The sequence below is a fragment of the Acinetobacter sp. FB genome (genome assembly GCF_056033405.1).
Window position 1 is genome coordinate 1,671,619 of sequence record NZ_CM148502.1, and the last position, 230,686, is coordinate 1,902,304.

The following is a 230,686-nucleotide window of genomic DNA, read 5'->3' on the forward strand; positions in this document are numbered from 1 at the left end:
AATATTTTGAGGTTACAGAAGAAGAACTCAATCAATGGCGTGCTGACTTTGAAAATGGTCGTGCTGAGATCAAGATTGAGGAAACTGAATTCGATTATGCGGATTATGTAAAATTTTTAGAGAATGAAGCTGAAAGTATTGCCGAGTTTAAAGCTAAGCAACAACAAGCATTCACAACTGAAGTGGATCGCTGGAAAGAGGAGTTTGCAGCTCAACCTGAAGAACAGATTCAAGAAAATAACCATGCTGATTACAGTCATTTAGCATCATTAAATGCATCGATGACAGGTAATATCTGGAAAATTTTTGTTGAACATGGTCAAGAGGTTAAAAAAGGTGAAACTGTTGCTATTATTGAAGCAATGAAAATGGAACTTCCTGTTTATGCAGAAGAAGATGGCATTGTAAAAGCCATTATTTGTAGAGCAGGGCAAACCGTACATAGTGGTGAACCACTGGTTTATATGGAATAAGGCAAGGTTGCATGAAAGAAACCAAAATAAAAACAACAAAAAGCTCAGACAATTTGTCTGAGCTGGTTTACCAACGCATCAAGAATGATATCTTTGATTTCAAAATGATGCCAGGTGAACGTTTCACTGAATCTGAAGTTGCAAAAGCTTATGATGTAAGTCGCACCCCAATCCGACAAGCACTATATCGTTTGCAACAAGAGGGTTATGTTGATGTGAGTTTTCGTAGCGGTTGGCAAATCCGACCGCTCAATTTTCGGTATTATGAAGAACTTTATGATGTGCGGATCGTATTAGAAAAAGATTCGATTCGTAAACTTTGTCAGATGGATCATCAAAACTCGGTTGAATTATCTGTATTAAAGGATTTATGGTTGATTGAACCTCATCAATATCTAAAAGACATTAAACAATTGTCACAACAAGATGAGGATTTCCATTGCGCTTTAGTTCGTGCCTCTGGAAATAATGAAATGGCGAGAATTCATCGTGATTTGAGTGAACGAATTCGTATTATCCGTCGTTTAGACTTCTCAAAAGATTATCGCGTTGAAGCGACTTATCAGGAGCATCAGAAAATACTGGGTTATATTTTTAATCGTAAAGTAGATGAAGCCATACAGGCGATTGAAGCGCATATTATGCAAAGTCGTGATGAAGTGAAAAAAATTACTTTACAGATGTTGGATTCGAGTCAGTTTTATTAGACTATATTATTTATCTACTATCAATTAACAAATAAGGAAGTTGGGATCAACTTTGATGGAAAAATATATTATTAACTCACCCGATGATTTTAATGATTATGACTGGGAATATGAAGCAAAAGGGTGTTTGCAAGTTGAAGTTACATTTTTAAAGGACTCTTATACTTTTAACTTTTATGATATACGAAGAATTTATAGTATTGAGAGTAACAACTATTTTGGAGACCATTGTTTTTATGATAAAAACCTCGTTTTTTTATCAAATATAAATTTTAATAATATTAAATATTTTTTGGATAAAGTTTTGAAAAATAATGAATTATCCTATTTTATTAAAAATTAATTGATCAGAATCGAAATGAAAAACTAAACATGCATGAAGAATTAAAGAGTTGAAATGGAAGAATTATCAAAAGAAAGCTTGGATGAAATTTTGGAACGTTGTTTAAATGCAACCTATGGGACATGGATTTCTTATGTAGAAGGTCGAGACCATGAATCGGGATCTAGTTTTATTATGACAAATGGAGATGATATTGAATTAATTGGTGCAACGGTTGCTGACCAAGATTTTATTGCACATGCAAAACAAGATATTCCAAAATTAGTGTCAGAAATCTTCAGACTCAGATCAATTCTTGGTTTAGATGACAAACCTAATAACTTATAAAAATTTAATTAGTATTTTTACTAAGATATTGGAATCATAATATAGACATTAAAAACTCTCTTTTCTATGCCTAATCCTGCATAAAACTAACATCTTTCCTGAATTTTCTATTTAATAATAAAGATCACATTTCAAATCATCAGATGACACATGATGAATAACCAAATACTTAGCTCACTGTTTTTAAAACTTGTTGCTAAAGAAGGCTTCTATGCTACCGCGATAGATGGCATCACTTTGATGCGTGTAGATCACAACAGACCACCATTAGCCGTATTGCAAGAACCGACCTTAGTTTTTGTTTTACAAGGCAGTAAACGTGGTTATATCGGAACTGAAACCTATGCATTTCAGCAAGGTGAATGCCTTATCGTCTCTGTGTCTATGCCATTTGATTGTGATACGGTAGCGAGTCCTGAATTGCCTATGATTGCGATGAGCATGAAACTAGAGGCAGATACGGTAAATGAGTTATTAGCAAAAACATATTTTGAAAATGATAAATTTAAACCACTCACTACGGGCATGAGTGTAATTCAATATGATCAAACCATTTCGAATGTATTGATACGACTATTAAAAACTTTAGGTTCAGAACAAGACAGCTTGATTTTAGGTGAACAAATTAAACGAGAGTTATTGTATCGAGTGATTCAACATTCGGGTGCAGATGCTTTAAAAGGATTAGTGGCTCAAGGAAACTTACGACCAATTTATAAAATTTGTGAATATATTCAACATCATTATACAGAAAAAATAACAGTGGAAATACTTGCTGAACAAGCCAATATGAGTATTTCCGCATTTCATAAAGCATTCAAACAAGTCACATTACATTCACCGTTGCAGTACTTAAAAGTTACGCGGTTGCATAAGGCAAAACAAATGTTGCAAAACGAAAACCAAAGCGTTGCTCAAGCAGCTTATGCTGTTGGTTATCAAAGCTCATCTCAATTTAGTCGAGAGTTTAAAAAACAGTTTGGTTTTTCTCCTAATCAGACTGAAGTAAATGTAGAGAAGGAATGAGTAAGTCATGAATCAAAATAGTAGAGAACAAATGAAATATATCGAAATTACTGAAGCTGGCGGTCCTGAAGTTCTAAAAGTTGTACAAGGTAAGAAACCTGAGATTAAAGAAAATGAAGTATTGATTGAAGTCTATGCCACTGGGATTAATCGCCCTGATATTTTGCAACGACAGGGGCTTTATCCGATGCCGAAAGGCGTAACGCAGATTCCAGGATTAGAAGTTGCTGGGATCATTTCGCAAATCGGTTCAAAAGTAGAAAAATTTAAAGTCGGTGATAAAGTCTGCGCGCTGACCAATGGTGGAGGATATGCAGAATACTGTGCTGTCCCAGCAAATCAAACTTTAGCGATTCCAAAAAATCTGAGCTTTGTTGAAGCAGCAGCTATTCCAGAAACTTATTTCACCGTATGGGCAAATCTATTTCAGATCGGACAATTGAAAAAGAACGAAACTGTTTTGATTCACGGAGGAGCGAGTGGAATTGGCTCTACAGCGTTGAGTTTATGTCATGCCATGGGGATTCAAACTTTTTCCACGGTGGGCAGTGACGAGAAAGCTGAAAAATTAAGCTCTATTTCGACAGTTATTAATTATAAGAAGCAAGATTTTGAACAAGAAATTTTGTCACGTACAGATCAGCAAGGCGTTGATGTGATCTTGGATATTATTGGCGCTGCTTACTTTAATCAAAATCTAAGACTGTTAAAAAGAGATGGGCGACTGGTAATTATCGGGTTTATGGGCGGTCGAAAAGTAGATGGTTTTGATATTCAAGAACTCATGCTAAAACGCGCTGTGGTGACTGGCTCAACGATGCGTGCACGAACCAATGATGAAAAAGCAAACATTACCCAAGAATTGGAACAGTTTGTTTGGCCATTAATCGAAACAGATCAATGCAAACCAATTATTTATAAGACTTTTGCATTTGAAGAAGTTGTAGAAGCACACCAATGCCTTGAAAGCAGCGAACATGTTGGAAAAGTGGTACTCGAAATTAAATCGTAATTTTGCCTAATCGTATTCATTCTATGCCTATTTATACATCAAGCTTGAGAATGATCACCTAGAAAAGCAATATGTAAATCAAACATATCCTACGAGGAATTTGAAGATGACAACAAATATAGATGATCGCAACCCAACCCCAGATTTAGCAGAAGATAATGCTTTTTTTCCATCACCTTATTCTTTAAGTCAGTATACAGCTCCTAAAACTGACTATGACGGAACTACGTATCCGAATCCCTATCAAGGTGATAAAAAGATTCTTATGATTGCTACGGATGAACGCTATATCTTGATGCAAAATGAGAAATTCTTTTCTACAGGAAATCATCCCGTAGAAATGTTGTTACCGATGTTCCATTTGGACAATGCTGGTTTTGCCTTTGATGTTGCAACACTCTCAGGTAATCCAGTTAAACTTGAAATGTGGGCAATGCCAAAAGAAGAACAAGTGGTTTTAGATACGTATCATAAGTATGAAAAACAACTGAAATCTCCACTTAAATTGGCTGAGATTTTAGAGCAAGCTTTAAGTGCTGATTCACCATATGCTGGTATTTTCATTCCTGGTGGTCACGGTGTTTTGGCTAAAATCCCTGAAAGTAAAGAAGTTAAGGCTTTATTAAAATGGGCAGTAGATCATGACAAATATGTGATTACCTTATGTCATGGTCCAGCTTCTTTATTGGCAGCCGCAGTTGATGAAAGTCCAAATGATTATATTTTTAAAGGCTATCAAGTCTGTGTTTTTCCAGATTCATTAGATAAAGGTGCCAATATTGATATTGGATATATGCCAGGACAATTGCCGTGGCTCGTCGGTGAAAATTTAGAAAAACTTGGTGTAGAAATCTTAAATAAAGGAATTACTGGGCAAGTACACCAAGATCGAAAACTATTAACGGGTGATAGTCCATTAGCCTCTAATAATTTGGGGAAACTTGCCGCTGAAACTTTATTGGCTGATCCAAACCTTAACGCATAATCTGTTTTATGAGTTTAAAGCCCAATTCAATATTGGGCTTTTTCTTTAGCAAAATTTAAAATTTGTAAGCTAGCTGACAAGTTTTAAATTTTGATTATGTTAAGAAAGTGGTAGTTGAAATGAGATGTTTAAGGATCATCGATGAAAATATGTGTTTATGGTGCAGGCAGTATTGGATGCTATCTTGGAGGTAGGTTGGTTGCTGCTGGCTATGACATAGATTTTATTGTCCGTCCTAAAATTCAACAGCAACTCCAAACATACGGTTTAACCGTTTCAGATTACAACGGATTTAAGCAAAACATTGCTGCAAACCAACTTCAAATGACGATTGATCCAAATGCAGTTACTCATGCAGATATTATCTTGGTTTGTGTAAAATCAGCATCTACTGAACAAGTTGCTTTTGAATTAAAAGATATTTTAAAGAAAAAGACCATTATTATCAGTTTTCAAAATGGCTTAAGCAATGTGGGGATTTTAAAACAAATTCTCACTGAGCACACTATCCTTGAAGGTATGGTACCTTTTAATGTAGCAGCTTTAGGAAATGGTATATTTCATCAAGGAACAGATGGGGCTTTGTATGTCAAAAGCCATACCCAATTAGATGAATTTGTGCATGCATTTAAAAAAGCAAAGCTAGAAATTCAGCTAGAGCAGGATATGCAAGCTGTGCAATGGGCAAAATTATTATTGAACTTAAATAATTCAATCAATGCACTCTCACAGCTTCCGTTAAAGCAACAATTATCTATTCGAGAATATCGTCATTGTTTAGCACTTGCTCAATTAGAAGCTTTGAGTTTATTAAAAATCGCTAAAATTAAACCAGCAAAATTGACCCCAATTCCTGCACAATTTATTCCTAAAATTTTAAAGTTACCCAATGCTGTTTTTAAGATTATCAGTAAAAAAATGCTCGCTATAGATCCACTTGCACGTTCTTCGATGGCAGATGATTTAATGGCTGGTAGAAAAACTGAGATCGATTGGATCAACGGTGAGATTGTGAATTTAGCGAAACATTTGAATCTGAATGCACCAATTAATCAAAAACTAATTCAATTGGTTAAACGAGCAGAACTACGATCTGAACCAAAAGCATGGTCTGGATTTGAACTGAAAGCTCGATTAGAGCAAGTCAGTAAAATGAGACCACAAAAAAGCGTATAGTGATATACGCTTTTGTTTTATATAAATTAATAGTTATTAATAATTTATATATTTTTTATTTTTCAAATCGAGTAATCAACGTACCAAAAATAGTCGCGAAAATATACATAAAAATTGAATACACAGCAGCAGGCATCGCGATGGTGGTACTTGCCATAATGGTAAGTGCAATCGTCATGGCTAAAGTACTATTGTGAATCCCGATTTCAAATGCACACGCACGTGCTTGATATGAATTAATACCAAATATACGCGGAACGAAATAACCAACCATTAAGCTGATTGCACAGAATAATGCAGTTGCCAGACCAATTTGACCAATATATTCAACCAAATTGCTTCGCTCTTTAATGATTGCACCTAGAATAATAATCAGCAGAAACACGACTGCAAAAATACGCACTGGACGATTTAGTTTTTCAGCAAGGTGAGGTGCATAGTGACGAATAAGCATGCCAATACACACAGGCACTAAAATAATTAAGAAAACCTGTAAAACTTTCGTGAATTGTAGACCGACTTGTTGGCCTTCATTCATAAAATGTAAAATTGAAAAGTTCACAATAAAGGGAAGAAAGACCGCTGCGACAATTGCGTTGATAGCAGTTAAAGTAATATTGAGCGCAATATCACCTTTATACAAATAACTAAATAAATTGGCAGTGGTACCGCCAGGTGATGCAGCTAATAACATCAAACCTACGGCTAAAAGTGGTGGTAATGCGAGTATCTTACAAATTAAGAACGCGATACCCACCAATAAAATGAGCTGACAGAATAAAGCGATCAAAACAGCTTTGGGATGTTTACTGACCCTTGCAAAGTCTTTAAGTGTTAATTCTAAGCCCATACCAGCCATAACAATCGCTAGAGCAATAGGTAAAAATATTGTGATCAATCCTGAATCCATAAACCGTTTTTCCTTTTGGTGATATTTTTTTGAAATTTGATATTTTTGATGTACTATGTGCGCCTAAGTTAAATATCAAAAATCTAAGTAAACTTAGGTTAAATCGAATAACTTATAAAAAAATAATTGTAATATTCCTATAAATTAAAGAATTACAACATATTTATTTGAATAATATTACATCCTCCTTGCCATCTTACTTTAGGTAATTTATATGCACAAAACTGTCATCTAAACGACAATTTAAGTAATTAAAATCAAAAAGCAAAACTATAAAGATTCAATTTTTGCTCATAGTTACATTTTTATAACCGGTAAATATTACAAATTTCTAGTTATAAACATAGGAAAAATTCATGAAGAAAAAGAGTTCTAAATCAATTTTTTAAAATGTATTTAAATTTATTTTTCCATTAAATATCAAAACCATAGTTTATATTTTTTGAATTTCATATAGATTTATAACTGTAAAAATAAAAGTATAGATCTTTACTTTTATCATATTTTTGAGGTAAATATGATTGACATAAAAACACTTGTTCACTGAAATCGTGGTCAATGACATTTTATTACTCTAAGAATGATAATTTACGCCAATTTTATATTTATAGCGATTTGTTTAGTTGTTCTAAACAAAAGCTATGAAAAATTACCCATATAGACTTGGGTTAAAATAAAAACCTTAAATTACAAGTACATGGATTTAAATATGGATGCCTTGGTTCAGGTGGAAACAGAGATTAATTTCCAAGAGCGTAAGAAAGTAACTTGGATTGTTTTTAGTTTACTCACGTTATGCCTGTTAATAGGAATAATGTATTACTTATTTGTATTTCGGTTTTATCAATCAACTGATAATGCTTATGTGCAAGCCGATGTAACATGGGTAATGCCAAAAGTTTCAGGTGAAGTACTTGAATTAATGATTAGCGATAATCAAATGGTAAAGAAAGGAGAGCCTTTAGCCATTTTAGATCATCGTGATTATCAAGCGCGTTATGAGCAAGCACGTTCAGTTGTCAATTTAAAAGAAGCGGCATTAGCTGTTCAGCAACAAAATGAAAGGTCAGCACGTTCAACCATTACCGAAGCGACGAGTGGTGTGCTTGCAGCGGAAGCAGATTTATCTCGCTTAAAAAAGGATTTTTCTCGTTACCAAGATTTATTAAAAGATGGTGTTATCACGCGACAAAATTTTGAAGGTATTCAATCTCAGTATTTGGCAGCACAAGCTCAATTAACGAAGGCTCAGGCAACAGTTCATTCAGCACAAGCACAACTAGGAAGTATGCAAGCAAGTAGGGCACAACTCTTAGCTGATATTCAAAGTGCTCATGCCTCGCTAAATCTTTATCAAATTGATTTAAATTCAGCAAAAGTTATAAGTCCTGTCTCTGGGAAAATAGGCAGTCTTTCGATTCAAAAAGGATCACGTGTTTCACCACAAACCCGTTTGATGGCGATTATTCCTGAAAATAGTTTATATGTTCAGGCGAATTTTAAAGAAACACAGATTGAAAAAATGCATATTGGTCAATCTGTTAAGCTTAAAGTTGATGCTTACCCAAGTTTAACTTATACCGGAAAAATAGAGAGCTTTTCTCCAGCATCTGGTGCAACTTTTTCTTTGATGCCACCAGATAACGCAACAGGTAATTTTAATAAAGTTGTTCAACGTATACCTGTACGTATTTCTATAGATCCGACATCCCATGCAGAGCTGATAAAGCCCGGAATGTCTGTTAGTGCCACCGTGGACTTAAGAACATAATAATAAAGTCTTAAAGGTATAAAAAATGAATAAGCATAATGACGCTGAATGGAAATTTGCGCCAAAAGTCGCGTGGATCATTTTTGTCGCAATGATCTTTGGTAATTTCATGGCGATTCTTGACATTCAAATTGTTGCCAGCTCGTTGAATGAAGTACAGGCAGGAATGGGTGCGAGTCGCTATGAAGTGACATGGGTACAAACCGTTTATTTAATTGCAGAAATTATTGCGATTCCTATGTCCAGCATTGTCTCTCGCATTTTATCAACTCGTATTTATTACACACTCTGTGCAATTGGTTTCACCATTAGTTCGCTACTGTGTGCATTGGCTTGGAACTTAGAGAGCTTATTGGTTTTTAGAGCGATACAAGGTTTTATGGGCGGTGGCATGATTCCGACCTCAATGACTGCCTTATTTTTACTTTTTCCTGAAGTTAAACGTTCACTCCCATTGGTTGTATTTGGAATGGTGAGTACTTTGGGTCCCGCAATCGGTCCAACAATTGGGGGTTGGTTAACCAATAATTTTTCGTGGCATTGGATGTTTCTGATTAATATCATCCCAGGGATTATTATTGCCACAATTATTTTTTCAGGCCCAAATATTGATAAACCGAATCATGCTTTGATTAAAACGATGGATTGGTTCGCTTTAATTGGTATGGCGATGTTTTTAGGTGGTTTGGAATATTTCCTTGATGAAGGTGCACGTCATGACTGGTTTGTGGATATGGGAGTTAGAATTGCATTTGTTGTATGTATCACAGGTGGTTTTATCTTCTTCTCACGCAGTTTTACACAGCCAAAACCACTATTAGATTTAAGTGTATTTAAAAATAAAAACTTCACATTAAGCTCGATTATTACTTTTGTCATTGGAATGGCATTATATGGTTTAGGTTACATGATTCCTGTTTTTCTTGGGCAAGTAAGAGAGATGAATAGTAGCCAGATTGGTCATATTATGATGGTTACGGGTATTGTGATGTTTTTCTTTGCACCATTATTGGCATGGTTAATCCCAAATTTTGATACACGTAAAACAGTTTTTGTTGGAATGATTTTAGCTGGCTTTGGTGTTTGGTTAAATTCACATTTAAGTATTCAGAGTGATTACGACTTTATGTTTTGGCCACAGGTTTATCGTGGTATTGGCTTAATGATCTGCTTAATTGTTGTATCTCATTTAGCGATGAGTACATTACCAATTTCTAAAGTTGCAGATGCAAGTGGTATTTATAATCTTATGCGTAATATTGGTGGTGCAGTTGGATTAGCATTAATCAACTCATCACTTGATTGGCTAACTGCATTACATGTCACCCAGCTAAATCAATATATGACACCACAAAATTGGTTATTTATAGAACGATTAGATCAACTTACCGCTAAATATCAAGATATTGGAGCAGATGCTCAGCAAATAGCATTGAGTGTTATTTATCGAGACATTCATTATCAAGCACTTACATCAAGTTTTAATGATTTATTACGCATCCTTGCAATCATTATGGTGATTACCGCATTTCTTACAATTTTTATGGACAGGGCAAAAAAAATGAATATATAGATGAATTAAGCTAGAGGGTAAAATCATTTTTTAATGATTTAAAAAATAAAAAGGAAAATATTCAGCATTTGATTCCTTAAAACAAAAATCTATATGAATTTTATATTTCTTAATGAGATAGAGATATTCATATTCAAAATTTAATGGACTGACTTATGATTAATACAACGGCAAAAATTATTTCAATTTTGAATAATAAGGAAACAACTTATGGTCAATATATTGAAATGGAGAAAATTGATCTTGATAGACTAAAAGCGATGTACTCAATATATGAGCAATATTATGAGAACACTCAGTTTGAAATATTTGTAAATGATTTCAAAAAGAAAAGTGGCGCAATGCTGATTTTTAACTCTAAAACAGATGAAGTGGTTGGATTTTCTACAGTTGCTGTTCAACATTTTTATTTAAATGGTAAAGACTATACCGTTTTATTTAGTGGGGACACTGTAATTTTAAAAGAGTTTTGGGGAAACAGAACACTTCAGTCAACCATGTTGAAACTTATTATTAAACTCCGAGTTAAGTATCCATTCAATGAGTTTTACTGGTTGCTAATCTCGAAGGGTTATAAGACTTATTTATTATTGGCAAATAATTATTATGTTTATTATCCGCATGTTAATGGTGAAAATGAACATCTTTCGAATGTGATTGAGCATTATTGCGAAAACTTCTTTGGGGAGTATTACGATAAAGAGGTTGGATTATTAAACTTCGGCGATGATTATCAACCATTAAAAGGCGAAGTCGCACCAATTACCGAAGAAATGAGAATAACTAATCCTAAAATTGATTTTTTTGAAAGAAAAAATCCAACTTGGACGACAGGTACAGAATTACCGTGCATCGGTCGATTAGGTTGGAAAGACTTGGCTCGTTTCCCTGCGAGATTTATTACAAAGCCTGTAAGTAAAGGTAAACATGAAGCCATCAGGACTAACCGTAAAATAAGCAAGAGTATCTCAAAATGAAATATACAGAATGGCTTACTACGGGATCTCACTTTATTCTGAAGCGTTGGTGTAATTTGGCAGATCAACATTTTAGGAAAAATGCAATTGACTTAGAGACAGCTCAACGTCAAATATTGAACTCAATTTTGAAATCATCAAATCTTGCGCAAAAACAGAATATTTCAAGTTATGAGCAATTTATACAATATTTTTCTTCCTCACGTTATGCAGATTGGCGAGAGCAGATAAATCTATATCGTGATCAAAAATTATCACTTTCAAGCAGTAAACTGATTCGTTTTCAACCGACCAGTGGTTCAAGCGAACAAATTAAATTTATTCCTTATACCCAATTATTTTTAGATCAAATTGATCATGCAATCGCACCATGGTTAGCGAGTATGTATCGTAAATGTCCGCAATTACAGGGAGGTACACACTATTGGTCGGTTTCATGGTTACCTGAAAGTCAACGTGAAGTCTTAAAAGATAAAAATCTCAATGATGACAGTGCATTGTTAGGTATTGGCAAACGTATACTTTCTAAATTTACCCAAGCTGTTCCAAGTAATGTTGCCTTTGCTGCAAATGCTGATGATGCTTTATTTGCGACTTTATGCTATTTGGTCGCCAATCATAATTTGGCCATGATTTCTGTTTGGAGCCCAACATTTGCCTTGCAATTACTTGACCGTTTAGAAGCCATGCAAGATGAGATTGCTGAAGTTCTTGATAGTGGTTCATGGGGGGCACGCCAATCATATTTAGAACAAGTTAAAGCACCATTTAGTCCAAAAAGTGCAAAGCGTTTAATGAATGCTACACATGATCAGCAAATTGATTTTGAAAAATTATGGCCGAAATTGAGCTTGTTATCGAGCTGGGACACTGCTGGATCAAAAGATTGGGCTGAAAAACTACAACAGCGATTGCCATTTGTTCAGTTTGAAGGGAAAGGCCTTTGGGCTACAGAAGGTGTGGTCACTATTCCATATAATGGTCAGTATCCGTTGGCATATCAAAGCCATTTCTATGAATTTGAATACTTAGCGGGCGAAAATGAAGGGAAAATCATTCCGTCTTGGGAGCTCAAATTAGGTGATATTGTTAGCCCAATTATTACTTCAGGTAATGGATTACTACGATATTGTTTAGATGATTGCTTATTAGTCACAGGTTTCTTAGAACAGCTCCCTTGCTTTGAATTTCAAGGTCGTCGTTTTGGCGTGGATTTAGTCGGCGAAAAGCTTGCTCCAGAGACTGCACAACAGTTGTTATCTCATCTAAATGACACTGAATCTAAAGCAATTTCTCTGCTTGCTATAGATACACAGCAGCTCACAAAACCATTTTATTGTGTATTGTTTGAAGGAGATATTCATCACTCAGTTGATCATCAATATATTGATAATATTTTGCGTCAAAACTTCCATTACGAATTAGCGCGTAATCTAGGTCAACTTGATCAACCACAAATTCGTAAGGCAGATAATGGTTGGGCTGCTTATAAAAAATTGGTGATGTCTGATGGTTTAATTGAAGGAAATATCAAGCCAGAACCTTTAAAGAAAATTACTTTAAATAGTTTGGAACGGCTATGAATAAAGGAATAAATCAAATTAGACTTGAAAAAAGTAAATATCGATACTTAGTGTATTTAAGCCTGTGCTGCGCTGCCAGTTCAGTGAATGCGATGACTTTAGATGATGCGTTTTCTGCTAGTTTAATGCATGAAAGCCAATTAGAACTAAGTCGTTTAAGTGTTAATCAATCCACGGCAATACTTAATCAAGCAACTCAACGAGATGGACTCAAAGTCAATCTCGTTGGGCAATTGGATTATGAAAAAATAGAAACTCCGACCATGGTGATGTTCCCAACAGAAGGAAATCGTAAAGGTCGTAGTTTGCAACTTCAAATGGATTATCCAGTTTATACTTCTGGTCGACACCGTTTAGGTGTTGAAGTTGCGAAGAATCAGCTTTCAGCCCGCAATGAAGCGTTATCAGATCAACGATCAGAAACGATATTGAATACAGTGATGGTCTATACCGATGTACTCAAAAAGAAAGCGATTTTAGAGCTCAGAAAGAAAACCATGTCTAATTTGCAGCGTTCTTTGTATGAGTCTCAACGACGTTTTGATGTGGGCATGATCACACGCGCAGATTTGGCTCAAGTTTTGGCACAAGTCGCTCAGGGACAAGCAGATATTACTCAAGCACAATCCAATCTAACGATCAGTGAAGCGCAATTTTACCAAATCACAGGGTCAGCTCCTGATGGTTTGGTTGCAATCAATGAATTACCTAGCATTGCCAATAACGTCGATGAACTTTTATCAAAAACCAAAAATCATCCTGCTTTAATACAAGCCAAATTTGAAAAACAAGCTGCAGAAAAGCAATACGCTTTAACCAAAAGAGAACTTTGGCCGACAGTGATGCTCACCAGCAAATTAGGGGCTCAACATGAAGCAACCAATATCGGTTCTGAAAGTAATAATTATATGGTTGGTGTTCAGTTAAATGTACCGTTGTATGATGATGGACTCAATAGAGCAAATATTAATAAAGCTCAAGTCGATATTGAGCTTGCTAATCAGAAAATCAAAAGTCTGGAATTAGATTTGAATCAGCGTATCCGGACGACTTACGCACAACTTCAAACCATTCGTCAAAATAAAGATGCACTGCAAAATGCAATTGACGCAGCTTCAATCGCATTTGTTTATACGCGTAAAGAATTTGAACTGGGTACAAAAACAACATTTGATTTACTCAATACAGAACAGAAGTTATTGGATGTCCAAACTCAAAAAACGGTCAACCAACAAGATGAAGTTGTATTTGTATATCAATTACTAGATCAAATAGGAAGTTTGAATGATTTAGTGTCAACACCACATCATCAACAGGTTAATAATTAATGAACATGGATTTAGTACAACATCGCGACAATACCTTAATTACGCGAGAAGCTACACTTGAGGATGATCAAGGTTTAAGACAGCTTATCGCTGTTCCGATGACCACAAGGGGTGTTCAGATTAGCTTTCAACGTGAACCCAGTTATTTCAAAGCTTCTGACATTCTATACAGACATAAATTACATGTAGTTATTGAAGATAAAGAACAGCAGCGAAAAGTTGCATGTTATAGCAATGGTTATCGACCGTGTTATATCAATAGACAAATACAGAGTCTAAGATATGCCAGCGATCTACGTGTCGATCAAAACTATAGAGGAAAATCTTTGGTTAAGGCTTTAGGCGCTCATGTGAAAATCAGCATGTATGAGCCTAATTTTAGCCAAATGATTATTTTCAATGATAATCATGCAGCTCGAGCAGCAATGCAAACTGCGAAAACAGGTATGCCTGATTATTATGATGAAGGCTTTATCGAAACTTTAACGCTGACACATTTAGGAAACAAAAGAAAAATCAAAGCTTTCTTAAAGCGTATCACTCAAAATCCAGATGCATATCAAAACATTCAGTCTTGTGTCGCGCATGTAGAACACATTTCGGCAATGAATAACTTTATTGCCGAAATGTCGAATCATTATAATTTTATTCCTGCTTATAACTTCGAAGAATTAGCACAAGGCCATCCATACTTTTCAGGAATTAAACTTTCAGATTTTATCTTGTATTTTCAAGATAAAAAGCTCGTTGGCATGTTTGGTTTATGGGATCAGCATGGAATTAAGCAAACCAAAATTTTGGCTTACAGTCCAGTAATTCGTGCACTGCGACCTATTTATAATTTTTGTACATCTGTTACGAAAAGTATGTCTCTACCAAAATTAGGTGACTCAGTGAAATATCATGTATTACACACGTTACTATGTCACCCACAATCGCTTGTCTTACATCATCGTATGCTCGAAGATGCCTACAAACTATCAAGAAAAATAGGTATAGGTGTTATAAGTTTTACCTTATCTCATAAAGATCCACGCTATCAACTTAACTCATTCTATCAAGGTGAACGCCTAACAGGAATGCATGGTTTTATTAGTTTTGCTGGAGACCCTCGTGTAAATTTTGACAATAATTTGATTCCATACTTGGAAGTAGGGCGGATTTAATTGTTCATAAATAGGCTAGAAAAACAGACAAAAGTTATCAATTACATAAAATACTTCTATAATACCGCCCATTATGACTAGAGTCAGTTTTTTGTTCAGATGAATGAATGACTCTAGCTACTCTTTTTAAATCAATTTCTTATCCGCGATTCGGGTTATTGATCAATATTTGAAATTTTATGTGTCTGTGCTGACACATAAGAATATTTAGGTGCCAGCATGGAAATCAAGGTTAATTATCTCGACAATCTTCGACAAGAAGCCAAGTTCGATGATTTTACAGTTATCGCTGACCAACCCATTCGTTATAAAGGTGATGGTTCTGCACCGGGTCCATTTGACTACTTTTTAGCATCATCAGCATTATGTGCAGCTTATTTCGTTAAAGTATATTGTGCAGCTCGTGATATTCCGACAGATAATATTCGTTTGTCACAAAACAATATTGTTGATCCTGAAAACCGTTATAAACAAATTTTCAAAATTCAAGTTGAACTACCCGCTGATATTTCTGAAAAAGACCGTCAAGGCATCTTACGCTCTATTGATCGTTGTACCGTTAAAAAAGTAATTCAAACGGGTCCTGAGTTTATCATTGAAGAAGTTGAAAGTATTGATGCGGATGCACAAGCGCTGTTGATGCCAAGTCTGACTTCAGCAAGCAGCACTTATATCGCAGGGAAAGATTTACCACTAGAAGAAACCATTGCCAACATGTCTGGTATTTTGGCGAATCTAGGGATGAAAATCGAAATTGCATCTTGGCGTAATATTGTTCCAAATGTCTGGTCTTTACATATCCGTGATGCACAATCACCAATGTGCTTTACCAACGGAAAAGGTTCAACTAAAGAAAGTGCTTTGGCATCAGCTTTAGGTGAGTTCATTGAACGCTTGAACTGTAACTTTTTCTATAATGATCAGTTCTGGGGTGAAGAAATTGCCAATGCAGAATTTGTACATTATCCAGACGAAAAGTGGTTCAAACCGGGCCCGAAAGGTAAATTACCAAAAGAAATTTTGGATGAATATTGCCTTGAAATTTATAACCCAGATAATGAATTACTAGGTACGCATTTATATGATACCAACTCAGGAAATACAGAGCGGGGTATTTGTTCGTTGCCATTTGTGCGTCAGTCAGATCAGGAAGTTGTGTATTTTCCATCGAATCTGATTGAGAATTTGTACCTGAGTAATGGAATGAGTGCAGGTAATACTTTAGCCGAAGCACAAGTTCAATGTTTATCTGAGATTTTTGAGCGTGCTGTCAAACGTGAAATTTTAGAAGGTGAAATTGCTTTACCTGATGTACCTCAAGAAGTATTAGCAAAATACCCAAGTATTGTGGCGGGCATCCAAGGTTTAGAAGAACAAGGTTTTCCTGTTTTAGTGAAAGATGCTTCATTGGGCGGTGATTTCCCAGTGATGTGTGTGACACTGATGAACCCACGCACGGGAGGTGTTTTTGCCTCATTTGGCGCACATCCAAGCTTTGAAATTGCGTTGGAACGTAGCCTAACCGAACTCTTACAAGGGCGTAGTTTTGAAGGTTTAAATGATCTTCCTCAACCAACCTTCCAAAGTGAAGCAGTCACTGAACCAAATAATTTTGTTGAACACTTTATTGACTCAAGTGGCTTAGTTTCATGGCGTTTCTTTAGTGCAAAATCAGACTATGACTTTGTCGAGTGGGATTTCACCAATGATGGTGAAAACTCAAATGAAGAAGAAGCGGCTGAATTGTTTAGCATTTTGGAAGAAATGGGCAAAGAAGTATATATGGCTGTCTATGAGCATTTAGGTGCAACAGCATGTCGTATCTTAGTTCCAGATTATTCTGAAATTTATTTGGTCGAAGATTTAATTTGGGATAACACCAATAAAGCGTTGGCATTCCGTGAAGACATTTTAAATCTGCATCGTTTGGATCAAACTCAACTTGAAGCTTTGGTCGAACGTTTAGAAGAATGTGAATTAGATGACTATACTGAAATCGCGACCTTGATTGGCATTGAGTTTGATGACAATACCGTGTGGGGACAGTTGACTATTCTTGAGCTCAAACTATTGATCTATGTTGCATTAGAACAGTTTGAAGAAGCCAAGGAGCTAGTTGAAACCTTCTTACAATACAACACCAATACCGTTGAACGTGGATTATTCTATCAATGCATGAACGTAGTACTTGAAGTATTGCTCGATGATGAGATGGAATTAGAAGATTATGAAACGAATTTCCGTCGTATGTTTGGTAACGAACGTATGGATGCAGTCATCGGATCTGTAGAAGGAAATGTTCGTTTTTATGGTCTCACACCAACAAGTATGAAACTTGAAGGGCTTGATCGCCATTTACGTTTGATTGATAGCTATAAGAAATTGCATCAAGCGCGTGCAAAGGCTGTCGGAGTAGCGGTGTAAATACAAGCTAAACGTTGAACCTTTAAAAAGTGCGTGTTGATCATGCACTTTTTTATTGTAAAAGTATTAAGAATTTGTAATTTAATAAGAAATATTTTAAGAGAAAATAAAAGTTATCTTCAGATATATGTTAGTTGTTTTAAAAAAAGCATCGCTTCATAAGTTAGATCGTCTTTTAAATTTTCCTAATCCATAAAAATATGTGAATAAAGTGCCTAAAATGGGTTGACATTAAAGTTCACTTTAATCTTAAAGTAAAACCATACAAAATGAGGGCACAAGAAATGAATATGTTTGAAAGACTGGTTTTCCCAAATGGTTCTCGTATTCCAAACCGCATTGCAAAAGCAGCAATGGAAGAAAATATGGCTGATCTAAACCATGCGCCATCAGAAGCATTAATGCGTTTATATCAAGCATGGGCAGATGGCGGGGTTGGTTTGATCATTACTGGAAATGTGATGGTAGATCGTCGTGCCATGACTGGACCAGGTGGTGTGGTACTAGAAGATGAAAAATATTTAGACACCTTTAAACGTTGGGCACAAATTGGGCGCTCTAAAGGTGCTCAAGTTTGGCTGCAAATCAATCATCCCGGTCGACAAATGCAATCAAATTTGGGACAACAAACTTGGGCACCATCAGCTGTTGCATTAGATCTAGGCAAAATGTCTAATCGCTTCAATCTTCCGATTGAAATGACACAGGAGATGATTGAGGAGGTGATTCAACGTTTTGCCAATACTGCTCGTTTAGGTGAAAAAGCAGGATTTAATGGTGTGGAAATCCATGCAGCACATGGTTATTTACTCAGTCAGTTTTTATCACCACTAAGCAACAAACGCCAAGACCAATGGGGTGGTTCATTAGAAAATCGTGCGCGGATTTTGATTGAAATTGTAAAAGCAGTTAGGGCAGTCGTGTCAGAAAAATTTACGGTAGCCGTTAAATTGAATTCTGCCGATTTTCAGCGTGGTGGCTTCAGTGCAGAAGATGCTCAACAAGTAGTGAAAATGTTAAATGAATTACCCGTAGATTTGGTAGAACTTTCAGGCGGAAGTTACGAAGCACCTGCAATGCAAGGTCAAGCTAGAGATGGGCGAACCTTAGCTCGTGAAGCCTATTTTTTAGAGTTTGCCCAAGAGATTCGTAAAGTCGCGAAAATGCCAGTGATGGTAACAGGTGGAATTCGTCGAAAACAGATTGCGGAACAAGTAATTGAAAGTGGAGTAGATATGGTTGGAATAGCCACCGCTTTGGCAATCGACCCCAATTTACCGAATCAATGGAAACAAGGTCAAAATATTGCACCAGAGCTTAGACCTATTACTTGGGAAAATAAGACATTGGCTTCGCTTGCAAATATGGCGACAGTAAAATTCCAGTTGCGTAAACTGAGTTTAGGTAAAAAAACCAATTCCAAAGTTTCACCTCTATGGGCATTGATTTTACAGCAAGCTGCGATGGCATGTCGTACTCGCCAATATAAAAACAATATGCGTAATTATGTTGCGTATCAATAACAGAGATTTCATATGATAAATACGAATAATTTAAATTGGATGATATACGGCGCGAATGGTTATACGGGTGAGATAATTGCCTGAGAGGCTGTGCGACAAGGGCTAAAACCTATCTTGGCTGGACGCAATCAAGCGAAAGTGGCTGAATTAGCTCAGGAACTTGGTCTTGAATTTCGTGCCTTTGGACTAGATGAGGTTACTCAGAGCAGCAAACAGTTAGAGGGGCTGCATCTAGTTATGCATTGTGCAGAGCCTTTCTCATCGACGTCAAAGCCGATTATGCAGGCATGTATTAATGCTGGTGCGCACTATTTAGATATTACAGGTGAGATTTCTGTTTTTGAACTGGCACAGTCTTTCGATGCTCAAGCACAGCAAGCAAATATTGTGCTCTGTCCAGGTGTTGGATTTGATGTTATTCCAACAGATTGTGTCGCAGCTGCGCTGAAAGAAGCTTTACCTGATGCAACTCATTTGGCATTGGGTTTTGATTCTAAAACAGGGCTTTCCCCCGGAACTGCAAAAACCAGTACCGAGGGTATGGCTGATGGCGGAAAAATCCGTAAAAATGGAAAAATCATTACAGTACCTTTAGCACATCATGTACGCCATATTGATTTTGGTGATGGTCAAAAGAGTGCGATGAGTGTACCTTGGGGCGATGTGGCTACGGCATTTTATACGACAGGAATTGCTAATATTGAAGTGTTTGTACCTGCATCCCCAAAAGTAATTTTTGGTGCAAAAATATTGAATAGCTTGCGTCCGCTATTAAAACTTCAAGTCATGCAAAAAATGATGAAATCTATAATTGGAAAATCAGTTGTTGGGCCTAATGCGGAGCTACGTGCCAAGCTCCCAACCTATGTATGGGGTGAGGCTAGAAATGCTCTAGGAGAGGTCAAAACAGCACGAATTCAAACTGAAAATGCTTATAGCTTAACGATGAATGGTGCGCTGACCGTCGTTCGTTATTTACTTGAACAAAAAGTGAAAGGTGGAACATATACGCCAGCCAAATTGATGGGTTATCAGCTCGTAACCCAAATTAATGGTTCAGGTGCATTGATTATTACTTAAATAAAGTTATTTAATTTCCTAGCCAGAAACATATTCTAAATATGATTCTGGCTTTTCTATTACATTTTTAAACTTAATTTAAAATATGAAATCATAGGGATGTTTATATAAATTTTATTTTAGATATTTTTTATTTAGTAATTGGATTTAATTCAGTCTAACTAAGATTGAAATAATAGATGGATAATCCTTAAATTTTAAGAGAAATATTTATGATTAATATAAAAGACATTCTCAGATGAGAATGTCTTTCGTGAAGGATTTATTTTTTAGTCTTATCTTTTATTTTATCTAAAGATTGCATCGGAATAGGCATATTCAGCGCCAATTGAGCATCTTTGACGACATCTAAACGTAGTACTTTGTTTGCACCTAGCTCATCTAGCAATTTGCTGAGAGGACCACCACTACGAACTAGCTCTACATTTTTAGGAAATAACTTTTGACCAAAAGCCAATGTATTTGATTGCACAGAAGTTTGATGCCATTGACCATCGACTTGATTAAACATCGTTTTGGTTTCGATGCGTGATTGAGGTTTGACGTTCTTAATGATTGGCAGCGGTGCAGTTAAGCTGAGATCAGGTTTTCCATTTGTATTATAAATATGTGCTTGAACTTGTTGATGATCAATTTTCATGTCGATGAGTGTCAACCATTTTGGCAACTGATATCCATACACACCACGCACACGTGCAATCTCTGTATCCACTGGTAAGGCAAGTACATAACCATAATAATTATGCGTTCTCATTGAGCTTAATAATTCAGTTGAATGGAAGTAATGAGCTTTGGGTTGACGAACAACGATCGCAACAGAAACCTCGTCATAAGGATCAACATCGCCAACCGCATATGAAAAGAAAGTCAGCGAAACTAAACCATAACCAGGGAATGGTTGTAAAGGCTCAAGTGGAGATGGTAGTTTTGCTTTTAATTTATTTATAGGTGCTAACATGAGGAGTTGTACATTACTGGTACGGTAATAAAAATTTGGAGACCAAACTTTTCCCACTCTTGTTTCAACTAGTTTTTTAGGAATAGTTCTAAAGTAATCAATATTTCCCGCAGCTGGGTCTTTTGCAACTTCATCTAAATTAGGATTCATGCGAAAACGATCATAATAACCACCTTTAGGTACATTGACTTTATATGGGCCAAATTCGACGACTGTAGTGGATTGCGTATTATTGCTCATTGTCTGTGCTACCGTGCTAGGGGTTAAATTATTTTCTGCTGCTTGAGTAGAAATACCTAGAAATAGGCTGATTGATATTGCAGTAATAGAACGATTTAAATGATTAAGATGAAACATGATCATATGACTCCTATAGATCTCACTGAAATGCTAAGATTAAAGTAAGGTTTAAGGTCAAGCTTATTTTTAATAAAAATGAGAAAAATTAAAATTAAAAACTTTAAAAATAAAATATTTGACACAACTAATCAAAAAACCAGATTTCCTGAATCTGGTTTTTAAATATCAATATGAAAACTTAATTTAAACTTTTTAATTTTTTTACGACGGCTTCAGCAATAGCTTTACTCGATTGAGGATTTTGTCCAGTAATGATTCGATCATCTGAAATGATATAAGAATTAAAAGGCAGGAAAGCGCGTTTATATTTTGCACCACGATCAATTAATCTATTTTGCAAGGAAAAAGGGACTTGGGATTTGATTCCTGAAAGTGTTTCTTCAATATTGGCGAAACCTGTTACTGTTTTCCCAGCAATCAGAGGTCTGCCATTTTCATCTTGTAACGGCAATAATCCACCAACCCCATGACAAACAGCAGAAACAATGCCACCTTGTTGATAAATCTTTTCACTAATATTTTTCAGCTCTTTATTGTTGGGAAAGTCCCACATCGTGCCATGACCACCCGTATAATAAATCGCCTTATAATTTTGCGGTTCAGTTGTATTTGGTGCCAATGTTGTTTTCAGACGTTGCATAAATCGAGGATCGGCTAAGTGAGCTTTAGCGGCACGATCTAAATAAATAGATTTCAAACTACGTTCATCCAAAGGAACAGCACCACCTTGTGGACTGACAAAATCCATGTCATAGCCAGCAGCCTCGGCAACATCATAAAAATGGGTGAGTTCAGTGAACCATAATCCTGTTTTATCTGTTCGTGTTGGATAAGTCGCATGATTGGTCATCACCACCAGAATTTTTCCATTCTGTTTTGTCTGATGAAGTTGAGACGCTGTTTCAGATGAATATGCATAATTACTTGCAAAAATAACTGTAAAAATAGGAATTAACCCTTTGTGGATATTCCAAGCTTTGAACATGACAGGTTCCTCAAGAATTACCTGAGTCCAATGCTATGCTTAAAGTGAGGTTTAAGGTCAAGCTGTTTGTACAGCAGATTATCATGACATTTGAATTGGCTAAATATACAGCCGATATAACTTATTCATTTTTATCATTTTCATAATATAGATTGAGTAACCGGTTGGCATTTTCTGCACAAGTAATTTCATCGGGTTTATTGTTGATTGCAAAAATCATCATTTTTAGGTTTTGTTTACTTGTTGCTAGTTTTTGTTCTAATTCCTCAATGTCTTTAATTTTACTTTCTAAAATGCTTATAAGTGTATCATGATCCCAATTTGCCGCATTTGATGGCAAAAATGCTTTAATTTCTGTAAGCGAAAAACCAACTTGTTGAGCTTGCTGAATTAAAAAAAGCTGTTTGAGGTCATCCTCACTATACTCTCGATAACCATTCGATTTGCGTTTTGCCTTAGGCAACAGTTTGATTTGTTCATAATAACGAATCGTCGGTGTAGTTAAACCGCTCTGTTTTGATAATTCGCTAATATTCATTTTACTGATTTCCTCTTGACATTAAAGTTAACTTTAGACTTATAGTGATGCAAAAGCAAGATTAAAAAATAATGCTAAAGCAGAGGTAAGATATGTCAAAACGTATATTGCACGTTGTCACTAATATTGCTCAATATGAAGGAATTGATCAGCCTACAGGTCTATGGTTAGGTGAGCTGACACATGCTTATGATGAGTTTGAAAAACAAAATTATATTCAAGATATTGTTAGCCCTCTGGGAGGCAAGTCTCCGATTGAACCAAAATCACTAGGACTTTTTGTTGCTGATCAATCTGTTTTGAAAAGAAAAAATGATCAAACATTTATGCAACTGCTCGAAAATACTAAAAAACCATCTGAAATCAATTGGGAAGACTATGATGTAATTTATTACACGGGTGGGCACGGCGTAATGTGGGATTTTTTAAATAATGCCGAACTTCAAGAAATGACCAGAAACATTTATGAAAAAGGTGGCATAGTTTCTAGTGTATGTCATGGTTATTGTGGGCTATTGAATGTTCGCCTTTCGGATGATAAATATCTAATAAAAGATAAAAAAATAACTGGTTTTGCATGGAGCGAAGAGATATTTGCGGGCGTCGCAAAAAAAGTACCTTACATTGCTGAACAGGTAGCGAAACAACATGGGGCAATTTACTCTAAAAAATTCATTCCTTTTGCACCCTATGTGGTTCAGGATGGCAACTTGATTACTGGTCAAAATCCATTTTCTGCTCGTCAAACAGCCCAAATGATTATTGAAAACTTATTAAAGCAGTAAATGTTCAAAGCGAGATTTTAAAAGCGATTTTGATCAAAAGCTCCGTTTATGCCTAAAGCATTCGGAGCTTTTAAAAATATTAGATAGATGGTGGAAAACATACTTGTTCAATTATGGAAAATTGTGAATACTCATGCCCGAAAAATTCAGGCTATAAGATTATTTCTTGGGGTTAGGCAACTACTGTGAAAACATATCCATTTACATTTTCTCGTTTACACAAGGCATTACTGGCAGTTGGTTCATTTTCGTACCTAGGGTTAAGTTCAGTATTGGTTCATGCTGAAGATGAAAATAAAGTATCCAGATTAGAAACAATCACAGTAAAAGCCCAAGCAGCAGAAAATGTATATTTTCAACCCAAGGTAAATCTGTCTGGTTTCACACAACAGAATATCGCTGAGATTCCTGCATCTATTCACACTGTAACGGCTGAGCGAATTGCCGACCAACATGCAAAAACCGTAACGGATGTTGTGAAAAATGATGCCTCTGTGGGTGATGGTTACGCCCCAATTGGTTATTACTCAAATTTCATCATGCGCGGTTTTGCCTTAAACCTCGGTTCGAGCTATTTACTGAATGGTAACTTGCTGCGCGGTGAGCAAAATGTCGCGCTTGAAAACAAAGAACAAGTGGAGATTCTGAAGGGTATCAGTGCTATTCAAAGTGGAATGTCAACACCTGCGGGTGTCGTTAATTATGTAAGTAAACGTCCTAAAGATATCCGTTCAATGACTATTGATGCAGATAGTCATGGTGGTAATGTTATCGCAGCGGATGTTGGCGGATTTTTAGGAACAGAGCAGCAGTTTGGTTATCGAATGAATTTGGCGCATGAGGATATTCATCCGCATGTAGAAAATGCCAATGGTAAACGCTTATTTGGTTCTTTGGCATTAGACTGGAATATATCAGATCGTTCAAAATTAGAATTTGATATTGAATCACAGCGTCAACGTCAGCGTTCAGTACCAGGTTATCAATTACTTGATGGTAAAACAGTACCCACTGACGTGGAGTGGGATCGTTTACTTGGCTATCAAAGTTGGAGCCAACCTGTCATCAATCAAAGTTTAAATACGAGCTTAAAATATAATTACCAAATCAATAAAGATTGGTCAGCAAATCTAAGTGCTTCTCAAAGTCGTGTTGTGGTGGATGATTATTCTGCCTTTCCATGGGGCTGTTATAGTGATATTTGTCAAACCAAAGGAAGCTCTTTTGACGAAAATGGCAACTATGATATTTATGATTTCCGCAGCCCTGATGATAGTTACCTGACCAATCAGTTTAAAGCAGGACTAAATGGTCAATTCAGTACTGGTATATGGCAACATAAGTTGAGTTTAGAGTTATCCCAGTCTTATAAACAGCATGTACAATATAATGCTATTTTTCAGCTAGCATCGGAAAACCCTCAATCTACTGGAAATATTTATGATGATTCTGTGACTTATGTACAGAGTGAAAAAACTCTAGGAAAACATTACAAATCTTTAAACAGTCAGCAAACCGCATTAAATCTACTCGATCAAGTTAAATTTAATAATACTTGGTCAGCTCTAGTTGGTGGAAAATTACTTCATTTAAATGAAGATGCTTATAATGCTGAGGGAAGCAATATCCGCAAGACCAATTTTAATCGTTTCTTACCGCAATTTGCTGTGATGTATCAACTTTGGGAAACGGCTCATGTCTATGTATCTTATGCCAAAGGTTTAAGTGATGGAGGGCAAGCACCATCATATGCTAATAATCCACTTACTATATTAGCACCTAAACATTCAACTCAATATGAGTGGGGCTTTAAGCAGCAGTGGCAAGATTTACTTTTTACTGCGGCATTATTTGATTTAAAACAAGATAACCAATATACCAATACTTCAAATGATTTCGTAAAAGATGGTGAACAACATAACCTTGGTTTGGAACTTGGTCTGCAAGGACGTCTTGTTCAAAATTTAGATGTGACATCGACTATGGCGCTCACACGTTCACGCTTAAAAGACATACAGTCATCTGAATATCAAGGTCATCAAACTCAAAATGTACCGACTGTACGTTTGGCGAGTAATATTTCATATCAAGTCCCTCAAGTTGAAGGATTACGTTTACTTGCTGGTATACAATACAGTAGCAGTAAATATGCAAATAAATCAGCTACAGTAAAAGTGCCGAGCTATACCTTATTTAACTTGGGTTCAGCCTATAACTTCCGCGCTTATGGCTATGAAAACACACTGAGATTTAATGTTGATAATGTGTTTAATAAAAAATACTGGCGAGATGTAGGAAGCTTCTTCGGCGATGATTATTTATTTTTAGGCACACCGCGTACTGCAAAATTTTCATGGACTGTGAATTTTTAAATAAGAATTCAATAATATGTAAAGATCACCTATGTGCCTTGCTCCTCTGAATAGTTGATCTTTACACTAAAATAAAATTAAACAATCAAGCTACACATCATTAAAAAATAGTAATGCTAGAATGACCTCATAAAAATCATGTATCAATCCATTTATCATCTAAAAGGCTAATTAAATATGAATAAAATTCTACTTAGCGTATGTCTTGCTGTAAGCACTTTTTATACGATGAATTCAGCCTATGCAATAGATGCAAAATATAGAGCGAAGTTAGAACGATCTGGTTGTACTCAAGTATCAGAGTTACAAGGTTGTGATGTTAATAAATCTAAAACCGAGAATAGCAAAGCAGGATTTGGAACTGATAAATCAATTATTTCAAATGCTTATGCAGGAAAATGGATCGCAAAAAATTCAAACACTGGGCAAACTGTATCGAATATTCGTGTTGATAATAAAGAAAATGTTTGGATTGATGGGCAAAAAGTTAAATCGAAGCGAAGTGATGGAGGATTAACTTTCAGAAAGGGCTTTATAAGCTATAAATTAGAAGGTGATCCAACGCAACAAGATAAAAGCTATTGGACTGATTCAGATGCTAAAACATCAGGCCCAATTGTTAGGAAGTAATTATTTTCCATCAGAATATCTAATGTAATGGGCTGCTGATTCTATTTTAGCAGCTCATTTATCTATAAAAACTTGCAGGATTCAAAGTTTCATTTTTCCGACTACATGAAAATAGTGGGAGGAGAATATGGAATGATGACTATATTTTGATTTTTTTATCCAAATATTACAGCCCAAAAAATAGATTTATGTTTTGGGTGGCTTAATCATTTTATATTTTTTGGACATTACGTTTTCATTTCCATTTTACTTCGGAATATAAATTTAAAAATATAAATCAATATTTTTCATTAGCTTATGTTTAAGCTACTTGTTCTAATTGCAAAATAAAATCTAATAATTTTCCATTCTTAATTTCTAATCATGATAGCGCATCTTAGTAACATGAATTTTACTCATCATGGAGTTAGATTAAATCATTTTTATTCATGTGATGATTCGAGTATAAATTACAACATAAAGAAGTTTACGGTTTATCGCAAAAATTAGGATACCAATCATCATGAGTAAAGAGTTTGCATGTTCAATTAAACGCATTCGTTTTGATGAAAACTATCAACCAGCGGATAGCACACGTCTAACGACTAATTTTGCCAACTTGGCGCGTGGTGAAAGTCGTGAGCAGAATCTTCGTAATACACTTCGAATGATTAATAATCGTTTCAATGCTTTAGCACAAACTGATAATCCGAATGGTGACCGTTATTCACTTGAAATTGATATCATTTCTGCAGATTTAGATATTGAAGGTAATGGTAAAACTTTTCCAATCATTGAAATGTTGAAAAGCACCATTACAGATCATCATACCAATCAACGTATTGAAGGCATGATTGGCAATAGTTTCTCGTCTTATGTACGTGATTATGATTTTAGTGTGGTGCTGAAAGAACACAATAAAGAAAACTCAACTTCGTATGCACCCGAAGGTTTCGGTGATTTACACGGTAAACTTTATCAATATTTAGTAAATTCAGATACTTTTAAGGCTGAATTTAATCAACAACCTGTCATTTGTTTAAGTGTTTCAACAGCGAGGACTTATCAGCGTACTGTTAATGAGCATCCAGTTTTAGGTGTTGAATATAAGCAAGATCAATATTCACGTACAGATGAATATTTCCATAAAATGGGCTTACAGGTTCGCTTCTTTATGCCGAAAGGAAGTGTTGCACCTTTAGCATTCTATTTTGCGGGTGATTTATTACGTGATTACACCGATTTTGAACTGATTAGTGCAATTAGTACGATGGAAACTTTCCAAAAGATCTACCGTCCTGAAATTTACAATGCAAATTCTTCAGCAGCACAAGTGTATCAGGCAAGTTTAGAGTACCCAGATTACTCCTTAACACGAATTGTTTACGACCGTGTAGAGCGTGGTCAATTGGCAGTAAAACAAGGTAAATGGACGGAAGAAAACTTTATCAAACCTTATCAAAACATCCTTGAACAATGGGCTGCCAATTACACCGTACAAAGTAACGCTGCTTAATTTACCTGAAATAGAGATAGAAGATTTAAAATGGCAATTTTATTACCAACATCAACGGCTGGCAGCTTACCAAAACCTTCATGGCTTGCAGAACCTGAAAAACTTTGGTCACCTTGGAAATTAGAGGGTGATGCATTAATTGAAGCGAAGCAAGATGCTCTGCGTTTATCCCTGCAAGAACAGATCCATGCGGGAATTGATATTGTCAGTGATGGTGAGCAAACTCGCCAACATTTTGTCACCACATTTATCGAGCATCTTGATGGCGTAGATTTTGAGAAGCGTGAAACGGTTCGTATCCGTAATCGTTATGATGCAAGCGTTCCATCTGTAGTCGGTGCAGTCTCTCGCCAAAAGCCAGTTTTCGTAGAAGATGCCAAGTTTTTACGTAGCCAAACAACACAACCAATCAAATGGGCGCTTCCAGGTCCAATGACCATGATTGATACGTTATATGATGGTCACTATAAAAGCCGTGAAAAACTAGCTTGGGAATTTGCCAAGATTCTTAATCAAGAAGCGCTTGAATTGGAAGCTGCGGGTGTTGATATTATTCAATTTGACGAACCTGCGTTTAATGTTTTCTTTGATGAGGTAAATGATTGGGGTGTTGCAACCTTAGAAAGAGCGCTTGAAGGTCTTAAATGTGAAACAGCCGTACATATCTGCTATGGCTATGGCATCAAAGCTAATACCGATTGGAAAAAGACTTTGGGTTCAGAGTGGCGTCAATATGAAGAAGCTTTCCCTAGGCTTCAAAAGTCTAAAATAGATATCGTTTCACTTGAATGCCAAAACTCTCGTGTACCAATGGATCTCATCGAACTGATCCGCGGAAAAAAAGTTATGGTTGGTGCGATTGATGTTGCAACCAATAATATTGAAACAGCGGATGACGTTGCAGATACGCTACGCAAAGCGCTTCAGTTTGTCGATGCTGATAAACTTTATCCATCTACCAACTGTGGAATGGCACCTTTATCCCGTCAGGTAGCACGCAGTAAGCTGAATGCCTTGAGTGCGGGTGCAGAAATTATCCGAAAAGAGCTCTCCGTTTAGTATTTAGTAATTTGGAAATATAGAATGGGCTACTTATTAATTTGGTTAGCAGCCCATTCAGTTCGAAATGATTTAGATGTGCAAATGTGACGCGACTGTGTGTTAGGGCTTAATCTAAAGAAAAGCTACAGTTCAATTTAGGAATCAGATGATGATTGAAGCAACTGACTTTAGAAATGCGATGTCTTTGCTGACAAGTGCAGTGAATGTGGTGACTACAGCGGGAGCATCTGGTCGTCATGGATTTACCGCATCTGCTGTATGTAGTGTTACGGATACACCTCCGACATTATTGGTGTGTATGAATACAGCATCTAGGTCACATGCACATTTTATTGAAAATGAAACTTTAACTGTGAATGTTCTAGGCGCGCAACATCAGCATATTTCTAATGTGTTTTCTTCTAAGTTGACGTCTGAAGAGCGGTTTAAACATGGAACTTGGACTAAATTAAAAACAGGTGCACCTGTTTTAGAGGATGCTCTTGTCAGTTTTGATTGTCAGATTGAACAAATTCAGGAAGTAGGAACACATACTATTTTTATTTGCCGTACAGTTGCTATTCAAAAAGGTCAGCATGAACATAGTTTGGTGTATTTTAATCGCGCTTATCACCAAGTGGGTGAGACTGAAGTTGCTTAAACCAACATTCGCTATTTATCTAATATTAACCTTCAATCAAGTAAGTATGTCGTGGAATTAATCATTTTTTTAGCTATAGGTGCATTAGCGGGATTTGCTGCTGGGCTTTTTGGTGTAGGTGGTGGGCTAATCATTGTACCGCTTTTATATGTTGTCTTTACACAAATGGGCTATGATCCTGAAGTTGTGATGCATCTTGCTTTGGGTACTTCATTAGCCACGATTATTGTGACGTCTATCAGTTCATTAATGGCTCATAATAAAAATGGCGCAGTAATTTGGCCTGTATTCAAAAATCTGACCCCAGGTTTAGTAATTGGGTCATTTTTTGGTGCGGGTATTGCGGGATTACTATCAAGGGAACACTTACAACTGATTATTGGTGTTTTTGTGATTTGGGTTGCATACCAAATGTTTATTGGAGCCAAAAAAGTAATAGATCAGAATAAAGTCCTTCCATCAACGACTAAACAGGTGTTCGCAGGTACAGGAATAGGCGTAGCGTCAGCAATTTTTGGTATCGGTGGAGGTAGTCTAACCGTACCTTATTTAAATCATCACGGTGTAGTCATGCAAAAAGCAGTTGGAACATCTGCTGCATGTGGCTTACCTATCTCAATCGCAGGTGCGCTTGGCTTTATGTTATTTGGTATGAAAGAACAAATAAATGTTCCGAACAGCATAGGTTTTGTTCATATTTATGCATTTCTAGGTATCAGTGCGATGAGCTTTTTTACCGCAAAGCTAGGTGCTAAAGTGGCACATGCTTTATCACCGCAAATGTTAAAAAAATGCTTTGCTGTACTACTGTTGTTTGTCGGATGTTTTTTCCTGTTTAAAGGGATATTTTAGAATTAAGTGAATCTCTTTCTGGCTAGTAAAAGCCCATCATTTATGGGCTTTTATGTACTAGAGCTTAATAGATTTATTTTTTAACAATTTGAAATATAAATAATTAACAAATTAAGAGTAGTCTATATTCGCCTTCATTTTCAATAGGTGCTCTATGAACACAAGGTAAAACGTGCTGCATAGGGTGATCAACTGCTAGACGCCAAAGATGTCCTAAACCTAAATTTAAAGGTCTTGCATCAGGAAGCGGCTGGTAATGTAAATCGAAGAAATAATCTTGTAGAAAACTTTCAAATTCAGCTTCTGAGCCATGATGTAATTCTTTCAGTTTCTCTCTGATTTCGGGAATCAAAACTTTTTGCTTAACTTGATCGCTTGGCAAAATCTCACTTGCTGCGCCGTGATAAGTACATAAAAAAGTATCAGTTGAGATAGGGGAACGATCAACATGAAATGAATACACATCAGTTGAAATAAAATTTAACTCATCATCACGTTCGTAATTTTGAATTAAGTTAAGGGTAGGTGAAGCTCCGAAATCACTTAATAGCTGCATATCTTTTAAGATGATTTCTCTTGCTAAATGACCTTGTTCGGAAAGTTGCAAAGCCAATAAATCATCAACCGAAACCTCAGTGATATTTTCCTTTAGTTCAAGCTGTTTTACGATTTCTTGAAAATCTCCATCCAGGTTTCTATACCAACAAATCGCATTTCTATCTCCATGAAAATTAGAACTGACAAGTTCGGAGAAACTAGAAACCACGCTAATTTGCTTGTGGTCAGAAAATGCATTCTTCATAAAAAGAAGTTTATCAAAAAGAAGATATGTTTAATGATACACAGTTCGATCAAGTTAACAACGATAGATGGAATAGTATTTTTCAAACATTTAATTTTTCATACCTTATAACAATGAAATAAAGGGTTTTAAATAGACACTGAGAAAATTATTTTCCACAGATCGTTATGAGCAAATTTATGCTCAAAAACTTACATAAAAAATAATTATGAATATAAAAAATCAGACTCAAGATCGCCAACAAATCCTGATAGATCTATATATGCAATACTTATTGAATGAAATAACATTGGGGCAATTATTGGCGTATTTACGAAAAAACATTCTGAGTATGTCTCAGGAACAATATGCAAATTTAGTCGGCATAAGTCGCAGGACATTAACTGATATTGAGCAAGACAAAGGAAAACTTACTCAATCTGTTTTAGACAAGGTCTTTAAACCACTTGGATTGAAAGCAGGGCTTGTACCAACTCATGAGCACATTGTGAGAAAGATCATTAAACCATCATAATGAGATCAATGGCAAAGTTTAACTCTACGTAACAAAGCTGTGTAGCCTAGATTAAAATGCTAGGGCTAGGGTTTTGATAGCTAAGATTTCTGTTTGGCTTTTTGGCGTAAGACATACAAATATAAGCTTTCTACTTTTTCACGTGCCCATGGTGTGGTACGCAAGAATCGCAATGATGATTTAACACTTGGATCAATGCAAAAACATCTAATTTCAATTTTATGACTTAAGCCTTCAAAGCCACCGTAGTAATCTAATAATTCATCCAAAATATCAGCAAGTTTTTTGCCATGTAAAGGGTCATTGGAGGCGTTCATAATAGATCAACAATATTTGGGGAGACCATCATTATAACCTGAGCGAGTTAAAATAGGTCAGCATTACAAGGCTTATGCAATCATGGCTTTGATGCATAATCCTTTCGCTTAGCGGTCTGATTTCTGCATAACTTATATTATGTATCATTAGGATAGTCTGTAACGTGATATATAATCGTAGATGATAACGTTACTAAGCTATGGCAACAAACAGTGTTGCGTGGGCCACAGTCCTTAGATATTTCATTTAACATAATATACATTATACGCAATTATTATAACGTTAGTTAGATAGTCTATTTTCTTTATTTTGGCATTCTATAGTTACTTGGCGTCATATTTGTCCACTTTTTAAAAGCACGTGAAAAATGTGAAATATCGGCATAGCCTAAAAGATTTGAAATCTCTTGAATGGATAACTTATTTTCTTTTAAAAGAGCTTTCGCTTTTTCCTCACGGCTTTCACTAAGTAAGATTTGAAATGTTGTTTTTTCATTTGCAAGTTGACGTTGTAAAGTTCTATTAGTTAAACCAAGATGCTTAGTGATTTGGTTCAACGACAAAAATTGCTGTAATTCTACATCGTATAATAACTCGCGAACGGATGAACTTAATAAGTTTAAGCTAGGACTTATTTTTTTTGATAGCTTTGACATATCATATTCACATTGACGCTTGGTTAATCGAAAAACCAATGGATCAGCAGTTTTTAAAGGCAAATTTAGAAGTTCTTTATTAAATATTAAACGATCTTCATCAGCACCCAAATTAACTCTATATCCATCAGAATTATCAATATTTCTTAAAACATCTTGACTATTTCCCTGCAATTCAATTTGGATATCTAAGTTTTGTTGAGCTAGATTCTCCAAAATATGAGCAAAACCTAAAACTAAAAAAATAATAGCATGATGATTAAATTTAAAATTATTTAAAGGTTGATCAAAATTCAAGTATGCCATTTCTTGTTCAATATAAAGTTTTGGCTGAAAAGCTACACAATGTAAGCCAATAAATTGCTCAAGAATGCCTATTGCCACCCCCAAGTTTTCCGATGCAGCAGCAGTTACACCCACATGACCATAACAAGATGCTTTCATTCATTTCTTTTGCTAAATAAACGCTAATTGCGGGTTCATTTGTAAGTCGAGCGGATTTTTCAAGTAAATTATTGAAAATGTTTAAATCTACATACCAAAATGGAGCATCTAGTTCTTTTAAAGTTATATCTGTATCTATTAGAAGTTGTTGCGGGCTAACGTTCCAATGTTTGATTGTTTCAATTAACAGATTAACATATGTTCCGGGTAATTCAGGATTCATTTTATTCCGCAAAATAATATTGATGGCGTATAATGGTAAAAACTGGCGGTTCATGAACTATGTCATGTTTAAATTTTAAGGCATAGTGATTTTTATAAAAAGTTATCTTCAAGGTCATTACCAATGAATATTTTGATTGTCCACGCGCATCCAGAAAGCCAATCATTTACTAGCTCATTAAAAAATACAGCAAAACAACTCTTAGAAAAAAATGGACATTTTGTTGAAATTTCAGATTTGTATGAAATGAATTTTAACCCTGTTGCATCAAAACATGACTTTGGAAATTTAAATGAACATGAATATTTTAATTATGCATTGGAGCAGCGAAATGCTTTTAAACAAAATACACTTTCACCAGACATTCAAGTTGAAATTGAAAAGGTTCAACGCTCTGACTTAGTACTTTTTACTTTTCCTTTATACTGGACATCAGTACCCGCCATTTTAAAAGGCTGGATTGACCGCGTTTTTATTTCAGGACTTTTTTATGGTGGTAAACGTTTTTATAACCATGGTGGAATGATTGGAAAAAAAGCAATGTTGTGCATCACATTAGGCGGTCGAGATCATATGTTTGGTGAAGGTTCAATACACGGATCAATAGAACAATATTTATCATCTATTCATCGTGGATCTTTAGCCTATACAGGTTTTGAGGTACTCCCTCCTTTTATTGCCTATCATGTCCCATATATCACCGATGAAGAACGAGAAAAAATTCTTACTCGTTTTGAAGAATACATAGTTAATCTAGATAACTTAACGCCACTGGAGTTCCCTAAATTAGAGAATTTCGACGATAAAATGAATCCACTTTAAAATATAAATAAAAACTGCTACTTAGCACCCCAACTAGGTAGCAGTTTATTCGGTATTTTTAATTATTATTTTGTAACTTATAACACTCATCTAAAGCCAGCTCATAATAAGCCAAGCCTTCTTTCGCTGCTAAAAAAGCTTTTCTCTGAGAAACCGGATCTTTGTCACATAATCTCTTAATTAGTTCCATCGCTTCATAAGGATGTAGATCATCATAGTGTGCATGAGCTCTTAACCATGCCAATGATCTTTTATTAATACTTACTTCTGGAGTTTCTGTATAAGCTTGTATTCCTTTATAAACATGAATGGTCCAATCCCCTGTCGCCCACTCTATTGCTAAATTTGTTGCAGCAATACTCTCCGCTAAACTTCCCCTAAAATTTACATCCCATAAAAAATGATTGACTGCATTCATTGCTACTGGTGGTCTAACTTCATTCAACATTTCAGTCGTTATGCCAAAACCCTTCGCCCAATCTTGATACCAATGTAAATGTCTTTCTTCAACTTTGATATTTTGAATTAACCAATCTCTAGTCTCAGTTACACCATCTAAAGAAAAAGCCGTCGCTTTAGCTAAAGCACCTGCCATATATGATGGAAAATGAGCAACCAAAGGATAAAAATTTAATAATGCTGACCGAAAGCATTCTAAATTTAGGCTACCGCTTGCCATATCTAAAAATAAAGGGTGTTTGCTTACTCGCTCTTTTGCAGGAACAAGTTCATCCCAAAATTGTTGTGCCCATTCTGAGTGAGGTGTTATTTCTAGTTTTGTTCCATATTGCTTCATAACAGTCATTTCGATCCATCCTATTTCGTATGACTTATTTCAATCATTTTCCACGATTGCTGCTTATTTTTATAGCTAGATTGTATCCTAATACAATCAATATACAATGATTGTTATTTAATTTGTAACATTTTTTTATCTGTTCAGCATTTTATTAAGTTTAATCATTATATTAGTTGGTAATACATTCATATTACACCCGAAAAATATAGAATACTGGCAATAAAAGCTGATTATCATAAAAAATTATTAATTTTATATAATCCAATACACATTTTATTTAATTCAGTGTAACGTAGTTAACAATCCCTATTTACATTTATAAGAACATTGGGGGCGATGAGAGATAAGATGAAGTTAAAAGCATCCAACTTACTGGGGCAAGAACAGATTGACTTGTTAATTTCTCGCGGACTAAATTTAGTTTGGTTTCCTAAAGAATTAGAAGTCATTTATAAAGATCAGTATAAAAATGAAGCTGCACATGAATTCCGTTACCGTGCACCAATCATTCTATGCCTCTATTTATATTTAAGTTTTGGTACTTATCAAGTTCTACCTACAGAACTACGCACTGCATGGGTCGCGTATTACGGTTGGGTGGGCATGATAATTGTTTTTGCATGGTTACTTGCTTTCATTCCATCGATGAATAGATGGTTTGATTATTATGTTTGCTTAGGCTCTACAGGTGCCGTCGCTCTTACTTTCACATTAATTAATGTATTGGAACATGGTCAGAATAACGTTCTTTTTCATGCCGCTATGATGTATGCCGTGGTCATTATATATGGCTTTGTTGGTATGCGATTTTATACAGCAATGTTTGCTGGTTGGTGTGGTGGTTTAATTGGTATTGCCATTAGTGTTTGGCTTAATGGATCAATTGATTGGACTTACTTAAATCGGACTTATACTTTTAGTAGCTTTCTGGGAATGGCTTTAGCTTATGCAATAGATCGGCAACATAGAGAGAATTATCTACAAAACTGTATGATCGAACTAAATCGATTAGAGCTTATGCGTCAGGCACAGCAACTTTCAATTTTATCTCAACAAGATGCTTTGACTGGTTTAGCGAACCGTAGATACCTCGATGAAGTGCTTGAAAATGAGTGGAAACGCTCAATCCGTCATGAAGTTCCTATCACAATCATGATGATCGATATCGATTGTTTTAAATTATACAATGATACATTAGGACATATTCAGGGAGATCAATGTCTTAGACGAATTGCCATTTTGCTAGGTTCAATCTCATCGCGAAGTGGGGATCTTGCTGCACGTTATGGCGGTGAAGAGTTCTTACTTTTATTTTCCATGACGGATAAAGATCAAGCACTTATACAAGTTCAACGTTTAATGGAATTGGTACGAAATATAGGGATTGCACATCCCCGAAGTAATGTCTCTAAATATGTAACAATCAGTGTGGGTGTTGCAACAATAACCCCTCATCTTAATGACAGCCTATCAGAGTTTATCTCTCAAGCAGATCATGCTTTGTATGTAGCAAAAAGTAATGGTAGAAATCAATATCATGTTGCTACGAGTGAAAATGTAATTTCTGAGACTTTATAAGATTAATTTTTATTATTAAAAAACATACTTGCGTCCAAAGTGCCGCAAGTATGTTAAAAATCAAAATTATGGCTCAATTGGTTGGAATGGAGCTACAACATCAGCATTCTGAGCACGATGTCTTAAAAAATGATCCATTAGAACAATTGCTAACATTGCTTCAGCAATCGGTGTAGCACGAACGCCAACACAAGGATCATGGCGACCTTTGGTTAACACATCCGTGTTTTCTCGATCAATTGTAATGGTTTTACCAGGAGTGGTAATACTTGCGGTTGGTTTTAAAGCAATCGCGACACGAATAGTTTGACCACTTGAAATACCACCAAGTATTCCACCAGCATGATTTGCAAGGAAACCATCTGTGGTTAGTTCATCACGAGTTTCGTGACCAAACTGCCCAGCAACTGCAAAACCATCCCCAATCTCAACACCTTTAACAGCATTGATACTCATCATAGCGTGAGCAATATCTGCATCGAGACGATCAAATACAGGTTCACCCCAACCGACTGGTATTTTTTCAGCAATAATTTCAAGTTTTGCACCACAACTCGTTCCCTGCTCACGTAATGCTGTGACTAATTGCTCGAAGCGAGGAACTGCATCAACATCACCACAGAAAAATGGATTATTTGGCACTTCAGCCCAATCTAACTTTTCTGCAATTTCATTCCCGATCTGTGTTACATGTCCACGAATATCAATACCAAATTTTTCTGCCAAATACTTTTTAGCAATCGCACCTGCCGCAACACGCATTGCTGTCTCACGCGCGCTTGAACGACCACCACCACGATAATCACGGAAACCATATTTTTGAGTATAGGTATAATCAGCATGACCAGGACGGAATGTTTGAGCAATATTACCGTAGTCTTTTGATTTTTGATCTGTATTGCGAATCAATAAACCAATCGATGTACCTGTAGTTTTGCCTTCAAAAACACCAGAAATAATTTCAACTTGATCAGGCTCTTTACGTTGCGTTGCAAACTTAGAGGTACCCGGCTTACGGCGATCCAAATCCTTTTGCAAGTCTGCTTCGCAAAGTTCAAGTCCCGGTGGTACGCCATCTACAATTGCCATCAAGCCAGCACCATGTGATTCACCACATGTCGTCACACGGAATAACTGACCAATACTATTTCCTGCCATTTTCTAACCTATCTTTTATTCATCGAAACTGTGGTGCATCTCTTCTAGCATTAATTCATAGATGTTTCCTAAAATATCGTCATCACATAGTTGACGATAACTCAGGACAATATATTCAATCAGACTTTTATGCTCCGATAGCAAATAAAGACTATGAATTAATGGTTCTGCGGCATCAGGATCAAACTCTCCATATCCAAGATTTACAAGGAGTTGATCAAATTGCTGACAAATTTCTTGCTTAAAAACTTCCGAATTAATTGCATCAATTCCACTCTGATTCCATTTGTTTTTTAATGCAATGAAACCATCTTTAAACTGCTGAATTTTAGTTTGATCTAAGTCAGGTTTAGCTACTAATAGAATTGCTGTAATTGGCATCTTGTACGACTCTAGCTATGTTCAACAGATTGTTGAAAGAAGTCTTTATAACGACGGCATTGTTCCGCAGTTAAGGCAAAAATACCTGAACCGCCTTTTTGGAATGTAAGCCAATGGAAATCAACAGTATTAAAGTTTTGACGCATCGCCCATTCTGAATTACCGACTTCGATGACGATTAAACCATCTTCTGTCAAATAGTCAGCAGCTTGCGCTAACATTTTACGAACCAAATCCAAACCATCTTGACCAGCAGCAAGTGCAAGCTCAGGCTCGTGTAAGAATTCTTCTGGTAAATCTGCCATATCCTCTGCGTCTACATATGGAGGATTACTTACGATTAAATCATATTGATTTTCAGCAGGAATTTTTGCAAACAAATCAGATTCAAGTAATGCGACTTGATATTGCTTATCATGGTGTTCGGCATTAATTGATGCAACTTCTAAAGCTTCTTTGGAAATATCAGTTGCATCGACTTCAGAATCTGGGAATGCATATGCCAAAGCGATTGCAATACAACCAGAACCCGTACACATGTCTAAAATACGTTGTGGCGTTTTCGGATTCGTGTTTTCTGGTAAATTATTCAATGCTTCGAGCATTTGACCATTTTCATTTAAACAATATGGTGCAAATCGTTGTTCGATCAATTCAGCAATTGGCGAACGCGGAATGAGTACACGCTCATCTACATAATAAGGTTTATTACAGAAATATGCCAAATTTAATAAATATGAGGTTGGAATGCGATCATTAATACGACGTTCTAATAAACTTAAAAATTCTGCTTTCTCAGTTGGTAGTAATTTTGCATCTAATATTTCTGCATCAGCTTTCCATTCTAGAGAAAGTGTTTGCAAAACAAGTGCAGAGCTTTCTGCAAAATAATCTTCAGTACCTTGACCTAAGTGTGCATCATATTGACGAAGTGCGGTTACACCAAAACGAATAAAATCTCGAATGGTTACTAAGTTTTCAGCCGCTTCTTGTAAATGTTCAGGGCTGATTGTAGGTCGCTCCACTTAGGCGTCTCCAAAAGTGCTAATTGCAAAAACGCTTTATTCTAACGGGATTAGCATCTATTTAACAGAAAAAAAACCGCCTCTATACAGAAGCGGTCATTATTTTGATATTTCAATATTTACGAGTCAGAGTCCTAATTTATCAGCCACATAATCAGCATCTTTATCACCACGACCAGATAAATTTACGACGATCTTGATATTTTTATCCATTTTAGGTGCTTCGCGTAATGCCCAAGCAACTGCATGAGAACTTTCTAAAGCAGGTACAATTCCCTCTACACGTGAAAGTGTCATAAATGCATCTAGACATTCTTGGTCAGTAGCAGTTTCATACTGAACACGACCAAGTTCTTTCAGATAACTATGTTGAGGTCCTACACCAGGATAATCCAACCCAGAAGCAATCGAATGTACAGGAAGTGGCTCACCATTTTCATCCTCAAGTACGTAACACGCCATCCCATGAATTTGACCTGGTTTGCCTAAAGTTAATGTTGCTGAATGCTTATCTGTATCTAAACCATGACCTGCGGGTTCAACACCCACTAATTTAACTTCTGGTGTATTTAAAAATGCGGTAAAAGCACCAATGGCATTTGATCCACCGCCAACACAAGCCACAACATAGTCAGGATTTTTTCCGAAGCGTTCATTGGTTTGAACTTTAAGTTCATTACCAATAATTGATTGGAAGTCACGTACCATTTTAGGAAATGGATGAGGACCAACCACAGAACCAATCGCGTAAATATAGTTTTTAGGATCTTTTAAATACTCTTCAAAAGCACTATCGACAGCATCTTTTAAAGTTGCTGTACCCTGAGTAACTGAAACCAATTTTGCACCAAGAATTTTCATCTTAACGACATTGGGATGTTCTTTTTCAATATCGACTTGCCCCATGTGAATTTCACAAGGGATACCAATCAATGCACAAGCTGTAGCTAAAGCAACGCCATGTTGCCCTGCTCCAGTCTCTGCAATCACTTTGCTTTTGCCCATATATTTAGCGAGTAAAGCCTCACCCAAACAGTGGTTAATTTTATGCGCACCAGTATGGTTGAGGTCTTCACGTTTTAGATAAATCTGAGCGCCACCAAGTTGATCTGATAAGCGTTTTGCATGAAATAATGGGCTTGGCCGACCCACATAGTTTTTAAATAAGTCGTTCAGTTCATCTTGAAACTCAGGCGTATGACGAATTGTTTCGTAAGCCTGATTGATTTCATCCATTGCTTCTTTTAAATGAGGAGGAATAAATTGACCACCAAAATTACCAAAGAAACCTGCTTCATTCGGTAAAGCAACCCCATTAATTTGATGTTCCATGATTCCTCCTATTTTTATAAAGTATTCATATGAATTTTTAACGTGACAAATAACGTGTCATATCTTCAATGCCTTTTAATGTCATTGGGTACATATGATTTTCAAAAATTTCTTTGATCCAGTTAATGGTCTGGGTGTAATGCCAGTAACCTTCCATTTCAGGATTCAACCAAGCGGTTTTGTCAAAATGCTGACGTAAACGTCTAAGCCATACTTCGCCCGACTCTTCATTCATGTATTCAACTGAACCACCTGCTGACTTGAGTTCGTATGGTGCCATACTGGCATCACCGACAACAATTACACGATAGTCGCGACCGTAAGTATGGAATAAATCCCATGTATTCATACGAGTTGAGCTACGACGGTGGTTATCTTTCCAAACATAATCGTAGAGACAATTATGGAAATAGAAATATTCTAAGGTTTTGAACTCAGACTTCGCAGCACTAAATAATTTTTCACACTCAGCGATATAGGCATCCATTGAACCACCAACGTCAAACAGCATCAGTACTTTAATGCGGTTACGACGCTCAGGAACCAATTGCACATCCAAAATGCCCTGCTTTGCGGTTTCACGAATAGTCCCATCAACATCAAGCTCTTCAGCCGCGCCTTGACGCGCAAACTTACGTAATCGGCGTAATGCAATCTGCATCTGACGTGTTCCCAGAACTTGATCATCATCAAGATTTTGGTATTTACGCTGCTCCCATACTTTAACAGCTGAGCGTTTGCGTCCTGGCCCACCGATACGAACACCTTCAGGATGATCACCAAAAGCACCAAAAGGTGAAGTTCCGCCAGTGCCAACCATTCGATTGCCACCCTGATGCTTTTTATGTTGTTCACGTAAACGTTCTTCCAACATTTTCATCAGTTCTTCCAAAGAACCTGCTTTTTGTAGCTCAGCACGTTGCTCTGGTGTCAGATGTTTTTCTAAGAGTTCAAGGTCAAACCAGTCTTTAGGTAACTTGTGAACTTGTTTAAGTAACTCATCTAAATCAAAAGTTTCAATGCCATCAAAATAATCTTTCATGGCACGATCGAATTTATCAAAGAAACGTTCATCTTTAACTAAAACTGTTTTAGCCAACTGATAGAATTCTTCCTGATCTGCAAATACCAAACCTAATGCAACCGCTTGGTTGAGATCAATCAACTCACGAGTTGTAACAGGTACACCATATTTACGTAAGGTGTAAAACAATCGCACAAACATGTGATTACACTCTTAGCGGCGTGACATAAAAGCTAAACGTTCAAGCAATTGTACATCTTGTTCATTTTTAATTAGTGCGCCGTACAATGGTGGGATTGCTTTAGATTTATCATGATTGCGCAATACGTCTTCAGGCATATCATCTGCCATGAGTAAGCTTAACCAATCAATTAACTCTGAGGTTGATGGTGGTTTTTTTAAATTCGTGACTTCACGTAATTTAAAGAATATTTGCAATGCTTCACTGACCAAAGTATTCGAAATATTTGGGAAATGTACTGCAATGATTTCACGCATCGTTGCTTCATCAGGAAATTCAATATAGTGAAAGAAGCAGCGACGCAAGAATGCATCTGGTAATTCTTTTTCATTATTCGAAGTAATAATCACAATCGGGCGTTGTGTTGCGGTAATGGTTTCACCAGTCTCATAAACATAAAACGACATTTTGTCGAGTTCATGCAGTAAGTCATTCGGGAACTCAATATCTGCTTTGTCGATTTCATCAATCAACAATACACAACGTTCTTCACTCGTAAATGCTTCCCACAATTTACCCGGTTTAATATAGTTTTTAATGTCATAAACACGGTCATCACCTAACTGGCTATCACGCAAGCGAGAAACTGCATCATATTCATACAGGCCTTGCTGAGCTTTGGTTGTTGATTTGATATGCCAAGTAATTAGTTGTAGACCTAAACTTTCTGCAACTTGTTCTGCAAGTAATGTTTTACCTGTACCTGGCTCACCTTTCACCAATAATGGTTTTTGTAAAGCACGCGCGGCTTTTACCGCAAGTTTCAGGCTGTCAGTTGCAATATATTGATCTGTACCAGTGAAGTGTTGTGTATCAGCAGACATTTGAAAAACCTTATTTTTCTTTAACTTTATGTGAATATCTAAACCGAACGTGCAAGTTTATTTGCACTGTATTTTGACCAGCAGAAGCCGATCAATAATCCTGTACCAATGACAAATAGAATCAAAGATAAATTTGACCAGATTAAAACATGCTCTTTTGTGAGCACACCAAAAATCAAACCAAAAATAGCAGGTGCTAATTCTGAATTGGGACCTTCGGAGATTGTTGGTGTAGCAAGGATTGCAAAAACAATAATCCAAAGAATCCCTCCTATTGGATTAGGCATACGTGACATCAAACGATACCAACACCATAATGCAATCATTGCACCTGTAACATACACAATAATCGCAACATTCTCTTCAGGGAATTGATCCAGTACCGATAGAATGTGAGACCACATTGCAGTTATAGTTTCAAGCACCACGCAAACCCTCTGGTTCTACCGCATTTGGATTAATAAGTCCCTCTGGCGGCATTTGAATAAAAAAGCCTTTAGTCTGTAATGAGTCTAAGACATGCAATACGTTGACACGTGCAAGTTTGCGCTCACCATGAAGTTCCAAATGCATTACAAAAGTAGCTTTTCCAAAAGCTTGTAAGACACTCTCAGGAACAGACTCAAATGGATTTTCTGATTCCTGATCTGCAGAATAATTTGGACGAGCAATATACATATACATTTCGTCTTTTTTGCTTGATCTATAAATATCGCAGTGCATGTTTACTCACAACTCTTATCAATCTTAGAGACTATTGGTCATTTAGATTCCAACAGACTTTAAACAGCATACATCAAAAAAAAACTAGGTACATTAACGAATGTTAACGCAATACTTAGCATTAAATTAAATATCATGTAGATAACTGTTTTATATATTAATTATTTCAGCCTTGCAAAATAAATGCAAAACAAAAACAAAATGAAAACAAGGACTAAGAAATATTCTAGCAATTATGACAATTTATTCAAATCTAAAACACCCATCTAGAATGTATGGGATGCTTTATTTGTGACTCTGTAGTCTGTACTTAGTTCTAGGTTAAAGTTGCTTTATGAACACTACTATTGAACGTAAAAAGCCGCTTAAACAAGCGGCTTTTGCGGACGTGGGTTCAACTCCCGTCATCATAAAAGACTAAGAATGATTATTTAATAAATGATAACGATCCATTGGTGCTAAATGCCAAGGATGAGTATCAATCCTATTTCTTAGCTCAGCATGTTTTTCTTTTTCAATGAACATCCAAGCGACAAATCCACCATCATTGAAATGATCATGGATTGCAGAGCCCATGTGTGGATTGATACCCCTTACAGCAGCACCAAACTGCCTCCACCACCCGCTTAGCCATACCAGGTGCATAGCCATTGCTCTGACGTTCATCGCATTGGATTTGTTATCTGCTCTGAACAGTGCAATCAAGTGATGAACGTATTCAACGGCTACGGGAATCTGATCAAATGAGATCTCATCTATGCCGTTCACATTGAATCGTTGGTGTATAAGTTTGTAGGCATCGGAAAAGTTAAGGTGCTTGGTTTTTGCTACAAGCATATTTACAGCATCATTTAAAACCACACGTTCAGTTTTATGGTTCTTTACTTTAGGTTGTACTTGCCTATCCAGAATATCTAAAACCCATTTTCGGAATTCTTTTGCGACAGGTGTGCGGGCAAACATGGCAATAAGATGCGCGCCACGTAATGAAAATATGCGCAACCTCAAATTGAGGTTCTGAGGATTTGCAACCAATTGAGTCATACACAATGAAAACTCTTCCTCTTTTCTTTTGTAAATTTGATTGATTTTATCTGTACGAGAATAACCCAATGCATCAGCTAACTCAGCGGCTGTTACCCATATTTGGTTATCGCTTTGTATTACAGGATGAAATTCGATTGTGTTAAATGTTAGACTACTCATGTCTAATCTCCTTGCAGGGTTTAGATAGAAGCCCCGTGTCCGCCAAGATTCAGGGGCTTCATTTTTTTCTATTTAGTAATTTTGGGCTGATCTTTTAGCCACTCTTCTACGATAAAATTTAATTGTGCAGTAACAGAACGTCTATTCTCACTAGCATCCCTTTTAAGTTGATCTACTAATTTTTGCGGCATACGAATATTAATCTGTTTGTCTTGTCTTGCCATAACTTACCACCAATAAAGCACCGTGATTTAATTAAAGCACAGTGCTTTATTGATGTAAAGCACTGTGATTCACTACTATTGATAAATTAACTTAAGTTAGTTTTGGAAGCGATATGGCTCGTAACGATCCGCAAATGAATTTACGTGTTCCAATGGAACTTAAGGAAAAAATTGAAAAGGCGGCTTTAGATAACGGCAGAACCATTACTGCCGAAGCAGTACATCGCCTAGAAGAAAGTTTTTTAAATATTTCTTTTGCTACTAACAATCAAGCAGATGTCAGAATCATTCCCTTGCGCAATGGGAAAAAGCGTGTGATTTATGGGAAATTACTGAATACTTTGGATTTGGATTACACTCAAGAACTATCTAGACTTCGTGATGATATCCATCTTTCTCTAGAAGTTTTAAGTAACTCTTCATTTTGGAACTCTTTGAAGTTTTTTAATAAAGAAGTTCTTGTTTATCAAGGTGACAATCATATAGATGTTGTCGAAAATGGTGAAGGTAGTCTCGGATGGTTACGAGTTGAAGATCATATCACTGATGAATATATGGAAAATTTGCATAAAAAAAGTGATCAATAGTAAGTCACCGCTTACTTTTAGGGATATCGCCTAACGCTCTGTTTCTAAAAATGAGAGTTTTAGGGATTAAAAAAGCACCGCGAGGTGCTTTTTTATAAAAGATTATTAAGCTTAGTTACAAGTCCTTCTATCTTTAATTTACTGGAGACATAATGATTACTTAAACTTGATGTTGTTTTTGATATGTTATTCATTATACCTACATCAATTGTGGACTTTTTCTTTTCCTCTACACCCTTTTCTAATACAAATATTAGTTTTTCAACACTCTCTTCTATGAAATACTCATAACCAATTTTTTGACTAGCCTCTATCAATTCTAGAGCTGTTGTAACAGCATTTGCATAGACTTTTGTAGTCATCCATTCTTCATACTCAATTTTTAACAAAGAATACTTCTGGCTTTTAACTTCTTTAGAAATATCGCTTAAACTATTTCTAATAGCTGTAAATTTACTATTAAAATTTTCCTCAACCTGCTTCAAAACATCATTTAATATTATAGATTTCTTATCATCTATATCATTTATTAAAATTTGCTTAGAAGCTTCAATTTCTTTAGTGATATTATCTTTTAATAGCTGACTTTCTTTTTCCTGATTTTTAGTATTCGTAAACCAGTTAAAACCTGCAAAAAAAACTACAAAAGCACCAACTGTACCAAGTGACCAGTAAACAGTTGAAAGGAACTTATCCTGATAGCTTTTCATCACTTCTACTTGAGCCTTTAAAACCTCAATTTGTAAGTTTGCTGCTTCTAGGTTTTTCTGAAGTAAAGCATGATCAACTTCCGCCCCATATGCCGTAGCAGAGAATAAAATAAGTAAAGTAAAAATGATTTTATACACTCTTGTTTTAACCACTTTAAGTCAATGTTATTACAGATATTAATACACCATTTGAATTCTTTACTCCAAATTTAATTTAACTAAAAATTATCATAGGTAAATCTTTACTGTTTTGTACGTACCCAATAAACCCATACCGACAATGCAACACTGCCAGTCCGCTTAACGTCCCACCTAGCATCTGCCTACTCTAATTTAAGTTTACTTAAGTTCATAAAGTAGCAACTATACATAAAAGATATAAATCACCCTGTAATGTCTTTTTTTAAACATCAAAAGATGTTATAAAAAAGACATTCGCTATCTTATTGGACTTTGTTTTTATGAATTTGGATATGTTTGACAATGAATCCCTTCGGGATTCGGAACCAACACCTTGCGACTTCTTCAGTGGCGAAGAAGCTATCGCAAAAGCTAAAGAATTGGGGCTACCTGATCCATATATAGTTACACAAGCAATTATGGTCGGTGACTCAGAATTTAGAACCAATACATACTGTAATAGAGCCAGATTTATTTCTCGATGGGGAAAAATTGGAGAACAGCTCGCCTTACTCCTTAGAAAGTCAGATCCAGCGTGGGTTTATCATAATGAAAGCCAACCAAGACTAGAAAATACTGATAAGAAAATCCAAATTATTTTCATGAGCGGCAATTTAGCCCTTGGTCATCCAGAGCTTGTGTTATCAGCCCTGTGTGAGAAAGGCTTCATGACTTTGAAGAATATTAAAGAAAATCAATCTAGCTATGATGATACTTCAAAGCTAAGAACCTGGATTCTTTACTTCCCTTCTACATCCCATCCAGCTTACACAGCAACCGATATCCCAACAATTCCTTTTGAAATTGCATACCCAACAAGCTTTGTACAAACACCTGATAAGACAAAAATTGACATATTACCAAGCAATCACACTTGCAGAATTGCATTTGAGATAGATAATACTCATCCATTCGGGAATGATCCTAAAAAGCCAATATTGGAACCATCTACTGAAATCAAACCAGATGATTTTGATATCCAGCTTGTAGTCTAATTTGAGGTTAACGTGTTTAGTAAAGATCGTTTAAGGATTGCTAAGGACCTACGAGGTCTTAGTAATACTGATTTTGCAGAAAAGTTAAGCTGCTCTCTATCAAAAGTGAAACAGCTTTTAGATGCAGATAAGGAAATCAGTGAAAATGATCAAACCGAAATCTGTAGAGTCCTAAACCTGCCGATGTCTTTTTTTATTGAAAATGATATTCAGCCACATGAAACTGAACAAATATTTTATAGATCTGTCGCTAGAATTAAAGCACAACACCGTAAGGCAAATGAAGCTTACACTCTATTAGCTAAGAACATTAATACTTATTTGCTCAATAAGGTTAAATTACCTCAGTTCTCACGTCCAGATTTGGATATCACTGAGATACAGGATCAGCACTATCGTTATGTTGACCATATTGCAATTGAGCTAAGAGCCTTATGGGGATTAGGGGTTCAACCCATTAATAATATTGTCTCTCTCTGTGAGCTTAAAGGCATTCGCGTTTTCAGACTTCCGAATGAAGTTAAAGAAATTGATGCACTATCCTTTTTCGATGACGAAAATGGTTCGCCATTCATGTTTGTAAATAATTTCAAGTCAGCAGAGCGTTCTCGCTTCGATTGCGCACATGAGCTTGGCCATATCATTATGCATACTCATAACCGCAAGGTTCGTGAAGAAAAGGACAATAAATTATTAGAAATTGAAGCTGATCAATTTGCCTCTGAGTTCTTAATGCCTAGCGAAGCTTTTTTTGCAACTACTCCACGTTATCTATCAATCGAGAATATGATTGACTATAAGAAAACTTGGAGAACCTCATTAAAAGCAGTGAACTACAAAGCTCATAAACTTGGTCTAATTAGTGACTGGGTTAATCGTAGCAATCTGATGAAAATTAACTCTCTTGGGTATCACCTTGAAGAGCCCGAAGAAACTCACCGTGATGAAAGTATGATGCTACCAAAGATCATTTCACTTTTAGTTTCTCAGCCCTCTTTTGATAAAAATAAAATGTTGGATGAAATTGGCATTTCTGAAGATGATTTTAATCAGTTAACTTTTGATGCACTTGCTAAAGCAGATATACCCAAAAAGAAAAGTAAACTGTATATCGTCCAATAAGAAAGCTGGCTTAATGCCAGTTTTTTTATTGCTAATTTTTAATTCTGTCAACCAACTTTTATTGCTAAATTTAAATTTTGTCAACTAATTAAGAATACTCAAAATCTTTTCACATTTTCTATACCAGTTGGATGTTATTTATAAGTAGATAAACAGCACTATCAATTGACTTAAGCGTATATTTGAAACCATAAATTGGGGGAAATTTCCCATTAAGTTTTGAAGACAGGAATCATCATGATTACATTGCACCACTTAGACCAATCACGCTCTTTCCGCATTTTGTGGTTACTAGAAGAAATCAAACAACCGTATCAATTGCAACGCTATTACCGTGACAAAAAAACTCATTTGGCACCTGAGTCACTAAAAAACATTCATTCATTAGGAAAATCCCCTGTGATTGAATGGCAAGGTAAAGTTATTGCGGAATCAGGAGCTATCGTAGAGTTACTAATTCAAAGACTTGCACCACATCTCGCACCAGATACAGATGCTGCTAGTTATGCAGATTACCTACAATGGATTCACTTCGCAGAAAGCTCTGCGATGGTGCCATTTTTATTAAAAACGTTTAATCAAATAGAAACTAAACACGGCACAAAATTAGCATTTCTAGAAAACTATACTCAAATCGAGTTTGATAAAGTTTTTGGTTATTTAAATGATTATTTAAATGATAAATTATTTTTAGTAGACGATCGTTTAACTGGCGCAGACTTTATGATGGGATTTGCACTTCACGGGTTAATTCATCATATGAAACAAGGTGAAAAATATCCGCATATCAAAAGCTATGTCGAACATTTGAGCTCACTACCAAGTTGGAAATCTGCCGTAAAAATTGAACAAGATGGTGTAGTGATCTAAAAAAATAAGAATAGTTAAAGTACTTTTAGAAAAACCAACCTGTGAACCAAGCCCTCTTATGAGGGCTTGGTTCACATATTCCAGTGTGATTATGAAAATGAATGGAGAAATAGAATGCTCTATCCGTGTTTATGCTGTGGGTACTTAACTAGAGGCGAACCATCAAACGGCGACTACGACATTTGCTCTGTATGCTTTTGGGAGGATGATCCTGTAGAAGCACAAGACTATGATTGGTGTGGTGGTGCAAACATCCCTTCACTAAACCAAGCCCGTGAGAACTTTAAAAAGTATGGTGCAATCGAAGAATGCTTTGTTAAGAATGTGAGAAAACCAAGGGATTATGAGATTCCGAAGGGTTAGTTTGTAATAATTCTAATGACGAAAGCCCTCCTTAGAGGGCTTTTAAACATATTCCAGTGTGATTATAAAAAAGACTGGAGAAATAGAATGTTCTATCAGTGTTTATAACATTGGTATTGGACAAGATAATAAAGAATATCTGATAGATTGAAAACTGTTATAGATTTGTATTATATTGTTGACAGTTAAAGCATTTCTAAAAGTAATAAAACTATGCCAACTTTTATCTCAGCTCTTTTAATAATTGTCGGATTTATATTTTCCGTCTTCGGAATGATAATTGGTCCACATATATTTAATAATATGATACAAAATGCCACACAGCGCAAAGCAATAAGCTTTGCGTCTATGTTTCCAGGTATATTGATATTAACACTTGGATTTTATTTAAGTTGATGAACTTATATTAAATTCAGATATAAATTATATTCAGCTTGATTTTGTAACTTAATCAAGCTGAATTCATTATGGATACTAAATCTAGATCTAATTCGAAAGTCAAAACTTCACACAAGATGGCTATTCTCGATAAGCAACTTACACTGATGTTTAGCTCCAAGCATTATCTTCCCCCCACTCCACCAGAGTATGAAGATAAAAACATGCTGTATTTAATAGTAATGATAACTTTGAATTGACTTACGATGAGTTACTAGAGATTATCAGTAAGGGAAGATTAGCAGGTCCACAATTAATTCCTATAATAGAAACGATAAATTAAAGGTACTTTCAATATGCCTATTATACAATCAGATGATTCGACACTTTATGCTATTACTTTACATGCATTGATAAACTCACTTCATAAAAATGGCTTTGATCTAGAAAATATACTTGTAAAATATAATATTGAAATATTCGATGGTTGTGCTAAAAGTTATTTAAATGAAGATAATATTAAATCAGTTGAGCTACTAAAGAATTTGATGGATGATGTTAAAGCTAATTCCTCACAAGGAAAAGATAAATAATATTATGAGGATCCTTAACACTCACTACCAACAAAGATAATGAGCATCTAACGTCAAGAAATATATTGAATTAACTCATTTGCTACAGCTTTACCAATTAACCACTTTTTATCTTTCCAAATCTTAAGTTCATCATCGTTTGATATAAAAAATAGTTCAAGAATAATGCCACCATTGCTAACGAATGCTAAGCGAGAATGTTGCCCTGAATTTTCAGGCTTCCAACCTTTGTCTCCACGTAATACATTTACCATAACAGTTGAAACTGCACCGCAAAGCTTTTGAGAAATTAACTTATCTTTAGGTTGCGACAATGCCTCAACACCTTTTGCAGTTTTAGGCCCAGCATTACAATGAAACTCAACAGCTATAGCTGATCCTTTGATGAGTTTGACTGCTTCATTGAGCGACGCATTACCCTTACCCTCTCCATCAGTTCTAACACTGATGCCTGCGGCGCGCAGATAATGCGCAACAATGTTCCGCATATCTTGGGCGATATCACTTTCACGATCACTGCCATTAACAGCTCCTGAATCTATGTTGCTATGTCCTGCTGTGATAGTTACGATTTTTGTCATTTCACTTTCCTCTAGACGTAAAAAAACCGACCCAGTGGTCGGTTCGTGGATATTAAAAAACCTGCTTTAAGCAGGTCTTATCGAAATTTACTCACCTCAATCACAAGTGATATTTAGTTTTTCACTGTAAGATTCAGTAGTTTTACGCAAATCATCTAATAGCTGATCTTTTGGTTTAGCATCTATAACCTTTAACTTTGTCAGTCTCAATATAGATGGTAAGTATTCATACCTATAGATTTTGGGATACATCAAGCATAGAACGTTTTCCTGATCATTTTTATCCGCATTAGAATCATCAAGAATACTTAAAAACGTTCTAATCTTCTTGTTGGCTTCTTTCAATTGATTTCTTGCTACTATTTCCCCAAATTTAGGTTGCTGACATCCCACGGTTATTATGGCTAGGAAGATTATTAATATTTTTTTCATTTGTTTAGCTTTAAAAGTTATTGATAATAAAACCACTCAAGGCGGATGAACTTATATCATAAACTTCAATAGATTAAACTGATTTATTAAAAATTATCTTTAAAGTCTTTAACCTCTTTGGCTACATCTAAAATTGTTGAGTCCTCACGTGCATTCACATAGTTAAATGTCCACCGAATGATTGCCCAGAACGGTAACCCGGTTGCAAAGAAAATCCCCCCAATCGCACACATTCCTGCCCATGTTGTTGCGTAATCGTGCATAGAGAAATGTTGAATAATAAATCCACCTGCGCCGATACTACCGATCACTGTAGAGACAAGACTCACAACCCATTCACTCCGTGAGCGCGGCATTCTCGTCATGATTACGACCAAGTATCCCAACGCAATCACAACTGTAATAATTGCCGCAATACCATACATCTTGATAGCTACTGCACCCGCACCACTGCTTACTGGCTCTGCCATTTTTACTTTCTCCAGATAATAAAAAAGTCGCTAAAAAGCGACAGTCTTTTGTTGTCCAATCCATCATTGGACTAATAGTTAAACTTCGATTTGATATACAACACCCGTGGGCGCACTTCGTTTTATTTCATTTCCACTGATATACACCCGATCACCTACATTAAATGGTGTTGAACTGCTACACAGCACAAGCCCTGTCCCATCAACAACTAAAACTTTATAGTTAGGATGGTCTGCACTCTGAACAGTCGCTATAAACTCAGGCGTTTTAGGTAATAAATCTAAAAGTCTTGATAATGCATTACTCACGATTCACCCTCTCTATTGATGCAGTTTGAACCACTTTCTCATAACTAAATGATCCGCTTACACCATCAGTGATCCCCCACCAATCACCGTTAAAAGCTGTTAATTCACCTGGTACGCATTGACCAAGTTCCTGAGTAATTGGCATCAATAAGCTATGTGTCTCAACCATGCCTGCTTTGGCCAGAGCCTCGCGGCCTTTACTATGCATTGCTGTCGTTGATGTCAGCAATGGACTATTGACCGACTCTTGAAGCACATCACCTGCAGTGCCAACACGCTTGATTTGTCCCGTATCACCATTACGATCATTGGTTAAGAACACGCCGTTATAATCCGGGTAAAGTGCATAATCAGTTGAGAGATCTACGACCATTGAATCAGGAATCAACCGGTCATATTCGTCAATTGCAATCGAATCCCAAAATGTCTTTTTGTACTTCGCTTTAATCGTCAATGTATTGCTATCAGGCTCGCTATACACAAAACCACCTGCAGCATCCGCAATCAATTTAATTGCTGCAATTGGGGTTAAATTCGAATAGCTCAAACTATTTGTAGGTAACACCCAACCCAGTGCATCAATCAACTCCCAATTCAAGACGATATCGCTATTCACCCGATCAAGTTCAGCTTGAACCAGTTGTACCGATGTACGCTCATTCTCTTGGGTAAAAGAACGAGTCGGCGAATACGGCGCATCAAGCAAGGCGGATGGACTACGTCCAGATAACTTATAGACTTCTTTAGCAAACTGTTTAGAACGTGAAATGTTCTCTAGCAACATCCGATGTTCATTACCATTCACCATAATTTTTAAAATCACCGGTTTTCCATCAATCGGCTCTAACTTTGACTTCTCGTAAAATGGAATTGTTAGATTGTAAGACCAACACCAACTACTCCGATCGCAACGATAATCACCGTTATTGACTTGGATTTCTTGCCCGTTGTCTAAGCGAGTTACTTTTAAATCATTCACGATATACCACCAATCAACAGGCTTAAGGTTTGGTAAACACTGATCAGCACCAAAGTTTAAAATGAGATTGTGCGAATCAACGTCATTACATAGACATATGAAATTAAGATCAGTTGAACCGACATATTCGGGCTTCGGTTGCGGTTCAATTGGATCTACAGATGATTTACGATAATAAACAGCTCTTGCCACGTCCCAGGGAATAGAGTCAGTAGTAAACAGCTCTAAACCTTTGTCGTGTTTAAACATGAACCGTTTTTCAAACACGTCTGCAACTTCATGACTAAACGTAAATTTCTTACGTTTTCTAATCAGCTCATCCCAGTCAGTTTGCCGATTGATTAACAACTTTTCAGATTCTTCAAATACCAAGGTTCGAGCAATAAAACGTTTATCGTTCTCTTGCCATACAATTTGATAATCACTCGAAAGCTTTGTTGTTTCTTCAAAGACTGTTTTAATCGATTGCTGCAGCTGTAAAGTTTTATCAAATCCAGTAATCACGGCATTAGATAGACTTAATCCTGAATCAAAAATAAAGGCACTGTTATGCGCCTTAAATCTTGCCTTGCCATATTTGACGTGACTTTCAATCAACGCAGTCAGAGCATTTTGATAACTAAAACCACTTAAATGATTAAGTCCAAGCACGAAATTAATATCAAAATGAGTCTCAACATTAGAAACGAAATTGGTATTAATCACGGCATCAATCGAACAGAATTGATTTGAAACTACTGCAGTAATTTCAGCCTTAAAATCTGTCGCAATTGCACAATCAATTTGTGCAACACTGCCTTGTAATGTTGTAATTTCTGAAAGAAATGCGGTTGAAATAACAGCGTCAATACTTGCTGTAATAACTTCATTTGCGCCGAAATTTAGAACGACATTATGCGCATCAACCGTGCCTGCAACATCATTAAAGTTTAGGTCTACGGCGTAACCATCAGGTGGGGTGTAATTTGACACATGCACACCTCTTTATGTGGATGGACGAAGCACAATCGAGTTGATCATCAAGGTACTACCAAGCGCCAAGCTTGGATTTGCCAGCATAATATCTGTACCAACACTAAAATCCGCAACTGCATCACCATTGCCATTGAAAAGCCGCGCCCATGTTGCTGTGCCTGCTTGCGTCACAGTAGCTGTATCAGTCGGATATAATTCTATGCTGTCTGCATTGAGTTGTTTAAAGCACGGCTCTGGCAGATTCAGCGCGACTAACTTATTACCCGCGCTTGCAGCAACTGTCACATTTGCAGGCTTTGTACCCTTATAAAATGAAAAAGTAGCATTGCTGCTACCTGTATCTAAGAAGTTGGCCAAGGCTTGTAATTGGGCCAAGCCTGCCGCCATTGATGGAATTACACTCATTTTGGCACCACTAAGTCAGCAATCACTGCGTTATATTGATTTAAAGGATGGTGAGCAACGATAAAGAACTTACATGCAGTCAAATGATTAAAAACATAATTTCCGTTTGGATCGGTCATCACTTCAGAAATCAATCGCCCAGACATACGTTCAAACAAACGAACACGGCACGGAATTGGAATGTTTGTCTGTTTGACTTGCCCTTTAATTGCTAAGCCTACATCGATCGTCAAAAGTGGATCTAAACTTGAACAGATTGCAGGGACAACTTGAAGATTTAAAAGCATTATAAATCCCCTATTTTGATGACAACTTGCCCCTGCTGATTGAAATTGACCGCTGCATTAACTGCGATATACAAGCCATTATTTTTTTCAATCAATTGATAGTTGGAGTAAGGCTTCGCTTGAAACAACCAATAAAAACCCGGTATTTCACCTCGCAGAACTGTTTCATTTAAGAAAACAGGTGCAAACGGTGCCACATTTGCCAAACTAAATGCGCCGATATAATTAGAATAGCCACTTGCTATCTCAGTTTTTCCTAGTGAAATATGCATTGATTCTTGGGCTGATGTAGCTTGAGAATATGAGCGCTGCAAGAGTGTTTTTTGGGTTGAGCTGGTTCCACAAATACCCGTGTAACCGCCCCGCGGATATGCACCGCCAGTAGTCGTATATAAATACGTTGATGATAGAAATGTGTTTGCTGTGTCAGCATTTAATAGAGACTTGAACGAACCAAATCCGTAAGTTAATGCTTGGGTGTCAGCAGTCACTACAGTCGGCAATATATAGAAATAATCTTTATTGCCAATCAGAATCCAGGCCCGATTTCCCGTGGTTGGCGTAGCTGAATCAGCTGGGTTTGATGTCGCACTCACTGACGAAGCGTAATACCATTTTGACCAGCCGTTATATGCAGTTGTCCCACTCCCAGTGCCCACCCAATTCTTGTCTGGTGCCGCACTATCATATGGTGCTTGAACGCCCGACATTGCATCAATGCCTGTCATATCCTCGACAATTCCAACTTTGGCATATTTTGCATAAGTCGATGTGTATGCAGCATCAAGTGCATCAATCACACGCAAATATGGACGTGATGCAAGCAAAGTATTAGACGAGCGATAAGCTGCTTTACCAGTGCCGCTGAAAGGCTTTAACCAACCCAATGCTGGTAAAGAACAACTAATTGTGCCTGTAGCTGTGGTCACACTTGGAGTTGATGCGAGCTGAAAGGTAAAACTATTTGCATTTGGTACACTTAGAATACGAAACTCGCCGTTATATTCGCTTTGTGTTGCACCTGCAATCTTGATCACTTGATACTGCATAAAGTTGTGTGCAGAACCAAAGGTGGCTGTAGCTGTCGTTCCGCTTGCCGTCAATGTTGAAACTGTTTGCGAGCCAAAACCATTCACTAAACAGGCATCCAGCACGTCAATCATGCAGCCAAAACTATTAGATAACTGAGGCGCATTAGTATTGCTATGCACATAAAACTTAATATCTGTACTTGCGACCATTTCTTATACTCAATAAAAAAGGCTGCATGTGCAGCCCTTAGGTTTAATTCATTTAGATAACGCGATCGATGTCACCGCGATACATAATTTGAAAGTTATCGCTCAAAGTGGTTGGCTCGGATTGTTTGACTGTTCGCACACACCAGATTGGGTACATCGCCGCAATCGTATTGAATCGCAAGACATTCCCACTTACCCAACCTGTTCCCCAACCCTCTTTTTTAACCACAAAATATGCTGCGCTGGTAATCGGATTAATAGGCGCACAATCAGCGTTTACATTCCCAGTCCCAATCTGACCAGAAACCTCACCAATGATTCTAAAATTGGTTGAGTCTACAAATACAATCGCCCAACGTTCCTGAATCGCTCCCTTATTCGTTACAGCAATCGGATATAAGGCATCATTGAAATTTGGTGTAATTGGCGTGCCGCTTGGTTCATCTGACCAGACACTATTCCAAGTGCCTTGTACAAACTTTGATGTGTATCGACTGAACATATCACCCACCACCAATGCTGAACCGACTATGGAGCTGTCTGCATCATAGTTGTGTGTGACTGGCTTGGTTAAAGTAATTTGGCCATTAATCTGCACATCATTAATGAGACCCATATCTTGATAGCGATATGACGCTGAGATAGGTGCAATCAAACTATTTAAAGCAAAATCACCGCTTAAAGTCACTTTGCCATAGTCATAGTCCACAACATACATATCAAAAGGAACTTTCACGCCGTTACTATCTTCAAGCTCACACCATGAAATACGCTGATCATTTAAATCGTAGGTTTGACCTGCCACATGACTGGGCAATTCCTGCTTTTTAGATGATGCAATAACCCCTATATCACCGACACGGAAAATCGGCACACGTCCATCAGGCGGTAAACGCGTTGCTGACAATCCTAAAATCTCAGAATCAAGCGGAATATAGGTATATGCAATTGCGTTATAACGAACCGACGTTGCATCGATCCACACAGGTGCATTGACCCAAACCGTATTACCAACATCCGTATAGTCTAAAAGTGGATCGTACCAATCCTCATCTACAATTTCGGGATGATCAGACTTTTTAGTTTTTTTATAGAAATAAATGTCTACAAAACCAGTCTCATAATTGATTGAGCCGTGCGCTTCATCAGTTTCAATGATGCCCGCTTCATCTGCAGTTAAAGTAAGCTGACCGCCTGCAATTTTGCCAACCACAACCGTGAGTGAACCAGGACGAATCGGGATTGTTGGCGTTCTAAAACTAACATGATGAATCGGCAACATATCGGTTGTAGTAGTCAAAGACTGTAAAGTTAGTTGATTATCAACATTCGGTGTCCAACTCTCCAATTCAATAACACCCGTACCATATTGAATAACGCCGCTTTGTGTACCTGACCCTGTTGCGGTATCTACATTTCGATATAGCAAGCCTGTTCGATCAACAAAGGTATCTGCACCTAGCTTTAACCGAACCGAACCAGACAGGATCTGCTCATCAAAACCTTGTGTTAGATCAAAGCTAAGTTTGTCAGCGGTGATTGTCGTTGAATTACTACCAGTACCTGAAGTATCACGATAACGCACAGAAATATTAGTGGTACCAAATGCCTTTAGCGTTTGCTGACTCGCAAGGATTTGGTCTACTTGTGGAAGATAAAAACCCATATTTACCCCGCTGAATAAGTTGTCGGCGTATATGCCTTGCTGTATGTGGTTTTTTGCAGATACGGCGTTACTTCACATACCCCAGTAGCGTAAATGATGCTGCCTTGAACATTTCCGAACTGATCTACTAGGTTGCCTGTAGTGCTATTTACCGGCACATCATGCAAGCTGACTGTACCCGTTGCGCAGCTAGGATGAGTCACTGGAATATCTAACCCAACTGAGCTTTGTTGAATTGCTGAACCCGTACCAATGGTAAAGGTCAGTTTTTGATTGGCATCAGGCTCAATAGCATTCAACGTTTGGTTTTTGCCTTCGCCATAGTCATATGTGATGGTGAAAACAGTGTTTTTTTGAGGCAATTTTTTAGGGATTAAACGGCCTTTTCCTGTATTAAATACAATAGATCCAATCGCATCACCTGTGAATTGCCCTGAACTATCAACCGTTGCAGTTTTCGATATCCCATCCAATAGCCATGTCGCTGTTAAACTTTTAATACCGTTATGAAATAACTGAAAATCTAACCCCGCTGGTAATACGGATAAATCAGCACGGGCAAAAGTTGTAATTGGGCTGCCCCATTGCAACAAGATAGGCGTTCCCACATCTGGTAAAGCCCCAGTAGTTAAGAGCCAAGTACCTGTCGTGTAATTGATCGATCCACTACCGACTGACTCATTTGCACCGACCAAGCGACCAGTTCCGTTGTCTTTCAAAACATAAAACTTACCTTGTGCCATGAATGAAATAGATAGCGCTCCCGGTGCAGGAATCGGCACTAAAACCCCTGTCCAATTTGTCCCCTGATTATTCGATGTGACGGGCAAGGTATAAGACTCAAAAGGCTGTACGGGTGCAGAGGCAGGCGTAAATGTAATATTGAGAATGGCATTGCCTGAGCCAATCGCATTGGTCCACACTATGCGACCTGTTTGGTAATCAATCGTGCCGACTTGAGTGCCAGTTGCTGTTTTTAAAGTACCACCGTTATCTGAAACTGACTGCCCAAAAAGCGTAAAGCTTAATGAGCTTGGTAATACACTTGAGCCAATATACAAACTTTGGTTGTTATTTACGTTGGTTGTGAATTGGGTTGTGATGGTTCCGCTATTTCCCGCAACAAGTACAGGATTTTCACTGACAGCATTCAGATCCAACAACGGCGTTTCAGTCTGATTAGACGGTATCAGTTGCGAAAACATCGTTTCAGCTTGAATTGTGAAACTTCCCACCGCCACATCATCGGCTAAATCAACACTTGCATAATAAACGCCAGCATCAGCAACAACCGTTTCGCGTATAACAGTGGTTGGTTTAACGTTGTTCCACCAATTCGTCACCGATAGACCAACAAAGTCACGACTGAGTGCATCGTTAAATGTATAAGTCGCAACTTTATATTCTTTGGTTCCCTCAGATCCACCGCCGCCACTGCCTGCGCGAAAGGTTGCGGTTCTGGTTTCAACTGCAGTAATACGAAGGTATTGCGCAAATTCATTTGCTAAGCCCTCATTAACCACTAGTACTAAAGTATCCCCGACATTATTCTCAGAATCAGTGGTCATCATTGCCACTTGTATCGACTTCATGCCTTGATAAGCTGCATCAAGCAAAGCACCAACCGCCTGAGCACCTTTGGCCAGATAATTTTCTAAACGATTCTGAGCACTATCACGGGTATCGGTATGAGATCGTGTACTAAATAGCAATGCTGAAACATTCGGATCTTCAGGATTCTTTGAGATAAATACTGTTGACCCCATGAGTGCATCAGTATCATTACTATTCACGGCGGCATAGATCTTACGCAGTGATACGCGGCCCACAGTTCGATCAAGTTCCGATACATCAGGGAAAAGATTATTACTCTCCCCATCTACAACGATCTGACCAGAATATTTCCCTCCGCCGTCACTAGTATCTGTCAAACGCTCAGACTTGTATAAAACAAGATTATTGGTCTCAATTGGCATCTGGCACCTCAATAAATCTTAATGTCGCTCGGTAATAATCGTTTTCTGATACGGTTGGGACACCACGGACAGGGCTTGCTTCAATCGCACCATCAGCATGATTAAAGATCACGTTGAATTGGCGAGTATCATGTGGATATTCAAAAATTAAGGTGAATTGCTCGCCCTGTAATGCTGACCAATCTTTAATTTTTGAAAGCAAAGCGCGTTTAATCCAACCCTGTTTGTCTGTCTTTGAAAGCAAAGTAATTGGACGACCTAACTTCTTCTTACCCTCTTGAATAATCAAAGTCCCGTCAATTGCACGCTCTTGGCTTTGTTCAATTGGCTTCCAATCGAACTCATCGGAAAATAAAAAACCGTTCTCAAGTGGAACGGTTTCATTTGTTGCATTTCGTTGTAGTCTCATTACATCGCCTTTTTCATTTGCTCTAATTCATTAAAGAAATCGTTTAAAAGATCTTTCTGAGATGAATCACCCGTGAAATTTGCAGTTTTGCCATTAAAGTTAAAACTGTAGTTCACTGTATCGGTTGACCCCACATCAATATTAGGAACTTGGATCTGCGGAATTGACGGTGCTTTAATGTTTGGTGCACTGATTGCAGGTGCATTCGTATTACCACCAACTGAGATCGAACTACCACTAGAACCAGATTTCTTACCCTCCCAATAACTAAGGGTATCTTCCATCTTCTTGAGTAGTGGCGCGCTGTAATCAATTACAGATCCACTCTGCAGAGCTTTATAGTAAGCAAATAACATTGCATCTTTAGACTCCTGCGCTTTTGCCTTCGCTGCACCCTTATCCATTCCTGCAGCAACTAAGCGATTTTCATAATCCGCAATTTTGGCATTCATATCATCCATCGCTTGACCTAAGCCTTTCGAAGTCTCAGCAGCTTGCGCCTTGCGTTGAGCAGCAACTTTAGCCATTGCCTGTTCCCATTCATCAGCAGTGCTTTGGGCTTCTTCACGGGCAATTCTTCCAAGGTCTCTAAATCCATCTGCAGCCACTCCACGCGCTGTGTCACTCACGTTATAGAGTGAATCAACAATTTCTTGAGTAGACTTAACTGATGATTTACCCGTTGCATCGATCTGAGCTTGTAACCCAACCGAAGCTCCTTGTGCTTTGGCATTTGCAATGACAGCTTGATCACCTGAAGCGGCGGCAGCTTGCATAACTCGCTCATATGCTTGTTTTAGACCATCGGATGTTGCTTGACCACTCGCTTTCATAGTATTGAAGTCAGCAATTGCGGAATCAGCAGCGAGCTTTAATTGTTCTTTAGTTTTAACACCAAGGCGTTCAAATGCCTTACCAACCTCATCTAAATCATCAGGTAGTTTTTGAGTTTGCTGCTTAATCGCAAGCATGCCCATTTCTACTTGCTTGGTAGAAAATACACCTTGCGACTCAAACTCTTGAAGCTTTTGCTTTGCTGCATCAATTTCTACTTGACTATCTGCCTTTTCAAGCCAAGTTTTCCAACCTTGATAAAGACTACGTGTAGCATCAATACCAGTTATGCCAGCTTCTTCAAGTTTTTGCTTTAATGTATCAAGACTCATACTACCCTGACTAAACCCACTCGACATAATATTGGCTGTTTTATCAATATCAATGCCTAAAGCTTTTCCTGCCTCCCTTGCATCATTCAGTGATGGATTTAAGTCTCTTGCTGCTGCACTGGCAAGTTTGAAACCCTCATTGAGCTGCTGCCCTGTAATCTGGCCAGCAACACCCATTTCCATGAGCTTCTTCTTGGCTTCATCAATTTCGGCTGTATTTTTAGCCTGACTTAGCCACTTTTGCCATGCTTGGTAAATCAAGTCATAAGATTCAGCACCAGTTATTCCTGCACCTTTTAACTGCTCAATAAAAGCCTTAATTTTCCCAGAACTATCACTAAAGCCAGTTGATATCTTATTTGTAACTTGCTCAACATCGACACCTAAGGCTTGCCCTGTTTCGATTACGTTCTTAAAAGACTGTTCTTGCTTTTTGGTTTCTAGCGTTGCAGCGGCTGTTGCCTGTTGAGCTTCAGTTAAGCGCGTAACGACGACTTTCCCACCCTCGTTTACTGTCGCAAAGTACCCCTTTTGCGCTAGTTCTAACTGAAGTGTTGAATTAATAACACCATCATTTGCTTGCACTGCCCGTGTCACATAATCAGTAACAGCCTTTAATTTGCGTGATTGAAGTTTTTCATTATTCTGACCTTCTTGCTCCTGAATTAATAAAAGCCCATCAAGGGCTTTTTTGTTTTCTTCTAAGATTCTGGCATTTTTTTGCGCTTCACTTTCAACCGCCTGATCTAGCCGCATTTTTGCCTGTGACTGATGAGACAAAGCCAGTTGGTCAACCTCATCATAAAAGCCTTTTGCTTTCAGTCTCATTTTCTCAGCATTTGCTGCAAACTGGTCACTTAGATCACCAAAGGTAATAGTGGATAATATTCCATTGATTACCACGCCAAGATCATAAAACACACCAGTCAATGTCATAACGACAAGACGTAAAGCGAAAATCACATCTGAAATAGCACCAAAAGTAATGCTTAAACCCTGACCAACACGAGTAAGAAAACTAACCTGATCACTTGCTTTCGTTGCTTCTCCTGTAAATGATCCAAGGACCGCAACAATATTGTTGAGACCATCATAGATTAATGATAGAACATCATCTCCTAATTCATAACCTATATTCACCAATTCTTTAGCGACATCATAAGCGGATGAGATAGCTTGTCGTAACGCATTAAAGACACTTGGATCTATACCATCGAACTTCTCTGATACCGCATCAACAGCTGACATCACGTCATCAAATAATACGGCGATCCAATCCAGATCTCCACCTAACAAATCAATAACGCCTGCGAGTCGACTCGAAATATTATATTGCTCATTCATTTGCCCGATTAGCGCAGTAATATTATTTCTTACTTTCTGCATTGCATCGGCAGTGGAATTCTCCATCCCATTTGCAAGCTCAAAGTTTCGATCTCTGGAATCAATCAAAGCCTTGGTTAATTCATTTACAGAGATCTTTCCTTCCGCACCTAATTTACGAATCTCTGACTCTGCACGACCTGTACTTTTGGCCATATCACTGACAACATTATCCGCACCAATGATAATACTCATCCACGCATCAGCATCAACAGAACCTTTTGCTAAAGATTGAGCTAGTGCATCTTGCGCCGATTGTGCTTGGTCTGCACGTGTTGCATTGTGAGTAAACGACAGTGACAAACTATCCGTCATTGTGAGTATTTCATTGGTACTATAGCCCAATGATTTCATTGTCCCCGCGGTAGCAAGGTATACTTCCTGCGCTTCCATCAAAGGGCGTGCAGTTGTATTGGCAAGCTCTAAAAGTCTTTCTTGAACCAAATTGTATTCTTCAACACTATCAGTGGCATTTCTTAAGCGTGATGCCATCTGTTGTGTTGCATCAGATGTGGCGATTAGCTCATTGATAGTTAAGCCTAAACCAAGAGCAGCAAGACCGGCAGCAAGCGTACCGATGGTTGTTTTTAAAAATGAAAATCCAGCCTTGGCTTTTTCAGTTGCGGCTTCAGTTTCAACCAGTTCCTGATTCGCGTGATTTGATGATTGAGTAAAATTATTAAAAGCTTCATCAGCTTGTTCAACTTGCCTTTCTAATTCATCTACGGCGTGTTGAGCTGCTTCAATATCTTGTGGTGTAGCATTTGTTGTAGATAAATCATGTAGTTTTTGTTTTGCTTGATCTAAATCAGACTTGAGTACCCCAAGCGCCTGTTCAGAAACCCGACCAAACTCTGCAAAATTTTTAGCTGTTGCACCTGCATTTGTACCTGCATTTTGAATTGCGGTTGTAGCATTGTTTAAATTTTGAGTGAGCGCACCCGCCATTTTAGTTGTGCTTTCAGGCACAATTTCACCGATTTGTTTAGCGGTTTCCGCGGATGTTTGGCGTAGCTTTTCAACTTCTTGCTTGATTGCATCAAATACGGCTTTTGTAGTGGCTTCAGACTGCTGAATATTAGATACATAATCTTTGGTATCAGCCTGTAAAACAACCTTAAAAACTAGTTCTTTAGACATAAAATCCACCTCATCACCGTATAAAAAAGCCACGTAAACATGCTGTGATTGACATATTTACGTGGCTAAACTGAAAATTTAGACATTAAAAAACCCGACAATTAGTCGGGCTTAATTTGAATTAAAACGTTTAAAGCGTATTCTAATTTTCTAGCATACTTCCGCAGTGCTTACATTTAATAGCTGTCATTCTGATAGATTCAGCACAAAACGGACATGGTTTCATTACAACATCATCTTCAACTTGATTGTAGTGATAAAAAGAGTCACTAACAACTTTAATGTTTGTTTTTTTAATAAATGGTTCAGGTTGCTTACCTTCGATCGGTTGTTCAGGATCATTAATTACTGAGTCTGAATCTTCTTTTATGATGCTTGTTTTGAAATTGAAAGCACCATTCGCAAGAATTGGAGTTGCCAGTAAGATAATACAGCCAAGAAACAATACAGCCCAGCCAAATTGCAATTGCACAGAACTCATCATTGCATCCGCAAAACCTTCAAAAGGATTACCCTGCATCTTTTCACTTAATTCTGCTTTTGTTTGGCTAATTTTGCTCGATATCATATAAAAATCGTAAATCAAGAAAGCAGTAGAAATACCACCGGTTGCCCATAATAATTTTATTTTATCCATAAAAATTAAAACTACGGATGCAATAGCAAGCCCCAAAATAATTATTCCATCACTCTTACCATTATTAAGTAATGATATTGATCCAAGAATAGGAACACTTAAAACTGGTAAGAACACGCCAATCAGAAGAATTAGAGCGCCTAAAAACCCTATCAATTGTTGTTTTGTTATTTCCATTTATGCACTCGCTTATTCTCTATATCAATTTTAAATAATAAGTATTTCATCTATTCAACCAGTTGTTATTAATTCCATGTAATTTAACAAAAAGTTAAAATAAAGTCATTGAAAACAGACTCATATTTCAAAAGCTTAAAATGCGATTTTTCTTCAACAAAATCCCATATTTCTATGACAGCATTTAAATACTTTAGTCGAGTTGAGTCTTTTTGTTATTCTGTCATATATTATTCTTTTCTAATTGTCCCTGAACCAAATGGATATGAATATTTAATTGTTTTGTCATCAATTAAATTCCATTTTATTGTAAAACACCCCGAACATGAAATGGTAGCCGTATTTCCATTAACACTTCCAGAAAGTATTCCACTTCCATTTGTTCCTGAATAAGAACCTGTAATCTGATTATTTTTTACTGTAACATCATAAATTAAAGTGTTTTTAAATCCCATAATATTTCTATCTGAAGCCACCCAATGACCGTTAAATGGTGACTCTTTTTCTCTCTCACTGTTTTTAACATTAGCTTTATCATCTTTTTCATCAAGATTTTTACAGACATAACAAGCAGAATAAACAATAGATTCTTGATTTATTGGTTTAGTTCCAAATGCGGACTCCACTTCTTTGTTCTTGTTAGAAAGGATTGTTTGGCTTGGTAAATTATCTACAAAGTATTCAACCTTTGAGCAAGTCTTTTCAGAACTATAAACTTCAAACTCTGCTCCAAAACTTGGAGGAGATCCAAACTTCTTGAGAAAATTAATAGCACCAGAACACTTACCAACTTTTTGTGTACAGTCACAATTCGCTGCATATGAAAAACTACTAATTGAACAAATCAACACTATCAAAGCAGAATTTTTAACTGAAATCTTTAACATATCCCTACCTCATAATAGTCATGCGGTACTTATTTATTAGTATTAATGATCCAATATACATTTAAGAATTAGTGAATGTCATTCTATTTTATAAATTGCTACTACTGCTTTAAATATTTTTCCCAAGCTTGGTTCTTCGCATGATTGGCCACTCTTGTTGCAATGGCATAGGATTTGATTTGCTGCCTTTCGATGGCTTGGGCTTCTTTTATATATTTTAAAAATGCACCATATGACATATTTAAAACTTCCGACTCACTATGGCCATGCTTAATAAGATAAGAAAGCGCATTAAACCAACTGGAATCCTTGCTGTTTTCGGCCTTAGGCTCTTTCTTAAAGAAATCCTCATTCACCTGAATGATATTTAAAACCAGATCTGCAATAGCTTCCGTGTACTCTAAACGGTCTGCAAAATAATTCGCATCGAGTGTGGTTGCAAACGAAAATACACCCATGATTAGAATAATATTGGTTTCAACTAACGGCGTGATCGTTTCTATTGAATAACTTTCTAGCTTCATAATCGGGTCTGCAAATTGAGCAAAGCGATTTAAATTCTTTACTTGGATCTGCTTAATCTCAATATTCTGATCAATGAATACATAGGGCAATGATTCATTGTTTAAAAGAAAAAAGTCGTTCATAGAAAAAATCCTAAAATACAGGCACAAAAAAAGACGCTAATGCGCCCCTGTGCCTGCATGTGTTGTTTAAGCTGCTGTCGGAATCGTCACGATATGACCATACAGGTCAAGCGCTGAATCAGACTCTTTTTCAACATCTGATAAAGCCTGTCCTTTAATCTCATACTGCCCCAGTTCACTATGAATCAGTGGGAATGTGGTCTCAGGTGACTTCTTAGTACGCCATAACCGCACCGCCATGTGTTTCTTGGTGGCCTTGTTTATGCCCTTGAAGAACAGTTCGTATTCTTCCTCCAGATCAGAGGCAATCGTGGTTTGGGTCACTGCACCTGTGGTGTAGGTTGCTTTCAATGGCATGGTCAGTGCTGTCACCTCATTGAAAATCACAGTACCAAACTTACTATCAAGCGTGTATTTGGATGGATCTAACGTAACAGGTGTACCCGTGGAATCCTTAAATGACACGGCAGACAAGTTATACCCATCCAGCATGATTTCCTCACCCGCTACCACGGTACCAAGGTTCTGGTCTGTCACCGTGGCTGATGCAATTTCATGGTTGGTACCAGAAAGTATGTACTCAAGATTTTCAGGATTGATTTCCTCAAGCTGGCCTGAGAACTCCACGCCCGTCGTGTTCACCATTGTAAAATCCGTTGTACTGTTTCCTGATGTACTTTCAGTGTGCTCGATCAAGTCGGCGGTAATTGCAATCTCAAACTCTGGCACATTGCCAATAAAGCGCATTGTTCCAACAACACCGTTTGTAATCTTGGATAAATAGAACTTACCCTGAAGATAAATATATTCCTTAGCCATTTGTCTTGACCTCTTTATTAGACTTCGGTGTTGCCTTAACTTCCACAACCTGTGTTTCAGTCTCGGCCTGTTTTTCTTTTTCAACTTCAACAATAACTTTTGCTGCAAGTAGATTAGTGATCTGCTTATCACTTAAACCCGCAATAAAGTCACCCTTGTTGAATCGCCCCACAGGTTGCAGGGCTTTATATTGTTTATCTGCCATGTTAAGCAGCTCCTATAATTTTGGTTGATTCAAATATCACGGTGTAATAGACAAATGCAGGTCCATAGCCGTCTTTCGCATCAACGATTTGCAACGGATCAATTGAGTTATCTGGTTCCCAACCAGAAAGCAGTTGAATAACCTTATTGAGTAACTCACCTGCCTCATCCGCTAAAGCTGTAATGTCATTCAACTGAGCTTTTGCATTGCGACAAGCCACGGTTACAGACCATTGAAGCCCCAGTAAATTGCTTTTGCCTTTACCCGCATCATCAATCTTGCGTACTCGTACAAAATTAACGTGTGCAGATGGCACAACCTGAGACATTTCCGTTACAGAAACAGAGTTCATTGGTGTATAAATCTGCTTAAACTCTGTAATTTCTTTGAGCTTTTCAGCTATCTCAGCACGTACGTCGAAGAAATTAGCCACCTAAATGCCTCCCGATAATGTTAAGAATCGACTCATCATCTTCATTGTTAATGCCTAAGAATGATCGCGGTGGGTTGGTGACTTCTTTGACCTTGCGCCAGTTGCCACCAACATTAAAGACTAGGTACTGCGCCGTTTTTGGAACGATATGCGCCCCAAAATGAAAAGGGATCGAATATTCTTTATCCGATCCCCACTCTACGCCGTTTGCCAACACATTATGATGCAGCCCTGACAGTAGCTGACCCGTATCTCGACCTGTCTCACCACTACTAGCTACACCATCTTTTGTCCTACGACCTTGTAGCTTTGCCCGCCATGACTGCTTCCAAGGATTACCATCAACATCAGATTGATTGATAAAACGATGTTCAGAAGAGCTAACACCATACGCACCGATCTCATCAAACATGGCTTTCTTGTCATAACCAACAAGATGCTCTAACAACGCCATGATTGGTGATTCGCCATCCGCTGTTACTGATATAGCAACTGGCATACAACCTCCTACACGCTCGGCATTTTATTCAACTGCTCATCACTAAAAACGCCACCAGTGTAACTCGTACCTATTGGAATAGATTTAGGGTTACGCTTTGGCTTTTCTTCAATGACTTCATTTTGCTCATTCTTAATTGGTAAAGTCGCCAAGCCTTTTACAATATCTTTTAGATATGCAATTTCAGCTTTATAGCGGTTGTCTACTTCTTCAGTCGGCTGCTGATAATACAAACGGTAACGCGTGATATTACATGCCACTCGTTTTAGGGTGCTTGGTATTTGTGGCAGTGGTAGCTGATAGACAACTGAGATATAGCTATCTATCTCCTCGGAAGCGTCCTGTAGCATTTGATTGATTGCTTCAGGACTAGAATCCATCGCTTCCAAGTTAGCTATTTCTTCCACACCAAATCTTACCTCAAGGTCTTGTCTGGTCGCGTACATAAATCACCTTACTTGGTTTCTGGTGCACCCTTATCTGCCGTTGGTTTTTCCTTAACTGGCTTTGCAGTCGCCGTGGCTAAATTTGCTTCGAGTTTTGATACCTTAGCCTTGAGATCCTCAACCTCTCCCAATGCAGTTGTCTTTTCAGTTTCAAGCTGCTTATTAGATGCCTTGAGATCCGCAACCTCGCCTTTGAGTTTCTCCAACTCATCCGCTGAATCATCAGATGGCGTTTGTTCTGGCGGTTTGTATTCTTCAATCGCGCCAGATACTAAAAGGGCTTGAAGTTGTTGATCTTCAAGCCCTTCGATTTCTTCACCTGGTCTAAAATGACCAATGGATTGTTTTGCAATATACTTTGGCATTTAGCTCTCCTTAAACGAATCCTCGCCCACCAACTAGACCATTCTTATTGTTTGGAACGGCAAGTGGTGATGATTCAGCCAACATTTGAATACTTGAAGGATTCTTTTCCTGCCATTGATTCAAGAAGAATTCCAAAGGTTGACCAAAAGCCTCAATATTTTGAATCGCACAGTGTGCAATCCAACCATTAGCATCTGTCACCATGCCAAAGAAATCTTCAGGAATGAAACGCTCTACTGTTCCATTCATATTGTGGATACCGTCATAAGTCCAAATTTGTACATTATCAACCGTACCACGGAACTGTGGTTTTGATGGATCGTCAAATGTCGGTGTAATCGGCACGCTAATTGAAGCATATGGCTTGATGAACTTTTCTTTAAACTCATCATTCTGGATTAAGGCGTTGAAAACTTTAGATGACGTCAACGCCAGATTAGGTGCAACTCCAGCATATTCAACCGAAATATTGATCATGCTTTGCATATCTTGGACAGGTGTAGCATTTGCCAGATTCCACTTTACTAGCGGAGCAAAGTTACAAGCTGCATCACGATTGTAGTCAACGGTATATGAAGGGAAATCCGCCGATGCAAATGTAGTTTTGCCGTAAAGCAGCACATCACGGGCGATCAGCAGTTTTCTATTTTCAATCGACTGACGTAGATAAATCGCCTTTTGCGCCTGATCAATCAGCAATAATTCTGCATCACTTAAACGGTTTGATCCTGTTGCAACAATCCCATAACGGCGCAATTGTGTAACTAATGCCGAATCTTGGACATCACTTGGTACAATAGTCACCATTGGCTTTAAGTAAGCTGGCTTAACAAAACCCACTTTTCCTGATTCAGCAACATTAATTTGGCGACCTGCAACATTAGGACTTACAAACGGCGCAAGTGGTGTGGCTGTATTCAATTCACCCACAGGCACTTCTTTTTTAGAGTAAGAAACGCGTTGTGGAAAGAAACGATCCATCAACCAAGTATCCACCTTTTTCGTGGTGTCTGTTAATAATACCAACTGAGGAATATCCAATAACTCTACTGGTGCATTTTGAAATGTAAAACTAGTGCTCATGATTTACCCCACAACTTTGCGCAATTCGATTTTGTTCTTTAGCCCCTGTGCACGGACTGCATCCACTTGGTTAGTGGTAAGTTTGGTACCATTAACTGTTACCACTGCAACATCAAAAGCTCCTTGCACATAGATTGGCATTTCAAGACCATTTGCAGCATGGTAAGTGGATTGCTCCGCTGTCATGTCCTCAACCACAATGGCATGCCAGTCTCCCACCACACCGCTTGTGACCGCAGAATGTGTAGCAACATTCGCTGCGCTAACTGCGATCAGATCCCCACGTTTATAAGCCGTTGCTGTTGTAGGCTTTACGTTTTCGGTGCGTACACCATCACCAACAACAAGTTGCCGGCTTTCAATTGTTTGTGTAATCGTGCTTCCCATGATGAGTTCCCTTATTTTTGTGCTACGGCAAACTGGTGAAATGCTTGATCAAGTGCTGAACCTTGTTGCAGGCTTGCATCACCATTCCCACTCTGTGCTTGATGCTTAAACAAGTGTTGGAGGTTGTTAGTCTGTTTGTCATTTTTAGGTGCAGAGAACTGGCGTAGCTGCTTTGTTGCAAATGTAAAAGCAGACTCATCCATTTCTGTATAAGACTTTTTATCTTCGGCGCTGAACTGAACTTTTAATTCAGATTCAAGTGCAGCGATGTCGTCATGACGCTTTTGCTCTTTGAATTGTTTTAATTCATTTAGAGCTGTATCACGTTGTTGCTCGGCTGCAATACGCGCCTCTTTTTCTTTCTCTAACTCGGTCACGTCTGTGTCCTCTTGCTTGTTAAATTGTTTAGGTGTGTGACTTGCGGCTACTGCTGATGTATTGTCATCTGCACCAAGCGCACAAAATGAAACCTCACGAATAACGCCGTTGCGGAAAATCGTGATAGGTGCTTTTAAGGTTTTGCCATTAACAACAACTTCACCGCGTTCAACTTCTTCAATTGAACCCGGATCGATATAAACTGACATCTGCCATGGATAACCCTCATCACTGTCCTGAGCAACTTCTTGGCCATTCTTGTTTGAGAGCAAATCACCAGCAACCTGTAACCCACCTTGGTTATCCTTAGTAAAACTTGTTACAACACCTGCACGCCGTCCTGTGTCATGGTCGATCAGTGCGCCTAAGGGCGTTTTAATCTGCATAGTGTCCAGATCGAATACTACGTCGCCCCAGTAGTAATGCCCGTTGATGACTTCCCCGCTATACGCAACACCCGTAAACGTCCGCTTCTTGCCTTCTTCTGCTTGCTTAGCAATATCGAACGGCTGTGTTTTAAACTGGAACGCTGAACTTGGCGCGTCTTGCGATTGTTTATCTCCTGCCACTTTTGTTTCTCCATAAAAAAACCGCCCAATTAGGACGGCTTTTGTGTTGAATGAATTAATTGACTAAGGCTCTTAATGTGTAAATTAATTGCCCTCGATTTGTTTCAATAGAGACAACTTCAAATGAAAGCCCAATCTCAAATAAAACGCCTTGACCTGCATTAAGTTTGTTTAAATCAATCCCCAAACCTTTTGCATTTTCGATTTGAATCACTACATCAGAACCTTGACCCGCCACCAATAACGGCGAATCAAGCTTTAATGTTTGTCCCACTTGTAAAGCTGCGACCTGATTCAATGTTGCAGATCCAATGACTACCGTTGAAACGTTACTGGCCACTGCTTTAATTTGTGCCATGTCCTCTTTAACCCAACGATGTAACACTTCTTCAGCCAAACTGATTGGCTTGTTCTTTAGGTAGGCTGTCAATGCGGCATCATTGCCCTGCACGTAACCTAAAAAAGTTTTAACTGCACTTGGTCTGATCGTTGGATCTAGTGGAATAACAGTATTGGCTATCGTCTGAAATAGATCGCGGCTTTTATCATCCATTGGTGATAACAGGCTTGATAGCTTTTGACTGGCTTTCCATTCAGCCATGACATTTTGCTTGAGACTAAGCAAATATTCTTTATCCAAAATTGAATTGGCTATCTTGCTATCTACGACCGATTGCATTTCACCAAAGGTTAGCGGGCTTGTGGACCATCCGTTATTATCTGCAATAACTGGGAGATCCTCATCGGCTGTAATCCCATACTTAAGCGCTTGTTCTTCGGTTAGAGCGATGATCGTACATCGACACATAAAATCCCACGGCGCATAGTATTTCAACCAAAATGGATCATCTATGTGTCTAATGATGCGGTTCAGTGCCAAATGTGATGGTCTAACACGGCTATCATTAATCGCGACATACATTAAATAAGGACGTTTAGCCTTATTCCGTTGCTGCTGTTGCCATCGTCCGTGACCATACGCCGTCTGAATATTGGTTCTAAAAACATTCTTGAGATAAGGCTCACTCAAAATGATTTCATTTTCCTCAACCAATTTTTTAAAGTCATTGAACGTGCCACCATCAATGAGTACCTGATTCACAGACTTAATGACAGTCTCGATTTGCTCAATACCAGAAAGAAAACTTACCGTTGTGGCCATCTGTCTTGTATTTAAATCAAGTTTATAAAACTCATCGGGCAATACGATTTTTCGGCTTACAGCAAATTGAATCGCTTCGAGAAATGTAAGAGGTTGCATCACGTCCCTCCTTTAGCCGAAACATACCCATAGACATCAGCCGCATATAAAGCCTGATCCAAATTAGCTGTAAAAGTAGATTCACTTGCACCAGGCATTAATTGCATCAAATTAAAAGCCAATTCCTGTGGTGAATCACTCTTTTGAACCAGCTCGTTTACTTGTGCTTGGCTCAGCAATTGTATTGATGCTTGCTCATCCGTGAGTTCTTCAATTTCTTGCTGATCTGGTGAGAATTTCTTAACTGAAGCAGCAAAACTAAATAGACGCTTAGGCAACACTTTAAATTGCGGTTGCGGTGTTTGACTTGGCAGATTCTCGGCTAAGTCTCCTTCTTGCAATCCATACTCTCGGATAAAATATTGTGTGGTAAATACCGCACCTGCATCTTTAAGCTTTACGTCACGCTCAGCCTGATCTTTATTGAGCTGCTTAGACTTCTCACCCAAGATAATTTCATGCTTGCCCCAACCATTTAAGGCACACAATGCATCAACAATAGCCTGAAATGTGGGTGTAACTAATCGAATATCTGCATTCAATTTATCTTTGCGCACATTGTCATGGACTTCACCCAATGCACGACTCCCTGTGCCATCAGTTCCACTTGTGAGGGTTTGCCCTAAGATTACCTTTTGAATTTGACGAATAATCGTATTGTTAAAGGTCTCGAATGACCCACCAGCATTGCCTGATGATGGTGCTGATAAAATTTGTACATCATCTTCAGCGTCAATCGAAATGACACTTTGAGCATGAGCATTTAACAGTGCTTGATTCATGTCATCGCAAGTATTTTCATCACCACTTACTTTTCCAAGTAAGATCGGGGTTCCGAAACGCTCCAAAAACTTTGCCCAGAACTTAAAACCATTTTTTCGGAAAAAATCTAACCAATAAACAACTGTAAGTAATGCTTTACCATAAGGCTGCTTATAGGTTGCTTTACGCCGTGTCATAAAGAATTTAAAGATCTGGTCAACTTCAGACTCTTGACCTGCTCCATCCTGACGATAGATCAAACGACCATCATTTTTAGGTTCAAACCATTCCATTGGCTTTTCGCCGATCCAATTCAAACCTATTTGGCCATTATCAGCCTGATCATAGACCGCTTCTAAAACTGAATAGCCAAATAGCAAAGCATTAATAGAACCTGTTGCAATCTCTGCAAACCATTCCTTAATCTCTTGCATTAATAAAATGGCTTCTGGTGTATCACTTGGCTCAAATCGAAACGGCGTAGCCAATAACGCATCAACTCGCGTTTCGACCGCTTGCGAAATTTCATCATCATCAAGAAGTATGGCCAAGCGGTGGCGTTTAATCCCTGCTTTGCGTAAAGTCTCATCTAAATCAATTTGCTTACTGAATTTATAAAATTGACTAACCGCTTCTTGAGAATATAAAGATCCATTAGACAAAGCCCTTTTAGACGCTTTGTCCTTAATTTTAGACTTTGCCATGTTGGTACCTTAGTTAAAATGTTCGACTTCCTGCTGTTGCAGGTTTTTTAGATTGTCTTGATTCATTGAGATCATTGAATGCATCACTGCACCCATCCACCTGATCATCATGTTTTGCATTAGGGAAATTTCGTAATTCTTCAATCAGTGCTTTGTTCCAGTCACCCCGAAGCATTTTCACATTCCCTACATTGACCTGAGCTGCAAATGGTTGTGCTCTGGTGATCTTATCGCCTGATACTGGCTCAGCCTTAACTTTGAATCCTGATAATTTGCCAACAAAGTTTTTCGCTTGTGATTTACCGGCTTGACCAGGATCTTGCGGTAAACGGATGAATACCCCTTTGCCGTCTAGTTGAGCTGTTTGGATGATCGTGTTCTCAACTCCATCAGGTCCCCAGCGTCCACGCACCATATCAGTAATATAAATCGTGTTGTCTTTGGCTTTCGCCAGTTTAGGGCCTGCAGTGTAGTCACCCTCATTCTCAGTAGCGGCTAAATCCCAAGCACGACATTCTTTAATCAGATCTGTAGGTAAAGCATCAACAATCTCAATTTTATCAGGCTTAAAAAAACCGCCTGCTGGTGGTGATGGTCGTTGTAGATACTGTCCTGAGAAAACATACGGCGATGTTTCTTCCATGATACGCAAACGTTCAATAGTGTGCTTCTCTGGCCATAATGCTGTGCCGTCTGGCTGAATAGCTGATAAGCAGATATGTTCCCATTCCTCACCATTGCCGCCGTCTAATAGCCAACCTGCCAGATCTTCTTCATGTAATCTTTGCATGATGACAATAATTGGGGTTTCTGTGGAGTTAGTACGAGATTCAAGTGTATCTTGAAACCATTCAATTACACTCTCACGTATGGTTTTAGACTTGGCTTCACTGGCTTTATGTGGGTCATCAATAATGATTGCACCCCCAAAACTTTCACGAATCTTACCTGCACCGAAACCAGTAATCGTTCCACCAGTACCTTGAGCATAACAAACGCCACCTGCTTTGGTGCGCCAATCATCCTTAGCCTTGCTATCATCTCGAAGTACAAAATCAGGAAAAACGGATTTAAAAGATTGTTCTTGCACTAAGTTACGAGTCTGAAAAGCATTATTCGCTGCCAATCTTGCTGAGTAGCTGATATGAATAAATTCACTATCAGGCACTTTCCCAAAACACCAAGCCATAAAATTAATTACAGCAAGTTCTGTTTTTGAGTATCTAGGTGGGATATTAATTATCAGGCGTTTAATTTCGCCGTTAAAGACTTTCATTAATGCATCACAAACTACCCTGTGATGCCAGTTATGCCGCCATTTATACTTACGGCGTTCTTTGAACATATATCGTGAGAAGAAATAGAGATCATGTTGTGCTTCGATCTGTATTGCTAACTTGCGATCATCCTCAATACTCATCTAACGCCTTTTCCCTTGCCTTAAGATAATCTTCAACCGTGGTCTGCGATTGAACAGTTTCTACAGGCCCGCCGTTTGCACCCGTTATCTCTTGCCTATTGGTGTATAAGCCACCCATTTCTTTGGCTGCTTGCTCCGCCCATTTCGGAATCAAAACTGGATTGTCTGGATATTTATCAACTAAACCCTGTAGAAGCTGAAGTCGATAGCGCATGTTGGCAATTGGAATAGCTTCAAGTTCTTGGTTTGCTATACGGCGATATTCAAAGAATTTATCCCGCAACTCCTGACTTAAGTCTTGACCAATTCTTTTTGTTGGATCGTAGGCCTCACATTGTTGTGGGGTCACATCAATACTAAAAACTTCTTTAACTGAACGGGATGTTTGGGTTGGTGTTTCAAACTCAGCAAGCATCCTAACGATGAACAGTTTCACCTTTTTGGTAATACGTGCCATTTCCACCATTCCATCTAAGTACATCTAAGAAGAATGGCAAAAAAAATTCTAAACCACTCTTAAATAACAAGTTCCGCAAGCATGATAAACATCAGCTTTTGCTACCTTTGGACGTTGATTTGCAGCATTAACCATTTCTTGAACTTCCTGATTTGCTCCATAACGGCGAACAACGCCCGTGAACTCTTCAACATCATGACCTTGTATCGTCAACTTGGGCTTACCCGTTTCACGGTTATAGGATGGGATGCCCCATTCATCTTTCTTATGTGCGATGTGATAAAGCTCATGTTCGATCAAAGCACAAAAATCAACATCATTAGCTTGCTGCGCATAGGTTGCATCAATCGTAATGAGGTATTCAGGTATATCATTGAACCATTGATAGAACTGCTCTTCCTGCCGTTCCTTTTTCCAGCCCCCAGCATTGATCATGATCTTTTCAGCTTGGCCAACGACAAAGCGACCTTGTTTTTTAAATCCCCCTTTAGCCCACATCACGGCGATCTGTGGATAGTGGAAAGCTCCTAAATGTGCATGATCAGGGTTGAATAGCTTATGTTCAGGATTAAGAAATATAGACTTTATCCATCGCCATAGTTCAGGTGCTGGTGCAAAGTTTGGTGTGTCTAAGGCAAAAATCCATTCGGGTGGATATGGGCGTTGCTGAATAACAAATCCGACTTCATTCATATATCTCACCCATTAAAAAACCCACCGAAGTGGGTCATGTTTTACTCTATATAATAGCTGTTGCCATCGGAACTATTGAAAACCAAATCTAACGTTGGGTAAATAAATTCGCCTTTTACCAAAATATATTCAACTTTGGGACTTTGAACTCTTGCTGATTGGTTAATTCTTGAAGTATTTACTTCTGTATATCTTGCCTGCGCTCTTCTTTCTTTACCTTGGAAATCAATAACTGTAATGTCTTTTAGCATTAATATGCTCCAATCTAATTGTTCATACTATGCTTATCGGATGATTTATACCACCTATATTTTTCACATCTAAGACTCAACCAATTTTTACAGTACTTTACCAATGGCATTAGATATATTTCCATCAATAATATATATGTGTACTTTATGTAGCAGCACTTGAAATTTGTATGATGTGTTTCCTTACATTAAATGATAAGACTCAATGAGTTATATATAATTGATTTTATTTATGAAATATCATGTGGTAATTAAAGCCAGTCAATGCACATATATCCACAAATCTATCTCACAACTGCCTTAATGTAAGTAAATTAAAACTGTACGATGAACTCTCAATAATGAAGTTAGGAATATAATAATGTCAGGTTTTAAAAGCTTTTCTCAAAAAACAACTACTAATCAAAATGTTTTTTTATCTGCTGCAAATGAGCATTCTGAAGTAAAAGTACCTACTGAAAGTCAGCCAGTCGAAACGGTAGAAACTGAAATTAGCGACCAACCAGATCCAAATAACAAATAAGCAGAGGCTTTAAAATTGCCTCCACATTAATCTAAATATTTTAGTGCACTAAAGTGTTTGATTATTTAAGCAATATTTTGAATATTTATCAGATTTACTCATATCATCTGAAGCTTCAGATAGAAACTATTTCTGATCACGGCGAACTTTAAGCCTTTTTAACTTTTCGATAGCCAAAAAAAATCGCTCATCTAATTGAGCGATTTTTTTATTCGTTAATCCTTTCGTTGTACAACTACCCAAATGATTCAATTCTTGTTCAGTATTGCGTATCTCAATATCAATGTTTTGATGCATAGGACCTCCAAACAAGAAAACCACCGCTAGGGTGGCTTTTATCTATTCAGGTGCAAATTTCTAATAGACTAATCTTTGTCCAAATAAGTCTTTAAAGTTACATATAAATGATGCCTATCTTTAGACTTGGCTTCTTTCACAATTGATCGAATTTTTTCCTTAGACCAATTTTTATTATTACTAACATAATTGATGAATGTTGTTAAAGTAACAAATGGGTGATCATTTTCTCTCAAGTATGGTTTCATCAAAGATTTACTTACCTTAGTCATAACGATCATCTAACAATTATGAAATATACTTTAAAACTATACACTTATAATTAGAAAATAAAATATACATCTTAAGTATTACTAAAATATAAAGCCTCGCCAATAACTAGTGTGTTGGCAGAGCTTCATGCACCGTAATCCGTTCGGCAAAAACCTCCCGAAGGAGGCTTTTTAATTTAGTCATTACATTTAATATTTAATGTTGCTGTTATTTGCCCAACAGGTACAGGACCTGCCTGAGTTGTATAAGCCATACTTTTCTTTAATGACAAGTCATCGCTCAATTTTTCATAACCTTTACCTTTGCATAAAGTATCAGCTTTTTTATTTAATTTATTCGTTAATCTATTTGGTGAAGCCAAAGCACTACCATTAGTTTTTAAGAAATAAGTGTTTTCACCCGTCTTTTTTACAGTTGGAATTAATTGAACACAACCAACAAATAGCAAAGGCACGATAAAGATTAATTTTTTCATAGATATAAGTAAAGTGTATTAAATAGTGAACTCAAGAATAATATATTAACAGAACAAAAAAGCCCACCTTTCGATGAGCTTTTAAAAACTTAGTGAATTAATATAACTTCGCTCACTATATCAGAAATATGCCATAACCTTTGTACAGGGTCAAGTTTTCATTTTCATTTATAAACAAATCAATAGTTAAACAAATTTATTCTAATGATTGTTATTTATATAATAATTGGCTATCTTTCAACGAACTTCAACATTTAGAACTATTCTTGAGTTTAGAAAATACTAAGACGGCCTTTGTATGGAACATGAAAATAAAACATTAATATTGAACTCTCTACATCATCTAATTGCAAATAATGTCCTAGGGCCGAATGCATATATCAGTAGATTTAAAGGATTTGTAGCTGAACTTGATTTTTTACCTTGGATGCGTTCGAGAAGACCAAATATTCCTATTTTTACAGGTGGATACTTTGTTCCTAATCGAAATGTTTCAAACTCTCTAATTTCACCTGTCTATTTTACTATATGTAACTCTGCACCTAATGATTACATTGAAATCTATAGAAGAATCGCACTAATTTCATGTCACAGAATGTTATTCATTCAATGGGATAACTCTGTCCCAGTAAATCAATGGCCTTTAATTGATGTCATGAATACTGCATCTCCAATTCCTGTACCAGCAATGAATTGCTATGAATATGACAGTCAAAGTAATTCTTTTTCTCAAATTGATATTAATAATTTCTTTAACACTTTTATAGACAAGACACCAAATCGCAAAGCAAATGAAATTCCAGTTGAGGCTTATAATTCTGGAATAAACTCTCTTCAATCATTTGAATATAGCGATATTTTAAACTTATATGTTCAACGTTTAATCTTCGATGGTTATATCGGCTTCTCAAAGGTGAAAGGCTCACCAAGCGATATTGATTCGATAATTTTCTCACCACAAAATAATAATTTTGCATTTATTGAAATTAAAGAGAAAGACTTAAGTAAAAAGCCTCCACAAGGTTTCGGCATGGACCTAGGTCGAATAAATGATTTACTTAAATTAGAGCAGACTACTGGTTGGCATGCTTATTATCTTGTAAGACAAGTGAATAATCAGCAGGAAAGGAAATTTGTTGGTTGGAGAATGATAAGTATGAAGAAATTCAAGAATAATCTTGCTGAATCTATTATTCAGGGTGGGACTGGAATGGGTTTCACAACTGGGCAATATCCAACACAGATATGCCCTTTTGAGAATTTTACGCCCTTAGAATAGTTTCAATTGTTTTTCTGAGACTATTTTCTCTGCCTTATCTAAACAATTGACCATCTGTCCAGCAACAGCTTCAATTACTTTCATACAAACAGAATTACCGAATTGCTTATAGATCTGACCATGTGAAACAGCATCTACAATATAATTTTCGGGAAAACCCTGAAGTCTTGCGCACTCACGAGGGGTTAACTTCCGAGGATTCTTATTTAACTCTGCCTGAGAAATAAGGATCTCTGAACCATCTTTATAGTATCGAGCACTTAAAGTGTTGGTATAAGAACTATCGCCAGTATAAAGAGTATAACCAAACCCATTCCCTTTAATTCCATGACCTTCTTTACGGCGTTGATGTCCTTCCCATAAGCGATCAGAAATTGTATAGACATCTTCGCTTTGTTTCAGTTTCTCAACATCTTCAAGAATGTCGCCTAATCGAGTCTGTGTTTTAGGTGGAACTGGCCAGCAAAAAAGCTCATCAAAATTACATTCTTCACCGAAGTAATTTTTGTCAAAACCTACTAGAAAAATTCTTTCTCGATTCTGAGGCACCCCAAAATCAGCAGCACGAAGAACCTTTACATCTACCCAATAGTTAAGCTTTTCTGAAAGTGCTTTTTTAGTTTCATCTGAAAGTGAAACCTCTAAATCTAGTTCTTGATCAAATTCACCTTTCAAAATCTCAAGAATAGTTTTTAGGGTTCTACCCTTATCATGTCCTTGCAACTGTTTTACGTTCTCAAGCAAAAATGCTTTGGGACGCTTTTCAACAAGAATACGTTGGATCTCAAAGAACATTGTTCCTCGTGTATCTTGGAAACCTTGTCTTTTTCCTGCCTGTGAGAATGCCTGACATGGAAAGCCGCCCAACAAAATATCATGATCAGGAATATCAACAGCTTTGATCTGAGTAATGTCACCTGAAGGTAGTTCACCAAAATTTGCAGCATAGGTTTTTTGGGCAAATTTATCCCATTCAGAACTAAATACACATTTACCTTTGAGTTGCTGGAATGGTAGACGGATTCCACCAATACCCGCAAAGAGGTCAATAAAAGTAAATTTATGCTTCTGTTCAGGTGGCTCTCTGAACGGCGCTTTGTCTGGCAACGCGATAATTTGTTCCCACTTCGCTTTGGTAGGAACATGTTCTCCACTTTCCCACCCTCTGACGGTTCTTTCGCCATTCTCTTTCATATCAAGAAGCAAAGCGAACTCTTTGAGGGATAACCCCATATTATTTCTTTTTTGTCTGATATAAGATGAATCAAAATCAACGTACTTCACAATAACTTATCCGCTTTTTGACCCGGTTATTAAACCATGATAGTCATTAAAGCGCAATCATGATTAACAGGATTTATAATGATCCATACAATAGATGACCTTATTCACAAAATATCTACTTATGAAAGTGGAATGGATCTAAGTAGAGTTCCTAGTTGGCCATCTCTTAGATTTTCAAATACTGGGCGGCGTGGTGAAAAGAAAGAATTTGAAATTTCTTTATTTTCTCTAGAAAAAACACTGATAGATATTAAAAACAACTTCAGTGAATTTGAAGTTATCTCGAATTATATTGAGAAGCCATGGCGAGATGCTTTTTCGAATTACCTAACTGATCCTGTAGTAAATGCTCTTTCGACTGTGCAGACTTTGCCTTTATATTCAGTCATTCATAAGGTTTTATGTGCTGTAAATGATCTCGATTATACTGAAAAACAAATGCCTCTCACTGAACCGTTTTTAGACAACACATTAGCATTTCTAAATACTCAAGTTCATCAATATACAGCTAGTGTCAATCAACCAATAATTACAACGGCAACTGATGGTGAATTAAAAGGTGAAAATATCATCTACTACGGCGCACCAGGTACAGGTAAGAGCCATGAAATTGATAAACTAGCAGATGAAAATAATTCAGTCCGTACCGTATTTCATCCAGAAAGCCAGTATAGCGATTTTGTAGGATGTCTCAGACCATCTATGGGAAATGGTGGAATTGAATATAGTTTCAAACATGGCCCTTTCATTCAAGCTTTGATTATGGCTCTTAAAGATCCAAGCAATCATTTTTATCTCATCATTGAAGAAATTAACCGTGCTCCAGCTGCAGCAGTTTTTGGTGAACTATTTCAATTATTAGATAGAGATGAGACTGGTAGAAGCCAATATTCAATTGATATCAATGACAAGGATTTACTGAAACTACTCAAAGAAGAGCTTCCTAGTAGTTTTAATGATAACAAGCTCTACATTCCGGAGAATCTGAGCATATATGCAACGATGAACAGCAGTGATCAAGCTGTTATGCCATTAGACTCTGCATTTAAACGTCGTTGGAAATTTACATACAAACCTATCGACTTCTCAAATCCACCTCTTGGAAATTTTGAAATTTACACAGAAGAAGGAAAGAAAACTATAAGTTGGTCAGTATTCGCCAAAGCTGTTAATGACATTTTATCATTAGAGTCCATTCCTGAAGACAGACATTTAGGTCCTTGGTTCGTAAACAAAATTGAAATTGCCAATCCTGAAAATGCGAAAAATGCATTAACAGGTAAAATCATGATGTATCTCTGGGATGATGTTCTGCGTCATAGTGAACGTTCAGTTCTATTCAATCCAGAAATTAAAACTTTTGGTGATTTAGTTAAAGAATTTAATAATAACAAAATTGTTTTTTCTAATGACTTTTTACTCAGTATAAAAGAAGAACCTCAAAAGACTACAGAGGAATCCAAAGATGGAACTTCAAACACTGACTTAACTGTGGAAGATACTACTGGTGAAAGCTAGTGCCTCTAAAAACATATATTTTTTAGATAGGAGTCCAATACATTCATTGCCGACTCCTGTTGCAACATATATACAATCACAAGGGTTACTAAGTTCTATCAATGGACTAAGGACATCATTTTGTGGCCTTATCACCTACCAAGGTAAGAATTATTTCTTCTTTCCACGTCAATCCAATCTTATCGAAATTGAGCATGATCCCATACGTTATTGTTCTGTGTTGATGTTGGCTCTTTTAAAGTTTGCAAAATCGTCTCGAACACAAATAAGAAATCCTGAAGATGGGGCTGATGAAATAGGTTTCGAAAAATTAGAAATGTACAAATATCTAATTCATGACTTCCAGCAACATGGGATCTTCAAGAATGAAGAGGTTCGTTTACGAAGAAATACTGGAAAAACTGATTGGAACAAAACCATAAACAAATCTGTTTCTTATCCTGATAGTAATGGTCATCCTGTTTATCTTGATGTATTTGGCAAACAGAGAACTTCAACAAATTCTGAAATTACTAAAATCCATGCGAGCATTCTGAAACAGGTCTATTCAAATTACGGTTTTATTTTTACAGGTAACCACAAGGTTCCATATTCACTGAAACAATATGGTGCGACTAACTTATCAATTGATACTCAGATTTCTGTTTTGAAAAATGAAATAAGAAATCACTTTGCTGATCGTCAAACTCTACTTTTGAAAACCTTAATCGAGTACTTGCGAGGACTTAAAGGGAATCATCAAAAGAATCAAATCATCGGCGTGACACGTTTTCACGTTGCTTGGGAACATATGCTTGCCAATTGCTTTGATAATGTCATAGATATTAATAGCAAATTACCTAAACCTGTATTTATTGATAATCTAGGTCAAGTACTGCCAGCAAAGAAATCAGGTATGCGCACTGATATCGTGATCAAGGATACTGATCTTCAAACATTGACAGTCTTAGATGCAAAGTATTACGAGGCTACAACTATTGATAATTCACCAGGCTGGTCAGATCTAGTGAAACAGTTTTTTTATGAAAAAGCTCTAAGTCAAATGCCTGAATTCTCCGACTATACCTTAAAGAATGGTCTGATTTTTCCTGGAGATAAAAAGGTATTTGAAGAAATTAAAATGCGTGATCAATCAAATGATGCTTTTATTGATTCACAGTTTGCACCTATCAAATGCTTATATATAAAACCTTTAATTGTTCTTGATCACTATCTAAATGCCATCAAATTTAATATTTCAAAGACAGATTAAATAGAAAGACCCAGCCAAGGCTGGGTCTTATTTTAGAAAAAATTCTGAATCATATTCCAAAGCAGTATTAAAAGTGGATGAACCACATAATGGCTCAATAATGAATTTATTGAAATCCTTAACACCCAAGGTAAACTATCAAAACAATTTTTCAGGTCACTTAATTTTTTTTTAATATTAAAAAACATACTAATCCTTTTATTAAATTTTATTCTTATTCGGAATGAATTCCGTTCCATGTATGATCTATAGCCGTGCTTGCCCGACTATGAACATTTAATGTGTGGGAACGTTCAGTTACCAATAAAAACTTAATATAATCAAAGGAATTAAGTGACTAGTAAATTACACAATATTTTATTTTGATTGTCTAGGAATTTTTTACAAATTGTTAGTTTATATAAAATCTATCAATACCCAATAAACCCATACCGACAATGCAACGCAGCCAAACCACATTTAACATCTATACGTGCATCCATCTGACTGCGTTCACCTGTCACCATCTCAGCCCATGAGTTGCCATAAAAGTAACGGTCGATAATTGCATCCATCCAATCATCCATGATCTCAGACTGACCGAACATATCTAATATTAATCGCTGTACGGCGCGAGCTTCATTGTCATTGATTTGGCAGCTTATACGACTGTTCTTGATTTTAGGCGGTTCAAAGTCCCCTGCGAGATAATCAACAATGATCTGTTGCTGTTCCTTTTTAGAGAGCTTCTTATACTTTCTCGCTTTGGCTGCACTGTCCATCGCTATAGCAATCGGATTAACAATACGGCCACACGTACCCATTGCTGATAACATCCAAGCACCAAACTGGTAGAGCCAGCCTTCCAAGTCAAATCGAGTCCAATCCACACTTTGCAAGATATGTTGGTTTACTACTGCAGCATTCATTCTCTATTCCTCAAAACTTAGCAAATCTTTTAAATACCAACATGGCTGCATCACGCGCATGTTCATTGGTTCGACCTTTCCAACCTGTCATTCGGATAAAGTCAGTAGCCTTCTTTTTGGTGGCATTGGCTGCTGGGTGAATCATCTTGTAGGTGTAGCCCTGCTCTTTGCACCAGTCTTCCCAAATCTGAGCATCTCGTTTTACAGATCCAACGCCTTGAGCTTTTTCTCGTCCGCCTGTAAACCATGTACGCTTTCTCGCATCTTCGATATACAAGCAAACGTTTTGGACTCCCCATTTTTCAATGTTTTTTTGCACTTTGGTCATGGCTTGTGTGATGGATAGACTTTCCACCTGTTCAAGCTCTCCGCCGTTGCCTCGGTCAGCAGCTACAGCGAATCCTGTATTCACACCAGTATCAATCCCGATCAATATTTTCATAATCACATCGCCCCTAGCTCATTTTTGTTATTCAAAAACATTTGATTCACCAAACCGATGTATCCGCACCAACCAAACACGTCACTCCAGTATGACCATGTGCCGTTGTGGTTTTGCCAAAATGTTCCATCGTTCTCGATGTGTGTCGCACCGTGAGGTCTCATGCCGCCCCCTTTTTCGAATCTTGAAACCCAACTTGTTTGAGAAACGGGAGCCAATAATCAAATTGCTCAGGATCGCTCAGTTTGATGGCGATACGGGCTGCCAGTTGTTCATAGCTTTCACCAGGTACACCAAACGTGCTCGCCACTTCGGGATGATGGGAGAGTTTTTGAGCGAAGCTGTTGATCTGTTTGTCAGTCAGCCCGTTTGATGCGCTCAGCGGGACTCGGATCTGCGCCACAGTTTTCGGAACTTGGGCTTGTTCTCGACTTTCGTATTTCAATCTCGCATTCAGCAACCAGTCAGCGAAGTGATAGACCATGAGTTCATCGCAGAGGTTCTTGGTTTCGTTGAATCGTTCAAAAGCGTTTTGCTCTCGTTCAAACCAATTGGCTTGAATCAGCTCATCTGGATTTTGCTCAGGTTCGGCTTGTGCTAATTCCTCACGAAGTTTTTTCAAGCAAAGCCACGTTTTTTTATTTTTAGATTCTATTGATAGATTCATTGGGAGGTTCTGTGTCCCAATATTGGTACTGGTTGCAGTACCGTTTTTGGTACTACTGGCAGTGCCAATATTGGTACTAGTACCGTTTTTGGAACCCGTACCTAAATTGGAACTAGTTCCGTTTTTGGTACTAGTGGTAATTTTGGTACTAGTTGGCTCGTCATCTTCTCGGCCAACAACTCCAATCAGTTGATAAATTTTGACTCCATTGCCTGTCGTTTTACCCGTAAATTTGATGAATGCACTTTCTTCAAGTTCATCTAGAACTTTGATGATGGTTTTACGGTTGAGTACGGTGTCTTTCTCCAAACGTTTTAGGCTTGGGTAGCATTTGTGTTCGTCACCTGCTCGATCAGCTAAGGCAAGTAAGACGAGTCTTTGGCTTGATGTTTTGACCGCAGCCTTAAACGCCCAAATGGTTGCATCTAAGCTCATGGGGTTTCCCTCTTGTCGTCTACGCACTGGTGGATCTGCGTATCGAGTTCTGCCAGTATTTCGTGGAGTCGGTGGATTACCCTAGACATTTCTAAGGCTTCCCCGCGTGTGATGCGTCCATCTGCCATCATTTCTTTAAATAGCGCGTAGACGTTTCCGCCTTTCATCCCAAAGCTGAGAACTAGATCGGTTAATGCGGTGTCTCGGCTTTCGGGTATGTCAGGCAGGTTGATCGCCACTTTGCCGTGTTGGGCATTGAGGCTTTGCAGTATTCGGTAGTCGTTGGTGAGTTCCATCAGTTTTGAGGCTTCGAGTAGCGTCAAGTGATGGGTGTCTGTGTTTGGATTGACTTTGCTATTGAGTACGGCGGGACTTTTGATGCCCATTCGTGGAGCAAGTGCCGATGCCCCGCCTTTGTAGTCATGCACAGTGTTATAAGCAGCATCTAATATGTTCATATCGAGTTCCTTTGAACGTTTTTATTAGATTGCATGCCTAATAATATTGTTTGGAATGATTGGATCTCTAAGTTCAATCCAAATTTCTTCATATGTATTTGGAAAGATTTCTTTACGTGTACTTATTCCTTTTTCTTCGGCAATTACCGCCAAACGAATCTTACGATCAGTTGGAATAGCCTTCCATCCACTAACAGAAGAAGGTCTTATTCCTAACAAACGAGCAACGGCGTTACATCCACCCAAAGCTTCAATAAGTTGGTTGTCTGTCATGTCTAACTCCTAATTTTCAAAATTAATTATTAGGCATTCCTTATATTTAATCAATAGGAATACCTAATTTAATTCATGTTAGGATTGCCTAACTATTTGGATCAGATTATGAAAACATTAGCTGAACGTCTTAGATATGCAATGGAAGTATTACCACCTAAGAAAATTAAAGGGGTTGATCTTGCTCGTGCTGTGGGTGTGAAACCACCATCTGTTAGTGATTGGCTAAGTGGAAAATCTAGGACAATGGAAGGTGAAAACCTTTTAAAAGCTTCTAAATTTTTAGGTGTAAATGCTAACTGGCTAGCTTCAGGAATAGGCAGCCCAACCGATAAAAACAAGCAAATTATTATGGATGAAGAGCTATCTAATATATTGTTTAGAGACTTGGGCTTACATAAAATTCCTGTCTTTGATTATGTTCAAGCAGGGCAATGGAAAGAGGTCTCATATGATGGTGCAACACCACTAAGTTATACATATACCGATTATATTGGTACAAACCCCGAAGCAATTTTTAGTGTAATAGTGCAAGGTAATAGCATGGAGCCTGATTTCAAAGAGGGTGACATGCTAATAGCCGACTCATCAATAACTCCAAAACCAGGAAGTTTTGTAATTGCTCAGAATGGTTCACATGAAGCAACTTTCAAAAAATATAGAGTAGTTTCCCATGATGAGTATGGACGTGACGTATTTGAACTGATTCCCCTTAATAGTGACTACCCTACGCTTTTCTCAAAATCTCACGACATTCGAATTATTGGCGTTGTAGTTAGGCATATGCGAGATTTCAAATAAGGTAAGACAAATCTGTCTTACCTTATTCATTTTTTAAACTTTTAAATATTTTACTGAGCCAAGTGTAATTTCATAAGTTTGAATTTCATCTAAACAATAAACTACATGGTGGCATGTATCATTTACAATCCATTCTGGATGCCCACCATTAAACTTTTTCTCAGAGCATAATTTTATTCTTTTATCACCAAAACTATATGTTTCCCCCATATAGTGTCTTGATTCAACAACTTTTTTTGCTAAACCCCAAATTTGCTTTTCTTTATTTTTTCCTTCACCTTTTACCATATGTCCCCTGACAATATAGAAGGCTTTATCTATGGTGTATCTAATCTTCGCATTCGCATTACCACCTATTCCTGCAGGCCCCTCTGCAGATTCTGCTGGTTTCACACCATAATCACCATAAATAATATTTAATTGGTCGTAGGTTCTTTTTATATATTGCCATGAGCTCATTTCTTTTCTTGGGAGAATATTAGTTTGATCTTTTGCAGCTGCTTTATCAATTGTTGTAGGCATAGAACATCCAGCAGTAATAAATTTGCTATAACCATTTTTGGATAACAATTTAATAATATGTTCAAAATCATCTAAAACAGTATCTTCATCTGTATTGAAGAGTGAACCAGCATCAATCAAAATAACAACTTTATCTTTAGATAGAACTAGATCTTTAAGAATTAAATCTACATTATCTAAAAAATAACTTGGGTCTTCACTATCCTCAATCGCTGTTTTATCTAATCTAAAACAATAAAATGGGGCTGTATCAAAATGAACAGTTTTATAAAATTGTTTATAGGTCTCATTTTCCCAACGGTCATAACCTATGACAGGAATAACTTTTACATTATTCTCAATTAATGAATGAATAATTTTTGAAATAACGAGCTCACCTGTTTCGATAGTGCTATTCGGTTCCCATCGATAATTATCAATTAATGCATATTTGTTCGATAGCACGCCTGCTAAATTATCACAGATTTCATCTAGTTGATCTTCAATAAGTGCTGTTGAGGATTCTAGCCTTTTTGGGATTTTATCTTTAGTAGGATCCTTCACTAATGGGAAATCCATTAGTGGAATAACACCGTCCAGCTGATCATCTTCAACTAATTGCTTTAACGCAGTAATTTCACTTGGTAAAGCCTTTAAGATAGGCATATAAGAAAAATTCATAATCATTGATCTCACTATATTTGGTCAAACAATTTTTCAAACAACACCCTGACTTCACCCTGTCCGATATACTTGTGAAATAAGGTATAATTTCCTAAATCCTTTCTTAAACGCCCAGCTATGATTGCTGGATGTATTCTCAACTCCTTTGCAAGGATTTCAATATTTTCGTTACTTGGTTCAATATATGCCCTTGATCTCCTCCATATTCCTCTAGGGATAAATGCTTCTGAAGCTAGCCTGTTTGCTTCCGCTTCTCTACGATCTTCAGATGAAACATCTAAATCGTCCATGAAAGCATCCTCGGAATCTAGATGCTTCCAAACATGAATAACCTCGTGTAACAATGTAAACCAAAAATTATCAAGCCGATCATAACGCAGTGTTAAACCGATAATTGGTGTACCATCCTTATCCTTTAAAGCAGCGCCATCTAATAATGTGCCTTTGAGATGAGGCTCTATAATTAAAATGATTCCTTTTTCATTCAACCATTGTCTTGCTAATAAGGGACCTTCATTAAATCGACTTAGTTGTGCAAGCTCTCTTATTGACGATAAATCTAAACTGTCTATATTAAATTTAGGAAAATTATCCGATTTAATGGTTCTTGCTTCATTTATTATTCTAGCTAACCAAGCATAAAGTGCATATTTTGATGTGACAGATTCAGCCTCTCCTGACAATGATCTTCTAAATGATGCCGTACCAAAACTAAGACCTGCTTGCTCAATATAATGCTTTACACTATTTTCAACAATACTTGAGTTTCCTTTTTCAATTATATTTACCCATCCTCGCTTAAGCATTTCTTTAAGTGGGAATTTTTTCCAATCAAAATTATCATCAGTTGAGGATGAATATAAATCACTTTCATTTAAACCTATTAATGTTTCAACTGAAATTCCTAATCCCAAAGAAAGGTTCTTAATCATATCTACGGTAAGATTCCTCTTACCGTTCAGAACTTCCGATACTCGGCTACTAGTACCAAAGTAAGGTATTAAATCAGCTTGCTTTAAGTTTTTTTCATGCATCCTAAATTTAATAGCATCAATTGGATTTGGTTGTTCAATAGGAAATGCTTTACTTTCGTAATCCTCGATTAAAACCGCAAGTAAATCTAATTTATCACTTTCAGGTGATCCTATTTTTGGTTCCAAAGATATTAGAGACTGTATTTCATTCAGATATGCTTCATATTGAGCATTTGAACGAATAACTTTTAACTCTTCAAACATGATCTCTAACCCTTATTTCCATAACTACAGCAATTGATTGGGTAAAATTAATATTCAGTAAAATTGAATGCATTTGATCTTTTAAATGAAATTCAAAAACCCCTTTAGACACTTCTTTCGCACTTAAAGGATATTGATTTAAAACTTGTTCGGAGCATTTCCATTTAGCGTGCTTAACTTCAGCTACCCAACTGCATAACCAAGACTGAATTTCATTATTCAAAGATTTTAAGATAAGAAGCTTACCTTGCCCGATTAAACGCATGACTTTACTTTCTTCCCAATTTGGTAAAAATATAACACAATTAAAATAAATACCAAATTGGGAATTACATTAATTGATTAAATTTTCGCACACCAACTAAAATTAGGCAAACCTATTGACATATTAATTAGGCATACCTAATATTAATATACAACAAATAAAAAAGCACCCCTGCCTTCGAACTCATGGGTGCTTTGCAACAATGCGAGATAAGTATGAAACAAAAACCTATACACAGTCAAACGTCAAAACGTTTAAATCAACATCCTACTGCTGCTGATCTCCATGTCAGTACGCTTGAAATCATCAAAGCCAATCTAAAAGATGCGCTAAAACTATTCCCTATTCTATTGATAGTTTTACTGCTTTGGGCTGTCCTCACCTTTGCCGTTTTCGGCATGTTTGGAGGATAAGCACATGAAACATTTATCAACTGCTCATCGTAAAACTAAACCTTATACACCATCACATATAAGCAAAAAACAACCGACAAGTTATGGCGTACAACGTCTTGAAAGCCCTGTAAATACTGGGGTTTCAGCATCATATCAACAGGATATAACCAGTAAAATGGAGCCTGTCATGCAAACTAAAAGCTATAACACCCCATTCGCAGAATTCATTAAACGAGATGATTCTGGACGCTATCAGGTTCGCTTAGGGCCACAAACGTTCTCAACCAACTACAAGTTGACTGACATCCGTATCGAGTCAGCACAAGGCAGCTTACCTGCAAGCGATCAGCTACTCAAAGCCAAACCATGGATTGTTCGTAACCTCAAAGAAATCGTGACTAAACAACGTAAAAAAGAACGTGCAGAAATGTTTTCAAAAGAATGCTTCCAACGCACACCATATAGCGCAAATCAACGTATTGCATACCACAACGCAAAGTCGAATTAAGGATTAGATCATGACAGTATTCTTTAAAAAGGCTGAGCGTAAAAATGCAAAATTACGCTTGGCGATTGCTGGCCCTACAGGTTCAGGAAAAACATTTACAGCCTTATTACTTGCCAAAGGTATTGGCGGTCGTATCGCTGTAGCTGACACAGAAAATAGTAGTGCTGAACTCTACGATGATTTGGTTGAATTTGAACATGCCAACATTCAACCACCCTACACACCTGAAAAATTTATCTCAGTGATTAAAGCGGCTGAGAATGCAGGCTTTGATACTTTAATTTTAGACAGCATCACACATGAATGGTCTGGTGTCGGCGGCTGTTTGGAAATGGTTGATCATCTGGCATCTACTTTATTTAAAAACAATTCATGGGGTGCTTGGAGCCAAGTCACACCACAACATCGTAAGTTTATCGATGCAATGCTTCAATCCAGTATCAATATTATCGTAACCATGCGCTCAAAAATGGAAACCATTCAAACCAATAATAATGGCAAAAAGAAAGTCGAAAAAATTGGGATGAAAGCAGAACAGCGTGATGGCATCGAATATGAGTTCTCTACCGTACTGGATCTGACACATGACAATATTGCGGTTGCGACAAAAGACCGTACTCGCCTGTTTTTAGAACCACGCCAATTAAATGAAAGTGACGGCGTTCTACTCAGACAATGGTTGCTGTCTGGATCTGCCAACGCATGTATCAATGGAAATCAATATTTAGAGCTTGAGCATTTAATGCAACAAGCAGGCATTGATATAGAAAAATATTGCAGTAAACGTGGATTTAATAGTCTGCATGATGTTCAACAACAAAAGTTTGATGAGACCTGCGCGGGTATTCAAGCCATTATTGAGCGAAACAAACAAGCACATCAGGCAAATGAACAACAGTTACAGACTGAATCCGATTCGCGCTTAGAGAATGACTACAAACTTGCTCTGCAAGATATTCAGAAAGCACCAAACATTAATGCGCTCAATAGACCTGCTGAATATTTCAGAGGATCGAAATACGAACAAAATATTTTAAATGCCTGCCAAGCAAAGTCAGACATGGAGGGATGGTCAGCATGAGATTTAAGTATTCCACCCTCACCCGAACACTCACTGTGTTCGGGAGCAACATGACTCATATTTATGACAACGTGAATGAGTCGGAAGTGACAGATCTGGTGGCCAATGCCAAGTTTAAAGAATCGATTTGGAGAAATTGATGTCTTGTTTAATTCGAGTATCTGAATTCATAAAACGGGTTTATGGTAGCCAAGAAGATGGTGCGACTCCCCCGACACCTCAAACGATTACACGTCTATGTAGATTAGGTGAATTACCCGCTGAATTGCATGGTGAAAAAGGTAAAAGAGGTACATGGTACATCAACTGGGAAGCTTACCAGAAACGAACTGGCAATGATCTGGTTGACCGCGTGCTTGAGAGCTAAAATAAAATATGACTAGACCACGTGCTAAAAGAAACAAAGACCTGCCGCCAAATTTATATAGAAGTGGTAAAAATACTTGGCGATACCGTCACCCTGTAACGGGAAAATTTCATGGGATGGGTGCGGACAAAGCGAAAGCTATATCCGCAGCCCGTAAATTAAATGATCTTTTAATGCCATCTAGCGATCTTGTTTCTAATGTGATTGGTGAAGTGACTTTTGGAGAGTTTGCAAAGAAATTTTTAAGTGAGAAACGTCGAAAAGACGGTAGACCACTTTCAGCAAATTCGATTAAAAGTTATAAAAATAGCCTTAATCGGTGCACAAAGTGGGATGGTGTAGCTCTTTCATCAATTACGTTGTTCATGGTGAATGAGCTACTTGATAGTATTCCTGCCTCAGTAAGTATCGAAACTCGTAGTTTATTGAGACAGCTTTTTGACTTAGCGATTAGTAAAGGGCTAATAGTCGATAATCCAGCCGCACAAACAATTAAACGTTTGAGAGTTAAACAACGTAAGCGCCATACATTAGAGGGCTTAACAGCTATTCGTAATGTATCCCCTGATTGGCTAAAAAATGCTATTGATTTAGCAATGCTCACAACCCAACGTCGTGTGGATATTGTGAATATGAAATGGACAGATATTTATGATGGCTATTTGCATATTGCACAGGAAAAAACCACAGATGATCCTGAGGATGATTTTGAATTATTAGAGGGTGCAGGTTACGTAAGGATCAAAATTAATGCCGAGTTACAACGTGTTCTTGATCGATGTAAAGATCATGTCGTAAGCCCTTTTATCATTCATAGAGTGCCAAAAGGTAAGATTAAAAATCGAGATCAGGCAAAAGAACATTGGACTAAAATTGAAACTGGGTTTCTTTCAAGGGAATTTTTACTCGCTGTCAAAAAATCAAATCCGTATCCAGAATTAACAGGCAGACAATTACCAAGCTTTCATGAGATCCGTGCTTTGTCTATTCACTTGCATAAAAAAGCAGGTAAATCAGCACAGACTTTGGCAGGTCATGCAACGGAAAAAATGACAGAATTCTATGCTTCTGGACATGAGATTGTATGGAATGATGCCGATGTTGGAATTGATTTACCATTTAAAACCAATTGAAATATCGTAAAAAAAGCCACTCTTGAGTGGCTTTTTAATTGACTAAAATGACAGAATTTAAGCTTGCAAAACTTTCTTATAAGTCGTTGTTTTCTATAATATCTATTATTGCTGTTTTTACCATTATTTTGCACTAAAACACCAATGGTAATTTCAATAAAAACAATAGCTTAAACATATTTCCACGATATATTAACGCAACAGTCGTATTTCACAGCTGAACTATTTTACCTAGCTAACTTCATTTGCGCCGCCAAATATTCAATATCTTGTCGCAGTAATGCAACCAATGGCTTGGTCAAGATATCGTAGCGCCAGCCTAACAAATAACTCGGCAATTCTTGCTCTTCTAAATGGAATACAACATATTCATAAATTGCATTCAGCCATTTCTTACGTAGTAAGACTTCTTTAGGAATGCCAGTTTCAAACACGATTCGATCGATTAAAGCATCAATTTGAGGTGCAACTTCTTTAGAATTATTCTTCACTGGTCTTGCCATTCTTAATGGCCATTCATCTTCAGGCGGTAAAAATTTTAATAAATCTAATATGGTTTTGCCATGTTCACGTACAACGTTTGGACGAATATCTTTAACTTGTGCAAGTTGGAAATTATTACGTGGATTTTTTTCCACCAAATCTAGCATTGTTGTATTTTTGAGGACAAAACTACGCGGTTGATTCATGGCTTTGGTAATTTGCTCACGCCAAATACTGAGCTGCTGTAATTGCATTAACTCACGACGTGAATGGCGATAATTACCAATATCGGTATATAGCTCTGTTAATGGAGTTTCTATCGCAATTTCTTTCGTTAAATTCTGACAATCTTCCAAAACATATTGATAAAGCCCTTTACGCTGTAAATCATGTTTTAATGTATCAGCGAGTTTTGTCAAATATAAGACATCATTTGCGGCATAATTAATTTGCTCTTGGCTTAAAGGGCGTGCCAACCAATCTGAGCGAGTTTGATCTTTATCAATATCAATATTTAGGCATGTTTTTAATGCATTTTGATAGCTTACCTGAAGCCCATGACCAAGAAATGCCATTGCGATCTGCGTATCAAATACATTTTTTAATGGTTTTTGATCTGCATAATGATAAATTAAATCAATATCTTCGCCACAAGCATGAAAGATATTCTGTTGTGCAGTAAAAACTTTCTGCCAGAACTGCTCTAAATCAAGTGCTGCTCCATCTAGTAAAGCAATTTGACCATTACAATTAATCTGGCATACCCCAAGTTTTGGATATAAGGTATCAACCTTAATGAACTCAGTATCAAGTGCGTAGGTAGAACATTGTTCCATTTGAGTGAGGAGAACAGCAAGGTCTTTTTGCTGTTGAATGAACTGAAACATATTTGCTCAAGTAAAATAATAAAAAACACTAGCAATACAACTGTAAAATTACAGTTTTTGCTGAAACGAAACTAAATTAAATCTACAAAGAATAATTTAATCACTATTCCACATGAAAAACATGAAATTACTCCTATTCCATTCATCAAAAACGAAAATCCTTTTCGTTTGCTCATAGTGCCATAAATTAAAACAAATATACCTAAAATAATGTTAGACAAAATGTAAAAGTGAATTATTTGTTTAAATTAATAGCATGAATTTACAATAAATATAAAACTATTTCATCTTCATACGATTATGTACCGCTTGGCTTAACGTATGACTATCAACATACTCTAATTCGCCACCTTGTGGTACGCCTTGTGCGATCCTTGTCATGTGAATTGGCAAATGTTTCGTTGCTTCAACTAAGTAATGTGCTGTCGCTTGACCTTCCACAGTAGCATTAGTTGCTAAAATCACTTCTTCAACCTGTCCTTGGCTTAATCGTTGAATCAAATATGGAATACCAATTTCTTCAGGACCTATTCCATCCAATGGGGACAAATGACCACCAAGTACATGATATTTGCCTCTAAAGCTTCCACTTTGTTCGATTGCCATGACATCAGCTGGAGATTCAACCACACAAAGCAATTGCTCATCTCTTTCTACAGACGCACAAATATCACAAATTTCATTTTCAGTTAATGAATGACAAATATGGCATTCGTGAATATGGCTCGAAGCCTCATGTAATGCATAAGATAATGCAAAAGCACCTTCACGATTTTTCATCAACAAATGCAATGCCATCCGCTGTGCAGATTTTGGACCAACGCTTGGTAAAATACGCAATGCTTGAACTAGCTGTTCAAATCGTTCACTAAACACAGATCAACTCTATTATTTATAAAAAAGATTCTCTAAGCCTCACAAAAAGACTTAGAGACTTTTGGCTTAGAATAAACCAGATAAACCCGGTGGTAAGCCCATACCTGAATTTGCACCTTGAAGCTTTTCTTCTGAAATAGCTTCGGCTTGACGTGCTGCATCATTCATCGCAGCAGCAATCAGATCTTCAATCATATCAGCTTCATCTTGTAATAAGTCTGGGCTAATTTCGATACGCTTAACGACATTACGGCAAGTCATAGTTACTTTAACCAAACCACCGCCAGCTTCAGCATGAACTTCAGTATTAGCAAGCTCTTCTTTGGCTTTTTTAAGATTTGATTCCATATCTTTTTGCATGCGCTGAGCTTGCTGCATGAGCATATTAATGTTCATAAGTTTCTCTCGTTAAATTAAATCTAAACCGCGTGATAAGTCGCGAATAATATCATTAATATCTTCTAAACCAACAGAGACACGAATTAAGCCTTCTTCAATTCCTGCAGCCTGTTTGGCTTCAGCCGACATTCTACCATGTGAGGTCGTTGCTGGATGTGTAATTGTTGACTTAACATCGCCTAAATTACTGGTAATTGATAAGAAGCGCGTATTATCAATAACCGTCCACGCACCTTCACGTTCGCCTCTTACGACAAAAGATACAACACCGCCAAAACCTTTTTGCTGTTTTTTGGCTAATTCATGTCCAGGATGATCTGTTAAACCAGCGTAATACACTTTTTCAACCTTTTCATGTTGGTGTAACCACTCCGCAAGTATTTGTGCATTTTCACAATGCGCTTTCATACGAATACTCAGAGTTTCTAAACCTTTTAAGAAAATCCATGCATTAAATGGGCTCATTGAATTACCCAAAGTACGGATTACACCATTAACTTCTTCAAGTAAATCGTTTTTGCCAACAACTGCACCCCCTAATGCACGCCCCTGACCATCAATATATTTTGTTGCTGAATAAAGTACTAAATCAGCACCGAACTTAATCGGTTGTTGCAATACTGGCGTACAAAAACAGTTATCTACAGCAAATAATGCGCCATTGGCATGAGCAATATCTGCAATTGCTTGCATATCACCAACCTGTGCCAAAGGATTCGAGGGTGTTTCAATAAAGAGAATACGTGTATTTGGACGAATCGCTTGTTTCCAGCCTTCAAGATCATCCAAATCGACAAAAGTCACTTCTACAGCAAATTTAGCAACATATTTTTCAAATAAAGCAATGATTGAACCGAATACTGCGCGAGAACAAATCACATGATCGCCAGCTTTTAAATATGCCATACACATAGCATGTACAGCCGCCATACCAGAACTTGTCGCAACGGCACGCTCTGCACCATCTAGTATTGCTAAACGTTTTTCAAAGGCTTGCACTGTTGGGTTGGTATAACGTGAGTATGTATTTCCTGCGATTTGCCCAGAAAATTTTGCGGCAGCATCTGCGGCGCTTTCGCAAACAAACGAAGATGTTAAAAAGATAGGTTCACTATGTTCCCCTTCAAAGGTACGATCATGCCCTGTGCGAATAGCCAGTGTTTCAAGTTGATATTCTAAATCATCGCTTGGATTCATCGTTTTGTATGCCTTATGATCAGGTGTTTAAATATGCCAACATTTTGAGCGCCTAATGTATTTAAGGTCAAGGCGTAAGATGAAATTATCGCTTAGACTTCGTGCAATCTTGACTCATGATGAGATTTTCAAAGATGAAATCACTTGTAGAACAGCAAAAAATAAATTTTAAACATCTGGCTATGCGTGTCTTCGATGCAGATAGGCTTGTGTTGTCACAGTCGACACCTTATCAAGTGATTGCCGAATTTAAACAAACTCGTGTTCGTTTTTATGCTTCTGAAAACAAACGTTACAAAGAACCATTGGTATTTACAGCTCCTCTTGCCATCAACATGGATATTTATGATCTATATCCATACCGCTCTTTGATTAAACATTTTCAAGAAAGTGGTTTTGATGTTTATCTAATTGACTGGGGTAAGTTGACTTACAAGAACTACCAAGTGAATTTCTTATCTTTTATCGATAAATTTATTCCACGTTGTATTGAAGCGATTCAAAAGCATTCTAAATCTGAAAAAATCTCTTTGCATGGTTGGAGTATGGCTGGAATTTTTGTCACACTTTACACCGCTCGGCATAAGCCAAATGCGGTTAAAAATTTAATTGTTTTAGGTAGTCCGATTGATAGTTATGCATCGGGTTATATCGGGAAATTATATAAAACACTGGCATATATTACGACGCGTAACCCAACCATCAAAGATTATGTCTATAACCGTTTACCTAAATTGATGATTCATTCACCTGGTTTTTTAAACTCATTAGGTTTTAAATTGTTAGATCCTAAGGGCTGGATTGATGGCAATATTCAATTGCTCAAAAATCTTGATAACCTCAAACTGGTGCAAGAAGACGCAACACTCAGCCATTTCCTAAATAATATGATTGATTACCCGGGGGGGATCAACCAAGACATGTTGTTTAATGTTTGGATGCAAAATCCATTAAAAAATGGTGCAATCACATTAAAGAATAAAACCATTGAGCTTAAAAACATTGAATGTTCATTGTTAGTTGGTGCAGGTAAAAGCGATCAACTTGTTACTTCTGAGGCAGCTTTTCCTTTAACACAGTTGACAAATAGTCAAGATGTCACGTTTACTTTGATACCTGGCGGGCACTTAGGTTTAATGTCTAGTCAAAACAGTTCAATTGAGTTCTGGCCAACACTGACAACTTGGTTAACAGAACGCTCAACTCCAATAAAAAGGTAAACTATGACTCAATCTGTTGCATTCATCGGTTTAGGTGCTATGGGCTATCGCATGGCTGCGCATTTACCCAAGTATTTCGAAAAAGTTTACGTTTGGAATCGTAACTTTGATAAAGCTAAGCAACATGCAACAGAATTTGGCACTTTGGCGGTTGAACTTGCTGAAGCGGTTCAGGCAGATGTTATCTTTTCGTGTTTACCGACCAGTGATGACGTTGAAACATTAATTGATGGTGTGAATATTAAATCAGGTGCAATCTGGATTGATTGCACCAGTGGTGTTCCTGAGGCAGCGCGCCGTCTAGCAGAACGATTAAAAATACAAAATATCGATTTTCTCGATGCGCCTGTCAGCGGACAAACCATTGGTGCAGAAAATGCAACACTTACGGTTATGGTGGGTGGCGACATTCATGCTTTTGAACGTGCTTATCCTGCGATGGCAGCAGTCGGAAAGCTCATTCAACACGTAGGTGATTCGGGTGCAGGATTTGCCGTTAAAGCAATTAATAACATGTTACTGGCAGTCAATTTATGGTCGGTTGCAGAGGGGTTTAGTACACTCAAAGCGCATGGCGTAAACCTAAATGCAGCTTTGAATTGTATTAATGCTTCTAGTGGCAAAAGTATGGTCACAGAAACTATTTTTCCACAACGAGTTCTCAGCCGCGAATTCCCTGTAACTTTTGCATTGCCTTTGCTTGCAAAAGACACTGGTATTGCGTTGAATTTAGTGCATGAGGCAAAACTTCCAGCACCTATCCTCGCCTTAACCCAGAGTTTGATTCAAGCAGCAAACCTTACTGCAGAACCCAATAGCGACTTTTCTTCTGCTGTCAAAATGTATGAAGAGTGGACCAAGATTACACTTAAATAATCAATGGTCGAAAATCTATGATTTTCAATAATTAAAATCAAACGCTATTATTAATAAATTTAAAATAAAATATAAATTAAAAATCACTTTATTATAAATAAAGTGATTTTTATAAATTTAAAACAAATTATTGTCAAGATAATGGGATTATTTCGCCTTGAGCTGGAGCAGTATCAGAGCCTTTACCAGCAGTACCTTTATCTGCTAAAAATCTAAATTCAGCTGTTCCCTTTTCAGTTGAAATTGTACCACCAATTGTATATAACTGCAGGTCACCACTGACTGAATAATCATTATGACGATTATCAACTTTAAAATCTAATTCAACATGAGATTGGCTTTTTGCTATTTCAAACATCTTTTCGATAATAGTTGAAATCTGACTATCACTTAAGCCACTCTCTTGCATCTTTTTATAAGTCTTATCGTATGATGCAGATGCTCCAGCACTCCAAAATGACCAAATACTTAAATTAGCACTTGCATGAGTCTTTTCAAACTCTTCAATTTTAGTCTTTGTTGAGGCATTTACCATGCTTAAAACCATCTCATTTAGTTTTCTTACATCTTCTGATGTAATTGCCATAACACTGATTTTTGCTTTTATTGTACCTTTAGAATGAGCTGGTATCGTATAACTTAATCCTGTAAAGGAACCAGTGCCTTGAGCTTTTACACTAAAACCAGTTGAACTCGATGGATTATCTGAAGCAGTTAATGATAATGTTGAGCCTTCAGGAAATTGAATTGATATTTGTGATTCAGTTAACATTTTTAATTATCCATATTATAATTAGGAGAAAGCAGTATAAATATTAATATGGAAAATAAAATACTTGAAATTTGGTATTTTAAAATAAAATTAATTTAACCTATCTTAATAATTAAAAAATCAATAATAAAATCAAAGTTAAATCAAAATATATAAAAATAATTATAGTTAATAATTTAAATTTGTATTTATTGTTAAAAAATGACGATTTGTTTAGAACAACTCACTAAATAAAATTATCTAATTTTTATCATTAAATCTAAAAACATAGAGTTTTTTGTCCCCAAACAACATGGTGATCTGTGTTGCTGAGTGCTAAAAATTGTTTAATCAACTTAATTAGTAACTACATATTGGGTAACGTGTATGATCATGGAAAATCACCAAATTAAAGCTAGAAAAGTGCATTTCGATTTTTCCGAATCATCAGTCTGTTGGATGCCTAATGATCCGCTATGTTCACACATCGCTAACGGTATAAATATGCTTCTTCCTGTAGGTGAATTTTGGTTTTGTAGAGTGTTTAACAAAGCCCTACCATATATTAAAGATCCGAAATTAAAAGATGATGTGACTGGATTTATTCGTCAAGAGGCTGCTCATGCCCGCGCACATGAAAAAGTACAAGACTTTCTTAAAGAAAATGGTTATGACATTCAAGATTCATTAAATCGTGCCCACCTAATTTTCAACGTTTTGTTAGGTGATAAACCTTTAGGTATTCCCTTTATAAAAGGTGAAAAACTTGATGAATATTGGTTGTTGTTCCGTGTAGGTGTAATTGCCGCCATTGAGCATTTTACAGGTACAATTGGACAGTGGACACTTGAAAGTAAATCTTGGGATAAAGCAGATCCTGCGATGAGTGATTTATTCCGTTGGCATCTTGCAGAAGAAGTTGAGCATCGTTGTGTAGCTTACGACCTATTTGAACATTTATCATCAAATAAACTTGGTTTTTATGTCTCACGGCAAGTCATTATGTTAGCGATTTTCCCGCTCTTTATTTATTTTCTAGCAGACTTCGCTCGTAATCTTGGAAAACAAGATCTAGATCATCAAGATATGCAGAAGTTGATGCGTCGAGGATTTTTTACTTTTATTCGGAAATTTGAAGAAACTGCAACGAAAACAGATCATCTACCCACCATAAAATACTTATTTAAAGCGGCCTTACGGTGGGTATCACCACAGTTTAATCCTATTCATGAGGGGAATACAGAACAAGCCTTAGCCTATATAGCACACTCCCCAGCAGTAAAATTTTTTGAAAACGTAGCACAGCAAAAATCATTTAAAGTTTCTACATTTAGTTGACACAAAACGATGATACAGCGCCACTCCTCGGAGTGGTTATTATTTATTTTAAATTTCAATAAGTTTGATAATTATAAGCTATACAATTTCTATATCATATTTTCTAAACTTATCGTTATATCTTCAAAAATTTGAATACGAACTAGCAATAACATCGTTTTATGAATGAATTATGGATAAAAATTACACTCCAATAATACAGTTTCATTGAAATTTCATTGATAAACCGTATATTAGTAGTTGAACTTAAGTCAAATCGTGAAAATAGACATATTTTCTTAATTTATTTGAGTTCGTGCCTTTTAACTAGAGGAATACCTCATGAATAAGTTTACGGTTGCAGTTTTTGCTGGATTGGTAAGCCTTACAGGTTTTAACCTTCAAGCAGCTACACCAGAACAAGAATGTAAAAAGTTGCAAGATGACTATAACCTCATCTATGCATCTAAAGGATTTTGTTTTAAAGATGCAGATGCCAAGGCTAAATATGGTAATGAAAACTGCCATACAACAAAGCCTAAATTTTCTGACAGAGAGCAACAACGCTTAGATGAAATTAAAGAGCGTCAAAAAGAATTAAATTGCAAATAAAAGCCTTATTTTTAAGTCTTAGCAGTTTGTTTTCTATTTTTGTCTGAAAAGCAAAACTTCTCATCTCATTATATTAAAGGACTAATCATGGCGTACGATGACCAAAATATTTTCGCAAGAATCTTACGAGGCGAACTACCTGCAATCAAAATCTATGAAGATGATCAGGTTCTCGCTTTTATGGATATTATGCCTCAAGCAGATGGTCATGCTTTAGTTATTCCTAAAACACCTGCTGTTACTTTGATGGATTTACCTGCTGATGCAGCAGCCTATACGATTCAAATTGTTCAAAAGATAGCTAAAGCAATTGAAACCGCTTTAGATGCTAAAGGGATCGTACTAATGCAACTTTCAGGAGCTGCAGCTGGGCAAACAGTTCCACATGTGCACTTTCATTTGATTCCTAGCTCAGTTCATGAACTTGGTCGTCATGCAGCACAAATGGGTGATCAGGAAAAGATTAAAGCCTTTGCTGAAAAGATTAAAGCAGTGCTGTAAGCAAAAAATTATCTAAATGATGGGGCTTTTCGCCCCATTTTTATTTATTAAATATATAAAAATCAAGAACAAATATAATTATTACTAAATATGAATCGTCATCAAACTGTCATTTTTCTTTCACTTATCTGTCACAAAGTTTGCCGATACTGCATACAAGTCAGTGAGCTGTGTAACTTTATGTACACAAGCAAGCTTATAACAGTAACTAAGGCATCAGCCATTTACAAAAAGTGTTTGGAGAAATCTCAATGAAAAAATTGCTTCTTGCTGCTACTGTAGCAACTTTAGCCATGAATGCAGCGCAAGCAGCACCTACATTGTATGGTAAGCTCAATGTGACTTTAGATCAAATCGACAAGAATGGCTTTAAAGATGAAAGCGTAACAAAAATTAACTCAAATGCCTCTCGTCTTGGTGTGAAAGGCGAAGAAAAGTTAACGAATACCCTTTCAGCTGTTTACTTAGCAGAATGGCAATTAAATGCTGACAGTGAAGATAAAGATGGCAAAGAATTAACACAACGTAATCGTTTTATTGGTCTTAAATCTGATGGTGTTGCAACATTAAAAATTGGTAAATTTGATTCTTACTTTAAAACAGCTGCTGGTAATAACCAAGATATTTTCAATGACCACAATGATCTTGATATGACAGCTGTATTAGCAGGTGAAGATCGTCTAAACAATGTTATCGGTTTTGAAACTGATAAAAAATTATTGGCTGGTTTAGCATTTAACATTATGTTCCAACAAGGTGAACAGAATGAAACTACTAAAGATAAAGACGGTAAAACGATACCTCTAGATAACTCTGCAAGTGGTCAAAAAGGTAGTCGTAATGGATTCGGTGATGGTGTTTCAACGTCTCTAACTTACGAAAATAAAGATATTGGTTTAAATGCAGCTGTTGCAGGTAACTTTGCAGTTGCATCAAAGTATAATGCTTATGGCTTATCTGGTGTATATACAGATGCAGTACGTGTAACTGGCTCACTTGATTTATCTCAAGTAGGTGCTGAAGGTTTAGTATTCGGTGGTTTATGGCAAACTGCGAAACCTACAGATGATACACTTGTAGGCTACAAAGGCTTAAAAGAAAACGCTTTCGGTGTAACTGCTGCATATATCATTCCTTCTACACCAGTGAAGTTAAAAGCAGAATATATCTCTGCGAAAACAGAAGTTGATGGTCTTGAAGATCGTAAAAATGATTTATACGGTGTAGGTGCTGATTACAATATCAATAAACAAGCTCGTTTCTACGGTGTTGTTGCTCAACAAAAAATTGACTGGCAGAAAGACAATAACAAGAAAACTGTTATTGGTTTAGGTATGGAATATAACTTCTAATCAGAAGTTTATTTCAAATATTAAATAAAAGGGCGTTTCGCCCTTTTATTTTTATATACTTATCTTTTTAAAAAACCACTCACCAAATTCAATACTTGTTGAATATCTTGATTTTCTTCTTGGGGATTGGTATTACTTCCTTGCGGAGTCAAAGAATCAATCACTTGAGGTAATACAGACGCAATCGCACTGTAAATTTCTTGCTTTGGCGCTTGTGATTGTTGAGCAACCTGTTCGATATCTTGATCATCAAATAAGCTTTGAATATTTTGGGTTGGAACATCTTGAGCATTTACTTGTTGAGGATCGACCCAGCTCTGTACCTGATTGGATAAACCTGTACTTTTTAGCTTATCTAATGCCCCTTGTAAGCCCCCCTGTTTTTGAATCCAAGCAAGAACCAACGGCAATACGGCTATTAATAATGTTTGGGCTGTGTTCCCCCCACTAGTATTACTATTTGTCTGAGATGTATTGTTATTCGTACTACCTAACTGACCCAAAACTGAACCTAGGATTCCACCTAAACCACTTTGCGGCTGATTTTGATTATTTTGTTGTTGACCACTAAGTTTCCCTAAAACAGAGCCTAAAATTCCACCTAAACCACCACTATTTTGCCCAGATTGTTGCTGACCGCCTAAAGCCTGTTTCGCTAAAATCTCTACGATATTTGTCAAATCTGTCATGATTTTAATATTCCAATTAGAATTATTTATTCGAAAAGCATACGCTGCTTTTCAGCATGAAAACAAAGTTAAAGTGTTAAAATTTGCAAGAACATTTAATCAGTTTATTATTATTTTATAACTGCGGCTTATTCAGAGCCGCAGTCAAGCCTAAGAAATCACCAACGAAATTTATTCCAATTTTCTGGATTTGCCCAAAATTTAGAGTTAAACCAATCAGGAACATGTTTATAAGTTAAAATATTGAATTGCCATAGAGCAAAATCACTATCATGAGTAGTCTTATCAATAAGTTGAGTAAAACCTAGTGAACGTAATAGCTTTTCATCGTTTCGTTTACTAACAACAACAATCCTTTTTGCCATTAAGTCGCGTAACTTCACTAAAAGCTGCGCTTTATGTGTTTCAGTGATGTTTTGCATTTGCTCTGTATCAAATAATACAAAACCTAAATCATAACGTTGTGTAAATGGCAGATTTAAAAAGTCAGTTACGTTAAAATGATGCCATTGAATTTCAGCATTTTGATCAATTTGCTGACCTATACAAAGTGCAGTATGAATGGGCTGTTCTTTAGATAAATCGTCTAGCATAGAAGTGATGACATTTTGTTCAGCCATAACTGCAACCCTTGATTGAGAAAGATGAGAGTTTATTGATGGAACTACAAGGCATTTGTCACAAAATGCACGCAGCGCTCAAAACGCATAGTGTAACTGATCAACCAACCAGCAAGGCAAATGTTGAATATAAATTTATATTAGATCGTTCAGAAACTGATCTACCCTTCGTATTAGGTCAAGAATTAGAAATTGAATGGACTGGAAATATTTTTTGTACTTCGTGTGGTGCAAAAACTCCAAAATCATATTCCCAAGGTCACTGTTTCAAGTGCTTCAAGACCAAAGCTGAATGTGATCTTTGTATTATGAAACCTGAGACTTGCCATTATCACCTTGGAACTTGTCGTGAAGATGAATTTGCACATAAGGTTTGTTTCCAACCTCATATTGTATATCTAGCCAATTCAAGCGCACTAAAAATTGGAATTACTCGTATCGTTAATATGCCGACTCGATGGTTAGATCAAGGTGCAACCCAAGCTTTGCCCATTTTAAAAGTTGGTTCACGCCGCTTATCTGGTCATTTAGAAACTTTATTTGGTACACAAATTGCCGATAAGACGGATTGGCGTAAGCTCCTTAAAGGTGAAGCTGAACCATTGAATTTAATTGAGCAACGTGACCAGATTTTGGAAGAATTTGCACCAAAAATTCAAACGATTCGAGATGAGTTTAGCCAAAACTTAGAATTCAATGAAGAACTTGAATTTTTAGAACATGAATTGCCTAAAGAATTTATTTACCCAGTTGAACAATATCCAGAAAAAATTAAGTCCTTAAATTTGGATAAAACACCCAAAATTCGTGGTGTTTTACATGGCATTAAGGGGCAATATTTATTACTCGATATTGGTGTCATCAATATTCGTAAATACACAGGCTATGAAATGATTCTAAGAGCGTAAATGATAAGGTGGCATTTGAAATGCCACCTTTTTTAACTTAATTTGTTTTTTAAACAATTCAGAATTGCATCAACAGGATTTTCAGTATCTCCTGAGATTAATTGTTTATGCATACTTAGATGTTGCATCATCTGAATATGTGCTGTTTCATTATCCATTAATTTTTCAATTTCAGAAGCAAGGTGTTCTGGTGTTGCATCAGCTTGAATTAATTCTTGAATGACTTTTTTACCTGCAATGATATTAGGTAAAGAGTAGTATGGAATCTTAACAAGAAACTTAGCAATCATATAAGTTAGCCAATGCAACTTATAAAAAGTCACCATTGGGCGATGCAATAACATCGCTTCAAGCGTCGCAGTTCCTGATGCTAGTGCGACAATATCACTCGCATTCATGACCATGCGACCTATTTTAGATTCAGCATCCGTATTTTCTAAAATATAAATTTTAGATTTTAAAGTTACATCTAAATTTTGAATACCATGTTCAATTTGTTGTCTTCGAGCATCATTGATTGCTGGAATCAGAAACTCTAGTTCAGGATATTTCTTATGTAGTATTTCCGCAGCCCCAATTAACAAAGGCAATAGTCTGTCAATTTCACCTCTTCGACTTCCTGGTAATAAAGCAACATGCATTTCATGTGCAGATAGACCAAGCTGATGCTTTGCTTCTACAATTGGATTTTTTAAAGGTAATTGTTTGGCTAGTGGATGCCCAACAAAAGCTGCTGGAACATCGTAATTTTCATAAAATGTTTTTTCAAATGGGAATAAACACAACACTAAATCAATACTACGTTTAATGCCATGTACACGTCCTTGACGCCATGCCCAAACAGATGGACTTACGTATTGAACTGTTTTAATTGGTAAATTCTTTTCTTTTATTGTTTTAGAAAGACGTAAATTGAAATCAGGTGCATCAATTCCAATAAAAATATCCACTGGATGTTCAGTCCAACGTTCAACTAGACCATCACGTACAGCAAATAACTTCTTTATATCTTTCAAAACCTCCACAATGCCCATTACTGATAAAATTTCCATTGGATAATAACTATGGAAACCCTCAGCAATCATTTGTGGACCACCAATACCTTCAAATTCAGCATCAATTCCTTGTTCGCGAAAACTGCGCATGAATTTCACTCCTAGAGTATCTCCAGAAACTTCTCCCACCACGATACCAATTTTTAGTTTTTGCTTTAACAAGACCAATGCCCCACTGAAATATTTGAATGATTCTAACAAAATGATTTTACATCGAATCATAATAAGCTATCCAATTTGTTCAAGATTAGTGAATATGATTTTTGATCTAAAATTCCATTCATTAATTTAAAAATTATCTTGATTAACGATAGTTAAATGATTGCGAGTTTACTTTCAATTTATTAATATTAACAATAATCATTTTCATTTGATATTTATTCTCCTATTGGCTAGTTAAAAATCATTTATGGCAAAATCAACATCACTTACGCTCATCTATCGCCTAAGTATTTTTTACCGCTTTACCTTGAGTTTTAGTGTTGGTTACGTCTGCATGATGTATTTGAGCTTATGTCTGACTGCATTATTTCTTCATTCATTCGCTAAAGCTGAAGCCATTTATTTGGCTGCCTTTATTTCAATAATTTTTTATTTACTATTCATCATTGTTAGTTTCTGCACGAATTCTTTGTTAAAACTTACTTGGATTAGCTTGATTTTGGCAGGTACTTTATTCGGCTTATCTGTAGGTTTAAGTTAATAATGCAAAACAAAAGTGTACGCCAATCTATGGCATGGCTACATGCATGGACGGGTTTAATTTTTGGATGGCTTTTATTTGCCATTTTTCTGATGGGAACGAGTGCCTATTATCGTCATCAGATTAATTTATGGATGCAGCCTCAACTATCGCATTATCAAATTAATCAAGTAACGGCTATTCAAACAGCAACAGAGTATTTAGAAAAAAACGCAGCTGATGCTAAATCTTGGTATATCAAAGTTGCAAATAAAGAAGAACCTGTCAATAAAATTTATTGGGAAAAAAGTATAGGTGGTTATGAAAGCCGAGACTTGGATGCAAATACTGGTCAAGAACTTAAACTTTCTGCAACACAAGGCGGTGACTTTTTTTATAATTTCCACTTTCAGCTGTACGGATTACCTGTCCTTATTGGACGCCTAATCGTTTGTATCGCAGCTTTTATTATGTTGATTGCATTGGTTTCGGGCATTATTACCCATAAAAAAATCTTTACGGATTTCTTTACGTTGAGAACTTTTAAATCACAACGCTCTTGGCTCGATTTTCATAATGTTTGCTCTGTACTTGCTCTTCCCTTTTTCTTGACGATTACTTTTACTGGTTTAGCTATTTTCTTTTACTTATATTTACCGTGGGGTATGAAACAATTATATCCTGAAAAGCCATTTCAATATTTCACGGAGATCAAAACGATCTCTCAAACAACCAATATCGATTCTCCCCCAACCCAAGCAGATATGCAGCCAATCACTGTGTTATTAGAGAAATTACCACAGCAATGGGAAAATGAAGAATTAGCAACGATTGAGGTTAAAAATCCAAATACCAATCAAGCAAAAATCACTTTTAAACAATTAGAAGATCATTCCATTACCTTAAATCAAACACAAATTACCTTAGATGGTTCTGGAAAAATTTTAGGCAACACGAGAAATAATAGTCCTGTAGCAACCTTAAATGCAGGCGTTTATGGTCTACATATGGCTACATTTGCGCAACCACTACTACGATTTGCTTTCTTTTGTTCAGGAATACTAGGTTGTTTGATGATTGCGTCAGGACTACTACTATGGAGTCTGAAGCGCCAAATCCAAAATAAATCTGAGAAGTTTCATCTTGGTTTTTATTTAGTAGATCGTTTAAATGTTGCGACGTTTATTGGCTTACCAATCGCAATGCTAGGCTATCTTTTTTCAAATAGATTGATACATACTACTGAAACCACCCCAAATTATGAAATTTATACTTTTTTTAGTGTGTGGATGCTGAGCTTGATTATAGCCCTGCTAACCCCTAAACAATATTTATGGAAATCGCAAGTTTTCTTTTTCGGTTTGATTGCAGTTGTTTTACCAATATATAACTTAGTGTATCTCATCAATCATCGATTAATTTCAGACCTTTCAAGTTATTGGTTATTTCTGCGTGTTGATTTGTTCCTACTCATTTGTGCTGTATTCGCTATTTTTATTTTTAGAAATATTCAACCTATTCAAGAAAAATCAGCTCAAAAAATTAAAGCAAAATTGGCGCAAAATAAGGTGAAGGCATGATTTTTTTGAGTCTAATTTTGATACTGATTGGAATGACCTTCTTATATAAATGTAGTTCTAAGCAAATCAGCAAAACGAAGCAACTATATCTCATTCGCTATAAAACTCTCTTCAAAATTTTTGCTTACCTCTGCTTTTTAATTTCGGGAAGCCTACTCTGTCTTGAATATGGAAACGCTATAGGATTTGTAAGTTGGTGGCTATTTGCGACACCAATTACATTTCTACTTGTGTTATGGGTTAATGAATTAAAACCTAACAAAAATAAAATTTTAGCAAAGTAGAGAATGTTTAAATCACTCTACTTTTCAATTAATTATTTTATGTCACTTTCATCAAGCTAAGATTTACTCGACGAACACATAGGGGCAAATTAATGAAATCTAGCTGTGTAATTCAGTCAGCTTTTATACTTTAATTGATATTCTTTAGCTTTTTTTTGCATAAGTAAATCACTATTCATCACAACGAGTTATCTAAAAAAAGCATAAGATATGCTGGTTTTTGCATATTTAGGCATATTGATTATGTTTGGTCCTGTTGAATTTATTCTAGCTGGGGTGTTGGTTGGTTTCTGTGTAGGAATCACTGGTGTTGGTGGTGGCTCATTAATGACCCCTATTTTGATTAGTTTATTCAAAATTGAACCTCATATTGCAATCGGTACAGACCTGTTATATGCCTCTATTTCTAAATTTTGCGGTTCAATGGTACATGCTAAAAAACTAAATATTGTATGGCCAATTGTACTTTGGCTTGCACTTGGAAGTATTCCTGCATCTTTTGCTACCTCTTGGGTTTTAGAACATTATTTAAGCCAATCAACACATTATAAAGCTGTGCTGACTATGGTCTTAGGCTTTATGTTGACCTTGACAGGTATCTCGATTGTATTTCGTAGCCAAATTGAAAAGTTCTTTGATCGTTTCCGTAATCGTGAACAAGCAAATATGGAAAGTGAGCAACATGCACTCCAGCATAAACGCTTATATATCGTCATCATGGGCATGGTTTTAGGTATTTTCGTTACCCTATCTTCTGTAGGCGCTGGCGCATTCGGGATAATGGCACTCGTAATTATGTTTCCTAACTTACCGATGATTCGTATTATTGGTTCAGATGTCGTACATGCTGTCTTGTTAACAGCGGTTGCTGGTTTAAGTCATATGTCTTCAGGTAATGTCGACTTTCATTTATTAATGTGGTTACTTATTGGTTCGATTCCTGCAATCATTGTCGGAACTTTAATTAGTTCGCGTATGCCAGAAAGACTTATTCGTAGAATCTTAGGTATTACATTATTTGCCCTTGGTGTTAACTTTATGGTTAATCCAGTTAAGGCAAAACCTAAACCAGTTGAAACCCATAAAGTTGCTGTTGTTCAACAAACAAGCCATTCATCTAGTATGGTTTAATTCTAAAAAGCCGATTGTTTTCCGCAATTTTTGCGAATCGATAGTTAATCAATCGGCTTTTCATGCTATATTCGTAGACAAAATAACCTCTTCTTTCGATTGAATTTGTGACAGCAATGAATACTCTACAGTCAAATCCAGTTTCTCAGCCAGATATCGACGACGTTAATATTAAAAGCATTCAAACCTTAATTACCCCTGCGGAACTGAAAGCTGATCTTCCTTTATCTGAAGCTGCATCTCAAACTGTGTTACAAGGACGTGCAACTGTACGTAATATTTTAGACGGCAATGACAAACGTTTGTTTGTGGTGATTGGACCTTGTTCAATCCATGATGTTAAAGCTGCGAATGAATATGCTGATCGCTTAAAAGAACTAAGTGAAAAAGTAAAAGATACTTTATACCTTGTGATGCGTGTATATTTTGAAAAACCACGTACGACAGTCGGTTGGAAAGGTCTAATCAACGATCCAGATATGAATGACTCTTTCAATATTGAAAAAGGTTTACATATTGGTCGTGGACTTTTACTTGAATTAAATGAAAAAGGTTTGCCATGTGCGACTGAAGCACTTGATCCAAACTCACCACAATATTATCAAGATTTGATTTCTTGGTCTGCGATTGGCGCACGTACTACAGAAAGCCAAACACACCGTGAAATGTCTTCAGGCTTATCATCTCCTGTTGGTTTTAAAAACGGTACAGATGGTGGTTTAACGGTTGCAACCAATGCAATGCAATCGGTTAAGCACGGTCATAGCTTCCTTGGCTTAAATGAAAATGGTCAGGTTGCAATTATCAATACCAATGGTAATCCTTATGCACATGTTGTTTTACGTGGTGGTAATGGTAAACCAAACTATGATGCTTCATCGGTTGCTGATGCAGAGGCTGCTTTAGCTAAAGCAAAAGTAAGTAACAAAATCATGATTGATACTAGTCATGCGAACTCAAATAAAGACCCATACTTACAACCATTGGTTCTCAAAAACATCACAGAGCAAATTCTTGATGGTAATAAATCAATCGTCGGTATCATGGTTGAAAGTCACCTTAAAGGCGGTCGTCAGGATATTCCTGAAAACCTTTGTGATCTGGTATATGGTCAATCTGTGACTGATGGCTGTATCGATTGGGATACAACTGAAAAAGCGCTATTAGAAATGCACGAAGCACTTAAAGATGTTTTACCAAACCGTTAATCTTTAAGTAGATGTAAAGCAGGCTCTCATGAGCCTGTTTTTATTTTTAAATTTTCCATTAAAGTTTCATGACTCACTAGATCTAAAACTACTTTTTCAATATTCGCCTTATTTACGTTTGGGATTACAATTAAATTTTGTTCTATAAAATATTGACTGGAATGCAAATCATCATTTATGGTTTGCATCAAACGAACAGGGTCGTAGAAAACTAATTCATAATTCTTATTTCTATACGTTAATACTAAAATAATCCATCCTTTAGATTCAAATACCCATTCTTCGTCATCGAAAAAATCTGGAAAATTTATACGATAATCTGCCATATATTTGTGTTCTTAAATATTAGATTTGTTTTGAACTGTAACATTTTTTTAATTATACTGCTGCCACATTTCCCCTACGACGTATCGCTGATATGAAGTCCAGTTTTCGTCAACACTTGCTAAAGTGGCGTGCCTCATTCGGTGCGATTACTTTGCTTTGTTTACTCTGGCATATCTTCTTACCAACGATGGTACATACTGGCGTCGTACCTGCACTCTATGCAATGCCTACACATTGCCAAGTCACAGATATTAAAAATAGTTTGATGTTGTCTGAATCTCATTCAAGTCACCATCACGCTATGCATGAAATGCATCATCAACAGCATTTACAATCGACTGCGCATGATCAACTGAGTGACTATGCCAAAGAGGTTTTTGCCCTTGCTAGTCAAATCATGAAGCATTGCCCTTTATGTACACATGGTTTAGATGCTGTTGCAATTATTCCTTTAATTGCATTTATTTTAATCTTTGTACTGGCTTGGTTTAGTCGTGTACGATGCCTATGTTATACGTGGTCAGAAGATCTGCAAATTCCACGTATCTTCTATATTTTTCCAATTAAACAAGCACCACCGCTCGCTCTATAAAAATGCTTTTTTAACATTACGTATCCAGTGTCTCACTGCGGTACTGCCTCGTTTATTGCTTTTATAGAGTTAAATATGAATACTCAATTTCGTTTGTCAGTATTAACGACAGCATGTCTATCGATTACCTACAGCTCAATCACTCTGGCTGAAACAGCTTCTGAAAATGAAACAAAAACCCTAGCTACAATCGTAGTCACGGCAAGTCGTGAAGGTGAATCGATAAATAATACTCCTGCTGCGATTAGCAAAATTACCAGCCAAGATATAGATGATAAACATGCCACATTCATTGGTCAGTTAGTTAATCAAACCCCAGGTGTGTTAATGAATGACTTGGGCAACGAACAACATATGATGTCGATTCGTCAACCCATCACCACTTCTGCTGTTTATCAATATTTAGAAGATGGTATTTCAATCCGTCCAGTCGGTGTGTTTAACCACAATGCTTTATATGAAGTAAATTTAGCTGGAATTGATAGCATTGAAATTTTGCGTGGCCCAGCAAGTAGCTTGTATGGAAGTAATGCAATTGGTGGCACGATTAATTTTCTAACCAAAGCACCGAGTTTAACCCCAACTGCTGATTTAGGTGTGAGTGCAAGCTCTGAAGGTTATCGCCGTTTAGACTTAGGTGCATCCAATACGTTTGATACTGAGTATGGTGAACATGGTTTAAGACTGTCTGCCTATGCAAGTGATCGTGGTGATAGCTGGCAAGATCATGCTGAAAGTAATAAGCAAAGTGTGACCTTAAGACATGATTGGCGCATATCAGATGCCACTCAAATCAAAAATATTTTCAGCTACAACCATTTAAAAACCGATATGACGGGCAGCCTTAATGCTGAAGATTTTAGCAAACGTCCAGGTTATAGCTATCAAACATTTACATATCGAGAAGTAGACTCAACCCGTCTTTCATCACAGATTAACCATTTATGGAATGATCAACAACAAAGTCAATTGACCGTATATTATCGTGATAATACAACCGATCAAAATCCGAGCTACAATATTCGCACTGATGTAAAAGATAAAAAGCCTACAGGAACTTATAGCGGGCAAACCACCTATAACGCTTTTCAATCTTATGGCTTAAATTTACAGCATTCCATTAATTTGGATCAGGTGAAATTGATCATCGGAGCAATGGCAGATCATTCGCCGAACCAAGCTCAAACCAATGATATTCAAGTTTTTCGTGATCCAAACACGCTAGTTTATACGGGTTTCAAGCAACGTCAGTTGTTACGTGATTTCAAAGTTGATGTCAATAACCAAGCATTGTACACACAAGCAAATTGGCAAGCTTTGCCAAATCTAAATTTGGTTGGTGGTGCACGCTATGATTGGATCGGTTATGACTTTGATAACAAGCTTATCCCTTCTAAAGTTACAGGTGCGCCAGATGAAAAACGTAGTTTTCACAAGGCAAGCCCTCAACTTGGTTTTGTATGGAATATCTCACCTGAATTAGATCTGTATAGCAATTGGTCACAAGGTTTTGTGCCACCAGAGGTTAGTGGTTTATATGGCGCAAATCTGGTCACACCAAACTTAAAAGAAGCTACATTTAATAATATTGATGCGGGTTTACGTTTCAAAGTTTTAGATGACCGACTGGATGGAGAAATTACCTTATATCGTTTACAAGGTAAGGATGAAATAATTAGTTATACAAAAATTGAAAATACACGTGAAATACGTGAACCTCGCAATGCAGGCAAAACCTTACATCAAGGCATCGAAATTGGTGGGACTTGGAAAATCAGTGAACTGTATGACCAGCGTTTGAAGCTATCTGGAAGTTTTGCAGAACATAAGTATAAAGAATGGCAGCCATCTTTGACACTTAATTATAGTGATAATACGATGGCAAACTCTCCAAAAAGTTTTGGCACGATTGAGTATCAAATCAAACCTATTCCAGCATTATTACTTTCGGCTGAAGGTGTTTATGTCGGTTCATATTGGATTGATGATGCTAATACTGAAAAATATGATGGGCATACCATTCTAAATTTACGTGCAAATTATCGTAAAAATGCTTATGAGGTTTATGGGCAAATTCTTAATGTAGCTGATGTCCATTATGCTGACAGTACTTCATATAGCAGTAATCAAGCTAGTTATACGCCTGCAGCACCACGAACCTATTTATTAGGTTTACGTTATCATTTTGGAAAATAAACAATGAATGCCAATCAACTCAAGAAGTTACTGAAATTTCATCGTAGCTTTGGAATGATGCTTGGCATTCTGATTTTGATGTGGTCTTTAACAGGTGTGTTGCATCCAATTATGAGTGCAACACAACCTCAACCCGTCAAACGAATGCCTCCGCCTCAGCAACTGAATTTAACAAATGCTTTGCCTGCACCTTTGGTTTTACAGCAGCATAAAATTGAAAAATTTTCAGCACTACAAACCATTCAGTTACAACCTGAACTTGTGGCTTACCGAATTTTAAAGCCAAATCAAAACATTGCGGAATACTTTGATAGTCGATCAGGTCAACTCATCACAGATGCAGAGCAACAAGATGCCAAACGTCTCGCGATTTGGTATACGGGTTTAGCCAAACAACAGATCATTTCGACTGAACTGATCACTGAGTTTAGTGATGATTATCCAAGTGTGAATCGTTTATTGCCTGTTTGGCGTGTAAGTTTTGACAATGGTTTAAGGGCTTATATCGATCCATCACAATCTCGTTTAGCCACGCTATCCAATGACCAAAAAATGTGGATGGCGAAAATATTTCGTTTAGGTCATACATGGACTTGGGGCGATCAACCGTGGATAGGACAAAGTATACTGATGCAAATTGCCTTAATTGGCATTTTGGTACTGACTTGTATGGGTATTGGATTATTTTTTAGGATTCGTAATCGCCAGAACCATCGTTTAGCTCACAAGCCAATTCGCTTTTTACATCGCTATTTAGGCATCAGTTTAAGTGTATTTATTTTGCTATGGGTATTTAGTGGTTTCTATCATGTTTGGCATAAAAAGCCAGAGATTGTGAACATTCAACCAATATTTTATACACAGGATTTAAGTGCTGTCGCATGGAAAACGGCTGTTCAACAACCAATACAACGCCTTAACCTTGTACCGCTTGCCTTTGCTCAAGATCATGCTCAAGCAGGTTGGATGATTCAATTAACAGGCAAACCGCAGTTACAAGGTAGCATGACCGCAGTCAAAGAACATGATCATAACCACCATGCTCAAAGTGCTGCCCCTGCAATTGAATTGATCAATGCGAATACCGCGACAAAATTAAATACGCTTGAGCAAAGTAAGCAGTTGGCTGCCGATTATTTACATTTGCCATTGCATCATTTTACTCAAAGCTCTTGGGTCACCAGTTTTGGTGGTGAATATGGTTTTATCAACAAACGTTTACCCGTGGTTAAAGTTGAAAGCAATTTAAGCGATCAACTCAGGCTGTATATTGAGCCAAGTAGCGGTGTGATTGCAGCGCAAGTCACTCAACAAGATGCTTTAGAAGGTTTTAGTTTTGCATATCTACATAAGTGGACATGGCTACCACTAGATAAAACTCTCAGAGATATCTTGTTAGGTAGTATTGCTGGACTCATCTTTTTATTGGTGATATTAGGTTGTACATTAGCAATTCGAAAATCGTCCTAAGTTCTTTGTTGATCCTTCTTAGTCTAAGGAGGATCAATTTTTTAGAATTAAACCCATCAAATATAAAATGAAGCCATCACAAAACTTAGCATTAAACCTGTCTCAACCAGCTCAATTGCAGCACCGACAGTATCACCAGTAATCCCACCAATTCTTTTGATAAATAAAGCTCTTAAATAAAACAATACAGCAATAAAGCAGATAAAAGTGACCAATCCCAACCATTTAAACATACAAAGCAATGCAATTGTAATGACAAAAACAGTCCATGTAAGTTTCTTTGGAATAAAATCAGTAATTGAACGTCCTAGCCCTTTATCACGAACATAAGCTGTGGTTAGAAATAAAAATAATGGAACACTACGCCCAAGCATTGGAACGAGAATCAAAAAAGCATTGAGATGCTGCTCAAGCAGTACATACAGCGCAGCAAACTTGAATAAACAAACTACAACAAGACTTAGCACACCGATTGGACCACAGTTTGGGTCTTTCATAATTCTGAGTGTACGCTCAGGATCACCAAAACCACCGACCCAAGCATCGGCTGTATCGGCTAAACCATCAAGGTGAAGCCCACCTGTAAGCCAAATCCATAACACTAAAATGATGCTGGCAATCAATAAAATTGGCAGCTTGACCAAAATCAGAGATACACCAAACAGAATGAGTCCGATCAACAAACCCACAAATGGATAAAATAAGATCGCCTGACCATTTTGTTTTGCACTGGGCAATGTTTTTAAGTTAATCGGCAAAACTGTCAAAAATTGCAAGGCAATCCAAAAAGGCGTCATGTAAGCTCAATCATATTCGATTCATAATTTAGCAATTATGAGGAAATAAAATTGGGAATAGCAAGGCTATTCCCAATTTGAAAAAACTAATGCTTGGATTATTGAACTTGGTAACATTGTTTAAGCTTCAAATAATCATAATAGAAACTGTTCGTACTATATTGTGCATATTTACATGATGGTTTAAACAAGGTCTCTTTTTCATTGTAGAGCATTTTTACCAAAATGATACCTTGGGCATTTTGATAAATATCCCACTGTAAATTCGCAGCCATTGGTGATACCACTTCACCTCTCCACGTACTATTGCTGTAGTTATAAGTTTGACGTAATGGTAGAGGCTGCATCATGTCATGTAACTCTAAACTGGTTGCCAGTGGAATCATTATTTCTGCATGTGCGAAGCGTAACACAGCGCGATGGGATTGTTTTTTATCAACGATTGCATCTACTTGCTTAAACAAATCTTGTTTTAGACCTTGAGCAATGTTGCTGGTGACAGCATTTGACTCTTGAAAGCTTGGCCCTTTCTCATAAAAATCATTTGCATCGTTAAATTCAGCATAGAATTTTGCAGCATCTACAGGCATATATTGATCAAAATTTACATTTTTTAATTCAAGCTGCATACCACCAGAAATTGAATACAGCTCATAAAGATAAGCTGCTGCATCCACAGCACTTGCAATGGTATTTTTTCCTTTCCCTTTTTCTGTAATGGTTTCACCTTTTGGCGATGTCACGGTATAAGCGCCACTATTACTGAAAGTATAACCAGCCGTACCTAATTTTTTGATAAATTCAGGCTTAAAAATTGGGCTAAGTACATTCATTGCAATTTGCTGTGCGCGTGTATCTTTTGCCAAATCATTTAACTTATTTTTTAGATATACATCTTCAGCTTCAAATTTTTGATAGGCTTGACTTGCATCATAGATTGCTTGTTGTTGTGTTGATAATGGTTTAAGCAAATCTTGATCTTTATTCAAGCTATGGAAATAAAGTTTAAAACGATCTACGCCACCATCTTCAATAGATGGAATACTGGTACTGACCAAACTTGTATATGACCTAGGTGTAATTTGATTCTTCAATTGCGGTTGTTGTTGAATCAATTCAGCAGTAAAAAACTTGGCACTATCAACCGCACGATCTACGCCTGAGCTTTGAACTAAGATAGATTCAGGTTGTGTCGCTGCTGTTTTAAATAGATCAGGTAGACGTTGTAAAAGACGGTCTGCGATACCTCGATGTTCTTGAATACCAAGCATCGTTTCATTGCCATATCCGTACTGGCGAATCCCATCTACGCCGTAACCCAGCAAAATATTTGCTTTCATCATATTTTCTAAATCAGCACCTAGTTTTTCACCTAAAGGTGTTAAAGCATTCTCAGCCTTGGCTTGTTTCCATAAATTATAAAGTGCCAAATCATATTTAATGCTGGATAATCCTCGAGAACCATGACGTGCTACTAACTCTGTAAAAACAGGTTTGAAACCCTGTGGAATTGCTTCATATTTTTTTAGATCTTGTTGTGGTTGGTATGGAGTTTTAGTCTGATAATATTTTGATACCGTGTTATTTTCTGGGATTGTTTTTGATTCTGAGTGATCGTCGTTATTACATGCCGCCAATAAAATGCTCATGCATAACATACTGCTTTTCAATAATATATTCATAATGAATTTGCTTATAGGTCAAGAAATGACATGTATCATAGGCAGTAGCAATGACAGTTCGATTACATGACCTTAGCAAATACTGGAAATAGAATAAGATTTTATAACTACTAAAATGCTGTCTTTTCAGAAAAGTGAACTTGATTATCAACTTGAGTGAGATTTAAAGCATATAATTTCCCTAACTCTGCGGGCATGGTTAATAAATCATCTAGATTTTGCTGAAGCGCCAAACAAGTCAACAATTTAATCACCCCTCCATGCGTCACAACCAATGCCTTATTCCAATTGTGTTGCTGCATTTGTACATAAATTTCATCAAAACCATGCATGACGCGTTGCTGGAATTGAAGCAAAGACTCTCCATTCGGTGCATGATATTGTGTTGGAAATTGCCAGAAATTAGCCAATAGCTCAGGTGCTGTTTCATAAATCGTTTGAGTCGCAATACCTTCCCAATCGCCAAAATGCATTTCTTTGATATGCTCATTGACCCGCATTGGCAATCCGAGTTGATTTGCCAAATGCTCTGCAAAGCAACGACAGCGCCGCAAAGGTGAACTGATAATCACATCCCAATCCACTAGAGTAGTGATGTACTGCTGAATAGTAGATTGCATTTGCAACCAACCCTGTTCAGTCAATTCATCATCCAAGTGCCCACGTAGCGTATGGCTTAAAGTCGTTTCACCATGTCGCAGTAAATCAATCTGCAACTTTATCACCTGTTACTGCCGCTTCCGCAAAAGTTGCCATTTGATTATGCAATACACAAGCAAGTTGGATCATAGATAATGCCGCCCCAGCACCACTGCCTTCCCCTAAACGTAAATTCATCGCTAAGATTGGTTGGGCATCCAATTCTTTTAGAACACGCTGATGACCATATTCTGCTGATTGATGTCCAAAAAGCATCCACTCACGGCTTTGTGGTTGAATCCGTACTGCACATAAAGCTGCGACCGAACTAATAAAGCCATCGACGATAATAGGTAAACCAATTTGCGCACATCGTAAATAAGCCCCTGTGATTGCAGCGATTTCCAAACCACCTACAGCAGCCAGAATTTTTAATGCATCATTGGCTACATTTGCTCTGTGAAGCTTTACTGCTTGATCAATCACTTTTATTTTATGTTGTAATTGCTCAATATTAATTCCTGTTCCTAAACCTGTCAGTTGCTGAGCTGATTCACTCAGCAAGAGACAAGCAAGTGCTGAAGCTGAACAGGTATTACCAATTCCCATCTCACCTGCAATAAAAATATCCGCATCTTTCGCTTTAGCAAGATCAGCGCTATTTTTACCCAACTCTAACGCTGCTAAACACTCTTGATTGGTCATTGCAGCTTGCTCTGCAAAATTTGCAGTGCCAGCACGAATAGTATGGCATTCAACTCCCACATAATTGTAACTATCGCCTACTGTCCCACAATCAATCACTTGTAAATGGGCATGATGATGTTTGGCAATCACACTAATTGCTGCACCACCCGAAGCAAAATTTTGCAACATTTGACGAGTTACTGCTTGAGGATAAGCTGAAATATTTTCTGCCACAACACCATGATCACCAGCAAAAATAGTAATCCAAGGTTTATTAATTTTAGGGAAAACTGTTCTTTGTAAAGCAGATAAATTAATCGCAATTTGCTCTAAATCACCTAATGCGCCTGTTGGTTTGGTCAATTGAAGTTGACGTTGCTCAGCTTGTTGTTTTACATCTAGATCAGGTTGTTGTACTACGGCTAAAAACCATTGCGCTTGTTCAGTCATATTATTTCTCATCTTTTAAAATCATTGGAAAGCCTGCCACACAAAATACAACTTTATTGGCGAGTTGACCTAAGTTCTGGTGTAAACGACCTGCTTCGTCAACAAAGCGACGGCTAAGCTCACCCATAGGCACAACACCTAAGCCCGTCTCATTGCTAACCAAAATAATCTTCGATTTTAATTGTGGTAATACATTTAATAATTGCTGTATTTGTTGCTGCTGCAATGCAGAGTCTTCAGCCAATAACAGATTACTTAGCCACAAGGTCAAGCAATCGATCAAAATTAGCTGATTCGCTTGATCGCATTGCAAAAGTCGATCTGCCAGATAAGTTGGTTCTTCGAACACTTGCCAATGGGCTGGACGTTGCTGCTGATGATGCGCAATACGCTGCTGCATTTCTGTATCTAAGGCCTGCGCCGTTGCAATATAAATGACCGATAAACCTGTCTCTTTGGCTGTTTGTTCTGCCAAACGACTTTTACCTGAGCGCGCCCCACCTAAAATCAGTTGCAACATATCTAACCTAGTTCAATTTGCTGATAAGGATATAGGAATCCTTGTAAAATCTGTGCCTTATAATAACCAAAAGTCAGTTTTTTGACCTCAATATTTATAGTTTTTATTGAAAGTTGTTCTATCCGCTCAAGTACAATATCACTCTGCCAAGCTTCACGATACAAGCCTAAAGTAATATGCGGACAATATTCAAGTGCTGCAATTTCCCCAGATACTTGAGCAAATTGCTGACGAATTTGAGTTAGTACACCCTGCTGATCTTTAATCTGTAGAAACAAAGCACTACTAAAGCTATCGATCTGTGTGATTTCAAGCTCAAAAGGTTTGAGCTGTAATGCTTCAACTAGCTTGATCTGCTGCTGTAATTGTTGAATCTGAAAATCATCGTCGTATTGCTTAACAGTAGGCTGCAAGAAACCGCACACAAATAAAGTAATGTGATATTGGCGCTGCTGTGCAGGAAGCAATAGATTTGAAAATTGTGCTTGGATTTCATCTAAATATTGAATCAACTCAGGTTGATCAATCTCTATATACCAAAGCCCATAATCTGAACGGCCCTTGTGCCATTCGGGATAATCACGCATTTCAGTTGCAATCAGTTGGGTCTCTGCTTGTAATAACACAACTTCAGCATCATAGATAAAGTTGCGTTATTCAAACATAAACCCAGATAGAAGTTAAGGTACTTTCACCGTGATCATTGCCGCTTATACAGTTAGAGGTTTCAATTCCTCCAACTGTGACATGAATGCATTATCATTGAGTTGCGCCTGAATTCCGTGATAGAGCTGGTTTAATAAGGCTTTCTTCTGATTTTCAGTGATGTCCATATGCTCAATATTGGTCTGGACATGTTTTACAATCTTAATCTCGTCCAGCTCAAGCATTTTCAGCGCATAGGCATAGCCATAAATTGCACCTTGCATTAACTTCTGGTAAGGAAGTTGCTGCTGCACATGAGATTCTAAACTGCCTAAAACACGCTCATTCAGATTGAGTTTTCTAAGCGGATCACGAGCTACACGCTCACATGGATCTTTATAGGCGGCTCGGCAAGAATGCAGAAAACTTTCCGCCATCCGACCCAGTTCTTTGGCTTGGTTGGGAATCATATTAGCCAAACCCAATTTAACTTCGTTGACCACCTGCTCTGCATATTTCATGATTTTGGAATCGGCCATAGCGATACCAATGGTTTCATGTCCAAGTGCACTGGCATACCACGCCAACATGGCATGACAGCCATTCCATAGCCGATTTTTAATGATTTGAATCTCAGAAATCTGATCAACTAAAATCATTTGACGCATTTTGCTCAACAATGGACTGCGATTTTCCACGTAAATCGGCATATCCATTTCACTATGGAATAGGATCAAATCCATATTTTGTAGAAATTGCCCAGTTTGAAACTGCCCACGCATGTCTTCTAAACAATGAGTAATCTGCTGTTCTTGCTTTTCAGTGAGGGCGGTTTCCTCTGTAAGTTCAATCGTTTCAGGATTGAGATCATTTTGATATTGTTTAAATAAATTGTGCTTAATATTGAGCTGACGATATAAGGCTTGATCCGTCAGTTTTGACACCATTCGATTGACCACGGTATCGCAAAAATAATGTTCACTTAAAATATGTTCTGCAACATCTTCATCCGTCATAGAAAGTAAGGCTTCACGGATATGTTTTAAGACCAAATACTTTGCGCACACTTTATTCAGAATAATCAAAAAGGTAATCGGCTCATTGTTGTCTGCATCAGCTGACATAAAACGGGCCAATAGTCCCTTCGCAATCGTTTTCGCCTCGGACTCAATTGCCTGTTCTGGCAAACACAGTGCGATCAGGCTAGATTGCATATACATCTCTAACATCTGCTGTTCATTGTCAGCATCAATCACAGTGAGATTATCAATACGCTCATCATAGGAAGACTGACCATATCGAATACTATAGCTGCCAAAACTGTTCACGGATTCCAAATAAAGACGATTTCTGGTTGATGCCAGAATGCGTTTTGGGCGTGTGTAACCATCCCAATAGGACAAAATCTGTGCCACATATCCCCCACCGATAGCACCAAAGCCATGGATCCCAACAGTCAATTGATTGACACTTTGTGGAAATAATTCTTGTAATTGTGGCATACCCATTTCAGGGATATATTGATCCAAAGCATTCAGGCACTCATACATGTCCTGATAATAGAAATTTGCTTTAGAGAGCATATGATCATTGGGTTCTTTAATATCTTTGAATAAAATCGTGATACCACCAGCTTCATAGGCTGAACAAATCCCGTTTTCCGAATCTTCAAACATTAAACATTGTTGCGGTTGTAAATTTAGCTTCTGCGCCGCTTTTAAAAAGATTTCTGGATGCGGTTTTCCTTTTTCAACTTCATCCCCACAAACCAACAAATCAAAAAATTTATAAACATTGGTATTAATTAGATATTCTTCTGCAATTGCTCGACGACTTGAGGTCGCAACTGCCATTTTTAGACCAGACTTTCTTAAACGTTCTAGAACTTGAACCAAACCTTTTTTAATCGGCACACCATTTTTACGTACAGACTCCAATTCCACCTCATCTGCACGTTTGCGAATGGCAGTATAAGGAACATCTGTACCATAAAACTTTTGTGCCAGTTGCTCCGATGCTTTGGCACTTAAGCCGAGACACTGCATCAAATATTCATCTGAAAATTCCTGTCCAATCAGCTCTTTTGATGCCTGTTTCAATGTCTGGAAGCGCAGGCGCTCGGTATCAAACATTGTTCCATCCATGTCAAAAAGTGCGCCTTGAACAGGATAATCATGAAAAATAAGCATCTTTACTCCTTTATCTATCTTGTTATGACGTTTTATAGGGTACATAAAAAATCCCGTTAAAATCCAAAACGTCAATAAATGAAATAAATTTGATTAAAAAATAAACACAAAGGCGCCTGATCATAGCAATATATGACTGAAACAGTCGGAATACTTGCATTATGAGGAAAAAGATGAGTCATTTTTAGCCAAAACCCCTTTTATTCATCAAGTAGCAATGCGGTTTCACCGTCTTTTCGAATCAACATCCAACTAAAATAAAGGCCAATCGATAGGGTTAAGAACAGTAATAAATAGAATGGGAAATGGGTATTAAAACGGTACAGGAATGTACTGAGTAAGGGACCAACAATTAAACCTAATGCCTGTGTCGCCATACAAAAACTTGCCATCTTAACCTGTGACTGTTGTGATACAGCCTGAGCAGCGCCTGTGGTAAATGCAGGTAATAAACATGCGACAGAAATACCATAAAAAATATAACTGGCCTGAAATACAAAAATTGTAGGTGCGTAGAGTGAAAGTAATAGACCAAAACACATGGTGACTAAACCAATAATCACCAAACTATTTAATTTGAGTTTAAACACTTTCACGATTAAAAGCTGAGTTAGCACCAAACAGACCCCAACAACCAACATGCATTGAGAAAAATAAACTGCACTCTGTTGGCTACTGAGATAAAACTTATCCTGAATATAAAAACCTGCCGTCATATTTAAAGTCACAATTGCAACATAAGTGACAAAACCTAGAGTTAACCAGATCAGACTTTGCTTCAGAATTGGCTCATTCACTCGTGCATTATCTTTATCTTGTTGCGAATTGAATGACTCAGCCTGAACTTGCGGACTTTTACTAAACAGCATGCCGAGTGCAATACTGACTAAGCCAAGTAAAACCACAGCAATCCACATTGGGAAAAGTAAACCACCAAACAATAAAACTGAGGTTGCAAACGGGCCGATAATCATCCCAAAACTATTCATTGCACCAAACATCGCCATTTGCTTGCTACGTTCAGCGGCTTCACTCGCATGTGTCATTACATAGCTTTGCAGACCAATTTGTGGCAAAGCCATAAAAATACCTGTAGAAGCACGACTCAATACCAGTAAAATAAAAATGAATAACGTGGGTAAAATCGCTTGTGATCCAAAATACAGAATCAAGGTGAAAATAGCCCAAGTAAAGGTCATTCCCCAAAAGCCATAATTGACGAGTTGGTTAGGAGATAGCTGATTTTTCTTTTTCGCAATCCAGATCGAGGCAATTGCCATACAGATTGCCCCTGCTGAAACAATCACACCACCTTGGAATTCAGATAAATGTAATTGTCGTGTCAATGGGGCAAGTAAAGGGAGAATCATGGAAAAACAAGTTCCATTGATCAAAGCAGCTAAAGCTAAAAATTTTAGATTATTGTTCATCATCAAAATCATCAAAAGAAAAGGCATCTAAACAGATGCCTTTTTGATTAGATTAGTATTTGAGGGTATAGCTCAAACCATAAGTACGACCTTGTGCAGGCAGGCTAGAGATAGGACCATATACTGCTTCAGCTGCTTGACTAAATACAGTTTTATATTCTGTATTCCAGACGTTATAAACACCAAAGCCTACTGTTCCAGGACCAGCTTTCGCATTGGCAATCACATCCATAACAGCATAGCCTTTGATCTTAGTCGCTGCATTTGGGCGAACATTGGTATCATATTTCGCCTTTAGAGAATCTTCATATGCTTTATCCGTTCCCTTCACAGCTAACATCTGCACTCTTAGACCATTGCCTTTGTCATCGTTCCATTCACCAAACAATGTACCTTTGACTGGTGAAACTTGTAAGGCATTCAGTTCACGCCAAGAACCACCCGCATCCTTAAATTGTCCACGCGTATAGGCTATTGTTCCACCAACATTGAATTGATCTAGAATCGGCATACTCGCATTCGCTTCAACGCCGTAAATTCGTTGATCTGTATCTGCAACGGTGACTGAACGATCCGCTTTAAATTGAACCACTTTATCTGATGTATTATAGAACGTAGTTAAACCTAAATTTGCGCCAAGGTCATTTTGGAATCTCCAACCAAGTTCATAGTTGTTGACCGTAATTGGATCGACATTACCTGAGCGAACGACATAACCTGCTGAGACATCGCGTAATACGCGTTGAATATCAGGTAAACTAAAACCTTGTGAGAAATTGGCAAATACTTGTTGCTGATCATTTAATTTATAAACTGCCCCTAAATTAAACAATGTCTTATCATGTTTTACAGAGCCCGCTGTGACTGTACCGACGGGTTGGCCCGTGATATCCCCTTGAATGGCTGCGACTGTGGGCTTAAATGCTGTGGTATCACTTTCAATACGTTGATAACGCAGACCTGCCTGTACATTTAATGCATCAGTTAAGTCATAATTCCCTTGAATAAATGCACCTAAATTTTTAATGGTCGCATCTGGGCCAAAATCATAGGTACGTCCTGTATTATTATATTTCAGTCCATTGTTAGTAAAACTATATAAGTCAGCTACTTGCTTATCTTTTTCATGGTCATAATCGATACCATAAGTCAACTTTAAATCACGATCTGCAAGATTAAGCTTTGATGTCATTGCAGCACGTATCCCAGCGACATCAATATCAGACTCTGATTGATAGGCTAAGTAGTACCCTGCTGGGATAAAGTTACTGAGTACCGTTGGATAAAAACGCGCTTTCTCATTACGATAATAAGCTTCTACATTCAGTTCTTGACCCAATAAGTCAGTATTTTGATACTGAGCATTAACTGCGTAGCGTTTAGTAAATGGTTGATCGTCAATTTCAAAACCTTTTAAAGCTTTTAAGCTAGGAGCATTACCCCTTAAAACTGCAAAATCAGGACCGTAATCAGGACCGTAATCAGAGTCTTGTTTATCGTCATAATATTGTGCACCAACACTTAACTTCTGTTTATCTGTAAATTGCCAGCTTAAACGTCCATTGACATCAACAGTTTCTGTATCTTGGCGGTCGGTCTGTGCGATTTCTGGTCCAATTCGATTGCCATGACTGTCTTGAATTTCACCACGCTTGGTATAACCAGCTCCAAGGAAACCATTCCAATCCCCTTGGTTAAAAGCAACTGATTGATATGCTTCATAGGCTAAGGCATCATTTTTAAAATTATCACCAGAGGTTACACCGAGTTTTGACTCAAAGTTTAAGCCATCACCAGCACCCTTTTTAGTAATGATGTTAATGATCCCACCCGTTGCACCAGAACCATAAATACTGCTTGCACCAGAAACAACCTCGACACGCTCAATTGAATCAGGGCTGATACTATTTAATTGACGTGATGCGTCTCGCGATCCTGTTTGTGCTACACCATCAATTAATATCAGCACCTGACGGCCGCGCATGGTTTGACCGTAGTTGGTTGTTGTACCACTACTTGGACTCAATGAAGGAACGAGTTGAGCTAAAATATCTGCAAGTTTTCGACCAGCAGCAGCTTGTTGCTCAATTTGTTTTTGTTCGATTGATTGTACTGTCCCTGCAATTTCCGCAATACTTTGAGCTGAACGGGTTGCTGTCACCACGATCGGTGCAAGTTGTGTTGGTTTTTGACTTGTTACAGCAGCAGTCGTTTGAACAGACGCATCTGCTTCAACTGTTTGAGCATATAGCTGAGTACTGATTGCTAAGCTTAACAGCGTTAATGATGTTGAAAGTGAACGTACTTTCATAAATTACCCCTAGGTGAGTTGTTCCGTTTGTTTTGCTTTGTGGATTAACACTTGGCTGAGCAAGACGCTCAACACAGATGCTGCTGCGAGAATGAGATAGAAATTTCCATAACCAAATGCTTTGGCCAAGAAGCCAGACATTGCACCGCCAATGAAATAAACCAAGAGTTCAAAACAGACCAAAATAGTGAAGTCTGTTCCAGCTTGTTCCTTAGAGCTGGTATGCATGAAGTGCGCATATAAAGCAGTCATCGCGATATAACGAATCGCCAAAATAACCACAACAAATAGCCCCAATAACATGTGCCACTGATTAAACCAGCTGAGTAAGACCGCGATGCCCAGTAAGGCATAGACCAAACTGCGTGCCCAACCAGCCCAAATCAGTAATTGTGTTGCTGCAATTTTTTTTAACAGGAATGCGGCTGTTACTGCTGCCAATAAACCAATGCCCGCGCCAATCACAGACATCAGTACACCAATCTCTGCCAATGACCATTTTTGATCAATCAACATCGGATTCAGCATGGCCATTGCTGGCGCTTCGACTACGCGATAACAGACAATCAAAGCCAAGGCCCATAGCATCTCAGGGCGCTTAAAGGCTCGAATCAGGCTTGGCGGTTGTTTGGCAATTTTTTCAGTATTGGTTTTTTCTTTAATTTGAAACACTGCAAGCATGGTGAATGCTGTCATTGCAGCTAAACAAATCAGCGCTGTTTGCCAACCATACAATTGATAAAGCCACAAAGTTGCAGCACCACCAATCATACTGCCCAGTGCCACACCAATACTTTGTGCCATACTGCCTAATCGGTATTCAGATTCAGAAAAGGTTTCAACGGTATAACCATCAATCGCAATATCTTGGGTTGCGGCAAAGGTTGAAATCCATAAACCGACAATAACAAATACACTTAGACCATAATCGAATTGTGTCAAAGCCAAGGCAACGACACCTAATACCAAGGCGATTTGAGTGAATAAAAGCCAAGTTTTGCGTTTACCAAGTGCCTTAAAATAAAAACGATCAATTAAGGGTGCCCAAAAAAACTTAAATGCCCATGGGATATACAGCAACGACAACATGCCAATCCAGCGTAGATCAACCCCTTGATGACGCAGAATCGCAGGTAAGGCAACATTGTAAAAGTACAGCGGCAATGCATGTGCAAGGTACAACACCACCACCACAGATAAACTCAGTGCAGAGACTGTTTTGATTGGAAAATCTTGGTCAGGTTTTATTTGTTGATTCATAAATACCTCTGCATCGCCCATTGCACGGCATCGGTCTTTTCTAAACTGACAAAATAAGGAACATGCCAAGCTTTTTGCAAAGCTGGTGTGTCTAATCGAATACGATCTGCCTCATCTTGGGCAATGCGAGCAAGGCCTAAACAATATTGATAAAAATCTTGTTTATATTGTTTGTACCATTTCCCCTGAATGACCCGATATTCTTCGGGAAATTCAGTGTTCGGTTCGGTTTGCATAATCAGCACAAAACTTCTTTTTTGTTCGAAATATTGTTGAATATGCATTAACCATTGCTCAAATTCTGCCACTGAGACATGCGCGGCAAAACGCATGTCCAAGATGTGCATCTCATTGATAGATAGGCTCATGTAACACTCAGGATTTTGGCTGGCTGATTGGCTAGCTGTTGTTGTGACGTTTGGTAATATTCACCAAACTTGTTATAAAAAGTTTCTCTAAAGCAGTAATACAACATTGCCGTTTTTTCTGGCATAGGAATTAAACGTTGAGTTTCGTAGCAGAGTTCTGCAACCACAGCGGCATAAGGTTTAACAGTATGATCAGGCTCACCCACAATTTTTTTCGCTTGTGAATGTTCAAAAATGTAGAAGCTGAGCAAACGAATGGTTGGACGTAAAAAGCCCTTACCAAACACGGATTTATCACCAAATAGCAAATGCCAACCGAGATCATTGTCATCACCTTCGTAATAACGACCTAAACGATCACGCTTACCTTCATAGATTTCGGTATAACCCACATCTTTGCCGTCCACACCCACAATCAATAAACGTTGATGGTCATCTGCCAGCATCTTGTCGAAGTAAACCTGTAAATCCAATTCTGACTTATTCAATTGCCACTGTGGAATGACATGTGGTTCATGCATCCATTGATGTAGCAAAGGAATATCTTGTGGGTATTGCACTTGGCGTAAGTAATATTGTGTGCCATCTTCGTGGTATTCAAAATAATCTGGTAATTGCTGAGAAATAGTTTTCATATCGAACCTTTATAAATTTAGAAAAAGACTTAACCCGCTTTCGATTCAGCTTGTTGAGCTGACCATTCAGCCAATGTTTCAGGGCTCACTGGATTTGCAATTGGATCAAGGAAAACAGGCACAGGACGTTCTGCTTCATCGTTATAACTGGTGGTAAATAAACGAACACGGTTTAAACAAATTTTGGTGTACGTTGGGCGCAGCATGGCAAATTTTTCAGCTCGCTCAGCCAATTCTGGATGTTGTTGGTTAAACGCAACAATGGTGTTGGAAATGGTCTGCCAGAAATCGAGTTCTGAATATTCAGGATAGTCTTGTAGGAACACATTACAGATATAACGGTAATGCACCATAAATAGACCTGTGAAAATGAAATGACTTAAATCTGTCGCTTCGTGACGTAATAACAAACCGCCTTCAGATGGCAATTGAGCCAATTCAGGGAAATCCTCATCCACTAAATTGATGTCATCAATGAAGTCTTTTAATACCAATGCTTTTGGCACACCATTTTCATGTACCAACATGGTGTTTTCGCCATGTGGTGAAAAAGCTAAACCGTAGCGGTATAGGCAAAGCAATAATGGACTCAAACAGACTTGTGCAAATTGTGCTAACCAAGCCAAAGGACTTAAACCAGATGCTTGAATCAGTACTCTTAGGATCGATTGACCTGAAATATCCCGATGCAAAAGTGCTGCCTGAGAAAGCACTTGTTGAGATTGATCAACATAGCGATCAACACTTTCACGCCATAAGCAGCCAAACAATTCTTTAAATTGGTAAGGTGCACCTTCGATTTGGTCAAAACATGGTTGATGAATAGTCAATGTCGCAATTTCACCTAAGAAAATTACACCGGTATTCTGTAAGTCTTGATCTTGCTGATGAATTTGCTTTAACCATGCAGTCACTGCTGGAGCTGCAAGATTACGCTTAGACGGCAATCCACGATAGACAGCAGTATTAAAGATACTTACTGGTAGTTTAATGTAATGACGTTGTAGGTTTGATGTGTTGCATAATGTCCGAATAGACTGCATTGGCACATAGCTGTCTTGGCTAATGTTCAGCTCAATAATTTTTTGGTCGACAATTTCATTGGCATAAGTTGAAACCAGCCATTGATGCCATTGCCAAGCATGTACAGGAATCAAAAAGTAATTTTGCGGATCTAAATTCTTTTCTTTCAAAATTTGGATGAACTGTTGCAGCTCATTGGCATCAAATTCATGTTGATATAAACCACAGGCATCCCACTGCTCTGTACTGCGGAACTCAGCCAAATCACGATGTACGGCCAACCATAAGACTTTAACTTCAGGTGATAATTCTGGTGCAGCGCTTAAATGGTCATCATAACCAAAGCCTATGCGCCCTTTACTCATGATCAACCAAGGATGACCACGTAACATGCCTTCAACTTTATAGTGCGGTTCAGTCAGCACCGCTGTGCTTGGTAAACGCGCTTCATTAAATAAATGCGCTTCTGCCAACCAAGTATTATTCATTTCCTTAATCAAATAAGCTTTGGTGAATGGCTTTACGTTTGCCTTGTCAGACATTGCGACAATAAACTCATGTAAATTCCAAGCAGGCTGATCACTGTGCTGACCGTTGCTTACATCACGTACTGAGCCTTCCTGAATATTCCAGTGTCCAAGCAAATATGGGTGGCCTTGGAATTCATAATGACGATTGCCTAAATCTAACTGATAACGTCCTGCTGATAAGGCTTTAACTTCAATAATTTCTTCATATAGAAACTCTGCAATCGCCATTTCAATGAGACGCTGTCCAGCGGCACGCCATTGCTGCTGATTAATTTTTAAAGTTGCAAAGTTCATATCAATTTCTCATAAGTTGAATGTACAGACACAGTTTGTGTACGTGTATTTGCACAACGACTAGCTGCATGCGTTGTAATCGTGCTTTGTTCTGTTTTCTTTAAAATAGACTGGTTTTGGCTCACAGCTTTTTCAGAAACACCCTCGACTGAAAGTGCTTGGTCATCTGCCATTTGGATTTTAGGATTCTGAGTGAGCTCAAAATGCTGGAAGGTCTGCGCCTGCTGATCAAGTTCATAAAGCGACTCACCAAGTAAGTGGTTAATAATCGTCGCTGCACGATAAGCGCCAAGCCCTAAGTCTGGTGTACCGACCCCATGACTATGCATTTCCTGATTCTGGACAAAGATATGGCCATTTAGATGATGTACAACACGATAGTCTTCAGTGATTTGCCAACGCTGTTTATGATCAAATTCAATATAAGGTTTCAGCAACTGCATAAAACTAAAATCAGGGGTAAAGTAACCTGTTGCAGCAACCAGGAAATCACAATCTAAATGGAAAGCCTGTGTCGTAGCGCGATGTTGGAAATGCAGTCGAATTTTGTGCGTATCTAAGACTTCAGCATCTTTCAAATCACATTGGCTATGTAAATGTGTCTGCAAACTTTGACCCGCAATGCTACGGTGATAAAGTTTTTGATAGATTTCACGGATGGTCTTTGCACTAATGCCCTTGTATAACAAGGACTGCTGCTGCAATTGTTGCTCTTTCTTTTCAGCTGGCAAAGCATAAAAATGCTGTGCATAGTCTGGGCTAAAATGTTCCAGCCCCAATGGTGCATATTCCATTGGGAAGAAGCCCTGAGAACGAGTAAACCAGTGTAGGTCGAACTGATGATTGGCTGTATCTTGCTGCTCATCAAACAGATCAATAAAGACTTCAGCCGCGGATTGCCCTGAACCAAGTACTACAACATCGCCGTGTAAATCTGTATCGACATGCGTCATATATTGTGCAGAATGCAGACATTTTTGTGGTTGCTGTTGCTGTACTTTGGCCAAACATTCAGGCAAGTAAGGCACATTGCCGCTGCCGATGATCAGATGACGGCATAAATAACTGTGCTGAACACTCTCCGATTCCACCACGACTTTAAAGCCAATAGTTTGAGGTTCGATCTTCAAAACACGAGATTGGTATTCAATACAATCCAGTTGTTCTGCAACCCATTGGCAGTAATGGTTATACTCACAACGTGGAATATGCGGCTGCTCTAAAAAGTAAAACTTATATAAACGTTGCTGATGGCGCAGATAATTCAAAAAGCTAAATGGGCTGGTTGGATCAACCATGGACACCAGATCAGCCATAAACGGCACTTGTAATACCGTATTGGGTAACTGCATCCCTGCATGCCAATCAAACTGAGCTTTCTGTTCGAAAATTGCGTAGTTCAGCGTACTTTTATTATGCAGCAGGCTGGCCAGACTCAGATTGAATGGCCCTAAACCAATTCCAATAAAATCAAGCATAACTGACATCCTTCTGTGAAATACGCAGCGGATTTGGCAGTTCTACATAGACAGATTGGTTCTCGACAGGCGCAATCAGTTCATCTAATTCATGTAAACGTGTGAGCAAATTACCTTTATAAGGCAGCGTTGAATTAAACAATAATCCCTGTAATAAGCTACTGTCTGGATATTGCTGCAATTGCTCCTGCAAGAAACTTGTTAGATGCCCCAGTAATTCATCTTCAGTAATATAGCCTGTTGCGCCAATCGCATTGATAATGCCAAACAAGGTATTGCCAAAGAAATAATAGCTAAAACGTTCATCCACGAAATCTTTAGGCCCGACTGCAAACGCTTTTTCTTTCAGTTCAGGCAACGCTTGCAAAATTTCAGTAGCAAACTCTTCGATATAATAAAAACCTTGGTTATCACGTAACCATAAGGTTTTAGGAAAATGATTTTCTAATTCCAATAGCACATTTTGCTGATGTGATTCAAAGGCCATGCCATGGCGATGATATAGATACATCAACGGTTGCAAACTAACTTCAAGGAAACGATTAAACCAATCCAGAGCAATTTCTGAGAAATCGGTTTCGTGATGTGCTTTTGCAATTTTTGCAAATAAAGCATTAAAACGATTTAGAGGTTTATTTGGATGATCCTGACATAGCGATGCAATACAAGTGACTTGCTGTTGAGGATGGAATGGCTGATCGCGGAAAATACAGATACTTTCATTCACCACCTCATCATCAATTTTCAAAGCAATCCATGCTGGATCATTTACTGCTTTTAAGCTTGGGCACTGCTTTAAAATATTCTGACCAAATTCACTGTGCCATAGACGATGAGTGAGCTCACCACGGTGGCATTCTTTGGCTAAATTGACTCGAATAGAGTTGGTGATCATCACCGAAAGTGATGGTTTTACCATCCACGGCGCATTAAAACTCGCCAATGTTCGGATCGAAGTAGTTGGAGAAAATTGCCAGCCTCGTAAGCCTAAATCAATTAACTGCCCCGTTTGTTTTAAACGTTCAAACCAAGGCTTACTTTGCAGATAGCGGGCTTGCCATGGATGTAACGGGAGTAATTTATATGCTGTGTGAGTCTTGAGAAGATTTAGATCATTTTCAGACAAATACCACTGTAACGCTGTTTTTAATTGAGCTGAAATACTTTCATCCGTAGCACTGCCTTCTGAGATATAGTCCTGATGAACCAGCCAATAATATAGTTGCGTCTTGCCTTTGTGTTCAGGTGAAAACTTTAACCAGTCTTCATGTACAAAACCTGTTCTACTTTTTGGCGCTGGATGCATGCTATGCCCTAGAATCAGTGCCTGTTCGGTTTCAATAAAATTCTGGCCTGCTTTTACCAAGTCGTCGAAATCAGCTTCGCGCTGCGCTAAAAACTGTTGTAATGCATCACGACTCTGAATCCACTTCTCCAGTAAAGAAGCTGCATCTAATGGAAGAGAGGACTCAAAAACCAATTCCTCAAGCAATAGCCCGACAATTGCAACAGTACTAAATGGTTTGACTTGTCCATGGATAATAATTTGTGGAAGATCTGCTAAACGATATCGCCCGACTCGACTGACATAAGATAAAGGGAAATTACATTGCGCTTGAATAGAATGGATAGGGATGGATAACAGCGTCAAACCTTGGCTAAACGCTTGTTGTTGTGGACTTTGCTGACTGTTATCTAGCAAGTGACCTTTGCCAGTTTCTTGCGTATATGCGTTGACGAAGTGTTGTATCGCCAACCGATTGGCAAGTGATTGCATCTGTCGGTATCCTCTTATAAAGAGAGAGTTAATTTTTTTTCGAATGTTTTGAGCTCTAAACAAACCTTATTACAATGTTATTCACTGCAAATAAGATTTAATTAATGATAATTATTATCATTAATAATAGCAATTACAAAATTAACTTGGATTTTCCTACTTAATACTCTGTTTTTTATAGTGAAAAATTTATTTAGATCAACAAAAATACAAAGGATAATAATTCTTATTATCAATTATTTTAATTGTAATTCATTCTTTTATTGTTTTTATAAATCAAATAAAAGGGCTTTATGTTTTAAAGCCCTTTTTTAAAAATATTAACAATCTAAAACATCTGAAAATGTAGCTTCCAGTAACTTAGCTAGATCAATTGGGCTAAGACCAATGTCTAATCCCCTTTTTCCACCACTTACATAAATCTTCTTTAATGATTTCGCTGTTTCATCAATTACGGTTTTGAGTCGTTTTTTCTGCCCTATAGGACTAATTCCACCTACTAAATAACCAGTTAAACGTTCAGCATCTTTTGGATTGGCCATTTGTAACCTCTTACACCCTACTGCTGATGCAACTTTTTTTAAATTTAATTGATAATTCACTGGCAAAACTGCGATGAAATAATTTTTTTCATCGGTGAGCATTAACGTTTTGAATACTTCATCTACATTTAGATTGAGTTTTTCTGCGGCTTCTAAGCCAAAACTTTTTGCATTTACATCATGTTCATATTCATGAATTGTGAATGCTATTTTATTTTTTTCTAATAACTTACAAGCTGGAGTCATTTCTTTTCAGTTCTTTGCTTTAGCGATTAAAGTAGTATAAGTGTAGCATTTAAAAATTAATCATTAAATTTACTTAGGCTATTTTGAGATAAATCTATTCTTGATAAACACTCAATTAACCTCATATATTTGCTAACAGTAAACAGAATGAGCTCAAGCAACGATGAGTTATAAACATAATAATTTGATGGCAATGCGTCAGAATTATTGGGATGATGAGTCATCTCCTACTGTGCAAGAAGAGAAAATTTTTCTTCGGAATACTTTGATTGAAGAAGGTATTTTTAAAGATGCGACTTTAGACGACACCAAGTATTTTTTCTTTACTTTACCCAGTATCATTATTGTGAAAGCTCATGCTTTAGGCTTTCATCATAGTCATGTAAAGCGTATGTTGATTGCTCATATTCATACTAATCGTGCAGCTTTAATGAGAAAATCTACTCTAAAAATTCAGTTTAGGATTTAGGACATCTGTATAGTAAAGCCAAATTTGAAATTTAAATTTCACTTAGGCTATTCTGATTTATTGACCTAATTCACAAATTTAGACTGATAATTCAAGAGATTGAACTATTTTAATACGTTCAAAAGCTGTAATATCCGCTACAATTTAAGTCTCGGCTTTCAACCCTCCGATTTCAGCATAGGATTTTTCTTTCATGTCAGATCAGAACGATAAGCTTAAGAATCTAAAAACCTCCTCTGTAGATCGTCGCTTATCTATTGCAAAAGCCTCTTTACTCGCTGGAACACGTTGGGCGACTGCTAGCGCTACTTCAATTTTTTCTAGTGAAGAAGAAAAAGAGAAAAAGCGTAAAAAAGCCATGGCTGAACAAGCTCATTATTTAGTTTCTGAAATAGGAAAACTAAAAGGATCAATCGTAAAGATTGGTCAAATGATGGCTTTATACGGCGAACATTTCTTACCTGAAGAAATTACACAAGCATTAAATACATTGAACAATCAAACTGTCGCACTTGCTTGGCCTGCAATCAAAGCTCATTTACAAGAACAGTTAGGTTCAAAATTAGATGAACTCACGATTGATCATGAACCAATCGGTACAGCTTCACTTGCCCAAGTTCATCGTGCGACACGTAAATCAGATGGTTTAGAACTGGTTCTTAAAATTCAATACCCTGGTGTGGCGGAAGCAATTGATTCTGACATGAATCTATTTAAGAACATGCTTAAACTCACACGTATGGTGCCACAAACTCGTGAATTTGATCAGTGGTTTGATGAAGTTCGTGAAATGATGCATCGAGAAGTCGACTATGGCATCGAAGCCGCAACGACGCGTAGATTTGCTGATCGGTTAAAGAATGATCCGCGCTATGTGGTACCAGAAATCGTAAATGAATTTTGCTCTGATAAAGTGTTGTGCATGACCTTCGAGCGCGGTGTACCAATCAATAGTCCAGTAATGCTTTCCCTCCCTCAAGAACGTCGTAACCAATTAGGCGAAGCTTCTTTGGAAATTGCAGTACGTGAATTATTTGAATGGGGTGAAATGCAAACTGATCCGAACTTTGGTAATTACCTTGTTCGTTTGGGCAACGGCGATGATGTAAAAGATAAAATCGTTTTACTTGATTTCGGGGCGATTCGTCAATTTGATGACAACTTACTTGCTGTAGCACGGAATCTTATTCATGCAGGTTATGACCATGATAAAACCGCAATGGTCAAAGCTATGACTGGTTATGAGTTTTTTGATGGAATGCCAGAAAGTATAAAACCTGGTATGGCAGATGTGTTCTTGATTGCGACCGAGGCTTTTAGTTGCCCAAGTAATAATCCGAATATGCCAGCTGGTGTAATGGATGACCAAGACCGCTACGATTGGAAAAAAAGCCAACTCCATAGTCGTGTAATGCAACAAGCAGCACAATCAATGGCATCACGTTATTTCTCTGTTCCACCAAAAGAATTTATGTTTATTAGCCGTAAGTTTATTGGTGCATATACGTTTATGACCGTGATCGAAGCAAAGACAAATGTACGAAAAATGATTCGTCAGTTTGCATAAGCGCTATAGCTAAAGTCATTTTGACCAATCTGATTTGTCAGTTTGGTCAATTTTTTTAAAATTTATTTTTCTGATATTTTTTTTATTCATTTAAAAACAATAATATAAAATCTATATACGAATCATTTTACCCTTTATCTTTCTTAATTTAGCACGTCAAACAAGACATAGTTTTTTTGACTAGAGCATGTCAGCATAATTTTACAACCATCCTCTAGGATAAAATCATGTTGAATATGATGAATAAAGCTCAAGGCTTTGGGCTATCTTTGATCACTAAAATCGCAGGAAGCGAAGTATTAGATCAACTCAAATTAAGAAAATTTGTAGAGAAATCATTATATCAAGGATCAAAAACAGGTTTTAAAGTACTGAATAAAACACAAAAAGCTTTTAAACCACAAGCAATTGATAAGCAACGCCTCCCGAATCAAGTTAATAAAAATTTGTTTGATCTCAGCCTTACTGAAGAGCAGCAAATGACTGTCGATGCAATGTCTCAATTCGCTGAAGAAGTTTTATATGCTTTAGCGCATGACGCTGATCATCACGCAGAATTCCCAGAACAACTTTGGCAACATTTGGTCGACTTAGGTCTGAACTACTATGCTTTACCTGAAGCATTGGGTGGAGTTGCCGCTGAACAAAATATTGTGAGTAATATACTCATCGCAGAAAGTTTAGCTAAAGGTGATTTCAGTTTAACAGCAGGTCTGCTCAGCACATTTAGCGTTATTAATGCAATTACCCGTTGGGGTTCAACACAAGTTCAATCGATGTATTTACCTGTATTTGCTGAAGATACTGACGTTACCGCAACATTTGCATTTCAAGAAGCGACACCTGCATTTAATCCATATCACTTAAAAACAACTGCAACTGAAGCAAACGGTCAATTCTACATTACAGGTGAAAAAACCTTAGTTATTCTAGGTGACACTGCGGATGTATTCCTTGTAAGTGCTGCGTTTAACGGTCAACCTGATATTTTTGTTGTGCAGTCAAATGAAACGATTGCAATCAAAGCTAATCCAGCAATGGGATTAAAAGCAACTGAAACAGCAACACTTCAATTCAATCAAACACCAGCTTTACGCTTAGGCGATGCTGATTTTGATTACACTGCATTTGTTGACCTTGGAAACTTAATGTGGTGCGCCATGGCGATTGGTACAGGAGAAGCAATCAAAGCTTACTGTATTAAATATGCCAATGAACGAACTGCTTTTGGCGAACCAATCTCTCATCGTCAAAGTGTTGCTTTCATGATTGCCGATATGGCCATTGAAATTGATGCCATGCGTATGTTGGTTTTAAATGCGGCAAGTTTGGCTGAAGCTGGTAAACCTTTCCACCGCGAGGCCTATCTTGCTCGATTACTTTGTGCCGAAAAATCAATGAAAATCGGTACAGATGGCGTTCAAATCTTAGGTGGTCATGGTTTTACTAAAGAGCATCCTGTAGAGCGTTGGTATCGTGATCTACGCGCGACCGCTATCTTACATTCTGGCTTACATGCGTAATTTTGGAGAAGAAGAATGAACTTACAAAATCCGAAAAAATTTAAAATGTTGGTTGATCAGGCGCATGAAACAGCATTGAATGTATTACGCCCTATTTCACGTAAATATGACAAAGCAGAACATGCATATCCAAAAGAATTAGATATGCTCGCTGCGCTATTAGATGGCATGAATGAAAGTGGCGAAGGTGTCGGTGCAGCCAATGCGAGTAAACGAGGTACAGCAAACCCAGATGCCATTGTGAATGGCGGCAACATGTCTGCAGCGCTTGGCATTATTGAAATGTGTTATGGTGATACAGGCTTACTACTCAGTATGCCACGTCAAGGCTTAGGCAACTCTGCCATTGCAGCAGTTGCAAATGATGAACAACTTGAACGTTTCAAAGGAACTTGGGCTGCTATGGCGATTACTGAACCTGGTTGTGGTTCAGACTCAGCGGCTATTCGTACAACAGCAACCAAAGATGGTGATGATTACATCTTAAATGGTGAGAAAATCTTTGTCACTTCTGGCGATCGTGCAGACTCAGTTGTCGTTTGGGCAACCTTAGATAAAAAGCTTGGTCGTGCAGCAATCAAATCTTTCGTGGTGCCAAAAGGTACGGCTGGCATGAAAGTCGAGCGCCTTGAACATAAACTTGGAATCAAAGCTTCTGACACAGCCGTGATTAGTTTTATTGACTGCCGTGTACCTGCTGCCAATTTATTGGGTAATCCAGAAATTGATGTTGCTAAAGGTTTTGCTGGTGTTATGGAAACTTTTGATAACACTCGTCCACTTGTTGCAGCAATGGCAATCGGTTGTGCAAAGGCATCATTAGAACGTATTAAAGAAATTTTTAAAGATCAGCTTGATCCAGACTACAAAACGCCTTATTTGCAAACATCGAATTTGGCTGCTCAAATCTACCGTATGGAAGCTGAGTGGGAAGCCGCTCGCCTACTTATGATTAAAGCCACATGGATGGCTGACAATAAAAAGCCCAACTCTAAAGAAGCTTCGATTGCTAAAGCAAAAGCTGGGCGTGTAGGTAATGAAATTACTCTCAAATGCGTTGAATTAGCTGCAAGCGTGGGCTATGGTGAAGATGAGTTATTAGAGAAATGGGCACGTGACTCAAAAATCCTTGATATTTTTGAAGGTACACAACAGATTCAACAGCTCATTATTGCTCGTCGTGAATTGGGTAAATCTTCGAGTGAATTGAAATAAATACCCATTTAAACAAAAAATTTAAAAAGGACGTTATTTACGTCCTTTTTATTTTCATATAGCACGTTATCGCATCGTCACAAACTCTTCTGCTGAAGTAGGATGAATTGCTACAGTATTATCAAAGTCTTTTTTCGTCGCTCCCATTTTTAAAGCAATCGCAAAACCTTGCAGAATCTCATCCATGCCAAAACCGATACCGTGAATACCGACAATTTTTTCATTTTCACCCACACAGACTAGCTTCATTTTGGTCGGCTGACGATGTTGCGTAATGGCACTATACATCGCAGTAAATGATGAATTATAAACTTTCACAGCTTGCTGACCATATTTCTCAATCGCTTCTTGTTCAGTTATCCCTATTGTTCCAATCGGAGGATGGCTGAAAACAACCGTTGGAATATTATCGTAATCTAAATGCTCATCTGGCTTATGATTGAATAATCGCTCAGACAATTTACGACCCGCTGCAACTGCGACAGGTGTAAGCTCCATTTTCCCTGTAATATCTCCCACCGCATAAATGCCTGTTTGGGATGTATTTTGGAATTTATCGACTTGAATATATCCTCGATCATCGAGCTGGACATTGGTCTTTTCTAAATTCAAGCTAGCAGTATTTGGCTCTCTACCCGTTGCCCAAATCAAGCAATCGACAGTATGACTTTCGCCACTTTCTAGATGTAATACGACAGAGCCATCGGCATTCTTGGTGATTTTTTTAGGAACAGCTTGTGTATGTATAGTAATTCCATCTGTTTGCATCACTTCAACCAAAGTTTCACTCAAGAAAGAATCAAAACGTCGAACAGGTAGATCTTTACGAATAAATAATCCAACTTGTGAACCTAAAGAATTGAGTACACCTGCCAACTCAACTGCAATATAACCCGAACCAATCACGGCAGTAGTTTTAGGTAAAGCCGTTAGTTCAAAGAAACCATTCGAATCAATGCCATATTCAACACCATCAATATCAGGCAATGATGGCTGTGTCCCCGTTGCAATCAGAATATGATCTGCTGTGAATTTCTCACCGTTGACTTCGATAGTATTTTTATCAATAAAATGAGCCGCACCACCAATAAGATCAATCTTATTATTACTTAGGCTATTTTGATAGGACTGATGAATACGATTGATATAAGCCTGTCTATTGTTAATTAGAGTCTGCCAATCGAAAGATTCAACTTTACTGTTAAAGCCATAATCAGGACCATATTTTTGAATTGATTCAGCAATATGTGCTGCATACCACATGACTTTTTTGGGCACACAGCCGACATTGACGCAGGTGCCACCTATTTCTGCTTTCTCAATGAGAGCACATTTTTTTCCATACATTGCAGCACGGTTAACTGATGCAATTCCACCACTACCACCACCAATCGCAATATAATCATAATGTTTTGTCATTACTGCCTCTTAGGACCAATTACAAAATTATTTTATAAGTATTAGATATACAGCAACGAAGTTCTGAATCCTTATTTTGTTAAAGTTTTAATACAAGAAAATAAAAAGCACCAATCATTTTACTGACCAGTGCTTCGCTATGAGGGAAATTTTTAATTACCCGGTAACAGTAGTCTCTACAGAAACTTGTTCTAAGGATTGATCAACCACACCAAATTTCTTGAAGATCTTTGCGCGACGTTTTGGATAAATATTGGCTTTATTCAAGTCACCTTTATAATGATCAAATACACGTTTATCCATCATTTTTGACCATAATGGTGGAATTAATGCAGGCAATAACATACTTGCATAACCACTTGGTAATTCAGGCGCTTCATCAAAGTGACGTAATGCCTGGAATGGACGTGTCGGATAAGCATGATGGTCAGAGTGACGCTGCAACTGGTACAAAAACAAGTTCGTCACAATATTATTATTGTTCCAGCTATGCTCTGGCATGGTACGCTCATATTTACCATTCTTATCTTTCTGGCGTTTTAGACCATAGTGTTCAATATAGTTAATAATTTCGAACAAACTAATACCATAGAAAGCCTGCGTAGCTAAATAAGGAATCACGCCTTTACCAAACAAACCAATCATTGAACTATGAAAAGCAGCACTCATGCCCCAACCTTGTAGCAATTCATTATCAGCAGACCAGAATTCTTTGCCCTTGCGTTTCAAGCGATTGGTTTCAATTTCAACAGCAGATTTAAAAGAACCAATGACGGTACGTGGCCAAAACTCATAGAACGTTTCACCCATTTGTGAAGATGCTGGATCTTCAGGAGTTGCAGCACGTTTATGATGACCATAAGGATGTTCTACTCGGAAATGGTTATATCCTGTTGGTACGAGTGCTAAATGCGACAAAATATGATCAATACGGTCATGTTTATGGCTGAGTTCATGTGCTGTATTAATCGCAATACCATTCACAGCTCCCATTGAAATACCTAATAAGACTTTATCAATAAATGATGTTTCTTTACGGCTAGATAAATAACATGCATAAACATTCGCCGCATATTGCAATGGGATAAAACTTTTGACTAAGCGAGAGTAATATGGGTCTTTCTCGAGAAGTTTAATATCTTCATCGGTTGGATTATTCGCATCCTTCCCAATAATGGTATCAATTGCTGGGATCACAATATGCAAAACAATTGGCCCACCTAATGCAAAGATTTTTTTCAATGGACGAGGCGCAAATTGATAACCTGCTAAAATACCAATGCCAATTGCAGGTAAAGCTGGGCTAATTGCCCATAAATAACGTTTACGATCCAATTCAGTTTTCGATTTTGGAATGCTTACTGGCGTAAGTTCTTGCTCAACATTTACTGGTGCATTCATCATCTTATCCATGTCTTTGTATATATATGTATATTTTGATGAATAATGAATTTCATGACAGTTGCAAGCGTCCAAAAAACCTATGTGAAAGTCTTTGGCATAATCTTCCATGTTTTTGTCCTAAAAACACATATTGAGTTATTAGGATAGCTCTCTATAATTTACAATGAATACATAATTTAAAAATCATATGGATGCTTTAAGTAAAATATTTGCTGATATTCATTTAAACCATACGGAATATATCTACTTGAAAACTCAAGGAGAATGGAGTTTTACGTGCCAAGATCAAACAGCACTTATCGTATACATTGTTTTAGTTGGTTCAGTTTTCATTCAAATTGATTTACAAAATAGTTTAACTGCTCATGCTGGTGAAATTGTCCTAATTCCTTCTGGAACAGCGCATACGGGTGCAGATAACTCCATCACAAAGCTTGTGAACGCAGTCGATATTTCAAAATTGTTTGATGGACATAAAGAAGATGCTATTGAATTCGGTACAGATTCGTCAGAGAAAAATCTTATTTTAAGTGTTCGTTGTCAGATTGACACCATCATGGCGCGCCCTTTTATTCAAGCGTTACCTTCAATCATTCATATTCAACACGGAGAAAATACAGCACCCGAATGGTTACAAATTGGTTTGCACTTTTTAGCATTAGAGACACAAAATATTCAGGCAGGCAGAGATATTATTATTGATCATCTTGTAAATATTTTATTGATCAAATGTATCAGAGATCATATTCAACAGATCTCAAATCAACATGGATGGCTAAGTGCTTTAAATCACCCTGAGCTCAGCAATAGCCTTGCTGCAATTCATAACCATCCTGAAGATGCATGGACAGTTGAAACCCTTGCAGAACAATGCTGTATGTCACGTTCAAAATTTGCAAGTTTATTTCATGAGGTGATCGGAGAATCTCCCTTGGCTTATCTACAACAACATCGTATGCGCTTAGCGAGCCAATATTTACGTAAAAGTAATTACTCCATTCATCTGATTGCAAATAAAGTGGGCTATTCTTCTGAAACAGCATTTAGCCAAGCATTCAAACGAACTTTTGAAGTATCACCTAAGCAGTATCGACAGCAATTTATTGAAGCAGAAAATTAGAAAATAAAAAAAGACACCTCAGTGTCTTTTTTTATTTTTGTAAATTTTAACGGACAATACCGCGTGTAGACTTTTCGAGTGAATCAATAAACAATTGTGCTTCAGGCGTCTTCGTGAGTATATCGCTACGAATCTGTTCAATCGCTTGCTCGGTGGTTAAACCAGCCTTATAAATCAGCTTATATGCTTCTCTTAAACCCTGAATCGTGTCTCGAGTCCAACCTTTACGTCGCATGCCTTCAATATTCATACCATAAGCATGTGCAGGATTACCAGATGCCATTACGTAAGCGGGAACGTCCTTAAGAATTAAAGCTGCTCCACCAATCATGCTGTATGAATCAATACGGCAGAACTGATGAATACCCGCATTACCACCTACAATAACATGATTACCTACATGGACATGACCTGCAACGCCCACGTTATTGGCAAAAATATTGTGATCACCAATTACACAATCATGCGCAATATGGGTATTCACCATGAATAAGTTATGACTGCCAATTTTTGTTATTGCATTATCCTGAACCGTACCTCTATGCAAAGTACAATGTTCACGAATAAAGTTATTATCCCCTATTTCTAGCCACGTCTCTTCACCTTGATACTTTAAATCTTGGCAAATTTCACCGACACTCGAAAACTGAAAAATATCATTATTTTTTCCAATTTTCGTAAAACCGCCAATTACCACATGTGAACGTAATTTAGTCCCAGCATCAATCTTTACATTCGGACCAACAATACAATAAGGTCCAATTTGTACATCAGATGCAATTTCTGCAGATGGGTCAATAATTGCGGTTGGGTGAATTAGGTTTTGACTAATCATGTCTGCTCAATTTTTTGGTGGGAAATAATGATCTCTGCTGTTGCAGCGACAATACCGTCGACACTAGCCTTACAATTGTACTTGTAAATGCCACGTTTTTGCATCACTAGTTCTGATTTTAAGACAAGCTGGTCACCAGCAACAACTTGTTTCTTAAATCTTACTTTTTCTGCGCCAGCAAATAAGAACAATGATCCTTCTTTTGGCTTTTGATTTGTCAATACAAAGCCTAATATTCCTGAGACCTGTGCAAGAGCTTCAATAATCAACACACCCGGCATAATCGGGTATGTCGGGAAATGCCCTTGCAAAAACTCTTCATTAATAGAGACATTTTTATAGCCGACAATACTATTCTCAGTTATTTCTGTAACTCTATCAACAAGTAAAAAAGGATAACGATGCGGTAAATATTCACGAATCGTAAGAATATCCATGGGTAATTCAGGCATTGTAAATGCTGGAGATGTAGACTCAGTCATAATAAATTATTTACGTAACTTAAAGGTTGATTCAAGGGACTCTAATTGAGCTTGCATATGATCAAGCCTTTTAGTGATTTGGGTCAATGGCACATCTGCTAATTGTCTAAGGCGTACAACAGTTCTTTTCCAGTGACTATTTTCAAATAATCCAATTCCCGAAGAAAAGGTTCCCGCTTCAGAAATACTTTTTGTGACCATTGACATTCCAGTAAGCGTCACATTATTCGCAATATTTAAATGCCCTGCAACTGCACTGCCACCACCGATAATACAGTTTTTGCCAATTCGGACACTTCCAGCGATTGCCGTGTTTGCAGCGATGGCTGTATGTTGATCAATTTGAACATTGTGAGCAATTTGCACAAGGTTATCAATAATGACGCCATCTGCTAAAATTGTGTCATCTAATGCGCCACGATCAATACTAGAATTTGAACCAATACGGACATCATTTCCGATTCTTACTGAACCGAGTTGAGCAATACGGTGCCATTTTCCTTGATAAGGTGCAAAACCAAAACCTTCTGATCCAATCACCGTATTCGCATGAATACGAACCCGATCTTTTAACTTTGCACCACCAGTAATCGTGACATGCGCATCAATGAAACAGTCATTACCAATTTCAACATCATCATCAATAAAAGCATGTGCTTGGATAATTGTATTATGTCCAATAACGCAATGCTCACCAATGACAACATAGTGCCCTATATAAGCATTATCAGCCACAATCGCAGAAGGATGAATTTGAGCAGTACTTTCGATACCTCTTTGAGAAATTTTCTTCTCAAATAAATGTGTAAGAGTTGCAAAAGCAAGATAAGGATTTTCTACAACGATAAAATTTTGCTTCGATGCTAATTGTTGTTTTAATGCAGTTGTCACAATATAAACACCTGCTTCGCTTGCTTCAGCTTGTGCTAAATATTTTTCACCATTTACAAAACAAATATGATGATTTTGTGCCTGTTCCAAACTAGACAAATTAGAAATTTTAAAATCTTTATCACCAAAAAGCCCACCTTTTACAAGATGAGCTATTTCTTCTAAACGATAAGTACGTCTATTCATTGATTATTTCAGTGCGTTAACCTTTTGAATCATTTTATCAGTTAAATCATACTGAGCGTCAGAGGCAATTGTTGAATTTTTATTCAAAATAAGATCTAAATTATTTTCTTTTCTTAATTGCTCAGCTGCTTGCTTCACTTTTCCTTCAAATGCAGTGTTCATTGACTGTAATGTAGACTGTACTTTAGTCTGTAAACCCTGTTGAGTTGTATTGAACTCATTTAATTTGGCTTGATACAGTGCAGTCATCTTTTGAATATCAGCTTGATTCATCTTAGGACCATCGGTTTGCGCTTTTTGCTGCATAGTTTCCAATTCTTTACCTAATTGTTCTAATCGCGTCGATGTTGGCTTAACTGATTGGCCAAGAGCAGCATTTTGTTGTTTAAGATATGTGCTACTTTCAACTACGCGAGCTAGATCAACAACACCTATACCAGCAGCATTCGTCATAGCAGAAACCGTTAAACCTAAGCCTAACATCAACATCGTTAATTTTTTCATTATTTCGTCCTTTTATATTTTAAGAGCTTAAGGGCCGTACTTAGAAAGTACGACCAATTTCGAATTGAATAGATTTGGTATTATCGCCACTCTTATCATTAAGCGGATAAGCATAACTTAATGATAATGGACCAATCATCGTAATCCATGTGAAACCTGCACCAACGCTATAACGCATATTGCCAAAATCAAACTTGTAGTTATCATTACAATATTGTTTGATATCAACAGTACTAGTACCTACTAATATATTACCATTTGGTACATTACATTGCGTATCAAATACTTGAGCACCCTCAGCAAAAAGTACAGGTCGAACTTGACGTGTCCAATCGCCCTTAAATGGTAAAGGTAATGCTAACTCTGTTCCAAATTGAACTAAAGCATTCCCACCAACTTCTTCTGGGCTCGGGTCATTTTTACCAGTTGCTTGGAAAATTACACTTGGGTATTTAGGTCCGAGTGAGCTATTGTCATAACCACGAACAGATCCATAACCACCAGCATAGAAGTTTTTATAGAATGGTAGGTCATTACCATAACCTAATTTACCATACCCTCTAAGTACAAATCCCATAGGCAATGATTTGAATGCCTGAGCATCATAAGTCAGTTTCTGATAGTCAACATCACTACCAGGAAGTCCTACTTCTAGACCAACACGGTGCGACATACCTGAAGTTGGGAAAAGCGGTCTATTTAAAGTATTATATGACCAACCTAAGTTTAAATTATAAGTTAAGAATGTACCTTCAAAAGCACTATCGTAGTTCTTAAAACCACCCTTACATGTATTTGGAATTGGCTTTGGAACAGTAGGATTATCTGGATCTATTTCTGTTTCACTTTCTCCGCTTGGACACCAAGTGGATTGAGCTGTTGCTTTACCGCCATTTGCGAGCAAGTAATCACGAATATAAGTAGATACATTCGGACCTGTTCTCACTTTAGTCTGATCAATACCTAAAGAAGCACTAATACTCTGATTTTCATCAATTGGATAACCAAAACTTAAACTACCACCGACACTATCAGTAACATAGTTATTAACGTTATAGTTCTCACTTAACTTCGTTTTTCGATAATAAACGTTGTAACCACGACTCACGCCATCAATAGTAAAATATGGATCAGTTACACTTAAGTTATAATAGTCTTGTGTTTCAGAACGAGATAAATCAATCGCAACACGGTTTCCAGTCCCCATAAAGTTGGTTTGGCTTAAACCTGCTTGGAAAGTAATACCACCATTCTGAGAATAACCAACAGCAAGTGTCGTTGTACCTGAATGTTGCTCTTCCACATTTACATTTAAATCTACTTGGTCAGGAGAGTTAGGTACACGAACTGGCTTTACATCAACAGTTTTAAAGAAACCTGTTCGTTCTAAACGCACTTTAGATAAATCAATTTTTTCATTGCTTGCTAAAGCACCTTCCATTTGGCGCATTTCGCGACGTAATACTTCATCCGCTGTTTTACTATTTCCAGTAAAGTTAATACGACGAACTGTTACTTGCTGACCAGGGTTAATATAATAATTTAGATTCACAATCCCTGTTTGATTATTAATTTCAGGTACAACATTCACTTCTGCATAGTAATAACCTGCATTACCATACTTACGTAGTAGCAATTGCTTAACGGCATTTACTTTTTCTTGTGAATAAGTTTCACCATCTTTATATAATTTTAGTGCTTTTAATTCTTCAGGTTTATAGAGTGCATCGCCTAAGAATTTGGTTTCACCAAACTTAAACTGACTACCTTCATCAACTGAGACCTCAATGAAAATGTGTTTTTTATCTTCACTGATGTTGAGTTGTGAATTGATAATATTAAAGTTGATATAACCTTTATTTAGATATAGAGCTCGTAACGCTTCTAAGCTTGCTGCCATTTTTTCACGTGCATAGCGATCATTACGTGTAACAATAGAAGCCCAACCGCTTTCTTTAACTGCAAAAGCTTGCTTAATATCACTATCACTAAATACAGTATTACCAATGATATTAATATCAAATACTTTTGCAGCAGTACCTTCATTAAAATTAAGCTTGAGCTCAACACGGTTATTTGGTCTAGCAACCGTATCAATCGTTACATCTGCATCATAACGACCTTGCTGAGTATATTGCTGTTCAAGCTCAGTCTCAATAATCTGTAATGCAGATTTCTTAAAAACTTCGCCTTCAGCAATACCCATCTTTTTTAAGCCTTGTTCTAAGGCTTCTTTAGGGATAAGTTTATTACCTTTGAATTCCAATTTTGAAATGATTGGACGCTCTACAACTTTAAACACCAATACGTCTTTTTCTTTATAAGCTTTAATGTCATCAAATAGACCTGAAGCATATAAAGTACGGATCGCCTCAGCAATCATTGGATCACTTACTCTATCGCCACTATTTATTGGTAACATAGAATAGATACTTGCAGGTGTTAAACGCACGAGGCCATCAATTCGTATATCTTGTGCAAGAAACTCATCTGCTGCGTATGCTTGTTGTACCACTGCCATCGCACTAACCAGTGCCAAAGGCATTAATAAATGTGTGTGACGCATGCCCATATATTTTCCAGTAAGTTAAATTCCGTTTGCGTTTTTATAAACGCATGAAGTCGTTAAATAAAGCCAAAAGCATCATGCTACCGAGCAGTACCATACCAACTTTTAGACCAAACATCTGTATTTGTTCAGAAACAGGTTTACCACGTATTGCTTCAATAAAGTAATAAACTAAATGACCGCCATCAAGCATCGGAATTGGTAATAAATTTAAAATTCCCAAACTAACACTCATCAATGCCATAAAAGAAATAAAGGTTTGCCACCCCATTTCAGCACTCTGTCCTGCAACTTTAGCAATCGTAATAGGACCTGATAAGTTATCCAATCCAATCAGTCCACGTACCATTTTAGTAATCGAACTAAAAATCATACCTGACAATTGTGTTGTTTTTTCAACAGCAACCCCAAAAGCTTCTACAGGTGAATACTGAATGGTTTGTTTATATTCATTCGGAATTGTTATTTTACCTGCATCACTTTTTACTCCAAGAACACCACTCATATTACCCATATTGTCACGTTGACCTTGAGGCATCACTCGTAAATGAACCAGTTTGCCTTGACGTAGCACATCAATATTTAAGAGTTTTTCAGGTGAATTTTGTACAACATCAACGACATCAAACCAATCTTTCATTGCAACGTTATTAATCGCAACAATTTTGTCTCCGACTTTCATACCTTGACGTATTGCAGCACCATCAGTACTCAGTTCTTTTACAATCGCTGGAATCACAGGACGATAAGGTAAAAACCCTAACTCATCCAAAGGCGATTGGCTCTGATCTTTTAGAAAATCTTTAATCGGTAAACTAAACTGTTTTTCAGTTCCAGTACGCTCAACAACAATTGAAACTTGACCTGTCTCTCCAACACGATTAACTAAAGCGTAGTTTAGTTTTTCCCATGTTGGTGTTGTTTGACCATCAACCATTACTACTTTATCGCCAACATGTAAATCGACTTGGGCAGCAGGTGTATTGGGCATGATTTTGCCAATACGGGTATTTAGTTGTTCTTGAGCTGGTAAAAACAAAATCCAAAACAATAAAACAGCAAAAATAAGATTAATCAGCGGCCCAGCAGCAACAATTGCAATACGTTTCCAAGGTGACTGACGATTAAACGCATAAGGTAAATCTTGCTCTGCAACATTACCTTCACGTTCATCAAGCATTTTAACGTAACCACCTAACGGCAATGCTGAAAGCTGGTATTGTATACCTGATTTTTTCGATTGCCATTTAAGCAAAGTGGGTCCAAAGCCAATAGAATAGACTAAAACTTTAACACCTAATTTACGTGCGACCCAATAATGACCAAACTCATGAATCGCAATCAGTGGGCCTAACAATAAAATCGCTGCAACAATCATAAATAGTGCGCTCATACGATTTAACCCCCCATACCCACGATGTACTTCTCTGCGATACCTCTTGCGATCATATCAGTCTGCAAAATGATGTCTATGCTTTCTGCTTTAGCATTTTGTACAGCTTGTAAAGTATGCTCGACCACTTGCGTAATTTCAGTAAATCGAATTTGTCCTTTTAAAAATGCAGCAACCGCGATTTCATTGGCAGCATTCAAAATTGTAGGCGCCAGCCCACCCGCACGCATTGCTTGACGAGCTAAATTTAAAGCTGGGAACTTAATAATATCAGGAGCCTGAAAATTTAATTGAGCTGTTTCAAACAGATTTAAAGCAGGAACATCCGTCATTAAGCGTTGCGGCCATGCCAATGCGTGCGCAATTGGCGTACACATGTCTGGGTTACCCATTTGTGCCAAAGTTGATCCATCCACATATTGCACCATGGAATGAATAATACTTTGTGGATGAACAACAACTGTAACAAAATGTTCTGATATTGAAAACAAATGACACGCTTCGATCAATTCCAAACCTTTATTCATTAAAGTCGCTGAATCTACCGAAATTTTCTGCCCCATAGACCAATTTGGATGCTTACAAGCCTGTTGAGGCGTTACATGATGTAATTGTTCTAAAGAATGATTAAGAAATGGACCACCAGAAGCTGTTAATAAAACCTGAGACACACCAAGTTGTGGCTCACCTGTTCTCTCAATCTGTAAATAATTGTGTGGTAATGACTGAAAGATCGCATTATGCTCAGAATCGACAGGAAGCAATAATGCATTATGATCACGTGCTGCCTGCATCATGATGTCACCTGACATCACTAAGGCTTCCTTATTTGCAAGTAACACACGTTTGCCTGCTTTGACTGCGGCAAGTGTTGGTAATAAACCAGCAGCACCTACAATTGCAGCCATAACAATATCAACTGCATCATGTTCAGCAATCGCTATCAAACCTGCTTCATCTGTTAAAATTTCAATATTTTTTAGGTTTTCTTTATTTAAACGCTGCTCTAGTTCTAAAGCTTTTATTTTCGGAACTACTACTATTTTAGGGCTGTATTTTTTACATATTTCTACCAGTTCATCTAAACGACTATATGCAGAAACCGCATAAACAGAGTATTGGTCTGGGTGTCGTGCCAATACTTTTAAGGTACTTTGCCCAATAGAGCCCGTAACACCCAATATACAAACAGCCTGTGTCATTTATAGATCTACACCAATAAGTTTTACCAATACATACATACCAGTTGCAAAAATAGGCGCGGCAGCAAGAAGTGAATCAATTCGATCTAATACTCCACCATGCCCAGGAAGTACACGCCCTGAGTCTTTAATGCCTGCACGACGTTTGATCATTGACTCAAACAAGTCACCTAATACTGATGCAAAAACGGTAATAATAGAAAGAATCAGGAATAAGATAAGCTGTATTACAGTTAAGTTTAAATAGAGATATTGTACAACCAACATAATCACAACTGTTGTTGCTATACCACCATACAATCCCTCAACCGATTTATTTGGGCTTACTGTAGGAGCAAGTTTTCTTTTACCAAATTTACGACCAACAAAATATGCACCACTATCTGCCCCCCAAACTAACAAGAACAAATACATCAGCCACCAAGGTGAGCTATGCCAAACCGCATAAAGCGCAGTCACTGCTGCAGAAATTAGAATAAAACCAATTGCATATAATGATACATTGTACCAATTATCTGATTCTGGAAAGCTTTTAACCCAGTAAATACTACCTAGCCACGTAAGAATAGATGCTGCCCATAGCAACAATGCAACATCATCAAAAAATAATGCGAGTGTTGAAACCGATGCTACACATATACCATATATCCAAGCCTTAGGTTTTGAAACAATAGCTTCTTTATGAGGCATAAGCTTAAACCACTCATAGCCTGCAACCCCAGCTGCTAAAATCATAAGCACAAACATTGGATAATGTGATTGCGTCGCAAACATGCAACTTAAAACAACAGCAACTAACACCAATGCGGTAATAATCCGCTCTAACATTATTAATTCTCTATTTTCGCTTGTTGAATCTGTTCTGTCGTCTTACCGAAACGTCGTTCACGTCCTGAAAAAACACGAAATGCGTAATCCAACTCTTCGACTGTAAACTCTGGCCATAAAGTTTCTGTAAAATACAATTCTGCATATGCAGCTTGCCACAATAAGAAATTTGAAAGGCGATAATCCCCCCCTGTACGAATCAATAAATCCACAGCAGGCAGGTCATTTAGACTGACATATTTATCAAATAAATCAACATTTATATGATTTGTTTGAACTTTCCCAGCAAGAACATCTTGAGCAATACATTTTGCAGCATGGGCCATGTCCCACATACCACCATAGCTAATCGCAATAGTTAAGGTCATAGAATCAAAGGCTGCTGTTTTTTGTTCTGCATATTGCATCAAATCACTTAAATGATCTGAGAGACGTGATCGGTCACCAATAAAGCGTAGAGCAATATTAAATTTTTCCATACGCGGAAGTTGCTCATGAATCGTATCTTCTAACAACTTCATGAGTAAATCGACTTCATACTGTGGTCGATTCCAGTTTTCACTTGAAAATGCAAAAACCGTTAATGCTTTTACGCCGACACTTTTACAATGCTCGACAATCGGATCCAAGACATTTTTGCCTTCACGATGCCCATCACCTTTTTGCATTTGCATCTTTTTGGCAAAGCGATTGTTGCCATCCATAATGATGGCAACATGCTGAGGAAGAAGTTGATCTTCTTGCAAGGTCATAAAATTAGACCTTCATTAATTCAGCTTCTTTCGCAGCCAAACGCTTTTCTACTTCAGCAACGAATTTATCCGTAATTTTCTGAATATCCTCTGATGCACGGCGATCATCATCTTCAGAAATTTCTTTTTCTTTCAACAAAGCTTTGATATCACCTAATACATCACGACGAATGTTTCGAATTGCAACTTTTGCATTCTCAGCTTCAGTACGTGCAACTTTTTGCATATCGCGACGTGTTTCTTCAGTCAATGCAGCCATTGGCACACGAATTGCGTCTGCTGTAATAGGGTTCAATCCCAAACCAGCTTCACGAATTGCTTTGTCAATTGCTGAAACCATTGAACGCTCAAATGGTTGTACTAAGAGTGTACGCGAGTCTTCAAGTCCTACGTTTGCAACTTGGTTTAATGGTACATCAGAACCATAGTAAGGAACCATCACACCATTTAAAATAGATGGGTGCGCACGTCCAGTACGAACTTTTGCAAAACCTTGCTCCAAAGAGTCAAGTGTTTTATTCATGCGCAGTTCGCTATCTTTTTTGAGATCGTTAATCATATGATCTTCCTTACTTATTCATTAGGTATTACAAAATATTTAGACATTAGTATAAAGCGCTTTATGGCTCACGTACATTAATTCGTAACGTGAGTACCCTCTTTTTCACCCATTACAACAGAAAGTAAAGCACCCGATTTATTCATATCGAATACTTGTAATGGGACATTATGATCACGGCATAAGCAAATTGCGGTAAGATCCATTACACCTAACTTTTCATCAAGTACTTGATCGAAAGTTAAATTATCATACTTAACCGCATCATCATATTTACTTGGATCTTTATTATAAACACCATCAACTTTAGTTGCTTTTAAGATGAGGTTTGCTTCAATTTCAATACCACGTAAGCAAGCAGCTGTATCAGTTGTAAAGAATGGATTACCTGTACCCGCAACAAATACACAAACTTCGCCTTGGCTTAGGTGGCGAATTGCATCACGACTTGAGTAAGACTCAACAACTGTGCCAATTGGAAGTGCAGACATTAAACGTGTTTTGATATTACGGCGCACTAATGCATCACGCATTGCCAAACCATTCATTACAGTTGCCAACATCCCCATTTGGTCACCTGTTACGCGACCAACAAGACCATCTTTTTGTAACTGACTACCACGATATAAGTTACCGCCACCAACAACAATACCAACCTGCACACCCAAACCAACCAAGTGTGCAATTGAAAGTGACATCTGATCTAATACTTGGGCATCAATACCCATATCTTTATTGCCTGCTAAAGCTTCACCAGAAAGCTTTAGCAAGATTCGTGCATAACGTGGATTTTTAGAAGCTGACATACCTTTACTCCAAACCGACCAATCTCAAAATTTCTTCAATTTAATTCAATATCAAGCTGATTTAATCTGAATCAACTTAGCAAATAAATCATATTCATCCGCATCCGTGATTTCGACTTCGAGTAAATCACCCGCTTTAATCACACTCTTATCAATATCTTCAACAAATACGTTGCCATCGATTTCTGGTGCATCTGCATATGAACGCGCAACAGCAACTGGAAATTCTTCTTCCAAGCTATCAACCAATACTGTCATCGTCTGACCAATACGCTTTTGTAGTTTGGCAGCAGAAATCGCTTGCTGAACTTCCATGAAACGCTCATAACGATCTTGCTTGATCTCTTCTGGCACATGATCAGGAAGATCATTTGCTGTCGCACCCTCTACTGGCGAATAAGTAAAACAACCCACGCGATCTAATTGAGCTTCTTTTAACCATTCTAATAGAATTTGGAAATCTTCTTCAGTTTCACCAGGGAAACCCACAACAAAAGTTGAGCGAATCACCAATTCAGGGCATTTTTCACGCCACAATTTCAGACGCTCTAATGTATTTTCACTATGAGCAGGTCGCTTCATCAATTTTAAAATGCGCGGACTGGCATGCTGAAAAGGAATATCTAAATATGGCAGGATTTTTCCTTGTGCCATTAGGTCAATGACTGCATCGACATGTGGGTAAGGATAGACATAATGTAAACGCACCCAAATACCAAGCTGACCAAGTGCTTCACACATATCATAGAACTTAGTTTTTACAGGTTGACCATTCCAAAAGTCCAATTTGTATTTGGTATCGACACCATAAGCAGAAGTATCTTGGGAAATAACCAATACTTCTTTTACACCAGCACGTTTGAGTGCTGCTGCTTCATTTAAAACACTACCCACAGGACGAGAAACTAAATCACCACGCATACTTGGGATAATGCAGAAAGTACAGCGATGGTTACAACCTTCTGATATTTTTAAATAAGCATAATGTTTTGGTGTTAGACGCACACCTTGTTCTGGGACTAGATCAATAAATGGGTTATGTTTTGGAGGAGCTGGTACATATTCATGTACAGCCTCCATTACATCTTGATAAGCTGCCGCCCCTGTAACTTTAAGCACATTTGGGTGCATTTGACGAATTTTATCTTCATCTTTACCTAAGCAACCAGTAACGATCACACGACCGTTTTCGTTCATGGCTTCGCCAATGGCATCTAAAGACTCTTGCACTGCAGATTCAATAAAACCACAGGTGTTAACAACAACCAAATCTGCACCGTCGTAATCTGATGCAACTTGATAACCTTCAGTCTTTAACTGAGTTAAAATTCGTTCAGAATCTACCAATGCCTTAGGACAACCTAAAGATACAAAACCGACTTTGGGGGTCTTCATGAATCTGCGCTCCACTTGAATCGGCGTATTGTATGACTTTTCTTTGCTGCCGCATAGCTACAAAGCCATCTCTTTGTGTAATGCACCAAAATACAACCAAAATTTTAAACAAACCCCAACAACGCACCATTTTAAAGCATGATAAAATATTGAAATAACTCAATCTATGTGAAAAATACAGCATAAACTCATTATTTATGAATTAAGTTATTGAAAATTAGCTAATACGAAGTTGGCTTGCATTTTGCATTAAATACATTTCAGAAGTTAATGGCTATTCATCTACATTGATATTTATTGCGCCATTTTAAAACAGGACGATTCACAAATGGATCAACATAACACTATCGACTATCGACTGCTCGTAGATAATCTGACCACTGCCATATTATTGGTCGATAGTAAACTCAATATTTTTTATTTAAATTCGGCTTGTGAAGCATTATTCGATGTTAGTTTACTTCGCGCATCAGGTCAGCCTGTGCTCAATCTACTCCATGCACATGACGATGCATTTAATACACATGAAGCTTTATTAAATACATTAGAAAGCGGACAACATTACACACGCCGCGAAGCTGTAATTAATGTGAATTTTAAACCAATCCATGTGGATTATACGGTCTCACAACTAAATGCAGGTAAAAGTTATCACCCACTTTTATTAATCGAACTCAATCCAATTGATCGAATGTTGAAAATTTCTAAAGAAGAAAATTTAGTACAACAACATCAAGTCGCGCGCCAACTAGTCCGTGGCGTGGCACATGAAATAAAAAATCCTTTAGCGGGCATTCGTGGTGCAACACAATTACTTGCTCGCAGCTTAAATGATGAAAGCTATCGTGAGTTTACCGACATTATTATTAGTGAAGTCGATCGCCTAACCAATCTCGCAGATACCATGCTTGGTTCACGTCAATTACCAAGCTATGAGCTAGTTAATGTGCATGAACCTTTAGAGCGCGTTCGTTCACTTATTGTGAACCAAACGAAGAAAAAAATTAAGATTACTCGTGATTACGACCTGTCTTTACCTGATGTGATGGCTGACCGTGATCAACTGATTCAAGTTATGCTCAATATCAGCGTAAATGCTGTGCAAGCCATGACTGAAAATAAAGATTTTTTTGTTGATTCAGAACCAGAGCTGATTTTAAGAACGCGCATTCAACGCTTAGTCACAATTAACGGTGTTCTGAATCGCTCATCGATAAGAATTGATATTGAAGATAATGGACCAGGTGTTCCAGAAAGCATATTAGAGTCTGTATTTTACCCTCTTGTTACTGGACGAGCGAAAGGTACAGGACTTGGCCTCAGTATCGCGCAAAACATTATGCATCAACACAACGGAATGATCGAGTGTCAATCCGTTCCAGGAAAAACCATATTTAGTTTATATTTACCTTGGGAGTCAGACCGTGTCACGAAATAAAATTTGGGTAATTGATGATGATCGTGCCATGCGTTGGGTACTCGAAAAAACTTTTAAAGAAGAAGGTTTTGACGTCACCAACTTTGAAGAAGCACAAACAGCGCTCGAACGTTTGCATGATGCTGCACCCGATGTCATTTTGACAGATATTCGTATGCCTGGAATTGATGGCTTAACTTTCTTATCTAAAGTTAAAAACACGCACCCAGATCTACCTGTCATCATCATGACAGCACATTCTGATTTAGAATCTGCTGTCTCAAGTTACCAAACTGGTGCATTTGAGTATTTACCAAAACCATTTGATATCGATGAAGCTTTAGCATTAGTTAATCGTGCTATTTTACACATCAACAAATTGCAACAACAAGAAGCAACCAAAGCAACGACGCCGCTACAATCAACCGAAATTATTGGTGAATCACCTGCAATGCAGGAAGTGTTTCGTGCAATTGGACGTCTATCTCAATCCCATATCACGGTTCTTATAAATGGTGAATCAGGTACTGGTAAAGAACTTGTCGCACATGCATTACACAAGCACTCACCTCGTCGCGCCAAACCATTTATTGCACTCAACATGGCCGCTATTCCAAAAGACTTAATTGAAACTGAGTTATTTGGGCATGAAAAAGGTGCATTTACAGGTGCAAATACTCAGCATCAAGGTCGCTTTGAGCAAGCCAACGGCGGTACATTATTTCTTGATGAAATTGGTGATATGCCTTTTGAAACACAAACACGCTTACTTCGCGTCCTTGCTGATGGCGAGTTCTACCGTGTTGGTGGACATATTCCAGTTAAAGTTGATGTCCGAATTGTAGCAGCAACTCACCAAGACTTAGAAAAGTTGGTGAACGAAGGGCGTTTCCGTGAGGACTTGTACCATCGCCTTAATGTGATTCGCATTCATATTCCGAAACTTGCTCATCGTAGTGAAGATATTCCTATGCTTGCGCAACATTTCTTGGCGCGTGCAGGTAAAGAATTAGGTGTTAGTCCTAAAATCTTGCGTACAGAAACAACTGACTATATGCAGCAACTCCCTTGGCCAGGTAACGTTCGTCAATTAGAAAATACTTGCCGTTGGTTAACAGTAATGATTACTGGACGTGAAGTCTATCCAGAAGATCTGCCTGCTGAGCTAAAACAAGTTGCTATACAGAAATCGACGAATGATGCATCAGCTACAAGCCCAGCTTTAGTTGAAAGAATTGCTGTACATCATTGGGATGAGCTACTAGCTCAATGGGCGATTCAAAAGTTAAAAAATGGCGAAATGAAAATTTTAGATATCGCGACACCAATGTTTGAGCGCACTTTGATTAATGCAGCCCTACAACAAACACGTGGTCGCAAACGTCATGCAGCTGAACTTTTAGGTTGGGGCCGTAACACGCTTACACGCAAACTTAAAGAGCTTGGCATGGATTCAACAGACGATGATGAAGACGATGAAGTTCGTTCAGCATAAATCATAAATAGTCCATAAAAGCGAGTAATGATCACATTACTCGCTTTTTTACATTGAGATGTTTAGATACATGATCTAATGCCATAGCCATACAACACATATGGTTTTTGCTATAATACAAACATTCCCTTAACGCTCATTGAATATAATGACTGATATTTGTTACCCAAGTTGCGAACAACCTCAAACTCGTCGTGGTCAAGAACGTCGCCTTGCATTATTACTATCTGCAACCGATTTATTTCTTGAAAAAGGTTATGATGCGGTTTCCTTGGATGATATTGTCAATCATGCAGGTGGCTCAAAAGCTTCTATTTATAAATATTTTGGCAACAAAGAAGGTCTTTTTACTGCGATTTGTGATTATCGTCGTGAAGTGTTTTTTAAAGGTGTTTGCTTTCCATACACTTCAGAACAAAATAATTTAAGAACATACCTTATACAAACATTACAACGCTTTTATCAACATATTATTCAACCTGAAAATATTGCCTTTATGCGCATGTTCACAGAGCAAACTCAAAAAGATATACAATTAGCGCACTATTTTTATGACCAATGTGCTTTAAATATACAGAATACGATTGCATTTGCTTTAGGTCAGGCACACGACCTCAATGAAATATACTGCTTAAACCCACATTTCTCTGCCATGATGTATTTCGGAATTTTACGTGATGTGGAATGGCGACTTTTAATGGGTTTAGAAGTTTCAGCAAATGACGCTGAAATAACTGATTATATTAATTATTCCGTTGATTTATTCTTAAAAGCTCATCAAAAAGTCTAATTCTTTTGCATTTTTTAGGTGGTGTAGTATAGTATTCAATTCCTTTTTTATCACCACCCATTAAATAACAATTAATTATTGTTTTTATTCAATAATTATTGTGGGAGTAACTATGGCGCTTCGGCATTTCCTGACTTTACGAGACCTTTCAACTTTAGAGTTGCAACGTATTTTAGACCGTGCTCAAGAATTGAAACGCATGCAACATGCAAATACGGTTTTTCAACCATTTGTAGGTAAAGTCTTAGGAATGATTTTTGAGAAATCGAGTACACGTACACGTATTTCTTTTGAAGCTGGTATTTGCCAATTTGGTGGTAGTGCGATTTTCCTTTCTCCACGAGATACTCAATTAGGTCGTGGTGAGCCAATTGAGGATTCAGCACGTGTCATTTCAAGCATGCTTGATATCGTGATGATTCGTACTTTTGGGCATGATATTGTTGAACGTTTTGCTTCTTATTCGAAAGTTCCTGTCATTAATGGATTAACGGATGACCACCATCCATGTCAATTACTTGCTGACTTACAAACCTTTCAAGAACACCGTGGAAGCATCAAAGGTAAAACGGTTGCTTGGATTGGCGATGGCAATAATATGTGTAATTCATACATTGAAGCAGCACATATGATGGGTTTTAAACTCAAAATTGCTGCACCTGAAGGTTATGAACCAAAACCTGAGTTTTTGACTGAATTTGCCGATTGTGTAGAAGTGTTCAATAAAGCTGAAGATGCTGCAGTTAACGCTGACCTGATCGTAACTGATGTATGGGCAAGCATGGGGCAAGAAGAAGAACAAAAGCTTCGTGAAAAAGCATTTGCTGATTTCCAAGTGAATGAAAAATTAATGGATCTGGCTCATCCAGATTGTTTATTTATGCATTGCTTACCCGCACATCGAGGCGAAGAAATTTCTGAACACATGCTGGATCATAAAAATGCTGTTGTTTGGGATGAAGCAGAGAATCGCTTACACGCTCAAAAAGCATTAATGGAATTCTTATTAAATGAGAATTTGAAGAAAGACTAAATAGCTAAAGAAAACAGCATCATCATGATGCTGTTTTTATTTTTGCGATCTAAATTGAACACTTAAATAAAAACACTTATAGTAGAAAAATCTTTTTATTAGAAGAAGTTTCTCCTCTTGGTTGAAACTTTGATAACTACAAAGCGAACATTATGACTTCACTCGAACAAGCACTTTCTGAAATTCCTAGTTTTTCTTTGGTGCACGAGCATCTATTTAGTTCTGCTCAGCCAAGCGCTGAACAATTACTGCAAATTAAAGAATATGGCTGTAGTACGGTAATCAATCTTGCGACGAGCAAATCAGAAAATCATTTAGCTAAACAAGACCAAATCTGCTTGGATTTAGGCTTAAACTACATTCATATTCCTATTGATTGGAATCTTCCTTGTGCAGAACAATGCTTATTCGTTTTAGATTTAATTGCTCATCTTGTTCAAAATGAAATAGTTTGGCTGCATTGTGCCAAAAACATGCGTGTAAGTAGTTTGATGTATTTATATCGTCAATTTTATATGGATATGGATATGCCCACAGCCCAAGTATTACTTCATGAAATTTGGGAACCGAATGAGACTTGGACAGGTTTAATTCATAGTATTACTTTACAACTGCAAGGTCGTAAAGCAACACTTGAACTTGAACAATCATTAATGGATGTAGATCATCTTGCTTGATGTGAAATTAAGACAGTTGCTGTTGCCAAAATGCCTTCTTGACGACCTGTAAACCCTAGTTGTTCCGTTGTTGTTGCTTTGATACTAATTTGAGTGATATCGACTTCAAGTACATCAGCAATACTTTGGCGCATTTCTAAATTATGTTTTGCGAGCTTTGGACGTTCACACGCAACTGTGATATCAGCATTATTTAAATGATAACCACGATCTAAAATTAATTGATATACGTGTTTCAATAAAATGCGGCTATCAGCTCCTTTATACTCAGGATCAGTATCTGGGAAATGTTGCCCAATATCTCCCAATGCTAATGCGCCAAGTAAAGCATCACTCAATGCATGCAAGACCACATCACCATCTGAATGCGCTTTTAAACCATGCGTATGCGGAATTTTAATCCCAGCTAAAGTAACGAAATTGCCTTCTTCAAAAGCATGTACATCAATCCCTTGTCCAATACGAATTTGAGCAACCATATGATTTTCCTTTTACAATATACTGAACAAATCTTGTATTCAGGCTTTCTATTTCGCTATAGTACAGTGAGCAAATTAGGCTGAACATATAAGTGATTATGCTGTTGAACACCTTAATAAATCAATTAAAGAAATCTGGTTATATCATCACATTGAGTTGTTTTTGCTCATCATTTGTATTTGCCGCGTCAATTAATTGTACAACACAGAATGCTGAGCAAAAAAAAATTTGTTCTAAGCAGTATCAAGACCAACGAACTAAGCTGAATAATAAGTTTTTAACCGCTTATCTTGTGACTGATGCTCCAATTCAACTACTACATGACACACAAAAACTATGGCTTAATCAAATCCAACAGTGCAAATCTAAAAATTGTTATCAACAACAATTTGATGTTCGTTTAGATGATTTAAACTTTTATACTTCAATGAATCAGACGCTTACACAACACTATTTAAAATTTGAACATGGTGATTTGGCCAAACAACCTGTTCATATCCAGATTCATCAACTGGATAAAGATAAGTTAAAAATCGAAGGAATTGCTTATCGTAATCCCAATAATCGTGTAGAGACTCAAACTTTATCTTTACTTGCCTACACCACTCCCGAACAAAAGAATCTCATTATTGATAATGAAAAAAAGTGCCAGTACCAATTTGACTTTCAAAAAGCCTTATTAATTATAAAAAGTGAACAAAAAGGTTGTGAACGTTTTACAGGAATATATCGTTTGTATGATTAATTAATAAATGCAATATAAGCCGATGTTTTCACATCGGCTTTTTATATTTAACTTGGGAATTTTTGTGCAATTTCCTCGCTAATCAATACCGCTGTTGCGGCAGATAGAGTCCAGCCTAAATGCCCATGCCCAGTATTGTAAAATACTCGCGCATGTTTCCCCTGTTTCACTACAGGCAACATATTTGGCATCATCGGACGTAAGCCCGCCCATGGTACAGCGTGCTCAGTTGAAATATCAAAATTTTGGTTAACCCAATTAATCAAAGGTTGGATTCGATCTGCTCGAATATCCCGATTGTAACCATTAAACTCCGCTGTACCAGCTACACGGAAACGATCCACGCCTAATCTTGAGGTTACAATCTTTGCACTTTCATCTAGCAAGCTGACCCAAGGCGCATTTTTTACACTTCGCTCATCTTTAAGCTGAACTGTAATTGAATATCCTTTTACGGGATAGACATTGACTGTATCCCCCAATAAATCTGCAAGCTGATAACTTCCCACTCCACCGCACACTAAAATAATATCAGCTTCAATTTGAGTCAGCTGAGTATTATCAGGGTGCATATTCTCTGAACTATTTTTGCAATCCACTACAACTCTATCCTGCAAAAACTTGACATCAATCACATCTAAACCAAAGCGATATTTGACACCATATTGTTTTGTTTTTTCGGCAAGACCAACAGAATACTTATGAATATCCCCTGTTGCATCCGCAGCAGTGTAATATCCACCATAATAATCACCAGTTAAATTTGGCTCAATAGATTTCATTTCTTCAGGTGTTATTGCATAACGCTCAAGTTTACCCTCGACTAAAACATCATTCACTTTTTTGGCAATATCGAAGTCTTGTTTAGTATGGTACATGTGCAAAATACCGCGCTTTTCTAAATCAAAAGCAATATTCTCTTTTTCTGCAATTTCAAATAATCGTTGTCTTGCTAACAACGCTAAACGAACTGTTTCAATTGTATTTACCTTATAGTCCTTAATGTGAGTCAAAAACTCGACTAGCCAGCGATACTTATGCACACTAAAAGACGGATTAAGCAATAAAGGTGCATCTTTCTTACTCATCCATTTAATCCCTTTCAACACTGTTGCCTTCTGATTCCAGACCTCAGCGTTACAAGCAGACAACTGCCCACCATTGGCAAATGAAGTTTCCATTGCTGGAAATAAATGACGATCAATCACTGTGACTTCATAACCCAATTTAATTAATTCATAAGCAGACGTTACACCCGTAATCCCCGCACCAACAACAACAACATGTGGCATAGCAAACTCCTTGAAATGCATAACATTTCATAATGCTTAACCCCATCTGTCATGGTACCTGAGAGTTTTGGCAGATGATCACCAATTAATCATTCAGCCTTCCCCTTCGGTGAGTGTTTATCGTAGAAGAAACTTTTCTCTTATAATTCTACAAATTGAGCACTGCTCTCCAGATTGTATTTCTATTATTACAGTCCTTCTGCCTGAGAGTTTCCGGGGTCGTTGCTCCTTCGGCGAGTTCATTGAAGAACTTCTCTCCCGCAATAATATTTATATCCATATAAGCAATATATATGCCGCTTAAAAATACAGACACTAAATTCTTGTAATTGTTTGTAGATTAAGATTTAAACAATTTAAAATGCATCAAAGTATAAAAAAGCAGACTCAAAGTCTGCTTTTAAATATTAAAATTTGCACTGCAAAATTTGATCTGAAAACTGTCCTTTCCAGAGTTCTCGTAACGTTGGTAAATAGAATTTTTCACCAATCATCACTAATTCAGCATCAATCAGTGCATGGATCTCATGCATCAAAACATAATCCAATGCAATCAAGGAAAGCTGTGCTTGTTTCTGAGAAATCTGCTTACGTTTAACCTGCGCTTTTTTAACTAACTCGTTGGCAAAATTTTTATCTTTATAAGCGGTAATGGCACTTAAACGTAATTCAATGATTCCCCAACCTTCCAATAATTTCTTAAATACTTCGAAATCTTTAGACGTTGCTTCCCATGTGACATTTTCCAAATTATTGTCTTCTGGTAATACTGGCAACAATAAATCAGCGGTGCTCGGAAAAATTTTCTTTAGATTCAACAGAAACTTAACAGGATTTTCATTTGGAAGATCAGAAAACTGGATATTGGTTTTGGTATCTGTCAAATAAATATTGAGCATAATGAAGCAACAATCAGGTAAATCAAAAGCATATTGTACGCAGATCGATTTATAAAAACTACTCATAAAAAATCCCCCTAGGTTAAAGAAGGATTTTTTAAACTACCAATACGACTTACTTACTATTCGGAGAAACCATATTTTCAGGTCTAACCACTTCATCAAATTGCTCAGCAGTCACTAAGCCAAGTTCAACTGCAACTTGCTTTAATGTTTTATTTTCCTTATAAGCTGTTTTGGCAACTTTGGCAGAATTTTCGTAGCCAATCACAGGATTGAGTGCTGTGACTAACATTAAAGAGTTATGCAAGAAATAATCAATTTTCTCACGATTTGGTTCAATACCTACCGCACAATGATCATTAAAACTATTACAAGCATCTCCTAATAACTGAATTGATTGCAATAAGTTATAAGCAATCACTGGCATAAATACATTCAGCTCAAAGTTACCAGAAGCACCCGCTACATTAATGGTAGTGTCATTACCTAGAACCTGAGCAACAACCATGGTCATCGCTTCACTTTGTGTAGGATTGACTTTACCCGGCATGATACTTGAACCAGGTTCATTTTCTGGAATACGAATTTCACCGAAACCGCAGCGAGGACCACTCGCCAACCAGCGAATATCGTTAGCAATTTTATTTAAGCTTGCTGCCAATGTTTTTAATGCACCTGAAGCAAACACAGCCGCATCACGTCCTGCCAAGGCTTCGAACTTATTCAGTGCAGTCACAAATGGTAAACCTGTAAGTTCAGCCAGTTGCTCAGCTGCTTTCACCGCATAATCTGGATGTGCGTTTAAGCCAGTACCTACCGCCGTTCCCCCTAAAGGTAACTCATAAAGACCTGCAAGTGCTTGCTGCAAACGTTTTAGACCATGCTCTAGTTGCGAAACATAACCACTGAACTCTTGTCCCAAGGTTAAAGGAGTCGCATCTTGCAAATGGGTACGACCAATTTTGACAATATCATCAAATTCTTTGGATTTAAGCTCTAAAGTCACTTTTAGCTTTTCCACTGCTGGAATAAGTAATTCATTGATTTGAATACTTGCAGCCACATGGATTGCGGTTGGGAACGAATCATTGGTTGATTGCGCACGATTGACATGATCATTTGGATGTACTGGTTTTTGTGCGCCTAGTACTTGTCCTAATTTTTGATTGGCAATGTTTGCAATCACTTCATTACAGTTCATATTACTTTGCGTACCAGAACCTGTTTGCCAAACTACAAGCGGAAATTGTGAGTCCCATTGACCAACAATCACTTCTTCTGCAGCATCAACGATATATTGACTTAAATCTTCAGGTAGTTGTTTTAACTCAGCATTGGTTATTGCAGCCGCTTTTTTCACCAAACCCATGGCACGAATCATGGCACGCGGTAAACGTTCTTGACCGATTTTAAAGTTCTGTAAACTTCGTTGCGTTTGTGCCCCCCATAAGGCGTCATTTGGAACTTCAACTTCGCCCATAGTGTCATGTTCAATTCGCATTTGCATAAACAACCTCTGCTTTATTTGGTTAAAATGTTCACGGGCTGAAGCAAACTGATGCTTTTGGCTAGCGAAGACTCAGTTCATATTGATGTATATTCGATAAGTCTTAATTATCCTAAACAAAGCCATTTAAATTGTAAATAAGAATCATTATCCTAATTACCTGTTAATGTATTGCGATAAAAACGCCATTCGTCTTCAATCATTTGTGATAGAGAACGTTTAGGAACCCAATTTAATATTTTTTTTGCTTTATCAATATTTGCACCCAATTGCGCTAACTCTTGGTTTTGATATACAGCAGGTTGCACTTGAATTTCGGCCTGAGTGATTCTAGCAACTTCATCAATCAAATTTTGTATAGATGTGAGTTGATGATGTGCAATATTGAATGCTTCCAAACAACTTGTTTGTGTTTTTAACCAATTTAATGCGATCAAAACTGCATCACAAGCATCCAAAACATGTAAAAAGCTTCTTTCAACTGTTCCATCTTCTGTCTGTGCTTGATTCTGCAGTTCGATACAATCTCGCTGCATCGCTGCAACTTGTAAAGCTAAAGGCACAATATTTTTAGGAAGTTGAGTTACGTATTCTCCTAAAACTCCATGTTCAAAAGCACCAACAATATTGGATAACCTGAGATTGATAATTTTCCATTCATGATCGACTTTATAAGTATCTGCAATAATATCTTCTACCATTTGCTGAGATCGAATGTATGGATTTGGGTAGCGATAATTAAACTCAGTCTCTTCAACTACACTTGGATTAGATTGCCCATATACGGCCAAACTAGAAATATTGATTAACTCTCTAACTCCCATCCGCTGCATTGCTCTCAATAAGCTCATAATGCTGCTGACATTATCATTGTAGTATTCCAGTGGCTTTAGAACAGATTCTTCAAGCGATTTAAAACTGGCTGTATGGATAACAGTATGAATTGAATATTGTTCAAATACTTTATTTAAGGCAGGTGTATTTCTCACATCTACTTTAACAAATGGAATATACATTCCTGAGATGTATTCTAAGCGCTCCAAGGTTTGTAAAGTCGAATTGGCTAAATTATCAACAATAACAATTTCTTGCCCACGTGCTAATAAACTCAAAGCAATATGTGAACCGATAAAGCCTAAACCACCTGTCACCAAAATCATTGTATACTTACCTTCTTTTTAATCTGTCCATCATTTTGCTTACATGACCATAGTGAATGTTCAATGAGTACACTACTGTTAATAACTTCTGCACCTACTTCAATTATGGCTTGGCATGCTTTTGGTTTAGCTCAAGCATTAGGAAATAAGTCCGAAGATTTTCGTGTCTTCTTTTACCAAGATGGTGTTCAGGTTGCGAATGATTTACAGTGGTTTCCTGATGATCAACGCAATCTAAAACAAGAATGGCAAAAGCTTGGCATTCGACTCCCTGTCTGTGTCAGTGCTGCCCTTGCTCGGGGAATCACTGATGCAAGCAATGCCCAACGTCATTCACTTCAACAACACAACTTAGCGCAAGGTTTTGAGCTAGTTGGGCTTGGAGAGCTAGCTGATGCTGTGCAAAGCTGTTCTCGTTTAATTCAATTTTAGTTTAAGTTCATTAATAGAGTGTTGCTTTTAAAAGGTAAATTGTGTGAAATCTGTACTCGTTATCCTAACGCAATCCAATTTAACTAGTTTGCAGATCAACGAAAGCGTGTCTGCAACTATGGTTTTAGCAACCTTTGGTATTTCTGTCAAAGTATTATTAAAAGATGCTGCGCTAAGCTTATTGAACAATAAATTAGAGTTCGATCAATTCAAACAAGCTTTTAAAATTGCTGCCAATATGGTAGACAGTTTTGAGTTCTATGATCTAACCCCGATTTTAGTTGAAACTAAAAATCAACACTTGTCGATTGCGCAAGATAGTGATCCAGAAATCGAGTTTGTTGAGATTCAGCCTGAATTTATTCAATCATTCGATCATATTTTGTATTGGTAGAGCTCAGAAACATGGAAAATTCAACTTTATTTTTGATTCAATCCCCTTACTACAACACAGATAAAATCTGGATTGAGTTAGCTCAAATGGCACATGTGAATGATACGATTTTAGTCATGGGGGATGGACTTTTACTGCTAACTAAAAAGATTGTAGATCTTTATCCAAATCTTTATTGCTTAAGTAATGAGCAAAGCTTACTTAGAGATGAAATCAAATCTGAGGTAAAAATTATAGAATACGCTGAATTCGCTGATTTAGTTCTGCAATTCAAACGATGTATTTCTTTAAAATAAATTATTTGTAATTAATTAGGTTATTTCATGCAATTAGAGTTAGATCAAGACGGTCATTTGGTCGATTATACAATTTGGAATCCTGAAGTTGCCCAGCAACTTGCTCAATCTCTTGATCTAGAACTGACCGCTTGGCATTTCGAAATTCTCCATGCCGTACGTCAATTTTATCAACAATTTGGGCATTCCCCAGCAACTCGCCCACTGATTAAATTTTTGATGAAGACGGTTAGTCCTGAAATCAATAATGCTGAATTACAGCAAAGATTTAACACAGGTTTAGTCGCGCGTCATCTAAGTCGTTTAGCTGGTGTTCCCAAACCTGCCAATTGTTTATAACTGCTATAAATTATGCAAATTTTTTGGCGCATGCAACACAGGCTATCACGGCGATGGTAACGGCAAACATCGCAACACTTACTTGCTCGTGAAGCAAAACAGCTGCAATCATTAGTCCAAATATGGGTTGCAATAATTGTAATTGCCCTACTGTTGCGATACCTCCTTGTGCTAAGCCTTTATACCAAAAAAAGAAACCTATCAACATGCTAAATAGAGAAACATAAGCTAACCCCAATTTCGCAGCATTTGAAATCTGTGCCAAGTCCGCAGGCATGTAGAGATATGAAATCAACAACATAACTGGCAAAGTTATTAACAGCGCCCAACAAATAACCTGCCATCCTCCTAAGTGTTTTGATAATTTTCCGCCCTCAGCATAACCAAAACCACACAATAAGATTGCAAGCAACATATAAATATCGCCATAGCCAAATCGCCATGTACCACTTTGAATGATCATGTAAATAAAAACGATCAAAGCACCTAAAACTGCAAATAACCAAAAATTTACATTTGGCCTTTCTCCACCCCGTAATACACCAAAAATAGCAGTCGATAAAGGAAGTAAACCAACAAAAACAATCGTATGTGCAGCACTCACATATTGCAAAGCGAGCGCAGTAAATAACGGAAATCCTATCACCACGCCGATTGCCACATAAAATAATGCAAGCCAATCCTTTTTAGCAGGAAATTGTTGTTTTAATAGCAAAAGTAAGAATAAACCTAATAAACCTGCAATTGCAGCCCGAGCAGCAGTTAAAAAAGTAGGACTGAAATCCATGACGGCGACACGTGTTCCTGGCAAAGAACCCGCAAAAATAATCACGCCGATCAGTCCATTTAACCAACCCTGATTCGCAACTTTCATTTATTTTCTCCAAATCTATTTGGAGAATTTAATCTGTAATATATTATATTCCCACATACAATACAGTACAATTTCAAATAACTGTATTGGTATTTTTACCAACACAGTGCGAATAAATGATATGAAAACAACAAAAATTGATTTAGTCATACAGCACATTAATCAACAAATTAACAATCGTTCATTAATGCCTGGTTCTCGACTACCTTCCGTTCGTGCGTTAGCGAGACAATTAAACTTATCTATTTCAACCATTGTCGAAGGCTACGAACGTCTTGTGGCAAAAGGTATAATTGAAGCAAAAACAGGTTCTGGCTTCTTTGTAGCTGGGCCACTTGTACCTCTCTCGATTTCTGAAATTCACCCTAAAATCGATCGAAATATTGACCCTTTGTGGATATCAAGACAAGCTTTGGAAGCAAAATCAGATGTACTAAAGCCTGGCTGTGGCTGGCTACCCAATGAGTGGATGCCACATGAGCATATTCGCAAAGCAATCCGTAAAGTTTCTAAAACCAATCCAAACATTCTGACGGATTACTCCACCCCACTTGGACTTCCTGCCTTACGTGAATTGCTAGCTCGTAGAATGCAAAGCAAAGGAATTGAAGGGATTGCAAATCAGATTTTATTGACTGATTCTGGTACGCAAGCGATTGATCTGATATGCCGTTATTTTTTAAAACCAAATGATGTGGTATTGGTGGATGACCCTTGCTATTTTAACTTCCATGCCCTGCTAAAAGTTCATCAAGTTCAAATCATTGGCATTCCCTATACAAAAAATGGACCTGACTTAGCCGCATTTGCAACTGCTATTCAAGACTTGAATCCAAGGCTATACATTACTAACTCTGGAATTCATAATCCAACTGGTGCTGTATTAAATGCAGCAACAGCCTATCAAGTTCTCAAACTGGTAGAACGGTCGAATTTGATTGTCATTGAAGATGATATTTTTGCAGATTTAGAATTACACACTGCCCCACGACTTGCCGCACTTGATGGTTTATCACGAGTAATTCATATTGGGAGTTTTTCTAAAACCCTATCAGCTTCAGTTCGTACAGGCTATATTGCCACTAAACCAGAATGGATTGAGGATTTAACCGATATCAAGATTGCAACAAGTTTTGGCGGTAATCAATTATCTGCTGAAATTTTGTATGCAGCATTAACAGATGGGAATTATCGTAAGTATTTAGAAGAACTGAAAATCAACTTAGCAAAAGCAATGGATTCAACCATCAAACAATTAGAAAAACTAAATATAACACCTTGGTTTAAGCCACAAGCAGGATTATTTTTATGGTGTGAACTACCTAGACGTTTAGATATTGCGTCTATTGCACAAACTTGTTTGGAAAATGGTGTAATTTTAGCGCCGGGGAATGCATTCAGCCAAAGTCAAAATTTTAAGAATTTTATTCGTTTTAATGTCGCACAATGCAGCAACTCGAAGGTTTTTGCCGTTCTATCTCATGCTATTCAACAAGAGCAAGAACGGCAGCATTGATAGAATTATGCAGTTTTTTGTTTTTGTTCAATAAAAGCAAAATATCCTGGGCCAGCTGATACACGGACATCTTTTACATTCAGCGGTTCATCACATTCTGAGCAAACCACCCTTGGATTCATTTTCTTACCGCAACCTTTGTGTGTAAACTCAATCGGTTTTCCAAGTCCCATATCCATCCACTTATCAGCCCACTGCACCATCGCTAAAATAAGAGGATAAAGATCCAAACCTTTATCAGTAAGTTGGTATTCAAATCGTTCTTGACGTTCTACATAAGGTACTTTGGTTAAAATACCATGCTCCACTAAACGCTTAAGACGCTCTGAAAGTACGTGGCGGGTCAGTCCCAAACTACGTTGGAAGTCATCAAAACGACGTATTCCCATGAAAGCGTTACGTAAAATTAGCATTGTCCAACGATCACCGAGTACAGAAAGCGTTCTCGCAACTGAACATGGCTGATCGCCAATTTCTTCCCATTTCATTATTATCACCTGATCATTTTTTAGAACTTTAAAGACATCTCAACGATGCCTTGAACCGTCATGTTTAGAAACTAAACACTATAAAATATACACTAAACCACCTGATCAATCAGATGCAATATTGGCACTCAGTTAAATATCAAAAAAACATATCATTTCATCTAAATTCATTCGATAAGATAACTTAGCGATTAATAAAAACACCTGAAAGTTCTTGTCCAGCATCTAACTGAATATTTGCAGGAATACGCACTAAACAATTGGCCTGCATTAAATTACTCAACATATGTGATTGTTGTTTCGCAAGGCTTTGTAACTTGAGCTGTCCCTGATCAAAATAAGCATGCATTCTTAAAAATCGCTCACGTGCATCAGATTTCAGTCCATGGGTGAGTACTCCACTAAACCATTGCATAGGCTCACGTTGATTTTGCAAAGTATCTAATAAAGCGTTGCCATAAATCTGCATACACACATAAACAGCCGCTGGATTACCCGGTAAACCTAATAAATAGCAATGATGGTCAGCATTTTCATATTTTGCAAAAAATAATGGCTTACCCGGTTTTTGTTTAACTTTCCAAAATATCTGTTCAAATCCAGTCTCAAAAGCACATGGACGAACGAAGTCATAATCACCCACAGAGACACCACCCGTGGTAATAATGACGTCATATAAAGATTTTAATCGATCGAAACATGCTGTGACTTGTTCAGCCGCATCTGCAATATGTAGAATCTCGACATACATACCATAAGCTTTGAACCAAGCCTTTAGTAATGGCCCATTGGCATCAAAAACTTTACCAATGTGTAGATCTTCGGGGTGCTCAGCAACCTCATCACCAGTAATAACCACAGCAACCTTAGGCTGTTGAAATACCTCGACAGTTTGCACACCTGCCATACTTAGAGCAGCAAGTGCACCGATATTGATATTCTGACCAACGTCCGCAAGCTGTTGACCTTGTTTGACTTCTTCACCAGTAAATCGAATATCAGCCTGTGGTTTAATCTGTTCAATCAGTCGAATCGTCTCTGACTCAACTTTAACAATTTCTTGTCGAGCAACATGTGTGGTGCCTTCAGGAATTTTGCCACCTGTAAAAATACGAATGGCTTGCCCATCAAGCAATTGATATTCGAGTTCACTACCCGCTTTAATCTCACCGATTACATCAAAACAAACATCTTGAAGCTGTGTAAGTGAGCTATTAATCGCATAACCATCTACCGCACTTTGAGAAAAGCTAGGTAGATTGACCTCGGAATAGATTGCTTTAGCGAGATAACGATTCAAACCTTGGGCTAAAGCCAAGACCTCAGTCGTCAATGTTTTGGGCTGAGTTCGAATGAGTTCAAGTGCCTCATCAATACTGATTAAACCCTTTTCAGCACCACATCCTGACATTATTCATATCCCCCCGGATGTGGTAAATCTCGGCAAACATCAAAAATATGAACCAGAGCTGGCAGAATAGCTGCCATTGATTCACTCGCACCACCACGGCTACCTGGCAGCGTTACCACTAAGGAACGATCAATAAAACCTGCTACGCCACGAGACATAGCTGCATATGGTGTACGTTTTTGGCCAAAAGAACGTGCCGCTTCCATCAGACCATCTAATTTACGTTCTAAAAGTGGTTCAAGTGTATCAACAGTAATATCTCGTTTACCAATACCTGTACCACCAACGGTCATGATACATGCATAAGACTTTGTCAATTCTAGTACCAATTCTTTCAATTGATCTGATTCATCTGGCAAAATTTGATAATGAATTGGATCAAAACCTGCTTCGGTTAAAGTCTCAACCACGGACTTACCAGCGGTATCAGGTTTACGTCCTGCTGCCACGGTATCAGAGAGTACGATCACTGCCGCAGAAACAGACTGACGTAGAGTCCGTTTAAAATGTGACTTACCACCTTTTTTCTTAAGCAATTTACATTGGTCTAAACACAATTCATCAGGTTCACAATGCGGCTTCAACATGTCATAAATGGTTAACCCTGCCAAACTCGCAGCAGTCAAGGCTTCCATCTCAACCCCTGTAGGCCCAATGGTTTCTACAGTCGTCAGAATTACAACGTGATCATGTTGTAAATCATATTCAACATCAGCACGATAAATCGGTAAAGGATGGCAAAGAGGAATCAGTTCATCAGTCCGCTTTGCCGCCAAGATTCCTGCAATACGAGCTGTTTTTAAAGCATCGCCTTTCTCAGTATTTCCATCACGCAATAGCTGAATGCAATGCGGTGGGGCGTATAAAATCGCTTGTGCTTCTGCAACACGGTAACTTTCGGGTTTCATCCCAACATTTTTCATTTTTACTTCCTAACGCTTTATTCGTGTGTATGCTCATGCGCACAATTTTCATGTTGTTGACGGTGGTGATGCTCATGTTTATGGACATGCGTTTCAGTTTCGACCGTATCTTTACGAATACAGCAACCTTCTACATATTGACTTGTACCATCCATAAAGAACTCTTCTTTCCAAATTGGTACTTCATGTTTTACACGTTCAACGGCTTCTTCACAGGCTTGAAACGCTTCACGGCGGTGAGCAGCATACGCAATTGCAATTATTGCTGTTTCACTTACATCTAAATAACCAATTCGATGCATCACACGCACATAAGAAACTTGATGCTTCTCTTTGATTTGCTGTTCGATTTCACGAATCATTTTTTCAGCAACAGGTGTATACGAGGTATATTTTAAAGCTTTAACTGCTTTACCTTCATGATGATTACGTACAGTTCCAATAAAAATATCAATACCACCACATTCAGGAAATGATTGTATAGGATCAAAACTGTCTAAGCTTAGAGCCTGATCTTGAACTCTTGAAAATTCGCGCATTTCATCCTCCTGCAACAGGTGATAACAATACCAAAGTACATGAAGTATTTAATGCTGTTTGGCGTAGTACAATATCTTCACCTATCGCACACGCACATTTATCCATCGCTTTTGTTGCTTCTGGGTAAAGCATCACAATGTGACTTAGCACTTCTTCAACCGTTTGATTTTCTGCAAACTCAAATGCAAGCTCTTTTGGCAATAACCGTTCAATAGCACCAAAAGCTTCTATTTTTATGTCAATGGTTTGCATATTCTCTCCAGACCACTTTTTTCCAAACTAACCACCCAACATATGCATACTAATTTTGCGTACTTGTTGGTGTTTTATCGCATGATAACCTTTCGCTTTGTGCCAAATATAAGGTTTAATTTGCTGATCAAGCTCTTGATAATTGATATCTTGAGCTAGTTGTTTCTGTTTAATCACAGCTTGTAAATACGGCTTTATATTCAGCCCCTGTTGTGCAAATAAACAATTATATAATTCACCTTGTGCTGTTAATCGAATTCGATCACAATCACCGCAAAATGAATGAGTTATTGTAGAAATAATACCAATACAATATTGCCCGTCTAACTGATACTGACGTGCAGGCTCATGCTGCTGTTGCAAAACTTGAATCTGATAAAAAGGCTGAAGTTGCGCTAAAATTTCAGCTTCACTCACAACTGACTGATCTGTCCAATGCTGATCGCCATCCAGAGGCATAAACTCAATAAAGCGTAAGGGAATGTTATGCTGCTTTGCCCATTTCACCATCGGAATAATTTGGTCATCGTTTTGACCTTTCATCAACACACAATTGATTTTGAAAGCAAGCCCCGCTTTTTTTGCCGCCTCTATCCCATTTAATACGGGAGTGAGTTCTTTTTTAGTCAGTTGCTTGAATTGATCTGGGTCTAAACTATCTAGGCTGATATTAAGATCATCTAACCCAGCTTGTTTTAGTGGTTCCGCATATTTAGCTAAATAATGTGCATTGGTAGTGATCGAGATTCGTTTTAAACCCAAAACTCGTAAGCTCTGCAAATCACGAATAAAATGAACAACACCCTGACGCATTAAAGGTTCTCCCCCTGTAATGCGAATATTTTCAATCCCTTGCTTCACCATATATTGGCAAAATACCAGCAACGCTTCAAAACTGAGTAAATCTTGTTTTTTCATCCATTCTGGATGTTCAGGCATACAATAGGTGCATTTGAAATTGCAACGATCTGTCACGGAAATCCGCAACTTACGTTTAATACGACCATACTGATCTTCTAAGATCGGAATGTTCGTAGATATATCATGCTTCATCATTTGCACTCATATTGTGAAACTTTTTACTACCTTCAGCACAAGTTCTGTGCATCTTTGCTATCGAGTTTACAGCGAATTAATTTTAATACAGCAATATTTATTCCAATATGAAATCTATTTGCTTACAATGCTTATTGTTCACTCAAATAAGCAATCATCGTAATTTGTAAACAACAATTAAAATAAGGTAAACCTTTTTAATGAAAAACATTGCACCAATTTTTCCCATTTTCCCACTAAAAATGAAAGAATTTGGTGCATTTCTTGTAAAAGCTAATCCGCAATAACAGATACATCTAAACGTTCCAATCTTACAGGTACATACTTATGATATGGTGTCTTCGATAATGGATCACAATGTTGAGTAGACGTTAAACGATTCAACTCGGGTCCGATGGGTTCACCACCACGATAGCGTAAGCCATAACCATGTGGTAATGATACAACGCCTTTACGCATCCCCTCATCAACTTCAATGACAACAGATATTTCTCCATGCTCAGAGACACATCGCAAACTCTGACCTGTTTCAATGGCAAATTGAGATGCATCTTCTGGATTTATTTTTAATCGACCTTCTGCATCAACCTTACGCCAAGCTGGATCACGATAAATTTGATTTGCATTGTAACTACGACGCTCACCAGCAAGTAAAATAAATGGATAATCATCTGTTAATATAAGATTTTTTTGTTTGAGTTCGGCTAATTCAATAAACATCTCTGGAATCGCTAAACGTATTTTTTTATCTTTATAGGCAATCAAACTCCATACATCAGCATAGTCATGTTGTGATAAAACTACACCTGAACGTTGCTGCAAGATCGCTTGAAATAGTTTAACACCAAGATTCAAACGATTGCCCTCATAGCCTGCTTGTTTAACTGCATGATAATGTTGAGAAGCATATTGCACACATAATGGTAACAAAAGAGCTGTTGCAGCAGCATCATTCGGTAAAGTCTTACCTAATGTGCGATATACAATTGATGCAGCAAAAGGGATCAACTTTTTATTTTTAGCAAAACTTGCAGCTAATGCACCAAAGTAAGGGAGATAAGCCGTTTTAGCTGAATCTTTTTCTGCAATTTTACTGAGTATAGGAAATTGATGAGGTATCACCTTCATCGCTTCAAGCAACCGAGTATAGATCTCTGCCTCAGGCAAAGAATCACCTTGTGCGGTAAACAAAGGATGACGTAAATGGAATCCATTTCTTGGAAATTCTAAATTAAAGCCTGTAAATTCCCATTTTTCGAACTGACTATGTGCAGGCAAAATATAGTCTGCAAAGCGAGCAGTTTCAGTCATTGCGACATCTACCACAACCAATAAGTCTAAAGCTTTAAAAGCTTGCTCATAAGCAGTGGTATCAGGGTATGTGAGTAAAGGATTACAACTATCGACGAATACAGCCCGAATACGCTTATCACCTGCTTTTAAAATTTCGTCGGGCAAAATGTTTGGCGGAAAGAACCCCGAAATTGGAAACATTTTATGATGTACTGTACGGCGATATTTAGGATTACGCTCATCAGTATTGGTCAAAATCGGAATAAACATGGTATGTAAATTATTCGTGCCTTGTTTACCAAAATGCCCTGTCAATAAATATAAGAGTTTTTCTAAATAACCATTCAGTGTCGTATTTAGCGTATGTTGAATGCCTAAATCAATTCGAACGCATCCACGTTTAGCTTTAGAAAAATCGCGAACAATTTGATAAATCTGTGCGACTGAAACATCTGCTTTTTGAATATATTCCTCTATCGGAATAGCAAGAAATGCCTGTTTTACATCTTCAAAACCATGCGTATGCTTTTGAATAAAATCTTGATCATAAAGATTTTCACGTAACATAATTGCAATCATGGCAGACATTAAATAAGCATCTGTTCCAGGCTTCAGTTGCACATGAATATCAGCCTGTTTCGCAGTTTCTGTTACACGTGGGTCAAAAACGACCATAGTACGATTTGGATCTTTCTTTATATGCTTTAAGGTATCGCGCGCGTTTGGGATACCATGCGCTTGAAATGGGTTTGTTCCAATAAACAAAACATAATCCGCATGCTCAACGTCTTCGGTCGTGTGACAAGCCTGACTGCCAAACAAACGACCATTCACCCAAAAGTCACCTGTCTTTTCTTGGGCTAAAGAGTTATATGCATAAAAGCTTTTCATCGCGTATAGCAGCTGGCGCCCGTAAGCCGCACCAAGATGGTTTCCTTGTCCACCTCCACCCACAGAGGCAAAAGCAGTTCCACCAAACGCATCTCGAATATGCACGAGCTGATCTGCTATTTCTTGAATAGCCTGATCCCAACTAATTTCTTGGAATGAGCCATCTGGCTGACGTTTTAGGGGTGTGGTCAATCGATCTGCATGTTTTTGATAGTGTTGCAGGCGAGCTGCCTTTTGACATATGTACCCTTGCGAGAAAGGATGATGATCATCACCCTTAATTTTTTTAAACTGATTAGCTTCTATTTCAACGCTTAAACCACAATTACGAGAACATAAAATACACGCTGTGACGTCTTGCTTCGATGTAGATACTGTTGTTGTCATTTTCCATTATCCTGTCTTTATTATTTAAATTGACCTATTAAACAAACTTGTCCAGCAGAACCTACAACTCGAACATATTTTTCGCTCTGTTCAGTACATGTTTCAACTTGATTATGCTGTGATGGTAACTTTACTGGTTTTAAGAATCGAACATCAATTTGTTTAACTTCTTCTGGGAGAAACTCAAAACTTTTTGCAAATACCCCAAAACCATGCAGTACTTTTTGACCAAAATTTGAAAACTTTGCCAACAAACCTACCCAATGAATCGGGTTGAAATCGCCTGTAAGAAGTGCAAATTTAAAACCATCATCTGATTGAACAGACCATTCTCCTTGCGCCGTCCAATTTTTATGCTCTTGTGTGTCTGTGCGTTTAACTTTTTTGAAAGTTGGCAAAATAAACGCCATATGCAATATGGTTTCAACTAGATCAGGCTGAGAAATCGTTCCAGTCGTGATTTGAACAGAAACCCGTGCTAAGCCATTGCGTTCATCAACTTGTGCAATTTTTGCCTGAATCATTAATTTCTCATTTCGTGGAATCTTGCCATTCATCTTCAGACTGACACCCTGATTAATTACTTGACTCAGTGGATAATGGGTTTGTAATAACAAACGTGTCGCAAATGACAACCCCCATTGAGAAACCATATGTGGAGGAATTGAGTCTCGATATTTGTTGGTTTCTGAACCCGTCCATTTCACATAATGCTCGATCAGATCATTAGTTGGAGGATCAATCAACTCGATAATCGGAACAACAACTTGCCAATCAAGCGCTCTTGGTGTGGTCTTTTTTAAAGTACGAAGTCCAATCTGTCCGAGACCAGCCAGAGTTGACTGATGCTCCAACAAAAAATGCAACGGAATCTGTTGATAACGAATTGTGAACATCTGAAGCCCCTTTCCTTTTATTTTTCTAATATTCATTTAGCTACAGAATATTAGTTCACATCTGTTAAAAATATTTCGATGTAAAAATTAAACAAGTTCTAAAATAGAACTTGTTTAAACAAAGGTCAAGAATTCTTATCTAAAACTTTATATTTTATGGAAGCTAAAAGAAGCTAGTGCGCTGTAAACATCTGATGAAAAGCTTTCATCTGTTTGTACTGCTGTAACTCATCCAAAGAATTAATACTATGGCAAAACAGGCTTTGTTTTTTAAATGAAGTACTTTGTGCATGCAATTGCTTAAAACAATCTCTTAAACTTAATTTATTGGTATTAATTTGTTGTTGTAAAATTGGCAGACTTTCTTTTTTTAATAAACAAAATGGATATAAAGCATCTCCATTAATTGCAACATAAGCTACTAGTGCTTGTGGATTTTTTTGTAGTGCGCGATGCAACTTAATTAAAACTTGATTGGGTATATACGTAACATCACACGGAATAAATAAAGCATAGTCCGATTGTAGATATGACCACGCACTTTTCATTCCCATTAATGGACCTAAAAAACCTGTTTGATCATCTGAATAACAATAGATATTCGGTTCAATCTGCTTGTAAATCGAACTATCTCGATGACTGTTTACCCAAATGCTTTGCACTTCTGATTTAAATTTCTGACAAATTTTAGATAGTTGAATTTGATCATCAAATTGTTGAAGTAATTTATTCATGCCATTCATACGGCGTGCTTGTCCTCCCGCCAAGATCACTAGATCTGTAGCGGGAATTTGCATAGTCATGCTTCTACCTCCAACTGACAAGTCTTAATCAAACCACGAATTTCTGGTAAACATGAACCACAGTTACCACCCGCTTTTAAACATGCAGTGACTTGCTTTTCATGTGTGATATTTTGACTTTTGATCGCTTCAATAATCTTGTTTTTTCCTACTTTGAAACAACTACACACCAATGGACCATCGTTATTAGCAGCAGACATTGGCATACCTGCCAACAATGCTTTACGGTGCAAAGCACTTAAGCGTTCACGCTTAAATAAACTTGCAACCCAATCACGATCTGGTAATAACTCAGCAGGTGCAATATAAAGACTTGCGATTAAAATCCCATCTTTGAGTACAATACTATGACTGAGTTGCGATGAAATATCCTCAATACTTAACCATTCATATGTTTCATCGACAAAAGGTAAAAAGGTTTTTAAGTTTTTCTGAGTTTGATCAATACTGTGTCGATCGGCAAGCTCATAACGCATTGCTTTTGCAGTTTTAATTTTTGTCCACCAAGCACAGGTCTGTAAAGATGCTTTGATTTGATGTTCGAACCCTTCTCTAACATATAAAACACCCTGCCAAGTCGTATGGAAAGGCTGTATCGATACTGGCGTATGCTTAAACTCAGGTTCACCTGAAATTGCATCCACAACAGGGTTAACTACTTTACCAATCCGAGCATCTGAGGCAACTTGTTCTGTCCAATGAATCGGGGCGAAGATTTGTCCACGGCGAACACCTTGAGCCAATGTCACGCGTAATACACAACTTCCCCATGCCGAACGAATCTCGACCAATCCTTTATCGCGAATACCAAATTTAAGCGCATCGTTTGGATGAATCTCACAAAATGGCTCAGCACGATGTGTAGTCAAATTTGCTGATAAACCTGTACGTGTCATGGTATGCCATTGATCACGAATACGCCCCGTATTCAGAATTAATGGATAATCTTCAGAAACTGAGTGTACGGGATCGATTGCGATGGTTGGGATAAGTTTTGCTTTACGAGAAGCATAACTAAACTCACCTTGGCCAAAAAGTTGCTTAACTGAAGTCGTCTGACCTTTTTCCCACACAGGCCACTGAGTTGGTTTTAACTCGTTATATTCTTCAAGACTTAGATTGGTTAAACCTTTTAAATTAAAATAACGAAAATTTTCTACCTGATCACGTTCAGCTAAACTTGCATTTTGATATGCAGACAATGCAGCATGCTCATTAAAGATGTCACACGCGTTGCTAAAATCAAAACCAGAAAAACCAAGTTTTTTTGCAACTTCTGCAACAGCCCACCAATCTGCTTTGGCTTGTTTTGGTGAAGCTAAAAATGCACGTTGGCGTGAAATTCGACGTTCTGAATTAGTTACCGTTCCATCTTTTTCACCCCAACCTAATGCAGGTAGCAAAATATCAGCATAAGCAGTGGTATCGGTATCGGAACAGATATCTGAGACGATAACAAATTCACATTTATCCAATGCTCGTTTCACTTGATCAGCATCAGGCAGACTTACCACAGGATTGGTCGCCATAATCCAAATTGCTTTAATTTTTCCACTTTCAACCGCTTGAAACAAATCAACTGCTTTTAGTCCAGCTTGTGTCGCGATGGTTGGGCTATTCCAGAAACTTTGCACCAAATTTTGATGCGTTGGATTATCAATGTCTAAGTGTGCTGCCAACATATTGGCCAGTCCACCAACCTCACGACCACCCATCGCGTTGGGTTGTCCAGTCATTGAAAATGGAGCAGCGCCTAGCTTACCAATTTTACCCGTCAGTAAATGACAGTTGATAATACTATTGGCTTTATTCACCCCTTGAGATGATTGATTAACTCCCATTGAAAAAAGAGTTACTACTTTTTCAGTTGTGGCAAATTTATCAAAAAACAATTGTAATTTTTCTTCTGAAATACCTGTGCGTTTTGCAACAGCTTTAAAATCCTGTTCCGTTCGATTCGCTTCTAAAAGTGCTTGAAGCCCCTCTGTGTAAGATTCAACAAACTCATGATCGGCATAACCATGTTGATATAAATATTGTAATAATCCTTTAAACAAAGCCACATCTTGACCCGGCAAGATTGGCAAATGCAAATCTGCTTGCTCGCAAGTGCTCGTAAATCGTGGATCGACGACAACCACAAATAAATTAGGATTTTGACTCTTCGCTTGCATAATCCGTTGATACAAAACTGGATGACACCATGCTGTATTTGAACCAACCAATACCACCATATCAGCATGTTCAAAGTCTTCATAACTTGCAGGTACAATATCTTCACCAAAGCTACGTTTATGCGCAGCAACTGCTGAAGACATACATAGACGTGAATTAGTATCAATATTGGCTGTGCCTAAATAACCCTTTACGAATTTATTAACCACATAATAATCTTCAGTTAATAACTGCCCTGAAACATAAAATGCCACACTTTCGGGTCCATATTGTTCAATACATGCCTGAAATCGATTTGCAATCTTCTCAATTGCAACATCCCATGTTGTCACATTACGGTGATTTTTGCGTCCCAACATCGGATTTAAAACACGGGTTTCCAACCCTAAGGTATCTGCTAAATTGCTCCCTTTAATACAGAGTCGTCCAAAATTTGCAGGGTGTTCTGTGTCTCCCGCAACTTTAATATTTGAACCTTGTGTTTTATGTTGAACTTCAACATTAACACCACATCCAACGCCACAATATGGACAAGTTGTTTTTGTAATGAGTGTTTGTGCATGATCGGAGCGACTGTGTTCTAAATTTTGAATACTGTTCATGACTGCTCCTTTACCTATTCCATCTTTGCCCTAACTAAAGTTTCGATTGCTTAAAATTGTATGATCAGTGATCAATAGCCAATTTATAATCTACGCCTTAACTTTTATTGTGAATCTTTGGTTGACTACCATAAAGTAGTTAAATGACTGAGTTTTTGGTTTAGGAGAAATTTCTCCTAAACCAAAGTAAGATTAACCTGCTTTTTTCAATGCAAAATCTTTACCAAATAACAATTTATTTCTAAATGTCGAAACAGGTGTTTGATCCGCAATTAACTCGGCATACCACATACCATCTTCGGTATCACCGAATAAAACAGCGCCAATCACTTTATCTTTTTGGATAATAATACGCTTGTAAATATGGCGTTTTTCGTCATTTAGAATGATGTCTTCATAATCTTCTTTAGGCTCAAAATTACCTGCTGAGAAGACATCGACACCACTAACTTTAAGCTGAGTTGGTACCGTTGGAGACTTGAACGTTAAGCTACCGTGTTCAGCCAAATGGGTTGCGCAAATAAATGCTTGCCCCCAAAGTGGCTCCACCAATCCAAAGGTTTGGTTACGATGTTCAATACATTCACCCACAGCATATATACTTGGATCGAAAGTTTGCATGGTGTCATTCACTAAAATACCGCGATTACAACGTAATCCAGCGCTTTGCGCCAAAGTGATATTTGGACGAATACCTACAGCAAAGACCACCAAATCAGCATCTAATAAAGTACCATCTTTTAAACGGATCTGACTGACATGACCATTTTTACCAATTAAAGCTTCGGTATTGGCTTCAGTAATAATCTTGATGCCTTTCTCTTCAATGCTATGACGTAGCATACGGCTTGCTCGACCATCTAATTGACGCTCCATGATACGATCCATTAGATGAAGCACTGTTACATTCATACCACGTTGCTTCAGACCATACGCTGCTTCTAGGCCAAGTAAACCACCGCCAATCACGACTGCATTTTTTTTAATTTCACAATATTTAATCATGGTATTCACATCATAAATATCGCGGAAACTAATCACACCTTTCAAGTCAACACCTTGTACTGGTGGAATAAATGGCTTAGAACCTGTGGCAATAATTAAACGGTCATAATCAACAGTTTCACCTTTTTCTGTATGGACTGTCTTGCGAGTACGATCAATTTTTATCGCAGGATCATCAGCAATAAACTTAATCCCTTTATCGCTATACCAAGCGTGAGGATGCAACATAATATCTTCGATCGTTTTCTCACCTGAAAGCACTGGTGACAGCATGATACGATTATAGTTACCCCAAGGTTCTTCACCAATGACTGTCACTTCATAACGATCTGGCGCCATATCAAGCAAATCTTCTAGGCAACGCATCCCAGCCAAACCATTACCAATCAGAACAAGCTTTAACTTCTCTTGTGAAATTCCATTATTGGTAATATAAGTTTTTTGTGGTACGGCTCCGACCCAGACACGACCATTTTCAATTTTAGTCGGGAAAACCAATAGTTTTTGATCTTTATCTTCTAAGCAGCGTCCAGTCGCCAAACTAAAATGTTGTTTGTAAATAGGTGATGCAACCACGCGTTCACCTTGCAAATCACCAATAATACCGCGCGCCATAACATTCGCTTGGCTGAATGGATCTTTATTGCTTAATGCATAAATACGTTTTTCATTTCCTACGCGAAATAAAGCAACTGATTGTCCTGCAATAAGTGCACCTGCGCCAGTATTTGGTGTGATGTCATCAAGGTTACACACATCGACCCATTGATTTTCTGGAAGCATACTCATGTCTTTTAAATTTGTCATTTTGATTCTCCTTATGCTTCTACCATCGGGATACGATCAACTGAACGTTCAGCTTCATTTAATGGACGGATTTGATCACGAACTTCGGTAAATTGAATATATGGATCAGCTTGCTCTTCAGCGCTTGTATTAATGTAAGTTTGGAAGCGTTTACGAATCTCAGGATTCTCTACTGCAGTACGCCATTCGTCTTGATACGTTCCAATCACGTGTGCCATACGATTTTCCAGCTCTTCAGCAAGACCCAGAGAATCATCCACAATCACAGCTTTGAGATAATCTAAACCACCTTCCATATTGTCACGCCATACACTCGTACGTTGTAAACGATCCGCAGTTTGGATATAGAACATAAAGAAACGGTCGATATAACGGATCAAAGTTTCGGTATCAAGATCAGAAGCTAAAAGCTCTGCATGGCGCGGCTTCATTCCACCATTACCACATACATAAAGGTTCCAGCCTTTTTCTGTCGCAATTACACCGACATCTTTACCTTGTGCTTCAGCGCACTCACGCGTACAACCTGACACAGCCATTTTTAGTTTATGCGGTGAGCGTAAGCCTTTATAGCGGTTTTCTAATTCAATTGCTAAACCAACAGAATCATCCACACCATAGCGGCACCAAGTGCTACCCACACATGATTTCACTGTACGTAATGATTTACCGTAAGCATGCCCTGACTCGAAGCCTGCTGCATTCAACTCTTCCCAAATAAATGGTAGCTCGTGCAGTTGAGCACCAAATAAATCAACACGTTGACCACCTGTAATTTTGGTATACAGGTTATATTTTTTAGCAATTTGACCTACAGCAATCAAACCGTCTGGAGTAACTTCACCACCTGCCATACGCGGAACAACCGAGTATGAACCATCCTTTTGGATATTTCCTAAATAGTAGTCATTACTGTCTTGTAGACCAGCGTGCGTTGGTTTCAATACAAAGTCATTCCAGCACGATGCTAAAATGTTTGCTGTCATTGGTTTACAAATATCGCAACCGAGACCATGACCATGTTGTTGGATCAAATCATCAAACGTTTTGATTTCATTTACACGGACTAAGTGATAAATCTCTTGACGTGAGTATGGGAAGTGTTCGCATACATGGTTATTAACCGTTACACCTTGACGTTGTAACTCAGACTTTAAAACTTGAGTAACTAATGGCGCACAACCACCACATGCTGTTGCGGCTTTGGTACATTTCTTTAAAGCACCTAAAGAGGTAGAACCATCACAAATCGCTTGGCAAATATCTGCTTTCGACACGTTGTTACATGAACAAATCGTTGCGCTATCTGGAAGTAAATCAACACCACTACCACCCGCTTTCGCACCAGAATCAGCAAATCCTGGCATGATTAAGCTTTCAGGTGTTTCTGGCAATGCGATACCATTCAACATCATTTGTAAAAGATCGTTATATTCTTTTGCATCACCAACAAGTACTGCGCCCAGTAATTTGGTTTTATCTGCATCTACGACGATTTTCTTATAAACCAATGCATCTTCATCAGCATAGAAATAGCTAAGCGAATTCGGTGTCATGCCATGAGCATCACCAACCGATGCCACATCTACACCCATCAATTTCAACTTAGTGCTCATATCAGCACCAGCGAAACAATGTGTTTCTTCAGCTAAGATATGCTTGGCTGCAATACGCGCCATATCATAGCCCGGCGCAACGAGACCATAGATTTTATTGTCCCAAAGCGCACATTCACCAATTGCGTAAATATTTTCATCAGAGGTTTGGCAGTAATCATTGATCTTGATACCACCACGTTCCCCAAGTGCTAAACCGCTTGAACGTGCTAACTCATCACGTGGGCGAATACCTGCTGAGAATAGAATAATGTCTGTTTCAAGCTCGCTACCATCCGCAAACTTCATCACATGCGTTGCGCTTTCTCCCGCTTCAATAGATGAAGTAGCTTTTTGAGTATGAACTTTTACACCAAGGTTCTCGATTTTACGGCGTAAAACTTTACCACCTAAGTCATCAATTTGAACCGCCATTAAGCGTGGTGCAAATTCAACAACGTGCGTTTCTAGGTTTAAATCACGTAAAGCTTTTGCAGCCTCTAAACCTAATAAACCACCACCAATCACCACACCCGACTTTGAATTTAAGCTTGCAGCGCGAATCGCATCTAAATCTTCAATGGTTCGATAAACAAAACAGTTGTCACGATCATTGCCTGAAATTGGTGGAACAAAAGCATAAGAACCTGTTGCGAGTACAAGTTTGTCGTAACTAATCACATCACCAAAACTTGTTGTCACTGTTTTTTCGACAGCATCGATTGCAATTGCTTTGGTATTCAAGCGTAAGTCAATACCATGCGCATCTGCGAAATCAAAACGTGCAAGTGATAAGTCTTTTGCTGATTTTCCTGAAAAATATTCAGTTAAATGTACACGATCATATGCAATGCGTGGTTCTTCAGCAAGAATCGTAATTTCTAATTCATCATCAGCTTTCTCTAAGATGGCTTCGATGAATTTATGACCCACCATACCGTGACCAATCATCACTAATTTCATTGTGTTTCTCCTAAAATCTAATCTGAGATTAAGCTGCGCTGTTTTGTTCTGAGCCGCTTTCTAAAATTGCTTGTTCAAATAAGCGTTGTTCTTTTTCTTTATGCTCTACTGAAAATCGGATGAGCATTACTGAGCTTGCTGCGATGACAACTAAACCACCTAAAACCATTAAGCAAGTTTGGATATCAACCATGCCTTTCAGTAAGAATCCCGCTGCGACTGCACCTACATTTCCACCTGCACCAATAATTCCTGCAACACCACCAAGTGCTTCTCGATCGATAAAAGGAACCAATGCGTAGGTTGCACCACACGCCATATGCGTAAAGAGAGCGAATATCGTCATACTTAAAATCGCAAATACTGCACTGTTCATATGAGAGAACAGCATCAGGAATAAGCCTTCGCCCAAGATCAAGATGAATAGGATTCTTGTTCGGCCATCTAAGCCTTTTTTGATTGCAATTTTATCTGAAACGATACCGCCAAAGGCACGAGCGAACAGTGCTAATAATCCAAAAACACCTGCCGTCATACCTGCTTCTTTTAAACCAAAATTGAAATGTTCGACGTAGTACATCGCAATGATGTTATGCATGAAGATTTCGATACCAAAACATGCAGCGTAAGAGCAGAATAGAATCCAAACACGATAGTTACGTGCTGCATGCATTAAAATTGCAATACCGCCTTTTTTATCACTCCCCGCAGCAAAACCTTGTGCACGCAGTTCTTTAAAATCACCTTGCGGACAATCTTGTGTGAATTTCCAATAAAGAAGACCAACAATCACCATCATCACACCAGGTACAATCAGTGCAATTCTCCATCCCATTGCTTGCTCTATACCAAACATCACCAATGCAGATAGAAGTAGTGGCATAAGGGCTTGCGTTGCTCCACCTCCTGCATTTCCCCAACCTGCTGAGGTCGCATTTGCTGTACCTACAACGTTAGGAGCAAACATAATGCTAGTGTGATATTGAGTAATTACAAAACTTGCACCTATTGCGCCAATCAGTAATCGAAAGAAAAGGAACGATTCATAGCTATTTGCTGATGCAACACCAAATACAGGAATACTTCCTAATAACAACAAAGTTGTATACGTCTTACGTGGACCGTATTTGTCGCACAATGGCCCTACAATCAATCGAACCAGAATCGTGATGGCAACTGCGGCAATATTAATATTTGCGATTTGATCTTTGGTTAAATGAAACTCACCTGCAATGACAGGCATCAATGGTGCGCAGGCAAACCAAGCAAAGAAGCAAACAAAGAAAGCAAGCCAACTCATGTGGAATGCTCGCATCGCTGGCGCTGAGAAGTTAAATAACTTAATTGATGTGGCTTTTTTCGCCGATAAATCTAAAGACATTGCCATCTCCTATACTGAACGTATACTGCTTTGTTGACACATACCGCTGTGTAAACAAACCGATCAGATCGGACATCGTTGGCCGTCTTACAATTTTTAAAAAGTCTTCATTGACTCCATAAAGACAATGCAAGTGTTATGCCAATTAATAAAATAAAAATTAAAAAAATAATACTAACCATTGTTTAATAATGATTTTTTATAAAATAAATAGCGTTTTAAATATCTTTTAAATAATTGAATAAATCCCGAATACATCAATGAACTGTTTTAAAGCACAATTAAAGATGCTTCAAAATAATTCCTTTTATGCACCAACAATGAACATTAATTATTTTTAATAAAGATCACATCCATTTTTTATTTGTTTCCCTTCGCTGCAACGATACAATAAAGCGCACAAAATAGAGGCTAAAGTAATGCCTGCACTGAATAGATCATTCCTCATGGCATTAATTTTGCTTCAAAAAAATACTTAAAGCGCATTATGCTAAATGTGCATTGACTTATAATTTGACTTTATATTTATGCCGAAACTCAAAATCGCACTCATAGATGATGATCAGGCCCGAGCTGAATACATTAAAACATGTTTAATTCAACATGACTTTGATGTCGTTGCTAGTTTGACTTTAGATCACCTCAATGTTTTTAAATTAGAACATCTTCAAGCAGATGTTATTTTGCTTGATATGGATCACCCTCATCGTGATGTAATTGAGAGTTGCGTAAGCAATTTTGACTTACCAACGGTATTATTTACCAAGAACACTGACCGAGATATGATTAAACAGGCGATTGATGCAGGGATTACCGCCTATATCGTTGATGGTATCGATCCAAGCCGATTACACACCATTTTAGATATTTCGATTCAACAATATAAAAAACATAAAAAGTTGGAAGGTGATCTCAAAGATGCAAAGACCAAACTAGCAGATCGTAAAGATGTTGAGAAAGCTAAAGTCCTACTGATGCAATTACACGGATTAACCGAAGACAAAGCATTCCAACTCCTTAGAAAAAATGCCATGAGCCATCGTATGACCATTGGTGAAATGTCACGACGCTTGCTCGATGCACAACAGCTTTTGAACAACCAATTAAAGGATGAATAAATGAGCAGTTTAGAAAAAAGTGAATTGCAACTTGGCTACATCCCTTTGCTCGATTGTATTGCCTTATTATGGGCAAAACAGCGTGGTTTGTTTGAAGCAGTAGGTCTAAACGTTACTTTAACCAAAGAAGCTTCTTGGGCAAGCCTACGTGATCGATTGGCTTTTGGTCTTTTAGATGCTGCACATTGTTTGTCTGCTATGTTACCTGCAGCCGCAATAGGTGCTGATCAAATTGGTATTCCATTACAAACGCCGCTCGTTCTCAGTGAAAATCGAGCTTTTATAAGTTTAAGTCAAAAACTTTGTTATCAGTTAGATATAAAGAAATATGAAGCTGTAGAGCTATCAGCTAAAAAATTAGTAGAACACATGAAAAAAAATCATGTGGTCTCTTTAGGACATGTTTTCCAGCATTCCATCCATCATTATTGCTTAAGAGAATGGTTAGCATTAGCAGATTCTGAACTGGCACATTCAATACAAGTCAAAACCTTACCACCTCCATATATGGTAGAAGCGTTAAATAACCATTTAATTGATGGTTTTTGTGTTGGCGAGCCATGGAATACTCAGGCAGAATTGGCAGGATTAGGGCAAATTGTCGGCTCGAGCCAAGACATCATTCCAAATGTTGCAGATAAAGTTCTAGCTGTAACGCAAGAGTGGGCTCAACAGCATCCAAATACACTAATTGCCTTAACTCGCGCAATCTTGCAAGCTCAACAAGAGTTACGTGTGTTAGAAGATTTTGAACCTGTTTGGCAACTTTTAATTGATTTTGATGTCATCCAATTTGAATGTTCGCCAAGCATTCATGTCGAAAAATACTATACAATCCAAGATATAATTCGGAACTTCGTTAAAAGTAGCGCTATACCTAAAAGTACAGATTTTGAATGGTTGTTTCAGCAAATGCAAAAATGGAACAATTTGCCTGTAGGTTCTATAGATTACAAAAATAAAGCACAAAGTTTTCTACTATTAGATACTTATTTAGCAGCATCAAAATAAGAGAACTCGTGATAAAAAAAAGCTGTCTTGTGAAAAGACAGCTTTGAAAAGACCCATAAGAGATTCTGCCAATCGAGAGCTATCTCTTATGTAATAGCTATACTATCTATATTCAATTTATCTTTTTCGGACATTTTCATGTCATTAGCAGCCATACAAAACTTCACAATTCATCTTTTTTGCCAATAAGCCACTTTCGTCGATTTAATCAACCCCTCCCCACGAGCTTGAATCCAATGTCAAATTGAAGCTAATGCTTATTATCAATCTAAACTGGCATATTTTTTATGAATCAGCAGCATTACGCTTCATCCACTGCTTTCTTTAGAAGTATATTTATACTAATTTTAAAAAATCTATTAGAATAAAAACACATATTTTTCATAAACTTAGAATAAAAAAATATTCATGGCTTGACATAAACACATGAGCTAATGGGAACTCAATATAAGTTTCAAAAAAGCAAATCAATGAATTACATGACTTTCGAGTTACACAAATTACATGAACGAAATAAGGTAATTCAGTTTAAAATAGTGAAAAATAAATAAGCCTGAAATTTGTCATATTTTAACATTGCCATTTCCTTGCAAAGTTTTCATTATATGCACCATGCTTGGTACGCAACTTTCTTCATCCATTAAAAGAAATTATAAGAAAAAATGCAGAATTTTGTGCCATAATAAGCAAACTTTGCAGACATCTTGCAAAAAACATTTGCAGATTTAGAACTGGAGCAGGCTGAATGAGCTCAACCATTTTGGTAATTCACGGACCGAATTTGAACTTGCTAGGAAAACGCGAACCAGAGGTTTATGGTTATCTCACCTTAGATGATATTAACCAGCAACTCACCACTCAAGCTCAACAAGCATCATTTACACTAGATACATTTCAAAGCAACTGGGAAGGTGCGATTGTCGATCGCATTCATCAAGCACAAACTGAAGGGGTTAAATTTATCATTATTAATCCTGCAGCTTTGACTCATACATCAGTTGCTCTACGCGATGCCCTTCTTGGCGTTGCGATTCCATTTATTGAGGTTCATTTGTCAAATGTTCACGCCCGTGAATCATTCCGTCATCACTCATATTTATCAGACAAAGCCATTGGTGTTATTTGTGGCTTAGGTGCGAAGGGTTACTCCTTTGCTCTCGATTTTGCAATCGAAAAAATTCAATCTTCTAACTAATTCATACATTTCAGGAATGCTCACTCATGGATATCCGTAAAATCAAGAAACTCATCGATTTGATGATTGAATCTGACTTACAAGCGATTGAAGTTAAGGAAGGTGATCAATCCATCTCATTAACTCGCCCTACTCCAGTTTACGCAGCGGCACCTTTGGCAGCAGCACCTAGTGCTTCTGCTCCTGCGGCTCCAGCAGCAAAAACACCTCGTGGCGCTGTAGAAACGTCACCGATGGTTGGTGTGTTCTATTCTGCGCCAAGCCCAGGCGAAGGCCCATTCGTAAATGTAGGTCAAACAGTTTCTGCAGGTGAAACACTTGGTATCATCGAAGCGATGAAAATCATGAACCCAATTGAGGCAACTAAAAGCGGCGTGATTGAAGAAATCTTGGTAAAAAATGGTGAAGTGATCCAATTTGGTCAACCACTTTTCCGTTACCGCGCCTAATTAATTTGGGGATTCTAATGTTGCAAAAAGTATTAATTGCAAATCGCGGTGAAATCGCTTTACGAATTACGCGAGCTTGTAAAACGCTTGGCATTAAAACAGTTGGTATTTATTCTGATGCTGACAAAGACTTAATGCATTTACGCTTCGTTGATGAAGCTGTTTGTATTGGGCCGGGTACCACAAGTGAAAGTTATTTAAATATTCCTGCAATTATTACTGCTGCAGAAATTACAGGTGCGGATGCAATCCATCCCGGATATGGCTTTTTGTCTGAAAATGCTGAATTTGCTGAAATTGTAGAAAGCTCAGGTTTTATTTTTATTGGTCCTCGCCCTGAACACATTCGTCTTATGGGTAACAAGGTATCCGCGATTATTGCCATGAAAAAGGCTGGCGTACCTACCGTGCCTGGATGTGACCATGCTGTAACGATTAACAATGCACTTGCTGAAGCAAAAGAAATTGGCTTCCCGTTGATCGTCAAAGCAGCATCAGGCGGCGGTGGTCGTGGTATGCGTATTGTTGAACGTGTCGATACATTGCTTGAATCAGTTCAAGCTGCACAACGTGATGCTGAGATGTGGTTTGGTGATGATACTGTATACATGGAGCGCTTCTTACAGAAACCTCGCCATGTAGAAGTCCAAGTGCTAGGTGATGGTAACGGACATGCAATCCACCTATATGACCGTGACTGTTCTTTACAACGTCGCCATCAAAAGGTTTTAGAAGAAGCACCTGCTCCAAATCTACCAGATCAAGCACGTGCTGATATTTTAGAAGCATGTGTCAATGCTTGTAAATTGATGCAATACCGTGGTGCTGGAACTTTTGAGTTTTTATTTGAAGAAGGAGAATTCTTCTTCATCGAAATGAATACTCGCGTTCAAGTTGAGCATCCTGTAACTGAAATGGTAACTGGCATTGATATTATTGAACAACAACTGCGGATTGCGGCTGGTTTAGGTTTAAATATTGAACAGCATGAAGTCGAAGTAAAAGGCCATGCGATTGAATGCCGTATCAATGCTGAGGATCCGACGACCTTCTTACCTTCTCCTGGTAAAATAGAAAACTTCTATGCACCCGGCGGCGCAGGTATACGTTTAGATTCTCATATTTATCAAGGCTATAGTATTCCGCCGTATTATGATTCGATGATTGCAAAACTGATTGCTCATGGTAAAGATCGTAAAACATCTTTAGCTCGTATGCGTCAAGCTTTAGATGAAATGATTTTGACTGGAATCAAAACCAACATTCCATTGCACAAAGATCTTATCTTGCAGGACAAAAACTTCTGTGAACAAGCTATGGATATTCATTATCTAGAAAAACATTTGCTAAAACAGCTTGAACCGAAAGCTGAAAAAGCATAAATAAAAAAGCCTCTAAGTTAAGAGGCTTTTTTGTTATTCAATCTTTCTAAGGCAGGACACGGCGTAATGTTGCAAAACATTTTTCGCCTTTTTCATTGGCGCAAAAATTAATGGTGTGATCATTTTCCCATTTCACAAAATATTGCGAAACCTCACCAGTTTGGTCTAGTGTTTGACCAGAGCAATCCATCTGATTATTGTCATACTTAATCTGTAGAACTAATGCTGGTAAACGTTCTTTATGATCTTCTGAAGGTTGATAATCATATAAACCATAAGACCACTCTTGGTTACTCTTAATCACGACTTCATTCATTCCACGAAAATTATAGTATTCGACACACTTCTTATTATTAGGAATTTCCATTCCCCATAGCCCCATGATTTCAGGACGAGTTATCACCCGAATCGCATTTGCTTTAGCCAATTGTTGTGCTGTTACTGCTTTTTCATTTACGACCGTGTCTGCCATAGTCCATGTTGAGCAAGCCCATAATAATCCAATAATATAAATATTTTTCATAGATTTAATTAAGTCGTAATCTAAACGGTGCAAGGCTTTAAATTAGCATATTTTTTGAGAAAAACATGCATTCATAACCATATAAACACAATATTTTTAGCTTGAACTTTATTTGATTGTTATGGCATTTTTTCAGGTATGCTAGTTCTAGATTTACAGTTATTTTATTTACATTATAAAGATTTAGCTTTAAGGATAAAAGCCATGAAATTTTCTGAATACGTGCAATATGATGGTTTAGGATTAGCAGAACTGGTCAAAAGCAAACAAGTTCATCCTTCAGAATTATTAAAAATTGCATTAGAACGAACAGATCAAGTCAATCCAAAGCTAAATGCCATTATTATTCCAATGTATGAACAAGCGAAGCAGCGCGCACAGCAAGAATTCTCTGGATTATTTGCAGGTGTTCCATTTCTAGTCAAAGATCTATTTCAAGAATATCAAGGCATTCCAACGTCTTATGGTAGCCAAGCGCTAAAAAAAATTAATTATACACCTGATTTTAATGCTGAAATCGTAAACCGCTGGGAACAAACAGGGATTATCACTTTTGGTCGGACGAACACGCCTGAATTTGGTATCAAAGGAATTACTGAACCCGATGCTTGGGGGGCTTGCCACAATCCGTGGAATTTAAAACACAATAGTGGTGGTTCTTCTGGTGGATCAGGCTCTGCAGTTGCAGGTGGAATCGTCCCAGTTGCAGGCGCAGGTGACGGTGGCGGATCAATTCGTATCCCCGCTTCTTATTGTGGTTTATTTGGATTAAAGCCGAGTCGTGGTCGTACACCTTGGGGTCCACAATACAGTGAAGCAATGCATGGTGCTGCCATGCAACATGTTCTCTGCAAAACAGTTCGCGATAGTGCTGCCATGCTCGATGCAGTTCAAGGTCCAGAACAAACTTCACTTTTTAGAATAGAAGCACCTGAAAAGAAATATTTAGATATCATTCAACAGGCTCCAAGAAAACTCAAAGTTGCTTTTAATACTCAATCACCGATTGGAACAAAAGTTTCTAAAGACGCGATTCAAGCTGTTCAACAAACCGCTAAGTTACTGGAGTCTTTAGGGCATATTGTTGTAGAAGATCGCCCAAAAATAGATGGTTTGGCATTAGGAAAAGACTTTGTAACGACTTGGTTTAGTCAGTTCTCATATATGCAGGCACAAATTAAACAAATGGCAGGTGCAACTGATCATGATTTCGAACTAGATTCTATTGCCCTCGCTGCTTTTGGGGCCAAGACAACCGCAACAGAATATATTCATACGCTTAATAATTGGGGGCTTTATAGCACTCAAATGAACATTTTCTTTGAAAAATATGACCTTTATTTAACCCCAACAACAGCATCAGTCGCACCAAAAAATGGGGAAGTTGCGACACCTAATTGGCAAAAACCAATCTTGAAAGGACTGTTAAAAGTAGGAAAAGCGCACTATCTTGCACAAGGTAAATTAGTTGAAAAAATGGTACAGGATAATTTAAGTTGGGTACCTTTTACGCAGTTAGCAAATGTTACAGGTCTACCTGCCATGTCAGTCCCATTATATTGGAACAAAAATGGCTTACCTTTAGGTAGCCAGTTCATTGCACCTTTTGGACGTGAAGATCGTTTATTGCAACTTGCAGCACAATTAGAACAGACACAACCATGGATGTCTCAATATCAGAGTATTCAACTCTAATCTAAGTTTTAGCTGCCGTTTCCAATTGATTCGGCAGCCAAAATACTAAAAACAAACCGACGAGTACGATACCACTTGCATATAAGAAAATTGTTGCGCCTGAAAATACTTGCCAATAATGCCCAGCTAATAGACTTCCAGATGCGACCCCTAACCCCCACATTGTGCTGTAAAGTGCTTGTCCCCGCCCTTGTTGCTCAGCTGAAAAATTTTGAAAAATCACTTTCATTGCAATTAAGTGAAATAATCCAAAACTAAAGGCATGTAAACATTGAGCAAATAACTGACCCCAAAAATGTGTGTTTAATATACTAACCAAAAACCAGCGTAAACTGGTCAGAATCAAGCATACTGCAACTAGTGTCCGCCAAGAGAAACGAGTAAAGAAAACTTTTTGCGCTATGGCAAACATCATAATCTCTGCAATTACGCCTGTTGCCCACAGCGTTCCAATTTGTGTCGTGCTAAATCCTATCTCTTTTAAAAAATTACTATAAAAACTATAAAATGGCGCTTGTGAAAATAATAAGACAAATTCAATTGCAAAAAATGCAGCCACAGTAGGTCGTTTTAAAATAGGTAATATAGATTCTAGTTTTTTTTGCGAGCTAGGCGCATGTTCAGGTTCTTTAATAGTAAATGACCACAAAAAAGCTAAAAAAGAAACCGCTAGAAGTAAAATGGGTAACATTGAAATTTGAATAATTTCTAATAAGGCTCCGATAATGAATACACCCAATATGAAACCAACAGATCCCCATTTTCTAACTTTTCCATAAAGCTCAGCGCGTTTATCCCCCAACCAGAATAAAGTAACGCCTTCAAATTGCGCCAGAATTGCATTTTGAAAGAAACTAAAGATTAGCATGAGTAGTGCAACAGATTGAAAGCTATTTGGAATAACAAAAATCGCAAACCAGATACAGGCTTCCATCCATGTTGCAATACGCACAAGCAACATTCGTTTGCCTGACTTATCAGCAATCCAGCCCCAAATCAGCGGTGCAAAAAAACGAGTAATAATCGCAATTGAAGACAAAATACCAATTTCTTGATAATTGAAACCTTGATCTTGTAGATACAGGTTCCAATAAGGCATGAATGTGCCCACTATGGAATAGTAGAACAGGTAGAAACCACCTAATCGGGTTTGGATGCTTAAAGTTTGAAACAATTCACGCGCCTTTTACATGGATCAACAACTATCATTCACAACAAGATGTATTGCCTTGCGATAAACATAAATTTTAGCGGATTTAGATATTTAATTCGTCCTTTTATTTATGATGAATATCCACCTCAGTTACTTTCATTTTTCATTCAACAATAATAAAAGGGCTGAAATATTCAGCCCCTTTATTAATTTAGATTTAGTTTAGCCGTTATATGTCTGTATGAAGAACCACACTTGGTTGAGCATTTCTTAACTTTCGCTGTTTAAGAAAATACGCAAACATTAGGCAAAGAATCCATGCTGGAATCATCATGACGGCAATACGCATATCTGGCGTTAAAGACATCACCACCAAAATGCCAAGCATAAAAATGATACATAGATAATTGCTGAATGGGTAAGCGATACTTGGGAACTTACTTGTTACCCCTTGTGCTTGCATAGTCTTACGAAACTTTAGATGTGTCCAAGAAATAACAACCCAGTTAATCACAATCGCTGCAACAACGAGCATCATCAACAAGCCGAAAGCTTTTTCTGGGAAAGCATAATTTAGTAAAACACACAATACTGTTACAAATGCAGAAATCAGAACAGCATTTGTAGGAATACCATTTTTATTAATTTTCTTCAGGAACTGAGGTGCATTACCCTGTTGCGCCAAGCCCAATAACATACGGCTGCTACAATAGCTTGTTCCGTTATAAACTGAAACTGCCGCCGTTAAAATTACAAAGTTCAACATGGTCGCAACACCTTGGCTGTCTAGTGATGCAAACACCATCACAAATGGACTACCACCATTTGCCATTTGATTCCAAGGAAACAAAGCAAATAAGATAAAAAGTGTCGCAATATAGAAAATTAAAATACGATAAATAATTTGGTTAACCGCTTTAGGTAAGGTTTCATCTGGATCACGCGCTTCCGCAGCCGTAATTCCAAATAATTCAATTCCACCGAATGCGAAGATAATTACAGCCATAGCCATAACTAAACCTTTTATGCCATATGGAAAGAAACCACCTAATGCCCAAAGGTTACTGATACTAGCTTGCGGGCCAGCAGTGCCAGTAGCAAGTAAATAAGAACCAAAAGCAATCATTGCTAAAATCGCCAAAATTTTGATGATTGAGAACCAAAACTCCATTTCACCAAACAATTTTACATGCAATAAATTGATACCGTTGATTAATAGGAAAAAGGCTAATGCTGAAGCCCATGTCGGAATTTCAGGCCACCAATATTGGATATATAGACCAATTGCACTCAGCTCCGCCATACAAACTAAAATATTTAGTACCCAATAGTTCCAACCTGACATAAAGCCAGCGAATGGACCCCAGTACTTATAAGCAAAGTGACTGAAAGAACCACTCACAGGCTCTTGTACAACCATTTCACCTAACTGTCGCATCATTAGAAAAGCGATAAACCCAGCGATTGCATACCCCAGGATGACTGATGGTCCTGCAAGCTTGATTGATTGAGAAATACCGAGAAACAATCCAGTACCAATTGCACCACCTAGTGCAATAAGTTGGATATGCCGATTGCTTAAACCGTGTTTCAGGTTTCCTTGCTGTTGGTTTGACATATGATTATTCTCATCCTTGTCGCGTAATTTTATTATTCAAAATTACGTATATCATAAATTAATCAGAAATGCCTAGTATTGATTGAAAAATAATTAAGTTACTTTTCTCGTAACTGCGCATATAAGCAGAAATTTCAATAAATAACAATAATTATGAATTATGTAATTAAATTATGTATTGCGTAATTAATTTAATTGCGTATTATAGAATAAATAAGACACCACCTTTCTTGCTTAATCGAAGTAAATAAGCGATATGAAGTGAAAATATTTTATTAAATTTCATATTATTAGGCTCAGAAAGATAAACAATCCAAATAGTTTTTGACAAAATTTGAGACAAGGAAAGCAAATTATGACGCAACTTTTAACATCTTTTCTTGAAATAGATCCCCATTCAGATTTCACAATACATAATTTACCTTATGGTATTTTCAGTGAAGTGCCTACTGGTCATAAGCGCGTTGGTGTCGCAATTGGTGAATGGGTACTTGACCTAGCCTTATTAGAGTCGGAAGGCTTATTAAATATTGATGGAAATATAAATTGTTTTAATCAACCTACACTCAATAAATTTATTGAGTCAGGTAAACATAATTGGAAAAACGTGCGCAAAATGCTGCAAAGTTTACTTTCAATTGATAATCCAATACTTCGCGATAATCATGATTTGATTTCTCAAGCTTTATTGAAAAGAGATAGCATTACTCTACATTTACCAATTCATATTCCTGGCTATACCGATTTCTACTCATCAAAAGAACATGCCACTAACGTTGGTACGATGTTTAGAGATCCTAAAAATGCTTTACTTCCGAACTGGAGTGAACTTCCAGTTGGCTACAATGGTCGTGCAAGTTCAGTCGTGGTCAGTGGCACAAATATCGTTCGCCCATCTGGTCAGATCAAACTACCAAATGTTGACCGTCCTATTTTCTCTGCTACCCGTAAACTAGACTTTGAGTTAGAAACTGCGTTCGTAGTTGGTAAATCGACTGAACTAGGACAGCCTATTTCTATCGATAATGCATGGGATCATATTTTTGGTATGGTGCTATTGAACGATTGGTCTGCACGCGATATTCAACAATGGGAATATGTTCCTTTAGGACCATTTAATGCAAAAACCTTTGCAAGCGCCATTTCTCCGTGGGTTGTTACCATGGAAGCTCTTGAACCATTTAAAGTAAAAGGTCCAGAGCAAGATCCAAAACCACTGGATTATTTACAAGAAAATATTGCTAATAGCTATGACATTCATCTTAGCGTTGAGGTGCAAAGCCCCCAATCACAATCAACGGATGTCATTTGCCAAACGAACTTTAAATATATGTATTGGTCGATGGCACAACAACTCACTCATCACACCATTGCGGGCTGTAATGTCCAAGTTGGTGATCTCATGGGCTCGGGTACGATTTCTGGTTCAAAAAATGACTCTTATGGAAGTTTGTTAGAATTAACTTGGAATACGACCAAACCTATTACCCTATCTAATGGGGAAAAACGCGGTTTCTTAGAAGATGGAGATCGCGTCATCATGAAAGGTTATTGTGAAAAAGATGGTATTCGTATCGGATTCGGTCAAGTCGAAAATACCATTCTTGCAGCGCATACATTTAACTTCGATAAAAAAGAGGTTGATCAGTATGAAACTGTATAGTTATTTTCGTAGCTCTGCTGCCTATCGTATCCGTATTGCACTTAACCTAAAAGAACTTAGCTACGAAACGGAAAGTATTCATTTAGTTAAAAATGAACAACAAATGGATCGCTATAAAAATTTAAATCCTAGTCAATTGGTGCCCACGCTCATTGATGAAAATCACGTTTTCTTACAATCAATGAGTATTTTAGAGTATTTGGAAGAACAATATCCAACCAAAGCCCTATTACCTAAAAGTCTTGTTGAGCGTGCCAAAGTTCGTGCTTTTTCACAAGCAATTGCTTGTGATATTCATCCTTTAAATAATTTAAGGGTATTGAAATATCTCAATCATGAACTTGCTATCACTGATCAGCAAAAAAATGATTGGTACACACATTGGGTAATCGAAGGCTTTAAAAGTCTAGAGCATCAACTTCAGCACTCAAATGGACAAGTCTGTTTTGGAACTGAACCAACGTTTGCAGACTGTTGTTTAATCCCCCAAGTCTATAACGCGAAACGTTTCAAAATTGATTTAAGTGCTTTTCCAAAAATTGAAAGTATTTATCTGCATTGTCTAACTCTCCCAGCATTTCTACATGCCTCACCAGAACAACAACCAGATTGGGAATAATGAAAAGGAGTTTGATATGAGTTTTGCAATTAAAAAAATTCACCACGTTGCCTATCGCTGTAAAGATGCCAAAGAAACAGTGGAATGGTATAAAAAAATGCTGAATATGGATTTTATCCTAGCATTTGCTGAAGACCATGTTCCCTCAACTAAAGCTTTTGACCCCTATATGCATTTGTTCTTGGATGCAGGGCAAGGAAATGTATTGGCTTTTTTTGAACTTCCAACACAGCCTGAAATGGGACGTGATGAAAATACACCTCAATGGGTACAACATATTGCCTTCGAAGTTGAAAATCAAGCAGCGCTATTAGAAGCAAAAGCACATTTAGAGCAACACGGTGTAAAAGTCTTAGGTGTAACTAATCACGGTATTTTCCATTCTATTTATTTCTTTGATCCTAATGGACATCGCCTAGAGCTCACTTATAACGATAGTCATGCTGATGCCAAAATTGCTCGTATCACTGAAGAGATGAAACTTGAAATGTTAGATGAATGGAGCCGTACCAAACGAGCACCTCAACACACACATTTCTTGCATGAAGAAGAATTAGGAGCATAGACATGGTCAACAAAGTCTCTGTAAATGCCGAAACAGCACTTCAAGGTATCGTCAAAGATGGTCAAACCATTGCTGTTGGTGGTTTTGGATTATGTGGTATCCCAGAAGCGTTGATTCAAGCTTTAAAACAAAGTGGTGTAAAACAACTTACCTGTATTAGCAATAACGCTGGCGTAGATGACTATGGGCTTGGTTTATTGCTACAAACCAAACAGATTAAAAAAATGATTTCATCTTATGTCGGTGAAAATAAAGAATTCGAACGTCAATTTTTAAACGGCGAATTAGAAGTTGAACTAACACCCCAAGGGACACTCGCCGAAAAACTTCGTGCTGGAGGTGCAGGTATTCCTGCATTCTATACAGCGACTGGTGTCGGAACAAGCATCGCTGAAGGTAAAGAGGTTCGAGAGTTTAAAGGTAAGTCTTATTTACTCGAATCCTCATTAACCGCTGATGTTGCTTTAATCAAAGCTTATAAAGCAGATAAAGCAGGAAATTTAGTTTTCAGAAAAACTGCGCGTAATTTTAATCCTGAATGTGCAATGGCGGGTCGCTATACCATCGTTGAGGTCGAGCAAATCGTTGAGCTGGGCGAAATCGATCCAGATGATATTCACTTAGCAGGTATCTATGTGAATGCAGTCGTTTTGAATGCTAATCCAGAGAAACGTATTGAACAACGTACATTAAAAGTTGCTGTATAAGGAGTGAGTCATGGCATGGACTAAACAACAAATGGCACAACGTGCAGCTCAAGAATTACAAGATGGCTTTTATGTAAATTTGGGTATTGGCTTACCAACCTTAGTAGCAAACTATATTCCTCCTGGTATAGATGTTTGGTTACAGTCTGAAAATGGGTTATTGGGTATTGATGAATTTCCGACTGAAGAACATGTCGATGCAGATCTAATCAATGCTGGTAAACAAACCGTGACTGTAAAAAATGGTGGTGCATTCTTTTCAAGTTCTGAATCATTTGCGATGATTCGTGGTGGACGTGTTAACTTGGCCATTTTAGGTGCAATGGAAGTATCAGAACAAGGCGATCTTGCCAACTGGATGATTCCAGGAAAGAAAGTTAAAGGCATGGGTGGTGCAATGGATTTAGTTGCTGGAGTACAGAAAGTTGTCGTCTTGATGGAGCACTCCACCAAAGATGGTCAACCCAAAATCCTAAAGAACTGTACCTTACCTCTAACAGGTAGTCAGGTTGTGAATCGTATTATCAGTGATTTAGGTGTACTCGATATCACAGAACACGGTGTGGAACTTGTTGAGTTAGCAGAACAAGTTAGCTTTGATGAAATACAAGCAGCAACTGGTATTGAAATCAGAAATACACTTGCAGCATAAGTTTCTATCGGTATTGAAGAAATATAGCTTTAATACCGATTTTTTATTGCCTAAATTTCATCGAAGTCGCATCCTTAAGTTTATTTTTAATATGATAAGGCGAAGTGTAAGAATATAAATCATCAGAATATGCTTATACAATTCACCTATTTAAGTCATTTAAAAAGATGATTTTTATTTTATCCATTACTCAGGCATTATGTGCTGAGTTGATATTGTAAAAATGATCCATAGAACACCACTAAAGAGAATCTAGATTAAGGGCTATTGAATGATTGAAGAAAAGTTATCTGGTGGGGTTCAATCTCTTGAGGTAGGTTTAACCGTACTCAATGCACTTTTAGAACACAATAAACCAATTATTTTGAAAGATCTGTCTCATAAGCTAGATATGCATCCTGCCAAAGTACATCGTTATTTGGTTAGCCTAATTCGTATGAATTACGCCAAACAGTTAGATGATGGGCAATATACTTTAGGAGATCAAGCTTGGCGTTTAGGTCTGAGCTGTATTCAACATACAGATGTTTTACAACTGGTTCAGCATTTAATTTATGAATTACAAAGTAAGATCGGTTGTGGCATCCAGATTAGCAAATGGTCACCTCAAGGTCCTTTGGTTGTTCAGTCAATCGAATCAAACCACCCGATTTCAATTGTGACCAAAGTAGGTTCAATTATGCCTTTGGTCAACTCTGCTGCAGGTCGTGTGTTTGCCTCATATTTACCTGAAGCAGTTATTAAGCCCCTTATGCAGGCTGAATGGGATAAAGCGACTCGTAATCATTATCCGATCAAGCCGAACGATTGGAATGATTTCATCGCCTTAAAAGAGAAAACATTAGAATATGGTATGGCGATTGCCCAAGGAGATTTACTCGTTGGAATCAATGCTGTCGGTATTCCTATCTTCAATGCTCACCGCTCGGTGGAATTTTGTATTGTTGCTTTAGATAGTGAAATGTTTTTACCTGTACATCAAGACAGTGAAAAACTCGAATTGTTTAAACGCGAAGTCGATGCAATCAATCAATTTATTCAAACACGATAAATATTTTCAAACGAAAAAAGCCAAGAAATAAATTTCTTGGCTTTCTATTTTTAAAGTTTTTATTTTGCTTCTAATACACCGCGGCGGATTTGATCACGTTCAATTGATTCAAATAGCGCTTTGAAGTTCCCTTCACCAAAACCATCATCGTCCTTACGTTGAATAAACTCAAAGAACACTGGTCCAAGCATATTTTGAGAAAAAATCTGCAACAGCAACTTTTTCTGACCATCTTTGGTATTACCATCTAGTAAAATACCACGCTTTTGTAATTCTTCAGTCGGTTCACCATGTGCTGGTAAACGATCCTTCAACATTTCGTAATAAGTCTCTGGTGGTGGTGTCATAAACTCCAAACCTAACCCTTTTAATTTATCCCATGTTGAAAGCAAATCATCAGTAATAAAAGCAATATGCTGAATGCCTTCACCATTAAAATCTGCTAAGAATTCGGCAATTTGACCATTACCTTTATCTGAATCTTCATTTAATGGGATACGAATCATGCCATCAGGTGCAGTCAAAGCTTTTGAAGTCAGGCCAGTATATTCTCCTTTAATATCAAAATAACGAATTTCTTGGAAATTAAAAATCTTCTCGTAGAAATTTGCCCAATAATCCATACGCCCTTTGTAGACATTGTGAGTCAAATGGTCAATTTCGTTTAAACCAGCGCCTTTTGGATTTTTATCTACATCATCAAAGAAGACGAAGTCATTAGAATAAATATCACGGTCAACAAGGAAAATTGGCATTCCGCCAATTCCTTTAATCGCAGGAATATTGAGTTCCATCGGTCCAGCTTGTGTGTACATCGGCTCAGCACCAAGCTCAACAGCATTTTTAAATGCTTTAGCCGCATCGCGGGTTCTAAACCCCATTGCACATGCAGATGGACCGTGTTCTTTGAAGAAGAATGAAGCATAAGATTCAGGCTGATAATTCAAAATGATATTGATATTACCTTGGCGCCATAAATAAACTTTTTTAGATTTATGTTTTGCTACTTTAGAAAAACCGATTGTTTCAAAAATTTGATCTAAGCCATTTTCCGTCGAAACAAACTCAATAAAAGCAAAACCACATAGTTCTAATGGGTTATCTAAAATGTCCATCTAGTTTCCCTTATTTAGATAAATTCATCCGTTTGAATACTAAACACATGCTTATGTATAACAATCAATAGCATCTGCTTAACTTACTAGAAAAGGTAACAAGTGTTTTTATAAGTGTCTCAAAAACATCCTGATTGAAACCTTTCCTGTCCTTATCACAACCAATACATCTTTTAGAAAACCTATTCTCAGTATTGGTTTTAATCCATAAAACCATGCTACAAGAAAGATTAAATTTATGCAATACATAATTTAATTATGAATTGTGTAATTTAATGAGGTTTCAATCTCACCAAAATTAGGTGAATTTTCACTAGAATAAAATTTAAAAAACAAGCACGCCATATCAAAATCTGACATTCTTAAAAATCGAGTAAATAAATCCCGATGTGTTACAAGTCAATTAAAAATAATTATCAAATCTAACAATTCGTTACTTGTAGATTGCATAGGTTCAGGGCATGGTTTGACTACTGCTGAATTATAGGAAATTGTTGCCTATGGCTAGCCCTGCTCAAGCAATAAGACATAAATTACTTAATACTTTCTTTTCAAGACACTCGGTTTGGTTTCTTTGTATTTTTACTGCTTTAACCATTACTTGGTTTAGAACGATTTATACACCACATACCATTTATTATTTTATTTCAGATACGTTATTAAATACGCTATGGCTTGTCACCAGCTTACTAAGCCTCTTGGGTCTACATGATTTATTGCAAAAAAAGCATGCAATACTCAGAAACTATCCTATTTTAGGGCATTTCCGTTTTATCTTTGAAGATGTTCGACCTGAGATCAGACAATACTTTATAGAGTCTGATCAAGATGCATTACCCTTTTCAAGAATGCAACGTAGTCTTGTTTATCAACGTGCAAAAAATGAAAATGCAGACAAGCCATTTGGTTCAATTATCGATGTTTATGAACCAAACTATCGCTTTATCGTTCATTCAATTTCTCCATGCCCGCCTGCTGACCCAAGCACTTTTCGCGTACAGATTGGCAATAGCCAATGTAGTCAATCCTACAGTGCATCCATAATGAATATTTCTGCCATGAGTTTTGGAAGTTTAAGTGCGAATGCAATTCGTGCACTCAACAAAGGTGCTCATCTAGGAAATTTCTATCATGATACGGGTGAAGGTAGCTTGAGCCCTTATCATCTGGAAAATGGTGGTGACATCGTATGGCAAATTGCAAGTGGCTATTTTGGTTGTCGAACTGCTGATGGACTATTTGATCCAGAGAAATTTAGACAACAAGCACAAAATCCCAAAATTAAGATGATTGAGCTAAAACTCTCTCAAGGCGCGAAACCCGGACATGGCGGAATATTACCAAAGCATAAAATTACGCAGGAAATTGCAGAAATACGAGGTGTTTCTAGAGACCAAGATTGTATTTCTCCTGCGAAGCATCCAAGTTTTAATACACCTATCGAAATGATGTTCTTTATTCAAAAACTTAGAGAGCTATCTGGTGGAAAGCCCGTGGGTTTTAAACTGTGTATTGGTCAACCTTGGCAATTTATGAGTATTGTCAAAGCAATGCTTGAAACCCAAATCATCCCTGACTTTATCGTCGTTGATGGCTCTGAAGGGGGTACAGGGGCAGCACCAATTGAATTTAGTGATTATATCGGCACCCCCTTAAGAGAAGGCTTACGCTTTGTACATAACACTTTAATAGGTGCAGGCTTACGACAACAAATCAAAATTGGTGCCAGTGGAAAAATGATTAGTGCTTTTGATATTGCGAACACCTTTGCTTTAGGCGCTGATTGGGTTAATTCAGCACGAGGCTTTATGTTTGCTGTGGGATGTATTCAAGCGCAAAGTTGTCATACGAACCAATGTCCTGTTGGAGTTGCAACGCAAGATCAAGATCGTCAAAAAGCGATAGATGTTCCGACTAAAGCAGAACGTGTATTTAATTTTCATAAAAATACATTACATGCATTATCAGAAATGATTGCAGCTGCAGGCTTAAAGCATCCATCTGATATTAAAGCCCATCATCTTGCCCAGCGTATGAATGATCGTGAAATCAAAAATTATGCACAGATTCATTTTTTTCTCAAAGAAAATGAATTACTGCAAAATGATCTGAACGATGAAGAAAATTTCTACTATAGAATGTGGAAATTAGCAGATGCTAATACATTCTAATTCCAGCAATGATTAAGTTATAAAAAATCACCACTAGTAGTAGTGGTGATTTGGTTTTGCATGTAAAAATGCAGGAATCAATCCAGTCAAAGCAGCTCGAATATCTGCACGCTCATTAATCAATTGATGTGAACCCTCTTCCAACATCAACAAGGTCTGTAATCTAAATTTACGGCGAATATATTCAATGTTATAACGCCAATCTACTGTTTGATCGAGTGTACCTTGAGCAAGCCATACAGGAATACGACATGCAGGTCGATGTTCCATTTCTAACATCCATTTAGACATTGCTAAAATCCAATCCATCCCCATCATTCGAGGCTGTAATGGATCAGTTAGGCGAATAAATCTTAAAAATTCAGGGTTATGATTATTACGACGGAAATGTCGTGGTACTTGGCTCTTTATCCGACGAATAATTCCCAAACCAAGAGAGTTATGCCACCAAGCTGTTTTTGCAGGTCGAATTAATGGCGATAAGAGCAACACTCGATTAACGATCGGATCTTCTCTACGCTCAGCAAATTCAAGTAAATGATGCATCCAAATTGCACCACCAGTACTTTGCCCTATTCCTAACCATGGTTTTGGTAGTTGTTTAGCACTACGAACAACATCATAAACTGCATGCAATACTTGCTGGTAATGGTCAAAATTCTGAATACTTGCTGGTGAACCATTACTTAATCCATGACCGGGCAGATCGTATGTAATAACACTGAATCCTTGATCAAGAATTTCTTTGATGATGGGTTGATAAATACCACTATGCTCTAAGTATCCATGTAATAAGCATACAGTACCTAAAATCTTTTCGCGCTGAGGCTGAAATACTTGTACATGTAAACGAAATAATGGCATTTCAACATAGCCTTGCCAGTGTTCGCATTCAAGTAAATCTAAACCATAAAGCTTTCTATAGGCTTGTAGTGCTTTTGAAGGTTCTATTATTTTTGACAAATCAAGCGGCTCTAAAAGCTGAGGCGTTGTTTCTCTGTTAGGGATAGGTAAATCCAATTGTTTAAGTATTGTCGGATTTAAAAATGGAATATTGGACATATTATGGTATCTCTCGACAATCACTTGAGCCAAAAAGCGTATCACGAATCGTTGCTAGCAATTCATAGTTAGCGCGACGACTGTGATCATAGTTTTGTTCACTTGGTCGCCAGTCTGTCAATGTTGTTGGCATCGGTGCGATCACAGGAACAGTTTCAATTCCATTGAGTGCAAATAAACGTCTTGTTCGTGGCATATGATATTCATCTGTGATGAGAATGACTGTCGGTGCGCCACCTTTCTTTTGCAGTAATAATGAACTAAATCTGGAGTTTTCACAGGTATTCATGCTTCTATTTTCTAGAAGCTTCGCTTCTATGCCGCGTTCTTTCAGCCAAGCTTGCATATAAGGTGCTTCAACACCACTTAAAACAATAGGAAGAGGATACTGCTTTTCGACTTGCAAAGTTTTTTCCAACCGAAGACGTGTATAGTTATTTACAACAATATCTTTACCATTTGCACCAAGTGTCAAGCCACCGCCTAAAACAACAATTGCATATGGCTGAGACAATCCTTGCGACTCATTCATTCCATCCTTGTTCTTCTTCAAATCAACTAAATCTTTATTTGTCTCGTCTTTTTCATCTGGATAAACAGGTAATTCAACAGGATATGTTTCTAAAAAAGCAATATATTTTCCCATTAAAGCCTGATTATCAGGCGTATTCCATTGTAAAAAGTCCATTGGCGTACTTGCCGCTACAGCAGAACTCTCTTGTTCCTGTTCTGATTTCTCGGCCATTAATGGAATATTCGTCTGCTGATTTTCTTCTACATTTTCGCGTTCTTGCTCTTCGGTAATCAGTTGTTGTAATAATTTATAACGTGCTTGAATTAATCTTAAATCTTCAGGTTTTTCAGACTGAAATGTTTTTTCCATTAATTTGAGATAAGCTTGGCGCGCAATCCACAAATTAGACCCTGGCTCCAAAGTTTCATGCTCGCTTAACGCAGCTGTTTTTTGACTTTGTGCAGCAACTTCATTCACATCAACAGGCACAAATCGGTTTAGCCCCTTTACAACCAATTGCGAATAAAATGGCGAATATAAAAAAAGTACAAAGCAGCCTAATAGCACGAAAAATATAGTTATGATTCGTACTAAGCCAATCATCCAATGTACTTTATCCATAAAATTCCTTATACATGATGCGCTTGGATTAAGCCTTGCTCACTATACAGCACTGGTTCAGGTTCTAATTGAATATTAAACTTCTGTTTTACATCACTTTGTACAGTTTGATAGGTATTTTTAACATCAGCTAATGTCGCATCTGCATAATTCACTAACACCAATGCCTGTTTATCAAACATTCCAACCGAACCAAGTTGTTTACCTTTCCAACCTGTTTGATCAATCAACCAACCAGCTGCAACTTTAACATTGCTATGTGCTTGAGGATAATGGGGAATATTTGGAAAATGTTGAGCAATTTTGCCAAATTCAGCTTCAGTCAAAATTGGATTCTTAAAAAAGCTTCCAACATTTGGAAATTCTTTTGGATCAGGCAATTTACTTTGACGAATATGAATCACCTGATTTTGTAAATTTTCAGCGGTGAATTCCTCTCCAACAGCTTGTTTAAGATCACCATAACTCAACTTCAAATCAGCTTTTTTTAGTAATTTGAAAGTAACACTCACGATGATGTAGCGGTTTGGATAGTCTTTGAAAATACTATGGCGATAAGCAAAGTGACAGTCTGAACCTGAAATAGAATCAAACACTTTTAGTTGACGATCATAGACTTGAACAGAATCGATAAACTCGCCAACTTCGACACCATAGGCACCAATATTCTGCACAGGTGATGCACCCACTAAACCGGGAATGAGTGCGAGGTTTTGCAAACCAAACCATTGTTGTTGAGTGCTGTGCAACACAAAGTCATGCCATACTTGTCCAGCACCTACTTTAACTGTGATGGTATTATCATCTTCGGCGAGAAAATTTATCCCTTGTATATTTAAATGCAACACCAAAGCTTGAATCTGTTGGGGTAATAACACATTACTTCCACCAGATAAAATCAAAGCATTCAAATTGTGTTGCTCAGCAAAGTTTAATGCCTCGATAACATCATCAGGATGATTGATTTGAACATAATGCGAAGCAATAGCATTCAAATTTAATGTATTAAAGTTTTTAAGCTGAACTTGTGCTTGTACCTGCATATTAAATTAAATCCTATTACCCTACTTTCATTTGCTTTTTAAAAACGTTAACCCATGCTTGGCTGCTAGATTCACATTGATCAAGTACTCGATCAAATCCATCCGATCCACCGTAGTAAGGATCAGGAACAGCTTGTTGCATAAAATGAGGGTCATGCTCACTCATCAATGCGATCTTGGCTCGAATTCGATCAGCACCGAATTGATTTACCGCTTTTGATATTAATGCCTGAATATCATCAAAATTTTCATGATCCATCGCAAGAATAAGATCAAACTCAACAAAGTCTGCTAAAACAATTTGTCTTGCTCTTAATGTCGATAAATCATAACCACGTTGTATGGCATGTTTTTGACTACGTAAATCAGGCGCTTTGTTTGGATGATAATTACTGGTTCCCGCAGAATCGACCACCACATTTAAACCATGTGTCTCACAATAATGTCTGAGAATTGCTTCTGCTGTAGGAGAACGACAAATATTCCCTAAACAAACGCATAGAACCCTATATGGTGTTTCCATTAAAAAAATATTCCAAGGTTTTGTTTTTTAAAAAAATATAAATATTGCATACAAAATTCCTGCAAACTGCTTAAATGTGATCATACGTGAATTAAACATTGTGACATCAGGTATTTTGTCAAAAATTGCTTTGATTTGAAAGGAAATAGTAACGATGAATATTGACTATAGAGGATGAATAGCTATCAAACAAATAAAAAAATATACCTGATGTTGAAAAATGTTATAAATTTGTATTATATTGTTGACAATTAAAGCTTACTTAAAAGTAATAAAACTATGCCAGCTTTTTTCTCAAATTTTTTGATAATTATGGGATTTATTTTATCAGTCTCTGGAATGATATTTAGCCCTCACATCTTTTATAACCAAATCCGAAGCACTTTAGGAAGTAAGGCTTTAAGCTTTATCTCCATGATACCTGGAGTATTGATCTTATGTGTTGGGGTTTATATAAATCAATAAGCTTAGTCTCAATTCCGCTATAAATTTCACTTAACTTGATTATTTAACTTGATCAAGTTAAGCGTTTATACAACGTAAAATTTGCTAATATGCTTTAAAAATAAAATGTATTAGATAATAGAAATATATTTTAACACCTTGATTGATGATGCGAGAGTGTGCTAAATATAATAAAAATAGTTAAAACTTGTACTTTAGATTTGTAAGGTATCTAAAAATATACCTGTAAGATACAGAAACAGCTTTTGATAGACTTAAACTAAACTCAGAACAAAAGTGCTGTTTACGCCTTTACTTTTGCTTTACCATATTTAGCACGACTTTCAATCAATCTAGGTAAAGTATTATGATAATTAAAACTTTTGAAACCAAATCATAAAATAGCATCCTCTAAAGGCTTTTACTCATAAGTTAGAATTAGGGTACTTTTTTTCACTGCACATCATTCGCCCTCTAATAAAATCACATGTTTTTCCACTACCTTTTAATTGATTATATTTTTTATCTGATCTTAAAGAGTAAATGATACCTTTTTTATCCCAACATCTAGAATATGAAACTGTGCATTTAGATACAATCGGTGCAACAATGTTATCCCAAGGATTCTCCTCTTCTTCACCAGTTTGAAGTGCCTTAACATCAAAATAATTATATTGTTCTTCTTTCATAAAATTATCTTGCTTTGTTGCACCTTTTTGATTTGCACATGGCTTATCCTGATAAATGATATTTCCGCTTACGATGCACTTATAGTCTGCAGAGTTTGCAATACAAGAAATAGTTAAAGCAAAAAATAAAAATATATTTTTTTTCATTAAATTAATCCATTATATAATTTCTTCGTAACTATATTTTACATGTTAATTAGAAAATAAATATACTGCGTCCCTATGTTTTGATTGGATCAATATTTAATCAAATTCAACCACAGGAGGTTACTACTTACAAAAGAGTTGTGATGATCTATTCACTTAAACTCTAGCCAACCAGTTGTTTGCAAAAAGATCATCTAATGCAACCAAATATAGCCTTCCTTGGCTATCCAAAATTATTTAATGTCACTTTCCCGCGCAACATTTACATTATTCACAATATCGTACTGATCTAGCACATTTTGTAAAAACGATTATGATGACTATTCTATTTTTCTTTTGAAATATATGCCACTTACAATACAGCTAATGGAGTTTTTTAATATAACGTGCTCGATACTGACTTATTTTGATGCATTGGCTAAGCGAATTTAAGTTTCTCTCGTTTATTGATCGCTATAGTGAACAGTACTATTTGTTGATTTCTTTGAATCGCTTTTTTACTTAAGCTTTGCTCTGAGCAACCTTTAAAAAGTGAATCAGTGACACTAAGTATATTAACCATCATCAACCGTTATCATTTTTGAACACATCACAGCATCTTATGCTAATTTATTTGGACAGTGAAAATTATACTCACTTGATATAAAAATGATGTATTTATGATGAAAAATAAGGATGTATGTATGAACCCGTTTCAATTTCAAACTGTTCCCAACATTATCTCGGGGCTCGGTTCGATACAAGAACTTAAAAATGTGCTTACTCAACAAAATTATCAAAAAGCATTAATTGTCACTGATGCAGGGATGATACAGCATCAATTGCATCAACCCATTTTAGAAATCTTGACTCAGATTGGTCTCGAGTACCTTATTTATTCCGATATCCAAGCAGATCCACCAGAGCATATTGTATTAGAAGCTGTTGATTTTGCGACACAAGAGCAAATTGATGTGATCATCGGTTTTGGTGGTGGTAGTTCCATGGACGTGGCTAAAATCATTGCCTTGCTCGCACACCCTAAACAACCGCAAAAACTGAGTGAAATCTATGGGGTAAACCAAGCTAAAGCACCGCGTTTACCACTCATTCTTATTCCAACAACAGCTGGAACAGGTTCAGAAGTCACACCAATCTCGATTGTCACAACAGGTGCAACCACTAAAATGGGGGTGGTAGCACCAATTTTATATGCCGATGTGGCCATTTTAGATGCAACTTTTACACAAGGTCTGCCTGCTCACATCACGGCTGCAACAGGTATTGATGCAATGGTACATGCAATTGAAGCCTATACTTCAAATGTTAAAAAGAACTTCTATGCAGATATGTTAGCCCAAAATGCACTGAAATTATTAAATCATAATTTAGCTAAAGTATTGAAAAATGGTGCTGATCTAGAAGCTCGCCAAAATATGTTGGTCGGTTCAATGCTTGCTGGTCAAGCATTTGCTAATGCCCCAGTCGCGGCAGTCCATGCTCTCGCCTATCCATTGGGCGGACATTTCCATCTTTCACACGGACATACCAATGCCTTAGTTTTAGTTGAAGTGCTTAAGTTTAATGCACCTAAGGCCAAGCAGCACTATGCAGAGCTTATGCAACTGTTAGATCCACGTAGTACAGGTTGCACAGATGGTTTATGTGATCTATTTATTGATCATATGCAGAATCATTTGGACCAAAGTGGGTTAACATTGAAATTAAAAGATTTAGACATTCCTGAGGCTAAGTTACCTCAGTTAGCAAAAGATGCAATGCTACAAACCAGACTGTTGCAGAACAATCCAAGGGAAATGACAGAGCAAGATGCATTAGATATCTATCAGGCGATTTACGCATGAGCAAACCGACTTTAAAACAGCGCGAACAATTTAAGTTCTTTTTTCCAATCCAAACTCGATGGGCCGATAACGATATTTACGGCCACGTCAACAACGTGACATATTATAGTTATTTCGATACCGCAGCCAATTCATTACTGATTCAAAAAACTGGTTTTGACATTCACAACAGTGAAATTATTGGCTTAGTGGTTGACTCTGCCTGTAGTTTTTTGCAAGAACTTTCCTTTCCAGAAGTCGTTGAGGTTGGTGTTGCGATTGGCAAAATAGGGAATTCATCACTCAGATATGAGCTGGCGATCTTTAAACAAGGTCAGCAGCAAGCCGCTGCTCAAGGGCATTTTGTCCATGTATTTGTGGATCGGGTAAGCCGAAAAAGCACAGCAATTCCAGATGCAATGCGCCCTACACTCTTCGAATATTTGCTGCCGACCGTATAAATGAATAGAGGCAAAACGTTTCCGTTTTGCCTCTTACTTAGAATCGTTAAGATTTCAATTGAATATTATGTAACTCTGCATCAAAAGTTTCCACTAGACTTTTGATCGTTGGTTCCTTGCTTAATAATTCGATCGCCCGATGATAAGCTCTTTCTTTACGCTCATTCTGCATAACTAAAGGCGTATTGGAATTAACAGCACCATATTGAACGCTGAACAGCGTTTGTGGCCATTGTGTTTTTAATGCATCCTCCAAGCCATGCTGCAATTGCGACAACATACCTTCATATTCTTGAGGAATCTGGAAAATAGAAGTGCCGTTGATCTGCCCTTGCATTACACCATGTTGGGCTAATTCCTGAACAGCTGGTGAAAGCTGACTGGTTCTAAACCAGTATTCCCATTTTTCCAGATTCCACTCACCTTCTAATGTTTGCTCAGGCAACTTTAGAATGTCTTGAGGCATTAAGCTACTTGACTTTTCTTGAGTAGAAGAAACTGCGATGACCGGTGATTCGACAACTGTTTCTGCAAGCTGCCCATCAATGACTGGAACAAGTTGTTCAGGTGTCGCTGCTGGTTGATATTCAAGATGTAGATCATCTAGTTGAGCAGATCTTTCAAGATTCTGTTCAACAGGGAAAATTAAAACCTCATCCGAATCTGTAATACTCGCTTGAATTATTTTCGCTGATGCTGATGCGTCAAATCCAATCAACTGCCCATCTTCTGCATCAAACACCATTAAGCTGCTATCTGGATTTTGCGCAACAGGTTCAGGTTCAGGTTCAGGTTCAGGTTCAGGTTCAGGTTCAGGTTCAGGTTCAGGTTCAGGTTCAGGTTCAGGTTCAGGTTCAGGTTCAGGTTCAGGTTCAGGTTCAGGTTCAGGTTCAGGTTCAGGTTCAGGTTCAGGTTCAGGTTCAGGTTCAGGTTCAACGCTAACCGTTTCTTGCTGAACTGCAAACTGATTTTCTATACTTAAATCCTGTACGGGCTGATGTGCTTCAGGCGCTGTAATTTGCGTAACAGGTGTTGCAGTTACGGTAACTTCATTCAAAGTCAAAGGTCTAAACGCCAGTAAACGCAACACCGTCATTTCAAAGCCTTGCTCTTGCGTTACCGCGAGTTGCAACTCAGCTCGACCTTTACAGGCAATTTGATAATACAACTGCAAATCTTGAGCAGAAATGAGTTTCGACAATTGTAGAATCTTCTGGTTAATTTCTTCACTATATTTCAAAGCAAGATCAGGCAAGTATTGCAACAATGCCAGTTCATGCAAGGTAGAAACCAATTGATCCAAAACCAAAGACACGTCTAAAGCTTGCTGTCTAAATTGTAGAAGTAGCTGACTTACTCGTGCTTGCTGATTTTGATGAATTGCCAAGATCAAATCATAAATAATAGTTCGGTCAATCAAACCGAGCATATCTTTAACATCTTGATGATGGACTGCACCTTGACCATAGGCGATTGCTTGGTCTGTCAGAGACAATGCATCACGTAATGAACCTTGTGCAGATTCTGCAATTTGCCAAATCGCATCTTGATCGGCTTCGATATGCTCTTTATTTAAAATTGCTGTCAAATGTTCCGTGATTTCATCGACGGCCAAAGGACGTAAGGTAAATTGCAAACAGCGCGAGATGACGGTAATCGGCAGTTTTTGTGGATCTGTCGTTGCAAAGAGGAACTTCACATGCTCAGGTGGTTCTTCCAGTGTCTTGAGCAAGGCATTGAATGAATGCGTTGAAAGCATATGCACTTCATCGATCAGATAAACTTTGAAGCGACCCTGCGTTGGCGCATAAGGCACATTGTCGAGTAACTCGCGAGTATCCTCAACCTTGGTCCGAGATGCCGCATCGATTTCAATTAAATCAATAAAACGACCTTCATTTACCGCTTTACAAGTTGCACAAACTTCACACGGCGTTGAGGTCACGCCTGTCTCGCAGTTCAAACATTTGGCTAAAATACGGGCAATCGTGGTTTTACCGACACCGCGCGTTCCTGTAAACAAATAAGCATGATGCAAACGCCCACGTTCTAATGCGCTGGTTAAAGCACGAGAAACATGGTTTTGCCCAACTAACTCATTGAAATTACGAGGACGGTATTTTCTTGCCAGTACTTGATACATGTATGCTCCTTTCTGCATCTTAAGCATACTGTTTTTTTGAAAGGCTGTGAACGAGTCCATTTCTAATTGATCAAGATTAAATACTTTCTGGAGCTTTTAAACTGAATTTCTTATAGATTTACTTACAATCATCACAAGACTTGCACCGATATTCAACTCAATAGAGAATACACCATAATTTTTAAGTTGCTGGTCTCTTTGACATGTCTGAATCCTTAGCGGTACTCGGCGGTATTACCGCAGAACAATTCCTGAATGAATATTGGCAAAAAAAACCACTGTTAGTTCGCAATGCAATGCCTGAAATTATGGGTTTATTAGAACCCGAAGATGTCAAAGAACTGGCGCTAGAAGAAGATGTCAGTGCTCGCTTGATTCGTCAAAAAAATAAAAATCCAAATGAATGGCATGTAAAATCATCACCACTCACTAAAGGCGATTTCCAAAAGTTACCGAATCTTTGGACTATTCTAGTTCAAGCGGTGGACCATTATTCTTTTGATATTGCTGAGCTCTGGAAAAAATTCCCATTTATTCCTCAATGGCGCCGCGATGACATCATGGTCTCTTACGCACCTAAAGGTGGCTCTGTTGGTAAGCACTTTGATTTTTACGATGTATTCCTTGTACAAGGGCATGGTCATCGCCGTTGGCAACTCGGTCAAATGTGTGATGAATCAACAGAGTTTGTTGCAGATCAACCATTAAAAGTACTTTCTCAAATGAATGTAGATTTTGATGAAGTACTCGCACCTGGCGATCTATTATATGTACCACCTGGTCTTGCTCATTATGGCGTTGCTGAAGATGATTGTTTAACTTTCTCATTTGGCTTCCGTATGCCAAATTTAGCTGAAATGACAGATCGACTCAGTGAACAATTCGCAAAAAACTCAGTCTTAACAAATCCTCTCGCGGATATTACTCGCATAAAAACAAATGCTATTGGAGAAATAAATAATACCGAGTTTTCTTATCTCAAGACTCAATTACTTGATTATCTCACTCAAGCACCAGAATTTGATGCTGCAATCATGGCATACATGAGTGAGTCTAAATATCCCAATAGTATTCCTGAGCCAGAAGAAATTGTGGTAGATGATTTACTTGAAGTTATTAATAGCGGCTATCAACTTATTCTGGAACCCGCATCAAGATTGCTATATAGACAACAAGATCAATTATTAGACTTTTGGGCAAATGGCGAAAATATCTGTATTTCTCAATCTTTCCAAGCACAACTGAAACAAATTGCAGATGGCGCAAGCTTAGCATTTGATGAAGAATTTAATCATACGGATATTTTAGAAGATATCGTATTGTTACTGAGTCAAGCAGTTATTATGTTGCTACCACCTCATTAAGCCTGATACTTCCTCTAATTAAAGTAGAAGTAGTTTCGACTATTTCTACTTTAATGATTTGACATAAAAAATTAAAACTTTTTTATAATGATTACATTTTAAGTCTTGAAAGAGATCATATTTTTCATAGACTGACTAATAACAACTTAAAACATAAATTATATCTAAATTATTCTTTACTATAACGGAGAATCAATATGTTTAAAAAAACACTATTTTGTTCATTGATCGCATCTTCATTCGTACTTCAAACAGCACAAGCTTGTACTAGAGCAGTATATTTAGGCAATGACAATCACATCATTACAGCACGATCAATGGATTGGAAAGTAGATGTTGGAACCAACCTATGGATCATGCCGAGTGGCGTAAACCGTGATAGTAATGCAGGTCCTAAATCGCTTAAATGGAAATCGAAATATGGCAGTGTCATCGCTTCAGGCTATGATATATCAAGTACGGATGGAATGAACGAAGCTGGTCTAATGGCAAATGTGTTATGGCTAGTTGAATCAGAATATCCAAATGCAAAACAATCAAATAAGCCACAATTAAGTATTTCTGCATGGGCACAATATGTGCTTGATAACTATGCGACTGTATCGGAAGCAGTGACAGCCTTAGAAAAAGAACCATTTATACTAATTACAGACAGTGTTCCTGGTGAACAAAGGCTCGCAACACTTCATTTATCAATTTCAGACAAAACTGGTGATAGTGCAATAATTGAATACATTAATGGAAAACAAGTCATCCATCATGATAAGAAATATCAAGTTATGACCAACTCCCCTATCTTCGATCAACAACTGGCATTAAATACCTATTGGAAGCAAATTGGTGGCACTGTAATGCTACCAGGAACGAATAGAGCATCCGATAGATTTGCGCGAGCATCATTTTATATCAACGCTATACCTAAAAATGATAATTCAAAAGAAGCAATTGCCTCAGTCTTTAGTGTTATACGTAATGCATCCGTTCCTTTCGGTTTAAATACAGAGGAAGAGCCCAATATTTCTTCAACACGTTGGCGTACAGTTGCAGATCATAAACAACTACTCTACTTTTTTGAATCTGCTGTATCTCCTAATGTTTTCTGGGTGGACTTAAAGAAAATTAACTTTAAAGATGGTGTCACGCGTAAATTAGATCTCGGTAAAGACCAACAAAATACTTTTGCTGGCGATGCGACTGATCAATTTAAAATTGCAAAACCATTTGAATTTCTTGGTCCAGAGTTACATCATTAACACCTGAATAGAAATAAACTCGAGAAGTTAAATATGAAAAAAGTACTTGGTTGTCTTAGCCTATTTATCGCAATAAGTGGTTGTAGTAACCTAACAAATCCAACATTAGATTCGACAAATATAAGTCAACTTGCAACAGCAGGTTCATTAAGTTGCAAGTCAAATGAACTTTGTCCAAATGTTGTCGTGGAATGGGATAAGCAGCAAAAAGATCGCCTACAAATTGACGTGGCATTGAGTAGTACTTATGAATATTATGACATTACAGGTATGACATTCAGCGTTGATAATAAATTATTCAGTTATGAGCCTGTTGGAAAAACCCAGCAGAAGTACATCAATCGCCTCATTCCTAAACGCTCATCAAATACTTTTGTTATCCCGAGTTTATTTCTTAATGAACTGAGAAATGCAAAAAATGTCGATTTAATGATCCAAACCAATAAAGGCACAATTAAACGCCCTGTATATACACCTACTCAACAATCAACGCTTTATCAAAATTTTGTGCGTTTAATTGAGACTTTACCAAGAAGCTAATTTTTAATAAATTATATAAAAGTCAGTTATTTATCTTAAAAACTTAATAACTGACTTTTATTATTTAATTATCATAATTTTAAATAAATGTGAATTAGTTTAAATTCATATTATAGAGTTATAAATCACCTTATAATTACTGTATTTTATTTAAATTAGTTTAATTAATTCATATATTTAACTAAAAAATAACTAATAAACTGTAAATTCAAGAATCAATTAAATAAATAATGTTATTTTTTTCTATGATATTTCTTTAATACAATGTAAAATTCGTGCCAAAATTGCATGATGAAATGCAAATAATGCTCAGCTCATATTAGCAGAGAGCGAATTCGAGGCTTGTATGTCAAAAAAAGAAGATATTATTAACACAGCATTAAAACTTTTTAACTCGCATAGCTACAATTCGATTGGGGTTGATCGAATTATTAGTGAGTCAGGCGTTGCAAAAATGACATTCTATAAATATTTTCCATCGAAGGAAAAGCTTATTGAGGAATGTTTGCTTCAACGTAATATTAATCTTCAAACCTCATTGAATGAAACATTAGCTCAATGTGATCAATCAAATTATTTAGAGCAAATTGAATCAATATTCAAATGGTACAACGCTTGGTTCCAAAGCGAAGACTTTAACGGCTGTATGTTCCAAAAAGCACTTGAAGAAGTGATTAAAATTTACCCTTCAACCCTTGAACCTGCGACACAATATAAAATATGGCTAACAGCCTTGATCCAAAACTTACTGACTAATTTAGATATTCGAAGCCCGACCCACTTGGCTACATTAATCGTAAGTATTTTAGATGGAATGACCATCCAAGCTCATGTAAATAAAAACTCAGTTGAAATGAGTGAGTATTGGACTCGCGTAGAACATTTAATTAATTTTGAAAAGCAAATGGCATCATAAAATTCTCAGAAAGTTGAGTAAAAACAAATAATATGAAATTGAAAATATAAAAAATAAAGCGTGATTTATAGTTATTATTGTGGCTCACGCTTGCGTCTGAGTTGTAAAAAGAATAATAAAAATATTACCCTCTGGCGGTCGTACAAATTGCACATCCCGATCCTTCTTATGCAGACAGATCTTTCTGTCTTGTTTTTCATTATATACACTTTTTCTGCAAGTACAAATAAAATTTTAAAATTTTTCATATTCATTAATTAAATTAATTACATAATTTTATTGTTTAGAAGATTTTAACAATTGCTAATATTTCTAACATTGCTAAAAATATCTAGACTCCCAAATTTTAAAGTCTAAGCATTATTAATGACAAATATAAGTTTCACTGATATAGATATTCACAAAAAACCATTGTATTTTTCAAGTTTTAATACATTTTTATGTTTTTCTCACCTTATACTAAGTTCGGCTTGAATGTAGTGAGAAAAGTATGCAAAAGGATATAGAGATCAACGTGATGAGAGAGTCTGCAAGCTCTATTGTCAATGTACTTAAGTCTTTGGCAAACACAGATCGCTTAATTATTTTATGTCATTTAGCCAAACAAGAATTAAATGTGTCTCAAATTGAAGAAGCTACTCATATCCTACAACCTACCCTGTCACAGCAGCTTATGATGTTAAGAAAAAGTAATGTAGTTTCTACACGTCGGGATGGAAAGCAAATCTTTTATTCAATTAGTGACCCTAAGTTACGGGTTGTTTTAACAACGCTTTATGAAAATTATTGTCCTAATATCTGAGTTTTACTAAAGAAAGATTATTAGAGAATTATTGAAATTCTTAATTCTCTAAAAAAGCTTAAATTTTAAGTTCTCTTTCGCTCTGTGCTCGAAATTCTGTTGAAAATATTCCGTTTGATACAGCGGTTCTGTCTGACAAAAATGCGCTAGAACTTGTTTTCTTTTAATCAAATAAACTTCAGGATCAACCCACGCATACTCTTTTTGAATCTGTTGCTCGTATTCCTCGAATCGCTTTGGTGAAGCAGCTAGAATCGCCAAATCAATATCTAGTAAAAACTGTAAGTCTAGTTCATTCGTTACTTCATGCTTTTGTGTGGCAAGAATCCATCGCTTTATCTTTTGAACGATATCAATTGATAGATCTTGAATCAAATATTGCTCAAATAATTCAGCACTTTTTAACTCATTATCTTTTGATTGCGGATCATAAACCGCATCATGAAACCAGAGCGCCAGTTCTACAGCATCCGCATCATTTAAATCCGCTCGAATCGACTCCAGCAAAGCCAAGCACTCATATAAATGTTGCAGCGTATGATAAGCCCGCTGCTTTTCACTATAGGCAGCAATCAACTTATTAAAAACTTTCTGTGGTTCAGAAAAATGATAATGCTGATGCAGCTCAAACCATGATTTTTCTAATAAAGTTAAATATTGTGGCATTGCTAAGCCTCATTGGATTTCTTTATTCAGCCACTTTGCCAATGATTCAGCATCTTTACGCTCAAGAAAAAGTTGATACAAAGTGCAGGAACCAAACTCATGTTTCAGTTCCTGCTGACGTACGGGATGATTGCCAAAACGAAAACGTCTGCTTCCATCTCGATCTAAAGGCAATGCATATACCCCATAACTCCGAGGTTCAGTCAAATGTCCTTTCACTTGGACTTGATCAGACGATATTGCGTGTTTTAATAAATATTCTTTGGTTAACATCCCACCCTGCCCAAGGCAAATCTAAGCTGCGTGTTGCTCATCTCTCTTAAAGACCAATTCTTTATTTGATGAACTTTCAGCATCAAAGTAATACCCGTCACTATCAAATGCTTTTAATTGTTCTACTTGGCTTAATTTATTTTCAATCAAATATCTTGCCATCAGCCCACGCGCTTTTTTCGCATAGAAACTAATGACTTTATATTTTCCGTTCTTCTGATCCAAGAATACAGGCTTGATAATTTCTGCCTGAATTTTCTTTTCATTCACAGATTTATAATATTCGTCAGAAGCTAAATTTACCAATACTTTTGCATCAATTTCAGCTAAATCTTGGTTAATTTGATCAGTGATAATACTGCCCCAAAATTCATATAGATTATGACCACGCTTATTTTTTAGTTTAGTCCCCATTTCCAAACGGTACGGCATCATCAAGTCTAACGGACGTAATAAACCATAAAGACCAGACAACATACGTAAATGCTGTTGGGCAAAATCAATATCTTGATCTTTTAAGTGATAGGCATCCAGACCTGTATACACATCCCCTTTAAAAGCAAACATCGCTTGGCGTGCATTGGAAAAATCAAAATCAGCATTCCATTCACGGAAACGCTCTGTACTTAAGTTGGCAATTTTTTCACTTACCGTCATCAATGAGGCGATTTCTGTCGCTGAAAGCTTACGACAAACATCGATCAGCTGTTGAGATTGCTCTAATAAACGAGGTTGAGTATAAGTGTCCGTTGGTAAAGCCGTCGTGTAATCAAGTGTTTTGGCAGGAGAAATTAAAGCAAGCATAATCAATCAAAAATAAATTTATCTTGGTGAAACTATAACAGCTGATAATTTTTAATGCCAATTCGTGGTCTCGTTCAGTTTTATCGGTAAAATAGTGGATTCTTCCATTATCCATTGCGTATCTTATGTCTGAGCAATTATTCATCCAAGGTCCTGTTGGTCAAATCGAAATGTTTGTTGATCAACCCCAAGGTGAAATCACAGGTTTTGCTGTCGTCTGCCATCCACATCCTTTACAAGGTGGTACACCGCATCATAAAGTCCCTGTTTTACTGGCTCAGATTTTTAATGAGATGGGGTGCGTGGTTTACCGCCCTAGCTTCCGTGGCTTAGCTGGCAGTGAAGGCACACATGACCAAGGGCACGGCGAGACTGATGACATTATGGCTGTGATTGAATATGCCCGTGAGAAGCATGCAGGTTTAACCTTCTATGCAGGTGGTTTTAGCTTTGGTTCACATGTACTGGCAAAATGCCAAGCACAACTCAGCGATGAATTACGTCCTAAACAGTTGGTGTTATGTGGCTTACCTACAGGCTCGGTGGTTGATTTACGTCATTATAAAACCCCTGCAATTGACGGCGACATTCTCTTTGTTCACGGTGAGCAGGATGATATTACCCTGCTCTCAGATATGATCGCGTGGGCAAAACCACAAAAACATCCGATCACGATTTTGCCAGGTGCCAATCATTTCTTTACAGGTTATCTAAAACAGTTGCGTCAAGTCATTGCTCGTTTTTTAAAACTGTAGACTTAACAACAAATTACTAAGAAAAATATACGTGTTTTGAATCCAATGTCTGTTATATCAGTATAGATGTACAGACATTCGGGTTCTTAAATGAAATTAAATAAAAAACAAGGACTTTTTTTAAAGCAAACCATTGAACAATGGCAACAACAAGGCACGATTACGCCCGATGTTGCCAATAATTTAAATCAGAGTTTTTCGATTCGACCTTTTGATTGGGAACGTTTGGCAAAATACTCATTCTGGATTTCAATGATTTGTGCCGTAATTGCCATTGCTGCAATTACCGCTGATAAATTCTTGATGGAATTGATTGAAAAAATCTTTATTGATTCCAAAATCATTCCTTGTTTGATTTTTGCTGTGGTTGCAGCAGCCTTTTATGGCTTTGCATATCATCGACGCAAAACCAAACCGCTGCATCAATTTAGCAATGAAGCGATTATTTTTGCAGGCGTGCTCTCTACCGCAGCGTCTGTCGCCTATTTTGGCCAAGCCATTGATACTGGTAGTGGACATTTCTCTTTATTATTTCTGCTCTCCACCATCATTTATGCAGCACTTGCCTTCTGGTTCCCTTCTAAACTGATCTGGGTGTTTTCGCTGCTATCACTCGGCTCATGGTTTGGGACGGAAACAGGCTATATGTCAGGTTGGGGTGCTTATTATCTTGGGATGAACTTTCCTTTACGCTTTGTCTTGTTTGGTGGCACACTGATTGGATTAAGCTTGCTGTTTAAACGTTATGTGCATTTTAAAGACTTTGCACATTCAACTTATGTCATGGGCCTACTCTACCTGTTTATTGCCTTATGGATTCTCTCAATCTTTGGCAATTATGGGGATTTGAGTAGTTGGTATAGCGTTAAACAATATGAGCTGTTGCATTGGGGTGTTTTATTCGCGTTTATTGCCATCATAGCGATTGTCTATGGTTTAAAACATGATGATGCCACCTCACGTGGTTTTGGTATCACCTTCTTATTTATTAACCTCTACACCAAGTATTTTGAGTTCTTCTGGAATGGCATGCACAAAGCCATTTTCTTTATTTTGCTCGCTGTGTCGTTCTGGTGGATTGGCCGACATGCCGAAAAACTTTGGAACTTAGAGTTTCTACCCAGCCAATCCCAAATAAAGAAAAACCATCCAATTGAATGATTACTGAAAATCCCCCCAACATAAGCCAAACCGAGCCAAATACTTTTTGACTCGGTCACTGTCATTGGTGGTATTACGTTGTTGGCGTGAAGCTGCAAACAATTGACGTCCAGCATCCGCCATCGACTTGGCATTTTCACAGACTTGCAGCACCCCACGCAGTTGAATCTGATCAAACTCATCGATCTCGCTCAACTGCGCTTGATCTAAATACTTGAGTAGAACATCCTTTTCCTTAAATTCACTTTGTGTGGTTTGAATCGACCACAACTGCTTTAAACGCTGAATCTCTTTTTCGACTGTTTCTGAACGGATCAGCTCACCACTGGATAATGTCGCTAATCGCGTCACACTGGCAGTTAAATCACGAAAATTGCCTTGCCATGATGCTTCTTTAGACTTGGCAAATTTCAAATACACATCGAGTGCATCACGTTGAAAGCGTAATTGGCGTTGCTGATTTGCCGCGAAGCGTTGCAACTCAAATTCAATATTCGGAGCAATATCTTCAATTCGATCTTTAAGATTGGGTAAAAAGAAAGTCCATGTATTCAATCGCGCCCATAAATCCTCTCGGAAACGACCTGCCTGCACTTCAGTTCTTAGATCTCGATTTGTTCCTGCAATCAGCTGGAAATCTGCCTGAACCTCTTTGTCACTTCCGACAGGAAAAAAGGATTTATCCTCCAACGCCTTGAGCAGCATCGCTTGCTCATCTAGCCCAAGCTCCCCAATTTCATCCAAAAACAAAATACCCTGATCGGCACTTTTTAATAGACCTGTCCGCGAAGCCGCTGCGCCTGTAAATGCTCCTTTAATATGACCAAACAAACTCGACATGGCACTGTCACCACGTAAGGTCGCACAGTTGACATCAATAAAGCGGCCATTCAAATGAAACTTATCTTTCTTTAATTGAAAGATTTGTTTGGCTAAATGCGATTTTCCAACCCCTGTTGCACCCATAATCAAAATCGGTGCGCTGGAACGCGTTGCCACCAACTCAACTTCAGTGATCAGTTGATTAAATTCGGGGTTATAAGTTGAAATATTGGCTTTTAGTTGCTGCCAGTTTTGTTGTTGTTCATCTTCAAAACGCTGCTTGAGAACATCATAGCGAGACAAGTCCAGATCAATGATGCGATATTCACCTTCTGGTGTTTTTTGTTGATTGGGTGCACTTTGAATCAGCTTGGCGGGCAAATAATTGGCATCGACTAATAGATACCAACAGATTTGACCAACGTGTGTGCCTGTCGTGATATGCAAAAGGTAGTTATTTTTTTCAGTATCAAATGGGTACATTTTTACAAAGTCATATAGCGCACCATAGACTTCGGCAAAATCCCAAGGGTCACGGATACTAATTTTATATCCTGAAACTGTGGTTTGAGGAGAAACTTCGGCTGCATCTTCTCGAATAAAATCGACCAAGTTACGGTGTTGTCGATCATGCAATAAAACTAGCTCATCCACGATGAAATCTTCATGCATGAGTAGACTCAGCGTTGGACGCCAACGCTGCCAACGTTCAGGACGTTTCCCTTGATCTAAGGTAGAACCCACAAAGCCAATAACGACAGTTTTTTTTGCATTCGCCATGATTTCTATAATATTTTATAAATACCTATAATATACAATACGCATTTCAGTGAAGAATTCCAACAATATGCTGCATTTTACTTTTTTAGGCACATCTTCAGGTGTGCCCACACTGACACGCAACGTTTCTGCTTTGGCAGTTCGTAACAGTAAGAATAAAGACTGGATTCTGGTGGATGCAGGTGAAGGTACTCAACATCGGATTCAGCAAGCTAAGCTTTCTTTACAAACTTTGATCGCAATCTGTATTACCCATGTCCATGGCGATCATTGTTATGGACTCGTCGGTTTATTAGCAAGTGCAGGCATGAATGCACGAACTGCCCCTTTAACCATTATTGCACCCAAACAAATTCAACAGTGGATTGAAGTCACCGCGCAACTGACTGACCTACATTTACCCTATCCACTCAACTTTATTGATGTCAATGACGCGACTCAAATACAACAACTGACAGATGAACTTTCGATTCAAGCCCATCCATTAAGCCATCGTGTACCGAGTTTTGCATTTAGTATTATCGCGCAATATACCCAAAAGAAATTAGATACACAGGCTTTAACTCAATTGGGCGTACCAAAAGGCAAGGCTTGGGGTGATTTACAACAAGGTCAAGATATTCAATTTAATGAGAAAATCTTAACAGCGACTGATTTTATTCAAATACAAACGCAGCGCGTACATGCCATTGTTGGCGGCGATAATGATCAACCTGAATTATTAGCTGATGCTTGTGAAGATGCTCAACTACTCATTCATGAATCAACATATACCCAAGCAATTTTGGATAAAGTAGGTCAAGGTCCAATGCATAGTTCTGCCAAAATGGTGGCTAAATTTGCGCAGCAGCAGAATTTAAGCAATCTCATCCTTACTCATTTTAGCCCTCGTCATCAGGATAGTCTTGGACAACAAGCGATTACTGAGGAAGTTCGTGAATTTTATCAAGGCAATTTCTATTTAGCCCATGATTTTGATCAATTTAGCTTAAATGAAACAGGTCAACTTTCAAAAATCGTTGCATCATCATA

228 protein-coding genes, 3 pseudogenes and 1 riboswitch (2 of these 232 running past the window's edge) are annotated in these 230,686 nt (G+C 37.6%); of the genes and pseudogenes, 98 read left to right on the forward strand and 133 right to left on the reverse strand.

What is annotated here, in order from left to right; translation table 11 throughout:
* From uca to AC0JIQ_RS07785, 8 genes are all read left to right on the forward strand, one after another.
* On the forward strand, positions 1–473 hold the final stretch of the coding sequence (uca, locus tag AC0JIQ_RS07750) for an urea carboxylase (RefSeq protein ID WP_474203168.1). The gene continues 3,133 nt to the left of window position 1, outside the view; only the last 473 of its 3,606 coding nucleotides appear in the window; its start codon lies beyond the left edge, outside the window; it ends in the stop codon at positions 471–473.
* 11 nt (positions 474–484) lie between these two features.
* A complete protein-coding gene (locus AC0JIQ_RS07755) occupies positions 485–1,180 on the forward strand; it encodes a GntR family transcriptional regulator (RefSeq protein ID WP_474203169.1) in 696 nt (231 codons plus the stop codon).
* Positions 1,181–1,235: 55 nt separating this feature from the next.
* A complete protein-coding gene (locus AC0JIQ_RS07760) occupies positions 1,236–1,523 on the forward strand; it encodes a hypothetical protein (RefSeq protein WP_474203170.1) in 288 nt (95 codons plus the stop codon).
* A 54-nt stretch (positions 1,524–1,577) separates the two neighbouring features.
* Positions 1,578–1,850 (forward strand): hypothetical protein, encoded by a 273-nt coding sequence (locus tag AC0JIQ_RS07765; RefSeq protein WP_474203171.1) that lies wholly within the window; start codon positions 1,578–1,580, stop codon positions 1,848–1,850.
* A 150-nt stretch (positions 1,851–2,000) separates the two neighbouring features.
* The gene (locus AC0JIQ_RS07770; protein ID WP_474203172.1) at positions 2,001–2,876 is read left to right on the forward strand and encodes an AraC family transcriptional regulator; all 876 of its coding nucleotides are present in this window, start codon (positions 2,001–2,003) and stop codon (positions 2,874–2,876) included.
* Positions 2,877–2,883: 7 nt separating this feature from the next.
* The gene (locus AC0JIQ_RS07775; protein ID WP_474203173.1) at positions 2,884–3,888 is read left to right on the forward strand and encodes an NAD(P)H-quinone oxidoreductase; all 1,005 of its coding nucleotides are present in this window, start codon (positions 2,884–2,886) and stop codon (positions 3,886–3,888) included.
* Between the two features lie 106 nt (positions 3,889–3,994).
* Entirely contained in the window at positions 3,995–4,873 is an 879-nt protein-coding gene (hchA, locus tag AC0JIQ_RS07780) for a glyoxalase III HchA (RefSeq protein WP_428980032.1), read from the forward strand.
* A gap of 141 nt (positions 4,874–5,014) precedes the next feature.
* Positions 5,015–6,049, forward strand: coding sequence for a 2-dehydropantoate 2-reductase (locus tag AC0JIQ_RS07785; RefSeq protein ID WP_474203174.1), 1,035 nt, complete (start codon positions 5,015–5,017; stop codon positions 6,047–6,049).
* Positions 6,050–6,104: 55 nt separating this feature from the next.
* Here the strand turns inward: AC0JIQ_RS07785 and AC0JIQ_RS07790 are convergent, their stop codons facing one another.
* Complete coding sequence (locus tag AC0JIQ_RS07790; RefSeq protein ID WP_474203175.1) at positions 6,105–6,959, reverse strand: bile acid:sodium symporter family protein; 855 nt, start codon at positions 6,957–6,959, stop codon at positions 6,105–6,107.
* Between the two features lie 709 nt (positions 6,960–7,668).
* Here AC0JIQ_RS07790 and AC0JIQ_RS07795 point away from each other — a divergent pair.
* The 9 genes and pseudogenes from AC0JIQ_RS07795 to AC0JIQ_RS07835 all read left to right on the forward strand — a co-directional run bounded on the left by AC0JIQ_RS07795 (position 7,669) and on the right by AC0JIQ_RS07835 (position 20,384).
* The gene (locus AC0JIQ_RS07795) at positions 7,669–8,730 is read left to right on the forward strand and encodes an HlyD family secretion protein (RefSeq protein ID WP_474203176.1); all 1,062 of its coding nucleotides are present in this window, start codon (positions 7,669–7,671) and stop codon (positions 8,728–8,730) included.
* Positions 8,731–8,755: 25 nt separating this feature from the next.
* A complete protein-coding gene (locus AC0JIQ_RS07800; protein ID WP_474203177.1) occupies positions 8,756–10,303 on the forward strand; it encodes a DHA2 family efflux MFS transporter permease subunit in 1,548 nt (515 codons plus the stop codon).
* A gap of 188 nt (positions 10,304–10,491) precedes the next feature.
* Complete coding sequence (locus AC0JIQ_RS07805; protein WP_171249123.1) at positions 10,492–11,280, forward strand: hypothetical protein; 789 nt, start codon at positions 10,492–10,494, stop codon at positions 11,278–11,280.
* Positions 11,277–12,863: a GH3 family acyl-acid amido synthetase gene (locus AC0JIQ_RS07810; protein WP_474203178.1), complete on the forward strand. Its 1,587-nt coding sequence runs from the start codon at positions 11,277–11,279 to the stop codon at positions 12,861–12,863. The genes AC0JIQ_RS07805 and AC0JIQ_RS07810 overlap by 4 nt, the downstream gene beginning before the upstream one ends.
* Positions 12,860–14,191, forward strand: coding sequence for a TolC family protein (locus AC0JIQ_RS07815; RefSeq protein ID WP_474203179.1), 1,332 nt, complete (start codon positions 12,860–12,862; stop codon positions 14,189–14,191). Before AC0JIQ_RS07810 ends, AC0JIQ_RS07815 begins: the two co-directional genes overlap by 4 nt.
* Positions 14,191–15,357 (forward strand): hypothetical protein, encoded by a 1,167-nt coding sequence (locus AC0JIQ_RS07820; protein WP_474203180.1) that lies wholly within the window; start codon positions 14,191–14,193, stop codon positions 15,355–15,357. The genes AC0JIQ_RS07815 and AC0JIQ_RS07820 overlap by 1 nt, the downstream gene beginning before the upstream one ends.
* 219 nt (positions 15,358–15,576) lie before the next feature.
* Positions 15,577–17,781 (forward strand): OsmC domain/YcaO domain-containing protein, encoded by a 2,205-nt coding sequence (locus AC0JIQ_RS07825; RefSeq protein WP_474203181.1) that lies wholly within the window; start codon positions 15,577–15,579, stop codon positions 17,779–17,781.
* A 284-nt stretch (positions 17,782–18,065) separates the two neighbouring features.
* A complete protein-coding gene (locus AC0JIQ_RS07830; RefSeq protein WP_474203182.1) occupies positions 18,066–19,304 on the forward strand; it encodes an NADH:flavin oxidoreductase/NADH oxidase family protein in 1,239 nt (412 codons plus the stop codon).
* 12 nt (positions 19,305–19,316) lie between these two features.
* Positions 19,317–20,384 (forward strand): annotated as a pseudogene (locus AC0JIQ_RS07835) (saccharopine dehydrogenase family protein).
* A gap of 262 nt (positions 20,385–20,646) precedes the next feature.
* Here the strand turns inward: AC0JIQ_RS07835 and AC0JIQ_RS07840 are convergent.
* The 3 genes from AC0JIQ_RS07840 to AC0JIQ_RS07850 all read right to left on the reverse strand — a co-directional run bounded on the left by AC0JIQ_RS07840 (position 20,647) and on the right by AC0JIQ_RS07850 (position 23,225).
* Entirely contained in the window at positions 20,647–21,699 is a 1,053-nt protein-coding gene (locus AC0JIQ_RS07840) for an acetoacetate decarboxylase family protein (RefSeq protein WP_474203183.1), read from the reverse strand.
* A 181-nt stretch (positions 21,700–21,880) separates the two neighbouring features.
* Complete coding sequence (locus AC0JIQ_RS07845) at positions 21,881–22,687, reverse strand: type 1 glutamine amidotransferase domain-containing protein (protein WP_474203184.1); 807 nt, start codon at positions 22,685–22,687, stop codon at positions 21,881–21,883.
* Between the two features lie 121 nt (positions 22,688–22,808).
* Positions 22,809–23,225, reverse strand: a complete 417-nt coding sequence (locus tag AC0JIQ_RS07850) for a MerR family transcriptional regulator (RefSeq protein ID WP_474203185.1) — start codon at positions 23,223–23,225, stop codon at positions 22,809–22,811.
* Positions 23,226–23,317: 92 nt separating this feature from the next.
* Here AC0JIQ_RS07850 and AC0JIQ_RS07855 point away from each other — a divergent pair, with 92 nt between their 5' ends.
* The 7 genes from AC0JIQ_RS07855 to AC0JIQ_RS07885 all read left to right on the forward strand — a co-directional run bounded on the left by AC0JIQ_RS07855 (position 23,318) and on the right by AC0JIQ_RS07885 (position 31,061).
* Positions 23,318–24,010, forward strand: coding sequence for a type 1 glutamine amidotransferase domain-containing protein (locus AC0JIQ_RS07855; RefSeq protein WP_474203186.1), 693 nt, complete (start codon positions 23,318–23,320; stop codon positions 24,008–24,010).
* A gap of 185 nt (positions 24,011–24,195) precedes the next feature.
* Positions 24,196–26,382 carry a TonB-dependent siderophore receptor gene (locus AC0JIQ_RS07860; protein ID WP_474203187.1) on the forward strand — a complete coding sequence of 729 codons (2,187 nt, stop codon included), beginning with the start codon at positions 24,196–24,198 and terminating at the stop codon, positions 26,380–26,382.
* Positions 26,383–26,559: 177 nt separating this feature from the next.
* Positions 26,560–27,012: a hypothetical protein gene (locus AC0JIQ_RS07865; protein ID WP_474203188.1), complete on the forward strand. Its 453-nt coding sequence runs from the start codon at positions 26,560–26,562 to the stop codon at positions 27,010–27,012.
* A gap of 502 nt (positions 27,013–27,514) precedes the next feature.
* Complete coding sequence (locus AC0JIQ_RS07870; RefSeq protein WP_087535784.1) at positions 27,515–28,507, forward strand: DUF1852 domain-containing protein; 993 nt, start codon at positions 27,515–27,517, stop codon at positions 28,505–28,507.
* A gap of 30 nt (positions 28,508–28,537) precedes the next feature.
* The gene (locus AC0JIQ_RS07875) at positions 28,538–29,566 is read left to right on the forward strand and encodes a methionine synthase (protein WP_474203189.1); all 1,029 of its coding nucleotides are present in this window, start codon (positions 28,538–28,540) and stop codon (positions 29,564–29,566) included.
* Positions 29,567–29,717: 151 nt separating this feature from the next.
* Positions 29,718–30,209, forward strand: a complete 492-nt coding sequence (locus AC0JIQ_RS07880) for a flavin reductase (protein WP_474203239.1) — start codon at positions 29,718–29,720, stop codon at positions 30,207–30,209.
* Between the two features lie 51 nt (positions 30,210–30,260).
* Positions 30,261–31,061 carry a sulfite exporter TauE/SafE family protein gene (locus AC0JIQ_RS07885; RefSeq protein ID WP_474203190.1) on the forward strand — a complete coding sequence of 267 codons (801 nt, stop codon included), beginning with the start codon at positions 30,261–30,263 and terminating at the stop codon, positions 31,059–31,061.
* Between the two features lie 103 nt (positions 31,062–31,164).
* Here AC0JIQ_RS07885 and AC0JIQ_RS07890 read toward each other — a convergent pair whose 3' ends face one another.
* Positions 31,165–31,863 (reverse strand): DUF1826 domain-containing protein, encoded by a 699-nt coding sequence (locus tag AC0JIQ_RS07890; protein WP_474203191.1) that lies wholly within the window; start codon positions 31,861–31,863, stop codon positions 31,165–31,167.
* A 208-nt stretch (positions 31,864–32,071) separates the two neighbouring features.
* Between AC0JIQ_RS07890 and AC0JIQ_RS07895 the strand changes: the two genes are divergently transcribed.
* Positions 32,072–32,377 (forward strand): helix-turn-helix domain-containing protein, encoded by a 306-nt coding sequence (locus AC0JIQ_RS07895; protein ID WP_474203192.1) that lies wholly within the window; start codon positions 32,072–32,074, stop codon positions 32,375–32,377.
* 80 nt (positions 32,378–32,457) lie between these two features.
* On the opposite strand, the gene AC0JIQ_RS07900 is transcribed toward AC0JIQ_RS07895, so the two are convergent.
* Together AC0JIQ_RS07900 and AC0JIQ_RS07905 are read right to left on the reverse strand one after the other, a co-directional pair.
* On the reverse strand, positions 32,458–32,694 hold the full coding sequence (locus AC0JIQ_RS07900) for a VF530 family protein (RefSeq protein ID WP_089604344.1): 237 nt from the start codon (positions 32,692–32,694) through the stop codon (positions 32,458–32,460).
* A gap of 305 nt (positions 32,695–32,999) precedes the next feature.
* Positions 33,000–34,017, reverse strand: a pseudogene (locus AC0JIQ_RS07905) (AraC family transcriptional regulator).
* A gap of 123 nt (positions 34,018–34,140) precedes the next feature.
* Between AC0JIQ_RS07905 and AC0JIQ_RS07910 the strand changes: the two are divergent.
* Complete coding sequence (locus tag AC0JIQ_RS07910) at positions 34,141–34,839, forward strand: NAD(P)H-dependent oxidoreductase (RefSeq protein ID WP_474203193.1); 699 nt, start codon at positions 34,141–34,143, stop codon at positions 34,837–34,839.
* 58 nt (positions 34,840–34,897) lie between these two features.
* Here AC0JIQ_RS07910 and AC0JIQ_RS07915 read toward each other — a convergent pair whose 3' ends face one another.
* Complete coding sequence (locus AC0JIQ_RS07915) at positions 34,898–35,644, reverse strand: TenA family transcriptional regulator (RefSeq protein ID WP_004662125.1); 747 nt, start codon at positions 35,642–35,644, stop codon at positions 34,898–34,900.
* Between the two features lie 342 nt (positions 35,645–35,986).
* Here AC0JIQ_RS07915 and AC0JIQ_RS07920 point away from each other — a divergent pair, with 342 nt between their 5' ends.
* The gene (locus tag AC0JIQ_RS07920; protein WP_474203194.1) at positions 35,987–37,216 is read left to right on the forward strand and encodes a GGDEF domain-containing protein; all 1,230 of its coding nucleotides are present in this window, start codon (positions 35,987–35,989) and stop codon (positions 37,214–37,216) included.
* 66 nt (positions 37,217–37,282) lie between these two features.
* Here AC0JIQ_RS07920 and aroC read toward each other — a convergent pair whose 3' ends face one another.
* The 10 genes from aroC to AC0JIQ_RS07970 all read right to left on the reverse strand — a co-directional run bounded on the left by aroC (position 37,283) and on the right by AC0JIQ_RS07970 (position 45,354).
* Positions 37,283–38,374 carry a chorismate synthase gene (gene aroC, locus AC0JIQ_RS07925; protein ID WP_004662121.1) on the reverse strand — a complete coding sequence of 364 codons (1,092 nt, stop codon included), beginning with the start codon at positions 38,372–38,374 and terminating at the stop codon, positions 37,283–37,285.
* A 15-nt stretch (positions 38,375–38,389) separates the two neighbouring features.
* Positions 38,390–38,755, reverse strand: a complete 366-nt coding sequence (locus tag AC0JIQ_RS07930) for a hypothetical protein (protein WP_474203195.1) — start codon at positions 38,753–38,755, stop codon at positions 38,390–38,392.
* An 11-nt stretch (positions 38,756–38,766) separates the two neighbouring features.
* Positions 38,767–39,780, reverse strand: a complete 1,014-nt coding sequence (gene prmB, locus AC0JIQ_RS07935) for a 50S ribosomal protein L3 N(5)-glutamine methyltransferase (protein ID WP_474203196.1) — start codon at positions 39,778–39,780, stop codon at positions 38,767–38,769.
* Positions 39,781–39,906: 126 nt separating this feature from the next.
* Complete coding sequence (trpB, locus tag AC0JIQ_RS07940) at positions 39,907–41,112, reverse strand: tryptophan synthase subunit beta (protein ID WP_474203197.1); 1,206 nt, start codon at positions 41,110–41,112, stop codon at positions 39,907–39,909.
* Between the two features lie 37 nt (positions 41,113–41,149).
* Complete coding sequence (locus tag AC0JIQ_RS07945) at positions 41,150–42,337, reverse strand: vWA domain-containing protein (RefSeq protein ID WP_474203198.1); 1,188 nt, start codon at positions 42,335–42,337, stop codon at positions 41,150–41,152.
* 12 nt (positions 42,338–42,349) lie between these two features.
* Positions 42,350–43,201: an AAA family ATPase gene (locus AC0JIQ_RS07950; protein WP_474203199.1), complete on the reverse strand. Its 852-nt coding sequence runs from the start codon at positions 43,199–43,201 to the stop codon at positions 42,350–42,352.
* Between the two features lie 38 nt (positions 43,202–43,239).
* Positions 43,240–43,626 carry a hypothetical protein gene (locus AC0JIQ_RS07955; RefSeq protein WP_034601375.1) on the reverse strand — a complete coding sequence of 129 codons (387 nt, stop codon included), beginning with the start codon at positions 43,624–43,626 and terminating at the stop codon, positions 43,240–43,242.
* Entirely contained in the window at positions 43,619–43,924 is a 306-nt protein-coding gene (locus AC0JIQ_RS07960; protein ID WP_004662107.1) for a YcgL domain-containing protein, read from the reverse strand. Before AC0JIQ_RS07960 ends, AC0JIQ_RS07955 begins: the two co-directional genes overlap by 8 nt.
* A 417-nt stretch (positions 43,925–44,341) precedes the next feature.
* Positions 44,342–45,130 (reverse strand): BRO-N domain-containing protein, encoded by a 789-nt coding sequence (locus AC0JIQ_RS07965; RefSeq protein ID WP_474203200.1) that lies wholly within the window; start codon positions 45,128–45,130, stop codon positions 44,342–44,344.
* A 68-nt stretch (positions 45,131–45,198) separates the two neighbouring features.
* Complete coding sequence (locus AC0JIQ_RS07970) at positions 45,199–45,354, reverse strand: Arc family DNA-binding protein (RefSeq protein ID WP_474203201.1); 156 nt, start codon at positions 45,352–45,354, stop codon at positions 45,199–45,201.
* 113 nt (positions 45,355–45,467) lie between these two features.
* Here AC0JIQ_RS07970 and AC0JIQ_RS07975 point away from each other — a divergent pair, with 113 nt between their 5' ends.
* Positions 45,468–45,941, forward strand: a complete 474-nt coding sequence (locus AC0JIQ_RS07975; protein WP_474203202.1) for an Arc family DNA-binding protein — start codon at positions 45,468–45,470, stop codon at positions 45,939–45,941.
* A gap of 92 nt (positions 45,942–46,033) precedes the next feature.
* Here AC0JIQ_RS07975 and AC0JIQ_RS07980 read toward each other — a convergent pair whose 3' ends face one another.
* Positions 46,034–46,789, reverse strand: a complete 756-nt coding sequence (locus tag AC0JIQ_RS07980; protein WP_474203203.1) for a hypothetical protein — start codon at positions 46,787–46,789, stop codon at positions 46,034–46,036.
* A gap of 323 nt (positions 46,790–47,112) precedes the next feature.
* On the opposite strand from AC0JIQ_RS07980, the gene AC0JIQ_RS07985 reads away from it, so the two are divergent.
* The 6 genes and pseudogenes from AC0JIQ_RS07985 (at position 47,113) to AC0JIQ_RS08010 (ending at position 51,152) form a co-directional block, all read left to right on the forward strand.
* Positions 47,113–47,826 carry a hypothetical protein gene (locus tag AC0JIQ_RS07985; protein WP_474203204.1) on the forward strand — a complete coding sequence of 238 codons (714 nt, stop codon included), beginning with the start codon at positions 47,113–47,115 and terminating at the stop codon, positions 47,824–47,826.
* Positions 47,827–47,838: 12 nt separating this feature from the next.
* The gene (locus AC0JIQ_RS07990; RefSeq protein WP_474203205.1) at positions 47,839–48,948 is read left to right on the forward strand and encodes an ImmA/IrrE family metallo-endopeptidase; all 1,110 of its coding nucleotides are present in this window, start codon (positions 47,839–47,841) and stop codon (positions 48,946–48,948) included.
* Positions 48,949–49,185: 237 nt separating this feature from the next.
* Positions 49,186–49,818 (forward strand): glutathione S-transferase family protein, encoded by a 633-nt coding sequence (locus tag AC0JIQ_RS07995; RefSeq protein ID WP_474201288.1) that lies wholly within the window; start codon positions 49,186–49,188, stop codon positions 49,816–49,818.
* 114 nt (positions 49,819–49,932) lie between these two features.
* Positions 49,933–50,181, forward strand: coding sequence for a CPCC family cysteine-rich protein (locus AC0JIQ_RS08000; protein ID WP_474201289.1), 249 nt, complete (start codon positions 49,933–49,935; stop codon positions 50,179–50,181).
* 515 nt (positions 50,182–50,696) lie between these two features.
* A pseudogene (locus tag AC0JIQ_RS08005) lies at positions 50,697–50,902 on the forward strand (hypothetical protein).
* 13 nt (positions 50,903–50,915) lie between these two features.
* Positions 50,916–51,152 (forward strand): hypothetical protein, encoded by a 237-nt coding sequence (locus AC0JIQ_RS08010; protein WP_474201290.1) that lies wholly within the window; start codon positions 50,916–50,918, stop codon positions 51,150–51,152.
* 53 nt (positions 51,153–51,205) lie between these two features.
* Here the strand turns inward: AC0JIQ_RS08010 and AC0JIQ_RS08015 are convergent, their stop codons facing one another.
* From AC0JIQ_RS08015 to AC0JIQ_RS08160, 30 genes are all read right to left on the reverse strand, one after another.
* Positions 51,206–51,733 (reverse strand): N-acetylmuramoyl-L-alanine amidase, encoded by a 528-nt coding sequence (locus AC0JIQ_RS08015; protein WP_474201291.1) that lies wholly within the window; start codon positions 51,731–51,733, stop codon positions 51,206–51,208.
* 96 nt (positions 51,734–51,829) lie between these two features.
* On the reverse strand, positions 51,830–52,165 hold the full coding sequence (locus AC0JIQ_RS08020; protein ID WP_474201292.1) for a hypothetical protein: 336 nt from the start codon (positions 52,163–52,165) through the stop codon (positions 51,830–51,832).
* Positions 52,166–52,251: 86 nt separating this feature from the next.
* Complete coding sequence (locus AC0JIQ_RS08025) at positions 52,252–52,635, reverse strand: hypothetical protein (protein WP_474201293.1); 384 nt, start codon at positions 52,633–52,635, stop codon at positions 52,252–52,254.
* Positions 52,636–52,713: 78 nt separating this feature from the next.
* The gene (locus AC0JIQ_RS08030) at positions 52,714–52,944 is read right to left on the reverse strand and encodes a hypothetical protein (protein ID WP_474201294.1); all 231 of its coding nucleotides are present in this window, start codon (positions 52,942–52,944) and stop codon (positions 52,714–52,716) included.
* The gene (locus AC0JIQ_RS08035; protein ID WP_474201295.1) at positions 52,937–54,895 is read right to left on the reverse strand and encodes a hypothetical protein; all 1,959 of its coding nucleotides are present in this window, start codon (positions 54,893–54,895) and stop codon (positions 52,937–52,939) included. The genes AC0JIQ_RS08030 and AC0JIQ_RS08035 overlap by 8 nt, the downstream gene beginning before the upstream one ends.
* Positions 54,896–54,907: 12 nt before the next feature.
* Positions 54,908–55,303: a hypothetical protein gene (locus AC0JIQ_RS08040; RefSeq protein ID WP_474201296.1), complete on the reverse strand. Its 396-nt coding sequence runs from the start codon at positions 55,301–55,303 to the stop codon at positions 54,908–54,910.
* A complete protein-coding gene (locus AC0JIQ_RS08045) occupies positions 55,300–55,590 on the reverse strand; it encodes a carboxypeptidase regulatory-like domain-containing protein (RefSeq protein WP_474201297.1) in 291 nt (96 codons plus the stop codon). The genes AC0JIQ_RS08040 and AC0JIQ_RS08045 overlap by 4 nt, the downstream gene beginning before the upstream one ends.
* Positions 55,590–56,831, reverse strand: a complete 1,242-nt coding sequence (locus tag AC0JIQ_RS08050) for a hypothetical protein (protein WP_474201298.1) — start codon at positions 56,829–56,831, stop codon at positions 55,590–55,592. The genes AC0JIQ_RS08045 and AC0JIQ_RS08050 overlap by 1 nt, the downstream gene beginning before the upstream one ends.
* Positions 56,832–56,883: 52 nt before the next feature.
* Positions 56,884–58,497, reverse strand: coding sequence for a hypothetical protein (locus AC0JIQ_RS08055; RefSeq protein ID WP_474201299.1), 1,614 nt, complete (start codon positions 58,495–58,497; stop codon positions 56,884–56,886).
* Between the two features lie 2 nt (positions 58,498–58,499).
* Positions 58,500–60,473, reverse strand: coding sequence for a hypothetical protein (locus tag AC0JIQ_RS08060; RefSeq protein WP_474201300.1), 1,974 nt, complete (start codon positions 60,471–60,473; stop codon positions 58,500–58,502).
* Entirely contained in the window at positions 60,463–60,882 is a 420-nt protein-coding gene (locus AC0JIQ_RS08065; RefSeq protein ID WP_474201301.1) for a hypothetical protein, read from the reverse strand. The genes AC0JIQ_RS08060 and AC0JIQ_RS08065 overlap by 11 nt, the downstream gene beginning before the upstream one ends.
* Positions 60,882–64,571 carry a tape measure protein gene (locus AC0JIQ_RS08070; protein ID WP_474201302.1) on the reverse strand — a complete coding sequence of 1,230 codons (3,690 nt, stop codon included), beginning with the start codon at positions 64,569–64,571 and terminating at the stop codon, positions 60,882–60,884. The genes AC0JIQ_RS08065 and AC0JIQ_RS08070 overlap by 1 nt, the downstream gene beginning before the upstream one ends.
* 142 nt (positions 64,572–64,713) lie before the next feature.
* The gene (locus tag AC0JIQ_RS08075) at positions 64,714–65,385 is read right to left on the reverse strand and encodes a hypothetical protein (RefSeq protein ID WP_474201303.1); all 672 of its coding nucleotides are present in this window, start codon (positions 65,383–65,385) and stop codon (positions 64,714–64,716) included.
* 230 nt (positions 65,386–65,615) lie between these two features.
* Complete coding sequence (locus tag AC0JIQ_RS08080; RefSeq protein WP_474201304.1) at positions 65,616–66,272, reverse strand: hypothetical protein; 657 nt, start codon at positions 66,270–66,272, stop codon at positions 65,616–65,618.
* A 101-nt stretch (positions 66,273–66,373) separates the two neighbouring features.
* Entirely contained in the window at positions 66,374–66,919 is a 546-nt protein-coding gene (locus tag AC0JIQ_RS08085) for a hypothetical protein (protein ID WP_474201305.1), read from the reverse strand.
* A gap of 66 nt (positions 66,920–66,985) precedes the next feature.
* Positions 66,986–67,738 (reverse strand): phage tail tube protein, encoded by a 753-nt coding sequence (locus AC0JIQ_RS08090; RefSeq protein WP_474201306.1) that lies wholly within the window; start codon positions 67,736–67,738, stop codon positions 66,986–66,988.
* Positions 67,731–67,943, reverse strand: coding sequence for a hypothetical protein (locus AC0JIQ_RS08095; protein WP_474201307.1), 213 nt, complete (start codon positions 67,941–67,943; stop codon positions 67,731–67,733). The genes AC0JIQ_RS08090 and AC0JIQ_RS08095 overlap by 8 nt, the downstream gene beginning before the upstream one ends.
* A 1-nt stretch (position 67,944) precedes the next feature.
* Complete coding sequence (locus AC0JIQ_RS08100; RefSeq protein WP_474201308.1) at positions 67,945–68,376, reverse strand: phage tail terminator protein; 432 nt, start codon at positions 68,374–68,376, stop codon at positions 67,945–67,947.
* Positions 68,369–68,875 (reverse strand): phage virion morphogenesis family protein, encoded by a 507-nt coding sequence (locus tag AC0JIQ_RS08105; RefSeq protein WP_474201309.1) that lies wholly within the window; start codon positions 68,873–68,875, stop codon positions 68,369–68,371. Before AC0JIQ_RS08105 ends, AC0JIQ_RS08100 begins: the two co-directional genes overlap by 8 nt.
* Before the next feature lie 8 nt (positions 68,876–68,883).
* Positions 68,884–69,321 (reverse strand): gp436 family protein, encoded by a 438-nt coding sequence (locus tag AC0JIQ_RS08110; protein WP_474201310.1) that lies wholly within the window; start codon positions 69,319–69,321, stop codon positions 68,884–68,886.
* A gap of 8 nt (positions 69,322–69,329) precedes the next feature.
* Positions 69,330–69,686 (reverse strand): hypothetical protein, encoded by a 357-nt coding sequence (locus AC0JIQ_RS08115; RefSeq protein WP_474201311.1) that lies wholly within the window; start codon positions 69,684–69,686, stop codon positions 69,330–69,332.
* Positions 69,687–69,696: 10 nt separating this feature from the next.
* Positions 69,697–70,770: a major capsid protein gene (locus AC0JIQ_RS08120; RefSeq protein ID WP_346508993.1), complete on the reverse strand. Its 1,074-nt coding sequence runs from the start codon at positions 70,768–70,770 to the stop codon at positions 69,697–69,699.
* 3 nt (positions 70,771–70,773) lie between these two features.
* Positions 70,774–71,157: a hypothetical protein gene (locus AC0JIQ_RS08125; protein ID WP_474201312.1), complete on the reverse strand. Its 384-nt coding sequence runs from the start codon at positions 71,155–71,157 to the stop codon at positions 70,774–70,776.
* Between the two features lie 11 nt (positions 71,158–71,168).
* Complete coding sequence (locus AC0JIQ_RS08130) at positions 71,169–72,104, reverse strand: hypothetical protein (RefSeq protein ID WP_474201313.1); 936 nt, start codon at positions 72,102–72,104, stop codon at positions 71,169–71,171.
* Positions 72,105–72,159: 55 nt separating this feature from the next.
* Positions 72,160–73,365: a phage head morphogenesis protein gene (locus AC0JIQ_RS08135; protein ID WP_474201314.1), complete on the reverse strand. Its 1,206-nt coding sequence runs from the start codon at positions 73,363–73,365 to the stop codon at positions 72,160–72,162.
* On the reverse strand, positions 73,365–74,831 hold the full coding sequence (locus AC0JIQ_RS08140) for a phage portal protein family protein (RefSeq protein ID WP_474201315.1): 1,467 nt from the start codon (positions 74,829–74,831) through the stop codon (positions 73,365–73,367). Before AC0JIQ_RS08140 ends, AC0JIQ_RS08135 begins: the two co-directional genes overlap by 1 nt.
* A gap of 13 nt (positions 74,832–74,844) precedes the next feature.
* Positions 74,845–76,251 carry a phage terminase large subunit gene (gene terL / locus AC0JIQ_RS08145; protein ID WP_474201316.1) on the reverse strand — a complete coding sequence of 469 codons (1,407 nt, stop codon included), beginning with the start codon at positions 76,249–76,251 and terminating at the stop codon, positions 74,845–74,847.
* Positions 76,241–76,708 (reverse strand): DUF2280 domain-containing protein, encoded by a 468-nt coding sequence (locus AC0JIQ_RS08150; RefSeq protein ID WP_249571485.1) that lies wholly within the window; start codon positions 76,706–76,708, stop codon positions 76,241–76,243. Before AC0JIQ_RS08150 ends, terL begins: the two co-directional genes overlap by 11 nt.
* 48 nt (positions 76,709–76,756) lie before the next feature.
* Positions 76,757–77,401, reverse strand: a complete 645-nt coding sequence (locus AC0JIQ_RS08155) for a putative metallopeptidase (protein WP_474201317.1) — start codon at positions 77,399–77,401, stop codon at positions 76,757–76,759.
* A 41-nt stretch (positions 77,402–77,442) separates the two neighbouring features.
* Entirely contained in the window at positions 77,443–77,652 is a 210-nt protein-coding gene (locus tag AC0JIQ_RS08160) for a hypothetical protein (protein ID WP_241284438.1), read from the reverse strand.
* 361 nt (positions 77,653–78,013) lie between these two features.
* Between AC0JIQ_RS08160 and AC0JIQ_RS08165 the strand changes: the two genes are divergently transcribed.
* Positions 78,014–78,175, forward strand: a complete 162-nt coding sequence (locus AC0JIQ_RS08165) for a hypothetical protein (protein WP_474201318.1) — start codon at positions 78,014–78,016, stop codon at positions 78,173–78,175.
* Positions 78,176–78,301: 126 nt separating this feature from the next.
* On the opposite strand, the gene AC0JIQ_RS08170 is transcribed toward AC0JIQ_RS08165, so the two are convergent.
* On the reverse strand, positions 78,302–78,472 hold the full coding sequence (locus tag AC0JIQ_RS08170) for an ABC transporter ATP-binding protein (protein WP_474201319.1): 171 nt from the start codon (positions 78,470–78,472) through the stop codon (positions 78,302–78,304).
* A 448-nt stretch (positions 78,473–78,920) separates the two neighbouring features.
* On the reverse strand, positions 78,921–79,220 hold the full coding sequence (locus tag AC0JIQ_RS08175; protein ID WP_125299783.1) for a hypothetical protein: 300 nt from the start codon (positions 79,218–79,220) through the stop codon (positions 78,921–78,923).
* 298 nt (positions 79,221–79,518) lie between these two features.
* On the opposite strand from AC0JIQ_RS08175, the gene AC0JIQ_RS08180 reads away from it, so the two are divergent.
* Complete coding sequence (locus tag AC0JIQ_RS08180; RefSeq protein ID WP_474201320.1) at positions 79,519–80,499, forward strand: hypothetical protein; 981 nt, start codon at positions 79,519–79,521, stop codon at positions 80,497–80,499.
* Here the strand turns inward: AC0JIQ_RS08180 and dcm are convergent.
* On the reverse strand, positions 80,491–81,732 hold the full coding sequence (dcm, locus tag AC0JIQ_RS08185) for a DNA cytosine methyltransferase (protein ID WP_417887071.1): 1,242 nt from the start codon (positions 81,730–81,732) through the stop codon (positions 80,491–80,493). The genes AC0JIQ_RS08180 and dcm overlap by 9 nt on opposite strands.
* Before the next feature lie 129 nt (positions 81,733–81,861).
* Here dcm and AC0JIQ_RS08190 point away from each other — a divergent pair, with 129 nt between their 5' ends.
* Entirely contained in the window at positions 81,862–83,301 is a 1,440-nt protein-coding gene (locus tag AC0JIQ_RS08190; RefSeq protein ID WP_474201321.1) for an McrB family protein, read from the forward strand.
* Positions 83,291–84,553, forward strand: coding sequence for an LlaJI family restriction endonuclease (locus tag AC0JIQ_RS08195; protein ID WP_474201322.1), 1,263 nt, complete (start codon positions 83,291–83,293; stop codon positions 84,551–84,553). Before AC0JIQ_RS08190 ends, AC0JIQ_RS08195 begins: the two co-directional genes overlap by 11 nt.
* A gap of 410 nt (positions 84,554–84,963) precedes the next feature.
* Here the strand turns inward: AC0JIQ_RS08195 and AC0JIQ_RS08200 are convergent, their stop codons facing one another.
* The 6 genes from AC0JIQ_RS08200 to AC0JIQ_RS08225 are packed head-to-tail and all read right to left on the reverse strand — an operon-like array spanning position 84,964 to position 87,736.
* On the reverse strand, positions 84,964–85,461 hold the full coding sequence (locus AC0JIQ_RS08200) for a hypothetical protein (protein WP_474201323.1): 498 nt from the start codon (positions 85,459–85,461) through the stop codon (positions 84,964–84,966).
* A gap of 10 nt (positions 85,462–85,471) precedes the next feature.
* Complete coding sequence (locus AC0JIQ_RS08205; protein ID WP_474203240.1) at positions 85,472–85,906, reverse strand: hypothetical protein; 435 nt, start codon at positions 85,904–85,906, stop codon at positions 85,472–85,474.
* Positions 85,906–86,067, reverse strand: a complete 162-nt coding sequence (locus AC0JIQ_RS08210; protein WP_171249108.1) for a hypothetical protein — start codon at positions 86,065–86,067, stop codon at positions 85,906–85,908. Before AC0JIQ_RS08210 ends, AC0JIQ_RS08205 begins: the two co-directional genes overlap by 1 nt.
* Positions 86,064–87,005, reverse strand: a complete 942-nt coding sequence (locus AC0JIQ_RS08215; protein ID WP_474201324.1) for a helix-turn-helix domain-containing protein — start codon at positions 87,003–87,005, stop codon at positions 86,064–86,066. Before AC0JIQ_RS08215 ends, AC0JIQ_RS08210 begins: the two co-directional genes overlap by 4 nt.
* Positions 87,002–87,463, reverse strand: coding sequence for a phage regulatory CII family protein (locus AC0JIQ_RS08220; protein WP_474201325.1), 462 nt, complete (start codon positions 87,461–87,463; stop codon positions 87,002–87,004). The genes AC0JIQ_RS08215 and AC0JIQ_RS08220 overlap by 4 nt, the downstream gene beginning before the upstream one ends.
* A gap of 24 nt (positions 87,464–87,487) precedes the next feature.
* Positions 87,488–87,736, reverse strand: coding sequence for a Cro/CI family transcriptional regulator (locus tag AC0JIQ_RS08225; RefSeq protein WP_474201326.1), 249 nt, complete (start codon positions 87,734–87,736; stop codon positions 87,488–87,490).
* A 108-nt stretch (positions 87,737–87,844) separates the two neighbouring features.
* On the opposite strand from AC0JIQ_RS08225, the gene AC0JIQ_RS08230 reads away from it, so the two are divergent.
* Complete coding sequence (locus AC0JIQ_RS08230) at positions 87,845–88,537, forward strand: LexA family protein (protein ID WP_474201327.1); 693 nt, start codon at positions 87,845–87,847, stop codon at positions 88,535–88,537.
* 33 nt (positions 88,538–88,570) lie between these two features.
* Here AC0JIQ_RS08230 and AC0JIQ_RS08235 read toward each other — a convergent pair whose 3' ends face one another.
* From AC0JIQ_RS08235 to AC0JIQ_RS08245, 3 genes are read right to left on the reverse strand one after another with little or no spacing between them, the layout of a single operon-like run.
* Positions 88,571–89,719 (reverse strand): beta family protein, encoded by a 1,149-nt coding sequence (locus AC0JIQ_RS08235; protein ID WP_474201328.1) that lies wholly within the window; start codon positions 89,717–89,719, stop codon positions 88,571–88,573.
* Between the two features lie 14 nt (positions 89,720–89,733).
* The gene (locus tag AC0JIQ_RS08240) at positions 89,734–90,960 is read right to left on the reverse strand and encodes an ImmA/IrrE family metallo-endopeptidase (protein WP_474201329.1); all 1,227 of its coding nucleotides are present in this window, start codon (positions 90,958–90,960) and stop codon (positions 89,734–89,736) included.
* Entirely contained in the window at positions 90,953–91,225 is a 273-nt protein-coding gene (locus AC0JIQ_RS08245) for a hypothetical protein (protein WP_474201330.1), read from the reverse strand. Before AC0JIQ_RS08245 ends, AC0JIQ_RS08240 begins: the two co-directional genes overlap by 8 nt.
* Positions 91,226–91,440: 215 nt before the next feature.
* Here AC0JIQ_RS08245 and AC0JIQ_RS08250 point away from each other — a divergent pair, with 215 nt between their 5' ends.
* The 5 genes from AC0JIQ_RS08250 (at position 91,441) to AC0JIQ_RS08270 (ending at position 94,709) form a co-directional block, all read left to right on the forward strand.
* On the forward strand, positions 91,441–91,638 hold the full coding sequence (locus tag AC0JIQ_RS08250; RefSeq protein ID WP_474201331.1) for a hypothetical protein: 198 nt from the start codon (positions 91,441–91,443) through the stop codon (positions 91,636–91,638).
* A gap of 169 nt (positions 91,639–91,807) precedes the next feature.
* A complete protein-coding gene (locus tag AC0JIQ_RS08255; protein ID WP_474203241.1) occupies positions 91,808–92,128 on the forward strand; it encodes a hypothetical protein in 321 nt (106 codons plus the stop codon).
* Positions 92,129–92,138: 10 nt separating this feature from the next.
* The gene (locus tag AC0JIQ_RS08260) at positions 92,139–93,209 is read left to right on the forward strand and encodes an ATP-binding protein (RefSeq protein WP_474201332.1); all 1,071 of its coding nucleotides are present in this window, start codon (positions 92,139–92,141) and stop codon (positions 93,207–93,209) included.
* A gap of 139 nt (positions 93,210–93,348) precedes the next feature.
* A complete protein-coding gene (locus tag AC0JIQ_RS08265) occupies positions 93,349–93,576 on the forward strand; it encodes a hypothetical protein (RefSeq protein WP_005216111.1) in 228 nt (75 codons plus the stop codon).
* 8 nt (positions 93,577–93,584) lie between these two features.
* Positions 93,585–94,709, forward strand: a complete 1,125-nt coding sequence (locus AC0JIQ_RS08270; RefSeq protein ID WP_474201333.1) for a phage integrase Arm DNA-binding domain-containing protein — start codon at positions 93,585–93,587, stop codon at positions 94,707–94,709.
* Between the two features lie 227 nt (positions 94,710–94,936).
* Here the strand turns inward: AC0JIQ_RS08270 and AC0JIQ_RS08275 are convergent, their stop codons facing one another.
* The 4 genes from AC0JIQ_RS08275 to AC0JIQ_RS08290 form a co-directional block, all read right to left on the reverse strand.
* Positions 94,937–96,079 carry a ribonuclease D gene (locus AC0JIQ_RS08275; RefSeq protein ID WP_474201334.1) on the reverse strand — a complete coding sequence of 381 codons (1,143 nt, stop codon included), beginning with the start codon at positions 96,077–96,079 and terminating at the stop codon, positions 94,937–94,939.
* A 279-nt stretch (positions 96,080–96,358) separates the two neighbouring features.
* Positions 96,359–96,955 carry a recombination mediator RecR gene (gene recR, locus AC0JIQ_RS08280; RefSeq protein ID WP_474201335.1) on the reverse strand — a complete coding sequence of 199 codons (597 nt, stop codon included), beginning with the start codon at positions 96,953–96,955 and terminating at the stop codon, positions 96,359–96,361.
* A gap of 66 nt (positions 96,956–97,021) precedes the next feature.
* Positions 97,022–97,351, reverse strand: a complete 330-nt coding sequence (locus tag AC0JIQ_RS08285) for a YbaB/EbfC family nucleoid-associated protein (protein WP_004662103.1) — start codon at positions 97,349–97,351, stop codon at positions 97,022–97,024.
* Between the two features lie 12 nt (positions 97,352–97,363).
* Positions 97,364–98,551: an O-succinylhomoserine sulfhydrylase gene (locus AC0JIQ_RS08290; protein ID WP_004662102.1), complete on the reverse strand. Its 1,188-nt coding sequence runs from the start codon at positions 98,549–98,551 to the stop codon at positions 97,364–97,366.
* 134 nt (positions 98,552–98,685) lie between these two features.
* Between AC0JIQ_RS08290 and AC0JIQ_RS08295 the strand changes: the two genes are divergently transcribed.
* Together AC0JIQ_RS08295 and AC0JIQ_RS08300 are read left to right on the forward strand one after the other, a co-directional pair.
* On the forward strand, positions 98,686–99,771 hold the full coding sequence (locus tag AC0JIQ_RS08295; RefSeq protein ID WP_250749072.1) for an alpha/beta fold hydrolase: 1,086 nt from the start codon (positions 98,686–98,688) through the stop codon (positions 99,769–99,771).
* Positions 99,772–99,774: 3 nt separating this feature from the next.
* On the forward strand, positions 99,775–100,647 hold the full coding sequence (locus AC0JIQ_RS08300; protein WP_474201336.1) for an NAD(P)-dependent oxidoreductase: 873 nt from the start codon (positions 99,775–99,777) through the stop codon (positions 100,645–100,647).
* Positions 100,648–100,780: 133 nt separating this feature from the next.
* On the opposite strand, the gene AC0JIQ_RS08305 is transcribed toward AC0JIQ_RS08300, so the two are convergent.
* Positions 100,781–101,419, reverse strand: a complete 639-nt coding sequence (locus AC0JIQ_RS08305; RefSeq protein ID WP_004662098.1) for a hypothetical protein — start codon at positions 101,417–101,419, stop codon at positions 100,781–100,783.
* A 366-nt stretch (positions 101,420–101,785) separates the two neighbouring features.
* On the opposite strand from AC0JIQ_RS08305, the gene AC0JIQ_RS08310 reads away from it, so the two are divergent.
* The 4 genes from AC0JIQ_RS08310 (at position 101,786) to AC0JIQ_RS08325 (ending at position 105,180) form a co-directional block, all read left to right on the forward strand.
* Positions 101,786–102,736 (forward strand): metal-dependent hydrolase, encoded by a 951-nt coding sequence (locus AC0JIQ_RS08310; RefSeq protein ID WP_474201337.1) that lies wholly within the window; start codon positions 101,786–101,788, stop codon positions 102,734–102,736.
* A 321-nt stretch (positions 102,737–103,057) separates the two neighbouring features.
* Positions 103,058–103,327, forward strand: coding sequence for a YARHG domain-containing protein (locus tag AC0JIQ_RS08315; RefSeq protein WP_241336390.1), 270 nt, complete (start codon positions 103,058–103,060; stop codon positions 103,325–103,327).
* A gap of 87 nt (positions 103,328–103,414) precedes the next feature.
* Positions 103,415–103,828, forward strand: coding sequence for an HIT family protein (locus tag AC0JIQ_RS08320; RefSeq protein ID WP_050039783.1), 414 nt, complete (start codon positions 103,415–103,417; stop codon positions 103,826–103,828).
* A 251-nt stretch (positions 103,829–104,079) separates the two neighbouring features.
* Positions 104,080–105,180 carry a porin gene (locus tag AC0JIQ_RS08325; RefSeq protein ID WP_474201338.1) on the forward strand — a complete coding sequence of 367 codons (1,101 nt, stop codon included), beginning with the start codon at positions 104,080–104,082 and terminating at the stop codon, positions 105,178–105,180.
* A gap of 59 nt (positions 105,181–105,239) precedes the next feature.
* Here AC0JIQ_RS08325 and AC0JIQ_RS08330 read toward each other — a convergent pair whose 3' ends face one another.
* Together AC0JIQ_RS08330 and AC0JIQ_RS08335 are read right to left on the reverse strand one after the other, a co-directional pair.
* Entirely contained in the window at positions 105,240–105,869 is a 630-nt protein-coding gene (locus tag AC0JIQ_RS08330; RefSeq protein ID WP_474201339.1) for a YidB family protein, read from the reverse strand.
* A gap of 158 nt (positions 105,870–106,027) precedes the next feature.
* Positions 106,028–106,489, reverse strand: coding sequence for a DUF6231 family protein (locus AC0JIQ_RS08335; protein WP_004662088.1), 462 nt, complete (start codon positions 106,487–106,489; stop codon positions 106,028–106,030).
* Positions 106,490–106,527: 38 nt separating this feature from the next.
* Between AC0JIQ_RS08335 and AC0JIQ_RS08340 the strand changes: the two genes are divergently transcribed.
* A complete protein-coding gene (locus tag AC0JIQ_RS08340; protein WP_087537094.1) occupies positions 106,528–107,397 on the forward strand; it encodes a DUF2797 domain-containing protein in 870 nt (289 codons plus the stop codon).
* Positions 107,398–107,429: 32 nt separating this feature from the next.
* Here the strand turns inward: AC0JIQ_RS08340 and lpxB are convergent, their stop codons facing one another.
* Positions 107,430–108,614 carry a lipid-A-disaccharide synthase gene (gene lpxB, locus AC0JIQ_RS08345; RefSeq protein ID WP_474201340.1) on the reverse strand — a complete coding sequence of 395 codons (1,185 nt, stop codon included), beginning with the start codon at positions 108,612–108,614 and terminating at the stop codon, positions 107,430–107,432.
* 247 nt (positions 108,615–108,861) lie between these two features.
* Here lpxB and AC0JIQ_RS08350 point away from each other — a divergent pair, with 247 nt between their 5' ends.
* The 5 genes from AC0JIQ_RS08350 to AC0JIQ_RS08370 all read left to right on the forward strand — a co-directional run bounded on the left by AC0JIQ_RS08350 (position 108,862) and on the right by AC0JIQ_RS08370 (position 113,337).
* Positions 108,862–109,155, forward strand: a complete 294-nt coding sequence (locus AC0JIQ_RS08350; protein WP_269237949.1) for a hypothetical protein — start codon at positions 108,862–108,864, stop codon at positions 109,153–109,155.
* Between the two features lie 2 nt (positions 109,156–109,157).
* The gene (locus tag AC0JIQ_RS08355) at positions 109,158–110,714 is read left to right on the forward strand and encodes a PepSY-associated TM helix domain-containing protein (protein ID WP_474201341.1); all 1,557 of its coding nucleotides are present in this window, start codon (positions 109,158–109,160) and stop codon (positions 110,712–110,714) included.
* Positions 110,711–110,998 carry a DUF1634 domain-containing protein gene (locus tag AC0JIQ_RS08360; protein WP_474201342.1) on the forward strand — a complete coding sequence of 96 codons (288 nt, stop codon included), beginning with the start codon at positions 110,711–110,713 and terminating at the stop codon, positions 110,996–110,998. The genes AC0JIQ_RS08355 and AC0JIQ_RS08360 overlap by 4 nt, the downstream gene beginning before the upstream one ends.
* Positions 110,999–111,241: 243 nt before the next feature.
* Entirely contained in the window at positions 111,242–112,129 is an 888-nt protein-coding gene (locus tag AC0JIQ_RS08365) for a sulfite exporter TauE/SafE family protein (RefSeq protein ID WP_474203242.1), read from the forward strand.
* Between the two features lie 116 nt (positions 112,130–112,245).
* On the forward strand, positions 112,246–113,337 hold the full coding sequence (locus AC0JIQ_RS08370; RefSeq protein ID WP_004662080.1) for a 3-deoxy-7-phosphoheptulonate synthase: 1,092 nt from the start codon (positions 112,246–112,248) through the stop codon (positions 113,335–113,337).
* 26 nt (positions 113,338–113,363) lie between these two features.
* Here AC0JIQ_RS08370 and AC0JIQ_RS08375 read toward each other — a convergent pair whose 3' ends face one another.
* A complete protein-coding gene (locus AC0JIQ_RS08375) occupies positions 113,364–113,663 on the reverse strand; it encodes a hypothetical protein (RefSeq protein ID WP_287691418.1) in 300 nt (99 codons plus the stop codon).
* A 92-nt stretch (positions 113,664–113,755) separates the two neighbouring features.
* Between AC0JIQ_RS08375 and AC0JIQ_RS08380 the strand changes: the two genes are divergently transcribed.
* The 3 genes from AC0JIQ_RS08380 (at position 113,756) to AC0JIQ_RS08390 (ending at position 117,922) form a co-directional block, all read left to right on the forward strand.
* Positions 113,756–114,256 (forward strand): hypothetical protein, encoded by a 501-nt coding sequence (locus tag AC0JIQ_RS08380; protein ID WP_005216086.1) that lies wholly within the window; start codon positions 113,756–113,758, stop codon positions 114,254–114,256.
* 75 nt (positions 114,257–114,331) lie between these two features.
* Entirely contained in the window at positions 114,332–116,452 is a 2,121-nt protein-coding gene (locus tag AC0JIQ_RS08385) for a TonB-dependent receptor (protein ID WP_474201343.1), read from the forward strand.
* A 3-nt stretch (positions 116,453–116,455) separates the two neighbouring features.
* A complete protein-coding gene (locus AC0JIQ_RS08390; protein WP_474201344.1) occupies positions 116,456–117,922 on the forward strand; it encodes a PepSY domain-containing protein in 1,467 nt (488 codons plus the stop codon).
* A gap of 56 nt (positions 117,923–117,978) precedes the next feature.
* On the opposite strand, the gene AC0JIQ_RS08395 is transcribed toward AC0JIQ_RS08390, so the two are convergent.
* The 16 genes from AC0JIQ_RS08395 to ybaK form a co-directional block, all read right to left on the reverse strand.
* Positions 117,979–118,719, reverse strand: a complete 741-nt coding sequence (locus AC0JIQ_RS08395) for an adenosylcobinamide-GDP ribazoletransferase (protein WP_474201345.1) — start codon at positions 118,717–118,719, stop codon at positions 117,979–117,981.
* Positions 118,720–118,817: 98 nt separating this feature from the next.
* Positions 118,818–120,401: a histidine-type phosphatase gene (locus AC0JIQ_RS08400; protein ID WP_474201346.1), complete on the reverse strand. Its 1,584-nt coding sequence runs from the start codon at positions 120,399–120,401 to the stop codon at positions 118,818–118,820.
* Between the two features lie 110 nt (positions 120,402–120,511).
* Positions 120,512–121,117: a histidine phosphatase family protein gene (locus AC0JIQ_RS08405; protein WP_474203243.1), complete on the reverse strand. Its 606-nt coding sequence runs from the start codon at positions 121,115–121,117 to the stop codon at positions 120,512–120,514.
* Entirely contained in the window at positions 121,107–122,177 is a 1,071-nt protein-coding gene (cobT, locus tag AC0JIQ_RS08410; protein ID WP_474201347.1) for a nicotinate-nucleotide--dimethylbenzimidazole phosphoribosyltransferase, read from the reverse strand. The genes AC0JIQ_RS08405 and cobT overlap by 11 nt, the downstream gene beginning before the upstream one ends.
* A gap of 1 nt (position 122,178) precedes the next feature.
* Positions 122,179–122,697 (reverse strand): bifunctional adenosylcobinamide kinase/adenosylcobinamide-phosphate guanylyltransferase, encoded by a 519-nt coding sequence (gene cobU, locus AC0JIQ_RS08415; protein ID WP_474201348.1) that lies wholly within the window; start codon positions 122,695–122,697, stop codon positions 122,179–122,181.
* Positions 122,698–122,699: 2 nt separating this feature from the next.
* On the reverse strand, positions 122,700–123,323 hold the full coding sequence (locus AC0JIQ_RS08420; RefSeq protein ID WP_474201349.1) for a 2'-5' RNA ligase family protein: 624 nt from the start codon (positions 123,321–123,323) through the stop codon (positions 122,700–122,702).
* An 84-nt stretch (positions 123,324–123,407) separates the two neighbouring features.
* A complete protein-coding gene (mtlD, locus tag AC0JIQ_RS08425) occupies positions 123,408–125,531 on the reverse strand; it encodes a bifunctional mannitol-1-phosphate dehydrogenase/phosphatase (protein ID WP_474201350.1) in 2,124 nt (707 codons plus the stop codon).
* A 200-nt stretch (positions 125,532–125,731) separates the two neighbouring features.
* The gene (locus AC0JIQ_RS08430) at positions 125,732–126,901 is read right to left on the reverse strand and encodes an MFS transporter (protein ID WP_474201351.1); all 1,170 of its coding nucleotides are present in this window, start codon (positions 126,899–126,901) and stop codon (positions 125,732–125,734) included.
* 112 nt (positions 126,902–127,013) lie between these two features.
* Positions 127,014–129,272, reverse strand: coding sequence for a TonB-dependent receptor (locus tag AC0JIQ_RS08435; protein ID WP_474201352.1), 2,259 nt, complete (start codon positions 129,270–129,272; stop codon positions 127,014–127,016).
* Between the two features lie 9 nt (positions 129,273–129,281).
* The gene (locus tag AC0JIQ_RS08440; RefSeq protein ID WP_474201353.1) at positions 129,282–130,532 is read right to left on the reverse strand and encodes an MFS transporter; all 1,251 of its coding nucleotides are present in this window, start codon (positions 130,530–130,532) and stop codon (positions 129,282–129,284) included.
* The gene (locus AC0JIQ_RS08445; protein ID WP_004807317.1) at positions 130,529–130,900 is read right to left on the reverse strand and encodes a hypothetical protein; all 372 of its coding nucleotides are present in this window, start codon (positions 130,898–130,900) and stop codon (positions 130,529–130,531) included. The genes AC0JIQ_RS08440 and AC0JIQ_RS08445 overlap by 4 nt, the downstream gene beginning before the upstream one ends.
* Entirely contained in the window at positions 130,897–131,535 is a 639-nt protein-coding gene (acbD, locus tag AC0JIQ_RS08450) for an acinetoferrin biosynthesis acetyltransferase AcbD (RefSeq protein ID WP_004807319.1), read from the reverse strand. The genes AC0JIQ_RS08445 and acbD overlap by 4 nt, the downstream gene beginning before the upstream one ends.
* A gap of 29 nt (positions 131,536–131,564) precedes the next feature.
* On the reverse strand, positions 131,565–133,382 hold the full coding sequence (locus AC0JIQ_RS08455; RefSeq protein WP_474201354.1) for an IucA/IucC family protein: 1,818 nt from the start codon (positions 133,380–133,382) through the stop codon (positions 131,565–131,567).
* Complete coding sequence (locus AC0JIQ_RS08460) at positions 133,379–134,860, reverse strand: lysine N(6)-hydroxylase/L-ornithine N(5)-oxygenase family protein (RefSeq protein ID WP_474201355.1); 1,482 nt, start codon at positions 134,858–134,860, stop codon at positions 133,379–133,381. The genes AC0JIQ_RS08455 and AC0JIQ_RS08460 overlap by 4 nt, the downstream gene beginning before the upstream one ends.
* Complete coding sequence (locus tag AC0JIQ_RS08465) at positions 134,853–136,637, reverse strand: IucA/IucC family protein (protein WP_474201356.1); 1,785 nt, start codon at positions 136,635–136,637, stop codon at positions 134,853–134,855. The genes AC0JIQ_RS08460 and AC0JIQ_RS08465 overlap by 8 nt, the downstream gene beginning before the upstream one ends.
* Positions 136,638–136,957: 320 nt before the next feature.
* Positions 136,958–137,425, reverse strand: coding sequence for a Cys-tRNA(Pro) deacylase (gene ybaK / locus AC0JIQ_RS08470; RefSeq protein WP_474201357.1), 468 nt, complete (start codon positions 137,423–137,425; stop codon positions 136,958–136,960).
* A 163-nt stretch (positions 137,426–137,588) separates the two neighbouring features.
* On the opposite strand from ybaK, the gene AC0JIQ_RS08475 reads away from it, so the two are divergent.
* From AC0JIQ_RS08475 to AC0JIQ_RS08490, 4 genes are all read left to right on the forward strand, one after another.
* On the forward strand, positions 137,589–137,894 hold the full coding sequence (locus tag AC0JIQ_RS08475) for a hypothetical protein (protein ID WP_050039743.1): 306 nt from the start codon (positions 137,589–137,591) through the stop codon (positions 137,892–137,894).
* A gap of 193 nt (positions 137,895–138,087) precedes the next feature.
* Entirely contained in the window at positions 138,088–139,461 is a 1,374-nt protein-coding gene (locus AC0JIQ_RS08480; RefSeq protein ID WP_005216053.1) for an ABC1 kinase family protein, read from the forward strand.
* A 236-nt stretch (positions 139,462–139,697) separates the two neighbouring features.
* Positions 139,698–140,984: an acyl-CoA dehydrogenase family protein gene (locus tag AC0JIQ_RS08485; RefSeq protein WP_474203244.1), complete on the forward strand. Its 1,287-nt coding sequence runs from the start codon at positions 139,698–139,700 to the stop codon at positions 140,982–140,984.
* A 15-nt stretch (positions 140,985–140,999) separates the two neighbouring features.
* Positions 141,000–142,199, forward strand: coding sequence for an acyl-CoA dehydrogenase family protein (locus tag AC0JIQ_RS08490; RefSeq protein ID WP_004662043.1), 1,200 nt, complete (start codon positions 141,000–141,002; stop codon positions 142,197–142,199).
* A 66-nt stretch (positions 142,200–142,265) separates the two neighbouring features.
* On the opposite strand, the gene gorA is transcribed toward AC0JIQ_RS08490, so the two are convergent.
* Together gorA and AC0JIQ_RS08500 are read right to left on the reverse strand one after the other, a co-directional pair.
* Positions 142,266–143,618, reverse strand: a complete 1,353-nt coding sequence (gene gorA, locus AC0JIQ_RS08495; protein WP_474201358.1) for a glutathione-disulfide reductase — start codon at positions 143,616–143,618, stop codon at positions 142,266–142,268.
* Positions 143,619–143,774: 156 nt separating this feature from the next.
* The gene (locus tag AC0JIQ_RS08500; RefSeq protein WP_474201359.1) at positions 143,775–145,019 is read right to left on the reverse strand and encodes an alkane 1-monooxygenase; all 1,245 of its coding nucleotides are present in this window, start codon (positions 145,017–145,019) and stop codon (positions 143,775–143,777) included.
* A 190-nt stretch (positions 145,020–145,209) separates the two neighbouring features.
* On the opposite strand from AC0JIQ_RS08500, the gene AC0JIQ_RS08505 reads away from it, so the two are divergent.
* Complete coding sequence (locus tag AC0JIQ_RS08505; RefSeq protein WP_474201360.1) at positions 145,210–146,142, forward strand: cupin domain-containing protein; 933 nt, start codon at positions 145,210–145,212, stop codon at positions 146,140–146,142.
* 46 nt (positions 146,143–146,188) lie between these two features.
* Here AC0JIQ_RS08505 and lpxA read toward each other — a convergent pair whose 3' ends face one another.
* The 12 genes from lpxA to rimO form a co-directional block, all read right to left on the reverse strand.
* Complete coding sequence (lpxA, locus tag AC0JIQ_RS08510; RefSeq protein WP_474201361.1) at positions 146,189–146,977, reverse strand: acyl-ACP--UDP-N-acetylglucosamine O-acyltransferase; 789 nt, start codon at positions 146,975–146,977, stop codon at positions 146,189–146,191.
* Positions 146,974–147,459 (reverse strand): 3-hydroxyacyl-ACP dehydratase FabZ, encoded by a 486-nt coding sequence (gene fabZ, locus AC0JIQ_RS08515; RefSeq protein ID WP_046739599.1) that lies wholly within the window; start codon positions 147,457–147,459, stop codon positions 146,974–146,976. The genes lpxA and fabZ overlap by 4 nt, the downstream gene beginning before the upstream one ends.
* Before the next feature lie 6 nt (positions 147,460–147,465).
* The gene (gene lpxD / locus AC0JIQ_RS08520; RefSeq protein WP_474201362.1) at positions 147,466–148,536 is read right to left on the reverse strand and encodes a UDP-3-O-(3-hydroxymyristoyl)glucosamine N-acyltransferase; all 1,071 of its coding nucleotides are present in this window, start codon (positions 148,534–148,536) and stop codon (positions 147,466–147,468) included.
* Between the two features lie 3 nt (positions 148,537–148,539).
* Complete coding sequence (locus AC0JIQ_RS08525; RefSeq protein ID WP_004662035.1) at positions 148,540–149,040, reverse strand: OmpH family outer membrane protein; 501 nt, start codon at positions 149,038–149,040, stop codon at positions 148,540–148,542.
* 40 nt (positions 149,041–149,080) lie between these two features.
* The gene (gene bamA / locus AC0JIQ_RS08530; protein ID WP_474201363.1) at positions 149,081–151,612 is read right to left on the reverse strand and encodes an outer membrane protein assembly factor BamA; all 2,532 of its coding nucleotides are present in this window, start codon (positions 151,610–151,612) and stop codon (positions 149,081–149,083) included.
* Between the two features lie 34 nt (positions 151,613–151,646).
* A complete protein-coding gene (rseP, locus tag AC0JIQ_RS08535; RefSeq protein ID WP_474201364.1) occupies positions 151,647–153,002 on the reverse strand; it encodes an RIP metalloprotease RseP in 1,356 nt (451 codons plus the stop codon).
* Positions 153,003–153,007: 5 nt separating this feature from the next.
* Positions 153,008–154,204: a 1-deoxy-D-xylulose-5-phosphate reductoisomerase gene (ispC, locus tag AC0JIQ_RS08540; protein WP_474201365.1), complete on the reverse strand. Its 1,197-nt coding sequence runs from the start codon at positions 154,202–154,204 to the stop codon at positions 153,008–153,010.
* Complete coding sequence (locus AC0JIQ_RS08545; RefSeq protein WP_474201366.1) at positions 154,205–155,032, reverse strand: phosphatidate cytidylyltransferase; 828 nt, start codon at positions 155,030–155,032, stop codon at positions 154,205–154,207. It lies immediately after the preceding gene.
* A gap of 2 nt (positions 155,033–155,034) precedes the next feature.
* Complete coding sequence (gene uppS, locus AC0JIQ_RS08550) at positions 155,035–155,784, reverse strand: polyprenyl diphosphate synthase (protein WP_241307547.1); 750 nt, start codon at positions 155,782–155,784, stop codon at positions 155,035–155,037.
* 4 nt (positions 155,785–155,788) lie between these two features.
* Positions 155,789–156,343, reverse strand: a complete 555-nt coding sequence (gene frr / locus AC0JIQ_RS08555) for a ribosome recycling factor (RefSeq protein WP_004662028.1) — start codon at positions 156,341–156,343, stop codon at positions 155,789–155,791.
* Between the two features lie 77 nt (positions 156,344–156,420).
* Positions 156,421–157,149 (reverse strand): UMP kinase, encoded by a 729-nt coding sequence (pyrH, locus tag AC0JIQ_RS08560; protein ID WP_004662027.1) that lies wholly within the window; start codon positions 157,147–157,149, stop codon positions 156,421–156,423.
* A gap of 51 nt (positions 157,150–157,200) precedes the next feature.
* Positions 157,201–158,544: a 30S ribosomal protein S12 methylthiotransferase RimO gene (rimO, locus tag AC0JIQ_RS08565; protein WP_474201367.1), complete on the reverse strand. Its 1,344-nt coding sequence runs from the start codon at positions 158,542–158,544 to the stop codon at positions 157,201–157,203.
* A gap of 328 nt (positions 158,545–158,872) precedes the next feature.
* Between rimO and glnL the strand changes: the two genes are divergently transcribed.
* From glnL to AC0JIQ_RS08590, 5 genes are all read left to right on the forward strand, one after another.
* Entirely contained in the window at positions 158,873–159,982 is a 1,110-nt protein-coding gene (gene glnL / locus AC0JIQ_RS08570; protein WP_288401794.1) for a nitrogen regulation protein NR(II), read from the forward strand.
* The gene (glnG, locus tag AC0JIQ_RS08575; RefSeq protein ID WP_005216038.1) at positions 159,969–161,456 is read left to right on the forward strand and encodes a nitrogen regulation protein NR(I); all 1,488 of its coding nucleotides are present in this window, start codon (positions 159,969–159,971) and stop codon (positions 161,454–161,456) included. The genes glnL and glnG overlap by 14 nt, the downstream gene beginning before the upstream one ends.
* A 148-nt stretch (positions 161,457–161,604) precedes the next feature.
* Positions 161,605–162,246 (forward strand): TetR/AcrR family transcriptional regulator, encoded by a 642-nt coding sequence (locus AC0JIQ_RS08580; RefSeq protein ID WP_474201368.1) that lies wholly within the window; start codon positions 161,605–161,607, stop codon positions 162,244–162,246.
* Between the two features lie 112 nt (positions 162,247–162,358).
* Positions 162,359–163,279, forward strand: a complete 921-nt coding sequence (gene argF, locus AC0JIQ_RS08585) for an ornithine carbamoyltransferase (protein WP_050039729.1) — start codon at positions 162,359–162,361, stop codon at positions 163,277–163,279.
* A 152-nt stretch (positions 163,280–163,431) separates the two neighbouring features.
* Positions 163,432–163,956 (forward strand): protein tyrosine phosphatase family protein, encoded by a 525-nt coding sequence (locus tag AC0JIQ_RS08590; RefSeq protein ID WP_474201369.1) that lies wholly within the window; start codon positions 163,432–163,434, stop codon positions 163,954–163,956.
* On the opposite strand, the gene ispF is transcribed toward AC0JIQ_RS08590, so the two are convergent.
* Positions 163,944–164,435 carry a 2-C-methyl-D-erythritol 2,4-cyclodiphosphate synthase gene (gene ispF, locus AC0JIQ_RS08595; protein WP_046739589.1) on the reverse strand — a complete coding sequence of 164 codons (492 nt, stop codon included), beginning with the start codon at positions 164,433–164,435 and terminating at the stop codon, positions 163,944–163,946. The two genes, AC0JIQ_RS08590 and ispF, sit on opposite strands and share 13 nt — an antisense overlap.
* Before the next feature lie 98 nt (positions 164,436–164,533).
* Here ispF and AC0JIQ_RS08600 point away from each other — a divergent pair, with 98 nt between their 5' ends.
* The gene (locus AC0JIQ_RS08600) at positions 164,534–165,181 is read left to right on the forward strand and encodes an A1S_1983 family putative colistin resistance protein (RefSeq protein WP_005160326.1); all 648 of its coding nucleotides are present in this window, start codon (positions 164,534–164,536) and stop codon (positions 165,179–165,181) included.
* Between the two features lie 47 nt (positions 165,182–165,228).
* Here AC0JIQ_RS08600 and AC0JIQ_RS08605 read toward each other — a convergent pair whose 3' ends face one another.
* The 4 genes from AC0JIQ_RS08605 to galE form a co-directional block, all read right to left on the reverse strand.
* Entirely contained in the window at positions 165,229–166,473 is a 1,245-nt protein-coding gene (locus AC0JIQ_RS08605) for a D-amino acid dehydrogenase (protein ID WP_474201370.1), read from the reverse strand.
* Between the two features lie 181 nt (positions 166,474–166,654).
* Positions 166,655–166,744: riboswitch (glycine riboswitch) on the reverse strand.
* A 136-nt stretch (positions 166,745–166,880) separates the two neighbouring features.
* Positions 166,881–167,372, reverse strand: a complete 492-nt coding sequence (locus tag AC0JIQ_RS08610; protein WP_171066582.1) for a hypothetical protein — start codon at positions 167,370–167,372, stop codon at positions 166,881–166,883.
* Between the two features lie 115 nt (positions 167,373–167,487).
* Positions 167,488–168,882 (reverse strand): class II fumarate hydratase, encoded by a 1,395-nt coding sequence (fumC, locus tag AC0JIQ_RS08615; RefSeq protein WP_474201371.1) that lies wholly within the window; start codon positions 168,880–168,882, stop codon positions 167,488–167,490.
* 152 nt (positions 168,883–169,034) lie between these two features.
* Entirely contained in the window at positions 169,035–170,042 is a 1,008-nt protein-coding gene (galE, locus tag AC0JIQ_RS08620) for a UDP-glucose 4-epimerase GalE (RefSeq protein WP_474201372.1), read from the reverse strand.
* A 63-nt stretch (positions 170,043–170,105) separates the two neighbouring features.
* Between galE and tusD the strand changes: the two genes are divergently transcribed.
* From tusD to AC0JIQ_RS08640, 4 genes are read left to right on the forward strand one after another with little or no spacing between them, the layout of a single operon-like run.
* Positions 170,106–170,474 (forward strand): sulfurtransferase complex subunit TusD, encoded by a 369-nt coding sequence (gene tusD, locus AC0JIQ_RS08625; RefSeq protein WP_005160335.1) that lies wholly within the window; start codon positions 170,106–170,108, stop codon positions 170,472–170,474.
* 43 nt (positions 170,475–170,517) lie between these two features.
* Positions 170,518–170,868, forward strand: coding sequence for a hypothetical protein (locus AC0JIQ_RS08630; RefSeq protein ID WP_474201373.1), 351 nt, complete (start codon positions 170,518–170,520; stop codon positions 170,866–170,868).
* Positions 170,869–170,879: 11 nt separating this feature from the next.
* Complete coding sequence (locus AC0JIQ_RS08635; RefSeq protein ID WP_474201374.1) at positions 170,880–171,164, forward strand: hypothetical protein; 285 nt, start codon at positions 170,880–170,882, stop codon at positions 171,162–171,164.
* Positions 171,165–171,191: 27 nt separating this feature from the next.
* Entirely contained in the window at positions 171,192–171,503 is a 312-nt protein-coding gene (locus AC0JIQ_RS08640; protein WP_250748979.1) for a TusE/DsrC/DsvC family sulfur relay protein, read from the forward strand.
* 10 nt (positions 171,504–171,513) lie between these two features.
* Here the strand turns inward: AC0JIQ_RS08640 and AC0JIQ_RS08645 are convergent, their stop codons facing one another.
* Positions 171,514–172,377: a DMT family transporter gene (locus AC0JIQ_RS08645; RefSeq protein WP_474201375.1), complete on the reverse strand. Its 864-nt coding sequence runs from the start codon at positions 172,375–172,377 to the stop codon at positions 171,514–171,516.
* Positions 172,378–172,498: 121 nt separating this feature from the next.
* On the opposite strand from AC0JIQ_RS08645, the gene AC0JIQ_RS08650 reads away from it, so the two are divergent.
* A complete protein-coding gene (locus tag AC0JIQ_RS08650) occupies positions 172,499–173,893 on the forward strand; it encodes an aminotransferase-like domain-containing protein (protein WP_474201376.1) in 1,395 nt (464 codons plus the stop codon).
* 5 nt (positions 173,894–173,898) lie between these two features.
* Here AC0JIQ_RS08650 and AC0JIQ_RS08655 read toward each other — a convergent pair whose 3' ends face one another.
* The 13 genes from AC0JIQ_RS08655 to AC0JIQ_RS08715 all read right to left on the reverse strand — a co-directional run bounded on the left by AC0JIQ_RS08655 (position 173,899) and on the right by AC0JIQ_RS08715 (position 191,367).
* Complete coding sequence (locus AC0JIQ_RS08655; RefSeq protein ID WP_004661997.1) at positions 173,899–174,381, reverse strand: winged helix-turn-helix transcriptional regulator; 483 nt, start codon at positions 174,379–174,381, stop codon at positions 173,899–173,901.
* 184 nt (positions 174,382–174,565) lie between these two features.
* Positions 174,566–175,792 (reverse strand): molybdopterin molybdotransferase MoeA, encoded by a 1,227-nt coding sequence (locus tag AC0JIQ_RS08660; RefSeq protein WP_474201377.1) that lies wholly within the window; start codon positions 175,790–175,792, stop codon positions 174,566–174,568.
* Positions 175,792–176,715, reverse strand: coding sequence for a bifunctional molybdenum cofactor biosynthesis protein MoaC/MoaB (gene moaCB / locus AC0JIQ_RS08665; protein ID WP_005216003.1), 924 nt, complete (start codon positions 176,713–176,715; stop codon positions 175,792–175,794). The genes AC0JIQ_RS08660 and moaCB overlap by 1 nt, the downstream gene beginning before the upstream one ends.
* Positions 176,716–176,732: 17 nt before the next feature.
* Positions 176,733–177,254 carry a molybdenum cofactor biosynthesis protein MoaE gene (locus AC0JIQ_RS08670; RefSeq protein ID WP_346508846.1) on the reverse strand — a complete coding sequence of 174 codons (522 nt, stop codon included), beginning with the start codon at positions 177,252–177,254 and terminating at the stop codon, positions 176,733–176,735.
* Position 177,255: 1 nt separating this feature from the next.
* A complete protein-coding gene (locus AC0JIQ_RS08675; RefSeq protein WP_087536153.1) occupies positions 177,256–177,507 on the reverse strand; it encodes a MoaD/ThiS family protein in 252 nt (83 codons plus the stop codon).
* A gap of 27 nt (positions 177,508–177,534) precedes the next feature.
* On the reverse strand, positions 177,535–178,563 hold the full coding sequence (gene moaA, locus AC0JIQ_RS08680) for a GTP 3',8-cyclase MoaA (RefSeq protein WP_474201378.1): 1,029 nt from the start codon (positions 178,561–178,563) through the stop codon (positions 177,535–177,537).
* Between the two features lie 273 nt (positions 178,564–178,836).
* Complete coding sequence (locus AC0JIQ_RS08685; RefSeq protein WP_474201379.1) at positions 178,837–181,134, reverse strand: molybdopterin-dependent oxidoreductase; 2,298 nt, start codon at positions 181,132–181,134, stop codon at positions 178,837–178,839.
* Between the two features lie 20 nt (positions 181,135–181,154).
* Entirely contained in the window at positions 181,155–182,030 is an 876-nt protein-coding gene (locus AC0JIQ_RS08690) for a MaoC/PaaZ C-terminal domain-containing protein (protein ID WP_474201380.1), read from the reverse strand.
* Between the two features lie 173 nt (positions 182,031–182,203).
* Positions 182,204–182,833 carry a molybdenum cofactor guanylyltransferase gene (gene mobA / locus AC0JIQ_RS08695; RefSeq protein WP_474201381.1) on the reverse strand — a complete coding sequence of 210 codons (630 nt, stop codon included), beginning with the start codon at positions 182,831–182,833 and terminating at the stop codon, positions 182,204–182,206.
* Positions 182,830–185,610 (reverse strand): molybdopterin-dependent oxidoreductase, encoded by a 2,781-nt coding sequence (locus tag AC0JIQ_RS08700; RefSeq protein WP_474201382.1) that lies wholly within the window; start codon positions 185,608–185,610, stop codon positions 182,830–182,832. Before AC0JIQ_RS08700 ends, mobA begins: the two co-directional genes overlap by 4 nt.
* Before the next feature lie 192 nt (positions 185,611–185,802).
* Positions 185,803–187,422, reverse strand: coding sequence for a nitrite reductase small subunit NirD (nirD, locus tag AC0JIQ_RS08705; RefSeq protein ID WP_474201383.1), 1,620 nt, complete (start codon positions 187,420–187,422; stop codon positions 185,803–185,805).
* An 11-nt stretch (positions 187,423–187,433) separates the two neighbouring features.
* Positions 187,434–189,980, reverse strand: coding sequence for a nitrite reductase large subunit NirB (gene nirB / locus AC0JIQ_RS08710; RefSeq protein WP_474201384.1), 2,547 nt, complete (start codon positions 189,978–189,980; stop codon positions 187,434–187,436).
* 28 nt (positions 189,981–190,008) lie between these two features.
* Positions 190,009–191,367, reverse strand: a complete 1,359-nt coding sequence (locus AC0JIQ_RS08715; protein WP_474201385.1) for an MFS transporter — start codon at positions 191,365–191,367, stop codon at positions 190,009–190,011.
* 521 nt (positions 191,368–191,888) lie between these two features.
* On the opposite strand from AC0JIQ_RS08715, the gene AC0JIQ_RS08720 reads away from it, so the two are divergent.
* From AC0JIQ_RS08720 to accC, 5 genes are all read left to right on the forward strand, one after another.
* Entirely contained in the window at positions 191,889–192,479 is a 591-nt protein-coding gene (locus AC0JIQ_RS08720) for an ANTAR domain-containing response regulator (RefSeq protein ID WP_004661975.1), read from the forward strand.
* Complete coding sequence (locus AC0JIQ_RS08725) at positions 192,480–193,490, forward strand: ABC transporter substrate-binding protein (protein WP_474201386.1); 1,011 nt, start codon at positions 192,480–192,482, stop codon at positions 193,488–193,490. It begins immediately after the preceding gene.
* A gap of 745 nt (positions 193,491–194,235) precedes the next feature.
* Positions 194,236–194,685 carry a type II 3-dehydroquinate dehydratase gene (gene aroQ, locus AC0JIQ_RS08730; protein WP_005160410.1) on the forward strand — a complete coding sequence of 150 codons (450 nt, stop codon included), beginning with the start codon at positions 194,236–194,238 and terminating at the stop codon, positions 194,683–194,685.
* 26 nt (positions 194,686–194,711) lie between these two features.
* Positions 194,712–195,134: an acetyl-CoA carboxylase biotin carboxyl carrier protein gene (accB, locus tag AC0JIQ_RS08735; protein WP_005160413.1), complete on the forward strand. Its 423-nt coding sequence runs from the start codon at positions 194,712–194,714 to the stop codon at positions 195,132–195,134.
* A 17-nt stretch (positions 195,135–195,151) separates the two neighbouring features.
* Complete coding sequence (gene accC, locus AC0JIQ_RS08740; RefSeq protein ID WP_474201387.1) at positions 195,152–196,516, forward strand: acetyl-CoA carboxylase biotin carboxylase subunit; 1,365 nt, start codon at positions 195,152–195,154, stop codon at positions 196,514–196,516.
* Between the two features lie 46 nt (positions 196,517–196,562).
* Here the strand turns inward: accC and AC0JIQ_RS08745 are convergent, their stop codons facing one another.
* Entirely contained in the window at positions 196,563–197,039 is a 477-nt protein-coding gene (locus AC0JIQ_RS08745) for a hypothetical protein (RefSeq protein WP_005160433.1), read from the reverse strand.
* Positions 197,040–197,243: 204 nt separating this feature from the next.
* Here AC0JIQ_RS08745 and AC0JIQ_RS08750 point away from each other — a divergent pair, with 204 nt between their 5' ends.
* The gene (locus AC0JIQ_RS08750) at positions 197,244–198,734 is read left to right on the forward strand and encodes an amidase (RefSeq protein WP_474201388.1); all 1,491 of its coding nucleotides are present in this window, start codon (positions 197,244–197,246) and stop codon (positions 198,732–198,734) included.
* Between the two features lies 1 nt (position 198,735).
* Here AC0JIQ_RS08750 and AC0JIQ_RS08755 read toward each other — a convergent pair whose 3' ends face one another.
* Both AC0JIQ_RS08755 and AC0JIQ_RS08760 read right to left on the reverse strand, forming a co-directional pair.
* On the reverse strand, positions 198,736–199,908 hold the full coding sequence (locus tag AC0JIQ_RS08755; RefSeq protein ID WP_474201389.1) for an MFS transporter: 1,173 nt from the start codon (positions 199,906–199,908) through the stop codon (positions 198,736–198,738).
* Between the two features lie 208 nt (positions 199,909–200,116).
* Positions 200,117–201,505: an amino acid permease gene (locus tag AC0JIQ_RS08760; RefSeq protein ID WP_474201390.1), complete on the reverse strand. Its 1,389-nt coding sequence runs from the start codon at positions 201,503–201,505 to the stop codon at positions 200,117–200,119.
* A 355-nt stretch (positions 201,506–201,860) separates the two neighbouring features.
* Here AC0JIQ_RS08760 and fahA point away from each other — a divergent pair, with 355 nt between their 5' ends.
* From fahA to AC0JIQ_RS08790, 6 genes are all read left to right on the forward strand, one after another.
* The gene (gene fahA, locus AC0JIQ_RS08765; RefSeq protein WP_474201391.1) at positions 201,861–203,168 is read left to right on the forward strand and encodes a fumarylacetoacetase; all 1,308 of its coding nucleotides are present in this window, start codon (positions 201,861–201,863) and stop codon (positions 203,166–203,168) included.
* Positions 203,155–203,787: a maleylacetoacetate isomerase gene (gene maiA, locus AC0JIQ_RS08770; RefSeq protein ID WP_474201392.1), complete on the forward strand. Its 633-nt coding sequence runs from the start codon at positions 203,155–203,157 to the stop codon at positions 203,785–203,787. Before fahA ends, maiA begins: the two co-directional genes overlap by 14 nt.
* 16 nt (positions 203,788–203,803) lie before the next feature.
* Positions 203,804–204,352 (forward strand): VOC family protein, encoded by a 549-nt coding sequence (locus tag AC0JIQ_RS08775; protein WP_474201393.1) that lies wholly within the window; start codon positions 203,804–203,806, stop codon positions 204,350–204,352.
* A 2-nt stretch (positions 204,353–204,354) separates the two neighbouring features.
* The gene (locus AC0JIQ_RS08780; RefSeq protein ID WP_474201394.1) at positions 204,355–205,059 is read left to right on the forward strand and encodes a CoA transferase subunit A; all 705 of its coding nucleotides are present in this window, start codon (positions 204,355–204,357) and stop codon (positions 205,057–205,059) included.
* 10 nt (positions 205,060–205,069) lie between these two features.
* The gene (locus AC0JIQ_RS08785; protein ID WP_474201395.1) at positions 205,070–205,711 is read left to right on the forward strand and encodes a 3-oxoacid CoA-transferase subunit B; all 642 of its coding nucleotides are present in this window, start codon (positions 205,070–205,072) and stop codon (positions 205,709–205,711) included.
* A gap of 271 nt (positions 205,712–205,982) precedes the next feature.
* Complete coding sequence (locus tag AC0JIQ_RS08790) at positions 205,983–206,762, forward strand: IclR family transcriptional regulator (protein ID WP_474201396.1); 780 nt, start codon at positions 205,983–205,985, stop codon at positions 206,760–206,762.
* Positions 206,763–206,821: 59 nt separating this feature from the next.
* On the opposite strand, the gene hppD is transcribed toward AC0JIQ_RS08790, so the two are convergent.
* On the reverse strand, positions 206,822–207,877 hold the full coding sequence (hppD, locus tag AC0JIQ_RS08795) for a 4-hydroxyphenylpyruvate dioxygenase (protein WP_005215973.1): 1,056 nt from the start codon (positions 207,875–207,877) through the stop codon (positions 206,822–206,824).
* Between the two features lie 500 nt (positions 207,878–208,377).
* On the opposite strand from hppD, the gene AC0JIQ_RS08800 reads away from it, so the two are divergent.
* Entirely contained in the window at positions 208,378–210,048 is a 1,671-nt protein-coding gene (locus tag AC0JIQ_RS08800) for an FMN-binding glutamate synthase family protein (RefSeq protein WP_474201397.1), read from the forward strand.
* Between the two features lie 33 nt (positions 210,049–210,081).
* Here AC0JIQ_RS08800 and AC0JIQ_RS08805 read toward each other — a convergent pair whose 3' ends face one another.
* The 5 genes from AC0JIQ_RS08805 to AC0JIQ_RS08825 form a co-directional block, all read right to left on the reverse strand.
* Entirely contained in the window at positions 210,082–211,110 is a 1,029-nt protein-coding gene (locus tag AC0JIQ_RS08805) for an alpha/beta hydrolase (protein ID WP_474201398.1), read from the reverse strand.
* 1 nt (position 211,111) lies between these two features.
* Positions 211,112–212,245 (reverse strand): YdcF family protein, encoded by a 1,134-nt coding sequence (locus AC0JIQ_RS08810; RefSeq protein WP_346508808.1) that lies wholly within the window; start codon positions 212,243–212,245, stop codon positions 211,112–211,114.
* 8 nt (positions 212,246–212,253) lie between these two features.
* Positions 212,254–213,288: a UDP-N-acetylmuramate dehydrogenase gene (gene murB / locus AC0JIQ_RS08815; RefSeq protein ID WP_474201399.1), complete on the reverse strand. Its 1,035-nt coding sequence runs from the start codon at positions 213,286–213,288 to the stop codon at positions 212,254–212,256.
* Positions 213,289–213,304: 16 nt separating this feature from the next.
* A complete protein-coding gene (locus AC0JIQ_RS08820) occupies positions 213,305–213,811 on the reverse strand; it encodes a low molecular weight protein-tyrosine-phosphatase (protein ID WP_046739559.1) in 507 nt (168 codons plus the stop codon).
* An 869-nt stretch (positions 213,812–214,680) separates the two neighbouring features.
* Positions 214,681–215,091 (reverse strand): hypothetical protein, encoded by a 411-nt coding sequence (locus tag AC0JIQ_RS08825; RefSeq protein ID WP_474201400.1) that lies wholly within the window; start codon positions 215,089–215,091, stop codon positions 214,681–214,683.
* Positions 215,092–215,774: 683 nt separating this feature from the next.
* Between AC0JIQ_RS08825 and AC0JIQ_RS08830 the strand changes: the two genes are divergently transcribed.
* A complete protein-coding gene (locus AC0JIQ_RS08830) occupies positions 215,775–216,935 on the forward strand; it encodes an iron-containing alcohol dehydrogenase (RefSeq protein ID WP_474203245.1) in 1,161 nt (386 codons plus the stop codon).
* Positions 216,932–217,375 carry an acyl-CoA thioesterase gene (locus tag AC0JIQ_RS08835; RefSeq protein WP_474201401.1) on the forward strand — a complete coding sequence of 148 codons (444 nt, stop codon included), beginning with the start codon at positions 216,932–216,934 and terminating at the stop codon, positions 217,373–217,375. Before AC0JIQ_RS08830 ends, AC0JIQ_RS08835 begins: the two co-directional genes overlap by 4 nt.
* Positions 217,376–217,421: 46 nt before the next feature.
* Here the strand turns inward: AC0JIQ_RS08835 and dnaX are convergent, their stop codons facing one another.
* Positions 217,422–219,518, reverse strand: coding sequence for a DNA polymerase III subunit gamma/tau (dnaX, locus tag AC0JIQ_RS08840; RefSeq protein ID WP_474201402.1), 2,097 nt, complete (start codon positions 219,516–219,518; stop codon positions 217,422–217,424).
* Positions 219,519–219,721: 203 nt separating this feature from the next.
* On the opposite strand from dnaX, the gene AC0JIQ_RS08845 reads away from it, so the two are divergent.
* The 5 genes from AC0JIQ_RS08845 (at position 219,722) to AC0JIQ_RS08865 (ending at position 224,393) form a co-directional block, all read left to right on the forward strand.
* A complete protein-coding gene (locus tag AC0JIQ_RS08845) occupies positions 219,722–220,882 on the forward strand; it encodes a JmjC domain-containing protein (protein WP_474201403.1) in 1,161 nt (386 codons plus the stop codon).
* A 197-nt stretch (positions 220,883–221,079) separates the two neighbouring features.
* On the forward strand, positions 221,080–222,135 hold the full coding sequence (locus tag AC0JIQ_RS08850) for a linear amide C-N hydrolase (protein ID WP_474201404.1): 1,056 nt from the start codon (positions 221,080–221,082) through the stop codon (positions 222,133–222,135).
* Positions 222,136–222,168: 33 nt separating this feature from the next.
* Positions 222,169–222,675 (forward strand): hypothetical protein, encoded by a 507-nt coding sequence (locus AC0JIQ_RS08855; protein ID WP_474201405.1) that lies wholly within the window; start codon positions 222,169–222,171, stop codon positions 222,673–222,675.
* Positions 222,676–223,021: 346 nt separating this feature from the next.
* Complete coding sequence (locus AC0JIQ_RS08860; RefSeq protein WP_241283382.1) at positions 223,022–223,591, forward strand: TetR/AcrR family transcriptional regulator; 570 nt, start codon at positions 223,022–223,024, stop codon at positions 223,589–223,591.
* Between the two features lie 490 nt (positions 223,592–224,081).
* Entirely contained in the window at positions 224,082–224,393 is a 312-nt protein-coding gene (locus AC0JIQ_RS08865) for an ArsR/SmtB family transcription factor (protein WP_005159825.1), read from the forward strand.
* Between the two features lie 48 nt (positions 224,394–224,441).
* Here AC0JIQ_RS08865 and AC0JIQ_RS08870 read toward each other — a convergent pair whose 3' ends face one another.
* Genes AC0JIQ_RS08870 through yaaA form a run of 3 tightly spaced genes read right to left on the reverse strand, consistent with a single transcriptional unit; the run spans position 224,442 to position 226,136 of the window.
* Entirely contained in the window at positions 224,442–225,059 is a 618-nt protein-coding gene (locus AC0JIQ_RS08870) for an HD domain-containing protein (protein WP_474201406.1), read from the reverse strand.
* Positions 225,060–225,068: 9 nt separating this feature from the next.
* The gene (locus tag AC0JIQ_RS08875) at positions 225,069–225,332 is read right to left on the reverse strand and encodes a hypothetical protein (protein WP_004661930.1); all 264 of its coding nucleotides are present in this window, start codon (positions 225,330–225,332) and stop codon (positions 225,069–225,071) included.
* Positions 225,333–225,353: 21 nt separating this feature from the next.
* Entirely contained in the window at positions 225,354–226,136 is a 783-nt protein-coding gene (gene yaaA, locus AC0JIQ_RS08880) for a peroxide stress protein YaaA (protein ID WP_474201407.1), read from the reverse strand.
* A gap of 125 nt (positions 226,137–226,261) precedes the next feature.
* Here yaaA and AC0JIQ_RS08885 point away from each other — a divergent pair, with 125 nt between their 5' ends.
* Together AC0JIQ_RS08885 and AC0JIQ_RS08890 are read left to right on the forward strand one after the other, a co-directional pair.
* Positions 226,262–226,891 carry an alpha/beta hydrolase gene (locus tag AC0JIQ_RS08885; RefSeq protein WP_023269578.1) on the forward strand — a complete coding sequence of 210 codons (630 nt, stop codon included), beginning with the start codon at positions 226,262–226,264 and terminating at the stop codon, positions 226,889–226,891.
* A gap of 90 nt (positions 226,892–226,981) precedes the next feature.
* A complete protein-coding gene (locus tag AC0JIQ_RS08890; RefSeq protein WP_474201408.1) occupies positions 226,982–228,052 on the forward strand; it encodes a DUF2157 domain-containing protein in 1,071 nt (356 codons plus the stop codon).
* On the opposite strand, the gene rtcR is transcribed toward AC0JIQ_RS08890, so the two are convergent.
* A complete protein-coding gene (rtcR, locus tag AC0JIQ_RS08895) occupies positions 228,053–229,654 on the reverse strand; it encodes an RNA repair transcriptional activator RtcR (protein ID WP_474201409.1) in 1,602 nt (533 codons plus the stop codon).
* 67 nt (positions 229,655–229,721) lie between these two features.
* Here rtcR and AC0JIQ_RS08900 point away from each other — a divergent pair, with 67 nt between their 5' ends.
* Positions 229,722–230,686 carry the 5' portion of a ribonuclease Z gene (locus AC0JIQ_RS08900; RefSeq protein ID WP_474201410.1) on the forward strand. The gene runs 1 nt beyond the window's last position, so only the first 965 of its 966 coding nucleotides appear in the window; it begins with the start codon at positions 229,722–229,724; the stop codon is cut by the window's right edge — 2 of its three bases fall inside, at positions 230,685–230,686.

Coding starts and splice junctions, on each gene's coding strand:
- ispF (WP_046739589.1), bottom strand. CDS start 164,435: ATGGTTGCTCAAATTCGTATTGGACAAGGGATTGATGTACATGCTTTT.
- AC0JIQ_RS08590 (WP_474201369.1), top strand. CDS start 163,432: ATGACTTCACTCGAACAAGCACTTTCTGAAATTCCTAGTTTTTCTTTG.
- AC0JIQ_RS08640 (WP_250748979.1), top strand. CDS start 171,192: ATGCAATTAGAGTTAGATCAAGACGGTCATTTGGTCGATTATACAATT.
- AC0JIQ_RS08400 (WP_474201346.1), bottom strand. CDS start 120,401: ATGAATATATTATTGAAAAGCAGTATGTTATGCATGAGCATTTTATTG.
- AC0JIQ_RS08790 (WP_474201396.1), top strand. CDS start 205,983: ATGATTGAAGAAAAGTTATCTGGTGGGGTTCAATCTCTTGAGGTAGGT.
- AC0JIQ_RS07985 (WP_474203204.1), top strand. CDS start 47,113: ATGAATTTGGATATGTTTGACAATGAATCCCTTCGGGATTCGGAACCA.
- AC0JIQ_RS08455 (WP_474201354.1), bottom strand. CDS start 133,382: ATGAACTTTGCAACTTTAAAAATTAATCAGCAGCAATGGCGTGCCGCT.
- rseP (WP_474201364.1), bottom strand. CDS start 153,002: ATGAGCGCACTATTTATGATTGTTGCAGCGATTTTATTGTTAGGCCCA.
- AC0JIQ_RS08810 (WP_346508808.1), bottom strand. CDS start 212,245: ATGGATAAAGTACATTGGATGATTGGCTTAGTACGAATCATAACTATA.
- AC0JIQ_RS07815 (WP_474203179.1), top strand. CDS start 12,860: ATGAATAAAGGAATAAATCAAATTAGACTTGAAAAAAGTAAATATCGA.
- AC0JIQ_RS08460 (WP_474201355.1), bottom strand. CDS start 134,860: ATGCTTGATTTTATTGGAATTGGTTTAGGGCCATTCAATCTGAGTCTG.
- AC0JIQ_RS08365 (WP_474203242.1), top strand. CDS start 111,242: ATGTTTGGTCCTGTTGAATTTATTCTAGCTGGGGTGTTGGTTGGTTTC.
- AC0JIQ_RS08255 (WP_474203241.1), top strand. CDS start 91,808: ATGCAAACTAAAAGCTATAACACCCCATTCGCAGAATTCATTAAACGA.
- AC0JIQ_RS08135 (WP_474201314.1), bottom strand. CDS start 73,365: ATGCAACCTCTTACATTTCTCGAAGCGATTCAATTTGCTGTAAGCCGA.
- AC0JIQ_RS08860 (WP_241283382.1), top strand. CDS start 223,022: ATGTCAAAAAAAGAAGATATTATTAACACAGCATTAAAACTTTTTAAC.
- AC0JIQ_RS08780 (WP_474201394.1), top strand. CDS start 204,355: ATGGTCAACAAAGTCTCTGTAAATGCCGAAACAGCACTTCAAGGTATC.
- AC0JIQ_RS08685 (WP_474201379.1), bottom strand. CDS start 181,134: ATGACAACAACAGTATCTACATCGAAGCAAGACGTCACAGCGTGTATT.
- ybaK (WP_474201357.1), bottom strand. CDS start 137,425: ATGACTCCAGCTTGTAAGTTATTAGAAAAAAATAAAATAGCATTCACA.
- AC0JIQ_RS08360 (WP_474201342.1), top strand. CDS start 110,711: ATGATTTTTTTGAGTCTAATTTTGATACTGATTGGAATGACCTTCTTA.
- AC0JIQ_RS08715 (WP_474201385.1), bottom strand. CDS start 191,367: ATGGCAATGTCTTTAGATTTATCGGCGAAAAAAGCCACATCAATTAAG.
- AC0JIQ_RS08490 (WP_004662043.1), top strand. CDS start 141,000: ATGAACTTACAAAATCCGAAAAAATTTAAAATGTTGGTTGATCAGGCG.
- AC0JIQ_RS08155 (WP_474201317.1), bottom strand. CDS start 77,401: ATGAATGAAGTCGGATTTGTTATTCAGCAACGCCCATATCCACCCGAA.
- AC0JIQ_RS08355 (WP_474201341.1), top strand. CDS start 109,158: ATGCAAAACAAAAGTGTACGCCAATCTATGGCATGGCTACATGCATGG.
- AC0JIQ_RS07845 (WP_474203184.1), bottom strand. CDS start 22,687: ATGTTCAAAGCTTGGAATATCCACAAAGGGTTAATTCCTATTTTTACA.
- AC0JIQ_RS07865 (WP_474203188.1), top strand. CDS start 26,560: ATGAATAAAATTCTACTTAGCGTATGTCTTGCTGTAAGCACTTTTTAT.
- AC0JIQ_RS08285 (WP_004662103.1), bottom strand. CDS start 97,351: ATGAACATTAATATGCTCATGCAGCAAGCTCAGCGCATGCAAAAAGAT.
- AC0JIQ_RS08225 (WP_474201326.1), bottom strand. CDS start 87,736: ATGACAGACAACCAACTTATTGAAGCTTTGGGTGGATGTAACGCCGTT.
- AC0JIQ_RS07795 (WP_474203176.1), top strand. CDS start 7,669: ATGGATGCCTTGGTTCAGGTGGAAACAGAGATTAATTTCCAAGAGCGT.
- AC0JIQ_RS08870 (WP_474201406.1), bottom strand. CDS start 225,059: ATGCCACAATATTTAACTTTATTAGAAAAATCATGGTTTGAGCTGCAT.
- AC0JIQ_RS08140 (WP_474201315.1), bottom strand. CDS start 74,831: ATGGCAAAGTCTAAAATTAAGGACAAAGCGTCTAAAAGGGCTTTGTCT.
- maiA (WP_474201392.1), top strand. CDS start 203,155: ATGAAACTGTATAGTTATTTTCGTAGCTCTGCTGCCTATCGTATCCGT.
- AC0JIQ_RS08505 (WP_474201360.1), top strand. CDS start 145,210: ATGGATGCTTTAAGTAAAATATTTGCTGATATTCATTTAAACCATACG.
- AC0JIQ_RS07945 (WP_474203198.1), bottom strand. CDS start 42,337: ATGTTTGTGCGATTGTTTTACACCTTACGTAAATATGGTGTACCTGTT.
- AC0JIQ_RS07950 (WP_474203199.1), bottom strand. CDS start 43,201: ATGTCTGCTGATACACAACACTTCACTGGTACAGATCAATATATTGCA.
- hchA (WP_428980032.1), top strand. CDS start 3,995: ATGACAACAAATATAGATGATCGCAACCCAACCCCAGATTTAGCAGAA.
- AC0JIQ_RS07975 (WP_474203202.1), top strand. CDS start 45,468: ATGGCTCGTAACGATCCGCAAATGAATTTACGTGTTCCAATGGAACTT.
- AC0JIQ_RS08020 (WP_474201292.1), bottom strand. CDS start 52,165: ATGAAAAAAATATTAATAATCTTCCTAGCCATAATAACCGTGGGATGT.
- AC0JIQ_RS08760 (WP_474201390.1), bottom strand. CDS start 201,505: ATGTCAAACCAACAGCAAGGAAACCTGAAACACGGTTTAAGCAATCGG.
- AC0JIQ_RS08440 (WP_474201353.1), bottom strand. CDS start 130,532: ATGAATCAACAAATAAAACCTGACCAAGATTTTCCAATCAAAACAGTC.
- AC0JIQ_RS07855 (WP_474203186.1), top strand. CDS start 23,318: ATGTCAAAACGTATATTGCACGTTGTCACTAATATTGCTCAATATGAA.
- AC0JIQ_RS07810 (WP_474203178.1), top strand. CDS start 11,277: ATGAAATATACAGAATGGCTTACTACGGGATCTCACTTTATTCTGAAG.
- AC0JIQ_RS07870 (WP_087535784.1), top strand. CDS start 27,515: ATGAGTAAAGAGTTTGCATGTTCAATTAAACGCATTCGTTTTGATGAA.
- dcm (WP_417887071.1), bottom strand. CDS start 81,732: ATGGGGTTATCCCTCAAAGAGTTCGCTTTGCTTCTTGATATGAAAGAG.
- AC0JIQ_RS07790 (WP_474203175.1), bottom strand. CDS start 6,959: ATGGATTCAGGATTGATCACAATATTTTTACCTATTGCTCTAGCGATT.
- AC0JIQ_RS08200 (WP_474201323.1), bottom strand. CDS start 85,461: ATGAATGCTGCAGTAGTAAACCAACATATCTTGCAAAGTGTGGATTGG.
- AC0JIQ_RS07825 (WP_474203181.1), top strand. CDS start 15,577: ATGGAAATCAAGGTTAATTATCTCGACAATCTTCGACAAGAAGCCAAG.
- AC0JIQ_RS08015 (WP_474201291.1), bottom strand. CDS start 51,733: ATGACAAAAATCGTAACTATCACAGCAGGACATAGCAACATAGATTCA.
- yaaA (WP_474201407.1), bottom strand. CDS start 226,136: ATGCTTGCTTTAATTTCTCCTGCCAAAACACTTGATTACACGACGGCT.
- AC0JIQ_RS08330 (WP_474201339.1), bottom strand. CDS start 105,869: ATGACAGATTTGACAAATATCGTAGAGATTTTAGCGAAACAGGCTTTA.
- acbD (WP_004807319.1), bottom strand. CDS start 131,535: ATGAAAACTATTTCTCAGCAATTACCAGATTATTTTGAATACCACGAA.
- accC (WP_474201387.1), top strand. CDS start 195,152: ATGTTGCAAAAAGTATTAATTGCAAATCGCGGTGAAATCGCTTTACGA.
- AC0JIQ_RS07920 (WP_474203194.1), top strand. CDS start 35,987: ATGAAGTTAAAAGCATCCAACTTACTGGGGCAAGAACAGATTGACTTG.
- AC0JIQ_RS08230 (WP_474201327.1), top strand. CDS start 87,845: ATGAAAACATTAGCTGAACGTCTTAGATATGCAATGGAAGTATTACCA.
- AC0JIQ_RS08745 (WP_005160433.1), bottom strand. CDS start 197,039: ATGAAAAATATTTATATTATTGGATTATTATGGGCTTGCTCAACATGG.
- murB (WP_474201399.1), bottom strand. CDS start 213,288: ATGCAGGTACAAGCACAAGTTCAGCTTAAAAACTTTAATACATTAAAT.
- AC0JIQ_RS08845 (WP_474201403.1), top strand. CDS start 219,722: ATGTCTGAATCCTTAGCGGTACTCGGCGGTATTACCGCAGAACAATTC.
- AC0JIQ_RS08215 (WP_474201324.1), bottom strand. CDS start 87,005: ATGAGCTTAGATGCAACCATTTGGGCGTTTAAGGCTGCGGTCAAAACA.
- AC0JIQ_RS07995 (WP_474201288.1), top strand. CDS start 49,186: ATGATTACATTGCACCACTTAGACCAATCACGCTCTTTCCGCATTTTG.
- AC0JIQ_RS08775 (WP_474201393.1), top strand. CDS start 203,804: ATGAGTTTTGCAATTAAAAAAATTCACCACGTTGCCTATCGCTGTAAA.
- AC0JIQ_RS08235 (WP_474201328.1), bottom strand. CDS start 89,719: ATGAATTTTTCTTATATGCCTATCTTAAAGGCTTTACCAAGTGAAATT.
- AC0JIQ_RS08875 (WP_004661930.1), bottom strand. CDS start 225,332: ATGTTAACCAAAGAATATTTATTAAAACACGCAATATCGTCTGATCAA.
- AC0JIQ_RS08720 (WP_004661975.1), top strand. CDS start 191,889: ATGCCGAAACTCAAAATCGCACTCATAGATGATGATCAGGCCCGAGCT.
- AC0JIQ_RS08095 (WP_474201307.1), bottom strand. CDS start 67,943: ATGGCAGATAAACAATATAAAGCCCTGCAACCTGTGGGGCGATTCAAC.
- AC0JIQ_RS08670 (WP_346508846.1), bottom strand. CDS start 177,254: ATGCGCGAATTTTCAAGAGTTCAAGATCAGGCTCTAAGCTTAGACAGT.
- AC0JIQ_RS08545 (WP_474201366.1), bottom strand. CDS start 155,032: ATGTTAGAGCGGATTATTACCGCATTGGTGTTAGTTGCTGTTGTTTTA.
- AC0JIQ_RS08265 (WP_005216111.1), top strand. CDS start 93,349: ATGTCTTGTTTAATTCGAGTATCTGAATTCATAAAACGGGTTTATGGT.
- dnaX (WP_474201402.1), bottom strand. CDS start 219,518: ATGTATCAAGTACTGGCAAGAAAATACCGTCCTCGTAATTTCAATGAG.
- AC0JIQ_RS08855 (WP_474201405.1), top strand. CDS start 222,169: ATGAAAAAAGTACTTGGTTGTCTTAGCCTATTTATCGCAATAAGTGGT.
- AC0JIQ_RS08690 (WP_474201380.1), bottom strand. CDS start 182,030: ATGTTCACAATTCGTTATCAACAGATTCCGTTGCATTTTTTGTTGGAG.
- AC0JIQ_RS08065 (WP_474201301.1), bottom strand. CDS start 60,882: ATGAGACTACAACGAAATGCAACAAATGAAACCGTTCCACTTGAGAAC.
- AC0JIQ_RS08070 (WP_474201302.1), bottom strand. CDS start 64,571: ATGTCTAAAGAACTAGTTTTTAAGGTTGTTTTACAGGCTGATACCAAA.
- AC0JIQ_RS08260 (WP_474201332.1), top strand. CDS start 92,139: ATGACAGTATTCTTTAAAAAGGCTGAGCGTAAAAATGCAAAATTACGC.
- AC0JIQ_RS08435 (WP_474201352.1), bottom strand. CDS start 129,272: ATGAAAGTACGTTCACTTTCAACATCATTAACGCTGTTAAGCTTAGCA.
- AC0JIQ_RS08385 (WP_474201343.1), top strand. CDS start 114,332: ATGAATACTCAATTTCGTTTGTCAGTATTAACGACAGCATGTCTATCG.
- AC0JIQ_RS07765 (WP_474203171.1), top strand. CDS start 1,578: ATGGAAGAATTATCAAAAGAAAGCTTGGATGAAATTTTGGAACGTTGT.
- AC0JIQ_RS08650 (WP_474201376.1), top strand. CDS start 172,499: ATGAAAACAACAAAAATTGATTTAGTCATACAGCACATTAATCAACAA.
- AC0JIQ_RS08310 (WP_474201337.1), top strand. CDS start 101,786: ATGATCATGGAAAATCACCAAATTAAAGCTAGAAAAGTGCATTTCGAT.
- AC0JIQ_RS08315 (WP_241336390.1), top strand. CDS start 103,058: ATGAATAAGTTTACGGTTGCAGTTTTTGCTGGATTGGTAAGCCTTACA.
- AC0JIQ_RS08090 (WP_474201306.1), bottom strand. CDS start 67,738: ATGGCTAAGGAATATATTTATCTTCAGGGTAAGTTCTATTTATCCAAG.
- fumC (WP_474201371.1), bottom strand. CDS start 168,882: ATGCAAATGCGAATTGAACATGACACTATGGGCGAAGTTGAAGTTCCA.
- AC0JIQ_RS08805 (WP_474201398.1), bottom strand. CDS start 211,110: ATGTCCAATATTCCATTTTTAAATCCGACAATACTTAAACAATTGGAT.
- AC0JIQ_RS08865 (WP_005159825.1), top strand. CDS start 224,082: ATGCAAAAGGATATAGAGATCAACGTGATGAGAGAGTCTGCAAGCTCT.
- AC0JIQ_RS08500 (WP_474201359.1), bottom strand. CDS start 145,019: ATGAATGCACCAGTAAATGTTGAGCAAGAACTTACGCCAGTAAGCATT.
- AC0JIQ_RS08380 (WP_005216086.1), top strand. CDS start 113,756: ATGAAGTCCAGTTTTCGTCAACACTTGCTAAAGTGGCGTGCCTCATTC.
- nirB (WP_474201384.1), bottom strand. CDS start 189,980: ATGAAATTAGTGATGATTGGTCACGGTATGGTGGGTCATAAATTCATC.
- terL (WP_474201316.1), bottom strand. CDS start 76,251: ATGAGTATTGAGGATGATCGCAAGTTAGCAATACAGATCGAAGCACAA.
- AC0JIQ_RS07895 (WP_474203192.1), top strand. CDS start 32,072: ATGAATATAAAAAATCAGACTCAAGATCGCCAACAAATCCTGATAGAT.
- AC0JIQ_RS08605 (WP_474201370.1), bottom strand. CDS start 166,473: ATGCCACATGTTGTTGTTGTTGGTGCGGGGATTACGGGTGTAACGTCT.
- AC0JIQ_RS07930 (WP_474203195.1), bottom strand. CDS start 38,755: ATGCCAATTACAGCAATTCTATTAGTAGCTAAACCTGACTTAGATCAA.
- AC0JIQ_RS08610 (WP_171066582.1), bottom strand. CDS start 167,372: ATGCTCAATATTTATTTGACAGATACCAAAACCAATATCCAGTTTTCT.
- AC0JIQ_RS07910 (WP_474203193.1), top strand. CDS start 34,141: ATGAATATTTTGATTGTCCACGCGCATCCAGAAAGCCAATCATTTACT.
- argF (WP_050039729.1), top strand. CDS start 162,359: ATGGCGCTTCGGCATTTCCTGACTTTACGAGACCTTTCAACTTTAGAG.
- AC0JIQ_RS07785 (WP_474203174.1), top strand. CDS start 5,015: ATGAAAATATGTGTTTATGGTGCAGGCAGTATTGGATGCTATCTTGGA.
- AC0JIQ_RS07875 (WP_474203189.1), top strand. CDS start 28,538: ATGGCAATTTTATTACCAACATCAACGGCTGGCAGCTTACCAAAACCT.
- AC0JIQ_RS08850 (WP_474201404.1), top strand. CDS start 221,080: ATGTTTAAAAAAACACTATTTTGTTCATTGATCGCATCTTCATTCGTA.
- aroC (WP_004662121.1), bottom strand. CDS start 38,374: ATGGCAGGAAATAGTATTGGTCAGTTATTCCGTGTGACGACATGTGGT.
- AC0JIQ_RS08250 (WP_474201331.1), top strand. CDS start 91,441: ATGAAACAAAAACCTATACACAGTCAAACGTCAAAACGTTTAAATCAA.
- AC0JIQ_RS08275 (WP_474201334.1), bottom strand. CDS start 96,079: ATGTTTCAGTTCATTCAACAGCAAAAAGACCTTGCTGTTCTCCTCACT.
- lpxA (WP_474201361.1), bottom strand. CDS start 146,977: ATGATTAGTCAAAACCTAATTCACCCAACCGCAATTATTGACCCATCT.
- AC0JIQ_RS08240 (WP_474201329.1), bottom strand. CDS start 90,960: ATGTTTGAAGAGTTAAAAGTTATTCGTTCAAATGCTCAATATGAAGCA.
- AC0JIQ_RS08350 (WP_269237949.1), top strand. CDS start 108,862: ATGGCAAAATCAACATCACTTACGCTCATCTATCGCCTAAGTATTTTT.
- AC0JIQ_RS08115 (WP_474201311.1), bottom strand. CDS start 69,686: ATGCCAAAGTATATTGCAAAACAATCCATTGGTCATTTTAGACCAGGT.
- AC0JIQ_RS08655 (WP_004661997.1), bottom strand. CDS start 174,381: ATGAAATGGGAAGAAATTGGCGATCAGCCATGTTCAGTTGCGAGAACG.
- AC0JIQ_RS08445 (WP_004807317.1), bottom strand. CDS start 130,900: ATGAGCCTATCTATCAATGAGATGCACATCTTGGACATGCGTTTTGCC.
- glnL (WP_288401794.1), top strand. CDS start 158,873: ATGGATCAACATAACACTATCGACTATCGACTGCTCGTAGATAATCTG.
- AC0JIQ_RS08055 (WP_474201299.1), bottom strand. CDS start 58,497: ATGGGTTTTTATCTTCCACAAGTAGACCAAATCCTTGCGAGTCAGCAA.
- AC0JIQ_RS07915 (WP_004662125.1), bottom strand. CDS start 35,644: ATGACTGTTATGAAGCAATATGGAACAAAACTAGAAATAACACCTCAC.
- AC0JIQ_RS08335 (WP_004662088.1), bottom strand. CDS start 106,489: ATGGCTGAACAAAATGTCATCACTTCTATGCTAGACGATTTATCTAAA.
- AC0JIQ_RS08075 (WP_474201303.1), bottom strand. CDS start 65,385: ATGGAAATAACAAAACAACAATTGATAGGGTTTTTAGGCGCTCTAATT.
- AC0JIQ_RS08700 (WP_474201382.1), bottom strand. CDS start 185,610: ATGAACAGTATTCAAAATTTAGAACACAGTCGCTCCGATCATGCACAA.
- AC0JIQ_RS08210 (WP_171249108.1), bottom strand. CDS start 86,067: ATGAGACCTCACGGTGCGACACACATCGAGAACGATGGAACATTTTGG.
- bamA (WP_474201363.1), bottom strand. CDS start 151,612: ATGGGCATGCGTCACACACATTTATTAATGCCTTTGGCACTGGTTAGT.
- AC0JIQ_RS08085 (WP_474201305.1), bottom strand. CDS start 66,919: ATGAACGACTTTTTTCTTTTAAACAATGAATCATTGCCCTATGTATTC.
- hppD (WP_005215973.1), bottom strand. CDS start 207,877: ATGGACATTTTAGATAACCCATTAGAACTATGTGGTTTTGCTTTTATT.
- AC0JIQ_RS08175 (WP_125299783.1), bottom strand. CDS start 79,220: ATGAAAAAATTAATCTTTATCGTGCCTTTGCTATTTGTTGGTTGTGTT.
- AC0JIQ_RS07760 (WP_474203170.1), top strand. CDS start 1,236: ATGGAAAAATATATTATTAACTCACCCGATGATTTTAATGATTATGAC.
- AC0JIQ_RS08885 (WP_023269578.1), top strand. CDS start 226,262: ATGTCTGAGCAATTATTCATCCAAGGTCCTGTTGGTCAAATCGAAATG.
- nirD (WP_474201383.1), bottom strand. CDS start 187,422: ATGACAAATTTAAAAGACATGAGTATGCTTCCAGAAAATCAATGGGTC.
- AC0JIQ_RS08220 (WP_474201325.1), bottom strand. CDS start 87,463: ATGAACATATTAGATGCTGCTTATAACACTGTGCATGACTACAAAGGC.
- AC0JIQ_RS07890 (WP_474203191.1), bottom strand. CDS start 31,863: ATGAAGAATGCATTTTCTGACCACAAGCAAATTAGCGTGGTTTCTAGT.
- AC0JIQ_RS08160 (WP_241284438.1), bottom strand. CDS start 77,652: ATGCTAAAAGACATTACAGTTATTGATTTCCAAGGTAAAGAAAGAAGA.
- AC0JIQ_RS08080 (WP_474201304.1), bottom strand. CDS start 66,272: ATGTTAAAGATTTCAGTTAAAAATTCTGCTTTGATAGTGTTGATTTGT.
- AC0JIQ_RS08150 (WP_249571485.1), bottom strand. CDS start 76,708: ATGGCACGTATTACCAAAAAGGTGAAACTGTTCATCGTTAGGATGCTT.
- AC0JIQ_RS08120 (WP_346508993.1), bottom strand. CDS start 70,770: ATGAGCACTAGTTTTACATTTCAAAATGCACCAGTAGAGTTATTGGAT.
- AC0JIQ_RS08165 (WP_474201318.1), top strand. CDS start 78,014: ATGTCAGGTTTTAAAAGCTTTTCTCAAAAAACAACTACTAATCAAAAT.
- AC0JIQ_RS07965 (WP_474203200.1), bottom strand. CDS start 45,130: ATGAGTAGTCTAACATTTAACACAATCGAATTTCATCCTGTAATACAA.
- AC0JIQ_RS08060 (WP_474201300.1), bottom strand. CDS start 60,473: ATGCCAATTGAGACCAATAATCTTGTTTTATACAAGTCTGAGCGTTTG.
- gorA (WP_474201358.1), bottom strand. CDS start 143,618: ATGACAAAACATTATGATTATATTGCGATTGGTGGTGGTAGTGGTGGA.
- AC0JIQ_RS08830 (WP_474203245.1), top strand. CDS start 215,775: ATGAACCCGTTTCAATTTCAAACTGTTCCCAACATTATCTCGGGGCTC.
- AC0JIQ_RS08525 (WP_004662035.1), bottom strand. CDS start 149,040: ATGAAAAAATTAACGATGTTGATGTTAGGCTTAGGTTTAACGGTTTCT.
- lpxD (WP_474201362.1), bottom strand. CDS start 148,536: ATGAATAGACGTACTTATCGTTTAGAAGAAATAGCTCATCTTGTAAAA.
- AC0JIQ_RS08270 (WP_474201333.1), top strand. CDS start 93,585: ATGACTAGACCACGTGCTAAAAGAAACAAAGACCTGCCGCCAAATTTA.
- cobU (WP_474201348.1), bottom strand. CDS start 122,697: ATGTTGCAACTGATTTTAGGTGGGGCGCGCTCAGGTAAAAGTCGTTTG.
- AC0JIQ_RS08050 (WP_474201298.1), bottom strand. CDS start 56,831: ATGGTCGCAAGTACAGATATTAAGTTTTATGTGCATAGCAATACTAAT.
- fabZ (WP_046739599.1), bottom strand. CDS start 147,459: ATGACTGAGTCTACATCTCCAGCATTTACAATGCCTGAATTACCCATG.
- AC0JIQ_RS08305 (WP_004662098.1), bottom strand. CDS start 101,419: ATGTTAACTGAATCACAAATATCAATTCAATTTCCTGAAGGCTCAACA.
- AC0JIQ_RS07820 (WP_474203180.1), top strand. CDS start 14,191: ATGAACATGGATTTAGTACAACATCGCGACAATACCTTAATTACGCGA.
- AC0JIQ_RS08170 (WP_474201319.1), bottom strand. CDS start 78,472: ATGCATCAAAACATTGATATTGAGATACGCAATACTGAACAAGAATTG.
- AC0JIQ_RS08245 (WP_474201330.1), bottom strand. CDS start 91,225: ATGCGTTTAATCGGGCAAGGTAAGCTTCTTATCTTAAAATCTTTGAAT.
- AC0JIQ_RS07960 (WP_004662107.1), bottom strand. CDS start 43,924: ATGCACTGCGATATTTATAGATCAAGCAAAAAAGACGAAATGTATATG.
- AC0JIQ_RS08340 (WP_087537094.1), top strand. CDS start 106,528: ATGGAACTACAAGGCATTTGTCACAAAATGCACGCAGCGCTCAAAACG.
- AC0JIQ_RS08010 (WP_474201290.1), top strand. CDS start 50,916: ATGCCTATTATACAATCAGATGATTCGACACTTTATGCTATTACTTTA.
- ispC (WP_474201365.1), bottom strand. CDS start 154,204: ATGACACAGGCTGTTTGTATATTGGGTGTTACGGGCTCTATTGGGCAA.
- fahA (WP_474201391.1), top strand. CDS start 201,861: ATGACGCAACTTTTAACATCTTTTCTTGAAATAGATCCCCATTCAGAT.
- AC0JIQ_RS08180 (WP_474201320.1), top strand. CDS start 79,519: ATGGAACATGAAAATAAAACATTAATATTGAACTCTCTACATCATCTA.
- AC0JIQ_RS08475 (WP_050039743.1), top strand. CDS start 137,589: ATGAGTTATAAACATAATAATTTGATGGCAATGCGTCAGAATTATTGG.
- AC0JIQ_RS07970 (WP_474203201.1), bottom strand. CDS start 45,354: ATGGCAAGACAAGACAAACAGATTAATATTCGTATGCCGCAAAAATTA.
- AC0JIQ_RS08000 (WP_474201289.1), top strand. CDS start 49,933: ATGCTCTATCCGTGTTTATGCTGTGGGTACTTAACTAGAGGCGAACCA.
- AC0JIQ_RS08430 (WP_474201351.1), bottom strand. CDS start 126,901: ATGATTCTCCCTTTACTTGCCCCATTGACACGACAATTACATTTATCT.
- AC0JIQ_RS08485 (WP_474203244.1), top strand. CDS start 139,698: ATGATGAATAAAGCTCAAGGCTTTGGGCTATCTTTGATCACTAAAATC.
- trpB (WP_474203197.1), bottom strand. CDS start 41,112: ATGGAACATCAAATTAATGGGGTTGCTTTACCGAATGAAGCAGGTTTC.
- mtlD (WP_474201350.1), bottom strand. CDS start 125,531: ATGCTTATTTTTCATGATTATCCTGTTCAAGGCGCACTTTTTGACATG.
- AC0JIQ_RS08785 (WP_474201395.1), top strand. CDS start 205,070: ATGGCATGGACTAAACAACAAATGGCACAACGTGCAGCTCAAGAATTA.
- AC0JIQ_RS08660 (WP_474201377.1), bottom strand. CDS start 175,792: ATGTCAGGATGTGGTGCTGAAAAGGGTTTAATCAGTATTGATGAGGCA.
- uppS (WP_241307547.1), bottom strand. CDS start 155,784: ATGACCTTGCAAGAAGATCAACTTCTTCCTCAGCATGTTGCCATCATT.
- AC0JIQ_RS08750 (WP_474201388.1), top strand. CDS start 197,244: ATGAAATTTTCTGAATACGTGCAATATGATGGTTTAGGATTAGCAGAA.
- AC0JIQ_RS08105 (WP_474201309.1), bottom strand. CDS start 68,875: ATGCCAGTTGCTATATCAGTAACAGCGGATGGCGAATCACCAATCATG.
- cobT (WP_474201347.1), bottom strand. CDS start 122,177: ATGACTGAACAAGCGCAATGGTTTTTAGCCGTAGTACAACAACCTGAT.
- moaA (WP_474201378.1), bottom strand. CDS start 178,563: ATGATGAAGCATGATATATCTACGAACATTCCGATCTTAGAAGATCAG.
- AC0JIQ_RS08800 (WP_474201397.1), top strand. CDS start 208,378: ATGGCTAGCCCTGCTCAAGCAATAAGACATAAATTACTTAATACTTTC.
- AC0JIQ_RS08045 (WP_474201297.1), bottom strand. CDS start 55,590: ATGCTTTTAAATCTTCAAGTTGTCCCTGCAATCTGTTCAAGTTTAGAT.
- AC0JIQ_RS08395 (WP_474201345.1), bottom strand. CDS start 118,719: ATGACGCCTTTTTGGATTGCCTTGCAATTTTTGACAGTTTTGCCGATT.
- frr (WP_004662028.1), bottom strand. CDS start 156,343: ATGATTAACGATCTCAAAAAAGATAGCGAACTGCGCATGAATAAAACA.
- AC0JIQ_RS08290 (WP_004662102.1), bottom strand. CDS start 98,551: ATGAATCCAAGCGATGATTTAGAATATCAACTTGAAACACTGGCTATT.
- AC0JIQ_RS07900 (WP_089604344.1), bottom strand. CDS start 32,694: ATGAACGCCTCCAATGACCCTTTACATGGCAAAAAACTTGCTGATATT.
- AC0JIQ_RS08580 (WP_474201368.1), top strand. CDS start 161,605: ATGACTGATATTTGTTACCCAAGTTGCGAACAACCTCAAACTCGTCGT.
- AC0JIQ_RS08025 (WP_474201293.1), bottom strand. CDS start 52,635: ATGGCAGAGCCAGTAAGCAGTGGTGCGGGTGCAGTAGCTATCAAGATG.
- AC0JIQ_RS08890 (WP_474201408.1), top strand. CDS start 226,982: ATGAAATTAAATAAAAAACAAGGACTTTTTTTAAAGCAAACCATTGAA.
- AC0JIQ_RS07800 (WP_474203177.1), top strand. CDS start 8,756: ATGAATAAGCATAATGACGCTGAATGGAAATTTGCGCCAAAAGTCGCG.
- AC0JIQ_RS08480 (WP_005216053.1), top strand. CDS start 138,088: ATGTCAGATCAGAACGATAAGCTTAAGAATCTAAAAACCTCCTCTGTA.
- AC0JIQ_RS07770 (WP_474203172.1), top strand. CDS start 2,001: ATGATGAATAACCAAATACTTAGCTCACTGTTTTTAAAACTTGTTGCT.
- galE (WP_474201372.1), bottom strand. CDS start 170,042: ATGATTTTGGTGACAGGTGGTTTAGGCTTTATCGGTTCACATATTGCT.
- mobA (WP_474201381.1), bottom strand. CDS start 182,833: ATGACTATGCAAATTCCCGCTACAGATCTAGTGATCTTGGCGGGAGGA.
- AC0JIQ_RS08300 (WP_474201336.1), top strand. CDS start 99,775: ATGACTCAATCTGTTGCATTCATCGGTTTAGGTGCTATGGGCTATCGC.
- AC0JIQ_RS08110 (WP_474201310.1), bottom strand. CDS start 69,321: ATGTACGCGACCAGACAAGACCTTGAGGTAAGATTTGGTGTGGAAGAA.
- AC0JIQ_RS08675 (WP_087536153.1), bottom strand. CDS start 177,507: ATGCAAACCATTGACATAAAAATAGAAGCTTTTGGTGCTATTGAACGG.
- AC0JIQ_RS08820 (WP_046739559.1), bottom strand. CDS start 213,811: ATGGAAACACCATATAGGGTTCTATGCGTTTGTTTAGGGAATATTTGT.
- rimO (WP_474201367.1), bottom strand. CDS start 158,544: ATGAAGACCCCCAAAGTCGGTTTTGTATCTTTAGGTTGTCCTAAGGCA.
- AC0JIQ_RS07830 (WP_474203182.1), top strand. CDS start 18,066: ATGAATATGTTTGAAAGACTGGTTTTCCCAAATGGTTCTCGTATTCCA.
- AC0JIQ_RS07850 (WP_474203185.1), bottom strand. CDS start 23,225: ATGAATATTAGCGAATTATCAAAACAGAGCGGTTTAACTACACCGACG.
- AC0JIQ_RS08370 (WP_004662080.1), top strand. CDS start 112,246: ATGAATACTCTACAGTCAAATCCAGTTTCTCAGCCAGATATCGACGAC.
- AC0JIQ_RS07755 (WP_474203169.1), top strand. CDS start 485: ATGAAAGAAACCAAAATAAAAACAACAAAAAGCTCAGACAATTTGTCT.
- AC0JIQ_RS08375 (WP_287691418.1), bottom strand. CDS start 113,663: ATGGCAGATTATCGTATAAATTTTCCAGATTTTTTCGATGACGAAGAA.
- tusD (WP_005160335.1), top strand. CDS start 170,106: ATGAGTACACTACTGTTAATAACTTCTGCACCTACTTCAATTATGGCT.
- AC0JIQ_RS08825 (WP_474201400.1), bottom strand. CDS start 215,091: ATGAAAAAAAATATATTTTTATTTTTTGCTTTAACTATTTCTTGTATT.
- AC0JIQ_RS08725 (WP_474201386.1), top strand. CDS start 192,480: ATGAGCAGTTTAGAAAAAAGTGAATTGCAACTTGGCTACATCCCTTTG.
- aroQ (WP_005160410.1), top strand. CDS start 194,236: ATGAGCTCAACCATTTTGGTAATTCACGGACCGAATTTGAACTTGCTA.
- AC0JIQ_RS07840 (WP_474203183.1), bottom strand. CDS start 21,699: ATGTTTCATCTTAATCATTTAAATCGTTCTATTACTGCAATATCAATC.
- AC0JIQ_RS08320 (WP_050039783.1), top strand. CDS start 103,415: ATGGCGTACGATGACCAAAATATTTTCGCAAGAATCTTACGAGGCGAA.
- moaCB (WP_005216003.1), bottom strand. CDS start 176,715: ATGAAAAATGTTGGGATGAAACCCGAAAGTTACCGTGTTGCAGAAGCA.
- rtcR (WP_474201409.1), bottom strand. CDS start 229,654: ATGGCGAATGCAAAAAAAACTGTCGTTATTGGCTTTGTGGGTTCTACC.
- accB (WP_005160413.1), top strand. CDS start 194,712: ATGGATATCCGTAAAATCAAGAAACTCATCGATTTGATGATTGAATCT.
- AC0JIQ_RS08125 (WP_474201312.1), bottom strand. CDS start 71,157: ATGGGAAGCACGATTACACAAACAATTGAAAGCCGGCAACTTGTTGTT.
- AC0JIQ_RS07775 (WP_474203173.1), top strand. CDS start 2,884: ATGAATCAAAATAGTAGAGAACAAATGAAATATATCGAAATTACTGAA.
- AC0JIQ_RS08600 (WP_005160326.1), top strand. CDS start 164,534: ATGCTGTTGAACACCTTAATAAATCAATTAAAGAAATCTGGTTATATC.
- AC0JIQ_RS08325 (WP_474201338.1), top strand. CDS start 104,080: ATGAAAAAATTGCTTCTTGCTGCTACTGTAGCAACTTTAGCCATGAAT.
- AC0JIQ_RS08635 (WP_474201374.1), top strand. CDS start 170,880: ATGGAAAATTCAACTTTATTTTTGATTCAATCCCCTTACTACAACACA.
- AC0JIQ_RS07880 (WP_474203239.1), top strand. CDS start 29,718: ATGATTGAAGCAACTGACTTTAGAAATGCGATGTCTTTGCTGACAAGT.
- AC0JIQ_RS08390 (WP_474201344.1), top strand. CDS start 116,456: ATGAATGCCAATCAACTCAAGAAGTTACTGAAATTTCATCGTAGCTTT.
- pyrH (WP_004662027.1), bottom strand. CDS start 157,149: ATGTCAGCTTCTAAAAATCCACGTTATGCACGAATCTTGCTAAAGCTT.
- AC0JIQ_RS08295 (WP_250749072.1), top strand. CDS start 98,686: ATGAAATCACTTGTAGAACAGCAAAAAATAAATTTTAAACATCTGGCT.
- AC0JIQ_RS08645 (WP_474201375.1), bottom strand. CDS start 172,377: ATGAAAGTTGCGAATCAGGGTTGGTTAAATGGACTGATCGGCGTGATT.
- AC0JIQ_RS08190 (WP_474201321.1), top strand. CDS start 81,862: ATGATCCATACAATAGATGACCTTATTCACAAAATATCTACTTATGAA.
- AC0JIQ_RS08040 (WP_474201296.1), bottom strand. CDS start 55,303: ATGAGTGTAATTCCATCAATGGCGGCAGGCTTGGCCCAATTACAAGCC.
- AC0JIQ_RS08835 (WP_474201401.1), top strand. CDS start 216,932: ATGAGCAAACCGACTTTAAAACAGCGCGAACAATTTAAGTTCTTTTTT.
- AC0JIQ_RS08465 (WP_474201356.1), bottom strand. CDS start 136,637: ATGCAATCACTTGCCAATCGGTTGGCGATACAACACTTCGTCAACGCA.